We start from the raw sequence: 230,686 nt of genomic DNA on the forward strand, positions 1-230,686 counted from the left end.
CGCGTCGTACTCGTAGAGGCCCTGCTGGGCTTTGGTGGTCGACTTGATGTGCCATTGCAGGAGCGGCATGCCGAGTGCGGCGGCGACTTCCTCGGCCAGCATGGTCTTGCCGGTGCCGGGCTCGCCCTTGATGAGCAAAGGGCGCTGCAGGGTGATGGCGGCGTTGACGGCGAGCTTGAGATCGTCGGTGGCGACGTACTGCGATGAACCTTCAAAACGCATGACGCGTCCCTCGGAGAAGGAAAAATTGCAGTATAAGTCAGAAGGGTTTTAGCAGCCCCGGCCCTGGAACGTCCGATCGCACTGTTGCGCCTAAGGGAGTCGCAAATGTCCATCGGACAGATTGTCGCAGTCTCCCGGGACCCCCGCGCTGCGGCCTTTCGCAATGGGGCCGGCCCCGCTGCGGCCGGTGGACGCAGGGTAGGTCGCGCGGTACAATTAGCGCGATTTTTTTGGCCCGCGTGGCTGGAAAACGAAGACACGCAAAAACACGTGAAAACGCGCAAAAACGTGTGGATCTGTGTTCCCTGGCACTCTTTGGCGCCATTGATCAGCGTGTATTCGTTTGACCAGTCCCGAGAAAGTCCCGGAACGCCTGGCGTCCAAGGTGCCGGATTTCCCCTCATGCCAGGTTAGAAGCTATGAATAAATTCGTCGGCAAATGTGCCGTGATCGCAGCGCTGTCGGGGCTTGCCGGCTTCGCGACACAGGCATCCGCCGATGTCGTGGGCAACGCGAAAGCAGCCCAGGGCAAGGTTGCGATGTGTATCGGGTGCCACGGCATTCCCGGTTATCGCACCGCGTATCCCGAGGTGTACCGGGTTCCCATGCTAGGCGGCCAGAGCGCGCACTACATTGAAAACGCGCTGCATGCCTACAAGAAGGGCGACCGCCATTTCGAGACCATGCACGGCATAGCGGCCGGCCTGTCCGATCAGGACATAGCAGACATCGCTGCGTATTACGCCGCGCAAACCCCCTCTTCGAAGAACAATCCCGACAAGTGATCCGCGTTGCGCCCGCGTCTGATTGACGGATCTTGGGCGCCCGTCACCCGGTAATCACTAATCGCGGATAGGAGAATTCATGAAGGCACTCGACACAGTGTTCAAGACAGCATGCACGGCAGCCGCGCTGGCCGGCGCGATCGGCGTTCTAGCCATGCAGCCGGCGCATGCAGCCGATGCAAGCAACGGCAAGGTGCTCACCGAGGCCCATAACTGCGCGGCCTGCCACGGCCCGAACCTGAACAAGCCGGTGAGCGCGGACTATCCAAAGCTCGCAGGCCAGCACGCCGACTATCTCTACTGGGCGCTGCGCCAGTACCAGATGGGCAACGGCAATCCGAACTTCGGACGTAACAACCCGATCATGGCCGCGCAAGTGCAAAGCTTGTCGCAAAGCGATTTGAAAGACATCTCGGCGTATATCGAATCGTTGGACGGCGATCTGATCGTGAAGAAATAAGTTTCGCCGGGAAGCCGTTGTTGGTTTGGCAAGCGCACGAAAAAACACCCCGCCGGTGAGTTGCCGCGGGGTGTTTTCGTTTTTGATGCAGTCTTCAGTCTCGCGATGCCCGCTGTTCGATCAGCGCCAGGTAAGCATCGGTGTCCGGCGGCGTGTTGTTGCGCTGTGATTCCCAGATGATCTGCCCAAGGCATTCCATGATGGCGTGCTGGGCGTCATGCGTCGAACCCATCCGGCCGACCAGCCGCTCATGCGCGCGCCGGATGCCAGGCGGTTGATCGATGGACAGTTGCTCGGTAATCGCGAGATGCATCGATAAATGCAGGAACGGGTTGCTCTTGCCCTGATCCGGCGAATAGTCGGCATGGGCCACGTCGGGGTCTGCAAGTTCTTGCTGGTATTCAGGATGCTCACCGATCCAGTCCGCGGCAATGCTCTCAAGCGGTGTCAGGACGCCGCCCTCGCGCTGCTTGCGCCAGGTGTCGGTGAAAAATTGGCGAACTTCGTCGCGGCTGGGGTTGAACATGGTTGTGGCAGTGCTTGCGGGGGTCGTTTTCAGAGGGCCATTTTAATCTGCATCGCTGCTTCTCGCCCGCTTCGGCCTGCCGCTCTTCCCGTCGCTCATTCCTTGCTCATTCAATAGGCGCCGGCGTCTTCGGCCGGAACTCGCACAGCGGCTCGATCGCGCAATGCCAGCATTCAGGCACGCGTGCCCGGCATACATAACGGCCGTGCAGGATCAGCCAGTGATGGGCGTCCTGTTTGAACTCATCGGGGACGAATTTCTCCAGTGCCGCTTCGACCGCGCGCACGTCTTTCCCGGGTGCGAGCCCCGTGCGATTCGATACCCGAAAGATATGCGTATCCACGGCGATGGTCGGATGGCCGAACGCCGTATTCAGGATCACGTTCGCCGTCTTCCGTCCAACGCCCGGCAGCGCTTCGAGCGCCTCGCGATCGTCCGGGACTTCGCCCCCGTATTGCTCGATCAGGATCTTGCATGTCGCGATCACGTTCTTCGCCTTCGTTCGAAACAATCCGATGGTCTTGATGTACTCCGTCACGCCCTCTTCGCCGAGCGCCAGCACCTTGGCCGGCGTGTTGGCGACCGGATACATGCGCCGCATCGCCTTGTTCACGGAGACATCGGTGGCTTGCGCCGACAGCATCACGGAGATCAGCAATTCGAACGGCGATTCATGCTCGAGTTCGGTGGTCGGATGCGGGTTCAGGCTTTGCAGCGTTTCGAAGATCGCGCGGCGTTTTGTTGGGTTCATCGTGTTCAGGCTTTGTGATCGTTGTCGGACGCGTTATCAGGTTTGCTGCCGGGCTCGACAGCACCTGTCGATCTTTTGTCTTCGTCTGCTTGAACCATGCCAAGGCGGCGACGGCGCGCCTCTGCCGCATCGATCTGCGCCTGAACTTCCGGACTGACCGCGTCGGTGTTTTTCGGTCCTGCGCCGAGTCTGGCCAGTTCTTCTTTCTTCTGCCGGGCACGGTCCATGGCGGCCTGGATGATGGCGCGCTTTTTTGCCTGCGCATCGTCGAGCGGGGTGGCGCCGGGTTGCTCCGTCTTCGATGCAACCGAGCCAGCCGGTTGAGTGTTCGGCTCAATGCGCGGCTCAGTAAGCGACTCAATGCGCGCCCCCCCGGCCATGCGTGCCGCCTTGCGTGCTTCGGCCGCGTTGCGTTCACGCGCGAGGCGTGCCAAGCGCAAATCGTGCCGCTCGCGCGCTGCATCGGCTTCTCGTTGGCTCCATGCGTCCCAACCGGTCTGCTCGCCTGTGATTGGAACCATGGCGATGCAATCGACCGGACACGGTGGTACGCACAGGTCGCAGCCCGTGCAGAGCTCGGGGATGATCGTGTGCATCTGTTTCGCAGCCCCAATGATTGCATCGACTGGACATGCCTGCAGACAGAGTGTGCATCCGATGCAAAGATTCTCATCGATGATCGCAAGCGGCCGTGGCCGTTCAACGCCGTTATCCGGGTTGAGCGCAATGATGGGCTTGCCGAGCAGGCTGGCCAGACGAACCACACCTTCCTGGCCTCCTGGCGGGCACTGGTTATAGTCTGCCTCGCCTGCGGCAATGGCCTCGGCATATGGCCGGCACGCGAGGTAGCCGCATTTGGTGCACTGCGTCTGGGGCAGCAGGTCTTCGATCCGGTCGGCGAGAGTCTTCAAGGAGGTTGCAGTCACTACGGTCACATTAACGGCTTGCTATCAGCGTGGGGAGTGCGGTGCGAACGGGATCGTGAGCCACGCGCGAATGCGTGCGTGGGTATAGCTCGACCGTTCGGGTTCGCGCTCATTTTTGACGTCATGTTCGCGCGTTTCCGGCCGTTGCACGGGAAGCGGCATTATCGCCGAATTTCAAGCGGTTCCCAATCATTCCCAATTGCCAACACGGCAACGATGTGCACATAATCAAATCGCTTTCGATTGACTGCAGGACGGTATTCCCCACTCACGTTGGCGTAACCGATCCATCGCATGCTTCCTCAGGACACGGGAACGCGTGACGCTATGTCGATAACGCGGTTTGTCGATCACAAAGCCACCATGAACCAGCCAAAAATCAAAAGAGATCCCGAGGGTACACGCCGTCGCATCCTGCTTGCCGCCGCAGAGGAATTTGCGGCCGGTGGCTTGTTCGGCGCGCGTGTCGACCAGATTGCGCGCCGTGCCGAAACCAACGAGCGAATGCTCTACTATTATTTCGGCAGCAAGGAGCAGTTGTTCACGGCGGTGCTCGAACATGCATTCGCCGCACTCACGGACGCTGAAAAGACGCTGGACCTCGAGGGGGTTGCGCCCGTCGAAGCCATCACGCAACTGGCGCACTTCATCTGGAATTATTATCGTGAGCATCCCGAACTCTTGCGGCTCATCAATAATGAAAATCTGCATGAAGCCCGCTATATAAAGGGCTCCACGCGGATTCGAGAGTTGATATCGCCGGTGGTCGCCACGCTCACGAAGATTCTCGAACGCGGTCAGCATGCCGGGCTATTTCGCAATAACGTCGACCCGCTGCGCTTTTACGTGACCTTGTCGGGTCTTGGCTATTACATCGTATCGAACCGGTTCACACTCGAAGCCACGTTCGGGCTCGACTTCAGCCGCGACGCCGAACGCGATGAAATCATCAAGATGAATACGGAATTGCTGCTCGCGTATTTGCTGAGACGCTGATGCATTGGCCTTCTCCGCTTGCCGGAAAAAGCAAACGGCAGAGGAGGGGCCGCAAATGAAACACGCCGCGTTTTACGCGGCGTGTTTTGTCGTGCCAATTAATTTCAGGCGCTTTTTCCCCAGCCGGCAATCAAGCAGGGACAGCTTCCTTTTTCGGCGCCTTGTCGTGCGTGAGAATGAATTCGCGCAGTTGCGGATATACCATCGTGCGCCAGCGGCGTCCCGAGAAAATGCCGTAATGGCCTGCTTTCTCAGCCATGTAGTGGCGTTTGTTCTTCGCCGGAATGCCGGTGCACAGGTCATGTGCCGCGCGTGTCTGACCGCTGCCGGAAATGTCGTCGAGTTCGCCTTCGATGGTCAGCAGTGCCGTGTTCTGGATGTCCTGCGGACGCACGAGCTCTCCATTGACGTCCCACGTGCCTTCGGCCAGGCGGAACTCCTGGAACACGACGCGAATGGTGTCCAGATAATAGTCGGCGTCCATGTCGAGCACGGCGTTGTATTCGTCGTAGAAGCGGCGATGTTGCTCCGCATCTTCGTCGTCACCACGCATCAGGTTCTGATAGAAGTCCCAATGCGCCGTCACGTGCCGCTCAGGGTTCATCGCGACAAAACCGGCATGCTGCAGAAAGCCCGGATAGACCTTCCGGCCTACGCCCGGATAATTCGCCGGCACCGTGTAGATCACGTTGTTCTCGAACCATTCGTATGAATGTTCGCTTGCGAGCGAGTTGACCGACGTGGGGCTGCGGCGCGCATCGATAGGGCCGCCCATCATGGTCATGGTGCGCGGCGTGTCTTCACCGCGGCTCGCCATCAACGAGATTGCGGCGAGCACCGGCACGGTCGGCTGGCATACCGAGATCACGTGCAGGTCTTTCGCGCCAATCTGGCGGATGAAATCCTGGATGTACTGCACGTAGTCATCGAGATGGAACGACCCGTCTTCGAGCGGCACCATGCGGGCGTCGAGCCAGTCCGTCAGATAGACCTTGTGATCGTGCAGCAGCGTCTTCACCGTGTCGCGCAACAGCGTGGAGTGGTGACCCGACAGCGGGGCGCAGACCAGCACAATAGGTTCGGTCTTGAGCTCGGTGACGGTCGCGCTGTCGTCGGAGAAGCGCTTAAAGCGGATCAGTCTGCAGAAGGGTTTTTCCATCACGATCTGCTCGACGATAGGAATGGCATGGCCGTTCTTCTCGATCTGATGCAGTTCGAACTCCGGCTTTTCGTAATCCTTGCCCAGGCGGTACAGCAATTCGTAGCCGGCCGCGAGCCGCGTGGAACCCGGCACATACGCGAGCGGGCTGGAAGGGTTGGTGAACGACTTCGATGCCGCTTCCGCCCATGCCGTGAGGGGACTCAACATGGCCCGCTGAAACTCGTGGAATTGATAGAGCATGTCTGACCTGTGTAAAACCGGCTGCACCCGTGTTCGGGAGCGTTTCCGGCGGTTGGCCTCTATCGGCGGTGGCGTCATGCAGGGTCAGCGTTTCGCTGGTTCCCGGCTCGGCGTGCAGGTCGTCGATTGCACCGAATTGCTGGTGCTGGCAGTTATTCGTTGTTACTTATTGACTTCACGAGGGGTCACGGGGAATGGAGCAGGGACTGGGGACGGGGCTTTAAGCCGGCATTGCGCCTTCTTGGCTGAACATGGAACAGCACACGAAACACATGCCGGCTAAGCCGTTACACCAGACCCCAATTTTGAACCCGGAATCAAAGCAAATTCAAAGCCGATTCAAAACCCTATTCGCCGAACGACCGGTCGGAAAGCCTCTTTCGATCATAGCTAAGAACACGCTTTTGTGCAACGCAACATACGTGTTCTTCACCGCTATTCCGCATGAATTTTGCGTTGAAGTTGTTAATTTTCGTCAATCATTCGAACAACATTACGATTTGCTTTCTTTTGCGTGTGCTGCGTCCGAGGGTTTGTCCTGACGCGACGCGGGCTGGCCTGTTGCCTTCGCCATGCCTTGTTCGTGCCGCATCAGGTTCATGCCGGTATGCACGAGCGCGACATGCGTAAATGCCTGCGGAAAGTTACCAACCAGACGTTTCGCGACCGTGTCATATTCCTCGGCCAGCAGGCCGACGTCGTTCGCCAGGCCCAGCAAACGCTCAAACATTGCATACGCTTCCTCGTGGCGGCCCTGCAACGCGAGGTTATCGACCAGCCAGAAGCTGCATGCCAGGAACGTGCCTTCCCCGGGCGGCAGGCCGTCCTCTACTTCGGACGTGTGATATCGCTTGACCAGGCCGTCATGGGTGAGATCCCGTTCGATGGCGTGAACCGTGGAGATCACGCGAGGATCTTCCGGTGGCAGAAAGCCGAGCAGCGGAATCAGCAGCAGGCTGGCATCGAGATCTTTGCCGCCGTAGGTCTGGGCGAACGAGTTCATCGACGGATTCCAGCTTTTCTCGCACACGTCCGCGTGAATGGTCGTGCGCAGGTTGCGCCAGTGGTCGAGCGGGCCTTCCAGCTCGAACTGTTCCGCCGATTTGATCGCGCGGTCGTAAGCCACCCACGCCATGACCTTCGAAAAGGTGAATTGCTGACGCCCGCCGCGCGTTTCCCAGATGCCTTCGTCGGCTTCCTGCCAGACGGTGTCCAGGTGATTGAGCATGGCGCGCTGGATCGACCATACGGTGTCGTCGGCTTGCAGGCCGCCCACGCGTGCAAGATGCAGCGCGTTCATCACTTCGCCGTAGACATCGAGTTGCAACTGGTTGACCGCACCATTGCCAATGCGCACCGGCTTTGAGTTCTCGTAACCCGCCAGCCAGTCGACTTCCCATTCGGGCAGGCGCCGCTCGCCCGCAATGCCGTACATGATCTGCACCTGATCCGGCGACCCGGCCATCACGCGGCCCAGCCAAGCGCGCCAGGCGCGCGCTTCGTCGTAGTAGCCGCTGCGCATCATGGCGAGCAGGGTGATGGTAGCGTCGCGTAGCCAGCAGTATCGATAATCCCAGTTGCGCGTGCCGCCCAGTTGCTCCGGCAACGACGTGGTAGGAGCGGCGACAATCCCGCCGGTCGGTTCGTAGGCCAGCGCCTTGAGCGTGATCAGCGAGCGGCGGATGGCCGGACCCCAGCGGCCGTCGAGGTTGCTGCGGCCCGACCATTCCAGCCAGAAGTTCTCGGTGCGGGCGAACTGCGTATGGGGATCGAGCGCGCGCGGCAGGCGCAAGTGCGACTGCGAATACACGAGCGAGAAGGGGACGCGCTCGCCCTCGCTCACCGTGAATTCGCCGACGGTGCGCATATTCTCGCCGCTGAGTTCGATGGGCGTGCGCAACACGCACAGATCGGGACCGGCGATTGCGCGAATACCGCTTTCATCGGGGAGCCGGCTGACCCAGGGAATGGAGGAACCGTAATCGAAGCGCAGCACCAGTTCCATCTTCATCTTCACCGTGCCGCGCCGGCCCACCACGATGCGCACCAGGTCGGACGCGCCATCGCGGACCGGCATGAAGTCGATGAGCGACACTTTTCCTTCGGGCGTCTCGAAATCGGTTTCCAGGATCAGCGTATCGCCGCGATACCGGCGGGTGATGACCGGCGCCGGGGCGCCGTCGGGCAGGTCGGGCGTGATGAGCCAGCGGCCGTTTTCCGGCGTGCCCAGCAGGGCCGCGAAACACGCGCCGGAGTCGAAGCGCGGCCAGCATAGCCAGTCTATCGAGCCTTCTTTTGAGATCAGGGCGGCGGTGTGACCGTCGCCGACCAGGGCGTAGTCCTCGATCAATGCGGGCATGGGCTAGTCATAAGAGGTCGATGCGGCCGACGTTCAGGCGCCGCGTGGTTAGGGGAGGCCAGGCTCTTCCAGTCCTTCGAGCGTCCGATTATGAAGCGCATTCGTGTCCCATGTCTTTCATGCGCTCCTTTCATGCGCGTCTTTCATGCATGTCTGTCATCTCCGCGTTCGCGGCTTCAGTCTCACGTTTCAACCCGCTTCGATTCGTCATACCGGGCCCGGGCCTCCTTGCAAAAACGCCTGTTGAAAAAACGTGTGACAAATGCTTAGAATGAAACCTGGCGCACGACGGTAAGGCCTGAGAATGTTGCGCGAGTCCACGGCACCGGGCTCGTTGATGCACGTCACGCGCTCCCTGCTTGCTTAACGTTTCGAGGACATCGAAAGTGAAAGCCATGCTGAATCCGTCGAGAGCTGATTGCATCGCCATCCTGTCGGCTGCGAGCCGTATCGCCGATCAAAACACGCTCCTGGATCTCAATTACCAAAATCTCGGCCTGTCCCGCAATGGGATGGAAACCGCTGCGTCGTTCCTGATCGAACGTGCGTGCTTCACGCGGCATCGCGAGGTCAACGGGCATACCGCTGTGGGCGGCTTGTCGCTGCAGGGCCGCATGCGGCTCGAGCAGCTTGCCAACAACTGACACTGATACCGATTGCGTGGCAACACGCTGCGCCCATCGTTCGACTTCAGGACATTTCTAGCGCGCGGGATCGCGGATTCCGCCCCCGCGTAAGGCGTTTGCTCGTCTACCGGAACCTCGCTCCAATAACAGCGTCTTACGGAGCGCATCACGGATGCCAGTGCGACGGCAGTTGCCGGGCCGTCGCCGTCAGAAATGGGTCGCGCTCAGTCCGAACACGCCGATCAGTCCGATGATGATGAGGTAAATCGCGACGATGAAGTTCAGCAAGCGCGGCACGATCAGGATCAAAATGCCTGCTATCAGCGCAACCAGCGGTCCGAGGCTCAGATGGATATCCATGGTGACTCCTTGTTGATTTTTTGATGGGAATGGGTCTGCATCATGCGCCAAAGCAGTGACTGGTGACAATCGGGCGCTTTCCACGGCTCGCGTACCTTGAAACAAGCCCTGAAACAAGCCTAATAACGAATGATCAGGAGGCGATATGCAATTGGCTGATTTCACCCATTTCACTCACTTGACGCGTTTTACCCGTCGGTTTCCTTCTACGCTCCGTGTCCGGGGCTTCGGTCCCACGCAAACATCGTGCCGCGCCGCTGGATCGGCGGGTTTAGCTCGCGCCGAGCGTCATGTCGGGCGGCCGCGATTGATGTCAAGAAGTGTCGCGGCGGGTGTCGCCGCTGTGTTGTCGCTTGCTGCGGCCCAAGCTTTCGCGCAAGGCTCGGGTACGGCTGCCGGCACGTCGACGACTGCTTCCGGTGCATCCGGTAACGGTGTATTCGACTTGCTCGTGGGCACCTACACCGGCAGCGGCAAGAGCGAGGGAATCTACGTGTACCGGTTCGATGCGGGCACCGGTGCGATCACGCGCCTTGCATCCGCGCAGACGGTGAATCCGTCGTATCTCGTGGTGAGCCACGACCGGCAGCATGTCTACGCCGTCAACGAGCTTCCCGGCGATAACGGACCCGCTTCGCAGCGCGGCGGCATCAGCGCATTCCGCTTCGATCCGCCCAGCGGTCAGCTCACGTTCGTGAACCGCGTCTCTTCCGATGGCAACGATCCCGCGTATCTGGCTCTATCGCCGGATGGCCGGTATCTGCTGGCAGCCAACTACTCGGTGGCATCGAATCCGGGTGGCAGTTTCGCCGTGTTTCCGCTGGAAGGCGACCGGGTCGATCCGTCCGTGCTGACCGTGCATCACGACGGCAGCGGTCCCGTGAAAGGGCGCCAGGACAATTCGCATGTGCACTCGACCGTGTTTTCGCCCGATGGCCGTTACCTGTTCGCGCAGGACCTGGGGGCGGACAAGATCTATTCGTACAGGTATACGCCCGACGGCAGCCGCGGTTTGTTCGGGCCGACCGAGCAGCGCTACACGCTGGTGAAACCCGGTTCCGGGCCGCGCCACCTGATCTTCGATCAGGCGGGCAAACATGCCTACCTCACGACCGAAATGAATGCGTCGGTATCGGTGTACGACTATGACGACGGCAAACTCACGTTGAGGCAAACCTTGCCGATGACCTCGCCCGGCTTCAAGGGCAAGGTAGGCGGCGGCGCGATCCATCTGTCGCCGGATGGCCGCTTCCTCTACGCCACCAATCGCGGCGATGTGAACGAAATCCTGACGTACGCCGTGAATCCGTCCGATGGTCACCTCAAGCTGCTCGGCCGCACTTCGACGCTCGGCAAGACGCCGCGCGAATTTGCGATCGATCCGACCGGGCGCTGGCTGATCGTCGGCAATCAGGACAGCGACAGCGTCTACTTTTTCAGGCGCAATCCGGACACAGGCGAACTTGCGTCCGATCCGAAGCGCCTGGAGATCGGCTCACCGGTCGATTTCAAGTTCGTTTCGCCATCCTGAAGATTATTTTTTCAAGTGTGCGGGTCGCGGGTCGTCAGTGATTCGCGGCTCGCACAGTTTTCTTGGTTCTCAAGTAACGTGGTTTTGATTTAACCAGTAAGGCCGGGTTGTCCCGCGGTTCGTCCCGCGGGTTGTCCCGGTATGGAAGGAATTTAAAGTTGAACATTACGTCAGCAATAAGCAGGGAGTCTGGTCTCACCGCCGGAAATACGCCGCACGACGCGCCTACGCCGCCGGGTTTCATCTGTGCGTTCCGTTTTGCCGGCGCAGAGGCTTTACGGCTGTCCTGGGATGAAGCGCGGCGCGAGATCGCTGGCGAAGGCCCTACGTGGCTGCATTTGAGCGCCAACGACGACACCGTCGAAAGCTGGCTGACCGGCGTCACAGCAATGCCCGATGTCGCCCGCGAATTCCTGAACGGTGAGGACAAGCGCCCACGCGTGCACATGGGCGGGACGTTCATGTACGGCGTCGTGGCGGACCTGGAGCGCGTCGCGGAAACGCCCGACAACGATCCGAACGCGCAGGCCACGCGCCGGGCGACGGGCGCGTTGCGCTTTTACGTCGATAAGAACCGCATGATCACGGTGCGCGCACAGCCGCTGCAATCCACCGACCGGCTGCGTCACGCCGTGCTCGAAGGTGCGATGTTCCGCGATACCGTCGATCTTTTCGCCGGCCTGATTCGTGCGTTGAACGAGACGTTTGCTGATCGTATCGATGAAATCGGCGACCGGCTCGACGACGTCGAGGAGGGCGTGCTTGACGGTCGACATTCGAATTGGCGCGCGGAGCTGGGGTCGGTGCGGCGGCGGCTGGTGGAGGTGAAGCGGTTTGTAGATCCCGAGCGCAACGCTCTGACGCAACTGGTGTTGCGGCGGCTCGAATGGGCCGAACCCCGGTCGATGGAAACGCTGATCCAGGCCATTCAAGTGCTAAACGGGCTGGGCGCCGGGCTCGAGGCGCAATACGAACGCTCGAAGCTGCTGCAGGACGAGATCGCTGCGTTGCTGTCGGAGGACATCAACCGCAAGCTGCTGTGGCTCGCGGTCATGTCCGCGTTGCTGATGCCCGCGACGCTCGTGTCCGGTATCTTCGGCATGAATGTCGCCGGGCTGCCCGGCACGCACAACAATCATTCGTTCCTGATCGTCATGGGCGTGATGGCCGTTTGCGCCGCCTTCACGCTGTATTTGCTGCGGCGCTTGCGGTTGTGGTGAAGTGATGCGGTCGATGCCCGGGCGCTTTTCACCCTCCGGGCATCGCTTATTCCGACGGTCCCGGTGCAAGCACTTCGCGGTTCCCGTTCGTGCCCATCGGCGAAACCAGGCCTGCTGTTTCCATCTGTTCGACGAGCCGCGCGGCGCGGTTATAGCCGATGCGCAATTGCCGCTGCACTGACGAAATCGATGCCCGGCGGGTACGCAACACGAATGACACGGCTTCGTCGTAAAGCGGATCGGCTTCGGCATCCGGCGTATCGCCGAAGAGGTCCGGCGTGCCGCCTTCGGGCGTCGGTCCCGACAGGATCCCTTCCTCGTACTCCGGTTCGCCGAACTGCTTCAGATACTCCACGACGCTATGCACTTCTTCATCGGCGACAAACGCGCCATGCACGCGTTGCGGATAGCCGGTACCGGGCGGCAGGAACAGCATGTCGCCGGCGCCGAGCAGGGACTCCGCGCCCATCTGGTCGAGGATCGTGCGCGAATCGATCTTCGATGACACCTGGAACGCCACCCGCGTCGGAATGTTCGCCTTGATCAGCCCGGTGATCACATCCACCGAGGGCCGCTGCGTCGCGAGAATCAGGTGAATGCCGGCGGCGCGCGCCTTCTGCGCCAAACGCGCGATCAACTGCTCGATCTGCTTGCCAGCGACCATCATCAGGTCGGCGAGCTCGTCGATGACGACTACGATCATCGGCAGTTTGGCGAGCGGTTCGGGCGCATCGGGCGTGAGCGAGAACGGGTTCGTCAGCTTCTTGCCCGCCGCTTCGGCATTGCGGATTTTCTGGTTGAAACCCTGCAGGTTGCGCACGCCCACCGCCGACATCAGCTTGTAACGCTTCTCCATTTCCCCGACACACCAGTTCAGCGCGTTCGCGGCGAGCTTCATGTCGGTCACGACCGGTGCGAGCAGATGCGGAATGCCTTCGTACACCGACAATTCCAGCATCTTCGGGTCGATCATGATCAGGCGCACGTCTTCCGGTTTCGCCTTGTACAGCAGCGAGAGGATCATCGCGTTGATCGCCACCGATTTGCCGGAACCCGTCGTGCCCGCGACCAGCATGTGCGGCGCGCGCGCGAGGTCGGTCACGACCGGATTGCCGATGATGTCCTTGCCCATCGCGATCGTTAAGAACGACTTCGAGTCGCGATAGACATCGGCTTCCAGGATTTCGGAGAGCCGGATCATCTGCCGCTTGGCGTTCGGCAGTTCAAGCCCCATGCAGGTCTTGCCGGGAATCGTTTCGACCACGCGGATGGACGTGAGTCCTAGTCCGCGGGAGAGGTCCTTCATCAGGCCGACGATCTGGCTGCCGCGCACGCCAAGCGCCGGTTCGACTTCGAAGCGCGTGATGACCGGTCCCGCAGATGCGCCGACCACGGTCACCGGTACTTTGAATTCCTGCAGGCGCTGCTCGATCAACTGGCCCGTTTCGGCGAGATGTTGTTCTGAAACAGGTTCGACTTCGTCGGATGCAGGCTCGAGGAGATCGAGGCCGGGGAGATCGACGGCGGATGCCGCGGGCGCGTGGAACTCGAATTCGGTCGCGATGAAACCGCGCACCGGCGGGCGGGTATCGGGTTGCTGGGGTTGCTGCGGCGTTGTTTCAGGCGCGGGAGGCGGGCTTGTGCTCGCGCGCGGGAAGTGGACGACGTTCGACGCGTGGTCTGGGATCGGGTCTGGTTGCGCTTCGGGTGCAGTTGGGCCGTCGGATGGCGTTGGTGTCGCGTATCCGTTCGGGGTCTCGGTGCGGGTTGCAACGCTCGCGGCGGTTTCGTCCGGCATGGTGTACGGCGTATCGACGACTCTGAACGGCGCACGCGTGGCGCTCGCATCCGCTTGCCACGGCGGCGTGTGGACGTGGCCCGTGGGCGCGGTTGCGGGGCTTCCCGATAGCGGCGATGCGGGTGTCGCCGGGACGATTTCATGCGTCGTCGGAACCGGGTGCGTTTGACCGGCGCGCACGGCCCACGGCGGGAGATCGGCGAGATGAGCCGGCGTGTGAGCGGGTGTAGAGGCTGCCGTTGTCGTGTCAGGCGTTACCGGTTCCGCGTGCGCAAATGAACCGTTCGATGGGGTGTGCGCGGGGTTTCCTGCAATGTCGGAAGAGGCCAGATACGCGATTCCATCGATGTCGGCCGACCCTGTCGGATTCGACGTCCGATGTGTAGTCGCATCGCTGTCGGTGCGCTGCACAGGCGGGTTCGAACGCGCATCGGTAAATTGCGTGCTGGTTGGGGCAGTTACCGATGTTTGTTGAACACCGTTGTCGCGGGGTGTCGGGGATGCGGGATAGGGCAGGGCGTCGTTGTTGCGGATGTCCGCGTTGTTCGCGCTTGCGTTCTCGCTGGTCTCCGGTTGCGTCGGTTCGCGCACGGCAGCCTGGGCGCCCGAGGCAAAGGTGTAGCCGTCGCGTAGCAAAGTGCTCGATGAATACGTGCCCGCAACACTCGATGCCGACCTGGACGCGACGCCTTCCGTCACTCCCGGCTGCTCGGTCTGGTTCGCGGATGAGTTGGTTATCGTCGATGCCGGACCGGTCGGAAGCGTTGCCGCGGGCGTACCAATAGCTAAGGACTCTGGAGAAACGGTACCAGCGGCGGAACTGGCCGAAGCGGCTAGCGTATCGGAAGTACCCGAAGTACCCGAAGCGTTCAAGGCCGCTGCGTCATGTCCCTTGGCCGCATCCTGTGTATCTGGCGACGCTCCTCCGGCTTCCAGCGCGGTATCGGCGACACCTGCGCGTGTGGTCCATTGCGCCGTGCTTTGTTCGATGGAGCGCAGCGTCTCCTTGATACGCTCAGGTGCCGGAGGCGGACCGGCGGGCTTGGCGGGAACTGCCTCGGACGCCGTTGTCGCAGCAAAAAAAGAGTCGATCGAGACGACCGGAGGAGCCGACTTGCCGGGGCCAGGTTTCGTCGATGTATTGCGCGAAGCGGCGTGAGGAACGCTGGAGGAACCTGACGCACGAACGGCGCCCGGTGCGCTCCGGTTCAGCGATGACCGCGATACGTCTGGACGCCGCGACGCGGCAGTATCCGCAGAATGGCCGGTTGCGCGTGTTGTCGAGGTCGCAGCGATAGCAGACGGCACGCTACCCGCCGTACCCGCGCCGCGCGTGACACCAGCCGATCCCGCGCCCGTCACCGCCGCGGACGCGTTCACACGCGCTGCGCTTTCCCGCGTTCCCGACGACGCTCCCGCCGCCGACCCTGTCTTCAGCCATCCCGCCGGCGCGATGGGTTCGAGCGGCTCCCGCGCACCTGCTCCACGAACGCCGTGCGAAGCGGCCGGGCGTGCATCGGGGAAGCGGTCCGAATAGCTGTCTTTGGCCGCACCCGGTTCACGATGTGTCGGCGACAAGGGTTCGCTCGGGCGCGCGGCCTCGGGTCCGCGCAACGGCCGCTCTGCGTCGCTACGCCGTGCCGGCTGCGGACGCCAGACTGTCGGCCGCTGATAGCGCCCACTTGGGCGTTGCGTAGCTGTCGGCAAGCCTAGCGCCGGAGCATCGTGGGAGGTTCTGCCAGAAGTCGTGACGCCGCTCCCCACCGCGCTGCCTGACTTGAAACTGCCGAGCCCCGTGCTTGCACCCCGCGTTTCCACCTTGTCGCGCGATGCCCGTCCGCGCGCCGGTTTCTCGCGGACTGTCCGTTCCCGTGGCGTGAACCACTCCGGTTTCAGACCCAGGCCGAACGCGCCGTTTGCCCAGCCAAGGGTATCGCGCCACTGGAACCCGCAGAGCCACGGCAAGCTGATAAGGAACACGACGCCCGCACCGGCCCCTACGCTCAGCGCAGCCGGCGTACTGACGACGCCGGCCTGTCCGCCCAGGCCGACCAGCAACGCGTGCCCGAGATGGTTGACATCGGTGGCGAATGCGAAGGAATGAAACAGTGCTGCCTCTAGCGTGCAGCTCGAGAGGAGCACGCAGATGAAACCGAGCCAAAGCCGAATCGTGCCCGGACCGCGCAGGCCGCCGCCGTTGGGAAGAACGGACTTGACGATGCGCCAGAGAAGGGGGATGAACCAGACGGCCGAAGCACCGAACCAGCCGAAAACTACCGTGTGCATGCAAGGAACCAGGAATGATGTAAGCGATGTGAGCAGCGAACCCAGGCTCGGACAAAATGAATCAGATGAATCGATACCGCCGAGTTTAACCGCCCTGAACGCGGCGAGGGCGGGCGGTGGTCAAGCGATCAAGCATTCGGCCGCAGGTGACGATTGATGCATCGGGACGATGTTAGCCGCGTCAGCGGGCGTTCATTGGGCGTTCAGATTCCGTTTCGAAGATGAATAGCCAAACGAACCGTCAAACGCCTGCGTGCCGAATGTCTTGACTCGAAGGCGACAATGTCCACAACGCCCAATGTCCATCAGACTCCGGGACGACCGCCCTCGAATGCAACGCGCGCCTCTTAACCTCAACCTTCCAAACCGGTTTTCATCGATCTCAAGGTTGCGCGCCTTGTGTGAACGTCATCACATCGCCGTTCTTGAGCGTGATCTGCAATTGCTGCGGCGGCTGCATTTGCACGCCGGTCTTTTCGATGTCCGTCAGCCCATGCAGGAACGGTTGTTCGAGCGCGCTGCCCGGTCCCGGCGCGCAGGCCATCCGCGTGCTGGCAAGAGGGCCGAAAGACAGCTTGCCGTCGGCCAGGTCGTAGGTGCCGGCGAAACGGTTGCATCCGGAAAAGCCGTTTGTTTTGCGTTGGCCGCCTTGCGTCGAAAAATTCAGGGTGATCGGCGCGCCGCCAGTGCTGCCGCCAGCGCTGCCGCCAGCACCACCCGCCGGACTCGACGGGACCGGGCGCGTCTTGCCGTCGGCATCGGCCCAGCCGGTGAGTTGCCATTGGGTATCGTCGAGAAGCTGGGTTGCGGCCGGGTTGTAAGGATCGGTCGGCGGCGCGGCGCTGTCCGGATGTGTCGGCATCGTGCAACCTGCAAGCGCCGCACCAAAAGCGAGGGTCACGATCGACGCCACGGCGGCAAATGCAGGCCGGGAACGCGGGAACGCAGCATGGACCCGGCTGCGCGCCGAAACACGCGCAGGTTGCGAACGGGAAGGCTGCATCGACATGGAATTTCCTCGGGAGCTGGCAAAACCGTAAGGGTATCGCACTCGTCCTAAGATTGACCAAGGCAGATTGCGGCAAAGTCATTGCAACATGTAAAGAAAAGTCAGCCGAGCCTCCCGTCCGATGCGGCGCAAGCGCCCGCGCAGAAGGCCGGCGACCAACCTCCACGTCATCGCGCTTGCGCCAGGCCGCGCCCGGAAACGCAACACCGATCGTGTTCGGGAAAGGGTGCGCATGTTAACATCGCGGGCTTATCTGGCCTCTTTTTCTGGAGCATCCATGCAGAGCGCGAAGTCCGCTGCGTCCGCCGTTTCTTCCCCACAATCGGGCTTGCAGCCGCTGAATCAGCCGACGAACATCGGCACGCCGCTCACGCCCGGCGCGACGCGCGTGATGCTGCTCGGCGCGGGCGAACTCGGCAAGGAAGTGATTATCGCGTTGCAGCGCCTCGGCGTGGAGACGATCGCGGTCGACCGTTACGCCGATGCCCCCGGCCATCAGGTCGCGCATCGTTCGCACGTGATCGACATGACCGACGGCGCGGCTTTGCGCGCGTTGATTGAAGCCGAGCGGCCGCATTTGATCGTGCCGGAGATCGAGGCCATAGCTACCGATACCCTCGCTGAAATCGAAGCCGAGCGGCTCGCCGTCGTGATCCCGACCGCTCGCGCGACGCAGCTCACCATGAACCGCGAAGGCATTCGCCGTCTCGCTGCAGAAACGCTCGGCCTGCCGACGTCGCCGTATGCGTTCGCCGAGTCGCTCGACGAGATGACGGCGGCCATCGGCAAGATCGGTTTTCCGTGCGTGGTGAAGCCGGTGATGTCGTCGTCGGGCAAGGGGCAGTCGGTGCTCAAAAGCGCTGCGGATATCGAACAGGCCTGGCAGCACGCTATGGCCGGCGGCCGCGTCAATCATGGCCGCGTGATCGTGGAAGGGTTTATCGACTTCGAGTATGAGATCACGCAGCTCACCGTGCGCGCGGTCAGCGCGGAAACGGGCGACCTGCAGACATATTTCTGCGAACCGATCGGCCATGTCCAGGTGGCGGGCGACTACGTGGAATCGTGGCAACCGCAGGCAATGAGCGCCGCCGCGCTTGCAAAATCGCGCGATGTTGCCGAGAAAGTCACCACCGCGCTTGGTGGCCGCGGATTGTTCGGGGTCGAATTGTTCGTGCGCGGCGACGACGTCTGGTTCTCCGAGGTCAGCCCTCGACCGCATGACACGGGTCTGGTCACGCTCGCCACGCAGCGCTTCTCCGAATTCGACCTGCACGCGCGCGCGATCCTCGGGCTTCCCGTCGATACGACGTTGCGCGCGCCGGGTGCATCGGCGGTGATTTATGGCGGGCTGGACGAAGCGGGCGTCGCGTTCGAAGGCGTTGCCGACGCGCTCGCCGTCCCCGACTCGGACCTGCGCCTCTTCGGCAAACCGGAAAGTTTTGCGAAGCGCCGCATGGGCGTCGCGCTTGCAACCGGACGCGATACCGACGAAGCGCGGGAACGCGCGAAGCTGGCCGCGTCTAAGGTAAGACCCGTCTCCACTCGATGACGGCAACACGCCGCTCGCGGCGAGCTTTTCGCGGGCGGCACGGAGGTTTCAAGTGAAATGGTGTGCAATGGTCGCGCTGTGCGCGACGTTGGCAGGTTTGGCGGGGTGTGGCGTGGCGGCGGCGCCGTGCCGGGTGGCATCGGCGGGATTGAAGATGGTGCCGCTGGTCGGCCACGTCGCGGCGGCGCCGACCGACGCGTGCGCGGATGTAATCGACCCGTGACGGGCATTGAGTGAGTAGTTTGACGGCGTAGGCTCTTCCGGCAGGCCGGATTCGACGCCGCTCCGTGCATCTGAAGCCTGGCCGGTGCACGGCGGGTTCATCGGGAAAGAGGTAACGAAAGGATGCAAAGATGAAGGATGGAAAGAAGAAGGCGCTTTTCCAGCGGATCAAACCACTGATCAGACCGGTCGCCTTGACGGCGGGTACGCTGTGTCTCGCGGCCGTGACCCATTCGGCAGCCGCAATGCCGCTGACCGTGCCGCAGATTCAGACGGCGACGACCAACACGCTGCGTTACGAATGCCACGGCGGCAGCACGCTGACCGTGCAGTACATGAACACGAAAAACAAGCAGAGTTTTGCGCTCCTGACCGTCGATGGCCGGAAAATGCTGTTTGTGAACGTGCTGGCGGGATCGGGGGCGAAATACGTCGGCGATCACTACACGTGGTGGACCAAAGGCCCGGAAGGTTCGCTCACCGACGACACCGCCGATCCCAACGCCCCGCCCATGCTTGCCGACTGCAAGACGGGCAGCTAGAGCGTCGTTCGGCCGCATGATGAAAAAAGAGCCCGTTCCGATTCACGTCGGAACGGGCTCGTTGCATTCGACGCCCGACCCGCAAAAAAGCTTGAACGCCAATGCATTTAAGGTTTGAAGGCCAACGCCCTCGCTGACTTAAATCCGCGCCGTCGGCCGCAACATCGAATGGCTATCCGGAGTAAGGTGATATCCGCATGCGCAAACCGCGTGCGGTCGACTGAGCTCAAACGGACCGGCGGGCGCCGCTCGGCCTTCATGTGGCCTTCATGTGGCCCTCATCCCGCAGCACCCGAAAGCAGACGGCTCAGCGCGCAACTTTAGACATACGCAGAGGCTAACCAGAGGCTGACATGCTGAAGAAAACCTATCCGTATTACCTGGCCAACGAGCCCGTCGCGGCGAACACGGACCTGGAAGTCACCGATAAATTCAGCGGCGAAGTGGCTACCCGCGTGGCAATGGCGGACGCGAAAGCGATCGATGCGGCCATCGGCCATGCCGTTGCCGCGCAACGCGCGATGCGCGAATTCAAGCCGTATCAGCGTCAGGCGGTGCTCGATCATTGCGTGAAGCGCTTTCGCGAACGCTTCGACGAACTCGCCGAGGCGCTGTGCATCGAAGCGGGCAAGCCGATCAACGATTCGAAAGGTGAGGTCACGCGGCTTATCGATACCTTCAGGGTCGCGGCCGAGGAGTCGGTGCGTATCGACGGCGGCATGATCAACCTGGAGATCGCGCCGCGCGCGGCCGGTTATCACGGTTATTACAAACGCGTGCCGATTGGCCCGTGTTCGTTCATCTCGCCGTTCAATTTTCCGCTGAATCTCACGGCGCACAAGGTTGCGCCGGCGATTGCGGCCGGTTGCCCGTTCGTGTTGAAACCCGCGAGCCGCACGCCGGTTGGCGCGCTCATCATGGGCGAAATCCTCGCCGAAACCGATCTGCCAAAAGGCGCGTTCTCGATTCTTCCCGCGCATCGCGATGGCGCCGATCTTTTCACCACCGACGAACGATTCCGTCTCCTGTCGTTCACCGGATCGCCGGCGGTCGGTTGGGAGCTGAAGAAGAAAGCGGGCAAGAAGAAGGTGATCCTGGAGCTGGGCGGCAATGCAGCGGCAATTGTCGATCGCGACCAGGCTGACCGGCTGGATTACGTCGTGGACCGGTTGGCGTTCGGCGCGTTCTATCAGTCCGGGCAAAGTTGCATCGGCGTGCAGCGGATCCTGATTCACGCTGATATCTACGACGCGTTACGCGAAAAACTCATCGCGAAAACGAAGTCGCTGAAAATGGGTGATCCGAAGGATGAAAAGACCTTCGTTGGCCCGATGATCTCCGAATCCGAGTCGAACCGGCTGGCCGGCTGGATGGAAAGCGCTGTGGCGAGCGGCGCGAAAATCATCGCGGGCGGCAAGGTCGAGGGCGCAATGTTCGAAGCGACGCTGCTGGAAGGCGTCGAGCGCGACCAGGATCTGTACCGGAAGGAAGCGTTCGGGCCGGTCGCCATACTCGAAAAGTTCACGGACTTCGGCCAAGCTCTTGAAACGGTCAATGACAGCGATTTCGGCCTTCAGGCCGGCGTGTTCACGGACAGCCTCACCAACGTGAATCTTGCGTGGGACGAACTGGAAGTCGGCGGCGTGGTGGTCAACGATGTTCCGTCATTTCGCGTTGATAACATGCCGTATGGTGGCGTCAAGGATTCCGGGCTGGGCCGGGAAGGCGTGAAATACGCGATCGAGGACATGACGGAATTGCGTCTGATGGTCGTGAGGGATGCACCGAAACCGGCACCGAAACCCGCGCAGAAACCGAAATAGGCTGTTATGGCAATCGGGGTCGCAGCGCCGAGGCCCGTCCGGCTGGGCTTCCCGGCTATGGCGGCCTCTGAAGGCGCGTCGCCGATCAACGTGATGGCGCACGGGGGAGTGCTACAATAGCGGGCTTTCCCGAAGTCCGAACGCCTCACCCTGCGGTGATCGAGAGTCGGACGGGAAGCCTGGTCGCTGGGCTGGCAGGCCGGTGTTCTTCCATATCGCTTGCCAAGGTTTTTCATGCCCGCGGCGGTTGCCGTCATGTTTGCCTTGATGTTTACCTTCGGGGTCAAGCAGCACCAGCACTTGCCACTCGTACTTAGCCGTTTGCACTTGCTTTGTACCGTACTGCGCCATCCGGTTGCGTCAGACCGGATCAAGCGAGGATTCGCAGCAATCGAAACCCTGCGGGTCTGAAGTCCGCGCGTTGATCGTCGTTTGCCGGTTGCATCGACGAAACACGCGGTTCTTCTTCATCCGATGTCCATGAGCGGTGGAATGACCGCTCGCGCGCCGCTCCGGCGCATTTTTAGCGAAAGCGAAAGCCACCAAAGTCACCATGCCCGATTCCGTCGCCACGAACCCGTCCGCCGCTTCATCCGACGCCGCACCCGGGGCTGATTCCAGCACCGAAGTTCAAGCGAGTCTTGCCACGCCTGTTGCTGCTCCTGCTCCCACTCCCGCACTCGAGTTGGGCGCCACTGAATCCGCGGTGCCCGGTCCCGTGCCCACGTTCGACCAGTTCGGCCTGTCCGCCGACATCCTGCGAGCGGTGGTCGATTCCGGCTACACGATCCCCACGCCGATCCAGGCGCAAGCTATCCCCGTGGTGCTGGCCGGCCGCGACATGATGGGCGCCGCGCAAACGGGCACGGGCAAGACAGCGAGCTTTTCGCTGCCGATCATCCAGCGCCTGCTGCCCATGGCCAGCACGAGCGCATCGCCCGCCCGTCACCCGGTGCGCGCGCTGATTCTCACGCCAACGCGTGAGCTCGCCGACCAGGTTGCAGCCAACGTGCAGGCCTATTCCAAGCACACGCCGTTGCGCAGCACGGTGGTGTTTGGTGGGGTCGACATGAACCCGCAATCGGAAGCGTTGCGGCGCGGGGTTGAAATCCTGATCGCCACGCCTGGTCGCCTGCTCGATCACGTTCAGCAAAAGACGCTGAATCTCGGCCAGGTGCAGATTCTCGTTCTCGACGAAGCCGACCGGATGCTCGACATGGGCTTCCTGCCGGATCTGCAACGCATCTTGAATCTGCTGCCGAAGGAACGTCAGACGCTCCTGTTTTCCGCCACGTTCTCCGGCGAAATCAAGAAGCTTGCGGCAACGTATTTGCGCAATCCGCAAACCATCGAAGTCGCGCGCAGCAATTCGACGAACGCGAACGTGCGGCAGATCGTTTTCGAAGTCGCTGAAAGCGATAAATCCGGTGCAGTGACGCAATTGATTCGTGAGCGCGGCCTGAAGCAGGTGCTGGTGTTTTGTAACAGCAAGATCGGCGCGAGCCGGCTGGCACGCGTGCTGGAGAAGGACGGGATTGTTGCGACGGCGATTCACGGCGACCGTACGCAGGGCGAGCGCATGCAGGCGCTTGACGCATTCAAGAAGGGTGAGATCGAGGCGCTGGTTGCAACCGACGTAGCCGCCCGGGGTCTCGACATCACCGACTTGCCGGCCGTGATCAACTTCGACCTGCCGTTCAGCGCGGAAGATTACGTTCACCGGATTGGCCGTACGGGCCGCGCGGGCGCAACGGGTGACGCTTTGTCGTTGTGCAGCCCGAACGAGCGCAAGCAACTCGCCGATATCGAAAAGCTGATCAAACGGCCGCTCGAAGTCATGGTGCTGAAGGTCGACGTGCCGGTGCGGCGCGAATCGTCTTCTGCGCCTCGCCGCGAAGAGCGCCCGGGCCGGCCGGAGCGCGGCGAACATCGGCATGCGCGTAGCGAAGAGCCGCGTCGCCGTTCGACGTCGTTCGAGCGTTCGCATACGCGTCAGCAACCTATCGACGATTTTTTCCTGAAGCCGTACGTACCGTCGGCGGCATCGACGAGAAAAACGCAGGACGACGCCGCTGCGGAAGCCGAACGCAAGAGCACGCCGCGTCAGCCGCTGGCTGCGCTACTCGGCGGCCTGGGTATGCCGCGGAGAACGACTTCGGGGTCTTGAGGCTGTCGGCTGCTTGTTAGGGCCGGGGCTGGTGGAAAAACGATGAAGCGGCAGAGATGCCGCTTTTTTGTTTTGCAATGTTTGAAAATCAACGCCCTAGATCGCGAACCGCTTTGCCCACTGCGCCGTTACATCGGCGAAAAACGCTTCGAGCGAACCGGCCGGGGACGGGCGCAGACCGAGATGCTTCGCCGCTTGCGTCAACTCAACCAGCGGGGACCCGGTATCAAGCGCTGTTGCCCCCGTTTGCTTGCTGAGTTTCTCGCCTTGCTCGTTCACTATCACGGGCACGTGCAGATAAGCGGGCGTTGCAACACCCAGGCAGCGCTGCAAGTAAATCTGACGCGCGGTGGAGTCCAGCAGGTCGGCGCCACGCACGATATGCGTGATGCCGGCATCGGCGTCGTCGACCACAACCGCCAATTGATAAGCCCACTCGCCATCAGCACGCTTGAGCACGAAGTCGCCGACTTCGCTAGCCAGATCCTGCGTCTGCGATCCTTGCCAGCGGTCCTTGAAGCCCATAACGGCGGCGTCGCCATCGGGAACGCGCATGCGCCACGCGCGCGGTGCTTTGCCATGCAGCCCGTTGCGACACGTGCCCGGATAAGCCAGCGTGGCGTGTCGAGCATGACTATGAGCGAGGGAGTCGGCTATTTCGCGGCGCGTGCAGCCGCAAGGAAACACGAAGCCGGCGGCCAGTAGTTGCTCGAAGGCCTGCTGATAAGCAAATTCACGCTGGCTTTGCCACACCGGCGGCTCGGCGGAAAACATGCCGAACCTGCCCAGCGTGTCGAGGATTTCCTCGGCCGCGCCCGGCACCGTGCGCGGTCCATCGACATCTTCAATCCTGATCAGCCACGTTCCGCGATGCGCCCGGGCATCGAGAAAACTCGCCAACGCGCTCACCAGCGAGCCGAAATGCAGCGGACCCGTGGGTGAGGGCGCAAAACGGCCCCGATAGCCCGGTTCAGGTTTCATTCCGCCCACCGACCTGTTGACGTAAGCTGCAACGCGGCCATCAGATCAGCGCGGGGCGCGCGACGAAAGATCGTACGCCGCTGGCGTCTCGGGGTTGCCGGCCTACGAGTCATGCCGGCCATGGTTCGGACTAGGGAACGACGCCTGGCCGTCTGCGGTGATCGCCGCGTGTGCCTCGTCGGTATCGGCTGCGTCATCTTCCGTGCTTGCCGTGGCGGCCGACGTTCGATCCTCGCCGTTCGGTGCAATCGGCGCCGGTTCGAGTGCGGCATTCAACGCCGTCCGGTGATCGAATACAAAACACTCACCGTGGTAATGCGCGCCGCCCACTTCCTCGAAGTATTTGAGAATGCCACCTTCGAGTTGATAGACATGGTCGATGCCCACTTCCTTCATGTGGATCGCCGCTTTCTCGCAGCGAATCCCGCCCGTGCAGAACGACACCACCGTCTTGCCTTCGAGATCCGCACGGTGCTCCTCGATTACGCCCGGAAACTCGCTGAATTTCGCGATGCGGTAATCGAGCGCCTGATCGAACGTGCCGACATCGACTTCGAAAGCATTGCGGGTGTCGAGCATGACGACGGGACGGCCCTCGTCGTCGTGGCCCCGATCCAGCCACGACTTCAGCGTGGCAGCGCCGACGGACGGCGCGCGACCTAACTCAGGCCGGATCGCCGGCTTTTTCATGGTGATGATTTCACGCTTCAGCTTGACGAGCATCTTGCCGAACGGCTGTGTGGCCGACACGCTTTCCTTGAACTCGAGATCGGCGAATTTGCCCTCGAAGAGCGGATCCGTACGAAGGTAGTCCATGAACGTGCCAATCTGCTCCGGCTCGCCCGCGACAAACAGGTTGATGCCCTCCGGCGCAAGCAGGATCGTGCCGCGCAGGCCAAGTTGGGTGCACCGGTCGACAATCAGCGGACGCCAGTCGGCGCCGCTCTCAATGGTCACGAACTTATAGGAGGAAAGGTTGACGATGCTCATGACGCAAATGCTCTTAAAGTGCTGGAAAACGGGCGTTGCCGGAGGAAAAAGCGGTTTCGACGAGCGCCTGGGGCATTCATCGAATTCGTATTATCCCGCAAACGGCGCGCGCCTCCGACTCTACCGATCGGCCGATGAGCCCACGCCGATGCGGCACTTTTTTCATGCAACTTGATTCGCCTAGACCGAATGGCTAACGCAGCCTTTGGAGCGAATTTCGCGAATAGGCGCATGTACAATATCGCTCATGTCAGATCCCCGCTTTGTCCATCTTCGTGTTCACTCCGAATTCTCGATTGCCGACGGCATCGTGCGCCTTGACGACGTCGTTAAAGCCGCTGCCAAGGACGGTCAGGGCGCGCTCGCGCTGACCGATCTGGGCAACGCTTTCGGCCTCGTCCGTTTCTACAAGGAAGCGCGCGGCAAGGGTGTCAAACCCATTGCCGGCTGCGACGTCTGGATCACCAATCCTGCAGATCGCGACAAACCCGCGCGTTTGCTGTTGCTGGTGAAAAACCAGCGCGGTTATCTCAACCTGTGCGAGTTGCTGTCGAAAGCCTGGTTGACGAATCAATACCGGGGTCGCGCGGAAGTCGAATACGAGTGGCTGGAAAGCGGGTTGTCGGAAGGCTTGTTGGCGCTGTCGGGCGCGCAGCATGGCGATATCGGCATGGCGTTTGCCGCCGGAAATGATCAGGCAGCGGTTCGTCACGCAGAGCGCTGGAACAAGCTGTTTCCGGGTGCGTTTTACATCGAATTGCAGCGCGCTGCGCTGCCGGGCGGCGAGACCTATATTCAGCAGGCCGTCGCACTGGCCGCGAAGCTCAAGCTGCCGGTAGTCGCCACGCACCCTATGCAGTTCATGACGCCGGACGACTTCACGGCGCACGAAGCCCGCGTGTGTATTTCCGAGGGCGATATCCTCGCGAATCCGCGACGTCAAAAACGGTTCACGACCGAGCAATATTTCCGAACGCAAGAAGAGATGTGCGCGTTGTTCGCGGACATTCCGTCGGCGCTCGCCAACACGGTTGAAATTGCGAAGCGCTGCAACCTGAAGCTTGAACTCGGCAAGCCGAAACTGCCGCTGTTCCCAACGCCTGACGGCATGTCGCTCGACGACTACCTTGTCCATTTGTCGAAGGAAGGTCTCGAGAAACGGCTGGTCCAGCTTTATCCCGATGAAGCCGCGCGCGAAGCGCAGCGCGAGACATACTACGCGCGCCTGGAATTCGAGTGCAAGACGATCATTGGCATGGGTTTTCCGGGCTACTTCCTGATCGTCGCCGACTTCATCATGTGGGCGAAGAACAATGGTGTGCCGGTCGGTCCGGGCCGTGGCTCGGGCGCCGGTTCGCTGGTCGCGTACGCGTTGTTCATTACCGACCTCGACCCGCTCAAATACAACCTGCTGTTCGAACGTTTCCTGAACCCGGACCGTGTGTCGATGCCTGACTTCGACATCGACTTCTGTCAGGAAGGGCGTGATCGCGTCATTCAGTACGTGAAGCAGAAATACGGCGCGGACGCAGTATCGCAGATCGCGACCTTCGGCACGATGGCGGCGAAGGCAGCCGTGCGGGATATCGGCCGGGTGCTGGATCTGGGCTACATGTTCACTGACGGCATCGCGAAGCTGATCCCGTTCAAGCCGGGCAAGCACGTGACCATCGCGGACGCGCTGAAGGAAGAGCCCACGCTGCAGGAACGCTTCGACAACGAAGACGAAGTGCATCAGCTGATTGAACTTGCGCAGCGCGTGGAAGGACTCACGCGTAACGTCGGCATGCACGCGGGCGGCGTGCTGATCGCGCCGGGCAAGCTCACGGATTTCTGCCCGCTTTATACGCAAGGCGAAGACGGCGGCGTGGTCAGCCAGTACGACAAGGACGACGTGGAAGCGGTCGGGCTCGTGAAGTTCGACTTCTTGGGCCTGACCACGCTCACCATTCTCGACTGGGCCGAGCGTTATATCCGCCGGTTGGATCCATCGAAGCAAGACTGGAATCTCTCGCAGGTTCCGCTCGACGATCCCGCTTCGTTCCAGATCCTCAAGAAAGCGAATACGGTGGCAGTGTTCCAGCTGGAAAGCCGCGGCATGCAGGGCATGCTGAAGGACGCCCAGCCTGACCGCTTCGAGGACATCATCGCGCTCGTGGCGTTGTACCGGCCGGGTCCAATGGACCTGATCCCGAGCTTCTGCGCGCGTAAGCACGGCCGCGAGATCGTGGAATATCCCGATCCGCGTGTGGAATCCGTCCTGAAAGAGACCTACGGCATCATGGTCTATCAGGAGCAGGTGATGCAGATGGCGCAGATCATCGGCGGGTACTCGCTCGGCGGCGCCGACTTGCTGCGTCGCGCGATGGGTAAGAAGAAGGCCGAGGAAATGGCCGAGCATCGCGAACTGTTCCGGCAGGGCGCGGCGAAAAATGGACTGACCGCGGTCAAAGCCGACGAAATCTTCGACTTGATGGAGAAGTTCGCCGGCTACGGTTTCAACAAGTCGCATGCGGCCGCTTACGCGTTGCTCGCGTATTTCACGGCATGGCTGAAGGCGCATCATCCGGCCGAATTCATGGCGGCGAATATGTCGCTTGCCATGGACGACACGGATAAGGTCAAGATCCTGTTCGAGGATTGCATCGTCAACAAGATGGACGTGCTGCCGCCTGACATCAACCAGTCGGCGTACCGGTTCGAGCCGGTGGCCGAAGTCAACGGCACGCGTTCGAAAACCATTCGATACGGCCTGGGCGCGGTGAAGGGCAGCGGGCAGAGTGCTATCGAAGAAATCTTGCGTGCGCGGGAAGAAGCGCCGTTCACCGACCTCTTCGACTTCTGCATGCGCGTGGACCGGCGCATGGTGAACCGGCGCACGGTGGAAGCGCTGATCCGCGCCGGCGCGTTCGATTCGCTGCATGAGAACCGGGCACAGTTGATTGCATCGGTGCCGCTTGCCATGGAAGCGGCCGATCAGGCCGCGGCCAACGCCATGCAGTCCGGTCTCTTCGACATGGGCGACGAACCGCAGCAAGGCCACGATCTTGTCGACGAAGCCATGTGGTCGGACAAGAAGCGCTTGCAGGAAGAGAAGAGCGCGCTGGGCTTCTACCTGTCGGGCCATCTTTTCGATGCCTACAAGACCGAAGTGCGGCGCTTCGTGCGCCAGAAGATCGGCGAATTGAAGGAAGGGCGCGACAAGCTTGTCGCAGGCGTGATCACCACCATGCGCACCCAGATGACCCAGCGCGGCAAGATGCTGATCGTGAATCTGGACGACGGCACCGGCCAGTGCGAAGTGACGGTGTACAACGAGCAGTTCGAAGCGAACAAGGCCCTCTACAAGGAAGATGAGTTGCTCGTCGTGCAGGGCCAAGCGCGCAATGACGCGTTCACCGGCGGCATCCGCTTCACGGTGGAGGCGGCCATGGATCTCGAACGCTCACGCAGCCGCTATGCGCAGGCGGTGAAGGTGGAAATGAACGGCAACGCTGACGCGCTGCGGCTGAAGAAAGTGCTCGAAGCGCATAGCGCGCCGCCTGAACAGGCTGCTGCTCCGGCGGTGGTGCAGGCGCCATCACGTGGGGGGGCACGCGGCGGCGAGCGCGACGGCGGTCGTGGTCCGCGCCAGCCCGTCCATATCCCGAATGGCCTGAACGTGAGCATTGTGTATCGCAGCGAGCATGCCGAGGGTGAAGTACGGCTCGGCGATGCGTGGCGCGTCAAGCCGACCGACGATCTCATCACGGCATTGCGCGGCGAATTCGCGGGAAGCTCAATCGAAATCGTGTATTGATGCGCGCCGGGATGAGAGTCGCCATCTCCGCCAACGCGCTGAAACTGAGCGGTGGACTTGAGCGTTACGCGCTGGACCTGATCCGAGGGCTCAACGTGGCCGGATTCACCGGCGAGCGCAAGCCGGTGTTTTTTGCGCGCAAGATCGATGCATCGCAGCCGGAAAGCCAGATGGTCGATGCGCGCCGGATCAACGTATCGTTCCTGCCTTCCAGGTGGCGCGACACGTACTACAACTGGGCGCTCAAACGGGCACGCAAGAAAGCGCGTGTGGATCTGCTGATTGGCTGCAATCGTGTGGAGTCCTCCGAGATAGCGATTTGCGGCGGTACGCATATCGGCTTTCTCGCCGCGACCGGCCGGCGCGAGCGCCGCTCGGACAGCCGCCAGATCGTGCTGGAGCGTTTGCAATACCAGCAGGCCGGCGTGATCGTCGCGCACTCTGACATGATGCGCGACGAATTGCGCTCGCTCTACGGCGTGGCCGACTCAAAGATCCGCGTGCTTTATCCTCCGGTGGACGGCACACGCTTTTCCCCCGTGCCGGACGAAAAGCGCAACGAATTACGCCGCCAGTTTGGTTTCGCCGATCACGAAATCGTGCTGTTGTTTCCATCGAGCAGCCACGAACGCAAGGGATTGCCGCTGATCGAGGCGGCGCTGCGCGACAGCGGCCTGCCGGTTGTGGTTGCAGTCGCCGGGCGCCCGCCCGCGCAGACCTCGGCGCAGGTGCGTTACATCGGCTACGCAAAGAATATCGAGGATGCTTATCGGGCTGCCGATTTCACCGTGCTGGCCTCGAAGTACGAGCCGTTCGGCCTGGTCGGTATCGAATCCGTGATGTGCGGCACGCCGGTGATTTTTCCAACCAGCGTAGGCTGTTGCAGCGCGATTGCGGACAACGCAAAATTTACCTTCGAGCCGGGCGATGCAGATGGCCTGCGGCACGCCGTTCGACGTGCACTGGATGCAAAAAATACCCACGTGACAGCGGCATCCATTCTCTACGACACCAGCATTGCCGCGCACATTGCGTCGTTGCTGGCGCTCGCCGAGGGCATCGCTGCCGACATGCCGCTCAGCGCATCCGGTTCAGTTCAGAGAGCTTGAGAAACCGGTAATACACGGTCTGCGCATTGAACACGGCAATCATGAAACCCGCGCGGCCGTCGAGAAAACCGCGTCGCAGAAGGTAGGTACGGAGAAAGGCCCACGCCCCGCGCAGCACCGCGGTGGCCAGGCTGCCGCGTTTTCCCGCCGCGTGGCGTTGACGCGCCCCGGCCGTGGAATAATTATCCAGCTTGCGCAAGACGGTCTCGAAGTCCTCGTAGGAATAGTGCATCAGCTTGCCCTGCAGACGGGCAACCTTGGCGGCATCGGGGTTCGTCAGCACCAGCCGTTCGTGCACGAGGTCATCGGAGAAACGGGCTGTGCCGCGTTTGAACAAACGCGGAATCCAGTCCGGATACCAGCCGCTGTGCCGCACCCATTGCCCGCAAAAATTCGACAGCCGGTCGACCGCATAGACGTCGGCTTGCGGCTTCGAGAGCGCCGCACGGATCGCGGCGCCCAGATCCGGCGACACCACCTCGTCCGCATCGATGGACAACACCCAGTCGGTCGTGAGCGCATCGAGCGCACGATTTTTCTGCGGCCCGAAGCCCGGCCAGTCGGGCGCCTCGACCACGCGTGCACGATGCGCCTCCGCTATGCCGACGGTTGCATCGGTACTGCCGCCGTCGATCACGACGATTTCATCGGCAAAGGAAACCGCTTCCAGACACTGCGCGAGGCGTGCGGCTGCATTGAAGGTGATGACGGCAATACCGAGCGTTGGACGGGTCATGGGCTTAAGCGTGGGGTATGCGAATTGCTATAATTTGATGCGAAAAGTTTCAGCGGTGAATGCTGCGTTTATAGTCGCTGTCTCGTTGCTTGTCTCGTCCCTAACAGGGCCTGCCAGGCTTGGCGAGGCCGGGTGAATTCACGCCATACGCGTCCCGCATCAATCTTGGCCGCCCGGCCACCGTTATACCAGACGAATGACCACATGCCGCCGGTCAGCAGGGCCGCGGGCCTGAAAAACCGCGGGCAGCCGTGGGATCGAATGCATCGCCGGAGAAGATGCAAACGCGAGCTTCCTGGCGCACGAGATTCACGCGGTGACATTGCGCAAAGCGCATGAAGCGCACGAAACACGGGGCTGTGACCCGGAAACCAATGTCGGCGCCATTTCCATAGAAACTATCAAGATTTACTCGGAGTTCGCCATAGTAATGAAACCGCTGAGAATTTTGCACAGCGAATCGTCCAACGGCTGGGGCGGTCAGGAACATCGGACGTTCAAGGAAATGCTCGCGCTGCGCGAACGCGGTCATTCGCTCGAACTCGTGTGCGTGCCGGGTGCGCGGCTCGGCGAGCGCCTTGCCGCGGAAGGTTTTACGGTCCACACCACGACCATGCGTTCGGGCGCGGACGTCAGCGCGGTCGCGCACATGCGGCGCATTCTCAAGCAAGGCCGCTTCGATGTGCTAAACACCCACAGCGGCCGGGACAGCCTGCTCGGCGGCGCGGCGGCGCGGCTCGCGGGCACGCCGCTGATCGTGCGGACCCGGCATCTGGCGCTCGCCATCACGTCGCGGGCGACCTATACCTGGCTGCCGCACAAGGTGGTGGCGGTGAGCCAGTCGGTGATGCGTTACCTGGTGTCCGAGGGTGTGCCGCAGAAGGATATCGTCACGATCTACACGGGCATCGTCAAGGCGCAGTCCGTGAGCCGCGCGAGCTCCACGTTGCGTGCGGAACTGGGTCTCGGCGAGGGCGCCGTGATCGCGGGGACGGTAGCGATCATGCGCGACAAAAAGGGGCATCCCGACCTGATCCGGATCGCGAAGCCGTTGATCGACCAGCGGCCGAACCTGCACTTCGTCTTCGCCGGCGACGGTCCGCTCTTCGACGAAATTCAGGCGAACGTGCAGGCGCAAGGTCTTGCCGGTCACATCCATTTGCTCGGCCTGCGCCGCGATATCCCGAACGTCCTGGCGGGCTTTGACCTGTTCGTGCTGCCGACCCATCAGGAGGCGCTGGGCACGTCGTTCATCGAGGCAATGGCGGCAGGCCTTCCGGTGATCGGCACGGCGGTGGACGGCGTGCCGGAAGTGATCGATGACGGCGTGAACGGCCTGCTCGTGTCCGCGCACGACGACCCTGCGCTGGCTGCTGCAATGCTGCGCCTGGTCGACGCGCCGGACGAACGCCGCCGGATGGGCGCGGCCGGTTTGCGGACCACGCAGACGCGCTTTTCCGTCGATACCATGGCGAGCGAAATGGTCGCGTTTTACCGAAGCGGCCTGAGCGAGCGGGGTGTCGCATGAACAGGCCGCTGAGCACGAAACTGAACACGGCGCGCTCGGTGCCCGTGCTGATGTATCACCACGTGAGTCCGGCGGCGGGTGCGGTGACGGTGTCGCCCGAGCATTTCGCGGATCAGATGGCCATGCTCGCGCGCGAGGGGTACACCACGCTCGGCGCGCGGGCGTTCAGCGAGTACCTGGCTGGCAAGCGCGTGCCGGCGAAGTCGGTCGTGCTCACCTTCGACGACGGTTATCTCGATAACTGGGTTCACGCGCATCCGGTGCTCGCCGAGCACGGTTTTACGGCGCTCGGATTCCTTGTGTCGGGCTGGGTGACGAGCGGCCCTGTGCGCCCGAACGCGGCGGACTCGACATCCGCCGACAACTTGCCGAACCTGCTGGGCCACTCGGCGGCGAAGGCGGCCATCGAGGCCGGTGAGACCGACCGGGCCGTCATGCGGTGGTCGGAAATCGATGCAATGCGTCAAGCCGGGACCTTCGAGTTTCACAGCCACACGCACACGCATATTCGCTGGGACCGCGTGAGCGCGAATGCAGCCGCCAAACGCGCGAGTCTGCGGGACGACCTGCTGCAGGCCCGGGCGGCACTCGCCCGGCATCTCGGGGACGTATCGGATCATCTGTGCTGGCCGCAAGGCTACTTCGATACGGACTACGTGGAAGAAGCGCACGCGGCGGGTTTTCGCCATCTGTACACCGTTGAGCCCGGTACGAACCGGCGTCACGGCGATCCAGCGCGCATCTTGCGCCTGGACGTGCGCGACAAGCCGGCCGCGTGGCTGAAAAGCCGTCTGTGGGTGCATAGCCGGCCGCTTCTCAGCCGCCTTTACCTGAAGGTCAAATGACGGCGTGCCGGTGGTTTGCACGTCGCCTGCTGAGTCACCGGGAGCGACCTACGGGCGTGCCCGTCTTGATAATTCTGAGTACTTCTTACCATGCATGATCGCTACATTTCTGTTATTGGCCTGGGCTATGTGGGTTTGCCGGTCGCCATCGCTTTCGGCCTGCAACGCCGCACGATCGGTTTCGATACCAGCCCGGGCCGGCTCGCCGATCTGCGCGCAGGCCTCGATCGCAACGGCGAAACGAGCCGCGAGGAACTGGCCGCGGCCAGCCTTGAACTGACCGATAGCATCGAGGTGCTTCGGCAAGCCAATTTTCATATTGTCGCGGTCCCTACGCCCATCAGTTCGGGCGCGCAGCCGGACCTGATGCCGGTGAAGCAGGCGTCCGGGACGGTCGGCCGGGCGCTCAAACGCGGCGACGTGGTGGTGTACGAATCGACGGTCTATCCGGGCGTCACCGAGGAAATCTGTATCCCGATCCTCGAGCGTGAATCGGGCCTCAAGCTGGGCATCGATTTCACGGTGGGCTACAGTCCGGAGCGCATCAATCCCGGCGACAAGCAGCACACGTTTCACAACATTGTGAAGATCGTGTCCGGTTCGGATGCCGCAACGCTTGATCTCGTGGCGAAGGTCTATGGCTCGGTGGTGATGGCCGGTGTGTACCGCGCCAGTTCGATCAAGGTGGCCGAGGCCGCGAAGGTCATCGAGAACACGCAGCGCGACCTGAATATTGCGCTGATGAACGAAGCGGCCATCATCTTTGATTACCTCGATATCGACACGCGCGAAGTCCTGGACGCCGCCGGCACCAAGTGGAACTTCCTGGATTTCACGCCGGGACTGGTGGGCGGACACTGCATCGGCGTGGATCCGTACTATCTGACGCACAAGGCGCAGGTGTCCGGTTATACGCCCCAGGTGATCCTGGCCGGGCGGCGCGTGAACGACGGCATGGGCCGCTTCGTAGCCGATCGCGCCGTCAAGACGCTGATCCGGACCGGGCGCGCGCCGCTGCGTGCCAAGGCGACGGTGCTTGGGCTGACGTTCAAGGAAAACTGTCCGGATTTGCGCAATTCGAAAGTGATCGATATCGTGCATCACCTGCAAGACTACGGGCTCGAGGTTCAGCTTCACGATCCGCTCGCGGATGCCGTGGAAGCCTTCGATGAATACGGCGTGACGCTGACGGGTTTCGACGCGCTGGAACCCGCCGACCTGATCGTGCTGGCGGTTGCGCATCGCGAGTTCCTGATGAAGCCGGACGCGTTGCTGGCGCTGGCGAAACCCGGCGCCGTGTTCGCCGATGTCAAGTCGAGCCTGCCGCTTGATACCATCAGCGCGGCCGGCCTCGTAGTGTGGCGTTTATAGCAACTCGGTAACAACTTGGAATACCCGGAAATTCGGGGCTCACCGCGACCAACCGGCATAATCTGGATTTCACGTAGGAACGCCACCCGAATGAGCCGACTTTCCGGACGCGTGCGCATCTTCGCTCGCGCGTTGCCCCGGCTGGCGTTGAAGCCGCTGCGCCGCAAGCCGCAAGCCTTGAAGCGCATCCTGATTGCGCATCACTTGCTGCTCGGCGACACGCTGCTGCTCACGCCGCTCGTCGCGAAGCTTCGCGCGCAATATCCTGACGCGCAAATCGTGCTGACCTGTCCCAAGCCGATCGTGCCGCTCTATGCAGGCCGGCCGTTTGGACTCAACGTCATTGCGTTCGACCCGCGTGACTTCCGCTCGGTCAATGCGGTGCTGCGTTCGGGACCCTATGATCTTGGCATCGTGGCGGGCGACAATCGGCACGCGTGGCTTGCATTGGGGGCCGGGTGCCGCTGGATCATCGGACACGCTGGGGACACACCGGCCTGGAAAAACGTGCCGCTTGACGAGACCGTGCCGTATCCCGACGCGCCCGCGGCATGGGCCGACCTCGCTGCTGAACTGGTGGCCGGGCCGCCGCCGCGGCCGTATCGGCTGACCGATTGGCCGGCGCCTGCACCCGCCGTGTTTTCAGAACCCGACGCGCGTGCATTGCGAAGTCCTTACGTGGTCTTACATCCGGGCGCGAGCACCGAGGTCAAACGCTGGCCCGATGACCGCTGGAAAGCACTGGCGGCGTTCGTCGAAGCACGGGGTTTTACGCCTGTGTGGAGTGGCGGACCGAGCGAGACGGCGCTGATCGATGCAATTGATCCCGACCGCCGCTATCCAAATTTCGCAGGCCGGATCGACCTGGGACAGGTGTGGCATCTCTTCTCCGGGGCACGGGCGATCGTCTGTCCGGACACGGGCGTGGCGCACCTCGGGCGTCTGACCGGTGTGCCGACGATTACCTTGTTCGGCCCCGGTAACGCGTTGATACACGGCGCGGGGAATTACTGGCGCGATGCACCGTTCATGCCGGTTACTATCGCGGACATGCCGTGCCGCGATGAACCGAATATCTTCAGACGGCACGTGGCCTGGGCTCGCCGCTGTGACCGCAATACGACGACCTGCGTCGCGTGGCGCGGTGACCATGCGGACTGCATGGGATTTATTTCGCTTGAGGTCGTCTGCAACACCTTGCAGGCGGTCCTTCCGGGAGTGCAATGACGAAGACGTGCAAGCAGGTGGAACGCGTTCTGTGGGTGGCGTGTCCAGTGATTATGTTTGTCGCGATGTTTGCCCATATGACCGCGCTCGAGAACATGGCGCTGGTGCTGGTGGGTGTCGGCACGCTCGCCGCGGCTTGTTCGCCGGCGCGGCCGTCGCCGCTGCACTGGCCGCTGCTATGGCCTATCGTGGTCTGGAGTGCGTGGGCGCTGGCATCGGTCTCGTGGTCGCCGTATCCGCACGACAGCATGCACGCCTGGCTCGATGAAGTGCTGTATCCGCTGGTGTCGTTCTTCGCGTTCTGGCTGATCGGCACGCGCACGGCCACACCTGAGCGGATGGTGCTGATCAACTGGGTGGCCTGCGTGCTGCTGGCAGCCGGCAGCCTGTATTACTGGGGCCGTTTGCAGCCGCCCACGAACCCCGCCGACATCCTTCTCCACTATTACAACCGCGTCGGCCACACGAGCACACTCGTCATCTTTTCGATGACGCTCTTCACCGGCCTGATGCTGAATCGCCGCTGGTGGCCGATCGGCCTGAGCGGGCTCGTGCTGGCGCTGGTCATCGGGCTCGCGACGCTCAACCGTTTCTTCTGGCCCGCTGCGGCCGTGACGCTCGTCGTTGCGTGCTACCCGCTGTACCGCAAGCACCTCGTCATCGCAGGCGTGTGCATTGCGGTAATCTGCGTGGCGGCACTCGGTACGCTCGAATTGAGCGCGCGGCTTCGTTACGGCCATGCCATGCCGAAGCCCGCTGCACGGGAGCTGAGGATGGGTGGCGACCAGGTGTATCTACCTCAGGCGCTGTCGGGGATTGGTGATGTCATGTCTTCCGATACCCGTCCCAAACTGTGGGCGTTCTACGGCCGGGAAGGTGAGTCGCATACCTGGACGGGCATTGGTTTCGGCAAGCCGTTGCCGGGACGGGTATTTCAGAACGAAATACCGCCTGCGTTGCTGGAGACGGAACCGCAGGCGCTAACCCATGCGCACAACCTGTTCTTGAATACCTGGCTGGAAACGGGAATCGTGGGCGTGGTGCTGGAGGCCGCTCTGCTGATTGCGTTGATCCGCCGCTTCTGGCGGCTGCGGCATGTGGTGCCCTGGCTGAGCGCGGCGGGCATGGCGCTCGTCATCGGCATGATTGCCAAGAATTTCACCGACGACTTCATGTGGCAGACCACCGCGCTCGCCTTTTGGTGTTTTTCAGGGCTCCTGCTCGGTCGCGGCGAGCGCCTGGCGGGGAGGGTTGCGCCGGCGCGAGGGGCTTTATCGCAGCAGTAGGGCAGGACTTTCAAGCGCGCTGCGGCGCTCGCCCGGCCAAGCCTCTTAATGAGACAAAGGGGGCCGGCGCATTACAATAGCGGTTTGTTGCGATGGCTTGCCGTGTCGGCGGGATCCAGCGCGCTCAGAGCCGCCCGGGCGCAGGTTCAGTCCTGCGCCGCCCGCCGTCCGATCCACGCATCCACGCATTCACGCATCCACGTATTCATGATTAGGGACACCTTTTGAGTCAGAAGCCAACCTTGAGCAAGACGATCGGCAGCGGGGACACCACGTCGCCGGCCGCCGTGATGAACCGGCTCTGGCCGTACATCCGGCCCCTGATCTGGATTGTTGCGCTCGGCCTTATCGCCATGGGTTTCGTCGCCGCGAGCGAGGCGGGAATTCCCATGCTGCTCAAGCCCCTGCTTGATCACGGCTTTGGCGCGAAAGGCAGCTCGGACGCCAAGTGGATCGTGCCGGCCGCCGTCGTCGGGCTCGCGGTCGTGCGGGGCGGCGCGCAATACGCATCGGGCTACTTGCTCGCATATGTCACGAACAAGATCCTGCTGCAGCTGCGCCTGAAGATGTTCGACCGGATGATTCACACCAGCGCCGGTTTCTTCCAGCGGGAAACAGCCAGCACGATCATCAACGCCATCGTGTTCGAGGTGAACCAGATCCTCAACGTGCTCCAGAGCGTGGTCGTCACGCTCGTGCGCGATTCGCTGACTGTCATATTCCTGCTCGGGTACCTGTTCATCCTCAACTGGCGCCTGACGCTGGTGATCGCGGTGATCCTGCCGGCTATCGGCTGGCTCGTGAGCAAGATCAACCGGCGGCTGCGGCGGCTCAACCGCGAGTCGCAGTTGCTGACGAACGAACTGTCGTACATCGTGGAAGAGACCGTTGGCGGGTACAAGGTCGTCAAGGTTCACAACGGGCAGCGCTACGAAAACGACCGTTTCACCGAAATGAGCAATCGCCTGCGCGGTTACCAGATGCGCATGACGGTGTCCGGCGGTCTCGCGCAGCCGCTCACGCAGTTTTTGGCATCGATTGCACTGGCCATCGTGATCACCATCGCCGTCGTGCAGTCGGCGAACGACCAGACGACCGTCGGCGGTTTCGTGGCGTTCGTCACCTCCATGTTGCTGGTGATTTCGCCCCTCAAGCACCTGATCGATATCAACCAGCCGCTGCAGCGCGGCATGACGGCGGCGGAACTGATCTTCGGTCTGATCGATGAACCCGCCGAGCCTGAAGGCGGCGGGCGGCCGCTCGAGCGCGCCAGCGGCGCGGTGGAGTTCCGCGAGGTGTCGTTCAGTTATGGAACGACCGGGACACCAACGCTCGACGCGATCTCGTTCAAGATCGCCCCAGGCGAAATGGTGGCGCTGGCCGGCGCGTCGGGAAGCGGCAAGACCACGCTGGTCAACTTGCTGCCGCGTTTCTTCGATCCCGCCAGCGGCGCGGTGCTGGTCGATGGCGTGCCGCTCCCCGAGTACAGCCTGCACGATCTGCGCGGACAAATGGCGATGGTGAGCCAGGACGTGGTGCTCTTCAACGACACGATCGCGGCCAACGTCGCGTATGGCCAGACGCCGGATCGCGAGCGGGTGATGGCGGCGCTGGCTGCGGCGAATCTCGCCGATGTCGTCGCGGCCATGCCCGAGGGCGTGGACACGCGCGTGGGCGGCAACGGCATGCGCTTGTCGGGCGGGCAGCGGCAGCGGTTGGCCATTGCGCGGGCGATCTACAAGGACGCGCCTATTCTCATTCTCGACGAGGCCACCTCAGCGCTCGATTCCGAGTCTGAACGGCACGTGCAGCAAGCCTTGGAAACGCTGATGAAGGGGCGCACGACGCTCGTGATTGCGCACCGCCTTTCGACCATCGAACGGGCCGACCGGATCCTGGTGATGGATGCCGGAAAAATTGCCGAGCACGGCAGCCACGCCGAATTGTTGCGCCAGAACGGGCTGTACGCGAACCTTCACCGGATCCAGTATCAGCAGCAAGCGGCCTGAAGCTTTTTCGATTTAATCGATGCGCGCCGCTGGCCGTTACGGCCAGCGGCGCGTTTTGTTTTGGGAAGCGTGGAGGAGCCGGTTGTGTGCTGTGCGGTGAATCGTGTTCCAGTAGAGCCAGGGATGGATGGCAACGCGACGATCGGCAGGCTAGTGAACCGGCGATCGCATTGATGCAACCCTTGGTGTCATGGACGTGCCGCTACGGCAGGCGCAGCCGTAGCCCGTCTCTGCATCTTCTTGCGATACATAAACGTCCACACGGTGAGCGCGCCATAAATGGCGTATCCGATGAACGGCGAAACGACCAGGAACCGCTCGACCGGCCAGTGCCAGGCCAGCCAGCTTCGCAGCGCATTTTCGCCCGTCAGGCCGAGTCCCCAGACGGCTGTCATCAGACGGACCGATCGACGCAGCCCAGGCCGCTCATTCCACATCGCTTCGAAGCGTGCCGCGCCGCCTTCTTCTTTACGCGCGACCGTTGCCCGGGCGAGATAAAAGGTGAGCGGACGCCGCATCGCGAGGGACAGCAGGAACACCAAGCCGATAGCACCCGAGGCCATCGATTCACGCATCAACAGCAGCCGTGGACTGCCGCCAAGCGCCATCAGCACGATGGACAGCGCGATGCCGAGCAGGACCACGAGACTGAGGGCATCGACGCGACGGGTTCTCGCGAACTCTACGAGGCTCCAAACGACAGGGGGCACCGCCGACGCGTACAGCGCACCGAGTTCGCCCCAATGCGGCAACGCGAGCCGATACGCCAGCCACGGCAGGACGAGATTGACTGCGAGCTCAACGACAACACTTGCTCGAATCTTCATGACTTCATGACTTCATGTCGAAGGGGGACCGGGGAAGGGAAGAGCAAGCACTAAGGAAACCATGACGCGAGCGATCCTCATTGCGTGAACACGGACACGACAATCGCCAGCCACAGCGCGCCCACGCCACCCAGAAACGCATGACGGGCGACACGCAGGCGGAATTCATCGTCGGGACGTTCTGTTGGGGACGTGGCGAGCCAGGGCACCAGACCGAGACACGCGAAACCGGCGAGCGCCAGCAGGGCGACGGAGATATCGCCGGAATGCCAATGCGAGCCCTCGTGGATACCCCAGTAACCGAGGAACACGATGCCGATGGAAAACACCGTCGATGCGGCCGAACTGAGTGCCTGGACCGATCCCGCTGGAAATTGCATGAACTGCCTCCGGATACGCGTGAAAGCACGCGCGATGCCGCCATGATAGGGGAATCGGATCGGCGGGACGGGGAGGCTGCGCCGCGCGCGAATTCATGCCCTCGCTATCCTTCCTGCGAGCCTTGAACGTCCCCACGCGGCGGCTCGGACTCGACGACGTTTGCCGTGACCTTCTCCCGTGTCATCGACTTCACCCGGTCTTGGATAAACCTCTGCCCCGACACGACGATATAAAACGCCAGCGGCGTGAACACCAGCCCCAGCACGGTCGCCGTAATGGCACCGCCGAATACGCCGGTCCCGATCGATCGCCGGCTCTCCGCCCCGGCGCCGCTCGACACGAGCAACGGCACGACACCCAGCAAAAACGCCGCCGATGTCATCACGATCGGCCGAAAACGTGCACTCGCCGCCGCGACAATTGCGTCCTTCAACGGCGCGCCATCGGCGTATAGCGTGCGCGCGAACTGCACGATCAGGATCGCGTTTTTCGCCGATAACCCAATCACCGTGATCATGCCGACCTTGAAGTAGACATCGTTGGGCATCCCGCGCAGAAGCATCGCGATCACTGCGCCGATCACGCCAAGCGGCACGATGGTGAGCACCGCGAGCGGGATGGTCCAGCTCTCGTAAAGCGCCGCGAGCGCCATGAACACGGCCAGGAGTGACAGCCCGATCAGTATCGGCGTGAGGCGGGCGGCACGCGTCTCTTCAAGCGCCGTATCGGTCCAGTCGTAACCCACGCCCACCGGCAGCGCCTGCGCGAGCCGCTCCATGGCGGCCATCGCCGCGCCGGAACTCGTGCCGTTGGCCGGACGGCCGCTGACATCGAGTGAAGGCGAACCGTTGTAGCGCGTGAGGACGGTTGGACCGGTCGTCCAGTGCAGCGACGCTACGGACGACAACGGCACCATCTGCCCCGCGGCGTTACGCACCGAAAGGTTCATAAGACTGTCCTCGGTCATGCGCGACGGCGCGTCGGCGGCGACCATCACGCGGCGCATGCGGCCGCCCGAAGGGAAGTCGTCGATATACGACGAGCCGAAGGTATTCCCCAGCGCGTCGCCGATCTTGTCGAACGAGACGCCCAGCGCATAAGCCTTCGCGCGATCGACGTCCAGCACGATGCGCGGCGCGTCCGGCAACGCTTCGGAGTGGACATCGGCGAAAGCGGGATTGTTACGGGCCTGCTCGAAGAGCTGTTCGCGCGCGGCGGTTAGCGCTGCAATGCCGATGCCGCCCCGATCTTCCAGCCGCATCACGAACCCTTCCGAATGGCCCATGCCGGGCACTGACGGTGGCATCTGGGCAGCCACTTCGCCGTCCATGATCTTCGAGAACGAGCGGTTCAGCGTGTCGCGCAGCGTGGCGGCGTCGGTATCGCGCGCCGACCACTCCTTCAAATCGACGAAACACATGGCCACGTTCTGGCCGCTGCCCTGGAAACTCCAGCCGACCACGCTCGTCACGTTCGCCACCGCCGGTTCGCGTTTCAGGATCGCTTCCGCCTGTTCGACGACCGCGAGCGTGCGTGCCTGCGTGGCGCCCGCCGGCAACTGCACCATCACCTGAAGCTGCGCCTGGTCTTCCTGGGGCAAGAAGCCGCCCGGCATATGCAGGTAGAGCGCCGCACACGCACCGGCCAGCAGGAGATACACCGCGAACACGGGACCCGCGCGACGCAGCACGCGCGCCACGAGTCCGCGATATTTCCGCGAGGTCCAGTCGAAGGCCGCTGTAAAGCCGAACGAGCGTTTGCTGGAGGCATGTGAATCATGCGATCCGTGAGCGCCACGGCGCAACGCACTTCGCGGCGGTGCTTTCAGCAGGTTCGCGCACAGCGCCGGCGTCAGCGAAAGGGCCGTGAACGCGGACACGAGAATCGACGCGATCATCGCTACCGTGAACTGCCGGTAAATCCCGCCGACGCTGCCGGGGAAGAACGCCATCGGCACGAACACGGCGGTCAGCACAGCAGTAATGCCGACGATCGCGCTGCCCATCTGCTGCATCGCCCGGCGGGTGGCCGCGCGTGGCGCAAGACCCTCTTCGCGCATCACGCGATCGACGTTCTCGACGACGACAATAGCGTCGTCGACCAGGATCCCGATTGCCAGAACCATCGCGAACATGGTGAACACGTTGATCGACATGCCGAGCACATAAAGCGCAAGCAACGCGCCCGTCAATGCAACCGGAATGACCACGGTGGGCACCAGCGCATAACGCAAGTCGCGCAGGAATAGCCACATGACCAGGAACACCAGCAGCACGGCTTCGAACAGCGTCAGTGCCACCTCGTGCAGCGCGACGTGGACGAACTTGGAGCTGTCGAACGGGATCTCCACGGCCACGCCCGGCGGCAGGCTGCGCGACAGTTCCGCAAGCTTCGCGCGGATCGCAGCGGAGGTTTCCATCGCGTTGCCTTGCGGCGAGAGCCGGATACCGACCGTTGCCGCGGGCTTGCCGTTCAGCCGCGAAAACGACGCGTAGCTGTCGCGGCCCAGTTCGACCCGGGCGACATCCTTCAGCCGAACGGCCGATCCATCCGCGCGCGCCTTCAGCACGATCTCGCCGAATTCAGCCGGCGAGATCAACTGCCCCCTGACCGTGACCGATGCCGTCAGTTGCTGACCCGTGACGAACGGCACGTCGCCGAGCGTGCCGGCCGTGACCGTCGCGTTTTGCGCCGCGATGGCCTGGGTTACATCGGCGGCGGCGAGGTTGAATTCGCGCAGCTTCATCGGATCGATCCAGACCCGCAACGCTTCTCCGGCATCCCACAATTCGGCTGAGCCGACGCCCGGCGCACGCTTCAAGTCGCGCAGCATATATCGGTTGACGTAGTCGCTCAGTTCCACGGAATCGCGATGGTCGTCGGTGGACGTGAGCGCGACGAGCATCAGGAACGTGCCGGTCGACTTGAAGACCGTGATCCCTTGCTGCACGACTTGTTGCGGCAGCCGCGACTCGATCTGCTTCATCCGGTTCTGCACATCGACCATGGCGATGTCCGGATTCGTGCCCGCCGAAAACGTGGCGGCAATCTCGAGTTCGCCCAGGCTGTCGCTGGTGGTTTCGTAGTATTGCAAGCCTTCGGCGCCGTCCAGGCTTTCTTCGATCACGCTCGCGACGGTGTTGTCCACGCTTTCCGGGGACGCGCCCGGATACATCGCGGCAATCACGATGCGCGGCGGGGTCAGCCGTGGATACTGCGAGACAGGCAGGAAGGGCGTGACGAATGCCCCCGCCACAAAAATGGCGAGGGCAACAATCCACGCGAAGACCGGACGATCGATGAAAAAAGACGGCACGCGAGTCCTGACGATTCAATGAGGTTGAACGAAGTTGAATGAAGGCTAGGCTACCGGGATTTGCCGATCTTCATCGGGAGCGGTCGCAGCCGGGATGCCGCGCCGTTCCCGCGAGGACCCGCGAAGTAATCATTGATCCGGGATTACGCCAATCTTGCGTGGCGATCGTTGTACTGAGACCGTTGCGTCGGATAAGCGAGCTTTGAAGATTGCGACGATGGGCTTTTGTGTTGCGTTCACCCACGCGTCAGCGCAGTGATATTAAAAACATAAAATAGTCGTGTCCAGTCTTATTAAGAGCGGCTTTTGAGATCGCGTTTTTATTGTGGTCTCGATGAATACGTAATTTGGATATTGGAAGACGACGAGATTATGCTTTTAAAGCATGGACTATTATCGGATGTGATATTCGGCAACGCCTGTTGCGGGACATCGACAGGCTGTTCGGGCGGCCTGTCGAAGCCGGCTCAGCCACAACCCGTCATCAACCGAAGCGCGAGGTCTTGCTCGAAGCCGTTTGCTCGAGCATCGAGATGACCGCATCTATATGGCCTATGCGCTTGCGTTGCGCCGGCATGAGGCTCATCGACAATACGGAATCAACACGGCTTCGCCAATAGGATAAAGACAGCCCGTGACTGGATGCAATTTGGTTGATTATCTGTTCCAGATGCGCAAGATCGGTTTCTATGAGCCGGTGATTCATTGTGTTCCCCAGAAGCGCCGTTTTTTTACGGTCGCTGGTTTTTGCCGTCCGGTTCAACGCTTTTATATTCGTTGTAGAAGCCGGCACGGCCTGGTGCTTCAGTAACATACGGCTCTGGCAAGTTAGAGAAGAGCCGCTTCGCCGTTGCACTGGTCAATGCCCGGCTCGCAGGGATATCAGCATGAGTCGTGCCACACTCCGATGCGCTACGGGGAAACGCTAACGGCCCTTTGCCGGCAACGGTAGCGAGCGACGGGAAGCAGGTGGAAAGCAACGAGTGGCCATCACGCGCCTATCGACGTTACGCCGCACGACGTTACGTTTGTTCCTCGGGGGCGTATGTGGATGCAGAGTCGAACGGCGAGCAGACGCTTGAAGCGGCGGCGCAGCAAAAGCAAGCCGTTGTCTCTGGACGTTTGGACTATCGGCGAGCCTGGACAGGCGTAACAGGAAGAATGTAAAACAATCGATTGTAATTTTTTGCAATGCAACGGCGGTGAAGGTTTGGTGTCAACTATGCATCAGGTACAGCCTATTCACTTCGGAGCCAAATATGCAAGAAATCTCACAGTCTATCGAGTCCAAACAGACTGTTTCAACCGATCAATCCGCGTCTGTCATGTTGCACCAGATCGAATCCGCCCTGACGTACATGATTCGTTGTGCGTACACGGAGCAGGTGCCTTTTGTGAGCGAGGACGTGATTCAGCTACGTCAAAAGATCCGCGGCTTGATAACGGTTCCGGGGAGCGCGTCGTAGCTTCGGATTGGGGTGAAGCGATTCAGGTTGAATGCCGGCGCGCTGATTGTCAGGTGGCCGGATTCGTTATCGGCTACATCAGGACTACATCAGGACAATATCGTACTGCTCCTGACTCAGATTCGACTCCACCTGCAGCGAAACCGGCTTGCCGATAAAGTCCATCAGCATGGCCAGATGCTGCGATTCTTCTTCGAGAAACAAATCGATTACCTGCTGCGACGCCACCACGCGAAACTCGCGCGGATTGAACTGACGCGACTCCCGCATGATCTCGCGCAGCACGTCATAACACACCGTGCGCGGCGTCTTTACCTGGCCTTTGCCATCGCAGGTTGGACACGGTTCGCACAACACATGCGCGAGAGACTCACGCGTGCGCTTGCGCGTCATCTCGACCAACCCTAACTGCGAGAACCCGTTCACCGTCACCCGCGTCCGATCCCGAGACAACGCCTTCTTCAACTCGCCAAGCACCTGATCGCGATGCTCGACGTTCTCCATATCGATGAAATCGATAATGATGATCCCGCCAAGATTCCTCAACCGCAGTTGCCGTGCAATGGTGTGCGCGGCTTCAAGATTGGTTTTAAAGATCGTATCGTCGAAATTACGGGCACCTACATAACCGCCCGTATTCACGTCGATAGTCGTCATTGCCTCGGTCTGGTCGATCATCAGGTAACCGCCTGACTTCAGATCGACCCGGCGTGACAACGCGCGCTGAATCTCGGCTTCAATGTTGTACAGGTCGTACAGCGGCCGCTCGCCCGCGTAGTGATGCACGCGTGACGCCACGGCCGGCGTGAACTCGCTCGCGAAGTCCGCGAGCATTTGATACGTCTCGCGCGAATCGACCTGAATACGCGATGTCTCGTCATTGACGAAATCGCGTAACACTCGCTGGGCAAGATTGAGATCCTGATGCAGCAGCGAGGTCGGCGCCACGCGCTGCGCCTGCGCGACGATCGTCGTCCACGTCTTGCGCAAATAAGCGACGTCGGCCGCCAGTTCTTCACTCGATGCATCTTCCGCGATCGTCCGGACGATGTACCCACCTTTTTCATCGACAGGAAGAACGGCCGTGAGCCGTGCCCGGATGGCCTCGCGCTCGGCCTCGCTGGCAATCTTCTGCGAGATCCCAATATGCGGTTCCTGCGGCAGATAAACCAGCGTTCGCCCCGCGATACTCACCTGAGTTGAAAGCCGTGCGCCCTTGGTGCCAATAGGATCCTTGACCACCTGCACCATCAGCGCCTGGCCTTCGAACACAATCTTTTCGATGGGCGTATGCGGCGCGTTCGAATGCGTTTCGCCGGCAATCCGCGGATGCCAGATGTCCGCTACGTGCAGGAACGCCGCGCGCTCGAGCCCGATATCGATAAAGGCCGACTGCATGCCGGGCAGCACGCGCACGACCTTGCCGAGATAGACATTGCCGACCCGTCCGCGCGACAACGTGCGCTCGACGTGAAGCTCTTGCACCGCGCCTTGCTGAACGAGGGCAACGCGGGTTTCCTGCGGTGTGACGTTGATCAGGATTTCTTCGTTCATGGACTGTTTAGAAGTCGACGCGCGCCACGCGCAGGAGTGCTGCTGTTTCGAAAAGAGGCAGGCCCATGATACCCGAATAGGACCCTTCGATCCGTTCGATAAACGCCGCCGCACGTCCCTGAACGCCATATGCACCGGCCTTTCCGAGCGGTTCGCCGGTGACCGCATAACGCTGCAGTGCAGCACGTTCGACAGCGGCGAACTGTACAAGCGAACGCGACAGAACAGGCGGGAGCAGAACGCCGTCGGCATTAACAACGGCAAGCGCTGTCAGCACCTCATGATCGCGCCCGGATAGCCGTTCGAGCATCTCGACGGCATGGTCCGCGTTGTCGGGCTTGCCCATGATCGCGCCATCGAGCGTGACGGTCGTATCTGCAACCAGGATGGGCGCCGCGGCATGCGCGCCCTTCAGGCGGCGTGCGTAGGCCGCTTGCGCCTTTGCTGCGCAAACACGCAGGACATAGGCGTCGGCTGCCTCGCCGGGCAGCTCGGCTTCGAGCGCTTCAGCGTCTTCATCGGGACGCGGCAGCAGCAACTCGAAGCGAACGCCGAGTTGCTGCAACAGTTCTTGCCGCCGGGGACTTTGCGACGCGAGATAAACAAAAGGGAAACTGGACGATGGCATGTTCGGGATCTTGGATGTCACGCGCCGGCAAGCCCCAAGCGCGGTCGTTCAACGCCCGATGACACGCCTCAAGCGCGATGATAGGGATGGTTCTGCGTGATGCTCCACGCGCGATAAAGCTGTTCGGCCAGCAGCACGCGGACCATGCCGTGCGGCAGCGTGAGACTCGACACACGCAGCAGGACTTCGGCGCGCGCCTTGACTTGCGGGTCGAGACCATCGGCGCCGCCAATCACGAACGCTACATCGCGGCCTTCCTGTTGCCAGTCCGGCAATGCGCCGGCGAGTTGCATGGTGGTCCAGTCGCGGCCGCGTTCGTCGAGCGCGACAAGCCGCGCATTCTTGGGCAGCGCAGACTCGATTCGCAGGCGTTCGGCGGCCATCACGCTCTCGGCGTTACGTCCCGATGAACGCTGTTCGGGCTTGATCTCGCGCAACTCGATACGCAGCTCGGGCGGCATGCGTTTCGCATACTCGTCGAAGCCGGTCGCGATCCAGTCGGGCATCTTGTGGCCGACCGCAAGGATATGAAGTTTCATGGCGACATTAAAACGCGCGACGCCCGCGCTACACCCGCGCTTTTATCGCGGCAGACAGCGCGTCGAACGCTTTCCGGCCAGTGTCAGCGGCGCGTGGTCTTGCGGGCCGGCTTGGCGGCGGGCTCGTCGTCTTCGTCGTCCGGCGCGCTTACTTGTGCGCCGCTGAAGCCACCCGAGCTTTGCAGCTTGACGCGCACGGGTTTGTCGCCCCAGACCTCTTCGAGGTTGTAGTACTGGCGCAGCGCCGGTTGCAGGATGTGGACGACCGCGTCGCCGCAATCGACCAGCACCCATTCGCCGACTTCTTCGCCTTCGGTGCTGATGACGTCGCCGCCCAGCCCCTTGACCTTGTCGCGCACGCTGTTGGCGAGCGCCTTGGTCTGACGATTCGACGTGCCGCTCGCGACGATGACACGGTCGAAGAGGGCGGTCAGGTGCGAGGTGTTGAACACCTTGATGTCCTGCGCCTTGACGTCTTCGAGACCGTCGATGATCGCGCGTTGAAGCTTTGTGATTTCCATATTTTTACCGATGGTTTTACCGATGATACAAGTGGTGATGAACAATATAGTCCCATACGGCGGACGGTACATGACTCTCGGCGTCTATCTCGCCCGCCGCGTGCGCCCGCAGCCGTTCGCCCAGCTGCTCGCGGATTTCAGTAGCCGACACTTCCAGCTCCAGCGCCGAATCGATCAGCAGGTGGCCGTGCGGCGTGGCTTGCAGCACCTCAGCCGGGGCGCTGCGCGCAGCAATTTCTGCGGCAACGGCGGGAGAAACCGTTGCGACGTCAAAGCCTGCGCGGGTTTCCACACACACGTGCGCAAATTCAAACAGGCGTTTCCAGTCGCGCCATGAATCCAGGTGCACGAGCTGATCGGCGCCGATCAACAGTGACAGCGACGCGTCCGCACCTTCACGCGCGCGCCAGCGAGCCAGCGTCTCCACGGTATAGGTCGGGCCGTCGTGATCGATTTCATCGGTGGCGACAATGACCTGCAAGCCTTCCGCATGTAGCGAATCGGCTGCCGCGCGGGTCATGGCCAGCCGGTGATGCGCCGCGGTGACATCCTTTTTCTGCCACGGCTGGCCGGCCGGCAGCAGCACGAGTTCGGTCAGGTCGAGCAACTCGGCGAAACGGCGCGCAAGGGCCAGGTGCGCGTCGTGAATCGGGTCGAACGTGCCGCCCAGCAAACCGACGCGTCGAGCGCAAGGGAGGTTCGATTTCAGTGGACGATCCTCTTCGGGGACAGATTGCACCAGGGGCCGCGATCAGGTCTCATAGCCTGCAGCTTTCTTGCGGCTTCTTTATGCTGCAGTCGCAGTTCTTTTATAGCCACTCTCGCGCCACCAGGAAATCCGAGTAAAGCCGAGCTTCCGGCGTACCCGGCTCCGGCTTCCAGTCGTAGCGCCACGTCACGGCCGGCGGCATCGACATCAGGATGGATTCCGTACGCCCGCCGCTTTGCAGCCCGAACAGGGTGCCGCGGTCGAACACGAGGTTGAATTCCACGTACCGGCCGCGCCGGTATGTCTGGAATTCACGCTGCGCTTCGCTATAAGGCGTGTCGCGCCGGCGTTCGATGATCGGCAGATACGCGGCCAGGAAACTGTCCCCGACGCTGCGCACCATGGCGAACGATTCGTCGAAACCGGGTTCCGAGACGTCATCGAAGAAAATTCCGCCGATCCCACGCGCTTCATTGCGATGCTTGAGATAAAAATACTCGTCGCACCATTTCTTGTAGCGCGGGTACAGATCCCTGCCGAAGGGTGCCAGTGCATCCCGGCAGACGCCGTGAAAATGCCGCGCGTCTTCCTCGTAGCCGTAGTAAGGCGTGAGGTCCATGCCGCCGCCGAACCAGAACAGCGGCGCTTCGCCCGCTTTTGTCGCGATCAGCAGGCGCACGTTCATGTGCACGGTAGGGCAGTGCGGATTGCGCGGATGCATGACGAGCGACACGCCCATGGCCTCGAAACCACGCCCGGCAAGTTGCGGACGCGCGGCGCTCGCGGAGGCTGGCAAAGCGTCACCGGCTACATCGGAGAAACCGATGCCGCCACGTTCGAAAAACTGGCCGCCCTCAAGAATCCGCGTGCTGCCGCCCCCTCGCAACCGTTCTTCCGGGCCGCGCTGCCAGGAATCGATGAGAAATTCGTGGCCGTCGAACGCGCCAAGCGTCTGCGCGATCTGCTCTTGCAAACCGGTCAGATAAGTGCGGACAGCTTGTACGTCGTAGGTTGGAGCGGTCATCGTGGACTGTTTTTACGGCTAGGGGAAAAGAGCCCGGAGCGGGCGAACCTTGGTTTAGCCCAAAGTTGCCTGGTCCCGTGCGCATCCCTTCTAAAACCCGTTGCCGGACGCAAAGGTCCGGCAACGGGTTGCTCAATTTGCTGCGTTATTGCCTGTCAGGCGACGATCTCGCGCCCGGTGCGGCAAGCGAGCCGGTGACGGTTGCCTGCGGTTGCGCTTCAGCTCTGCCGGTCCGCCGCTTTCCGGTTCAGCGCGCGATAACCAATGTCCCGCCGATACTGCATGCCGTCGAACGTGATTTGATTGATCGTATCGTAGACGACAGACTGCGCGCCACGAACCGAGTCAGACAAACCCACGACGCACAGCACACGTCCACCCGATGTGCTGAGCTTGCCGTTTTCCAGCGTGGTGCCTGCGTGGAAAGTCACGGCTTCCGGCGTCTCCGGAGGGATGCCGCTGATCCGGTCACCCTTGCGCGGCGTGTCCGGGTAGTTGTGCGCGGCCAGCACGACGCCGAGCGCCGTGCGCCGGTCCCATTCGATCTCGGCTGTCGCCAGCGTCCCGGCAATCGCGAGTTCCACTACCTTCGAGAAATCACCCTTCAGGCGCGCCATGATCGGCTGGGTTTCCGGATCGCCCATCCGGCAATTGAATTCGAGCGTTTTCGGATTGCCGTGCGCGTCGATCATCAGGCCGGCGTAGAGGAATCCGGTGTAGCGGATGCCTTCCTGCTCCATGCCACGCACCGTCGGCAGGATGATTTCGCGCATGACGCGGGCGTGCAACTGCGGCGTGACGATAGGTGCGGGCGAATAGGCGCCCATGCCGCCGGTGTTCGGGCCCTTGTCGCCATCGAGCAGGCGCTTGTGATCCTGACTCGACGCCAGTGCCAGCACGTGCTTGCCGTCCACCATCACGATAAAGCTGGCTTCCTCGCCGTCCAGGAATTCCTCGATCACCACGCGCGCACCGGCGTCGCCCAGTTTGTTGTCGGCGAGCATGGAATCGACGGCCGCGTGGGCTTCTTCAAGCGTCGTTGCCACGACCACGCCCTTGCCGGCAGCCAGTCCGTCGGCCTTGATGACGATGGGTGCGCCTTTCGCGTCCAGATACGCGTGGGCAGCGGCGATGTCCGTGAACGTTTCGTACTCCGCCGTCGGAATGGCGTGGCGCTTCATGAACGCCTTCGCGAAATCCTTCGAGCTTTCCAGCTGCGCCGCTTCCCTGGTCGGGCCGAAAATCTTCAGGCCACGTGAGCGGAACAGGTTGACGATACCCGCCGCAAGCGGACCTTCGGGGCCGACCACGGTCAGCGCAATCTGCTCTTTCTCGGCGAAATCGGCGAGCGCGGCAGGATCGGTGATATCGACATTGAGCAGACGCTCGTCCTGAGCCGTGCCGCCGTTACCCGGCGCGACATAAACCATTTGCACGCGCGGCGACTGCGCGAGTTTCCACGCGAGCGCATGTTCGCGACCGCCGGAACCGACGACGAGTAACTTCATTTAAATCCTCGAAGATCTTAAGAAATTCATGGCGGCAGGAGGGCGGACCGTCTTGAATCGATTTTTACCAATTCGAGCCTGTTTAAACCGGTCTGCCGCGCCTGATCCGCGGAAATCTGCTTTGCCGTGCGCCGGATCTTGGCCGGTCGTCTGCCGAATTCCCGGCTGCCGCTTTGACGCGGGGAGGAGCTTCGCGCCATCACGCGGCTGCGTCACTCGCTGCGTCACTCAATTCCCCGGCTGTCAAAAACGCGGTTTCCGGCCAGGTTCGGCCCACTTCAACAACACTATCCAGCCTGTATTTCAGGGCGCATGTCCGGCGTGGCCGACCGGCCTGCCTTTCACATAACGCGCGAGCCTGCGGGGTTATTCACCCGTGATCACCGTATTTATTCGCGTGTGGGCGAGTTCGCGCTCCACTGTTCAAGCAAACGACAGGAACACACCAGCGACACCGGCTACATGCGCACCAATCGAGCCAGGAACTTGCGCTGGCGTTCAGGCAAGCCGGGGTTACGCGGCGGCCGGCCTGCTCACTCCTTGCTCATCTACCCGGCAATCATTCCTGGTCGATGGCCGCGTTGGTGTACACCTCTTGCACGTCGTCCAGGTTTTCCAGCGCGTCGAGCAATTTCTGCATTTTCGCCGCTTCCTCGCCGGTGAACTCGACTTCGGTCTGCGGTTTCATGATGACTTCCGCGACTTCGGCCTTGAACCCCGCGGCTCCCAGCGCGTCTTTCACCTTCTGGAAATCGTTGGCCGGGCACACTACTTCAATGCTGCCGTCGTCATTGGTCACCACGTCGTCCGCGCCGGCTTCGAGCGCTGCTTCCATCAACTTGTCTTCGGACGTGCCGGGAGCGAACAGGAACTGGCCGACGTGATCGAACATGAACGCCACCGAGCCATCCGTGCCCATGTTGCCGCCGAACTTCGAGAACGCGTGGCGCACTTCCGCAACGGTTCGGGTTCGGTTGTCCGTCATGGTGTCCACGATGATCGCCGCGCCGCCGATACCGTAGCCTTCGTAGCGAATTTCTTCATACGTCGCGCCGTCGACACCCCCCACGCCGCGCTGGATCGCGCGGTTGATGTTGTCCTTGGGCATGTTGGCGTCGTAGGCCTTTTCGACGGAGAGCCGCAGGCGCGGGTTCGTGTCCATTTCTCCGCCGCCCATGCGGGCCGCGACCTGAATTTCCTTGATAAGACGCGTCCAGACCTTGCCACGCTTGGCATCGGTCGCCGCTTTCTTATGCTTGATGTTGGCCCATTTTGAATGACCCGCCATACCTTTCTCCATCGCGCGCGAGCTTCTCTCGCACGCCTGTGTGTCAATGATGCCGCCCTGTCGCGAAAAGGCGCTTCTCGCCGGCCTGCATTTTATGTTCGCGCTGCATGGTTGCAGGGCTCAAACGGCATGGCGTGGCACGCCGCTCGACCTGTTTTTGCTATTCTTGGCGGCTGGCCCGGTTGCCGGTAATCTGCAAATCCACGATTCCCCGCCGATACCCCGCCCGCAAACTGCTGCTGGCCGAATGGCGCCAGCCAACCCCATTTGTCGATCCCGTCAGCCAACCGAATGGGCGAACCGCTTAATTGGCGGACCCGAATTTTATCATGGTGCGCCGCTTCAGCAGGCGTTGGCCTTGCCCGGACGGCGCGCACCTACTTGCATGTTCTCGTGCTGAAGCTTGGTACCGGGCTAGTTTTTCGTACCGAATAGCCGGTCGCCTGCGTCGCCCAGGCCCGGCACGATATAGGCGTGCTCGTTCAAATGCGAGTCGAGCGAGGCCACATACAGCTTCACGTCCGGGTGAGCGTCCGAGAAAACCTTCACGCCTTCCGGCGCCGCAACCAGCGCGACAAAGATGATGTTTTCACCCAGCACCTTGCGCCGTTTCATGACATCCACGGCATGGACCGCCGAATAGCCGGTTGCCAGCATTGGATCGCACAGGATGAACACGCGCTCTTCCAGATCCGGTGGCAGGCGCACGAGATATTCGACCGGACGGTGATCCTCCGCGCGATACACGCCGATATGGCCGACCCGCGCCGATGGAATCAGGTCCAGCAACCCGTCCGACATGCCGATACCGGCCCGCAGCACCGGCACGATAGCCAGTTTCTTGCCGGCAATCACGGGCGAGTCGACAGTGACCAGCGGGGTTTCGACACGCTTCGTGGTCAGCGGCAGGTTGCGCGTGATTTCATAACCCATCAGCAGCGTGATTTCACGCAGCAACTCGCGAAACGTTCGCGTGGACGTGTCCTTGTCCCGCATGTGCGTCAGCTTGTGCTGAATCAGCGGGTGGTTAAGGATGAAGAGATTGGGAAAGCGGCTGTCCTGTTTCATGGAATTCGCGCGATTGCCGCGGCATAAAGTGTGGATTCGGGTGATTCGTTCGGTTCTGACGCCGCGTCGGTCTTGCAGGGCTGTGCTCAAGCAATGACGCCAGTTTACCCAAATTAGGCGCGCCTAAAGCGGAGATTGCGGCCGATAGGTCGTCCGGTCTATTGCGCGGCCGACGTCCGATCCCTCATTCTTCTAGAATTGCATCACGCGGTCGCAACGAACCGACGATGAACCAGGACTTGGCACAAGATTTCAATAACCCGGTTTTGATCGTTTTCACCGGTTTGATGTGGGCAACCAAACGCGGGCAACCAGAAAGGGACAGCAATGGACATGGGAATCAAGGGGCGCACGGCGCTCGTGTGTGCGGCCAGCAAGGGTTTGGGACGCGGTTGTGCCGAGGCGCTGGCGGCCGAGGGCGTCAATCTCGTCATCCTGGCGCGTACGCCGGGACCGCTTGAAGCCACGGCCGAGCATCTTCGATCAAGCTTTGGCGTGAATGTAACGGCGCTGGCGTGCGACATCACCACGGCCGAAGGCCATGCCGCGGCGCTGGCCGCTTGTCCTGCGCCGGACATCCTCGTGAACAATGCCGGCGGACCGCCGCCGGGGGATTTCCGGCAGTTCTCGCGCGAGGACTGGATCAAGGCGCTTGATTCGAACATGCTGACGCCGATCGAACTCATCAAGCGGACGCTGGACGGCATGATCGAGCGTGGCTTTGGACGTATCGTGAATATCACGAGCTCGTCGGTGAAGGCGCCTATCGACGTGCTGGGTCTGTCTAACGGTGCGCGTTCAGGGTTGACGGGTTTTGTCGCGGGGTTGTCGCGCAAGGTCGCGGCGACCGGTGTCACCATCAACAACCTGCTGCCGGGCTCGTTCGATACCGACCGGCTCGTCACCACGTTCGAGGCGGACGCGAAGGCGAACAATATCTCGGTGGAAGAGGCCAAGAAGCGCCGCATGAGCCGGCTGCCGGCGGGCCGCTTCGGAACGTCGGAGGAGTTCGGCCGAGCGTGCGCGTATTTGTGCAGCGTCCATGCCGGCTACATTACGGGGCAAAACCTGCTGATCGACGGTGGTGCCTATCCGGGCACGTATTGATCGTCGAATCTTTTAAAACATCAAACCCCGGAGGCATTCGATGAACCCACGCGTCGCACTGATTGCGCACGACATGAAGAAAGATGACATCGTGGCGCTGGCCGGTGAATTCGCGGCCACGCTGGCGCAGTGCCGGCTGGTGGCGACCGGCACGACCGGTGCGCGGATTGCGGCGGCCCATGGTCTGGAGGTCGAGCGCAAGCTCTCCGGGCCGTTCGGCGGCGATCTGCAGATTGGCGCTGAACTGGCCGAGGGACGGGTCGACGTGGTGGTTTTCCTGCGCGACCCCATGACGCCGCAACCGCACGAGCCGGACATCAATGCGCTGGTGCGCGCGTGCGATGTCCACAACGTGGCGTGCGCGACGAATCTCGCGACAGCACGCATGATTCTCGATGACCTGAAGCTACGCCTGGATCGGGTTTAGGCCGTGCTGAATAGTGACCGGCTGACGCCGGCAAAAAGGAGACAAGGGTGACAAAGGCAATTCGATTCGATAAAACCGGTGGCCCCGAAGTGATGAAATGGGTCGACGTCGAAGTGGGCGAGCCGGGCAAGGGCGAAATTCGCGTGAAACATCATGCGGTTGGCTTGAACTTCATCGACGTGTACTTTCGTACGGGCTTATATCCCATGCCGCTGCCGGCCGGGCTTGGCATGGAAGCGGCTGGCGAGGTCACAGCGGTCGGTGAAGGCGTGACAGGCTTCGAGGTGGGCGACCGGGTGGCCTACGCGTCGCGGCCGCCGGGCGCGTATGCGCAGGAGCGGGTCATGTCGGCGCAATACGTCGTGCGCCTGCCCGATGCCATCGCGTATGAGGATGCGGCGTCGGTGATGTTGCAGGGGCTGACCGCGCAATATCTGCTGCGACGCACGTATCGCGTGAAAGCCGGCGATACGATCCTGATCCACGCGGCAGCGGGCGGCGTGGGCATGCTTGCGTGCCAGTGGGCGAAGGCGCTCGGCGCGACGGTGATTGGTACGGTCGGCTCGGACGAGAAGGCCGAACTCGCGAAGGCCCACGGCTGCGATCATCCGATCGTCTATACCCGCGAGGACTTCACGAAGCGGGTGCGCGAGATCACGAACGGCGCGGGCGTCCCGGTGGTCTACGATTCCATCGGCAAGGACACCTATACGGCATCGCTTGACTGCCTCGCGCCGTTGGGCCTGTTCGTGAGTTTCGGCAATACATCGGGACCGTTGCCACCCATCGACTCGTCCGAGTTCGCCGGGCGCGGTTCGTTGTATTTCACGCGGCCCACGTTGTTCAGCTATATCGCCAAACGCAGTGATCTCGAGGAGATGACGGGCGAACTGTTCGATGTATTGAGTACAGGCCAGGTCAAGACGAGTGTGCGGCAGAGGTATCCGCTGGCCGAAGCGGCCAAGGCGCACGAGGATCTGGAGGCACGCCGAACCACGGGATCGACAATTTTCCTGCCTTGATAAGAGCGTGAAGAGGGGCGGACGCAACGGCGGGACCATCTTGCGATCCGCTTTATCCAAATGCGCGCTGTAAGACCACCGCAACCAAGCCTCGCTGCGAAGATCGTTCGCAGTTCCATTTACACATTCTTTACGTCGACATCCCGATCTTTGACCCGCCTTTTATGTCGGCGCGCTTAATGTTCGGGCCATCGTTCGATACTTGGGGGAAATGCCCTTCAGAGGAGAGTCGAACCGTACCGGCTCGTCATACCGGGAAGATCCGCTTGTCAGTACAGCATGTCGATGTTGAAACACAGAAACCGAACCTCGCCTTGGATGCGATCGCGTCAAGAAGCTAAAAAATGAACCGCCCAAACCCAGACGAGCTACTCGGAAAACTGCAAAGAGAGGAAGAGAAGCGGCATCGCGGACGGCTGAAGATATTCTTTGGCGCGTCGGCGGGAGTAGGCAAGACCTACGCCATGCTGCTGGCGGCGCGCAGCAGGAAGCAACAGGGCGACGACGTAGTCATCGGCATTGTGGAAACGCATGGCAGAAGCGAAACGGCCGCGTTACTTGAAGACCTCGAACAACTGCCGTTGGCGAACATCGCGTACCGCGGCCATGCTCTTCAGGAATTCAATCTCGACGCAGCGCTTGAGCGCCGTCCGCAGCTTGTGCTCGTCGACGAACTCGCGCATTCGAACGTGCCCGGCGCACGTCATCTGAAGCGCTGGCAGGACGTGCATGAGTTGCTGGACGCGGGCATCGACGTCTACACCACGGTGAATGTCCAGCATCTGGAAAGCCTGAACGACATCGTTGGCCAGATCACGCAGATCCGCGTGTTCGAGACCGTCCCGGATCGTGTGCTGGATGAGGCCGATGAAGTCACGCTGGTCGATCTTCCGCCCGAAGAGCTGCTGGAAAGGTTGCGTCACGGCAAGGTCTACATGCCGCAGCAGGCGGAACATGCCGTCCGCAATTTCTTCCGCAAGGGCAACCTGATCGCGTTGCGTGAACTGGCGCTGCGGCGCACGGCGGATCGCGTCGATGCCCAGATGCGCGAATACCGCGCGGATCGTTCTATCGACAGGATCTGGCAGGCGCGCGACCGGCTGGTAGTGTGCATTGGCCCGGGACCGGAAGCGCCTACGCTCGTGCGCGCAGCCTCAAGGCTCGCGGCAAGCCTGCGCTCGGACTGGATCGCGGTGTATGTCGAAACGCCGCGGCTGCAGAAACTCTCCGATGCCCGTCGCGAACGCACGCTCGCCGCGCTCAAGCTCGCCGCCGAACTGGGAGCCGAGACGGTGACGCTGGCCGGTGAGGATGCAGTCGCGACATTGATCGGTTATGCGCAGGCGCGCAACGCGTCGAAACTGGTCGCGGGTGCATCGAAACATCGCGGCTTTGAGCGATGGCTAAAGCGGTCATTTGGCGAGCGGCTGGCGGAACACGCGGGCGACCTCGATCTCACGCTGATTCGGGCGCGGGAGAGTGACGGCAGCGAAGCAAACGACTCGGGTGACCGAAGCGGATCGTCGTCGCAAGAAGAGGGGATCGCGCCCGACTGGCACGACGCGTTGAGCGCCGCGCGCGAGCAGCGCTCGGCGCCTCGGGGCTACGCGTACGCCGTCGCTATTTGCGCGGTGATCACGGTGCTCGCAAGCCTGATTCGTGACCATTTCGATCTCACGAATCTCGTGATGTTTTATCTGATCGGCGTGATTTACGCGGCGGCGCGCATTGGCCGTGGTCCGGGCGTGCTGCTATCGTTCCTGAGCGTCGCGGCGTTCGACTTCTTCTTCGTGCCGCCGCGCTTGTCGCTGTCCGTCTCCGATACGCAATACCTGCTGACTTTCGCCGGCATGCTGCTGACGTCGCTGGTGATCAGCCATCTCACATCGAGTTTGCGACGCGAGGCGCGCGTTGCGTCAAAGCGCGAGCGGCGCACGGGCGCGATGTACGCAATGGCTGGCGAACTTGGCGCAGCGCTTGGGGTCGAGCAGATCGTAGGGATCGGCATGAGGCATGTGAGCGAAGTCTTTCGCGCGAAAGTGGCAATGCTCCTGCCCGATTCCAGCGACAAAGTCCGCCAGAAACTCGACCCCTCGGATACGTCCGTGGCCGCGCTGCTGCTTGACGCAAGCGCGCTGGATCTCGATGTTGGCCAATGGGTCTACGACCAGCAGAAGCCGGCCGGCCACGGCACGGACACGCTGCCCGCTGCCGCCGCGCTGTATCTGCCGCTCAAGGCGCCGATGCGCACGCGCGGCGTGCTCGCGGTACTCACGCGCAACGCCGGCGAACTCGATGTCCCCGAGCAAAAGCGCATGCTCGATGCATTCGCCGCGCAGATTGCGCTGGCGCTCGAACGGGTGCATTACGTCGAGATTGCGCGTGACGCGCTCGTGAGCATGGAGTCCGAGCGCCTGCGCAATTCGCTGCTGTCCGCCATCTCGCACGATTTGCGCACGCCGCTTACGACCATCGTCGGGTTTGCATCGATGCTTGCGGAAGCGCGCGGGGATACCCGTTCGCCTGCCAATGTCGAATTGATCGCGGCGATCCATGATGAATCGCTGCGCATGACCAGCATTGTCACGAATTTGCTGGACATGGCGCGCTTGCAGGCGGGCGGTCTGCGGCTGAACCGGCAATGGTCGCTGCTCGAAGAGACGGTTGGTGCGGCGCTGCGGGCGTGCCGGCGAGTATTGAACGGCCGCCCGGTCGAAGTCCGTCTGCCCGCCGATCTGCCGTTCCTGCAACTCGATGCCGTGCTGATGGAGCGGCTCTTCTCGAACCTGCTCGAAAACGCTGCGAAATACACGCCGCCTGGCTCGAAGCTCGTCATTGGCGCGGAAAGCATGGAGGCGAACGGCAAGCCATTCGTGCGTGTCACCATCGACGATAACGGTCCGGGATTGCCCGCAAACATGGAGGACCGCGTGTTCGAGAAATTCACCCGCGGCGAGAAGGAGTCGGCGAAGCCGGGCATTGGGCTCGGGCTCTCGATTTGCCGCGCGATCGTGCAGGCGCACGGCGGTACAATCGGCGCGAATAACCGGCTGGACGAGAGCCTTCCGGACCCGAAAGTCCAGGGCGCGCGCTTCTGGTTCACCTTGCCCGTGGATGCCGCACCACCCGTACCCAGTTTCTCCGATGAAGCCGAACAGGACTTCGTCGATTCTCCCCCGTCGGACCTTAAGCATCACGAAGCCCCATGAGCGAACCTAATCTCACTGTTGTGCTGATCGAGGACGAAAAGCAAATCCGCCGCTTTGTGCGCGCGTCGCTCGAGGCTGAGGGTATTACCGTGCACGAGGCGGAAACCGGCAAGCAGGGACTCGTGGAGGCGGCGACGCGCAAGCCGGATCTGGTCATCGTCGATCTCGGTTTGCCCGATACCGACGGTCTCGATGTCATCCGCGAACTGCGAAGCTGGACCGAGCTGCCGGTGATCGTGTTGTCGGCGCGCACGCAGGAAGAGGAGAAGGTCGCAGCGCTCGACGCGGGCGCTGACGATTACCTGACCAAGCCGTTTGGCGTGTCGGAACTCATGGCGCGGATTCGCGCGCATTTGCGGCGGCGCAACCAGGCGGCATCGAGTGAATCGCCGTTGGTGAAATTCGGCGATGTAGTCATCGATCTTGGCCTGCGCCAGGTCACGCGTGCGGGCGCGCCCGTGCATCTGACGCCGATCGAATACCGGCTGCTTTCAACCTTGGTCCGGCACGCCGGCCGCGTGTTGACGCATCGGCAGTTACTGCGCGAGGTATGGGGGCCGTCGCATGTGGAAAGCCACCACTACCTGCGCATTTACATGGCGCACCTGCGGCAGAAACTCGAGCGCGATGCGGCGCAGCCGGAGCATATCGTCACTGAAACGGGCGTAGGTTATCGGCTGATCGGAGCTGTCTGACGTTGTCGAGCACATCGTCTATTCGCACGTCGCCGCCAATGAAACCGATCACCTCGTCGCGCACATCGCGTTGGATGCACGCCACCGCGATGCGCGCGACGTCGTCGCGTGAAACGGGGGCTGCATCTGCGTTTCGCTGCGAGGAGAGTGCGATCGTGCCGCGGCCGATTTCGTCGGAAAGCGGTCCTGGCCGCAAGATCACGTACGGGACGCCGCTTGCCTGAACATAGTCGTCGGCTTCGCGCTTCATTTTTGCGTAGTGCCTGAGCGCAAGCGGATTCGATTTCGGCCAGTAGGCGGAGATCGCGCTGATGATCACCAGTTGTTTGGTCCGGCGGCGTTTGGCGTAGTCGGCGGTGCGTTGGACAGCATCGCGATCAATTGCCCGTTCCTCGTTGACGCCTTCGCTTTCCGCCGATCCCGCGGCGTAGATGACGTGCGTGATGTCGTCGAAGGTGTGGGAGAAATCGTTGGTCAGATCGCCGAGCACGATCTCCGCGCCGAGTGCGGCGAACTCTCCGCGATGCGCCGATTTGCGTAGCAAGACCCTGAAGGGGAGGGATGCGGCGCGTAGCTGGCGGGCAATGTGGCGACCGGTCCGGCCGTGCGCGCCAATAAGCAGGACTTTCATTGCTGGATCGCTCCTTCTGTTTGTGGCCAGAAGCTAAAACGGTAAGCGATTTTTGCAATTCACGCATTGGGGTGAGCACCTACCGGGCGCCTTGAATCCATCTCACCCCAGCCATTCGCCGCGAGCAAAACGTCACTCCGTGACTTGAGCCGGTCCTGTCTGACCCCTGCGCGCGCGTCGTTGCTCCGACCAGATCCGGATCCGGTCCATGTAAAGATAAACCACCGGCGTTGTATAGAGCGTCAGCAATTGACTCACGATCAGCCCGCCCACAATCGCGATTCCCAGCGGCGCACGCATCTCCGATCCCTCGCCGGTTCCGAACGCCAGCGGCAGCGCACCCAGCAACGCCGCCGCGGTCGTCATCATGATAGGCCGGAAGCGCAGCAAGCACGCCTGTTCGATCGCCTCGCGCGATGTCGCCGCGCCATGCCGCTGAGCCTGGATCGCAAAGTCGACCATCATGATCGCGTTCTTCTTCACGATGCCGATCAGCAAGATCACCCCGATCAACGCGATGATGCTGAACTCCGTCTGGAAAAGCAGCAACGCGAGCAACGCGCCAATCCCCGCTGACGGCAAGGTCGAGAGGATCGTGATCGGATGGATGTAACTCTCGTACAAGATCCCGAGCACGATATACACCGCCGCCAGCGCGGCCAGGATCAGGATCGGCTGATCCTTGGTGGAATCCTGGAACTGCTGCGCGGTGCCCGCAAAACTGCCGTGAATCGTGCTGGGCATGCCGATAGTCGCCATGGTGTCGTAGATGGCGGCGGTGGCGTCGGAGAGCGACTTGCCGGGCGGCAGGTTGAACGAGATCGTCGACGCGACGAACTGGCTCTGGTGATTCACTGACAACGGCGTGTTGCCCGGCCCGAACTTGGCGATGGTCGAGAGCGGGATCATGGTCTCTTTTGACGTCGAGACCGCTGCGCCCGCCGACGAACTGGACTTCCCGCTCGCGGCAATGGCGTTGGTCGCCGCATTGCGGATGGAGGCGAGCGCCAGGGAACTGGTCGTGTCGGTGGAAGAAGCGGTAGTGCTTGTGGATGCGCTCGTGGACGTAGAAGTCGTCGTGGTCGCGTTCGTCGATGCCGCCCCGCTCGCGGTCCCCCCCGACGTGCTCACATAGATCTGCTTGAGCATCTCCGGGTCTTGCCAGTATTTTGGCGCGACTTCCATCACCACGTGGTACTGGCTCAACTCGTTGTAGATGGTCGATACCTGGCGCTGGCCGAATGCGTCGTAAAGCGTATTGTCGATCTGCGCCGGCTGGATGCCCAGGCGCGCGGACGTCGCCCGGTCGATCGTCACGAAGGATTCCAGGCCGCCTTGCTGCTGGTCGGAATTGACATCGGTGAGTTCGGGGCGGGTGAGCAGGGCGTCGGTGAGCTTGGGCCCCCACGTGTAGAGATCGGTGGTGGAGTCAGCCAGCAGCGTGAACTGATATTGAGCGTTCGACTGCCGCCCGCCTGCGCGAATGTCCTGCACGGCTTGCAGGAAGGTGCGCACACCGGCGACGTCAGAAAGCGGCGCGCGCAGGCGCTGGATCACCTGTTCGGCCGATACCTTGCGATCCCGCTTGGCCTTCAGCGAAATGAACATGAAGCCCGAGTTGGTCTGCCTCCCGCCCGTGAACCCGGCGACGCTTTCCACAGCCGGATCGGCCTGCACGATCCGCATCATCTCGGAAAACTTGCCTTTCATCGCCTGGAAGGACGTGCTCTGATCAGCCTGAATGCCGCCGACGAGCCGCCCCGTATCCTGCTGCGGGAAAAATCCCTTCGGCACGATGATGTACAGGTACACATTCAACCCGATGGTCGCGAGCAACACCAGCAACACGATCCTCGGATGCGCGAGCGCCACGCCGAGCGTACGCGCGTAGCCGTTCTGCATCCGTACGAACTGACGCTCGAGCCAGCGAGAGAACCGGCCGGGTGCCTCTTGTTCGTGCGGTTCATGCAGCAAACGCGCGCACATCATGGGCGTAACCGTCAACGAGACGACCAGTGAAACGGCAATCGCCAGCGACAACGTCAACGCAAATTCGCGGAACAACCTGCCGACAATGCCGCCCATCAACAGAATAGGAATGAACACGGCGACCAGCGAGATGCTCATCGACAGCACCGTGAAACCCACTTCCTGCGCGCCAAGAATGGCGGCCTTCATGCGCGGGACGCCGTTCTCTATATGTCGCGAGATGTTTTCAAGCACGACGATGGCGTCATCGACCACGAACCCCGTCGCAATGGTCAACGCCATCAGCGAGAGGTTATCGAGTGAGAAGCCGAGCAGGTACATCGCGGCGAAGGTGCCGATGATCGAGATCGGCACGGCCACGCTCGGAATCAGCGTCGCGCGCCAGTTGCGCAGGAACAGGAACACGACCATCACGACAAGCGCCACCGCGACAATCAGCGTGAATTCCGTATCGTGCAGCGATGCGCGGATCGTGGTCGAGCGATCGGAGGTCGGCGTGATCTCGACATCGGCGGGGAGCGCGGCCTGGAGTTGCGGCACCATTGCCTTCACGCGGTCGATGGTGTCGATAATGTTCGCGCCCGGCTGACGGTAAAGGATCACGAGCACGGCGCGCTTGTTGTTGATGAGACCGAGGTTGCGCAGGTCCTCGACCGAATCGACGACTTCGCCTACATCGCGCAGATGCACCGCCGCGCCATTGCGGTAAGCCACCACCAGGTCGCGATACTGATCGGCCTTGCTCGCCTGATCGTTGGTATAGAGCTGGAAATGGGTGCCATTGAACTCGATGGCACCCTTCGGACTGTTCGCATTGGCCGACGCCAGCGCCGCGCGGACGTCTTCCAGTCCAATGCCGTAGTGGAACAGCGCGTTCGGTTCCAGTTCCACCCGCACGGCCGGATTCGCCGAGCCGCTCACGTCCACTTCGCCGACGCCCGGAACGGTGGAAAGCGTTTGCTGCAGCACGGTCGCGGCGGAATCGTAAAGCGAACCGGCGGTACGCGTGGGGGAGGAGAGCGCGAGGATCAGGATCGGCGCGTCGGCGGGGTTGACCTTGTGGTACGTAGGATTGCTTTTGAGCGCCGTGGGAAGATCGGCGCGCGACGCGTTGATGGCGGCCTGCACGTCGCGCGCGGCGCCATCGATATCTCGGTTCAAGCCAAACTGCAACGTGATCCGCGCCGAGCCGACCGAACTTTGCGACGTCATTTCGGTGACGTCGGCTATCGAGCCGAGATGGCGCTCGAGCGGACTCGCCACGCTGGTCGCGACGGTTTCCGGACTCGCGCCGGGCAGGCTCGCCTGGACCGAAATGGTCGGAAAATCGACTTGCGGCAACGGCGCGACCGGCAGCTTGGTGAACGCGAACAGGCCGGCGAGCGCAATGCCGATAGCCAGCAGCGTGGTAGCGACGGGGCGTGCAATGAACGGTTGCGACAGGTTCATGCGCTTACTCCGTATCGCCTGCCGGGCTCGCCGGGCGGGGCGGCGCGTTCCGGTAGAAACGTGCACGCGCGCGGCGCGCGAGCGAATCGAAACCGAGATAGATCACCGGCGTGGTGAACAGCGTCAGCGCTTGCGACACGATCAACCCGCCAACAATTGCAATCCCGAGCGGCCGCCGCAATTCGGAGCCCGCACCCCAGCCGAGCATCAGCGGCAATGCGCCGAGAAGCGCGGCCATGGTGGTCATCAGGATGGGCCGGAAGCGCAGCAAACACGCCTGATAGATTGCATCGCGTGGACTCTTGCCTTGCTCGCGTTCGGCCTCCAGCGCGAAGTCGATCATCATGATGGCGTTCTTTTTCACGATACCGATCAGCAACACAATGCCGATGATCCCGATGATGTCGAGATCGTGCCCGGTAATCATCAGCGAAAGCAGCGCGCCGACACCCGCGGACGGCAGCGTGGACAGGATCGTGATCGGGTGGATAAAGCTCTCATACAGCACGCCGAGCACGATATACATGGTGACGACCGCGGCCAGGATCAGGAACAGTTCGTTCGACAGCGACGCCTGGAAAGCCAGCGCGGCGCCCTGAAAACGGATCTGGAACGAGGCGGGCAAGCCGATGTCCTTCTGCGCCTGATCGATCGCTTTCACGGCCGCGCCCAGCGAGGCGCCCGGCGCGAGGTTGAACGAGACGGTGGTCGCGGGGAATTGCCCAAGGTGCGTCACCAGCAGCGGCGCGGCGCGCTCATGGAAAGTCGCGATGGCCGACAGCGGCACCTGGCCCGAACTTGCCGTCGAGGACGGCAGGTAGATGCCGTCCAGTGTCTCGCTGTAATGCGCTTCGGTCGGCTGCGACTCCAGGATCACGCGATACTGGTTCGACTGCGTGAAGATGGTCGAGATGATGCGCTGGCCGAATGCGTCGTAGAGGGCGTTATCGACGGTGGCCGGCGTAATGCCAAAGCGTGCGGCCGTCGGCCGGTCGATCTCCACATACACAGATTGCCCGTTCTGCTGCAGGTCGGTCGCCACATCCGCCAGTTCCGGCGCTTGCTGCAACCGCGCCGTCAGTTTCGGCACCCATTCCGCGAATTCCGCCGAGTTCGGGTCCGTCAGCATGAACTGGTATTGGGTCGGGCTGACGGTGGAATCAATAGTCAGATCCTGCACCGGCTGCATGTAGAGCCGGATGCCGGGAATGTTCGCCACGTCTTTCTGCAGCGAGCGGATCACGTCGCTCGACGTATTGCTACGGTCGTCGCGCGGTTTCAGGTTGATCAGCATCCGGCCGCTGTTCAGCGTGATATTCGTGCCGTCCACACCAATGAACGAGGTCAGGCTTTCCACGTCCGGGTTCTTCAGAACCTGTTCGGCGAGCGCTTGTTGCTGTTGCGCCACCGCCTGGTAGGAAGCGGCTTGCGGCGCTTGCGTGATCGCCTGGATCACGCCGGTATCCTGGATCGGGAAGAAACCCTTCGGAATCCAGATATAGAGCAGGGCGGTCAGCACGAGCGTGAGCAGGGCGACCACCAGGGTCGAGCGCTGCCGGTCGAGCACCCAGGTCAACGCAACGCCATAACGCCCGATCACATAATCGATGAACTGATGCGCGCGCGCTTCGAAGCGATGACTCTCCTTCGGCGGCGTATGGCGCAACAGCTTCGCGCACAGCATGGGTACGAGTGTGAGCGAGACGATCGCGGAAATGACGATGGTCACCGCCAGCGTGATCGCGAACTCATGGAACAGGCGTCCGACTACGTCCCCCATGAACAGCAGCGGAATCAGCACCGCGATCAGCGAGACCGTCAGCGAAATGATCGTGAAGCCGATCTGCTTCGAACCCTTGAGCGCCGCTTCGAGCGCCGATTCGCCTTCCTCCACGTACCGCGCAATGTTCTCGATCATCACGATGGCGTCATCGACTACAAACCCCGTCGCGATGGTCAACGCCATCAGCGAGAGGTTATCGAGCGAAAAGCCGCACAGGTACATGACGGCGAGCGTGCCGATCAGCGAGACCGGTACGGACAAGCTCGGAATCAGCGTGGCCCAGACGTTCGCGAGGAACAGGTAGATCACCAGCACGACCAGCACGACCGAGAGCGCCAGTTCGAACTGCACATCGCGCACCGAGGCACGGATGGTCGTGGTCCGGTCGGTGACGACCCGCACGTCCAACGCGGCCGGTAGCGCCGATTGCAATTGCGGCAGGATCTTCTTGATGCCGTCAACCACCGCAATCACGTTCGCGCCCGGCTGGCGCTGCACGTTCAGGATGATGGCCGGCGTGTTGTCCACCCACGCGCCGAGCTTGGTGTTTTCTGCGCCCTGGATCACGGTTGCGACATCCGTCAGCATCACCGGCCGGCCGTTCTTGTACGCGATGACCGCGCTCTGGTACGCGTTTGCGTCGGTGAGCTGGTCGTTCGCGTTGATCGTGTAGGCGCGCGAGGGGCCGTCGAAATTACCCTTCGGCGTGTTGACGTTCAGGTTCGAAATAGTGGTGCGCAAGTCGTCGATGTTCAGGCCGTACGACGCCAATGCACGCGTGTTCGCCTGGATCCGGACCGCCGGACGATTTCCCCCGCTGACCGACACCAGCCCCACGCCGCCGACTTGCGAGATCTTCTGCGCGAGACGGGTATCGGCGAGATCCTGGACCTGCGTGAGCGGCAAGGTCTTCGAACTGATCGCGAGCGTGATGATGGGCGCATCCGCTGGGTTCACCTTCGCGTAGATCGGCGGGGCGGGCAGGTCGGACGGCAGCAGGTTACCCGCTGCATTGATAGCCGCCTGGACTTCCTGCTCGGCGATGTCGAGCGGCAGGTCCAGACTGAATTGCAGCGTGATGACCGAAGCACCCGCCGAACTCTGCGACGACATCTGGTTCAGGCTCGCCATCTGCCCGAACTGCTTTTCAAGGGGGGCGGTGACCGACGTGGTCATCACATCCGGCGACGCGCCCGGATAGAACGTCTGCACCTGGATGGTCGGATAGTCGACGGCGGGTAGCGCGGACAGCGGCAAGAAGCGCAGCGCGACGAGGCCGACCAGCATGATTGCCGCCATCAGCAGCGCCGTGCCGACCGGACGCAGAATAAAAGGACGTGATGGATTCATGCGGGTGCAGTGCGGTTATGGATCATGGGCGCTTCACTGCGACTGTTTGCGATGGTGGCCGTGATGCGCGCCCGAAGCAGCGGACGCGGCCGAAGCCGCAGCAGCACCGGAGGCACCGGAAGCAGCCTTGGGCTTGTCTGCCGGGATCGTGATCTTCGCGCCTTCCTTCAGGCGGTCGGAGCCGTCGATCACCACGCGTTCGCCCACTTCCAGACCGGTCCGGATGCTGGTGCGCTCACCATCGACCGGACCGATCTTCACATTGCGTACGGTCACCGTATTGTCCGGCTTCACCACGTAGACAAACGCACCCGATGAACCGTTGAGAACGGCGGGCGTGGGCACGATGGTCGCGTCCTTGATCACATCGACCAGCAGCTTCGTGTTCACGAACTGGTTCGGAAACAGCATGCTTTCCTGGTTATCGAAGGTCGCGCGCAGCTTGACGGTGCCCGTGGTGGTGTCGATCTGGTTATCGATTGTTTCCAGATATCCGCTTTCGAGCGACTTGGTGTTGGCCCGGTCATAAGCGGTCACCGACATCTTCGTTCCCGCATGCAACGGCTTCAGGATGGCGGTGAGATTGTCTTCCGAGGTCGTGAAGATGACGCTGATGGGTTGAAGTTGCGTGATGACGACCACGCCATTCGTGTCGCCGGTCGTCACGTAGTTGCCCGGATCGACCTGCCGCAAGCCGACACGGCCCGACACCGGCGCCGTGATGCGCGCATACGTCAGGTCGAGCTTGTAGGTATCCACGTTCGCCTGGTCCGACTTGACCGTGCCCTCGTACTGCTGGACGAGCGACGCCTGCGTGTCCACTTGCTGGCTCGCGATCGAATCTTGCGAGAGCAGCATCTGGTAGCGCTTCAGGTCGAGCCGGGCGGTCTGCAGCAGCGCCTGGTCTTTCGCGAGCGTGCCTTGTGCGTTACGCAGCGAGATTTCATAAGGGCGGGGATCGATCTGAGCCAGCACGTCCCCCTTCTTGACCATCTGCCCTTCCTGGAACGCGACGTCCTGCAGCGTGCCGTTGAGCTGCGTCTTGACCGTCACCGACGCCAGCGGCGTCACCGTCCCGAGCGAGTTGATCACCACCGGCATTTCGCCTTGGACGACTGACGCGACATGCACGGGTTGAGGTGGCGCCGCCATGCCCGGACCGCCGCCGCCGCGCCGGCCACCGCCGCCTTGGCGCGCCTGCTGCGAGTTGTCCCCTCCACCACGGTTCCACGGATGCCAGGCGAACAGGCCCGCCACGATCAAAATTGCGACGACGATCCATACAAGCCGGCGCCGGCGGGGCCGGTTGGCGGACACAGGGGCAGTCGAGGCTTGGGAGGCGGGCGAACGGAGGTCAGAGTAAGGCGGTGGTGCTGGGTGTTTTTTTTGTTCGTCCATCGTTTCAGTGGCTCGGTGAGTCGGTGGGCTTGGAAACAGTCTTGAGGCGCCGGTGTCTTGAATGCTGGCGGGTTGGCTTGCCGGCGTTCGCGCGGACGGTTCTGAAGTGTGCTGGGAACGCCGTCGAATTACGCCACGCACTTTACGCGACGCAGTGGTCAGTCACGTGGCGAACACGCCATTGGCGCCCGATGTGCCCGCGAAGTGTTCGATTGAGTGAAAGCTTCGAAAGGTGACCTGGGCGCGCGAAGCATGATGCTACGTCCCGTGCTTCGTTGCAGTCCAGCTATCTTTCTTTCGATTGATTACGAACGTTACGATTCCCGGTCGGCACGCAAGGCCATTCGGAAACGACGCGTCGGAGGGAGGTGAACGCTGACCGGCTTCGTATCGTCTTGTGCGTGCGCAGGTCATGCCGAGCCCACGCCAAGCCCATGCAAAGGCACGCTCAATGAGGCTTGCACCGCTGTAGGGGCGAGACAGGAAACGTCATGGGCCGCTGAGTATGCGCGAGGAAGCCCAACGAAGGACGGCGAAACGTCCCGATGTGCCGATGCTGCACTCAGCGGCACATCGGTGTTTCGCCTTCAACCCGGCGTGAAGCGCGCTATTCGCTCAGCCGCGCGGACGGTGTTCCGCCGATCTCGTGCGTGATCTTCGCGACGCATTCAAGCAACGCGGGCGCGACCTTGTTCAGCAGCGCGTCCCGTGGCGCCTGATATTCGGCGCCGCCGCAATTGACCGCGTAGCGTTGTCCCGACGGTCCCACGAACCCCGCCGCCACGGCATTGAGCCCCTGATGCCATTCCCCGGTGGAAATGGCGAAGCCACGGCGCACGGCGTCCTCCAGGCCCGGCTTCAGGCTGCTGTCGATACTCGGCCACTCGTCGCCCGACGCGGTCCGCAGGCTGTCGAGCAGGCCGGCCCGGTCGGGTTCCGCAAGCGCCGCCAGATACGCCCGGCCGACCGCCGTGCGCCCCAAATCCATCCGCGAGCCGACTTCGAGCCGCGTTACAAGCACGGCCGAGCGCGGCCGGATGGTATCGATGACGACCATGTCCAGTCTGTCGCGCACGGCCAGATGGACGCTTAGCGTAGTCCTGTCCGCCAGTTCGATAAGGAACGGCCGAGCCCGTGCCCGGATGTCGAAGTTGCGCAGGAAGCCGTTGCTCAACTCCAGAACGGAAGCCGTCAGTACGAAACGCTCACTGTCGGGTAATTGAAACAGCAAATTGGCGCTCACCAGCGTCGCCGTCAAACGCGAGACGGTCGGTTTTGGAATGCCCGTCCATTCGGCCAACTCTCGATTGCTGACGGGTGCATCAGCAGCGGCAATGCGCCGGAGTACGTCGAGGCCTCGCGACAACGCGACGACTTCTTCTCCGTCACGCCCTTTTTCCTTTTCCCGGCTCGTAGGCCGGCTCTCAGTGGTTTGCATTATTTTTCGGAACTTGGTTTCGTTGGAAAGGCCGGAGACGCCATTCATCGAAGCTGACTGAGCACGTGCGCCACCGCTCACCGGAATCGTACTATCCAGCAATGTAAACAAGCATCTGCCGGACCCGTTTTTGTCATCAAACCCACGTACCTTGTTGTCAGATAGTCGCTCAATCCTCGAAATTTCGCTTGACTAGGTTTCGCATAACGTAAAAAATGGAACCCGATTTCGAAAGCATGCCGGAAGCGCTAGTTGCGCGCGTCGAATTGCAATCGATAACCAGCTCTCAGGTTCTAGCACGGCCCTCGGAATGGCTAGAACTTTTAAGGCGCTACGGCAACGTAGCGCCTTTTTTTTGCTTGTCAAAGGGACCCCCGGATATCTTCAAGACACCGGCGTGCTGATAGCGTATCTGCTTTCACGCGTGCAAAGGCGTTGTTGCATCATGCCGACCTTGCCGCGGCGCAAGTAATGATGAACGTTGAATGTGGTGCGGGCGCGACTCAGAGGCTTGCGGAACTCCTTACGCCACCTTATCCCAGGTTTTTCAATTCATCCCCCTCTATGTTTAGTATTTTCGGGTGAACTAAAAGATATTGATGCGCTAGCCAATAAGCCGATGCCCTTTCGAACGAAAGGGCATCGTGAAAAGCGCCGGCATGCGCCGGGCGGCTAACTCGGCGGAGGGCTCACGCCCTTTTCAATATCACTAGCGGTGTGCAGCAAACATCTTGCCGGGTTTCAGCAAGTGGCGGCCGCGCAGCGCCCAATAGATGCCCGCCAGACCCAATACGGCCGCGCTGCCGAACACGAGCACGGGAGAAACCTGCTGCGGCTCAGGATTGCTGGTAGCGATAATCATAGCGGCGACCAGAGCCACGCCCGACTGCACAAAAGCGCGCATGGCCCGGCTGCGATGGTCGGAAAAGCGCACTGAACGCGACATGGGCGTGCGCGTGAATGGCTCAAAAAGAATCAGGCCGGCGACGAGGGCAACTAGCAGGTTCATCAGGATCATGACAACACTTCAATATCGAATTCAGGGATGGCCGCACTATAAGAAGCGGCGTCGATGAAATGAATCAGAAGCGTCTTAAAGCGGCTTGAATTTCACCTGTTCGGAGGCAGGGCAGAAGGTGTTACCGCGATTTATCGGGGGTACACCCGAAACCCGGCCGAACGGCCAGCATCGCCGGGTCGAGAGGAAGGGGGTGGCGCGGACGGTTATCATGGGGTTCGAATGAGCCGTTGATGCGGTGAATGTAAAAATCGGGTGACTGCAACCTGGTCGCCCAACAGGACAATGACGATGCCAAAGAACTGGATGAACCGGCTGGCCAGCGCCGCGGTTGCGCTTGGACTACTCGCCGCGTGTGAGAAGCATGATGCCGCGGCGGGGCAGGTCGCCGGTGCGCTGAACAATGTAGCCAGCCAGGCTGGCCAGAAATACGATCAGGCGGCGAGCTATGTCGACCAGCAGGTCGACTCGGTCAAGCAGTCCGCGCAGCAGAACCTGCAGTCGGCGGGCACCTTGCCGGATATGTCGGCGAGCGGCGTGGCGGCAGCCGCGCGGGCCAATCTGGCGGGCGCGGCGAGCGCGACAAACGCGGCGATCATCAACGCTGCAAGCGATACCGGCGCAGGCCTGCAGGCCGCCGGGCACAAATTGCAGGACTGGTCGGCAAGCTCGGCCGCGGGTCAAAGCGGGACGAGCGCAGCATCGGGAACAAGTGCGGGCGGCTCGTCCGGTGTGTCGGCAGACCCTGGGAACGCCCGCTCGGATATGGACAAATAGTGACGGGCGGCACGAGTCATGTAACTTGCCGCGCTGTTCAATGCCGTAAATACGGCGTTTGCGGGCCAACAACTCGTTACACGCGTCGTTACCTGCGTTACCGTTTTGTCTAAAGATTATTTCTGCGCAGCGGCTAAACTGGCGGTCTTTTTCCTTTTTTGCCTTTTGCGCACAGCCATGAAACCAAGCCGCATCCGGGCGCTCGCTGGCGCGCTGGTAGTCGCCGCGTTGGTCAGCTCGGCGCTCACAGTTTTCGCCCTGAACGCTAACGCCGCGCCCCCGGCGCTCACGTTGCCGTCGTTTCAGGAACTCATCAACAAGCCGGCGGCATCCGGCCCAGGCTCGACGTCTGCGGCGGCTCCCGGAGCGGCTTCCGGTGCGATCCCCGGTACGGCGGACGCCACGTCCGGTCCGGCTGGCGACGTGGATCTGACGCGCTCGCTCGACACGGTCATCTCCACGCTGGATAACGACCGGGAACGCACGGCGCTGGTCGCACAGTTGAAAAAGCTTCGCGACGCCAAGCATGACGCCGAAGCCTCTGCGCAACCGGCTGCCTCATCCGCTGCGTCCGACGGCTCGGGCGCGGCAGTGCTGCCGGAGGTGGCTGCGGCCTCGTCGGCAAGTTCGACGACGGCAGCATCGTCGGTCGTCGCTGCCATCACCCCCAAAACGGGGCTGCTCGGGGCAATCGCGTCGGGGCTGACGAACATAGAAGCCGACTTCAGCCGAGGCCGTACCCCGTTGAACTATTGGGGCGGCCGGCTGAATGCCGCGGGCAATGAGCTTTTCACCATTGTCTCGGGCCAGAGCCGCGAGAGTTTTGGCCACACGGTGCTCAACTTTTGCCTGATGCTGGCTGGCTGGGGCCTCTGCGCTTTCCTGCTGGTCTATTTCCAGCGGTATTTGCACGCGCGTTACAACGTGCATTTCGGGTTGCGCGCCAACCCGACCACCAGCCAACTTTTGATCTTCGCGCTGCGGCGGGTCGGGCCATACCTGTTCGCGTTTATCGCGGCGCTGACTTTTGTGCGGCTAATGCCTGTGTCGCTCGGCCGCACGCTCGCGATGGTGACGGCGTACGCGATTGTCGCGGGCGCGGTGTTTTCATCGATCTGCCTGATCATGTTCTCGCTGTTCGGCTCGGCGCATAGGCGGGTGGCGGTGCATCTGCTGATTCTGCATGCGCGTCGCCTGTTGTTTCTCATCGGCACGCTCGGCGCACTGGGCGACGCCGCGTCGAACTACGACGTGGCGCAACAACTCGGGACGAACCTGTCCGGGCTCCTCTCGACAGTCGCGAACATGGGTGCGGCGATCCTGACGGGTTATTTCACGCTGGCGTTCCAGCGGCCCGTGTCTCATCTGATCCGCAGCCGTTCCTATGAGCAGCGCAGCCAGCACAAGGCCGCAACCGAAACCTTCGAGGTAGTCGGCTCGCTCTGGCAGGTGCCCATGCTGCTGCTTGCAGCGGCTTCGGTGATCGCGACGCTTGCGGGTATCGGCACCTCCGAGAACGTCCTGCAAATGGCGATCGCCACCGCCGGCTTGCTGGTGGTCGGACTGTTTCTCAGCGCTGTCGCGTTGCGCGTCACGCGATTGCCGCAACGTAAGACGCGCCGGCAATCGGCGTATGTACGGCGGCTTTTCAGGTTTTTCGGCCGCATGGTCGTGCTGATGATCTGGCTGGCCTTCCTCGAACTTGCCTCGCGTTTCTGGGGTTTTTCGCTCACCAAACTGGCGGAAGAAAGCGTGGCCGCGCGTGGTATCACGCACGCGGTGAGCGCGATCCTGCTGACGATTCTTATCGCGTGGCTGGTGTGGATCCTGATCGATACGGGAATTCAGGAAGCGCTCAACCCGAACACGCCGCGCGGCAAAGGGCGTGGTCCGAGCATGCGCGCGCGCACCATGCTGCCGCTCATTCGCAACGTGGTGTTCGTGGGGCTTCTGTGCGTCGCCGGGATCATTACCGCGGCCAATCTCGGGCTGAACGTGACGCCGTTGCTTGCCGGCGCCGGCGTGATCGGGCTGGCGGTGGGCTTTGGTGCGCAGTCGCTGGTGGCCGATTTGATCACGGGACTTTTCATCATCATCGAGGACACCATCTCTGTCGGTGATTCGATCGAGGTCGATGGCGGCCATGCCGGCGTGGTGGAAACGCTGACCATTCGTACCGTGCGGCTGCGCGACGGGCAGGGCGCGATTCACGCCATCCCGTTTTCGCAGATCAAGGTGGTGAAGAACCTGTCGCGCGATTTTGCGTATGCGGTGTTCGAAGTGCGGGTGCCGTTTTCCGCCGATGTCGACCAGATCACGCAGATGATTCGCGAGGTCGGTGCGGAATTGATGGCCGATTTTCGATACCGGCGCGAGATGCTTGGGCCGATCGAAGTGTGGGGGCTGGATCGTTTCGATCCAAACTGGATGGTCGTGAAAGGGCAGATCAAGACCCTGCCGCTGAAGCAATGGAGTGTCGCGCGGGCATTTAACGTCAGGGTCAAGCGCAAGATGGACGAAATCGGCATGGATGTTCCGGTGCCGCAAATGCAACTGCGGGTGTCGAGAGAATCCGGGAGCAATGACGCGGACTTGAACGACTTGGAAGAGTTGACGGAAGCGGCGCCGTTGTCACCGGTGGAGCGCAGTGCGGCAACCATGGCCCGCGACGTCTCACACAAGTCGCAGCCCGCGCCGCCACCGACAGATCAATCCGTGCAAATACCGCCGCAGATCCCAACGGCGTCTGAACCGGGGAAAGCGTAGGACGGGTTCGCACGCGAGGTTGTTTCAGTACGACCGACCTGCGCCGACGCGTTCTAAACGGCAACCATGACGAGATCATTGACGTGCGTCGAAATGCGCGCACCGGACACGCCATAGACATGCAGTGAGATCGCGGTCTGTCCCGTCGCCGATGCGTTGCCCAACTGGTGAATTGCCCCGCGTCCTGCGCTAACAAACGACACCGCACCGCGCGTCCGCTCGTGGCAACGCGTTTGAACCGCACGATTCGTGTCGGCATCCCACGCGAACAGCGTTTCGGACAGCGTTCCTTCGAGCACTGTATAAGCGCACCACGTGTGATGGCCATGTACCGGGCTCGCCTGGCCGGCTTGCCAGACGAGCGCGGCGACGGCATAGCGGCCGAGCGGATCGGCGAGCAGCAGATGCCGCCGGTAACAATCCTGCCCGCTTTCGTGCTGGGAATCGGTCAAAAGGCCGGCTGCGCTGGACAAGCCAGTGAGAGCCGTCCGTACGCCAAGCGCGAACTTCGCCGACGATGGGTCGAGACAACAGGCTTGATCGAGTGCATCGGACAACCGCGCGAGCGGCGACTTTGTAGCGAGGGCAGAGGTCATGGCGAGGCTCGTCAGGCAGGCGGAATCAGGCAGAAAGGAGCGGAAAGTCGAGCTTCTTTTATACCGGTTTGCATGTGGAAAAAGTTTCCATATAATTTCGCCAACACACGGAAAAGTAGAATAATTTCCTATAAGGGGCGGGCTGTGGGCATGGACCTTATCGATCGCAAGTTGCTGGAGCTGCTGCAGGAAGACGTGACAATGCCGATTGCCGAGCTGGCGACACGCGTCAATCTCTCGCAGACTCCATGCTGGAAACGCGTGCAGCGGCTGAAGGAAACCGGCGTGATCCGCGCTCAGGTCGCACTGTGCGATCCGCGCAAGCTGGGGGTCGGGACCACGGTATTCGTCGCGGTGAAGACCAATCAGCACACGCAGACCTGGGCGGAGGACTTCACGCGCGCGGTGCGCGACATTCCCGAAGTCGTCGAGGTGTATCGAATGAGCGGGGAAACGGACTATCTGATGCGCGTGGTGGTGTCGGATATCGACGATTACGACCGCGTCTACAAGACGCTGATTCGCGCGGTCCCGCTTTACGACGTGAGTTCCAGTTTCGCGATGGAACAGATCAAATATTCCACTGCGCTGCCTGTGCGCGCGCCGCTCGGAATCACCGGGAACTGAGGTTTTGTGGCGAACGTGGAACGCGTTCTGCTGATGGGAAGGGAGGGTTGCCGCAATCCTTCTGAAATCCATGTCGGGTAAGATCGTGCGCTTCGTCCAATCCCACTCAGAGCTTCGATTTCATGACCGATGACCGCCGCAAAAAGGCCCCGACGCGGAAGAACCCCACCTTCGCGATCAGTATTCTTATCGTGGTCGTGGTGCTGCTTGTGATCGGCACATTGTTCTTCAACGCGATCCGTGACAAGCGCGAGTACGAAAGAGAGAATCCGCCGGAAGCAGCGAGCGCGACCGTTCCCGCTGCGGCTGCGACGGGTGCTTCCCAGTAACGTTCTTTTGACCGGCCGGTTCTGCGTACTTTTACGCGTAACGGGGCGATGCCCCGTCCGTCACTCCGGCAGGTTGATGAGGCTCGCATCCTTGCGAATCAGGAGCGACGCCGTCAGCATCTGCTTGCACTGGTGCGCCAGCAGCTTCAGATCCTGGACGGCATCGGCCGGGATATCTTCGGCGCGCTCCGCGCCCACCACCATTGAATCCAGTTCGCGCGTAAGCAGCTTCGACTGCTCGGCTTGATCTTCCGGGACGGCCACACCGTCCTGCGCCTGCGTTAGATTGTCGCGGATAACGCTCAGCGCGCGCTGCACGGGTTGTGCTGCGTGACCCGCAGCGGATTTCCCCACCGACTGCAGCAACGGCCCCGCCGCCGTGATCTGCGACGCAAGCACGTGGCTGCGAATCAGCAGGTCGTTGAGTTCAGGCACGAACTTTTGCTGTGCCTTCGGTTCGAGCATCATGCGCTGAAACGCCTGGGCGAGATTCGCAAACGCGATATGCACATTCTTGCGCGCAAGGCGATAGCGGAAGTCGCTGTCGAGCGCCTCCGCCGCAATGGCTGCCGCCGCGGAGGCGCCAGAAATGGCGGTGGCGGCCGCGCTTTCTCCGGTGACGTTTTTTTTCTTCGATGCCGCGGCGGACCGATTGATGCTCGTTTCAGCAATGGCCGGTTGATCCGGTGCCTTGGTTGTCGCGTCCGCGTGTGTCTGGACCGGACTGTCCGCTTGCTTCATGGGTGCAGGGGAATGCGCATCGCCGGATGGATTCGCGGTTGACGCGGCGTGCGCTTGTTCATCGAGCTCTGTCGCCATCTCGTTGATTGCGAGGCCTGCTGCGTTGCTTTCGTTCGACTTCGCCGTCGCCTCCAGAGCGCTTTGCCGGAAAGGCCTGTCCCCGCCTCCACTTGCCGAGCTGGAGGAAGCATTCTCCAGCGTCGCGAGTTCCGATTCACCGGCTTCGACCCGCGCAAGCGCGGCTGTTGCCGCTTGCGCTGTGCCTGCGTTGGCATCGGCGAAAAAATTGGCGTCCGCTGTGCTCTTCGCTTCAGCATGAGCGGCAGGCTTGCCGGTCCACCACCAGCTAGCCTCGAGGTAATTTCTCATTGCGCCGATCATGTCGCGCACTTGCGTGCCCATCAGCCGGTATTCCCAGTACGGAAACAGATGGCTGGCGGCAATGGCGATCGCGCATCCGACGGCGGTGTCAATGGCGCGTTCGCCGATCAGCCGCATGCCGCCCGGCGCAAGCAGGTGCAACATCAGCAACACGTAAGCCGACGTGAACACCACGCTCGCCGTGTAGTTGAAGAGCAGCAGGCTGTAGCTCATGACCATGCAGGCGAACATGGCGACCAGCAACACGTGCGGGTCCTTCACCACCAGGATCAGCCCGACGCACGCCGTGCAGCCGATAGCGGTGCCGATGATCCGCTGCACGTTACGCTGTTTGGTGAGCGAATATCCGGGCTTGAGAATGATGACTGTTGTCATCACGATCCAATAGGCGTTGGTGAGCGGGAGCAGCCGTCCGAGCCAAAACCCCACGCCCACTGCAATGGTCACGCGCAGTGCGTGCCGGAAGCTCGGCGAGGCCATTGTCAGGTTCGAAAAAATCTGCATGAACGGCACGCGCCGGCTTGACACGAAACGCGACAAGGTCGGATCGACGCGAATCACCGTTTCGGTAATACTCGGATCGTGCCGAGTCTGGCGACGCATTTTATCGATCAACCGCGTCGCACTCCAAAGCCTTCTGAACGCGGCGGACACTGCGGAATAGGCTTCCGGATTTTTCTGCGGGACGTCGTGCCGGCGCATCTGGTCGAGCTCGTATTCGATCGCGCGCAACTCGGCCTTCACGTTGATTCGTGCCCGCGCCGGCCGGTTTTGCAGCACGGCCAGGCCGATATCCTCGAGATCGAGTGCGGTCTTTCTCATCAAGTCCCGATAGAAGATCAGGATGTCCTGTCCGCCGAAGGTGTTGCGCACGAGCGGGTAATCGGTGTGCGCCCCCACAAACATCTCATGCAGGTCAACCACGTTGATGAAGAGGTTGAAGAGCATGACGCGGCGCGCATCGAGCTTGCCGCTTCTCAGTTTCGGCAGGTTGCGCAGCACGATGTCGCGCGCCGCATCCTGGCGCTCGACCGCGGCAATCTGATTTTCGATCAGCTTTCGGTAACACTCGTCGAGATTGGCGTCGAGATCGTAGAAAGCCGAGCGCGCGAGCAGGTACTCGGCGCACCTGAACACGCTCTCGGCCAGCGCCTGGCGCTCGATGCGATAGACGAGCGAGCGGCTGACAAGAGTCGCCCAGTAGGTGTACCAAAGGCCGCCGAGCAGCATCCATGAAGCGTTGACGAGCGCCTGCATGGGCGTGAAATGCTCTTCCAGCGTCACGATCATCATGAAGAGCGTGGCGAAGCTGATCTGCGGCCAGCGGTTGCCGTACACCACGACCAGCGACAGCACGAACGTGAGCGGCACGACAGTCAGCCACAGCGTCACCGCGTTCGCGCTCGCAATGCCGGTAGCAAGCGCCGACAAGAAGCCGATCACCGTACACGCCAGCATCTCGTTGTGCTTGTACTTCAGCGGCCCCGGCATGTCGACCACGCTCGCACCCAGCGCGCCGGTCGCAATAGTGAAGCCGAGTTCACGATTGTGAAATACAGTCAACATCAGGATGGCGGGCAGCGACACGCCGAGCGCGATCCGCAAGCCACCGAAGAAGTACTGGCTATAGATAAATTTTCTGATTTCTAGCGAGTAACGCATCGACTTCCTAATTTGCTGCCCGGGTATTTTCGGGGTGTCTCCGGGTTTCTCTATTTCCGCCATGGACTCGGCATGCCATACCGGCAAACCCGGACCTGACTCAATGTGGCTTCGAGTCTAACCCAACTCGACGCCATGCAAACCTAGGCCGTTCGGACGAATGCCGGTTAAGAACGGCCTTTGCTATCCTGTCGTTTCACCTCGCGACACGTCCGTCGTTTTGGCCGTTCGAGCCGTTGCCTTTCATGCCCAACTAGCAGGATCCATGCTCGAACTTTTCTATTCGAATCGCCATGAAACGCTGTCGCAGGCGCTGCTCGACGACGTCGCCGCGTTCGCGCTGAATGACGGCGATCCGTTCGCGAGCCAGACGATCATCGTGCCGAGCGCAGCGGTGCGCCGCCGGCTCGAGTTGGACATGGCCGCACGCTTTGGCATTTGTGCAAACGTGGACCTGTGTTATCTCGCGCAGTGGTTGTGGGCCCGGATCGGGGACGTTTTGCCTGTGCCCGAGCATTCACCGTTTGCGCCCGACCGGCTGGTGTGGCGCTGCTTCCGGCTGCTCGGTGCAATGACGGAGGCTGCGCCGGAGAGCTCGTCGCGACTGCGCGCCTATCTTGACGCTGCCGACGACGCCATGCGTTACGAACTCGCACGGCGTATCGCAACCGTGTTCGATCACTATTTGACGTATCGGCCGGAATGGCTGCTGCACTGGCAGGCAGGAGGGTCGATCCTGGCGTCGGCCGGCGGGGCAATTGATGCAAACGGTCCACGCCTGCCGAACGCCACGGCTATCCAGCGCGAAGACGAACGCTGGCAGGCCGCGCTGTGGCGCGCGCTGCTCGCCGACCTCGCACAGAACGCAGGCGCTCATGATCCCACGCCACCCGCGTACCGCTTCCTGACTGAATCACCAAAGCTCGATCTCGACGCCGTGATGAAGGCCGAGTGGCCGGAGCGCGTGAGCGTGTTCGCGTTGCCGACCATGCCGCCGTTGCATATCGCGTTGCTGCGCGAGTTGTCGCGATGGATCGACGTACGGATCTATGCCATCGATCCGTGCCGCGAGTTCTGGTTTGATATCGTGAGTGAGGCGCGGGTGGAGCAGCTTGAACTGGCGGGGAAGCTGGACTTCCAGGAGGTGGGTCATCCGCTGCTCGCCGAATGGGGCCGCCAGACGCAGGCGCAGTTGCATATGCTGCGCGAGTTGACGGAGAGCGCGGCCTCACGCGAGGCCAGCCATTTCGAGGAGAATCCTGCGCCCACTTGGCTCGCTCGCGTGCAGAACGCGATCCTCAATTTGAGCGAGGTCGCTGAGCCTGACGAAGCGCTTGAACCCGGTATCGAAATTCATGTATGCCATAGCTTGTCGCGGCAGCTTGAAGTGTTGCACGATCGTTTGCTCGGCTGGTTCGACGAGATAGATGGGTTGCAGCCGTCGGACGTGCTCGTGGCGTTTCCGGATCTCGCGGCGGCGGGACCGCTCATCGACGGGGTGTTTGGCACCGCGCCTGTTGGCGTGGCCGGTGAGCGCCGGCGGATTCCTTATCGGATCACGGGTTTGCCGCCGTCGCAGGCAAATCCGGTTGCGCGCGTGCTGCTTGACTGGCTGGCGTTGCCTGAACGCAGCGTGGGTGCGCCCGAGTTGATCGAATGGTTGCGGGTCGACGCGGTCGCGGCGCGTTATGGCATAGATGCCGTCGCGCTGGAAACCGCGCAGACATGGCTTGCGGCGGCCGGCGCCCGGCGCGGGCTTACGCCCTCGGCCGTCACTGCCGCCGACGTGCCCGCGGCCCGGCACACGTTCTCCGACGCTCTCACGCGCTTGTTCCTCGGCTATGCGCTGCCCGACGGTGGCGCGCCGGTCGACGAATGGTTGCCGGTTGGCGGCGCGCAAGGGTCGGATGCCGACTTGCTCGGCCGGTTGGCGCGATTTATCGACGACATCGATGCGTTCGGCGAGCGTATAGCCACACCGCGTACGCCGCAGGCCTGGACGCAAGTGCTGCTCAACGCGCTCACGCAATTCTTCGATGCCGGTCTGCCATTCGCGGACTCGATCGCCGATGTCCGTTCGACCCTCGATGCACTGATGCTTTCCATGAGCGAAGGCGCTGTCGACACTGAAATTGCCGCCGACGTTCTGCGAACAGCACTCACCGAAGCACTCGACGACGCTGCGCGCGGCGGCGTCCCATGGGGCGGCGTGACGTTTTCATCGCTGACGAGCTTGCGCGGATTGCCGTATCGCGTGGTCTGCCTGCTCGGCATGGACGACGGCATGTTGCCGAGCCTCACACGCGCCGACGAATTCGACCTGATGGCGAGTTTCGGCAAGCTCGGTGACCGGCAGCGTCGCGATGACGAACGCAACTTGTTCCTCGACTTGCTGTTGTCAGCACGGGACCGTTTGATGATCGCGTACACGGGCCGCAGCATTCGCGACAACGCCGCGTTGCCGCCGGCCGCGTTGATCGACGAATTGCTCGACTATCTGCAGGAAACGGTGGCGGGCGAGGGGGCGTCGCCGAAAGAGCTTGAGGACGCGCGCCGCCGCTTTGTGTTCGAGCACCCGTTGCAGCCGTTCGCGCCCGAGTACTTCAGCGCGCCATTGTTCACCTACGAGCCGGAGCGCGCGGAACTGGCGCAGACGCTCGCGCTCGGCAAGATAGAACCGTCAGTGAAATTCTTTAGTGAACCGTTGCCGGCGGAAGAGGTTGAACCCGTTGCATTCGATGACTTCGAGCGGTTCTGGCGTCATCCGGCGCGCGCTATCTTGCGGGATCGGCTCGGCATCGCGCTCTTCGACGCCGAGACCGAACTCGGCGATACGGAACCGTTCACGCTCGAATACCCGGGCCGTGCCGCGTTGGCCGAGCGGGTGTTGCCCGCGTTGCTCGAGCTTACCGCCGACAATGAATCGCGCGGACTCGATCGTGCGCGCCGGGTCGCGGGTGCGAGTCCGGAAATGCCAGGCGGTGCGACGGGCGGCGTGTGGCAATCGCGGGAAATCGGCGCGTTGCATTCGCTAGCCAACCGGGTGCGGGTCGCGACAGCGGAAGGCGCGACCCGCTTGCCATTCACGCTGGATATCAAGCCGCGTTGGCCAGATGCCGAGTTATTCGGCCGCGCCGACGCCACATTGCAAGCCGACGCGTTGCAGCCTCTGCAGCTTCACGGCACCTTGAATTTGCTCACTGACGAAGGCCAGATCATTTACCGATACGACGTGCCGCGCGCCCGCGACTATCTCTCTGCATGGCTCGCACATCTTGCTTATTGCGCCGCGTTGCCCGATGGCCCGCGACGCACGGTGTGGCACGGCCGCGGCGCGCAATCGAGCGGCTTTGAACTAATGCCCGTCGACGATCCGCACGCGCACCTCGCGACGCTCGCCGCGTTGTATCGCGCCGGGCGGCGCTTGCCGCTGCGGTTCTTTCCGAAGAGCGCATGGACGTGGGTCAAGGAGAGCGAGTCCAAAGCGCAGGGCGTGTGGGTGTCGGACAGGACGCGCGGAGAATCCGACGATCCCGCGTTGCGCATCGCATTTCGCGGCGCTGAACTGAGACTCGATGACACTTTCGCCTCGTTGGCCAAGATCGTCTTCGAGCCGTTGATCCTGCACATGCGGAGCGACGCATGACGCATACCGAACCGACCACAACGACCGCCAACATGGCCGAGGAACTCGATGTCTTCGAGTGTTCGCTCGACGGCGTGAACCAGATCGAAGCATCGGCGGGAACGGGGAAGACCTGGAACATCTGCGCGCTGTACGTTCGGCTTCTGCTGGAAAAGAAGCTTGCTGCCGATGCGATCCTTGTCGTCACGTTCACGAAAGCGGCCACGGCCGAACTGCATGAGCGCATCCGTTCGCGGCTCGTCCAGATCGCGCACGCGATGGAAACCGGTGACACCGCGAACGACGCGTTCCTGGAACGCCTGTTCGAGACTACGCTTGAACGGATTGAACCCGACGAAGCGCTCAAGCGCATCAGGATTGCCCTTCACACCTTCGATCAGGCCGCCATCCACACGATCCACGCGTTTTGCCAGCGAGCGCTGCAAGAGGCGCCGTTTGCTGCAACCATGCCATTCGCGTTCGAATTGGAAGCCGACGACAGCGCGTTGCGCTTCGAGATGGCGGCTGACTTCTGGCGTGAACGGGTCGAGCCGGCCGCCGCGAGGGATTCATCGTTCGCGGCGTGGCTCGTGAGCAAGGGCGCGGGACCGGCATCGCTCGACGCGCAGCTTTCGCGCCGGCTTAAAAAGCCGCTCGCCACGTTGCGCTGGGGTGAATCGGAGCTTGCTCACCGCGAGGACGCGCAAGCGCTGTTCGATACGGCGTGCGCAGTGTGGCACGCCGAGCGTGACACTATCGTGCAGTTGCTGATCGACGCCGAAGCGAAGCTGAGCAAGACCACGCACAAGCGCACGCTGATCGACGCGGCAATTGCTGCGTGGTCCGATTATTTCGCCGACAACGACTGTCACGCTGCGCCGCCCAAGGAAGCGCTGAAGCTCACGGCGAGCGCGTTGAAGAAAGGCACGAAAGTGAAGAACGAGCCGCCCTCGCACGTGTTCTTTGAACACGCCGAGACGCTTGCCGCAGCCGCTGCCGCCGCGGAAGCGGCGCAGCGCGCGGCATGGCTTGGCATCGTGCGCGAGTGGCTTGACTACGCGCCGCTGGAATTGGCGGTGCGCAAGCGGACGAGGCGCGTGGTGTCGTTCGATGACTTGCTGTCCAACCTGTATCAGGCGCTCGACGCCAATCCGTGGCTTGCCGATGCACTTCGGGCACGTTATCCGGCTGCGTTGATCGATGAATTCCAGGATACGGATCCGCTGCAGTTCGCCATCTTCAACAGCATCTTCGCGCCGCAAGGGCCGTTGTTTCTGGTCGGCGATCCGAAGCAGGCCATCTACAGTTTTCGTGCGGCTGACTTGCATACGTATTTGACGGCGCGCGAGCAAGCGTCGGCGAGATATACGCTTGCCGTTAACCAGCGCTCGACTGAACCAATCATCAATGCCTGCAACCGCATTTTCGGCACAAATCCGGCGGCGTTCATCCTCGATGGACTGACATACCAGCCGGTGCGTGCAGGCACACGCGAGCGCAAGCCGTTCAACGACATCACGGCGTCAGCCGCCTATTCCGATACCGCCGATTTCTGCGTATGGATGTTGCCGCAAGGCGATTCGGCGTTGTCGAAAACGAACGCCAACCGTCAGGCGGCGGAAGCTTGCGCGGCAGAGGTCGTGCGGTTGTTGCGCGGCGCTCAAAACGGCGAAGTAACGATCGGCGACAAGCCCCTGTCGCCCGGCCAGATTGCCGTACTTGTGCAAACACATCGGCAAGGCAGTCTTGTCAAGCGGGTGCTCGCAAGCTGGGGCGTGGGCAGCGTGGAACTGGCGCAGGCTTCGGTATTCGGTACGTTCGATGCGGAGCAGATCGAGCGATTGCTGGCCGCCATCGATACCCCCGGCGACTTGCGTCGCTTGCGCGCGGCGCTTGCAACGGACTGGCTTGGGCTCGACGCCGCCGCGCTGTGGAACATGGAGCATAGCGAAGCGGTAGAAGGTTCCGACGCAACCGATGCCATGAGCTGGGTCGAACGTTTCTCGCGTTACCGGATGCTATGGCACGAGCGCGGTTTTGCGGTGATGTGGCGCACGCTTGCGCGTGAGCTGCTGATCGCGCAGCGTCTTGTTGTCGGTCCGGACGGCGAGCGCCGCCTGACGAACGTCAATCATCTGGCTGAGTTGATCCAGGCGCGTGGCGCGGTTCAACCCGGCATTGCGCCCACGCTGCGCTGGCTGGCCGCGCAGCGCGCAGAGCAGGGCGGTGGAGAAGATGCGCAGTTGCGGCTCGAATCCGATCGCAATCTTGTGCAAATCGTCACGGTGCATAAATCGAAGGGCCTGGAATACGCGGTCGTGTTCTGTCCGTTCCTGAACGACGGCGCGTTGCGCGACCCGCCGTCCACAGGACTGCCCGATGCCCGCGAATACCACGACGACGGAGCGGCCATTCTGCACTACGGCTACACCGACGAAGAGGGTGAACGCGCGTCCGGACTCGCCACGCGCGAGCAAGCCGCTGAACGCGCGCGGCTCGTCTACGTTGCGCTCACGCGCGCGGTGTACCGGTGTTACGTGGTTGGAGGCGTGTATCTGATCGGCAAATCCGCGAAGGAATCGCGGCGCAGCGTGCTGAACTGGTTGGTCGCCGGCGCTGGCCATGCGTTCGGTGACTGGCTCGCCGAGCCGCCCGAAGAAGACGATGTGATCGGAAGTTGGCAAGCGCTTGCGACAGGCTCGATCTCCGTTGAACCCCTGCCGGTGATCGACGTGCGAGAACCGCTCGTTGTAACCCGCGACGCGGGTTTCACGCCGCGGCCTCGAACGAGTCGTCGCGCGTTGCGTGACAGTTGGCGGACCGCCAGCTTCAGTTCGATGATCGCGGCCGGCGCACGTGAGGAATCGAATCAGGCGTTGCCCACGGACGAACGCCCCGACCACGACGGGCGCATCGACGCACTCACGCCGATCGAGACGCCATTGCCCGCAGCCCCGATCCAACTCGGTGCCGACGATATCCTCTTATTCCCGCGAGGCCCGTCGGCGGGCGAGTGCCTGCATCGCATGTACGAACTCGCGGATTTCACGGACCCCGCCACGTGGCCCGAAGCGATCGAGCGCGCGTTACATGAACATCCCATTCCCGTTTCAGCATCGGATGCGCTGGCCGCCAATCTCCCAGCAATGATGGCGCGTCTTCTCGCCGACACTGTCGCAACCGGTCTCGTACACGGCATGCGTCTCGACACCATTTCCACCAAGCGGCGCATGAATGAACTCGAGTTCCTGTTCCCCGCAGAATCGCTGGATTTCCCGTCCTTGCGACGCTTGCTCATCGCGCATGGCTTCCCCGACGTCGCGCTGGAAGCCGGAACCTTGCGCGGCTTCGTCAAGGGGTTCATCGACTTGATCGTGGAGCATGAAGGTCGGTTCTGGATTGTCGACTGGAAGTCGAATCATCTTGGACTGACAGCCGCCGACTACGACGAGGAAGCGCTCGACGCCGCCATGGCCTCGCATGCGTATCATCTGCAGGCGCTCTTTTATACGGTCGCGCTGCATCGCTATTTGCGCTTGCGATTGCGTGACTACGCGTTTGAGCGGCACATCGGCGGTTATTTGTATTTGTTCGTGCGCGGCGTACGACCCGATTGGCGCAATGCTGACAGGCCGGCTGGAGTGCATGTGGGCAAGCCATCGCTGGAACTGATCGAGGCAATCGATCGACTGATGCAAGGAGTTGCCGCATGAACGCGCCCGACCTCACTCTCGTCTCCGACGACAGCATCGCGCTCGCTGACGGATTCGCGCGCCGGATAGGCGCGTTATCGAAGCGCCTTCAGGGAAAAGCCGACAACGTACACTGGGCCCAGCGCGCGGCGTTTGCAGTAAGCCGCGCGACCACGCAAGGGCACGTGTGTATCGCGCTCGATGCACTCGCGCAGCGCTATGGCGAAACCGTGGGCGCGGTACATGCCGCGCTGCTGGCAAGCGGCGTGGCGTGTGACGGCCGGGAAGCTGCCGCGGACCTGCTGCCTCTCGTTATAGATTCCAACCGGCGGATTTATCTCGCCCGCTATTTCGACTACGAACGGCGGCTCGCGCGGGCGCTGGTCGAACGTGCCCAGGTGTTTGCTGATGCGCCCGATCCGGCTGAATTGAAAGCGCGCGTAGGGCGCTATTTCACCGAGTCAAAGGATGACGGCATTGACTGGCAACGCGTGGCCGCGCTCGTCGCGTTGTCGGGGCGTCTCACCATCGTGAGCGGCGGTCCGGGAACGGGCAAGACAACGACGGTTGTCGGTGTGCTCGCTTGCCTTCTCGACGAGAACCCGGCTTTGCGCATCGCGCTCGCGGCGCCCACGGGCAAGGCGGCACAGCGCATGCAAGAGGCACTGGTCGAACGCGCCAATGTATTGCCGCCGGAGCTGGCCGCGCGTTTGCCGCGCACGTCGTTCACGCTGCAGCGTCTGCTCGGCACGCAGGCGAACGGGCGCTTCCGGCATCATCGTGACAATCCGCTGCCGTTTGACGTGATCGTAATCGACGAGGCATCGATGATCGATGTCGCACTGGCCGCGCATCTCCTCGAAGCGGTTGCTCCCGGTGCGCGACTCGTGATGCTTGGCGACAAGGATCAACTTGCCGCCGTGGAAGCAGGCGCTGTATTCGCTGAGTTGAGCGCTCGGCCCGTTTTCAGCGATACAGGCGCCGCGCGGATTGCGGCAGCGCTGTCGATGCCGAAAGATCGGTTCATCGACGCGTTGCCGAACGACCGTGGCGGTGATGCTGAAGCTGATGATCATGCCGCGCTGCTTGAAATCGAACCCATGTGGATCGACGAACCCGGCTATCTGATCCCGGACGACGGCACCGATGCTTACGATGCCCTCGGCGACTTGCCCGAAGTCAACTGGCATCCGGCGGCGCCTGTCGCACTCGATCAAGCAGCTATCAGTCCGTTGACCAATTGCGTCGTGTGGTTGCAGCGTAATTATCGGTTCGGCCTGGATTCTGATATTGGCAGGTTGTCGGTCGCCATCCGACGCGGTTCCGTTGACGACGCGCTTGCCGCCTTGACGCCCGGTAGTCAGGACAACCCGGTGAGAGCGGCGCTGCTTATCGACGATGCGGGAGCTCATCTCTCCGAGCGCACGCTGGCGCGCCTGAATGCCGGCTTCGAACCGTACGCGCGAACGCTCGCCAAAACGCTTGCGGAAACGCTCGAAGGGGGAACGGGGGCGGCAGCGCTTTTCGATGCGCTCAACCGCTTTCGCATCCTCGCCGCGACACGTCATGGTCCGCGTGGTGTCGATGAAATCAACGCGCGCGTATCGGCGTGGGTCCGGGCGGCTGCATCGGTCACGCTGGGCGCGGGCGCTCAATGGTTCGCGGGACGGCCGGTGATCGTGACGCGCAACGACTATGCGCTGGGCGTGTTCAACGGCGATATCGGCATCGCGCTGCCGGCGGCCAGCGGCGCCATGCAGGTCTGCTTCCGGATGGCCGACGGAACGCTGCGAATGCTCTCTCCCGCCGCATTGCCGCCCCACGAAACGGCATTTGCGCTGACAGTCCACAAATCGCAGGGCTCGGAATTCGAGCATGCCGCGCTGGTATTGCCGAGCGCGTTTGGCCGCATGTTGTCGCGGGAACTGGTCTATACGGCGATCACGCGCGCGCGAAGCCGCATAGACGTGATCGGCTCGGCGGACGTCTTCGCGCAGGCCGTCCGCACACCTACGCGGCGTGATTCGGGTCTGGCCGCGCGCATTGCGGAGGCGGCATTGTGAATCATACGATCGAGTATGTGATCCAGCCGAACGAAGTCGAACTGAGCGCCGTGCGGGCACAGGGCGCGGGCGGTCAGAACGTCAACAAGGTGTCGAGCGCGATTCACCTGCGCTTCGACATCCAGGCGTCGTCGCTGCCGGACACGATCAAGATGCGCCTCCTCGCGCTACGCGACAGTCGCATCACGCGCGACGGGGTGATCATCATCAAGTCGCAGGAACACCGCACGCAGGACATGAATCGTGCGGCGGCGCTTGCGCGGCTCGACGAGATGATCCAGCGCGTAAGCGTGACACGCCGCACGCGGGTCGCGACGAAACCGACCCGGGCGTCGCAGTTGCGAAGGGTCGATGGAAAAGTGCGGCGAGGCGCGGTGAAGGCAACGCGCGGACGAGTGGTGGGTGAGTGAGGCGCATCCAGTCCATCTCGTAAGGCGATTCGCTTCGGGCCTGGTCAACAACGAATGTCGACGCGCTTCGCCCGGCAGAGTCCCGTTGGCGACGAAACGCATATACCGGCTCGCAACGCCTGTGTGAATGCCGGTTCCTCGCCACGCGCACTTACGCGTGGCGAGGAATTCGACGCATCGGCGCCGCTTATAGCCCTGGGAAGCCAAGCCCTGCCACCCGCATTCCCGCGCGGCAGGAACATCGACGTTCAAAACAGCCCGTTAAAAAACAAGAAACCCGTCCGCAATCCCTTCAATGCGGAATCATCCACGTCAGCACATTCTGCTGCAGCCAGACCAGTACACCCAGCACCAGAGTCAACAGAATGGAGTGCTTGAATGTCTTCGCAAATACCACGCCTTCCTTGCCTTTCAGTTCTGTGGTGGCGACACCCGTCGAGATGTTTTGCGGCGAGATCATCTTGCCCATCACGCCGCCGGATGAATTCGTCGCTGCCATCAGGATGGGATTGAGATTGAGCTGGCGTGCCGCGACCACTTGCAGATTGCCGAACAGCGCATTACCCGATGTGTCGCTGCCGGACAGGAACACCGCCACCCAGCCGAGGAACGCCGAGACCAGCGGGAAGAGCGCTCCCACTGACGCCACGCCGAGTCCCAGCGTGTAGTTCATGCCGGAGTAGTTCATCAGGTACGCGAGCCCGACGATGGTCGCGACCGTCAGGATGGCGATGCGCGTTTGCACCCACGTATCGCCGATCGCCGCGCCGAATTCGCTCGCCGGCAGCCGCACGATCAGGGCGGTAATGATCGATGCAACCAGGATCGCGGTGCCGGTCGCGAGCGGTTGGAAGTCCCAGATCGCGCCGTACGGCTGGTTATAGAGCGTGATGAAGACGGCTTTGTCGAGACCTGGCCACGGCACCTTGACATCGCCGATCAGGAAGATCTTCGCGACCGTCCACACGATCACCACGACCGATACCACGATCCAGGGCACCCATCCATGGCCGCCTGAAAGCTTGCCGCGGACTTGCGCTGCCCTATCCACGTTGACGGCGAAGCGTTCGTCGTGGGCAGGTTTCCAGACGCGCAGGAACGCGATCGTGAGAATCAGTGAAACCATCGACGCGAGCACATCTGTGAGCGAGTAGCTGATGTAGTTCGACGTGACGAATTGCGTGAGCGAGAACGTTCCGCCGGCCACCAGCAACACCGGCCAGATCTTGAGCATATTGCGAAAGCCCGCGTACACGCCGATCACATAGAACGGCAGCAGCAGCGCGAAGAGCGGCAACTGGCGGCCGACCATCTTGGCGAGCAGGTCAGGGGAGAGATGGGTCACGGCGCCGAGCACGGTGATCGGCACGCCAAGCGCGCCGAACGCGACCGGCGCAGTGTTGAAGATCAGCGTGAAGGTCAGCGCTTCGAGCGTCGGAAAGCCGAGCAGGATCAGCAGTGAACTCGTAATGGCGATCGGCGTGCCAAACCCGGAGATGCCTTCCAGCAGCGCGCCGAAGGAGAAACCGATCACGACCAGCACAATGCGCCGGTCGTTCGGGAGGTTGTCGATCATCCATACCCGGAACGCTTCGAAGCGGCCCGAACGCTGCGCGATGTTATAGAGCAGGATCGCGGTGAATACGATCCACATGACCGGCCAGACGGCGAACACGGCGCCTGCCGCGACCGAATCAATTGCCAGGCCCACCGGGAAATGCCACACGGCGATAGCTATCACTACGCCAACGATCAGTCCGGCGAGCGACGCTTGCCAGGCAGGCCGGCGCGCCCAACCGAGCAGAACCAGCACGACTGCAATAGGTAGCACGGCGACGAGAAAGGACAAGCCGAGTGAGCCGCCGACAGGCGTCAGAATCTGATGAAACATAGGGTCTCCTTGCTTTTATTTTGCTGAACGCGTGGCGTTCTCCGGTCATGGCGACCGGTTTTCACTGCCCCGTGAGCTTCGTTCGCTTGCGAAAAGGAAAAGCGCGGCGTCGCCCAACGCACCTTTGCAAGTAAGCGTTTGCCTAATGCGTCTGGACTAAGGATAGAACGAGGATGGCGTGCGTCAAAGAAGGATTAACCATACCTTCGGGATAATCCGACGCTTTAGCGCGTGGTGGGTTCACGCGGATCAGAAGCACCGGTCTCGGGCGAGTCCGGTGAAGCGCGGCGCAATACCCAGACGGAGATCACGCCAAGACAGGCGGCAAGCCAAAGTAGGACCAGCGCGAAGACCAGCATGGTGACGATTCCTGTGGCGGCAGCGCCCGGGGCGGCGAAGCGAGCAGGTATTTCAGCGAAAAGCGTGCCATATCACACCGGCTGCCACGGAATCGCCGGTGAAGCGCTGCTGACGTGATCGGACATCGCGGACAACAAGCGTTCAGACAAGCAAACCGCGCTATTGCAGCGTGGTTCATGTGAAAGCATTACATCGAACGGGTAAGCTCGTCCATGCTTAAAAGCAGAGAGCGACCCGTTCAGTGACGATAATAATGTCCGCGCCCGCCGCCGCCGTACCAGCCGAAGCCGACCGACAGCGAAGGACCGTAACCGTATGCGGGATAACCGTAGCCACCGTAATAGGCCGGATAGGGCGCGTAGACCGGATAGCTCGGGTAATAAGCGGGATACGGCGCATAGGCAACAGGCGGCGCGTCGACGTATTGCGGTGTTGTTGATGCATACGCGGACGCGGGGGTGTTGTCGGTGCCTTGATAGCTTTGCGTATAGCCGGAGGCGGGCGCCCCTACTGGCGTGACAGGAATCTCCTGCTGCGTTTGTGCTGTGCTGACTACCGGAGTACCCGCGTAGGGTGGATAGGCCGGGTAATAGCCATACGAACCGTACGGCACGTAGTAACAAGCGCTCAAGCTCAAAGCGCCCACAAGGGCGGATAGTGCGAGCTTCGGGCTCATGATGCGACTCCTCATTGCGTCGAAACGCGGCCGTTCGAATGAACGGAATGTCAGGAGCCTAGCGCATCGCTGAAACGCGGGAAAGTACGGGGGCGCCACCCAATGTTTCGATCTGTTTCGCAGGACTGGATTGTGGGCGCGCCAGTGAGTCGCCTAAGCGACGAGCTCGGTTGCAGCTGATCGACGTGTAATTGAAGGGCGGCGATCGGGCAAGGCGAGCTGGATAAATACTCATCCGGCTCGCCAGCTTATCAACCTACTTGCCGACCTGGTTACCGATCAGGCCGCCTGCGGCCGCCCCACCCACCGTCGACAACGCACTGCCGCCCAGCGCTGCGCCCGCCACGCCGCCGATACCCGCGCCGACGGCTGTATCGCGTTGGCGGGTGCTCATTTGATCGCATGCAGACAGGCCGCCGAGAAGTGCGGCGATGAGAGCAGCAGCGCCAATCTGTTTGATCTTGTCCATTTCAACTCTCCAAAACGATGAATCACGAAGGTCTGACGGGTTGCTGTTAAACCGGCGAGGCTCCAGGTCGCGCATCCAGCATATCCAGCACATGCCGCGCATCATTTGCGCTGAGCGGATGAGCCTGACTGTCCACGTCCAACCCGGTGGCGAAAAGACAGTGCTTGCCGATCCTTTCAACGTAAGAGCAGAAACAGTGCCCGACCGTCGTATTCAGCAGGTGAATATGGAGTTATGCGGCCTCCAAAACGCAAAAGCGGCCTGTCGCATATGGCATGCGACAGGCCGCTTCACGTGTCACCGGATCGCCGCGCCTTTGCGGCGCGCGTGGCTTGATCCTTCTTACGTGCGCTGGTAGATCTCAGCGCCCTTTTTCACGAACTCGATCGCCTTCGTTTCCATGCCTTGCTTCAGCGCTTCGATGTCCGATACCCCTTGCTTCGCCGCATATTCACGGACGTCCTGGGTGATCTTCATCGAGCAGAAATGCGGGCCGCACATCGAGCAGAAATGCGCGACTTTGGCCGAGTCCTTCGGCAGGGTTTCGTCGTGGAATTCGCGCGCCTTGTCCGGATCGAGACCGAGGTTGAACTGGTCATCCCACCGGAATTCGAAACGCGCCTTGGAGAGCGCGTTGTCCCGCACCTGAGCGCCCGGATGACCTTTCGCCAGATCGGCGGCGTGCGCGGCGAGCTTGTACGTGATGATGCCGGTCTTCACGTCGTCCTTGTTCGGCAAACCGAGATGTTCCTTCGGCGTGACGTAGCAGAGCATGGCCGTGCCGAACCAGCCGATCATCGCCGCGCCAATACCCGACGTGATGTGGTCGTAACCCGGGGCGATATCCGTGGTGAGCGGTCCAAGCGTGTAGAACGGCGCTTCGTCGCAGCAGTCCAGTTGCAGGTCCATGTTCTCCTTGATGAGCTGCATGGGCACATGGCCCGGACCTTCGATCATCACCTGCACATCGTGTTTCCACGCGATCTGCGTCAACTCGCCGAGCGTCTTCAGTTCGCCGAGCTGGGCTTCGTCGTTGGCGTCGTAGATCGAGCCGGGACGCAGGCCGTCGCCGAGCGAGAAGCTCACGTCGTAGGCCTTCATGATTTCGCAGATGTCTTCGAAGTGCTCATACAGGAAGCTTTCCTTGTGATGAGCCAGACACCATTTCGCCATGATGGATCCGCCGCGCGACACGATGCCCGTCATGCGGTTCGCGGTCATCGGCACGTAGCGCAGCAGCACGCCGGCGTGGATCGTGAAGTAATCGACGCCTTGCTCCGCTTGTTCGATCAGCGTGTCGCGGAAGATTTCCCAGGTCAGGTCTTCGGCCTTGCCGTTGACCTTTTCGAGCGCCTGGTAAATCGGCACCGTGCCGATGGGCACCGGGCTGTTGCGGATGATCCACTCGCGCGTTTCGTGAATATGCTTGCCGGTCGAAAGATCCATGACCGTGTCGCCGCCCCAGCGGATGGCCCACGTCATCTTGTCGACTTCTTCGCCAATCGACGATGTCACCGCCGAGTTGCCGATGTTCGCGTTGATCTTCACCAGGAAATTGCGGCCGATGATCATCGGTTCGCTTTCCGGGTGGTTGATGTTCGCCGGGATGATCGCGCGGCCGCGGGCGACTTCCTCGCGCACGAATTCGGCCGTGATTTCCTTGGGCGCGTTGGCACCGAAAGCCTGGGCGCCGAACGCCTGGCCCGGATGCTGGCGGCCCATCATGGCGGCGAGTTTTTCGCCGTTCGGACCGCTTGTACGCAGCGATTCCAGATATTCAGCACGGCGCTGGTTCTCGCGGATCGCGATGTATTCCATTTCCGGCGTGATGATGCCCTGGCGTGCGTAGTGCATCTGCGAGACGTTCTTGCCCGGCGCGGCGCGCCGCGGCGTGCGATGCAGGCCCTTGAAACGCAGGTCGGCGGTGGCCGGATCGGCGGCGCGCTCACGGCCGAAATTACTCGAGAGGCCACCGAGCGATTCCGTATCGCCACGTTCTTCGATCCAGCCCTGGCGTACGGCCGGCAGACCCGAGCGGATATCGATTTTCGCTTCCGGGTCCGAATACGGGCCGGAGCAATCGTAGACATAGACCGGAGGATTTTTTTCGCTGCCGAAACTTTCGTTGGTGTCGGATTGCGTGATTTCCCGCATCGGGACACGGATGTCGGGGCGTGAACCCGTCACGTAGATCTTGCGCGAGTTGGGCAGCGGCGCGATGGCGGCAGCGTCGACGACAGCGTCGTCGGAGAGGAATTTCGGATTGGCGTTCATGCGGCTCTCCTTTGTCGACCGGTGTTGGCGCTTCAGCGCTTACTCCGGTCCCATGCAGATGTTTGCGGGGGACGGGTGTTTCCCAGCCGGCCGGCGAAAAACGCCACGCGCACGAAAATGCACCAAATGGCACGAGAGCGCACGAGATCGGCTGAGTCAAACGCTAGCTGCGGGAGACCGGAGAAAAGCAGAGAAGGAGGCGGGCGGACTTGGCGGGGATGCGCGAGGAAGAGTAAAACCCAAGAAAGACCCCAAGCGCTGCAAAATCCGAACGCTTCCCTGCGCTGGCATTATCCAGATCAGGTTCAAAGGGTATTTCTCACCCGCGACACACGGACAATCCGGTGACAGATTGCGATGTGCAGCGCAGGACCCCCGCGTTAGCAGCCGCAACAATACACCTCGCCGTAGCGTGTTGGCAACCATCTGTAACACTCACGCGTGCGTATGCATGGCTTACTGCATAATGGCGACCACCGTGTTTTCCCGGATGCGGCCGACATTTTTCACCGATCGGTCCGGCAAACTCGCGGCGGCTCCTGCCGGCTTTTCAAGCCGTTATCGAGCTTCGGCACGTTGTTGCCCGACCCCTTTTTCTGCTTCCGACATGTTGTCCTGCCTTGCCCGTTTTGCCGCGACGCTCAAGCGGCATGCGCGCCGTTCCTCGCTTCCCCTCGTTTCGGGTGAAGCGAAACCGGCGGTTGTAAGCTTGGCCGTTTGGCCGGCTGATGCTTCAATCATCTTCGTCGCGGAGTAACGGATGTCCACACCGTTGCCGCCGCGATTGCCGGGTTCCGATTCGCCACCACAGCAGTTCGTGCCGCCCCATTCGCAGCCCTCAGCCGATGTGCTGCCGTTTCCGCATGCAGCGGCCGACGCGGCATCAGTGTCTGCATCGCCGTCATCGGATGGCTCGCCGGGCGTGACGAGCGCGCAACCTTCGCCCGATACCGATACCCGCGAGCGTCGCCCGTTCAACCTTCCCGGCCGCTTCCCGTTCCGGCTTCCGGCGACGCACGGCGGCCGCGTGGCGCTTGCCCTTTGCGTGGTGTACCTCGTATGGGGTTCCACCTACATGGCGGTGCATCTGTCGCTGGAATCGTTTCCGCCGCTGATGCTGTCCGGCTTGCGCAACCTGTTCGCCGGCATTGGTTTATTCATCTTCGCCGCGCGTCGGGACCCGGTCTGGCCGACTTTCGCCGAAGTGCGCAACGCCGCGGCGGTCGGAACGTTGCTGGTGGGTTTATCGAGCGGGATGCTCGCGTTCGGCATGCGCACGGTCGAGACCGGTACGGCTGCCGTCATGGTCGCGACCGTGCCGTTGTTCGCCACGGTGATCGCGGCCATTGCAGGCCGCAAAGTGGCGAAGGGTGAGTGGATCGCGGTCGGCCTTGGATTGGTCGGGATTGCGTTGCTGAATCACGGTGATCCGTCGTCGGGTTCAACCGCGGGTAGTCTCGCGATCCTTTGCGGCGCGGTTTTCTGGGCCGCCGGCTCGTTTCTCGCGGGGCGTCTGAAGCTGCCGTCCGACCTGCTGGTATCGACGGCTCTGCAGATCAGTCTTGGCGGCGCGATGGCGACAATCGTTGCTTGGGTGTCGGGCGAACGTATCGTGAGCATGGGGTTCACGCCGTTTCTGGCCTACCTCTACCTGATGCTGGTCGGCTCGATGGCCGCGTATGTCGCGTATGCATACTTGATACGCCATACGAGTCCGATTATTGCCAGCAGCTGCATGTACGTGAATCCCGTGGTGGCCGTGGTGATAGGCGCGCTGTTTCTCGGCGAAGTGATCACGAAGTGGACCGTGATGGCGACCCTCATCATCCTGGCGAGCGTGGGTTTGTCGTTTTGGTTCGATTACAAGAGGCGCGGGCTGGTTTGACGTCGGCGTGGCGGCCGGAAGTACAAAGACGGCGGACCGTTTCGGAAGATTCCGGAGAAACGGCCTGCCGTTTTTTATGACTTGAGCGGATCACCGGAGAAGACAGTCCTCAGACCTGGCTATCGTTCGACCTGATCGAAACCCGCTTATGCGCGCCGTCGAACAGGCGGACAGCACGTCCGCCACGTCCCTGAACGGCCTGCGGCCGCATGATTTGGGGATCTAAAATGCGCGAAAAAATCGGAATTGTGACGTCGATTTACACGCAACGAACTCCGTGCACTGCCGGCGGATATCCTTTGTAGGAATGGCTTTTGCCAGTTTTGACCCCGCCTTCATCCTTAAAAAAAGCACAAAACTCTAATTATAGTAAAGCACAAAAGTCGAGTTATAGTACAACACAAAACTCTGGATATAATACGACACAAAACTCTAATTATGGTCTGAAGTCTCCGGAGCGAACCGCGTGGCTGCGCCCAACGAAAAACTGGCTTCTTCCCTGTCGATCCTCAAAGCGCTGCAGGACAGGGGCCTTTCTGTATTTCAGGTAAGTGCGCATCCCGAGCTCACTCGCACGCACCGTGAGCGGCTCCAGAATGCCGGTTTCCTCAAGCTGGTCATTCAAGGCTGGTATCAGTCGAACAATCCGGAAGACGGTGAGGGCGATTCCACGCACTGGTACGCGAACATGGAAACCTTCGTGGCTGCGTACGCCCACTCCAGGTTCGCGGACCAGTGGCAGGTCAGCCCCGAGCTTTCGCTCCTGAAGCACAGCGGCCACACGAGCATCGAAAAGCAGGTCCTGCTGTACTCGCCGCTGGCGACCAACCAGCCGCAAGCATTGCCTCACGGCTGTTCCATGTTCCTCTATCGAACCAAGCCTGACATGCTGGTGGACGGCCGCGCGCCGAACGCGAGCGGACTCATGCTGCTCCCTGTGCCGGAAGCGCTGATTCGGGCAAGTCCGAGTTTTTTTCACACGCATGAGCTCGCCGCGCAGATCGTGACCCGTCAGGTCGACATCAGTACGCTGACCTCCCGATTGCTCGAGGGAGGTCACAGTGTTGTTGCCGGCCGCATGGCGGGGGCGTTGCGGGCCGTCGGCCGGGATCAGGATGCCGACCAGCTCCTCGATACCATGAAAGCGGCGGCCTACGTCGTTATCGAAGGTAACCCGTTCGAGCGGCCGCTGGCCCATATTGGCGGCCGGATGAACGAGTCGCCGTACGTGCAGCGCATCCAGGCCATGTGGTCGGGCATGCGCGATATCGTGATCGACCGTTTCCGCGATATTCCCTGCTTGCCGAACCCCGACAGCGAAGCGCTTCTGAACGACATAGAGGCAAGGTACGTCGCGGACGCGTATCACTCGTTGTCTATCGAAGGGTATCGGGTCAGCACCGACCTGATCGCGAAGGTTCGCAATGGCGACTGGAGCCCCTTGACCAACAGGGAAGACCGGTTGGCGAGGGATGCCATGGCGGCTAAAGGTTATGCGGAGACCCATGCCCGGGTCCGCTCCCTGATCGGACGGGTAGTGGCCGAAGCCAGCGATCCTTCCGCCACCCTCAAGCGAGATTTTTCACAGTGGTACGTGACGCTGTTTTCGCCAAGCGTGACCGCGGGTATCTTGAAGGCAAGCGATCTGGCCGGGTATCGCAACAACAACGTGTTTATCCGGAATGCGTTGCATGTACCGCTGGCGCCCGAAGCCGTACGGGATTGCATGCCGGCGCTCTTCGACCTGCTGCAGGCGGAAGAGCACCCGGGCGTGCGCGCGGTATTGGGTCATTTCATCTTCGTGTTCATCCACCCGTACATGGACGGCAATGGCCGCCTCAGCCGCTTTCTCATGAACTACCTGCTGACAACAGGCGGCTATCTTTGGACCATCGTGACCGTTCAGTCCCGTACCGCTTATCTGGCGGCGCTCGAGCAGGCCAGCACATACCGGAACATCAAGCCTTTCGCCGATTTGATTGGCGGCCTTATCGAATCGCAGGCTGCCGAGCCAATCGAGCGCATCACGCAACGTCCCGAGGCGGGCAGCTGGACAGCTTTACCGCCTGCTTCCAACTGATGTGCGTTCACGAGTTTTAGCCGAGACAAAAACAAAGAACCTCCGCCAGCGGAGGTTCTTCTTGATCGAGTTTCATGTCAGCGTTTCGTTGTCGGCATACAGACACAAAGCCCGGGAGCCGATGAAGACAGCCGTCAGCAACTATCCGGCGCTGCCTTCTTCACTTACTCCGCGTTGTGCTTGTCGGCCGAATTCGTAATTGCGTTGCCGCCCTTCGAGAGGTCCTGGCCGGCGCCGGCCACTGTATTGCAAGCTGCGAGTGCGGCAGTTCCGGCGATCAACAGCAAAGCGATGAGTCGAGTCATGAGCAATTCCCCTTGAGTTTGATGCGGGTACGCTGGCCGTTTGGCCATGAACACGTACCCGATGTTCGAATCCCGGCCGCCCTGGTGTTCAGCAGCGGCCTTGGCTACGACCGATCCTTGAAACGGTTTTGCCAGGTTTGGAACGACAAGAAAACCATGGCGGCTACCGCTTCGATCGACCACACCGGTCTGATGAATCATAAAAAACTGCGCCTTCGCAAGCTGTAGGCGTCGATGTTTTTATTGCGTAGGCGCGCTCTGCAAGTTGTGTCGGCGTCGTCCTACAGGTGCTGCCCAAGCGCCAATAAAGAGCTGGCGGACGATACATCTTCAAGCATCGAAGTTACGTGCGCGGGGCATGGTGACGCGGATATCGGTGCCGTGCGGCTCACGTCGTTCGATCTCGATACGGCCGCCGCGCGCGCTGACCCGCTGGCGCATGCCCAGCAGTCCGTGCGTGTGCGTGCGCTGCAGATCCTGTGGGCGGATACCGACGCCGTCATCGGAGATATGCATGGATACCCGCTCGTCATCCAGCGCCAATGCAATCGACACGCTCGATGCGCACGCGTATTTGGCCGCGTTCGTCAGCGATTCCTGCGCGACCCGGAACAACGCGATTTCGACTTCTTCGCCGAGCTTGATATCGTCGGCGGGGAGCGCGAGCTCGAGCGTCCAGCCGGTGCGTTGGGCGGTTTCATCGGCGAAGGTGCGCAACGCCGTGACCAGCCCGAAATTGGCCAGAACGGTCGGCCGCATATCCTCGATAATCCGCCGCTTCAGCGCAATCCCCTGATCAAGATTCGCCAGCGCGCGGCCAAGTTTCTCGGCCATCGCGGGCTCGGCGCCCTTGAGCTTGTTGTTGACCCACGCCACATCCATCTTGCTCGCCGTCAGGATCGCACCGAGTTCATCGTGCAGTTCACGGGCAAGCTGGGTTTTCTCGTTTTCACTCACCGACTGCAAATGCCACGCGAGCGCCTCAAGCTGCCGCGTGCGGTCGAACACGAGCTGATCGAGCTCTTCTTGCTGCGTAATCAGTTTTTGCTGCACACGGTCTTGCTTGTCCAGCTGGATACCGAGATTGCGAAACAACAGCAGGAACAACACGATATTCAGCGCGCACAATGCGCCCACGCAGACCGTGGAAATGCGCTGGTCGGCACGGCTTGCGTCGAGCGCCGACTGCGCCCGGCGCTCTTCATTCAGACGCAGCAGGGCGAGCGCGCTGTCGAGGATATCGCTACCCGATGCGGTGTCTGAACCGGAGCGAGCCGCGAGTCCCGCGTTGATCCGCGCATCGAGGATCGTGCCGACCTGCTTGAAACTGGCGAGCGCGGTGTCGTCCGCTTTGCGCCGATAGTAAGCATCCAGCGATGCAACCGTTTGTTTTATCCTCGCCGCCGCTGCGCTGTAGTGGGCGGTGTAGGTGTCGTCGGGCGCCAGGCGAAACGCGCGTTCATCGGCAGTCAGCGACGCGATGTCCGCCGCCAGCGCGGTCAACTGCGTGGTGGCGCCTTTCGCGTCGAGCGCGGTCTCGTATTCCGCAGCAATCCGCATGCGGCCGGATTCGAGTATCACGAGGCCGCCAACGGTAATCACGATGGCGACGGTCATCGCGACGGCCCAACTCCAGCGGCGCATCCAACCGTTCAGACGCGTGCTGAACCGGGTTGCGCGCCGCGTGACGCCCGCTTGCGGATTCGCCGCGCCGCCTTCGTGCAAAGAGGAAGTCATAGGAAGCAGCCGGGTTTTCTGTCCGGCCAGTGTAACTTTTCGCGCCGTGCCGGGCTGATCGAATTACGGTGATTAGCGCTGGATTGGCGTCAGCCCGAATTAGATTGAAAGCGCTTGTAGGTGATGTCCTACACGAAAACCGGCGGGCATCCAGATGCCGGTTCTTACCTGCCTCGCTAACATCCTGTTACCAGTCCAATCATTTTGGGGAACCGATCATGTTGAAGTGGGCATTGTTTTTCGCCATTGTCGCCATCGTCGCGGGCTTGCTCGGCTTCACCGGCGTGGCAGCGGGTGCGGCCAGCATCGCGAAGTTCCTGTTCGTGCTGTTCCTGATCTTGTGCGTGGTGTTCCTCGTGCTCGGTTTTATCGTGACGAAGAAGATAGTCGATTAGCGGTCTTAAACTTCGCTCGTTTGCGCGAGCAGGCACGCCGTATGCGGGCGATGCAAAGAGTGACTGAGGACGGCGGTCCGGGCCTATATCCGGCGAGGCTGCCGTCACGAACCTGTCCAACCGCCGAACAAAGATCCATTCTCTCTGGAGCACATCAATGTCGAAATCCTCTGCTGTAAAAGCTGCACCGGCCCAATCGAAGGAAGCTGGCGGCAAGTCCGATCCGTTCGTACTGGACATGGAAAAAATTCGCGCCAACGCGCGTCAGCACATGGACGATGGTTCGGTCACGTCGACCTATGGCGCCGACAAGGAAGTCGTCCTGAAGCTGCTGAACGATTCGCTCGCAACGGAGATCGTCTGCACGCTGCGCTATAAACGCCACTATTTCATGGCGAAGGGTATCCATTCGGAGGCTGTCGCTTCGGAATTCGCGCAGCACGCGACCGAAGAGCAGGAGCACGCCGACACCATCGCCGAGCGCATCGTCCAGTTGGGCGGTGAGCCGAATTTCGCGCCCGAGAGCCTCGCGTCGCGCGCGCATTCCGAGTACAAGGAAGGCGCCAACCTGATCGATATGATTCGCGAGAATCTGATTGCCGAACGGATTGCGATCGACACGTATGCCGAAATCATTCGCTACCTCGGCGAAAAGGATGTCACCACGCGCCGGATTTTCGAATCGATCCTGGCGGTCGAGGAAGAGCACGCCGACGACATGGCCGACCTGCTGGATGGCCTCGACGGCTGATCGCGTGTTTGCTTTAAAACATGACTGAAGCTCCAGGGCGACGCGCGTCGGGATGATTCCCGCCGCGCGTCGCCGGTACAACGATTCACCATAAAAATGGCCGCGGGCAGCGCAGATGATTCGAGTGTTGATAGCGGACGATCACGCCATTGTGCGAAGCGGATTCCGGCAATTCGTCGCCGATGAACCCGACATGGAAGTCGCCGCCGAAGCGTCCACCGGCGACGAAACCATTGCGCTCGTACGTGGCAGCGCGTTCGACGTCGTGTTGCTGGACATCGCGATGCCGGATAAAAACGGGATCGACACCTTGCGGGTGATCAAGCAGATTCGCCCGGAGCAGGGCGTGCTTATGCTGTCGGGGTATCCGGAAAGCCAGTACGCGATCAATCTGCTGCGTGCCGGCGCAAACGGGTACTTGAACAAGGACGCGGCGCCGGACGAAATCGTGCGGGCGATTCGGACGGTGGCGCGGGGTCACCGGTACCTGTCGGAATTTATCGCCGACGCGCTTGCCAACAAGCTCGAGAAGCCCGCGACCGAGCGGCCGCACGAAGCTTTGTCGGAGCGGGAGTTCCAGATTTTTTGCAAGCTCGCGGGCGGCCAAATTCCAACGGAGATCGCGGATGAGCTGCATTTATCGGTGAAGACGATCAGCACGTATCGCGCGCGGGTTCTCGAAAAAATGCGGCTCGCGAATAATGCCGATCTCACGTATTACGCGATCAAGAACGGTTTGATCGAGTAGGAGGATGCCCGCCGTGGGCCAACAAACGATCGTCGATAATCCCGGTCTCGCGCACAAGCGGCCGCTGAGCGTGCTGTTGATCGAGGACTCGCCGTTGATCCGGCGCAGCCTGGTGGAAGCGATCGACGCGTCCGGCGAGCTGCAGGTCACCGCGTGGGCGGATACGCCCGAGACGGCGATCGGGCTGCTCGAAGCGGAAAGATTTGATGCGGTGATTGTCGACCTGCAACTCAAGCAGGGCTCCGGCGTCGAGGTGCTGGCATATTTGCAACGCACCGGCATGACCGATTCGGCCTTCGCCGCCGTGCTGACGAACCATGCGCTGCCGGCTTACCGCGAGCGCTGCCTGCAATACGGCGTGCGCCATTTCTTCGATAAATCCCTGGAATTCGACCGCGTTCTCGACGCGTTGCATCATTACGCCCGCGCGCGGGATTAAGCGCGCGCAAGCGTTCTTAGCTCGATTCAAATGCCAGACTCAAGCGCTTTTGAACGGCTTCGCGAATGGCTCAAGCCGGCAAGCCCGGTGGCCGCCAGTCCGGCGATACACACGCCGACCCATCCGAACGCATGCCATGCCAGCGACGCAACAGCCGATCCCGCTGCGCCGCCAATGAAATACACCACCATGTACACGGTATTCACGCGGCTGCGCGCCTCGGGTTTAAGCGCATAGATTCTTGATTGATTCGATATCTGCGCGGCTTGCACGCCGATATCGAGCACGATCACGCCGATCACCAGGCCCACGAGACTACGTCCCGACAGCGCGAACACCACGAACGAGACGGCGACCAGCACGATGCACAGCGACACCACCGCCCGCGGCCCGCGCTTGTCCGCCGACTTGCCGGCGAGCGGCGCGGCCAGCGCGCCCGCTGCACCGACAATGCCGAACAGACCGGCTGCCTGAGGGCCCAGATGAAACGGCTCGCCCGCAAGCAGCAACGTGAGCACCGACCAGAAGATGCTGAACGCTGCAAACAAGGCGCCGCCGGTCATCGATGCCTCGCGCAGCGCCGGCGACTCGACCACGAGATGCCACATCGAAACTAGCAGGCGGCCGTAGGGCAGCGTGGAAGTCGGCTTGCTGCGCGGCAGGCGCATGACCACGAGTACCGCGAGCGCGATGGTCGCGGCCACGGAGGCGCCGTACACGGCTCGCCACCCGAAATACTCCGCGACGAAACCCGAGACCGTACGCGCGAGCAGAATCCCGATGAGCAAGCCGCTCATCACCGTGCCGACCGCGTGACCGCGTTGCGCCGGCGGCGCGAGTTCAGCGGCGAAGGGCACGGCTTGCTGCGCGATAGTCGCCACGATACCCAGCGCCAGGCTCGCGGCGATCAGCACGCCGAGCGTGGGCGCGGCCGTTGCCGCGACAAGCGCGATGCCAAGCGCGGCCAGTTGCAAAAGGATGATCAGGCGGCGGTCGAAGCGATCGCCGAGCGGCGCGAGCAATAACATGCCGATCGCGTAGCCGAGTTGCGTGACGGCGGGCACCGCGCCAATCAGCCCCGCGCTTTCCGGGAACGACGCGCGAAACGCCGCGAGCAGCGGCTGATTCGTATAGATATTAGCGACCGATACGCCTGCGATCGTCGCCCGGGAGTAGTGCTGGTGGTGGGGCTGATGCGGGGCGTGCGAATTTGAATCGGGGGCGGCAGCGGGCATGGGTGAGGGCTCGAGGATTCAACGCGTGAAGCGAGCCGCTGATGATACTAAAGACGACGAGGATTCGCTGGCCGCGGCGTCCCTGCCCGATGCAGGTAGCCGGCATTTGCTGCACATGTCATTGGTCGAGCGCCAAGTCTGCGAAGTACGCGCGTTTGTCTCCGCAACGACCTGGCAACGTCTCGCGAACCGGCCGGACCGGGACTACTCCGTGTCGCTCGCGTCCGGTTTCAACGGGTACTTTGCTGCCAGATCCGCGGGGGTCAGCCACTGGAACGTCTTGAGCTTGTCGCCTTCGAACGTGCATTCGACTGCTGCTTGTATCTGCGCTGTTGTCGTCTTGATGGGGGTCACGCCCGCCGGTGGAATCTTCTTGATGTAGCTGCCTTCGACCACGACACGCGTACCCTGATATGCGACTCGGGGTAACTCGTACGTCAGCTTGGGCTCAGAGGCCGGGTAGGTTTCGACCATCTTGGCCTTGCACTCCTGGCCGTTGCGGTAAGGGGTCGAGCAGCCTGCGGTGCAGGTAAGAACGGCAGCAGCGGCCACCGCATAAAAGGTTCGATGTTTCATGATGGCTCGCGCTAGGTAGGACGCGCAGTCTACTTCAGTCGGTTAAGCGAGGACAGGATGACTGGCGGTTTTGGCATCGATAAGACGGGTCAGCCATGCGCGATCAGCGTCTCTCTCGTTTCCTTCTCGTTTTCTTCAGCCAGCCCGAATGAAATCCAGGAAGGTGCGCAACGGTGCAGATATGTTTCTGTATGAATATACAGCGATCATTGCGCTGCTCTTCGCGCGGCAGCAAAACATCCCATTCTTTCAGGCACGCTCAATGAATCCTGACGCTGGTAGCGGGGACCGGACTTGAACCGGCAAGCCGTTAGGCGGCGGATTTTAAGTCCGCTATGTTTACCAATTTCATCACCCCGCCAAGCGGACGGGATTCTACCATCGGACGGCCGGCGGGCCAATCCAGACAGGCGCCAGCGTATAGCCTGCGCTGCCTTGTGGGGATCGTGCGGCCGGTCTTCATCGGTCGCATAAATCTTTCCGGCACCTTTCACCGTATTCCGCTTGGCAGAAGTTGCGAAAAATATTCTCCCCAACTGCATCCATTCGAACCTGGGCTCGCGTATTCAGGTACATGAAAATCCACTGTCGCTGAGTGGCGCAAGCAACGAGTCCGGGTCAACCGGTCCAGGCATCGATGTCAGGAGGCGAGTATGAAAAACGTTTCTATCGGCGCGTGGCGTGAACGCACGCGCCTGGGACTTGGGCTGGCAATTCTCGCAGCCGGAGCAGGATTGCAACTGCTGCAATGGCTTCATACCTCCATGCCAGGATAGTGTCCGAAGCTTCCTGATGGTTCGATGCATCGCGTTTCATCGATAAACCACAACATCCTTTCTCTCGTTCACGCCAAATCGACAACGCCAGGCTGCTCGCGCATAATTTGCTGCGCGCGGCCAGGGCGAGGCCGTATCAGGGCTATCCAGCCGCGGCGCTAAAACAAGAAAGCACGAGAAAGGACGAAATGGGCACGAATCGGATCGAGGCATTCAGCGACGGCGTGATCGCCATCATCATCACGATCATGGTGCTGGAACTCAAGGTCCCTCACGGCGCCGATCTGGCGTCACTCAGCGCGCTCGGCCCGGTGTTTTGCGCCTACGTGCTGAGCTTCGTGTATGTCGGCATCTACTGGAACAACCACCATCACCTGATGCACGCGGCCCAGCGCGTCAACGGCAGCGTGCTGTGGGCAAACCTCCACGTGCTGTTCTGGCTGTCACTGTTGCCGTTCACCACCAACTGGATGGGCGAGAACCATCTGGCGTCATGGCCCACCGCGCTCTACGGCTTCGATCTCTTCATGACAGCAGTCGCGTGGTTCATCCTCACGCGCGCGCTGGTCAGCCTGCATGGCGCGAACTCGATGCTGGAGCGCGCACTCGGCGCGGATCGCAAGGGCAAGCTTTCGGTCGTGCTGTATCTTGTGGCCATCGCCGCATCGTTTTGGCAGCCGTGGGTGGCTGCCGCCCTGTACGCGATCGTTGCGGTCCTGTGGCTCGTCCCCGACCGGCGCATGGAGAAAGTCCTGTTGACGGAAGAGTGATGACCTGCGGCGCGCGGACTTTGTCGGCATGAACGGTGCTACGCTAGGACCACAGAGTCCTGCGAGCGAAGCTCATGTCACCTGTCATCCGCGTTGGCATCATCTCCGATACCCACAACCTGGTGCGTCCCGAGGCGCTCGATGCGTTGCGTGGCTGCGAGCACATCATTCACGCCGGCGATATCTGCAATCCCGCCGTCCTCGATACACTCAACGAACTCGCGCCCGTCACGGCGGTCCGCGGCAATAACGACTCGGGCGCACGGATCGACGACTTGCCGGAAGCGCTGACGTTTCATATCGGCGCAACGGCGATTCATCTGGTCCACGACATCGCCGACGTTCCGAAGCAACTCGATGGTATCGATGTGGTCGTCACCGGCCATTCGCACAAGCCTTTGATGGAACGCCGGGGCGCGACGCTGTTCGTCAATCCGGGAAGTGCCGGCCCGCGCCGCTTCAAGTTGCCGGTAACGCTCGGCATCATGCTGATCGACAAGGGCGAGGTGCAGGTGGAGATCGTGCCGCTGATCGATTGAATGGCGGGCCGGCGGCAGCGACTACGCAAACAGCAAAGAGGCCATCCAGCGTTCGCTGGATGGCCTCTTTGTTTGGCAACCGAACGAGCGGAAACAACGCCCTTCGATCAGCTTTATGACTTATGCGCGTGCGGTCGCTTCCGGCATCCGGTCGTCCATTTCGGCTGCTTGCCGAACACCTCGCAACACGGCATGGGCTTCCGAGCGCGAACCCACGCACGGCGGCGAACCTTTCAGCGGTTTCCTGGCGGTTTCATGCAGCGCGAGCACCGAGACGATTCCGATCACCGATGCCCCCATCAGGTAATACGCCGGCATCATCAGGTTTCCCGTCGATGAAACCAGCCACGCGGTGACCAGCGGTGTCGTGCCGCCGAACAGCGAAACCGACACGTTGAAGCCGATCGCAAGCGCGCCGTAGCGAATCTTGGTGGGAAAAAGCGCGGGCAATGCCGACGGCATGGCGCCGGTGAAACATGAAAGCAGCACGCCGAGAATCAGCATGCCGCTGAAAATCGGTAGCACCGTGCCCATGCGGATCAGCGTCAGCGCGGGCATCGACAACAACAGCAACCCGACGCATCCAAACAGCATCACCGGCTTGCGTCCGACCTTGTCCGATAGATGGCCGGCGCCGAGCGTCATCGGCATCATCAGCACCATCACGATCAGGACGATGAAAAGCCCATGCGTTTCGTTGAATTTCAACGTGGCGGACAGGTAACTCGGCAGATAGGACAGCGCCATGTAATCGGTCACGTTGAAGATCAGCACCAGCCCGACGCATTGCAGCATCGGCCGCCACTGCTTGACCAACATGTCGCGGAATTGCTCTTTGGGCGTGCTGTGCGCTTCGGTTTCACGCTTGTCGGCTTCGCGCTGGAAGGCAGGCGTTTCTTCAAGCTTCAGCCGGATATACAAGCCGATCAGTCCCATCGGTCCTGCGATCAGGAACGGAATGCGCCATCCCCAGGAGAGCAGCGACTGCTCGGACATCGTTGCAGTCAACACGGCAACACATCCCGCGCCCAACACGTACCCCACGAGCGTACCGAACTCGAGAAAGCTGCCCATGAATCCGCGCTTCTTGTCCGTCGCGAATTCCGCGATGAACGTTGCCGCGCCGCCATACTCGCCGCCCGTCGAAAAGCCCTGGATCAAACGCGCGACGAGCAGCAGGATCGGCGCAAAGATGCCGATGCTTCCATACGCTGGAATCAAGCCGATACAAAACGTGCCGATGGCCATCATGATCATGGTCATCGCCAGCACGCGCTTGCGGCCGATGCGATCCCCCAGCGGCCCGAACACCATGCCGCCGAGAGGCCGCACGAGAAACGCCGCGGCGAACGTCCCGAACGTGGCGATCAATTGAGCGCCCGGATTGGCCGACGGAAAGAACACCTTGCCGAGCGTCACCGCGATATAGCTGTAGACGCCGAAATCGAACCATTCCATTGCGTTGCCGATCGCCATTGCGCCGACTGCGCGCTTGAGCAGCGATTTATCGACGATGGTGATGTCGTCAAGCGACAGGTGTTTTTCGGTTTGCGGTTCTCGCCCGCGGCCGTCGTTCGGAATTGCCATGAAAAAAGCTCCAGGTGTGTGGCCGAGCCGCCCATGGGACGGTTCGGCGTGCGCCAGGCGCACGTTGCCGGGAAAGTGCAGTTTCGCGACGAGGCGTTTTTTCGGTGCGGGCACCGAAAGCGTGAGCCTGCCCGTTGAACGCACGGAAAATGCGTTGACGATGCAATGGGCAATGCCGAGGCCACGCGGCGAGGTCGCGAAATGGCACTTCGTGGGTACTACACGGATAACTACTCGGGTACTACGGGAATAGATGGCTGGACACAGCTAAATTGGGCAGCGGAGGCGCGAGAAGTACGCTAACAGCGCGTCAGTCCGGTTGCGTGCCGTGTCACGGATTGAGAAGGCTTGAGAACAACGTGTCCACGGGCAAATCCAGACCCGGGGAAGCCTCCACAACCACTCGCCGATATCTCGAATTAGCGCTTGAATGAATGCTTCATGCGCGTCATTGCTAAGAAATTGACATTGAATTGCAGTTGGAAAGAAGGAGATGATAGCACGATGCAGGAAGATGCGCAAACGGGCGAGTGGAGAAGGGTGCTCTCGCCCGTTCGAAAAGGCTTCGCAAAAAGATAAAGCCGGCCTCGGAAGGCCGGCTTTTCATCGCCGGGAAACAACGCGCCCGATCAGCCCGGAGTCGGCGGCACGTAGCCTTGAGCGGTATCGGCGCCTTCGCCGAAAAAGTACTTTTCGGTCTGCTTCAGCAGGTACTGGCGTGCGCGCGGATCAGCCATGTTCAGGCGGTTTTCGTTGATCAGCATGGTTTGCTGCTTGAGCCAGCCTTGCCACGCTTCCTTCGATATCGTTTCATAGATCCGCTTGCCGAGTTCGCCCGGCAGGGGCGGAAAGTCGAGTCCTTCGGCTTCCTTGCCGAGTTTCGCGCATTGAATCGTTCGGGCCATCTGTCATTCTCCTGTAGCGGGGTAGCTGGACGCCTCGCGTCGGGCCGCGCATGGGTGCGCCTGCAGCCGGACGAACACGCCTCGAAATAAGTTAGAGCTGCTTCATCAGCACAAGCGATTTACGTTGCCAGTTGTAAAGCCGGCGGCGGTCTTCGGGCAGGTCGTCGACGGTTACCTTCACGAATCCGCGTTTGAGAAACCAGTGCTCGGTGCGCGTCGTCAGCACGAAGATATGCGTGAGGCCACGCGCCCGTGCGCGTTGCTCCACGCGTTTCAGCAAGCGCTCACCATCGCCGGAACCTTGCGCTTCGGGCGAGACCGTCAGGCAAGCCATTTCCCCAATACGCTCCTGCGTGTACGGATAAAGCGCCACGCAACCGAAAAGCACGCCATCGTGCTCGATCACCGAGAAATGGTCGATATCCCGTTCGATCTGGTGCCGGCCGCGGCGCACAAGCGTGCCGTCCATTTCCAGCGGTTCGATCAGCGTCAGGATCCCGCCGACGTCATCCGGCGTGGCTTCACGCAGGCTTTCGAGATTTTCGTACGAGATCATCGTGCCGACGCCGTCGTGCAGGAACAATTCGAGCAGGATGCTGCCGTCGAGCGCGTAGGGAATGATGTGCGCCCGTGCCACGCCGCCGCGGCATGCGCGAATGGTGTGCTTAAGATAAAACGCCGCGTCGCCTTGCAGTTCGCCGCTTTCGTGCAGACGGTACGCATCGTCCAGCGACATTTCGCGCACCAGTTCGCCGTTTTCATCCACTAGACCGGGGGTTTCGGTCAGGAAAATGATCTTGTCGGCGCGCAGTGCAATGGCCGCCGCGGACGCCACATCTTCCATCGACAAATTGAACGCCTCGCCCGTCGGCGAAAAACCGAGCGGCGAGAGCAAGACGAGTTTGCTGCTGGTAAGCGAATGGCGAATGGAATCGCCGTCGATCTTGCGCACCACGCCGGTGTGCTGGAAATCGACGCCATCCAGAATGCCGACCGGCCGCGCTGTCACAAAATTGCCCGATACCACGCTGATGTGCGCGTGCGCCATGGGCGTGTTCGGCAAGCCCTGGCTGATCGCCGCCTCGATGTCGAGGCGTACTTCGCCGGCGGCTTCCTTCGCGGATTCGAGCGCGCGGGCGTCGGTGATTCGCAAACCGTGCGAAAACTCCGATTCCACACCGTGCAGGTTCAGTTGTTCTTCCACCTGGGGTCGCGAACCATGCACGAGCACGACGTGGATACCCATGGCATGGAGCAGTCCGACGTCCTGAACGAGCGCGTTCAGGCGTCCTTCCTGCACCAGTTCGCCGCCGAACGCGACCACGAAGGTCTTGTTTCGGAACGCGTGAATATAGGGTGCGACTGAGCGCATCCATTCCACGAACTGGCCGTGTTCATCAGGCGCTTCAGGCTCGGTCGAAACCGGCGGAGGCGCGGCGGGGAGGTCGGTTTGAGAATTCATGCCGGGATTATAATGCCGCGCTATGCCGAATGTTTCCAAACGTCCCGCCGATGCGGACAAGCTCGACCCCCAGGAGCAGTTGAAAAAGCTGCGTGAAGCGCTGCTGCGCGATGCAGCGGCGCGCGAAAGCGATGGCGAAAATGACGCCGGAGGCGGTGCCGAAAGCGCCGCGAATCGCAAGAAGGAGGCCGCCGCGCGGCGGTTCGCGGGGGCATCGGGGGCGGGTTCGGCTCCCGGTTCCGGTTCCGCTGCGGGTCCGGCGGCCGGTCAGCACGCATCGAAAAAAATTATTCAGAAGGGGATGGGGGTTTTGCCTTCGTCCCCTCCTTCCCGCACCGGGCCGAAAGGGTCGCCCAGTTCATCTTCTCCTGTTTCGACTTCGCCCTCACGGCCAGGTCCGGCGCGAAAAGACGAGCGTGGCGGTGCGGTGACATTGTCGTCGCTGTCAGCGCTGGCCTCGTTGTCCTTGACGTCCGGCAAGGTGAGCGCCCCGAGTGCCCAGGCCCCCGTTGCCGTGTCAGAGCGGCGCGCTGAAAGCCCGACGGTCCGTGTCGGCACTCAGGATGCCGGATCGACGGTGAAACGGGCCGAAGCGGTGAAGACACCCAAGACGCCCCTGACATCGACGGCGACCCGGGACGACCGTGTATCCGCAGGTAGTTCGAAAAATCCGGGCGTTGGAAAAAGCGACGCTAACGTACCGCGCGGTGACCGCGTGTCCCGAGCGGGGTCGGGGCAGCGAAACCCTGAAACGAAAGCGCAAACCGTGGCGACTTCCAGTGGTCCGGCAAAAAAAGCGGCCGAAGGGTCAGCTTCAGATACCGATATCCGGCCGCAAATCGATCAGCGCAAGCCGCGCGCTCATAGGCCAGCCGATGGTCCTGCACAACAAGCCAGCGAAAGCGAGCGTCCTGCGCACGGCGCAAATGTTCGACTTACACAGGACTCCCGTGCACGTGAACGCACCGATATCGTGCAGCGGGCGATTGGACCGGACGTCGACACGGCGAACAATCAAGGCGAGCGAAAACGGGGCGGCTCGGACAGCACGAAGCAAGGTAATGCGGAACGGTTATCGACAGCATCTGTCACGGGGCCAGAGGCAACCGCGCAAGATCAAGGTCTTTCGGCGACATCGTCCGGACTGCCGGTTGAAAAACCGCAGGCGCAGCGAGCCGAGCGCGAAGCAACAGACGGCGCGCCACAACGCGCGGCCACGCAACCCGGGCGATCCCACGCACAAGCGCGGAACCGCGCGGAGCCGGTCGTGAACAACGCTCGCCAGCCGAAAGACGGACGCACACCGGACAATGCGCAACAGCTCGGCCGGCCTGAACGCGAGCCCAAGCGAATTACCGCGCGTTCCCAACCTGACAACGCCGCCCGACCCGACGCTCTTTCGCAACCCGACGTCGCTGGACGAGCCGAACGCACTCAACCCGGTTCTCCACGCCCCGACGCTGCCCCCAAACAGCGCGACACCCCGCGCCCGCGTCGCGTAGTCGAACCGAACCCCATCCCGCCGATCCGTTTCCCCGAGATGCTGCCGGTTTCCGCCCGGCGCGACGAAATTGCTGACGCGATCCGGGCGAACCAGGTGGTGATCGTCAGTGGTGAAACGGGTTCCGGCAAAACGACGCAACTCCCGAAAATCTGTCTCGCGCTGGGGCGCGGCTTGGGTGCGGGCGGTACCGGGCTGATCGGCCATACGCAGCCGCGACGGATCGCGGCATCGGCGACGGGACGGCGGATCGCGGAAGAGCTCGGTACGCCGTTCGGCGAAGTGGTCGGCTACAAGGTCCGCTTCACCGACAACCTGTCGCCCGGCGCATCGGTGAAGCTGATGACCGACGGCATTCTGCTCGCCGAGACGCAGACCGATCCGCTGCTCGCCGCGTATGACACGATCATCATCGATGAAGCGCACGAGCGCAGCCTGAACATCGATTTCCTGCTGGGTTATCTGCGCGAAATTTTGCCGCGGCGGCCGGATTTGAAGGTCATCGTGACATCGGCGACTATCGATGCTGACCGGTTTGCGCGCCATTTCGGCAGCGATGAAAAACCCGCGCCGGTCATTGAAGTGAGCGGGCGCTTGTATCCCGTTGAAGTCCGGTATCGGCCGGTGGAGGAAGAGAGCGCGGCGGTGAAGTCGGCACAAGGTCCGACGCCGGGCCAGCAGCAAAAAGACCGGCCGGAGCGTCCGAAGACCCAGCGCGAAAACGATCGCGACCTGATGGAAGCCATCGTCGACGCCGTCGATGAACTCTGCCGCGAAGGTCCGGGCGACGTCCTCGTATTCCTCCCCGGCGAGCGCGAAATCCGCGACGCCGCCGAGGCGCTGCGCAAGCACCATCCGCCGCATACCGAAATCCTGCCGTTATTTGCACGTCTCTCCGCCGCCGAGCAGGAGCGTGTGTTCAAGACGTCGAACGCACGGCGGATCGTGCTTGCGACGAACGTCGCGGAAACGTCGCTGACGGTGCCGGGGATTCGCTACGTAGTCGATACCGGTCTTGCTCGCGTCAAGCGCTATTCGTATCGCAACAAGGTTGAGCAGTTGCAGATCGAGCCGATTTCGCAAAGCTCGGCGAATCAGCGCGCGGGGCGTTGCGGGCGCGTGGCCGACGGCGTGTGCATCCGTCTCTACGAAGAAGACGACTACAACCTGCGCACGCGCTTCACCGATCCGGAAATCCTGCGCTCGTCGCTGGCTTCGGTGATCTTGCGGATGAAATCGCTGCACCTGACGGCTATCGAGACATTTCCGTTCCTCGAACCGCCGCCGGGCCGAGCCATTGCCGATGGTTATCAACTGCTGAACGAACTCGGCGCCGTCGATGACGATAACGCCCTCACGCCGCTCGGTCGCGAACTCGCACGCTTGCCGCTCGATCCGCGCGTCGGCCGGATGATTCTTGCCGCGCGCGACCATCAGTCGTTGCGCGAAGTGTTGATTATCGCGAGCGCGTTGTCGGTTCAGGACCCGCGCGACCGGCCGATCGAGGCGCAGGAGCAGGCTGACCAGGCGCACAAGAAATTCGCCGATGAGCGCTCCGAGTTCCTTCAATGGACGCGGATGTGGGCATGGTTTGAGGACGCGATCGCGCACAAGAAGTCGAACAAGCAGCTCACCGACGCTTGCCGCGCGAACTTCCTGAATCACGTGCGTCTGCGTGAATGGCGCGATGTGCATTCGCAATTGCTCACGGTCGTGCGCGAACACGGCTGGCGGCTGAACGAATCCGAAGCCACTTTCGAGCAGATTCATCTCGCGTTGCTGACGGGCTTGCTCGGCAACGTGGGTCTCAAGGCCGACGACGAGCCGTATTACCTCGGCGCGCGCGGCATCAAGTTTTACCTGTGGCCGGGTTCGGCGTTGCTGAAGAAAGCCGGGCGCTGGGTGATGGCGGGCGAACTCGTTGAAACGAGCCGGCTGTATGCGCGATGTATCGCGAAGATCGAGCCGGAATGGCTTGAGCAGGTCGGTGCACATTTGCTGCGTAAATCGATTTCCGAGCCACATTGGGAAAAGAGGGCCGCGCAGGTGGCGGCGTTCGAACGCGCAACGCTGCATGGCCTGACGGTCTACGCGCGACGTCGCGTGAGTTTCGGCAAACAGGACCCGGTGCGTGCACGCGAGCTGTTTATTCGTGGTGCGCTGGTCGACGGCGAATTCGAAACCAAGCTGCCGTTTTTTGCGCATAACCGCAAGCTGCTGGCGGATATCGAGCAACTGGAACACAAGTCGCGTCGCCAGGACGTGCTCGTCGATGATGAACTGATTTTTGGTTTCTACGATTCGCTCGTGCCAAAGGGCATTTACTCCGGCGCGGCGTTCGAGCGCTGGTATCGCGACGAAGAGAAGAAGGGCGAATCGTCGGCGAGGTTGCTATTCCTCTCCCGCGACGACCTGATGCGTCACGAAGCCGCCGGTGTCACGACCGATCTGTTTCCGAAACGGATGACGATGGCCGGCATCGAAATGACGCTGACTTATCACTTCGAGCCCGGTTCTCCGCGCGATGGCGTGACGCTGACCGTGCCGCTGTTCGGCCTGAATCAGGTCGATGCACGCCGCTCCGAATGGCTCGTTCGCGGCATGTTGAAGGAAAAAATACAGTTGTTGCTGAAATCGCTGCCTCAGAAACTACGGCGGCATCTTGTTCCGTTGCCTGAGTTCTCGGCCGGCGTGGTCGAGCGGCACAGCGGCAAGACGTTCGGCGCGGGTGGTTTGCTCGAAGCGTTGATTGCGGATATCCGCGAGCAAACGCAAATCGCGATGAAACCATCGGACTTCAAGCTCGAAACGTTGCCGGCCCATTTGTTCATGAACTTCAAGGTCATCGACGAACACGGGCGGCAGCTCGCGATGGGCCGCAATCTGGCGCAGTTACGAACTGAGCTTGGCGGCCAGGCGCAGCAGCATTTTCAAAAGCTGGCAGCAGGCGCGACTTTGGATGGCAGCAACGACGCTGCGGCTCCGGTGACGCGGAGCGCTTCGACATCCGATTCTTCCGGGTCCAGTTCCAGTTCCAGCACCGCGCTGTACGAAAATCTGACCACGTGGGATTTCGGCAAGTTGCCCGAGCTGCTCGAAATTCGACGACGTGGCCAGACGCTGTTCGGCTATCCGGCACTCGTCGATCGGGGAACGCATTGCGACGTCGAGGTGTTCGATTCGCCAGAAGAAGCCGCACGGATCCACCGGGCGGGTTTGCGTCGATTATTTGGCTTGCAGTTGCGCGAGCCGATCCGTTATCTCGAACGTAATCTCGGCGGGTTGCGCGAAATGTCGTTGCAATACATGGCGCTCGGCACGCAGGAAGACTTGCGCGATCAGATCATCGAAACGGCATTGGATCGCGCGTGCCTGCAAGATCCGCTTCCAGACAACGACGTGGATTTCCACGCGCGGCGTGATCAGGGTAAGAGCCGGCTCACGCTTCTCGCGCAGGAAATTGCGCGTCTGGCAGGGCTGATCCTCGCGGAATACGCGGCGGTAGCGAAGAAATTGACGCAGGCGAAGTCGTTTGGCGCACCGTACTCGGACTTGGTTGCGCAGTTGAACGCGTTGATCGGCAAGCGGTTTGTCATCGATACACCGTACACGCAGTTATCGCACTTTCCGCGTTACCTGAATGCGATGGCGTTACGAATAGAAAAGCTGAAAGCCGATGCGGGTAGAGACGCGCGCTTGTCGGCGGAGATTGCGCCGCTGCTGCAAAACTATCAGCGGGCGATTGCGCAACGGGGCGGGGTGGCGGACGCGCGACTGAGCGAGTACCGATGGCTGCTGGAGGAATTGCGCGTATCGCTTTTTGCGCAAGAACTTCGCACGCCGATGCCGATATCGGTGAAGCGGTTATACAAGGTGTGGGAATCGATGCAGCGGTAGGGCAAGTAGAAAGCGCGAGACTTGGTTGATACCAAGCTCGCGCTTTTCGGCTTCTACAAGATTACTTTGCCGCGTCGCTTGAAGGCTGGACTTCGAGACTCAAAGGTTCGCCCGACAGGACGACGGGCTCGGCGTTGACCGCGCCGCTTGCCTGCGTGCTCACCGGGGTCACCAGATATTTCTGCCATTTGCCACCGACGAGCGTTTCCACGTTGTCGCCGCATTTACGATAAAAATTACGCGCTTCGTCAACCGATGTGAACACGGCCTTCAACTGACACACCATTTGCGGAGTGCCGGCGTCGTTCGTCACGTTCAACACGTAGTCCCATTCGCGGACACCAAAGAACCCTTCCTGAAACTGCGGGCGGCCGAGAAGAGCGGCGATCTGGTTCTTGGTCATGCCGGGTTTGAGCTTGCGCAGAGCTTCGGTCAGCGGATAGCTGCCGCCGGGATTTGACGCCGATTCGGCCGCCGGAAAGACCAACTGGTCCTGGCTGCCGTCACTGGAGAGGCGGCTGCCGGTGCCGCAGCCCGACAGCAAAACGGCAACGGCGAGCGTGGCGGCGAGGGGCAATGCGCGCGATGCTTTGCGGAGTGTGAAGTTCATCTCTTGATCTGATTCCGTTGTTTTCATTGATTCGGTGCCGCGAGGCTCATACAGCTTGCCCGCGACACCACCTCTGGATGACGCGCTGGCTTACCAGTGCATGCCGGCGCCGACCGACACGCCGAATTGACCGCGCGTGCTTGTCGTACCGCTGACCTTGTAAGCCCAGATGCCGTTTTCGGAGAGTTGCGACACGCCGATTGCGACCGCCGATTGACCGCCATAAGTACCGCCGCCCAGGGCTACCATGCCCCGGCCTGGCAATACCGCTTGCGGCAAGCCTGCAACAGCGAGTGCCGACGCCGTGCCGGCGTACGCATCGCGTCGCGTGCCTTCTGTTTTCGAGTCGGTGTAGTCGTTGGCCTGCTTCAACGTGCTGCCGGCGCTTTGGTTCAACTGGTTCAGGTTGACCGCGTCGGTGCCTTGAGTGCCTGCCGCAACGTTCGTGATCTGACGTTCGCCGCCTGCGGTACCGACTGAGACTGTATTTGCGCGATCCGCGACCGAATTCTGACCAAGAGCGACGGCGTTGTCGGCGGTAGCTTGAGCGCCGTTGCCCATGGAAGCGGAACCGGCGCCGCTTGCCAATGCGTTCTGGCCGAGTGCTGTTGTGTTGGCAGCGGTAGCTTGAGCACCGTTGCCCACGGCAACCGAGCCGGTACCGCTTGCCAAAGCGTTCTGGCCGAGTGAGGTCGCGTTGTCAGCAGTCGCCTGAGCGCCGTTGCCCATTGCAACCGAACCGGCGCCCGTTGCCGATGCTTTGGCGCCTACCGCAACGGCCAGTGCGCCGGACGCGGTTGCTGCGTCTACGTCGCGGGCGCCATCGGCGCTGAACAAGGGGTCGCTGGCGTCGATAACCGCGTTATTCACGGCATTGGTCACGGCGGTATTCACGGCGTTGGTGACTGCATCGCCGACCGATGCGTTGACCTGACCGATAGCGTCGTTCAACTGGCCGACATTCACTGCGTCGGTCGTGTCTACGCCGGCGGCGACGTTGTGAATGGCTGTGCCGCTGTCGCCTTCCAACGTCACGTTGCCATGATCGACCGAGCCGTCGGCATTACGGTCATATTTGACGTTGCCCTCAGTGCTGGCGGCAACGGCAGCTTGCGCTTGATCGCTCACGGCTTGCAACTGGGAGACGTTGACAGCGTCGTCACTAGCCGCGCCGGCAGCCACGCCGCCGATCGTGCGGCCACCGACATTGACTTGACCCGTTGATGATTGCGGCGCGGTCAAACCGAACGCGTTATAGCCGGATTGCGGGCCTTGCGTGGTGGCTGAACCGGCTCCAAGCGCGACGCCATTGTCATGGCTCGAGATAGCGTTGTTGCCGATCGCGATTGAATTCGCATACGCCGCATTGGCAGAGGTGCCGATCGCGATTGCGTTTTCGCCTACGGCGTTGGCGTTATAACCGGCAGCGAACGAGCTTGCGCCTTGTGCCTGAGCCGCGTTGCCAATGGCAACTGACTCCGATCCCGCTGCCGTTGCTTTGCTGCCAACGGCGACGGCATTCTCTACCGCCGCCGAATTTCCGCCTACGGCCACAGCGTTGTCTTGCGTGGCGTTGGCGAACGATCCGACCGCAACGCTATCAAGTCCACCGGCGTTAGCTTGGGTGCCCAAGGCGCTGGATTGCACGCCCGACGCTGTCGCGTTCATACCGAGGGCGGTGGAGCTGACGCCGCTTGCGGTAGTAGCAGGTCCGACGGCGACGGCATTATCCTGCGAGGCGCTGGCGAATGATCCGACGGCAACGCTATCAAATCCACCGGCGCTGGCCTGGACGCCCAAGGCGCTGGATTGCACGCCCGAGGCTTTCGCGTTCTTGCCGAGTGCGACGGAACTGACAGCACTTGCGGTAGCGGCGGGTCCTACGGCGACGGCGTTTTCAACCGCCGCCGAATTTCCGCCTACAGCCAGAGCATTGTTCTGCGAGGCGTTGGCGAATGATCCGACGGCAACGCTATCAAGTCCACCGGCGTTAGCTTGTGTGCCCAGCGCGCTGGATTGCACGCCCGAGGCCGTTGCGTTCATACCGAGGGCGGCAGAGCTGACGCCGCCTGCGGTAGCGGCAGGTCCGACGGCGACAGCATTCTTGACCGCTGCCGAGTTTCCCCCCACAGCCACAGCGTTATCCTGCGTGGCGTTGGAGTACGATCCAACCGCAACACTGTCAAGTCCAGCGGCGTTGGCCTGAGTGCCCAAGGCGCTGGATTGCACGCCCGAGGCCGTAGACGAATCTCCGACGGCGGTGGAATGGGCCTTGGATGCTGTTGAATCGTTGCCGATCGCTGTCGACTGTTGCACGTTGGCTTGTGCATTCGATCCGACCGCCGTTGCATGCGTAGCCGCAAAGGAGTCCGAGCCGACGGCGACTGAATTGCTGCTATTGCCGGTGGCGTTGAATCCGACAGCAACCGAGTGATCCCCCGCCCTTGCAAGGGATCCTGCTGCGGTGGCGGCGTCTCCCATCGTCGATGCTGTCGCGCCCGCCGCAACGGAGTCGGCGCTGGAGGTGTCGCCCGCAGCGACCCACTGGTCGACGACTTGCGCATGAACCCCCGAACCGGCCACCAGGCCACCGATCATCGCCACTTGCACCATAACCAGCTTACCCGCCGACGATGACCGCTTGGTCTTCGACTTCGACGTCTCGGAAGCCGCGACCCATGTGCCGGAAGACTCATTCCAAACTGCTTTGAAGATTCTATTCATGAAAGAAGGATGTCTAACAATTTGACAAATACATGTCGGGTTGATCGATGGAGCATCGCTCCCGTGCTTGCCTGAATCAACAGGAATGCATTGGGGTGCGCCGGCTCCTTGGAACGAGGAGCTCCCGCCTCGCAAATTCTGGCCCGCTCGGGCGTCGGACAGCCTTCCTGCATTGATACGCTTCGGACTCAGAAGCTCGGGATGATCGCGGTTATTGAGTTTGCGAAACACGCGATCTTTCCTAAAAACGGACGAGGATCGATATTTATTATTCGGATTGCAAACTAATTGAAAATTGAATGGAATTTTGTCGCGTCATTGGCGCGAGGTGATTTTGACCGGGAGCGTTGTCGCTGCGTGTTCCGCCGTGTTCCGCCGTGTTCTCAACCCGCTGGTCGACCGCTCTCAATTCACTGCTGATCGGTACGTTCCGGATTGCGATCACGACGCTTCAGGAGGGAGGCCGTCGCATTTGTGCCGCAGACGCCAAAAAACGCGGAAAACCCGTTCTGGATCAATCTTCGAACGGTACAAACGTTCTACAATGGCCGCTGTTTTCCGACTTGAGCTTTCATGCGTAACTCTTTCTCTATTCGTCTCGTTCGCGCGTCCGCCGCCGGCGCTGCAATGATCGTCGCCGCCTTGTCCTTGTGCGCGCCTGCGCGCGCCAACAACGTCATCGTGCTGAATTCCGGCGAGGCTACGCTTAGCCTCATTGACCAGACCACTCATCAGGTCGTTTCCACCATCCCGACGGGCAAGGAGCCGCATCACCTGATGGCGACGCCTGACAACGCGTCGCTGATCGTGGCGAACTCGGTGTCGAACAACCTGATGTTCGTCGACCCGAAGACGGGTAAGCCGCAGCGCTGGGTGGAGAACATCGAGGATCCGTATCAGGTCGGTTTCTCGCCGGACAAGAAGTGGTTCGTCTCGACCGGCTTGCGGCTCGACCGCGTGGATATTTACCGCTACGACGGCACGAATATTTCAATCGCGAAGCGCTTGCCGCTGGCGGTCATGCCCAGCCATATCGCGTTCACGAATGACAGCAAGACGGCATTTATTTCGCTGCAGGTTTCAGGTGAGGTCGCGGCGATCGACCTGGCGACCCAGACGATCAAGTGGAAAATGAAGGTCGGAAAGGTGCCTGCCGGCCTCTGGATGACGCCCGGCGACAAATATCTGCTGGTTGGCATGACCGGCGCCGATTACGTAGCGGTTGTCGACTGGCAGACTCAGAAGGTGGTCAAGACCATCAAGACAGGCAATGGCGCGCACAATTTCCGCTCGCTTGCGGACGGCAAGCATGTGGTTGTGTCGAACCGTGTGGCAAGTACGATCAGCATCATCGATGAAGACGCGCTGACCAACGTGGGCGACATCACCGGCCTGATGCCGGGACCCGACGACATGGAACTTTCCGCCGACAAACGCTATCTTTGGGTTACGTTCCGGTTCGCGAAGCATATCGGCATCATTGATATGACCAATCGAAAACTCATTCAAACGATCGCTGTGGGCCGGTCGCCGCACGGCATCTACTTCTTCGATCGTGCGCCAGTTACCGGGCCGAATGGCGGGTAGGCGGGCGCGAAGGGCAGGGGAGAGCAAAATCTCCCTGTGCATGAATCACGGAACGACCAGTAAGCGGCACCCAGTAACGGAGCACCATGTTTCATTCGATCTTCTCCCTTTTCGACAGCCTCGTCTCGACCCTGCAGACGTGGCTTTACATCGACTTGGTGCAGCCGTTCATGTTCAAGGTCGGCTTGATGGGTTACGACGAGGACACCTATGACGCGCTGTACTGGGTGATCGTCGGCGTGGTGGAAGTGCTCGCCATGTACGCTATCCTGCGGCCGCTGGAAGCGTTGCGGCCCGCTGAGAAGTGGCCAGATCGCAAAGGCGTGCGCGTGGATGCGCTCTACACATGGATCGTCAAGCTCGGAATCCTGAACCTGTTCTTTTTCTTCACGTTCCAGCCGTTTTTCGATGGTTTTCAAGGCTGGCTGCGACTGCACAATATCGCCAACATCGATCTCGACAATCTTTGGCCGGGCGTGACTTCGCAACCGCTCGTCGCGTTCGTGATCTATCTGATCGTGCTCGATTTCGCCGGCTATTGGTATCACCGGATGGAGCACCGGATCGGCATCTGGTGGGAGTTGCACGCGGTTCATCACAGTCAGCAGAAAATGTCGCTGTGGACGGACGATCGCAATCATTTGCTCGACGACATTTTGCAAGCCGGGTTCTTCGCGACCGTGGCGCTTGTGATCGGGGTACAGCCGTCGCAATTCGTCGTGCTTGTCGCGATCACCAACCTGATGCAAAGCGTCCAGCACGCCAATATCCGGGTGCATTTCGGCTGGCTTGGCGAGCGCCTGCTCGTGAGCCCGACGTTCCATCGGCGGCATCACGCGATCGGCTATGGTCACGAAGGCACCACGTACGGATGTAATTTCGGCGTGCTGGTGCCATGGTGGGACATGATTTTCAGGAGTGTGTCGTGGAATCGCGAACTCGAGCCGACCGGCATTCGCGATCAACTGGCCGTTGCAGATAAGCCGGGCCGTAATTACGGCGATGGTTTCATCGAGCAGCACTGGCTCGCATTCAAACGCATTGCGGAGCGCATCGTGTCGCATAGGGCCACTCGCGCGCCCGGTTCAGATTCGGACGCCGCAGCGGTCTGAGCGCATCGGCGTTCTCGTTCGAATCGGGCTGTCGTGCCTGAACCCTTGTCGCCGGCCTCGCGCCGGCGAAGTTGATTTTGGTTCCAGCGTTAGCCATTCGGACGAGCAGCGCACGCAGTGCCCGGTGGTTTATCCTGTCCTCTTTACTCTTCGGATCACTTTTGCATGAATGACTTGTTGCGTTCGTTCGTGCGCGCGCTCGCGAACGCTTTTCATCCGAGAATGTTGTGGCTGACATTCATGCCGTTCGCCGTGGCGACCGTTGCTTGGGGCGCTGTCCTGTGGTTTTTCTGGCAAACGCTGACAGGCGCTGCGCGTGACTGGCTCGACGGCTGGGCGTTCACGTCCGCCATGTACCGGCTCTTCGATTCCATCGGTTTCTCGTCGCTACACGCGGTGATCGCACCGTTTTTCATCGTGATCATGGCGATTCCGTTGATCGTGGTGACCATTTTGCTGCTTATCGCGACGCTTTCGATGCCTTCGGTGATCAAGCTGCTGACACGGCGGCAGTACGCGTCGCTCGAAATGAGACGTGGCGGTTCCTGGTACGGCAGTCTCGGACATTCAGTCATCACGACAGTCGTTTGTCTGGTGCTGTTGGTCGTGACACTGCCGCTGTGGCTGATCCCGCCGTTTTTCGCCATCATTCCGCCCGTGTTATGGGGCTGGCTTACCTATCGCGTAATGACGTATGACGCGCTCGCGTTGCACGCGAGTGCTCAGGAGCGGCGGGCTATCGTGCGGCGTGCGCGCTGGCCGTTGTTCGGTATCGGCGTGATCAGTGGTTTGCTGGGGTCCCTGCCGACCATGCTGTGGGCGTGGTCGGTCTGGCTGCTGCCGTTGTTTCCGGTCGTCGCGGCGGCGACCATCTGGATCTATGCGTTTATTCTTGTTTTTTCGGCGCTCTGGTTTGCGCACTATTGTCTGCACGCGCTAGAGCGCCTTCGGACGGAAACCAACGCTGCGTCGCCTCCGCTGAGCGGCCCCGAAGCGTCGGCCGAGTTGCGAATTTCCGGCTAATTTTCAAGATCAGGGAGCATTCATGGGCTTTGGCGTGATCATCATTGGCGACGAGATTTTGTCCGGTCGAAGGACCGACAAGCATCTGCCAAAAGTTATCGAATTGTTGTCGGCGAGGGGGCTGTCGCTGGATTGGGCGGATTATATTGGCGATGACCGGGAGCGCATCACGGCCACGCTGAAGCGGGCGTTTGCATCGGGCGATATTGTGTTTTCGACCGGCGGCATTGGCGCCACGCCTGATGACCACACGCGCCAGTGCGCAGCCGCAGCGGTCGGCGTGCCGCTCGAGCTACATCCGGAAGCGGCCGAACTGATTCGCGCGCGAATCAGGGAAACCGCCGGCGACAAGCCGGTCGATCTCGACCTCCCGGAAAACCTGCATCGCCTGAACATGGGGACGTTCCCGAAAGGCGCGACCATCATCCCTAACAGCTACAACCGGATTCCCGGCTTTTCGCTCGGGAATGTTCATTTCGTGCCCGGCTTTCCGGTCATGGCATGGCCCATGATCGAATGGGTGCTGGATACCAAATATGCGGGCCTTCATCACGCTACGCCTTACGTCGAGCGCTCAGTGCTGGTCTTTGGGTTGCCGGAGTCCCGGATCACGCCGCTAATGGAAGCAATCGAGCGTGACTTCGCCGGCGTGCGCGTATTCAGCTTGCCAAGCGTTGGCGACTCGGCGCGCGGAAAGGTGTTTGAGCGTGCGCACATCGACTTGGGCGTGAAGGGCGAGCCCGAAGCGGCGCACGCCGCGTTTGCCAGATTGCGCGAAGGTGTGAGCGCGCTCGGCGGCGAGATAGTGGAAATCGAGCCGGGCGCGGCGGTTTAACAAAGTGACCGGTGGTTTCTCTTCAGGCGCCAATCCACGGCAGGCCACGAAAGCACCATCCCGACACGGTTTTGCGGTGGCCTTGTGAGTCTTTATCGCCCTCGAAACCTTCAAGCAGGTCGAAGGCCTTGGTAAAGCCTTCCTTTTGAGCGACGACCGCCGCTAGTTTCGAGCGAGCGGCGCTGCGGCAAAGAAACAGGATTGGCGTATCGGGCGTGGCAATCTCACGTAGCTGCTGGAGAAAAGCGGTGTTCGGCACGGAGCCCGGATATTGAATCCACTCGACATGCGAGTACTGCGCGGTGTCAATGGCGGGACGGCCGATCCAGTCGAGCTCGGCGCGCGTGCGAACGTCAACCAGACGCACAGATGGATCGAGCTGCAAAAGCTCGAAGGCTTCGGCGGGCAGAACGGCGCCAGCATAGGGCAACTGGTCCTGTTCAGCGCGACCGGTGGCCTTTGCGTACAGCTGTTCGAGCGTGCTCATGGGCGAGGTCTCCAATCGGACATTTTAATCAGGCATTCTAGCGCGCTGATAGCGTGTGTCACCGGGGGAGACCGCCGCTTTCGGAACGCATCAGGTTGGTGCGAGGCGTTCAAATCGCCCTGAATCAGTGCTAACGTTACGGGTTGCATCTGTATATGCACCGAATGTGTGCATAGTGGTGCTGCCTGGATCAGGTAAGCCCTTTGAAGGCTAATGGTGCTTCCCCGAAAAAGCGCGCAGCTTCAATCGCTTAGCGCAACAATGGTGCACTTGGCATGGAAGCTGCTTTTGACTCTGCCGATGGTTTCGAATCGGTTAGGCGGCGAATGGGTGTTCGTCGATTTTGTTAATCAGGAGATAGGTAATGAGCAAATCCGTGGCCGACGTCATGCAACTCGTCAAGGACGAGGACGTCAAGTTTGTCGACTTCCGTTTCACCGACACGCGCGGTAAAGAGCAACACGTTTCGGTGCCGGTCTCGGCATTCGACGAAGACAAATTTGAAAGCGGCCACGCTTTCGACGGTTCGTCTATCGCCGGATGGAAGGGCATCGAAGCATCGGACATGCTGCTGATCCCGGATGCTGACACCGCGTTCATCGACCCGTTCTATGAAGAGTCGACACTCGTGATGTCGTGCGACGTCGTGGAACCGTCGGATGGCAAGGGCTACGAGCGCGATCCGCGTTCGCTGGCAAAGCGCGCTGAAGCCTACCTGAAGAGCTCGGGTCTGGGCGACGCCGCTTTCTTCGGCCCGGAGCCGGAATTCTTCATTTTCGACTCGGTGCGCTGGAGTGCGGATCAGTCGGGCTGCTTCGTCAAGGTCGGTTCGGAAGAAGCACCGTGGTCGTCGTCGATGGAATTCGAAGGCGGCAACACAGGTCACCGTCCGGGTACGAAGGGTGGCTACTTCCCGGTCTCGCCGGTCGACACGTTCCAGGACATCCGTTCAGAAATGTGCCTGTTGCTCGAGCAGATCGGCATTCCGGTCGAAGTTCACCACCACGAAGTGGCGGGCCAGGGCCAGAACGAGATCGGCACCAAGTTCTCGACGCTGGTTCAGCGCGCTGACTGGACGCAACAACTGAAGTACATCGTCCAGAACGTGGCGCACACGTATGGCAAGACGGCGACGTTCATGCCGAAGCCTATCGTTGGCGACAACGGTTCGGGCATGCACGTTCACCAGTCGATCTGGAAGGACGGCAAGAACCTGTTCGCCGGTGACGGTTATGCAGGCCTGTCGGAATTCGCGCTGTTCTACATCGGCGGCATCATCAAGCATGCTCGCGCGCTGAACGCGATCACGAACCCGTCGACGAACTCGTACAAGCGCCTCGTGCCGCACTTCGAAGCACCGGTGAAGCTCGCTTACTCGGCGAAGAATCGCTCGGCTTCCATTCGCATTCCGCACGTGTCGAACCCGAAGGGCCGCCGCATCGAAACGCGTTTCCCGGATCCGATGGCGAACCCGTACCTGTGCTTCTCGGCGCTGATGATGGCCGGTCTGGATGGCGTGCAGAACAAGATCCACCCGGGCGAAGCAGCGGACAAGAACCTGTACGACCTGCCGCCGGAAGAAGATGCAAAGATCCCGACCGTGTGTTCGGGTCTGGACCAGGCGCTCGACGCGCTCGACGCTGACCGTGAGTTCCTGACGGTCGGTGGCGTGTTCACGGATTCGATGCTCGACGCGTATATCGAACTGAAGACGACCGAATTGCAGCGCTATCGCCAGGCCGTACATCCGATCGAGTTCGAAATGTACTACTCGCTGTAAGCGCATTACATGGCGTGCGCGCTTCTCTGGTTGCCGTATTCTGGAGAAGCGCGCCGCGTGATGCGAAGCAGAAGGGTCGAATGAACCAAAAAGGGACGGCGTGCCGTCCCTTTTTTTAATCGCCGGCACTTCTCCTGGCAAGTTTCAAGACGGGGTCTCACTGCACGATGGTTCTCAAGAATCTCATCAAGGCGAGAAAGAGTCCTCCCGACAATTCCTTGTCCGACGATGCCACGCTCGTCGCTACTCATCTGTTGCCGGGCATGGAAGCGCTGCCCACGGTCGTGCTCGTGCTCGACAAGTTGAGCCTCAAGATCGCTTTTGCGAATCCGTCGGCTGAAGCCATGCTTGAGCGATCGCGCAAGCAGCTGGCTCAAACTTCATGGCCGGAACTGTTCGCCAATGCAGACGAACTGGTGGCGACCATTACGTCGATTGCCGATCATCGTTTCAACGCAACGCATCTCGACGCCGTGCTGGAGCGTCCCGGCCGCGAGCCGCTGCACGTTCACGCGATTGTCGCGTATCTGGAAGTCGCACCGAATTATGTGCTGCTCGAACTATTCGAGAACGAGCGGCATTTGAAGACCGACCGCGAGGAGCGCATTCACGATCTGACCGCGGTCAACAAGCAACTGATTCGCAATCTTGCGCATGAAATCAAGAATCCGCTCGGCGGCATTCGAGGCGCGGCGCAACTGCTCGAGTTCGAACTCGGCGCGCGCGAACGCGACGAATTGCGCGAATACACGCAGGTGATCATCAAGGAATCGGATCGGCTGCAAACTCTGGTTGACCGGTTGCTTGAGCCGCATCGGCATCCGCATATTGTTGGCGACGTGAATATCCACGAAGTCTGCGAACGCGTGCGGGCCGTGATTCTTGCAGAGTTTCCGCGTGGCCTCACGCTTGATCGCGATTACGACGTGAGCGTGCCCGACTTGCGCGGCGATAAAGAGCAGCTTATCCAGGCGTTGCTCAACATCGTGCGCAACGCGGCCGAAGCGCTGCGCGAGCGTATTTCACAAGGTGATGCAAGGATCGAGCTGCGTACGCGTATTGCGCGCAAAGTGACGATTGGCAAGCGCCTGCACAAACTGGCACTGGACTTGCATATCACTGACAACGGTCCCGGCATCCCGGAAGACATACGCGACCGGATCTTCTATCCGCTCGTGTCCGGGCGTGAAGATGGGAGCGGCCTGGGTCTTACGCTCGCGCAAACTTTCGTGCAGCAGCATGATGGATTGATCGAAGTCGAAAGCAAACCAGGCTGCACCGAGTTCACCATCTTGTTGCCGTTCGAAGGTTGAGGACGCCGATGAAGGATCGACGCACGAAAGCATGGAGTTAAGGATGGATCACGAGGGTTCATCGACATCTAGAAAAGCGCTAGTGCGCCTGACCGTTTCGACGGGCTTATACCGAACCACAAAGACATCTCGCCGAACTATATGAAGCCGATCTGGATAGTAGACGACGACCAATCCATCCGCTGGGTGCTTGAAAAAGCGCTCGCAAGAGAGAACTTCGCCACGCGCAGTTTTTCCGGCGTCCGGGATGCGCTGACCGCGCTCGAACAGGAAAGTCCGCAAGTGCTTGTGTCCGACATCCGCATGCCGGGCGGTTCGGGACTCGACTTGTTGCAGACCGTGCGCGACAAGCTGCCCGGCTTGCCGGTCATCATCATGACGGCGTTCTCCGATCTCGACAGCGCCGTGGCTGCGTTTCAGGGCGGCGCGTTCGAGTATCTGGCGAAGCCGTTCGATGTCGACAAAGCCGTTGAACTGATCCGCCGCGCCGTTGACGAAAGCATGCGCGGCGAAGCAGCCTACGACAACAGCGTCACCGAAACGCCCGAGATGCTTGGTCAGGCGCCGGCGATGCAGGACATGTTCCGCGCGATCGGCCGTCTGTCACATTCCGCCGCCACTGTGCTCATCACGGGCGAATCAGGCACCGGAAAGGAGCTTGTCGCGCGTGCGCTGCACCGACATAGCCCGCGCGCGAACGGGCCGTTCATCGCGTTGAACACCGCCGCAATCCCGAAGGATCTGCTTGAGTCCGAGCTGTTCGGCCACGAGCGTGGTGCATTTACGGGTGCGCAGGCGATGCGCCAGGGACGCTTCGAGCAAGCTGAAAACGGCACCCTCTTCCTCGATGAAATCGGCGATATGCCGTTCGATCTGCAGACGCGGCTGTTGCGTGTGTTATCCGATGGGCAGTTTTATCGCGTGGGCGGACATAACCCTTTGAAGGCGAACGTCCGCGTGATCGCGGCGACGCATCAGAATCTTGAGTCACGTGTGCGGCAAGGGTTGTTTCGGGAGGACTTGTACCATCGGCTGAACGTGATTCGGTTGCGTTTGCCCGCGTTGCGCGAGCGTAGCGAGGACATTCCGTTGCTCACGCGGCATTTCCTGCAGAAGAGCGCACGCGATCTGGGTGTCGAACCGAAGCGCGTGTCGGAAGATGCGCTTGGGTTTTTGGCATCGCTACCGTTTCCTGGCAATGTTCGGCAACTCGAAAACCTGTGTAACTGGCTGACCGTGATGGCGCCGGCGCAGACCATCGAGCAAAAGGATTTGCCGCCGGACCTCACGCCGACTCAGGAATACGCCGGTGAAAGCACGGCGCTCACAGCATCGGCTGTGGAAATGGGCAGCGGATCGAATGCGGCGCTGTCTGGTGGCGTTGGCACTTTGCCGGCTTCGCTTGGTACGCCGCCCGCCGGCGTTCCCGCGAGCGTGTGGGAAAACGGCTTGAGGACCGAGGTCGCGCGATTACTTCGCGAAAATACCGCCGATGTCATGGACGAACTCGCGCGCAGATTTGAAGCCGCAGTGATTCGCGAGGCGCTCGACTTTACGCGCGGCCGGAAAGTTGAAGCGGCCGAGCGACTGGGGATTGGCCGCAATACGATCACACGCAAGATTCAGGAGTTGCACCTGGACGCTTGATGTGGTGGATGGTGGATGATGGTGGAGGGCGTCTCTGTCGACGCTCTCGCCGCGGTTCTTCTTCACAGCAGCCTCAAGCCTTCACGCGTCAGGTTTCAAACTTCAAGGCGAGACATGACGAAGTCGCCTGGGCGCTTGTCACGGCTTTCGCCTTACCGCTCAGCTGTGAGACCACGTCCTATTCAGCTAATTGTCGCGATCACCGGTGCGTGATCCGACGGCTGTTCCCACTTTCTCGGCACTTTGTCCACTTCGCATGCCGTGCATCGTGACGCGAGTTCCGCCGTGACCAGGATGTGATCGATGCGCAGCCCCGCGTTTCGCCGAAACCCGAGCATCCGATAATCCCACCACGTGTAAAGCTTCTCGGGCTGCTCGAACATGCGGAAGGTATCGGTGAGTCCGAGTTCAATTAGCTGCACGAAATGCGCGCGTTCTTCGGGAGAGACGAGGTTCTGGCCTTCCCACGCTTTCGGGTCGTGGACGTCGCGATCCTCCGGCGCGATGTTGTAGTCCCCAAGCAGGGCGAGTTGCGGGTACGTCTTCATCTCACCTTCGATCCAGTCCCGCAACGCTTCGAGCCAGCGCATCTTGTAGGCGAACTTTTCGGTACCCGGCGCCTGGCCGTTGGGGAAGTACGCCGAGATGATCCGCATACCTTCGATGGTCGCCGCAATCACGCGTTGCTGCGGGTCCTCGAACGCGGGGATATTGCGTACGATTGTGGTCTCGTCGACCGTCAGCGTGTCGCGTACCAGAATGCCGACGCCGTTATAGGTCTTCTGGCCGGCGAACCAGCTTTTGTAGCCGACGGCCGCGAGTTCGGCGACGGGGAATTTGTCGTCGGTGAGCTTGAGTTCCTGCAAGCACAACACGTCAACGCCGCTTGTTGCCAGCCAGTCGATCACATGCTGTTGGCGGACCTTGAGGGAGTTGACGTTCCAGGTGGCAATTTTCATTTGATTAGTGCGGAGATTGACTCTCGTCAGTGATGAGCTGTAGGCGCGAATCTGCAGGCATGGATACTAAGCTGTCGGTCTTTCGGCGTCATAGGCCCGATTGATTGAAGCATGGGTGCAGCTACCTGAGCCGCAGGCCATAAACCGTCGCCATCAAGAAGGGGTGTTAGTGATGTACCGGCACGGCGACGAGTTTTACTCCCAGCGCAGCGGCCACTTTCTGGATGGTTTCAAAGCGGGGTTTTGCGCCTTCGGCCAGCGACTTGTACAGGCTTTCGCGCTGCACGCCTGCTTCGGAGGCAACTTTCGACATACCGCGTGCTTTCACGATATCGGCAAGAGCCGACAGGAGAATGTCGGAATCGCCGGAGGCAAGCGCCTCGTTCAGATAGGCCGCGATGGCCTCTTCGCTATCGAGATAGTCGGATGCTTCGAAAGCTGAAATGTGAGTCGAGTTCATTTTCGTTCCTGTCTGATTTGCTGCCACATGGTCTTCGCTCGGGCGATATCGGATGCCTGCCTTTGCTTGGTTCCCCCGGCCAACAGCAGATAAACGCTCGAGCCGTCGCGCACGTAATACACACGATAGCCCGCGCCGGTGTGAATCCGCATTTCCCACACGCTGCCACCGACGTCATGACAATCGCCAAAATTTCCCAACGCGGCGCGTTTGATCCGGACCAAGATGGCGGCTCTTGCCAACACATCAGTCACGCCCAACAGCCAGACCGAAAAGTCGCGCGTTTGATTGATTGTGTTCGTCATGCGTGTGGATCCCAGATAACGTTAAATGGGATGCCTTGATGAACTGTATCCCATTGGATACGAAAATTCAAGGCATCATTCGAATGTGATGATTTGATCCTGTTCACACGGCAAATCAGCAACGGAGTGACTCGAACCAAGTGACCCCGGCTATCCATCGTGCGAGTGGAGTTGTCACTGTGACCGGTAGACCGAACTTGCTGAAGTCAACCGAATGGCTAACGTGGGCCGTGGTCTGAAAAACGTGCTTTCTATCCCGCTACAATCATCGAAACACTTGGGCAAGAGGACAATTCCATGGACCTGATCATTCGACGCGCGGCGCTTGCGGATTCCCGCGATCTGGTGGATATCGGCATCGAAGGCGGGCGTTTCACCGCGATCGAACCGCGGCTCCCCGCCACCGCGCAGGAGGAGATCGATGCCGCCGGTTCTCTTGTCACCGCGCCGTTCGTCGATGCGCATTTCCACATGGATGCCACGCTGTCCTACGGTTTGCCGCGCGTGAACGCGTCGGGAACGCTGCTGGAGGGGATCGCGTTATGGGGTGAGCTGAAGCCCGGGTTGACGCAAGACGCGTTGGTCGATCGGGCCATGCAGTATTGCGACTGGGCCGTCGCGCGCGGCCTGCTCGCGATTCGCTCGCACGTGGATGTCTGCGATCCGCGTCTGCTCGCCGTGGAGGCTCTGCTCGAAGTGAAGCGCCGTGTGAAGCCGTATCTGGACTTGCAACTCGTTGCGTTCCCGCAGGATGGCGTTTTGCGCAGCAAGGGCGCGTTCGAGAACCTGAAGCGTGCGATATCAATGGGCGTCGATGTGGTCGGTGGCATTCCGCATTTCGAACGCACAATGGCCGATGGCGCCGAGTCCGTGCGTCTTCTGTGTGAGTTCGCGGCGCAGAAGGGGTTGCGCGTGGACATGCATTGCGACGAGTCGGACGATCCAATGTCGCGGCACATAGAAACCTTGGCAGCCGAGACACATCGGTTGGGAATGCAGGGACGTGTCACGGGTTCGCATCTCACCTCGATGCATTCGATGGACAACTACTACGTGAGCAAGCTGATCCCGTTGATACGCGATTCCGGCGTTGCCGCGATCGCGAATCCGCTGATCAACATCACCCTCCAGGGCCGGTCCGACACCTACCCCAAGCGTCGAGGCATGACGCGTGTGCCGGAGTTGATCGCTGCAGGCGTAGACGTAGCGTTCGGCCACGACTGCGTGATGGACCCGTGGTACAGCCTGGGCTCGGGCGACATGCTGGAAGTGGCGCACATGGGTTTGCACGTCGCGCAGATGACGGGCACCGAGGCCATGCGCGCGGCCTTCGATGCAGTGACGACGACGCCGGCGAAGATCCTCGGCATAGAAGGGTACGGGATTGCCGTGGGCAACAACGCGGATTGCGTGGTGCTGGACGCGCGCGATCCGGTTGAAGCCATTCGATTGCGTGCAGCGCGTACAGCTGTCGTTCGCCGTGGCAAGGTGGTGAGCCGAGCGCCGGCAATGCGGGCGAAACTCAGCCTGCAAGGGCGGCCTGAGGAAGTGAGTTTCCGGCTGGATCGATAAGACGCAAGACCAGAAGAAAGCCGCATAAAAAAACCGTTCCAACTTGCGCTGGAACGGTCTTCTTCAATCACTCAAACACCGAGGCCCCTGTCATTGCGTCAATGCGCTGCCTCCGGCGACATGCCGTTGTGCCGCAACAGCGCATCGATATTCGGTTCCCGTCCGCGGAATGCCTTGAACGAGTCCATCGCCGGCCGGCTGCCGCCCACTTCAAGAATTTCGCGACGGTACCGAATGCCCGTTGTCGCATCCAGCACGGACCCGCCGGCAAGCGTTGCGGCTTCCTCGAACGCGGCATACGCATCCGCCGACAACACTTCCGCCCACTTGTAGCTGTAATACCCCGCGGCATACCCACCCGAGAAAATATGGGTGAACGTATTGGTCCATCGGGAAAAAGGCGCTTGCGGCACGACGTGAAAACGCTCGTTGATCTCACGCGCGAAGTCGTTGACATTCGTCGTGCCGGCGGGATCGTAGTCGCTGTGAAGCTGGATATCGAACATGGAGAGGACGATCTGGCGCAACGTGCCCAGACCGCTCTGGAAGTTCTTCGCAGCCAGCATCTTGTCGAAGAGTTCGCGCGGCAGCGTGGCGCCCGTGTCTACGTGAGCGGACATGTCGGTGAGGACGTCCCACTCCCAGCAGAAGTTCTCCATGAATTGCGACGGCAATTCGACCGCGTCCCATTCCACGCCGTTGATACCCGATACCCCGAGTTCATCGACACGCGTCAGCATGTGATGCAGGCCGTGCCCGAATTCGTGGAACAGCGTGATGACTTCGTCGTGAGTAAAGCACGCCGGCTTGCCGCCAACGGGCGCCGAGAAGTTGCAGGTCAGATACGCGACGGGTGTTTGCACGCCGCCTTCACGGCGTTTGTGCCGCGAGCGAGCGTCGTCCATCCAGGCACCGCCGCGTTTGCCTTCGCGTGCATACAGGTCCAGATAAAACTGCGCGACAAGTGAACCGTCCTTGTTTTCGACGCGGAAAAAGCGCACTTCCGGATTCCAGACGGCGGCTTCATCGCGACGGATGGACACGCCGAACAGCGTTTCCGTGACCTTGAACAAACCCTTCAGCACGGCCTCTTGCGGGAAATACTGCTTCACTTCGTTTTCCGAGAACGAATAGCGCTGCTGGCGCAGGCGTTCGGCGGCGAAGGTCGAGTCCCACGGCTGCAATTCCGGCATGCCGAGTTCGGTCGCGGCAAAGGCACGCAGTTCCATCCAGTCCTTTTCCCCGTGCGGGCGTGCGCGCACGGCCAGGTCCTCGAGGAACGTGATTACCTGTGCCGGCGATTCCGCCATCTTCGGCGCAAGCGATACCTCGGCGAAGTTCTGATAGCCGAGCGCGTGGGCTTCTTCCGCACGCAGCTTCAACTGTTCGACGACGTTCGCCGTGTTGTCCCACTCAGCCTTGCCGTTGCCGTAGTTCGGGCCGAGTTCAGACGCGCGCGTGACATAGGCGCGGTACATTGCTTCACGCAACGGCCGATGTTCGGCGTACTGCATCACGGGAAAATACGAGGGGAAATGCAGCGTGAACTTCCAGCCCTCGCGGCTTTCTTTCTGCGCGGCTTCGCGCGCCGCTTCAATCACATCTTCCGGCAAACCCGCGAGTTCGCTTTCCTTGGTCACCAGATACGAAAACGCGTTGGTGGCATCGAGGACGTGATCGGAGAATGCCTTCGATAACGCCGCCTGTTCTTCCTGAACGCGTGCAAAACGGGGCTTTTTATCTTCGGGTAATTCCGCGCCCGACAAACGGAAACCGCGCAACTCGTTGCTGAGCATTTTCTTCTGCTCGACAGAAAGCGACGCGTGTTCTTCGCTTGCCGCAATCGCCTTGTATTTTTCGTAGAGCGCCAGATTTTGCCCGACGCTCGCCGAGAACTCCGTCACGCGCGGCAAATTCTCGGCGTGCGCGGCACGCAATTCAGGGGTATCGGCGACGGCATTCAGGTGGCCGATCACGCCCCACGCACGCGAGAGCCGTTCGCTCGCGCGTTCCACGCTTTCCACGATGTCTCGCCAGCTCGCCGGCGTCTCAGGCGCGCTGGCGTGATCGACGGCGGCTTTTGCATCCGCGAGCAGGACGTCGAGTGCCGGCGTCACGTGTTCCGGCTTGATGTCGCCGAAACGGGGCAGGTCGGAGAAGTCGAGCAGGGGGTTGCCTGGGGACTGGGCCTGAGCTTGATTCTCGGTATTCGATGATGTCGAACTGGACATGACTCTCCCGGTCTCGGATAAAAATGGATGCAATGACGAATGTGACGCCGCGCCTGACACAGCGCGCGATGTCGACGGTTGGGCTATTCAGTATTGTGGGGACGCCTCTGCCGATTCTCAAATCGATTCTGGCTAAGGCCGTGATTTACCCGATCGGCGTGCCGACTGAGTCACAGCGGAACAATCCGGCTGCCGGTGCGCCCATCATGCATGTAAGCGTTGAAGGGCTTTGGCCCCAATGCTTAATCCCGGTCCTGCTGCATCGCGCGCTCGGCCGCTTCGATGGTATTCACCAGCAGCATGGTGATGGTCATCGGCCCGACGCCGCCCGGCACCGGCGTAATGAAACCAGCCACTTCCTTCACGCCTGCAAAATCCACGTCACCGCAGAGTTTGCCATTTTCGTCGCGATTCATGCCGACATCGATCACCGTTGCGCCCGGTTTGACCATGTCGGCAGTCAGGATATTGCGCCGGCCGGTCGCCGCGATGACCACATCCGCGTTGCGCGTCAGCGCGGCGAGATCACGTGTTTTGCTGTGCGTGATGGTGACCGTGGCGCCGGCTGCGAGCAGCAGCATGGCCATCGGCTTGCCGACGATGTTCGAGCGTCCGATCACGACTGCGTTTGCACCTTCCAGCGCGATGTTGTGCGCTTCGAACATCTTCATGACGCCGTAGGGCGTGCACGGGCGAAACAGCGGTTTGCCGGTCATCAGCGCGCCGGCGTTTTCGACGTTGAAACCATCGACGTCTTTCGCCGGAGCAATGGCTTCGATGACCTTGTGGCTATCGATATGTTTCGGCAACGGGAGTTGCACGAGGATGCCGTGCACGTTCGGGTCGTTGTTCAGATCGTCGAGCCGGGCCAGCAATTCGCTTTCGGTGAGCGTTGACGGAAAACGGTCGAACACGGAGTGCAGGCCATTGTCCTGACAGGCTTTCACCTTGTTGCGGACGTAGACCTCGCTGGCCGGATTTTCCCCGACGAGAATGACTGCCAGGCCAGGTTGCTGGCCGCGGGCGGTCAGGGCGGCGGCGCGTGCGGCGACATCGGCGCGAAGGGTCTTGGAGAGGGCGTTGCCGTCGATGATTTGGGCGGTCATAGGAGGTCTGGGCGGAGGGCAAATCCGCTGCTTTTCTGAAGGGCGCAGGGTCGCAGGCAGCCTGTTGCGCCAGTGCGGCGCGGCGTTGCGGTCGGTCTTTGATTATACCGGACGGGGATTTGTGCTGACGACCGGGAGCGGGGCGACGACCGGTTCGGGTTAGCTGCGAGTCAGCTGTATTGGTTGACGCTTTTTTGACGTTGACCGGACGGGCGATTTGGCGCCGGCCGAGCAAGAACTGCTTCCACCGAGGAGCAAGAACGCCCCTCGGCGTACCAGACAGAACAGCCAGACCTGACTATTGAGCTTGCTGCGTCTGCGGCTTGTTGGAAAGCGCCAGCCTGAGCAAATCGGCCACCGTGTTCACGGAAAGCTTTTCCATGATGTTCGCCCGATGCGCTTCAACCGTCTTGATGCTGATGCCAAGGTCATCGGCAATCTGCTTGTTAAGACGCCCCGCAATGATCCGCTCCAGGACCTGATGTTCCCGCGCCGTCAGCTTGCCCAGCCGCTCGGCTGCGGCGCGCTGCTGCTGCACGCTCGAGCTCTCTGTACGCGCCTTATCCAGCATGCGTTCGACCAGCTTGCGCAACTCGGCTTCATCGAACGGCTTTTCGATGAAATCCATCGCGCCCTTCTTCATGGTCGATACAGCCATCGGCACGTCGCCGTGACCCGTCACGAAGATGATCGGCAGCAGCGAATTTTCCGCGATCAGCCGTTCCTGCAATTCGAGGCCGCTCATGCCTGACATCCGTACGTCCAGTATCAGGCACGAGATCGCGCCTGAATGGGCGATCGGGAGGTAGGCATCGAGGTAGGCTTCAGCGCTCGCAAAACACGAGACGCGGTAGCCATTGGCTTCAAGCAGCCAGCGCAAGGAATCACGAACGGCCTCGTCGTCGTCGACGACAAACACCGTTTCCTGAGTGGTGACTGTGCTCATAGCTCTCCCGTAACAGTTTGTTGTGTGGGTTGGTGGCTGAGAGCTTCCGGTCCGCTACTGCCCGGACCGTCGGCTTCTCCGATTGGCAAACTGCAATGGAACGTGGCGCCCGTCACGGTGCCGGAGGCATCGATATTGTTCACCACCCAAAGACGTCCCCGATGCGATTCAATGATCGATCGGCAAATATTCAAGCCCATGCCCATACCGTCGGACTTGGTGCTGTAGAACGGTTCGAACAGGCGCTCAGCCGTGGTTTCGTCCACACCGGGACCCTGATCCACCACGCTCACGCAGACAAACCCGCCGTCCACCCGCTGCACCACCACGCGAATCACCGGATCGACGGCGTTCGGCTTGGCGTCGTGCATGGCTTCGGCTGCGTTCTTCAGCAAGTTCACAAGCACTTGCTCGATCAGCACCGGGTCCACATGGATCACGGGCATGCGCGAGCGGATCTCGGTGAGAATGCGAATCTTGCGTTTGCGCGCTTCGATTTCCGCGAGGCCAACCGCGTCCGCGACGATATCCGCCACGCGCGTAGGCTGGCGTTTCGGTTCGCTGCGCTTCACGAATTCCCGGATGCGCTTGATGATCATGCCCGCGCGCACCGCTTGCTGCGCGGTCTTTTCAAGCACGGGCAACAGCGCCTCCTGCGACATGCGGCCGGATTTAACCAGCGCGACGCACCCCGAACAATAATTATTGATCGCGGCCAAAGGCTGGTTCAACTCGTGCGCGAGCGACGACGCCATTTCGCCCATCGTCATCAAACGGCTGGTGAACTGCAGCTTTTCTTCCTGCTGATCCGCGAGTTCCTGCGCCTGCTTGCGCGTCGTGATGTCTGTCGCAATCTGCATTTGCGCCAGATGGCCGTCCACCCATTGAATGTACTGGCGGCGCACTTCGAACCACTTCTGGATGCCCTCCACATACACTTCCTGCGCGTCCGAGGTGCTGTCAGTCAACGCGGTGGCGGGCAGGCCGGCGTAGGTATCGACCATATCGATGGAATCCGACGACGCTTGCGCTGTATCGAAACCCGCACCCGCCAGTTCAAGATGACCGTCCGGGCGAATTCCAAACAGATGCCGGTAATAGCGATTCGCAAACAGCAGTTCAGCTTCGTCGGCGGCGAGCACCGACACGGCCGCATCGAGGCTTTCCAGCACGGTCGTGAAGCGTTCATGCGCGGCGGCGAGATCTTCGCGAGCGCGGCGTGGCTCGGTAATGTCGGTCATGGACGACATCCAGCCGGTCTGCCGGCCCGAACTATCGATCAGCGGCGACACGTAAAGCCGGGCGTGGAAGAACGAACCGTCCTTGCGGCGCACGCGCAATTCGAAGCCGGACGAAGGCGCCTTGCCACGCAAGGTCATGTCCAGTTGCCGCTGCATTTCCGGATACGCGTCTTTCGGCCAGTACGGAAAGGGCGCCACTTTGGACACCAGATCGCTTTCGTCCCAGCCCGTCATCCGGCAAAACGCGGGATTCACGTGCGTGATCCGGCCGTGCATATCGAGCACGCGCATACCGATCAGCACCGAATTTTCCATCGCGCGACGGAAGAACGCCTCGGCGTAGAGCGCTTGCTGTGCTTCAAACCGTTGCCGCGTGTGTTTCCAGAGGCTCCACAAACTCCACAACACAAAACACGACAAGCCGGCGACCAGCCAGACGAGCGTGTTGTTGGTGAAATTCGTGAGTTGCGGATACGAATAAACGCGTACCGATACCCCTTGTCCAGGCGGATCGAGCGGCAGGTCATAGAACATGTCGCGCGGCAGGCGCGGCCGGCTGGACGTGGTCGCGAGCTCGCGATTGTTCAAATCGGTGATCGAAATCTTGTACTTCGCCGAGAGTTCGCTGGGGATGTCGTGCTTGAGAATCCCCTCGATCGAAAACACCGCCGCGATGGACCCGAGAAAATCGCGGTCGCGATACACCGGCGTCTGCAGCGTGATGTAGCCGTTGCCCAGATCGTCGTAAAGAAGAGGGGAGTAGACCTGGCGGCGGCTGGTGCGGGCTTCGTCGAATGCGGACTGGACGGCGTCGTCCATCTGGGCGTCGGTGGGCTTGGCGAGCCTTGAACCGAGTATGGGCAGCGGAGTATTGGGCCAGCGCGGCTTGTGCTGCGCGGTATACCAGTTCATGTAGAGGATCTCGGGATGCCCCTGCATGATGTCGCCGGTGGAACTCTGGAACGACTGCGGATCGCCATGGCCGGTTGCGATGTCACGCGCCAACGACTGGATCTGCTCCTGCGCCCCAGTCATGGAAAGCCTTATTTGCTGCTGCGCCCAAGCCACGTTACGGTAGAGCGTGTCTTCCTGTTGTTGCTGTTCGCGCCGGTTGAGACTCCACAAAATCAGGCTCATCACGACGAGGAAAACCAGGATCGAGATCAGTGGGGTCAGTAAATACGAGTTCGACCACCACGGTCCGTGGTGCCAGCGGGTCGGCGCCGAGTCGTTGGGTTTGCCCCGCGACCGCGCCGAGCGTGCGAAAAGCCGTTCGGTCAACATGCGCGCAATTGTAACGCAGCGACACACTGTTAAATGGCGTAAAAAGACTGTAAAACGCCCGCAATTGATCGCAAGGACACCAACGCGTCTAACAAAGAGTCCTTGTCCCACGGTGCATTGCAGCATTTTTCCGTATTATGAGATTGAGTCTCATGATTCGAAAAATTGCTTGCGCTACCGTTCTGAGCCTCTTTAGAATTGCCGCACGCGCGCTTGACCCTCATTGTTTTCCGCAATTGTGTCTTGCGGATGGCTTCATGGAGGCTCGCGTCGTCTGTTCACAGAGCGTTCCTCAAATCAGGAGACGAGCATGTCAGCTGTACCCGACGAAGTGATGAAATATGTCGCCAACGCCAAGGACGACGAAGATCCCCAGGAAACGGGCGAGTGGCTGGAAGCGCTCGACGGCGTGATCTCGGCAGTAGGCCCGGGTCGCGCGCATTTCCTGATCGAAAAGCAGATCGAATTTGCGCGCGTGCACGGCGAGCATCTGCCGTTCTCCGCTAACACCCCGTACATCAACACCATTCCGGTCGCCGCCCAGGCAAAAATTCCGGGCGACCAGGACATCGAACACAAGATCCGTTCGTACACACGCTGGAACGCCATCGCCATGGTGCTGCGCGCCGGCAAGGACACGAACGTGGGCGGACACATTGCTTCGTTCGCATCGGCGGCCACGCTGTATGACGTCGGTTTCAACCATTTCTGGCACGCGCCGTCCCCCGAACATGGTGGTGACCTCGTGTTCGTGCAGGGCCATTCGTCGCCGGGTGTGTACTCGCGCGCGTTCTTGCTCGGTCGCCTGAAAGAGAGCCAGCTCGATAACTTCCGCCAGGAAGTGGGCGGCGAAGGCATTTCGTCGTATCCGCATCCGTGGCTGATGCCGGACTTCTGGCAGTTCCCGACCGTGTCGATGGGCCTTGGCCCGATCATGGCGATCTATCAGGCGCGTTTCATGAAGTACATGGACGCGCGCGGCATCATCAAGGCAGGCAGCCGCAAGGTCTGGGCATTCCTCGGCGACGGTGAAACGGACGAACCGGAATCGCTTGGCGCGATCGGCATGGCCGGCCGCGAACGGCTCGACAACCTTGTCTTCGTGATCAACTGCAATCTGCAGCGTCTCGACGGCCCGGTGCGCGGCAACGGCAAGATCATTCAGGAACTGGAAAGCGAATTCCGCGGCGCCGGCTGGAACGTGATCAAGGTGGTGTGGGGCAGCCGCTGGGACTCGCTCTTCGCCCGCGATAAAACCGGTGCGCTGATGCGCCGGATGATGGAAGTGGTCGACGGCGAATACCAGACCTACAAGTCTGAATCGGGCGCCTACGTGCGCGAGCATTTCTTCAACACGCCGGAACTCCGGGCGATGGTGGCGGAATGGTCCGACGAAGACATCTGGAATCTGAATCGCGGCGGCCATGATCCGCACAAGATCTACGCGGCGTACACCGAAGCATCGAAGACGAAAAGTCAGCCGACCGTCATCCTCGCCAAGACCATCAAGGGTTATGGCATGGGCGAAGCTGGCCAGGCGATGAACATTACGCACCAGCAGAAGAAGCTGCACACCGATCAGCTGATGAAATTCCGCGATCAGTTCAGGCTGCCGATTCCCGACGACAAGATCGCCGACGTGCCGTACCTGACGTTCGAGGAAGGGTCGAAGGAACTCGAGTACATGCGTGCCCGCCGCCAGGAACTCGGTGGTTATCTGCCGGCGCGCCGTCAGAAGGCCGAGTCGCTGCCGGTGCCGGATCTGTCGGCGTTCGAGCCGGTGCTGAAGGGCACGGGTCCGGGACGTGAAATCTCCACGACCATGGCGTTCGTGCGGATCCTGAACATCCTGCTGAAGGACAAGGCGCTCGGCAAGCGCATCGTACCGATCGTGCCGGATGAATCGCGCACGTTCGGTATGGAAGGGTTGTTCCGCCAGATCGGTATCTGGAATCAGGACGGCCAGAAGTACGTGCCGGAAGATTCCGACCAGCTGATGTTCTATCGCGAGTCGGAAACCGGCCAGATCCTGCAGGAAGGGATCAACGAAGCCGGCGGGATGTGTGACTGGATCGCGGCCGCGACGTCGTATTCGACGCACGGCGAGATCATGATCCCGTTCTACATCTTCTATTCCATGTTCGGCTTCCAGCGCATCGGCGACCTGGCGTGGGCTGCTGGCGACATGCGTTCGCGCGGTTTCCTGCTGGGCGGCACGGCTGGACGCACGACGCTCAACGGCGAAGGCCTGCAGCACGAAGATGGGCATTCGCTGATGTGGGCGGCGTCGGTGCCGAACTGCGTGAGCTACGACCCGACCTTCGGTTACGAACTCGCGGTGATCATGCAGGACGGTTTGCGTCGCATGGTGGCGGATCAGGAAGACGTGTACTACTACGTCACGGTGATGAACGAGAACTACGAACATCCGGCGATTCCGCAGGGCGAAAGCGTCGCCTCCGACATCATCAAGGGCATGTATTCGTTCCGCAAATCGGATGCCGACGCAAAAACGCCGCGTGTTCAATTGATGGGCGCAGGCACGATTTTCAACGAAGTGATCGCCGCTGCTGACCTGCTGAAGAACGACTGGAACGTCGCCGCCGATCTCTGGAGCGTCCCGAGCTTTACGGAACTGGCACGCGAAGGCGCGCAAGTGGAGCGCTGGAACCTGCTGCATCCGACCGAAGAACGTCAGGTCTCGCACGTGACGAAGCTGCTGAAGGACGCAAAGGGTCCGGTGGTGGCATCGACTGACTATGTGCGCGCGCTCGTGGACCAGATTCGCGGATATGTGCCGAACAAGTTTGTCGTGCTCGGTACCGACGGTTACGGCCGTTCGGACACGCGCGAAAGACTGCGTCATTTCTTCGAAGTCGATCGCTACTGGGTCACCGTCGCGGCGCTCAATGCATTGGCCGACGAAGGCACGATTGACCGCAAGATTGTCGCCGACGCGATCAAGAAGTACGCGCTCGACCCCGCCAAACCCAACCCGATGACGGTTTAACGCATCGGCCCCGAGTGTTGTTGCGCGAAGTCGCCTTGCCCTTGGCTCTAGCCTCGTGTTTAGCCTTGCAGCAGGGCGATTTTCGCGTCACGACCCAGGAGACAATAAACAATGAGTCAAGCGATCGAAGTCAAGGTGCCGGATATCGGCGATTACACGGACATTCCGGTGATCGAAGTGCTGGTGAAAGTTGGGGACACCGTCGAGAAGGAGCAATCGCTCGTCACGCTCGAATCCGATAAAGCGACCATGGACGTGCCAAGTTCGGCCGCCGGCGTCGTGAAGGAAGTGAAGGTAAAGGTCGGCGACAACGTGTCGGAAGGCGCGTTGATCGTCGTGCTGGAAGCGGCTGAGTCCGGTGCGACCGCAGCACCGAAGGCCGCTGAAAAACCTGCTGAAGCACCGGCGCAGGAGAAGGCTCCCGCCGCGGCTGCATCGTCGGGTGGCGGATCGGTTGAAGTGAAGGTGCCGGATATTGGCGACTTCAAGGATATTCCGGTCATCGAAGTGAATGTGAAGGTCGGCGACAAGGTCGAGAAGGAGCAATCGCTCGTTACACTCGAATCCGATAAAGCCACCATGGACGTGCCGTCGCCCGCAGCGGGCACGGTCAAGGAACTCAAGGTCAAGGTTGGCGACAACGTGTCGGAAGGCACGCTGATTCTCGTGCTGGAAGGTGGTGAAGGAGCGGCTTCTGCGGCGGCACCGAAGCAGGAAGCGCCAAAGGCCGCAGCACCTTCGGAAGCTGCGCCGGCGAAATCCGCTCCGGCACAGAAAGAAGCGCCGTCCGCGCTTGCGCTTGCCCCGGCGATGCCCGCCGGCGATGGCACGCGTACGTCGAGCCATGCATCGCCTTCCGTGCGCAAGTTTGCGCGCGAGTTGGGCGTCGATGTCGCATCTGTCAAGGGCACGGGCCCCAAGGACCGCATCACGCAAGCCGATGTGACCGCGTTCGTGAAGGGTGTGATGAGCGGCCAGGGTAAAGCGCCGGCGCAAGCCGCCGCAGCACCGGCCGGTGGCGGCGAGTTGAACCTGCTGCCCTGGCCGAAGGTCGATTTCACGAAGTTCGGTCCGGTCGATCCCAAGCCGCTGTCGCGCATCAAGAAGATTTCGGGTGCAAACCTGCATCGCAACTGGGTCATGATTCCGCACGTCACGAACAACGACGAAGCTGACATCACCGACCTCGAAGCGCTGCGCGTGACGCTGAACAAGGAAAACGAAAAGGCTGGCGTGAAGTTCACCATGCTCGCGTTCGTGATCAAGGCGGTGGTTGCCGCGTTGAAGAAATTCCCGACGTTCAACGCGAGCCTCGACGGCGACAACCTCGTCTTCAAGCAGTATTACAACGTGGGTTTTGCCGCCGATACCCCGAACGGTTTGATGGTTCCGGTGATTCGCGACGCGGACAAGAAGGGTCTTGTCGATGTGGCCAAGGAGATGGCCGATTTGTCGAAGGCGGCGCGTGAAGGCAAGCTGAAGCCGGACCAGATGCAAGGCGGATGTTTCTCGATTTCGTCGCTGGGTGGGATTGGCGGGACGCATTTCACGCCGATCATCAATGCGCCTGAAGTGGCCATTCTCGGGTTGTCGCGCGGTGCGATGAAGCCGGTGTGGGACGGCAAGGCGTTCGTGCCGCGGCTGATTCTGCCCTTGTCGCTGTCGTACGACCATCGGGTGATCGATGGCGCCGAGGCCGCGCGGTTCAATGCCTACCTTTCTGCCGTGCTGGCGGATTTCCGTCGCGTGAGTCTTTGAGGTTTTTGCTCGGCGGGCCGCTTTTTGTGGCTTGCCTGGTTCCTCGTTGAACTTGCTTTGCACTGCATCTTGCTAGTCGCCCCTGTGCGGGGCGGCACTTACTTTCTTTGAATTGCCAAAGAAAGTAAGCAAAGAAAGGCAAGTCTGCCGACGGCAGAACCACGGGCTACGCGTCGCGTTCTTGTTTCCCGGTTCTGCCCGCTTCCTTCTTAGGGGACAACATGAGTCTCACCGAACTTAAAGTACCCGATATCGGCGATTTCAAAGACGTCGATGTCGTAGAAGTCACCATCAAAGCCGGCGACGCCATCGAAAAAGAACAAGGCGTCCTCACCCTCGAATCCGATAAAGCCTCCATCGAAGTGCCCAGCGACCTCGTCGGCACGGTCAAGGAAGTCAAGATCAAAGCCGGCGATAAAGTCTCGCAAGGCACCGTGATCGCATTGGTCGAAACGGCGGAGGCCGGTAGCGAAAAGCTTGCTGCACCCGCTGCACCGGCTGAAAAGCCCGCTGCGGCAAAAGCCGATGCGCCCGCGTCGAAGGAAGCCGCCGCGCCCAAGTTCGCAGGTGGCGGATCGCAAGACGTGAAGGTGCCGGACATCGGCGATTTCACCGACATCCCGGTCATCGAAATTCACGTGAAGGCCGGCGACACCGTCGAGAAAGAACAATCGCTCGTCACACTCGAATCCGATAAAGCCACCATGGACGTGCCGTCGCCCGCAGCAGGCACGGTCAAGGAAATCAAGGTCAAACTCGGCGATACAGTCTCCGAAGGCTCCGTGATTCTCACGCTCGAAGCTCAGGGCGGTGGTGTCAGCCAAGTCGAGGAAAAGGCGAAGACTGCGGCGCCGCAACCTGCTGAAAAGGCGAGCGCCGCACCCGCACCGAAGGCCGCGTCGTTCTCCGGTTCTGCCGATATCGAATGCGACATGCTCGTGCTCGGCGCCGGCCCCGGCGGTTATTCGGCCGCGTTCCGCGCCGCTGACCTAGGCATGAAAACGGTGATCGTCGAGCGGTATGAAACGCTTGGCGGCGTCTGCCTGAACGTCGGCTGCATTCCGTCGAAAGCCTTGCTGCACGCCGCAGCAATCACCGACGCCGCCAAGGAACTCGCGCACCACGGCATTTCCTTCGGTGAACCGACGATCGATCTCGACAAACTCCGCGACTTCAAGTCAGGCGTCGTCAAGAAGCTGACCGGCGGACTGGCCGGCATGGCGAAAGCACGCAAGGTCCAGGTGGTCACGGGGGTCGGTACGTTCGTCGGCCCGAATCACATGGAGATCGAGGGCGAGGGCGGCAAGAAGGTCGTGAAGTTCAAGAACTCGATCATCGCGGCGGGTTCGCAAGCCGTGAAGCTGCCGTTCATGCCGGAAGATCCGCGCGTCGTGGACTCAACCGGCGCGCTCGAATTGCGCCAGATCCCGAAGCGCATGCTCGTGATCGGCGGCGGCATCATCGGGCTGGAAATGGCGACGGTGTATGCGTCGCTGGGCGCGCAGATCGATGTGGTCGAAATGCTCGATATCCTGATGGCCGGCGCGGATCGTGACCTCGTGAAGGTGTGGGAGAAATTCAACGCCAAGCGCTTCGCGAACGTCATGCTCAAGACGAAAACGACCAAGGCGGAAGCGAAGGACGACGGCATCTACGTGAGCTTCGAAGGCGAAAAAGCGCCGGCTGAAGCACAACGGTATGACCTCGTGCTGGTCGCCGTCGGCCGCAGCCCGAACGGTGGCAAGATCGGTGCGGACAAGGCGGGCGTAGCGGTGACCGATCGCGGGTTCATCAACGTCGACAAGCAGTTGCGCACGAACGTCGAGCATATTTTTGCCATCGGCGATCTGGTTGGCCAGCCGATGCTCGCGCACAAGGCCGTGCACGAAGGCCACGTCGCGGCGGAAGCTGCGCATGGCGAAAAGTCCTACTTCGACGCATTGCAGATCCCGTCCGTCGCCTACACCGATCCTGAAGTGGCGTGGGCCGGCAAGACCGAAGACCAGTGCAAGGCCGAAGGCATCAAGTACGGCAAGGCCACGTTCCCGTGGGCTGCGTCGGGCCGCGCGATTGCAAACGGTCGCGACGAAGGGTTCACCAAGCTCATCTTCGACGAAGAAACGCACCGGATCATCGGCGGCGGCATCGTGGGATTGAATGCGGGCGACCTGATCAGCGAAGTGTGCCTCGCGATCGAAATGGGCGCGGACGCGGAGGATATCGGCAAGACGATCCATCCGCACCCGACGCTCGGTGAGTCGATCGGCATGGCCGCCGAGTTGTATGAAGGCGTGTGTACGGACTTGCCACCGCAGCGCAAGAAGTAAGGTGTTGTTGGCCAAGTAACAGAGCGGCGCGTTCTCTTCAGGACGCGCCGCTTTGTTTTTTGCAGCCGCACACGCCTGATTTCAGCACCGTGGATACTTGAGCACGAAAAAAAAACCATCCCAACTTTCGTTGGAACGGTTTTTCCTGCTACCTGAGCGTCTAGCAGCTACGCCGAAGTTTCCGGCGTCACTGCGTGCGAACGAAATCGCTTAGACAGTCTTCTTGGTGGCGCGCGAAGCTTGAGCCGTAGCTTGCGATGCAGCCTTCGTGGCGGCCGTAGCGGCTGCGTTGAAGTTGCTTTCCGCGATCTCGACAGCTTGCTTGCTTGCCTTGTGGATCGTTTCGTACGTGGTGTTGGCGGCGGTGATGGCCGACTTCATCACGGCGACAGCCGTTTCCGAACCTGCCGGTGCGTTCTTCGCGACGTTTTCGACGAGCGTTTGCACCTTGCGGTTCTGGTCTTCGTATTGTTCTTCAGCAACACGGGCAAATTCAGCTTGCGTCGACGATGCGATTTCATACAGGTGACGGCCATACGACAGCGCCTTTTCCGCGACCGGCTGAGCCAGGCTGGCTTGCAGTGCGAGCAGTTCTTGCGCGTCCTTCACCGACAACACGCGTTGCGCGTTTTCCTGGCTTTCAGCCAGGGTCGACTTCACAACTTGCAGATTCAGTTCAAGCAGCTTTTCCAAACCTTCAAATGCCTTGTTCGTCAGGCCGAAGAGGGTGTCGAATTGAGCTTTGTTTGCAGCGGCGATTTGTTCCGGGGTCAAAAGGGTCATGTCACGCTCCTGAAAGATTCGACCCATCATCAGCGCGGGTCGTGGGGGTTTTGGCGGCAACCGGAAATCCGGCAACCGTATGAGGCGATTGGCTGTTGGTGCGTCGCAACATGGAACCTATTCTAGGCATATTCCTAAAGATGTCAAGCATCTTTTTGTGCAATGCAACATCGTACGAATGCTTATTAAACAATGGCTTATGAATACGTTTCTTTGTAGTGGAACTACATTTCGAGATGCGACGCACCAGCATGGGGCGGAAGGCGCAAACGCTGTCGGTGCTAGGATCTTAGTTCCAAAAAAGTGAAATTTCATTTCGAATGAAAGCGTTTTATAGCGATCGGTTCGTGTTGCCGCTGCCGGTTGGCCATCGGTTCCCCATGCAAAAATATTACCTTTTGCGTGAGCGCGTGCAGGCTGAACTGCCCGATGTCGAGTTGCGCGAAGCGCCGGTCGCGGTAGATTTCGAACTGGCGCGTGTTCATGCGGCCGACTACATCGAGCGGGTGGCGACCGGAACACTGGATGCTCGCGAGCAACGCGAGATTGGCTTTCCGTGGTCGCCTGAGATGGTGGAGCGCTCGCGGCGCTCCGTGGGGGCGACGATCGCAGCGTGTCACGCCGCCTGTCAGGCTGGTTTTGCTGTGAACCTGGCGGGCGGCACGCACCATTCCTATGCGTCGCACGGCGCGGGATTCTGTGTATTCAACGACGCAGCCGTCGCCGCACGGGCGCTGCAGGCTGACGCGCTGCAGCGGGGTGAGAAAAAGCCGCATGTAGCAATCGTTGATCTTGACGTGCATCAGGGCAACGGCACAGCCTCCATCTTCCGGGACGATCCCAGCGTTTTCACGCTGTCGCTGCATGGCGGATCGAACTACCCGTTCAGCAAGGAAACCAGCGATCTCGACGTCGCGCTGCCCGACGGTTGCGGTGACGAAGCCTATGCGGAAGCGCTTTCCGGGGCTTTATCGATAATGTTCGAACGCTTCGAGCCCGCCATGCTGATCTATCTGGCAGGCGCCGATCCGCATATTGACGATCGCCTGGGACGGCTCGCGCTGAGCGTCGAAGGCCTTGCCAAGCGAGATTCCCTCGTCTTCAACATCGCCGCCGAACGCGATCTGCCCGTGGCAATAACAATGGCGGGAGGTTATGGACGCGATATCAATGTCACCGTCGACATTCATCTCCAGACCATTCAGCTTGCCGCCGTCGCGTTCCGTGCCCGGCGCGATGCGCACGTAACCGATACACTGCGGTCGATAAATTTCATTTGAAACGGTTTGAAACGCAGTAAACCAAATGTGTTAACCCGACGTTAACATTCAAGGCTGTTCTTCATCGTCAAAGTTTGTTGAACAAAAACTTTCGATACCAGTCGAAATGCCGGTTGAGAATCGGCATGTCTTGCCGAAAAAGATTGTTTCCTGTCGCCGTCCAACCCATTCGTGAAATTTTTGCCTTGAGGGCAGGATCAAAAATATCCCTCAAGTCTTACAAACTATTGCCGATAAGACGCTGATAGTCACGGTTGGCAATAGCGTGTGGCGGTGAAAACGATTGCACGGTCGGCGATGATTTTTTACGATCGGTACTCAGAATTTGTTCGCTTGAATAAATCGCGTCTTACAAACCGGTTTAAGTAGTGCGGATAAGTGCTTAATATTGCTAATTTTTCGAAGCTTTACTACACTGGCGACACTCTCCCGCCGGTCCAGAACAGAACACTAATGAAAACCGAAATGTTTTCGTCGCTCAGGGTGATCCACGGCGTTGCAGTCCGCACTGCGCTGTCGGTTGCCGTGTCGGTGGCGCTCGCGACGTCTTTCGCGGCCGCACCAGTCGACGCTTTTGCCAAGACCACAACCTCCAAATCCACCAAGAAACTGGCCAAAGGCGCGGTTGCTGCGCCGCAAGCTAAAACCGTCAAGTCGTCGAAAGTCTCCGCACGCGCCGCGAAGAATGCTCAAGTCGCTGCGGTGCAAGAAGACGATGTGCCCCGCGCCACGCGCCGGCATCGCGTAAGTTACCGGATGGACGCGCGCGGCCGTCGTGCCGCCGTGCGTTCGGTGGCGTTCCAGCCGCGTCCGCCGACCGTTGGCCAGGCGTTCGGGCTGCACGAAACGCCGGACAGCCTTGCGCTGCGCTCGAGCGTTGCGTATGTGGTGGATCAGAACACAGCAGAAACGCTCTTCGATAAAAACTCGCGCGCCGTGGTGCCCATTGCTTCGATCACCAAGCTGATGACGGCCATGGTCGTGCTCGACTCCAAGGCGCCGTTGACCGAAGAAATCTCGGTGACCGACGAAGATCGCGACTACGAGAAATTCACGGGTTCGCGTCTTTCCGTCGGCTCCGAGCTCAACCGCGAAGACATGCTGCATATCGCGCTGATGGCGTCGGAAAATCGGGCGGCCGCGGCGTTGTCGCGTTATTACCCGAATGGGCGTCCTGGTTTTATCGCGGCGATGAACGCCAAAGCGAAGATGCTCGGCATGACCGATACGCACTTCGAAAACTCGACCGGGTTGACGAGCCTGAATGTATCGAGCGCCCGCGATCTCGTGAAGATGGTGAACGCGGCGTATCAGTACCCGCTGATTCGCAAGTTCTCCACCGATCGCAGCTACGACGTCTTTACCGGCAAGCGCAATATTGCCTACAACAGCACGAATGCGCTGATCCGGAATCCGAGCTGGGACATCGGCTTGCAGAAGACCGGTTTCATTAACGAAGCAGGCGAATGCATGGTGATGCAGACGACCATTCATGGTCGTCCGGTCGTGATGGTGCTGCTGGATTCGTCAGGTAAGTATTCGCGTTTCGCCGATGCCGGCCGTTTGCGCGGGTTCCTTGAGACGGAGACGGGTGGCGAGGAGCCGCACATCACCAGCGCCGACGCAGGTGGCAGCGGTACCTGAATCGTTTGAGACGCAATGTTAAAAAACCGGCCTTATCGAATGAACGATAAGGCCGGTTTTTTTATTGCTTACGAATGCTGCGTACTTACGCGAAAAATGAAAATGTCAGCGCTGTTGCGAATCTGCGCCAGCTTCCGGTCGATATCCGAGCGAACGCGAAATCTCCAGCGCAGTGCCGCTCAGTTGATTCAGCCACGAATCCTGCAGCCGGTCTGCGGGCGCCGACAGCGACAGGCCGGCGACCAACCGCCCCGTGTCGTCGTAGATACCGGCGGCGATGCAGCGAACCCCGAGTTCCAGTTCCTCGTTATCGCGGGCGCATGCCTGGCTGCGCACAAATGACAGTTCGCGCTCGAGCTTGCCGATATCGGTAATGCTGTTCTGCGTGTGGCCGGATAGGCCGGTTCGCGTGGCGTAAGCGCGCACCCGGGCGGATTCGTCGGCGGCGAGAAAAAGTTTTCCCACCGACGTCAAATGCAGCGGCGCGCGGCCGCCAATTGCTCGCACGACCTGCATACCGGAGCGTTCGGAATAAGCCCGTTCTATATAGACGATCTCATCGCCCTGGCGCACTGAGAGGTTGACCGTCTGGCCCGTCTGTCGATGCAGTTCGCGCATGGGCGGCATGGCGGCTTCGCGCACCGAAAGCCGCGCCTTGACCAGATTGCCAAGCTCGAGCAGGCGCATGCCAAGCCGATACGTGCCGGGGTCCGATCGATCGACGAGACGGCACGTCACCATGTCGTTCAGGATGCGATGCGCGGTGGACGGATGCAGCGACGTGCTGTGCGAAAGTTCTTTCAGGCTGACGGGATCGGTGTGCGCGGCGAGCGCGTCGAGCAGGCGCATCATGCGCTCGATCACCTGTATGGACGTTCGGGATTCCGGGTTCGTATCGCTCATGGGAAAAATCAGTTGATACGTCAAACAGCGGAATGGTGATTGTATCTCGTATTGTGAAAAGTGCGTAAGACTCGGGAGCACGAACCCCGTGGCATTGCCACATTTTCTGCAGACAATAAAAAGCCGCCCGAAACTTGGAAAGAGTTCGGGCGGCTTTGCACGCAAGCCAAGTGGGCGGAGGCCCTAGTGGTTGTGCTCGGGTTGTTGCGCTGGCTCCTTGCCCCAGAGAGATTTGCCAACATACGGTACAGACCCCCTTGACTGCTGCGCCTGTGGCGCGGGTGCCGGCCTGCTGGGATTGCCCGCCTGTGGCTGCGGAGGCCTGCCTCCTTGAGGGCTGCCCGCTTGCGGCCCGCCATGACCGCCCCGGTCTCCGCCTCCATTGCTTCCCTGGTTGCCGTGGTTTCCTCCACGATCGCCCCAGCCGCCCTGAGGCGGCGGGCGGTGATAACCCTGGTTGTCGTTCCAATAGCGAGGGCCTGGGCCGCCGTAATATCCGCCGCCACCGCCGATGATCACGCCCGACTGAACAACCGGTCCGCCATAGCCATAACCGGCTTCGTAGCCTGGAGGGGGGGCTTCGTAGCCCGGAGGGGCGGCTACGTAACCTCCGGGGTAGCCTGGGGCCGGATAGGCGGAGTAGCCGCCGCCAGTGGCGTAAGCGGGCGTGCCGTCCGGATAGACGGCGCAGCCCGCCACCAAGGCGGACGATGCAAGGATCAGGCTTGTAAGTGTGAGTTTCATCATGAGCGGGAAAGCGTTCCTTGAACTAATTACCGTATCTGACAGTTTCGCGGAGCGTATGTCGCAAGAAGTTTGTAAAGTTTTATCTCCGCGGTTACACAGTGAAACCGGCAGGAATTGCTCAGCAGAAAGCGCCCGGTAGAAACAGCTGATCAGCCAGCTAACACAACGCCGACGCGTCATACGTTGTTGACAGGACTGCAACAATGCTTTGTGCAGGGGCATCTTTATGAGATAAGGACAAACCCTTAAAATTCAGAAGTCCGGAAGTGGGCCCGTCAGCCCACAGGACCTGAGAAAGGGGTTTGAAAATGAAAAAGACAATATCGACCTACTGGCCCGTTGCAATGCTCGTGCCGCTCGCACTCGCCGGCTACTGCCACGCGATCCACCCGGTCGCCGGGAGCGCAGCACCCCATCCGCAAAGCGCGGCCAGTGTCAGCGCGGAATTCGCGCGTGCGATTTCGCTGGGACTGGTCGACTCCGATAACGCTGGCAATGGGTATCGTCCGGCTAATGGGACGTCGGTTACGGCTGTTTCGCAGACGTTCTAAGCGAGGCGCACGCGGAAAGCGCGGCGGGTGTCGCTCGGGCGTACATTCAGCGTCCTTTGTATAATCCGCACTCCATCGACGAGTTGTTTGGTCAAGGCGACGCAGCCGCGCTGCGTAATGCACCCAGGCGCTCAAGCACTCAAGTCGCGCTAAAGCTCAAAGCTGTCTGGAATCTGATGAACACTATCGCCGTCTGTTTCGTGTGCCTGGGCAATATCTGTCGTTCGCCTAGCGCCGAAGCGGTGATGCTGCATCAGGTGGGGCAGGCCAGGCTATCTGAGAAAATCGTGGTGGATTCCGCCGGTACCGGCGATTGGCATATTGGCCAGCCGCCAGACGAACGCGCTCAGCGCGCGGCCAGGAAACGTGGATACGATTTGTCGCCGTTGCGCGGCCGGCAGGTCAACCGCGAAGATTTCGCCAGGTTCGATCTGCTGATCGCAATGGACGATGCCAACGCCGCCGCGCTGACCAAAGCGTGTCCGCCGGAGTATCGCGACAAGATCCGGCTGCTGATGGAGTTCGCGACCCACGATGACAGCCGTGTGGTGGTCGACCCGTATTTTGGCGGCGATGAAGGCTTCGAACGCGTGCTCGACCAGTGCGAGGATGCTTGCGAAGGCTTGCTGAGGGCGCTTCGCGCGCAGTTGGTGGCCTGATGCGCGGTTATCGGAAGCGGGCGTCATCCGGCGCAATATTCTCAGCAAATTCCTAAGAAAATGGCCGCAGATACTTGACTAAATCCGTAGGCTATTTATACTTGACCAAAATCATCCAGTATTAGCCGTAGCCCCCGGTATCTTACAAATTATGAGACTCACCACGAAAGGCCGTTTCGCCGTCACGGCGATGATCGACCTGGCTTTGCGCCAGGAGCAGGGCCCGGTGACGCTGGCAGGAATCAGCCAGCGCCAGCACATCTCGTTGTCCTATCTCGAGCAGTTGTTCGGCAAGCTGCGCCGGCACGAGATCGTCGAGTCGGTGCGCGGTCCGGGCGGTGGCTACAATCTTGCGCGCCGTGTCGAGAACGTCACGGTCGCGGACATCATCATTGCGGTGGACGAGCCTATCGACGCCACGCAATGTGGTGGCAAAGGCGCCTGTGAAGGCACCAAGCAGCACGACGGCCACTGCATGACCCACGAACTCTGGTCCACGCTCAATCAGAAGATGGTCGAATATCTCGACTCGGTCTCGCTGAAAGATCTCGTCGACCAGCAGCGTGCACGCGAAGGATCGCCAGCTGTATTGCGCGACCGGCGTGCGGAATCGGCGGGCGTGGAGCCAGTGCGCGTGGCGCCCAAAGGACCGAATTCCGTTTTCAACCTGGCCGGCTGACGGCTGCCGCGTTTTTCGAATATTTTCGGATCACGCGGCCGTCTCGCCTTGAACGAGCCAATTGAGTTAAATCCCTGGAGCAACTGATGAACAACGCCATTCCCCACCTGCCCATTTACATGGACTACAGCGCGACGACCCCGGTCGATCCGCGCGTGGTGGACAAGATGATTCCGTATCTGCGTGAGCAATTCGGCAATCCGGCATCGCGTAGCCACCAATACGGCTGGGATGCGGAGCGGGCGGTCGAGGAAGCGCGCGAGAATGTCGCGAAGCTGGTCAATTGCGACCCGCGCGAAATCATCTGGACGTCGGGCGCCACCGAATCGGACAACCTCGCCATCAAGGGCGCGGCGCATTTCTACAAGAGCAAGGGCCGCCACATCATCACAGTGAAGACCGAGCACAAGGCCGTGCTCGATACCTGCCGTGAGCTCGAACGCGAAGGTTTCGAAGTCACGTACCTGGATGTTAAGGACGACGGTCTGGTCGACCTGGACACGCTTCAGGCAGCCATCCGGCCGGACACCATCCTCGTTTCCGTGATGAGCGTGAACAACGAGATTGGCGTGATCCAGGACGTAGCTGCGATCGGCGAGATCACGCGCGCGAAGGGCATCATATTCCACGTCGACGCGGCGCAAGCCACCGGCAAGATCGAGATCGACCTGCAAAAGCAGAAGGTCGACCTGATGTCGTTCTCGGCGCACAAGACGTATGGCCCGAAGGGTATCGGCGCATTGTTCGTGCGTCGCAAACCGCGGATTCGTATCGAAGCGCAAATGCACGGCGGCGGTCACGAGCGCGGCATGCGTTCGGGCACGCTGGCTACGCACCAGATCGTCGGCATGGGCGAGGCGTTCCGGATCGCGCGCGAAGAAATGGCCGTTGAAAACGAGCGCGTGCGCATGTTGCGTGACCGCTTGCTGAAGGGCTTGCAGGATATGGAAGAGGTTTATGTGAACGGCGACATGGAACTCCGTGTGCCGCATAACCTCAACATCAGCTTCAATTTTGTGGAAGGCGAGTCGCTGATCATGGCGGTCAAGGACGTGGCGGTGTCGTCGGGGTCGGCTTGCACGTCGGCTTCGCTGGAACCGTCTTACGTGCTGCGCGCGCTCGGCCGAAATGACGAACTCGCGCACAGCTCGATCCGTTTTACGGTTGGCCGCTTCACGACCGAGCAGGACGTCGATTACGTGATTAACCTGCTCAAGAGCAAGATTCAGAAATTGCGCGATCTGTCGCCGCTGTGGGAAATGCATAAGGACGGTATCGACATTTCGTCGATCCAGTGGGCTGCGCATTAAGCGCCTGGCTGGCCGCTTTGACGGCGGCTCATTTGCGCTCATGTTAGAACGCACACGCATACGAATTCAAGGAGTTGATCATGGCTTATAGCGACAAGGTTCTGGACCACTACGAAAACCCGCGCAACGTTGGCTCGTTCGGCAAGGACGATGACACCGTCGGCACCGGCATGGTCGGCGCGCCGGCGTGCGGCGACGTGATGAAGCTGCAGATCCGCGTGGGCGCGGACGGTGTGATCGAAGATGCGAAGTTCAAGACGTATGGCTGCGGTTCGGCTATTGCTTCAAGCTCGCTCGTGACCGAGTGGGTGAAGGGCAAGACGCTGGATCAGGCGCTGACGATCAAGAACACGCACATTGCTGAAGAACTGGCGCTGCCGCCGGTGAAGATTCACTGTTCGATCCTGGCTGAAGACGCAATCAAGGCCGCCGTTGCTGACTACAAGCAACGTCATGGCGCGAGCACGGCGGAAGCTGCTCCGGCTGAAGCGAAACAACACGCGGCCTAAGCGGGATTCGCGGATTTCGCGGGAATCGAAGTATTCGCAGTATTCGGGAAGGGCGCTTCGGCACTGTAATTATCGGGCGCTCTGGTTTTCGATTCAAAGCAAGGCTGCAGCGTGGCGGCCGGAGAAGCGATTGACTCCGGACGAGCGGCTGCTGATGAGAGACTATGGCAATCACGTTGACGGACAAGGCAGCACTGCACGTGCAGAAGTATCTGGTTAAACGCGGCAAGGGCGTTGGCCTGCGCGTGGGCGTGCGCACAACCGGCTGCTCGGGCCTCGCTTACAAGCTCGAGTATGTGGATGAACTTGCGCCGGAAGACCAGGTGTTCGAGTCGGCGGGCGTGAAGATCATTGTCGATCCGAAGAGCCTCGCTTATATCGACGGCACCGAGCTGGATTTCGCGCGCGAAGGGCTGAACGAAGGGTTCAAGTTCAACAACCCGAACGTGAAAGACGAGTGTGGTTGCGGCGAATCGTTTCGCGTATAGCGCGGCGCAGGAACAGCAAAGAGGCGGCGCGTGCCGCCTTTTTCTTTAGTGCCGGCGGTTTTCAACGTTTCTTGTTTCTGTTCATTCTTCCATCATGGCAACGCTCAACGACAGTCATTTCGATCTGTTCGACCTTCCGCCGACCTATGCCATCGATGCAAACAAGCTCGATGACGCGTATCGCACGGTGCAGGCACAGGTGCATCCCGATCGTTTTGCGGCCGCTGGCGACGCGCAAAAACGCGTCGCGATGCAGTGGGCCACGCGGGCGAACGAGGCGTATCAGACGCTGCGCGATCCGCTGAAGCGGGCAACCTATATGTTGTCGCTGCGCGGCGTGCATGCCGACGCGGAAAACAACACCGCGATGGAACCCGCCTTCCTGATGCAGCAAATGGAATGGCGCGAAAACATAGAGGACGCAGCGGGCGCCAGGAATATTGGCGCGCTCGAAGCCCTGCTTCATGAACTGCGCGATCAGGAGCGCATCCGCTTCGAGAAACTGGCTGCGCTGATCGACAGTCACTCGGACCAGGCGGCGAGCGAAGCCGTACGTCAGCTGATGTTCATTGAACGCGTGGCGAGCGAGATCGGCGTGCAGATCGAGAAGCTCGATTGAGCCTGACGTCACATATAAAACCAGACGACACCTACGGGCGTCACCAACCCCCAATAGAGTAACGATGGCTTTACTGCAAATTTCAGAACCCGGCATGGCTCCGGCGCCGCATCAGCGGCGGGTAGCTGTGGGTATCGATCTCGGCACGACCAATTCGCTGGTTGCCGCCGTGCGCAACAGCGTGGCCGAAGTGCTGCCCGACGAAGACGGCCACTTCTTGTTGCCGTCGGTGGTCCGGTATCTGGAGAAGGGCGGCCGGCGTATCGGCCGCGTTGCAAAGGAAGAAGCGGCGCTCGATCCACGCAATACCATTGTGTCGGTGAAGCGCTTCATGGGCCGCGGCAAAAGCGAAGTGGAAGGGGCGGAAAACGCGCCGTACGATTTCGTCGATGCACCGGGCATGGTGCAGATCCGTACTGTGGATGGCGTGAAAAGCCCGGTGGAAGTATCGGCGGAAATTTTGGCTACGCTGCGATATCGCGCGGAAGACACCCTTGCCGACGAGCTGGTCGGCGCGGTGATTACGGTGCCGGCGTACTTCGATGAAGCCCAACGGCAAGCCACGAAAGACGCCGCGAAACTCGCCGGTTTGAACGTGCTGCGCCTGTTGAACGAACCGACTGCTGCGGCGATCGCGTACGGGCTGGACAACGCATCGGAAGGGTTGTACGCCGTGTATGACCTGGGCGGCGGGACCTTCGACCTGTCGATTCTCAAGCTCACCAAAGGCGTGTTCGAAGTGCTCGCAGCGGGCGGCGATTCAGCGCTCGGCGGCGACGATTTCGATGCGGCGCTGTATCGGCACGTGCTGGTGAAATCCAAGGTAACGCCTGCTACGCCGGAAGACGTGCGTCTGTTGCTGGACCGTGTGCGAACGGCCAAGGAGGCGCTGTCGGAGGCGCCTGAGGCCACAGTTCAGGCCACGTTGTCCGATGATCAGCAAATCGATTTCACGATCACCGAAAGCGACTTCGCCACGCTGACTGAAGCGCTGGTCGCACGCACCTTGACCCCCACGCGCAAGGCCTTGCGCGACGCCAAGGTGGCGCCCGCCGAGATCAAGGGCGTGGTGCTTGTCGGCGGCGCCACGCGCATGCCGGTGATCCGCCGCGCGGTGCAAACGTACTTCGGTCAGCCGCCCTTGACTAATCTCGATCCGGATCAGGTCGTGGCGCTCGGTGCTGCGATCCAGGCGGACTTGCTGGCGGGAAATCGTCGCGGTGAAGGCGATGACTGGCTGCTCCTCGATGTCATTCCGCTGTCGCTCGGTGTTGAGACCATGGGCGGATTGACCGAGAAGATCATCCCGCGCAACTCGACCATTCCCGTTGCCCGCGCGCAGGATTTCACCACCTTCAAGGACGGCCAGACGGCGATGGCCATCCACGTCGTGCAAGGCGAGCGCGAGCTGGTCTCGGACTGCCGTTCGCTCGCGCGCTTCGAATTAAGAGGCATTCCCGCCATGGCGGCCGGTGCTGCGCGCATTCGCGTGACATATCAGGTGGACGCCGACGGGTTGTTGTCCGTGTTCGCGCGTGAGCAATTGTCGGGAGTAGAGGCATCGGTGGTGGTGAAGCCCTCCTACGGTCTTGCCGATGACGACGTCGCGCGCATGCTGGAGGAAAGCTTCACGACGGCTGAAGTCGACATGCGCGCCCGCGCGTTGCGCGAAGCGCAGGTTGACGCGCAACGCCTGGTGGAAGCATCGCAAGCGGCGCTTGGCGTGGACGGCGAACTGCTGGACGAAGCGGAGCGGGCCAACATTGAAGCGCTGATCGTTAAGCTCGCGGCGGTTACTGGCGGCGATAGCGTCGATGCCATCGAAACGGCGACGAAGGAGCTTGCCGCCGCCACCGATGAATTCGCTGCCCGCCGCATGAACAAAAGCATTCGCCGTGCACTCGCCGGCCGCAGGCTCGACGAAGTCTGATCATTCATCGAGCCTCTCACGTATAAAAGAACGGAAAGAAATTCATGCCTCAGATCGTAGTATTGCCCCATGTTGAATTGTGTCCGGATGGCGCGGTGATCGACGCGGATACGTCGAAGAGCATTTGCGACAACCTGTTGGATAACGGTATCGAGATTGAACATGCGTGCGAAAAATCGTGCGCGTGCACGACGTGTCACGTGATCATCCGCGAGGGTTTTAACGCGCTTGTGCCGTCGGAAGAAGACGAGGACGATTTGCTCGATAAGGCCTGGGGACTTGAGCCGACGTCGCGGTTATCATGTCAGGCGATGGTGCCGGCAGACGAGGATCTGGTTGTCGAGCTCCCGCGCTACACCATCAATCACGCCAAAGAGAATCACTGAACTTAAATCAGCGATCACGAAACAGGAGCGCTTGCCATGAAGTGGACGGACACGCAGGATATCGCGATGGCACTGACCGACACGCATCAGAACGTCGATCCCCAATTCGTGCGATTTACGGATTTGCACCGCTGGGTGACCGAGCTGCCGGGGTTCGACGACGACCCCGAGCGCTCCAACGAGAAGATTCTGGAAGCGATCCAGGCGGCGTGGATTGAAGACGCGGATTATTGAATCCGGTCGGTTTCCTTGCGCTGATGCGTGGTAGATCAAGCAAAACGGCGATTCCTTGTGGAATCGCCGTTTTGCTTTTGCGCACTGGTTTCTCGAAAGCGAGCGACAGTTCAGCCTGCAACCAACGTCCCGTTTTCGATACGCACGCGTTGACCCTGGTTAAACGGCGGCGCCTGGTGATAGGTGAAGTAACGCGTCTTGCCGCTTTCCATATGCACGCGCACTGAATAATCGGTGGTGCTGCGCAGGTGTTTTTCGACCGCATTGCCGCCCAGGCCGCCACCGAGTGCGCCAAGGATCGTCATGCCGGTACGGCCGCCCCCACGTCCAAACTGATTACCGATCAGACCGCCCGCCACCGCGCCACCTACCGCGCCGATACCGGTCCCCTGGCCCTCATGCCGCACAGCCGAGATTGCTTCTACCGTACCGCAGCTCGCGCAATAGGCAGGTTGAACAGGCTGCTGCTGTGCGTAGTTGGGCTGCTGTGTAGGAACGGGCTGCTGCGCCACTTGCTGTTGCTGCTGGGCTGCTTGAGCTGCCGCGCGCTGCTGGGCTTGCTGCTGAGCAAGCTCTTCCTGCTGCGCTTGCTGTGCCTGTTGTTGCTGGGCGGCGGTGGGCTCTGCGGGCTGGACCGCCGGTTGAGTTGCGACTTGCGCGGCTTGGCTCTGATCGTTAGTCGGCGAGGTGCTCGACGCTTTCGGGAACAGTCCGGTGACCGCCGCCGTAGCGGCAAGGCTGGCGATGATCACCGCACCTGCGGCCGTTGCCACCAGCGGATGAATTCTCCGCTCACGCGGGCCGCCGGGATTCGGCGAATTCTGTGTGGTCATGTTATTGCTGTTATCCATTTTTGGACCTCCGTCTCAAGGCAGAGTGTGACGATATTGGGTCTGACGCTTCTCGCGTTTTCACGACAGCAGTGTCGGACAATCTGAAGCGCAAGGTTTGTCAATTTGTAACGTTTTCTGGTAGTCATTGGATGCAAGAAACGCACCGGATTGAACATGTGCCCAGTCGCTTTGTTTTATAAGGGTTTTCCAGATCGGATGCCTGCAAATCGGAAAACCAGGCAGGCGGCTTTTACCGAAAGTTACAAACTCAGGCGTTTCTTGGAACGAAAAAAAGGCGCTTTCGCGCCTTTTTTACAAACATGCCGTTGTCGCAGATGCTCAGTCTTCGCGACGCAAATGCGGAAACAGGATCACGTCGCGGATGCTCGGGCTGTCGGTCAGCAGCATGACCAACCGGTCGATACCAATTCCGCAGCCACCCGTCGGCGGCATGCCGTGCTCCAGCGCGCGAATGTAGTCGGCGTCGTAGAACATGGCTTCCTCGTCGCCGGCATCCTTCTGGTCGACTTGTTTCTGGAACCGCGCTGCCTGGTCTTCCGGATCGTTCAACTCCGAGAAGCCGTTCGCGATTTCGCGGCCCACAATGAATAACTCAAAGCGTTCCGTGATGCCCGGAGCCGTATCCGAGGCCCGCGCCAACGGCGAGACTTCCAGCGGATAGTCGACAATAAATGTGGGCTCCCATAATTGCGATTCGGCTGTTTCCTCGAACAACGCGAGTTGCAACGAGCCAACGCCCGCGTTCAGGAACTGCGGCTGCGATGCATCGACGCCAAACTTCTTCAGTTCGACTCGCAGGAACGCGATATCGGCGAGTTGTTCGTTCGTGTATTGCGGCGCGTATTTCTGAATCGCTTCGCAAATCGTCAACCGATGGAACGGCTTTGACAGATCCAGTTCACGCCCTTGATACACGATGCTCGCATCGCCGCGCGCATCGACAGCTGCCTGACGGATCAGCGCTTCGGTGAAGTCCATCATCCACGTGTAATCCGTGTACGCGGCGTAGAACTCCATCATCGTGAACTCGGGGTTGTGTCGCGGCGACACCCCTTCGTTGCGGAAATTGCGGTTGATTTCGAACACGCGTTCGAAGCCGCCGACCACCAGCCGCTTCAAATACAGTTCCGGGGCGATACGCAGGAACATCTGCATGTCGAGCGCGTTGTGATGCGTGACGAACGGCTTCGCCGCCGCGCCGCCCGGAATGGGGTGCAGCATCGGCGTTTCCACTTCCATGAAATCCGCCTTCGCCATGAAACTGCGGATCGATGCGAACGCCTTCGTGCGCGCAATGAACGTCTGGCGCGTTTCCGGCGTCACGATCAGGTCGACGTAACGCTGGCGATAGCGCATTTCCTGATCGGCGAGACCGTGGAATTTATCGGGAAGAGGGCGCAGCGCTTTGGTCAGCAGGCGCAGTTCCGTGCAACGCACCGACAATTCGCCCTTGTTCGTGCGGAACAAAACACCCTTCGTCGCGATGATGTCGCCCAGGTCCCACTTCTTGAACGCGTCGTAGACCTCCTGGCCGACGTCCGCGGGCGTGATGAAGAACTGGATCTGGCCGCTGCCGTCCTGAATCGTCGCAAAACTCGCCTTGCCCATCACGCGTTTCAACATCATCCGGCCCGCGACCGCGACTTGCAGCGGCTCGGCTTCGAGCGCTTCCTTGTCTTTATCGGCGTAATCGGATTGCAGCGCGGCGGCCTGGTGCGTCGGCCGGAAATCGTTCGGAAACGCAACTCCCTGCTCCCGCAGCGCACGGAGTTTGTCGCGACGCTCGGCGAGGATCTGGTTTTCTTCGGGTTCGGGAACTGCGGCCGGCTGAGTCGGTTCGATCATGATGTGTTTGGCTTTGAATGCGATGGATGCGGCTTGGGTCGTGGGCCTGACGCTGCGTCCAGGATATTTTCGTCTAGCCGCGTGAGCTTGAGCGTTGAAACCCGGCATTGGAGTACAGGCCACACGGATGTCGCAATAGTAGCGAAGCAATGCTGCGATGAATTTCCGTGGACGAAGCAACGTCGAAACGATGCGGTTGGCGCGGCGGTGTATTACCGGAACCGCGCCGTTTGCTCGAATTTTCCTTACACGCCCTGTTTAAGACTTGCGCCGATGAAGTCGTCCAGGTCCCCGTCCAGCACGGCTTTCGTGTTGCTGATTTCCACGTTCGTGCGCAAGTCCTTGATACGGCTGTTATCGAGCACGTACGAGCGGATCTGGTGACCCCAGCCCACGTCGGTCTTGCTGTTTTCCAGGTTGTCTTTCTCGACCTGGCGCTTACGCATTTCGAACTCGTACAGCTTCGCTTTCAGCATCTGCATGGCTTCGGCGCGGTTACGGTGTTGCGAGCGGTCGTTCTGGCACTGCACGACAATCCCGGTGGGCGCGTGAGTCAGGCGCACGGCCGAATCGGTCTTGTTGATGTGCTGTCCGCCGGCACCGGATGCGCGATAGGTATCCGTGCGAATGTCTGCCGGATTAATGTCGATTTCGATGGAATCGTCGACTTCCGGATAGACGAAGATCGATGAAAACGACGTATGGCGTCCGCCCGATGAATCGAAGGGCGACTTGCGCACCAGCCGGTGAACGCCCGTTTCCGTGCGCAGGAAACCGTAGGCGTATTCGCCTTCCACCTTGATGGTCGCGCTCTTGATCCCGGCCACGTCGCCGTCGGATTCTTCCAGCACTTCGGTCTTGAAACCCTTGCGCTCGCAATAGCGAATGTACTGGCGCATCAGCATTGCCGCCCAGTCGCACGCTTCCGTGCCGCCGGCGCCGGCCTGGATATCGATAAAGCAGTTGTTCGGATCGGCCGGGTTCGAGAACATCCGGCGGAATTCCATGTCTTCAACGCGCTTTTCGAGCCCTGCCGCGTCCGCTTCGCATGAAACGAGCGTGTCTTCGTCGTCTTCTTCGCGGGCCATGTCGAAGAGATCTTGCGTGTCGCGAAGATCGTTATCGAGGTCCGTGATGGTCGTGACCACGGTGTCCAGGAGCTTCTTCTCGCGGCCCAGGGCCTGGGCGTTTTTCGAGTCGTTCCAGACGTTCGGGTCTTCTAGTACCCGGTTGACTTCGTCAAGACGCAGGGCCTTGGCGTCGTAGTCAAAGATACCCCCGGAGCTCGCCAGCGCGACGGCGCAGGTCGGCGAGGAGGTTCTCGATTGCGTTTAGACGTTCCGCTTCCATTTGATCGTTTTCAGGTTTTTTGGCTAAGAGGGAAATTATAGCTTAGCGAGAGGGGCGCATCGGCGGGTGGTTGCGACCGGGCGCCTTGGGCACGTACTTGTATTTTCAGCCAACCGCGTGCTCAACAATCATCTGCACCCGCGCGACCCCATTCCAGGTATCGGAAACCAGCCGGTACGCCACGACGGTGCGCGCCGGCAGCGTTTCCGTGTGATTAAACCAGATGGCGTTGAACCGTTGCTGCCCGCGCCGCAATTGCAGCTTCAAATGCTTGTCCTTGACGAGCGCCTGGGACGCCACTTCAAACTCCCCGGAAAACACAGGCGCCGGAAAGCCTTGCCCCCAGACCGCGCCATCGATCAATTCAACAAACTGCGGCGTGAAATAAGCGTCTTCGAGCTCGCCGTCGGTTTCCACCACCCGTGACAAGGCGTCCGACGTCAACCATTCACGGCCGACGGCTTCAAACGCCGCGGTGAACCTCGGGATATCAGCGGTGACAATCGTCATCCCCGCCGCCATCGCGTGGCCGCCGAATTTCACGATCATCCCGGGCTCGCGTTTGGAGATCAGGTCGACGGCATCGCGCAGATGAAACCCTGGAATCGAGCGCCCAGATCCCTTCGATAAAACCCCGCTCTCATCGGCATGAGCAAACGTGAACGACGGCCGGTGAAACTTCTCCTTCAGCCGCCCGGCGACAATCCCGATGACGCCTTGATGCCACGCTGGATTGAACAACGTCAACGTCGCGGAATTCGCCGGATCGATTGCCGCGAGTTCCTCGAGCGCCTGTTCCTGCATGCCGGCTTCAATTTCACGCCGCTCCCGATTGATCGAATCCAGTTGCTGTGCCAGTTCCCATGCGCGGCCGATATCATCGGTGATCAGGCATTCAATCCCGAGCGACATATCCGATAACCGTCCCGCCGCGTTCAGCCGCGGCCCCAACGCAAAGCCGAGATCGAATCCCGATGCGGCGCGTGCATCGCGCGCGGCCGCTCGAAACAGCGCTGCGATGCCGGGTTGCATGCGACCCGCACGAATCCGCTTCAGGCCCTGCGCGACCAGGATCCGATTGTTCGGATCAAGCTTCACGACGTCGGCGACCGTGCCGAGCGCAACCAGATCGAGCAGGCCGTCCAGACGCGGTTCGGGCGCGTCAGTGGTGAAAGCATTGCGGCGGCGCAACTCCGCCCGCAATGCGAGCAGCACGTAGAAGATCACCCCCACGCCCGCGATGCACTTGCTCTCGAACGTACAGCCCGGCTGGTTCGGATTGACGATTGCGCGCGCGGGCGGCAGGTCGTCGCCGGGTAGATGGTGATCAGTCACCAGCACGTCGATACCCAACGCATTCGCGGCCTCGACGCCATCGACGCTCGCGATGCCGTTGTCCACGGTGATCAGCAGATCCGGTTTCCCCCCCGCACGACTCGCGGCCAGCGCGACGATTTCAGGCGTCAGGCCGTAGCCGTATTCGAACCGGTTCGGCACCAGGTAATCGATCTGCGCGCCGAACATCCGCAAGCCGCGCACGGCAACGGCGCACGCGGTGGCGCCGTCGCAATCGTAGTCGGCGACGACCAGCATGCGGCGTTTCGCTGCGAGCGCGTCGGCGAGAACGGCGGCGGCTTCATCGCAGCCTTTCAGCCCGACGGGCGCGTGCAATTTCTTGAGTTCGGTCTCGATCTCGTCCGGCGAACACACGCCGCGCGACGCGTACAGACGCGCAATGACAGGATGAACGCCATGCCGTACGAGGACGGCGGCATCGGCGGGAGAGGGTGCACGGGTGACGATTCGGGTCATGCGGACAGGCCGGTGATGATGCGTTTCATTCGCTTCGTTTATTCGATAAGCAGCGCTGCGATCGGACGCCGCCGCCAGAATTTGCGCAACGCGCCGCGCGTAACGGCCAGCGACACGGAGCCGGTGTCGCTGCACAGCGTGAGGCGCAATGTGCCGAGCGTGCCGTTTTCGAGCGCGGCGAGGGCAGGTGCGAACCACTCGCGCTCCAGCGTCCCGAGCGCGTCGTTCCAGCGCGCCCAATCCTGTTCGATGAACGGTGCGGAAAACGGATCGAGTTCGACAAGCGCACGGCCATTGCTAGCCATTGTTAAAGCCATAAAAGCGGCGAAAGATTCCGGTGGCGCTTGAGGCGCGATATTGGCGGCCAGTGCAAGGCCGCGTGTGGCCGGCGCGTTCGACATCACCTGCGCGAACGGGCTCGTCACGCCGCGTAGCGCGCCTTGCGCGTGCAGCCAGATCGAATTGATCGCCGGCAAGCCACGCGCTTCTCGCGCCTCGTTAAGCGGATGTTCGAACCATGCCATCTGCACTTCGTTTTGCAGTTTCATCCACGCGCGCGAGCGCTCGCCGGTGCCGGCTTCATGCGGCAGCCAGATCTCGATGTTGCGCCCGCTCGCCCGCAACGGCGACGCGCCTGCCAGCGTGCCGAGATTCGCTCCGGCGACGTACCAACGCGCCGGTTTCGGCGCCTGAATTATCAGTCCGAGGTCTTCTATCAGCGGTTTGACGACATCGAATAACGTCCGGGCTTCGTGATCGTCCACATCCAGCGTTGCCGGATCGATCAGGACCAGATGGTCACGGGCGATGCGCACATGCACTGGCTCGACGCATGCCCAGATGGTGTCGCCGGGCGTTCCGCCGTCGGCGAGCAACATATAGGGCGCGAGCGGCGCTTCGTCGCTGGCCTGCCCGGGCGCCTCGTTGACCACGCCGAACTGCTGCGCAATCCAGCGTTCATGCGGCAGCGTGCGCTGGAAATCCTCGCCGATCACGCGCTCATTGAGCGTCGCCCGGGCGAGCAGCCGGTCGAGCGCGGGGCGGTCCAGCTTGTGCAGCGCAGTGGCGGCGTCCGCGGCCGATGGCAGCGCGAACGGCAGGAGAAGATGAAGGTCTGGGAGCTTGGGTGTGGGCATGATGCTGCGCATTGTATGGCAAAGGACCCGCAATTTTCCGGGTGCCTCCCCTTTGCCTCGATTGCTTTACCTGACAGATCCGCAGCAAGCAATAAGTCATGCGAGGACAACTGCCGGACACGGAAAGTGGGTCCTGGACCGCGTCAAAGCTGAGGCCGGGCTGTAGTGCTGACAGTGCGCGTGTTGCACGCCGGCACGGGTTCTATCGCTCGGGGGGCAGCTCGCCCACCCAGTTCGCAGACCCAAATCAGAAAACCTGCCGCCAAGGTATGCGACGATACGCGGAGCCCGCGCGCGGCTCCTTTTCCCTTATTGCCCGGCTTGACTCATCACGCGCGCCATCACGCGCGCGACAACTCACGCGGTTCGACCTTGCGATCGATTTCACTGCGCGTTGGCAATGTTTTCAGGTCATACATGGCCTGGAGATTCAGCCAGAATTCGGGCGTTGAATCGAAGTAGCGTGCCAGGCGATAAGCGGTGTCGGCCGTGACGCCGCGCCGTTCCTTCACGATTTCATGCAGACGCGTAGCCGGCACGTTCAACGCCAGTGCCAAGGCGTTCACGCTCATTTCGAGCGGAACCAGATAATCTTCCCGCAAGATCTCGCCCGGATGAACCGGACGCATGCCGTTCTTGGCCATGTGCTTCCCCATTCAGTGATAGTCGATGATTTCGACGTCGACAGGACCCTTCGTCGTCCATTTGAAACAAACGCGCCATTGGCCGTTAATCCGAATGCTGAGCTGCCCGCGCCGGTCACCGGAAAGAGATTCGAGCCGGTTGCCTGGCGGTGACTTCAGATCTCGTATTTCCACCGCAGAGTCGAGTGCCGAGAGCCTTCTGATCGCGACGTCAGCGATTGCCCGAAATCGTTTTGGCGTTTCGCCTTCGTACAGTCCTTGAGTGTCCTTGCATCGGAACGTTTGTATCATTATCTTCATCGTATTACGTTTTGCGTAATACGTCAACAGTTATGGTGGTGAGCCGTGGCAGCGGCTGAGGCTGAGTTTTTGAGGGGATGTTGCCGTGTGGGTGACTCAAGCGAGTATGAACCGGGGCGCGGGCGTGAGAAGTCGTCCGAATGGCCGGCATGGTGGCTTGCACCATCGTTTTTCGCTCCGCCACGTCACGCGGGCTAAAGGAGTGGCTAAGAATTGTGTGGCAAACTTCGCGCTTGATCGCAGACGGATCGGTGCGTCCCGCTCGCGCCAGATCGATACGGTAAGGATTGAGAAGGTGTTGTGATTGCCGCTCGGGCAGACTGGCTCGGGTTAGCAAATGGCGCATGAAAGATGGCGCAAGGCATCGGTCGCGCTCTTCGCGGGCGCGTGGATTGAAAAAAGCAGCCATGCGCCGGATGCGCGATGTAGAGATTGAAGAACGGATCGAAGAACGTTAGAACGCTGAAAAGGAATCGCTTGAAACTTCCCTACGAATGGCAGATCGGCTGGCGCTATACCCGCGCCGGCAAACGCACCACCGGCAACGGTTTCATCTCGTTTATCGCGCTGGTATCGATGGCTGGTATCGCCCTTGGCGTCGCTGCGCTGATCGTGGTGCTCTCGGTAATGAACGGGTTCCAGAAAGAGGTCCGCGACCGCATGTTGTCCGTGCTCGCGCACGTCGAAATATTCTCGCCGACCGGGTCCATGCCCAACTGGCAACTCACCGCGCAGGAAGCGCGCAAGAATCCGGAAGTGATCGGTGCGGCGCCCTACGTGGACGCGCAGGCGCTATTGACGCGGCAAGGCGCGGTCAGCGGCGTGGCGTTGCGAGGTGTGGAGCCGTCGCTGGAACCGGAAGTCTCGGATATCGGCAAGGAGATGCGGGGTGGCAAGCTCACCGATCTCGTGCCGGGCGGCTTCGGCATTGTGCTGGGCGCGGATCTGGCGACCAATCTGGGGGTGACCACAGGCGACAAGATCACGCTGGTCGCACCCGAAGGCACGATCACGCCGGCGGGCATGTTGCCGCGGCTCAAGCAGTTCACCGTGGTCGGCGTGTTCGAGTCGGGGCACTACGAGTACGACTCCACGCTCGCGCTGATTTCCATCGCCGACGCACAGGCGCTGTTCCGGCTGCCGGCGCCGACAGGCGTGCGCCTGAAGCTGAAGGACATGCAGCGCGCGCCGGAAGTAGCGCGGCAACTGTCGCGAACGCTCACCGGCGACCTCTATATCCGCGATTGGACGCAGCAGAACAAGACCTGGTTCTCGGCCGTGCAGATCGAGAAACGCATGATGTTCATTATCCTGACGCTGATCATTGCGGTGGCGGCGTTCAACCTGGTCTCATCGCTGGTGATGACCGTGACCGACAAACAAGCTGACATCGCCATCTTGCGCACGCTTGGCGCGCAACCCGGCTCGATCATGAAGATCTTCGTGATCCAGGGCGTGACGATTGGTTTTATCGGCACGGCGATCGGTGTGTCGCTGGGGTGTCTCATCGCGTGGAGCATTCCGTGGCTCGTGCCGATGATCGAACATCTGCTTGGCGTGCAGTTCCTGCCGCCATCGGTGTATTTCATCAGCGAATTGCCGTCGGAACTCGTCCCTGCCGACGTCGCGCGGATCGGCCTGATCGCGTTCGTATTGTCATCGCTCGCGACGCTCTACCCGAGCTGGCGCGGCGCGAAGGTTCGCCCGGCGGAGGCGCTGCGCTATGAGTGATATGAGTGATTACAACGGCAACATCGTGCTCGAAGCATCGGCGATTTCGAAGACGTTCGTGCAGGGCGGCTTCAACGTGCAAGTGCTGGACAACGCGGAATTGCAGGTCCGGCGCGGCGAGAAACTGGCGATCGTCGGCGCGTCGGGGTCGGGTAAAAGCACGCTGCTGCACGTGCTTGGCGGCCTCGATGAACCCAGTGCCGGCAAGGTTTCGCTGCTGGGCAAGCCGTTCACCGCATTGCGCGAACGCGAACGCAACGAACTGCGTAATCGTGCGCTCGGTTTCGTGTATCAGTTCCATCATTTGCTGGCGGAATTCAGCGCGCTCGATAACGTCGCCATGCCGCTGCGCATTCGCCGCATGAGCGAAGCGGACGCACGCAAGGAAGCCATGGCCGTGCTTGATCGCGTGGGGATTGGCCATCGGGCTAAACATCGGCCGGGTGAATTGTCGGGCGGCGAGCGTCAGCGCGTGGCGATTGCGCGCGCGCTGGTCACGCGTCCGGCGTGCGTGCTCGCCGATGAGCCGACCGGCAACCTCGACGGCGCCACTGCGGACACGGTGTTCAACTTGATGCTGGAGTTGTCGCAGACGTTCGAGACGAGCTTCGTGATCGTCACGCACGATCCCGATCTCGCCGCGCGCTGCGACCGCATCATGCGCTTGCGTGACGGCGTGTTGTTCGAGGAGCCGGTCGTCCCTGTTTAATTGCCGGTCGATCGCTTGATGATCGCCGGAATGCTGGAGGCGTTGCATGTGGATCGACACGCACTGTCATCTCGATGCATCCGAATTCGATGCCGACCGCGATGACGTTGCGGCCTCGGCGTTGAAAGAAGGTGTCTCGCGGATCGTGATTCCTGGCGTGGCACGCGAGAATTTCGAGCGCGTGCGTGCGCTTGCGCATCGCATTGAAGGCGGTGCTTACGCGTTAGGCATTCATCCGTTGTTCACGCCGCGTGCGCAGGACGACGATCTGCGCGTGCTGCGCGAGCAGATTGCCGCGAGTATGGAGGACCCTCGGTTTGTGGGCATCGGCGAAATTGGGTTGGACTATTTCGTCCCCGGTCTCGACGATGCGCGCCAAACTTTCTTCTATAACGAGCAGCTCAAGCTCGCACGCGAGTTCGATTTGCCGGTGATCTGCCATGTGCGCAAATCGCAGGACAAAGTGCTCAAGGGGCTGCGCGTGTTCTCCGTCAAACTCGGTATTGCGCACGCGTTCAACGGCAGTTTCCAGCAGGCCGAAGCGTTCATCACGCATGGCATGCGCCTGGGTTTTGGCGGCAACCTGACCTTCGAGCGCGCTCGCCAGATTCGACGTCTCGCTGCAGAGTTGCCGCTGGACGCAATCGTGCTCGAAACCGACGCGCCCGATATCGCGCCTTCATGGCTCTACAAGCATCGTAACGCGCCCGATCAGGTGCCTGGCATTGCCCGGGTGCTTGCAGAGTTGCGCGGCATTGACGAAGAGACGCTTTCCCTAGGCACAACGGCTAACGCGCACGCCGCGCTGCCGCGGCTCGGCCTTATCTCCGCATAATCAGTTCCTCGTATTGGTTCGATTGCAGGCATTGAAGGGCAGTTCTCTCCTTCGATGCGTCTGCGCTCGCGCCGAGATTTTGAGGAGCGTGCGTGCGGGGTATCTTGATCGGCTTTGCTTTGGGAATCGTATGTTTGCAACAGCAGGCTGTGTTGCCCAGCGCCCTTATTTTGTGGGCACTTTTCCTCCTGCTCGGGCTAGCCTGCGTGCTTGCGGTTTGTTTCCCGACGTTGCGCCTGGCATGGCTGATTGCTGCTGCTTTGATTATTGGATTTGGTTACGCCGCGTGGCGTGCAGAGACGCGGTTGCAAAGCATCTTGCCTGTTGCGTTCGAGAGCCGCAACATCGAGTTGACCGGATTCGTGCGCGGATTGCCAATGCCAGGCGCGGACGGCACACGGTTCCTGTTTGAAGTCGAATCGAACGATGCCGCGTTGACGAACTTCCCGCGTGTCGTGCAACTATCGTGGATGGCGACGGATGCATCTAAACGTGGTCCTGCGGCCGTGCCGCCGCCTGCCCTTTGGGCCGGTCAACGATGGACGCTGGTCGCGCGATTAAAGCGCCCGCATGGCAACGCGAACTTTCGCGGTCGCGACGCCGAAGTGGCGCTGCTCGCCCGCAACATTCGTGCGACGGGTTACGTTTCCATGCCGGGAGTTGCGCGGCGTTTGCCCGCCGACGCACACGGCTTCGCGCTGACGATCGATCGTTGGCGTGCGCGCTTGCGCGAGCGAGTTTTAACAGCACTCGAGGGCGCTGCGCATCGAGGCATTGTCGTGGCGTTGGCAACGGGCGCTCAAGACGTGGTTAGCGACACCGACTGGGCCTTGCTGCGCGCGACCGGGACGAGTCATCTGGTCGCGATTTCCGGACTGCATATTGGCTTTGTCGCGGGGCTCGCGGCGCTCTTGAGCGGCGGGTTATGGCGGCGCTTGCGCTGGCGCAGGTTGCCCGCGCCACTGATCGTATCAACGCAAAAAGCGGCAGCCGCCGGTGCGGCGGTATTCGCGGCCTTCTATGCGGCGCTCGCCGGATTCAACGTCCCCGCGCAGCGATCGATGTGGATGTTGTGCTTCGTCGCGCTTGCTGTGTTGAGCGGCCGCCGGCCGGCGTCTTCGCTGGTGCTCGCGTGGGCGTTGGCGTTGGTGCTGATTGCCGATCCGTGGGCGGTGACGGCAGCGGGATTCTGGTTGTCGTTTTGTGCTGTGGCCGCCATCCTGTACGCGATTGCGTCGCGTGGGCGGCAGGCATCGCTTGGTTTCGCGCAGGAGTACGCGGCGCCTCAGGCAGACGAAGATCGTGCCGCGAGCGAACCCAGCGATGAGGCCGGAGTTCAACCACGCCGCCACATCCGCGACCGGCTTGGCGACATGATCGTGCGAGCCCGGGTTCGCTTACTCGCTTGGCTCAGACCGGCGGCACGGCGCATCGGCCGCGGAATCGCATCCAGCGCGCGCGTGCAGTACGCAATCACGCTCGGACTCGCACCGCTCACCGCCTACTGGTTTTTCCAGATTCCACTGCTAGGGCCGCTGGCCAATGCGTTCGCGATTCCCTGGATCAGCTTTCTCGTTACGCCGACCGTGCTCGCGGCCGTCTTGCTGCCGGCACCGCTTGACGTATTTGCCTACCGCGCGGCGCATAGCATGCTGACCCCGATGTTCGACGCGCTCGCCCACCTGTCCGGACCCGCATGGACGCTCTGGCGTTTGCCGCAACCGGATGGTTTTGCGCTGACGGCAGCGGCGTTCGGGGTGATATGGGCGCTCGCTCCGCGTGGCTGGCCGCTGCGGTTCGCCGCTCCGCTTACCTGGTTGCCGCTGGCGCTACCCATCTCTCAAGCGCCTGCGAACGGCGCGTTTCGCGTGACGGCGCTCGACATTGGCCAAGGATCTTCTGTCGTCATCGAAACCACGCATCACACCTTGCTCTTCGATGCGGGTCCGGGCCCCGAATCCACGCATGCGGGCGAGCGGCTTGTGGTGCCGTATCTCTTCGCCCACGGCCTCTTCACGCTCGATACGCTGATGATCAGCCACTCCGATTCCGATCACTCGGGCGGGGCGCCCGCGGTGCTCGAGAGCATTCAGGTCCGGCAATTCGTGGCGTCGCTGCAGCCGCATGAAGCGTTGTGGACGACGGCGCAGGATCACGGCAGCGCTTTGCTGCGCTGCGTCGCGGGGCAGCGCTGGCAGTGGGACGGCGTGATGTTCGACGTGCTGTGGCCGCAGGCAGGGCCGCTTGCGGCCAAACCGAACGCGACGTCATGCGTGCTGAAAGTGACGAGCGCAGCGGGGCGCTCGGCGCTTTTGGCCGCCGACATTGAAGCCGACGTCGAGCGCCAGTTGATTCAACTCGGGCAAGGTGAAGCTGCCACGCTCCAGGCTGATGTGCTGATCGTGCCGCATCACGGCAGCAAGACGTCGTCTACCGAGCCTTTCCTCGACGCCGTGAGTCCGCGCGTCGCGGTATTTCAGGTAGGCTACCGCAACCGTTTTAACCATCCGAATCCGACGGTGTTCGAGCGGTATCGCTTACGGCATATCGAGTTATCGCGCAGCGACGAAGACGGTGCGGCGCGCATGGAGGTGTCGTCGGGGGTGTCCATCGAGCGTTTCAGGCAGACTCACGCGCGCTACTGGATGGGACGGTGAATCGAACGTTAAGAACATTAAGAACGTTAAAAATGAGACGCTGGAAAGAGCGTTGCAAAAAAAGAGGGCACGCCGCTTGAAAGACATCCTGCATTTTTCACATGCGAACGGGTTTCCTGCATCGACATACCGGACGATCTTCGCCGAACTTTCCGACGACTTTGAGATTCGAGCCGTCGAACGGTTTGGTCACGATCCGCGTTTCCCCGTTACGCGCGACTGGCCGCATCTGGTGGATCAATTGCTTGAAGACATCGACGCCAGGCGCCCGGCCGACGTGAAAGTGTGGCTGGTCGGGCATTCGCTGGGCGGTTATCTCTCATTGATGGCGGCGCTCAAGCGGCCGCATTGGGTGAAAGGCGTCGTGATGCTGGATTCACCGGTGATCGCGGGCTGGCGCAGTAATTTACTGCGTTTATCGCAATTGACTGGGCTCGACACGCGGCTCTCGCCTGCCGCCGCCACTAAAAACCGGCGCACGCATTGGCCGAGCAGGGAAGACGCATGGCGTCACTTTCACGCGAAAGCCGCGTTCGCCCGCTGGGACGAGCGGATGCTGTCGGACTACATCGACTACGCGATACCGGCAGAAGCGGGCACTGGAGAGGGCATCGGTGCTATCAATGAGGCCGCCGGCATCAACCGCCAGCGCAAGCTCGCTTTCGATCGCGAGGTGGAATTCCGCATCTACAAGACCTTGCCGCGCACGCTGGGTGCGCGGGTCGCGCATGGCGTTCCGGTGCCGGTTGGATTCATTGCGGGAACGCATTCGAAGGAAGTCCGCCACGTCGGACTGGAGATGACGCGGCGTATCGTGGGCGGCCATTTCGAATGGATCGAGGGCAGTCATCTGTTTCCCATGGAACACCCGGTGGAAACAGCGCGCGCATTGCAGCGCACGCTTAATGGACTGCGGGCGTAACGGATCTCAAGGCAAATCCCGGCGAGACACCATTCAAACGCCCTTCAGCACGCCGATAAACACGCGATCGAAACCCGCCGCCCACGATAAATCGGCTCCCAACGCGCGTCCCTCCCGCTCTGGGTTATGGGACGCCTTTCGGGTATAATCCGTTTTTCCCGCGAGCACCTAGCGATGACCAAATATGTATTCGTCACCGGCGGCGTAGTGTCTTCCCTCGGCAAGGGTATTGCCGCCGCTTCCCTCGCAGCGATCCTCGAATCGCGCGGTCTGAAAGTCACCCTCTTAAAGCTCGATCCTTACATCAACGTCGACCCCGGCACGATGAGCCCGTTTCAGCACGGGGAAGTGTTCGTGACGGAAGACGGTGCGGAAACGGACCTCGACTTAGGCCATTACGAGCGCTTCATCAGCACGAAGATGCGCAAGGCCAATAACTTCACGACCGGTCAGATCTACGAGTCGGTGATCCGCAAGGAACGCCGGGGCGAATATCTCGGCAAGACGGTTCAGGTCATTCCGCATATCACTAACGAAATCCAGGCGTTCCTGCAACGCGGCGCGGCTGCGGCCACGTGCGGTGAGCCTGACGTGGCTATCGTGGAAATTGGCGGGACCGTGGGTGATATCGAATCGCTGCCGTTCCTCGAAGCCGCGCGCCAGATGAGCCTGCGCCTCGGCCGCAACAGCGCGTGTTTCGTGCACCTGACGCTTGTGCCGTATATCGCGACGGCCGGTGAGCTCAAGACGAAACCCACGCAGCATAGCGTGCAGAAGCTGCGCGAAATCGGCATCTCACCGCACGTGCTGCTGTGCCGCGCGGACCGTCCGATTCCGGGCGACGAACGCGCGAAGATCTCGTTGTTCTCCAATGTTCCGGAAGACGCAGTGATCTCGGTGTGGGACGTGGACAGCATCTACAAGATTCCGCAGATGCTGCACGACCAAGGCCTCGACAACATCATTTGCGAAGAGCTCAAGCTCACGGCGAAACCCGCCGACCTCAGCATGTGGGCCGGTCTCGTCCAGAAGCTTGAGAACCCGAAGAACGAAGTCACCATCGGCATGGTCGGCAAGTACGTGGAACTGACCGAGTCGTACAAGTCGCTGATCGAGGCGCTCAAGCACGCGTCCATTCATACGTCGACGAAGGTTAACATCGAGTACATCGATTCCGAGCAGATCGACACGGACGGCGTCGCCGCGCTGAAGCATCTCGACGCCGTGCTCGTGCCGGGTGGTTTCGGCGCGCGCGGAACAGAAGGCAAGATCAAGGCGATCAAATACGCACGTGAATCGAAGACACCGTACCTGGGCATCTGCCTTGGCATGCAACTGGCCGTGATCGAATTCGCTCGCGATGTCGCCGGTCTGGCCGATGCAAACAGCACTGAATTCGATTCATCGACGACCAACCCGGTTGTCGCGCTCATTACCGAATGGTATGACCGCGCGGGCCGCGTTGAAAAGCGCACGGAAGAATCGGATCTGGGCGGCACGATGCGCCTTGGTTCACAAAAATGTCCGATCAAGCCGGGCACCATGGCGGCGCGTATCTATGGTACGGATGTGAACGAGCGCCATCGGCACCGGTATGAAGTGAACAACCGTTTCGTGCCGCAACTCGAAGCGGGCGGACTGGTCATCAGCGCGCGCACGCCGAGCGAAGATCTGCCGGAAATGATGGAACTGCCTGAAGCCATGCATCCGTGGTTCGTCGGCGTGCAGTTCCACCCGGAATTTACGTCGTCACCGCGCGATGGTCATCCGCTGTTCAAGGAATTTGTTGAAGCGGCACGCGCGCATCATCTGGCGCTGAAGGCGAACGGCGTGGCGAGCATTGCTGCTGAACACGCGCCCGCACCGGCCGTGGCGGTTACTGTCGGAGCGCAAGCATGAAGCTGTGTGATTTCGAAGTCGGTCTCGACCAGCCGTTTTTCCTGATCGCGGGCACGTGTGTGGTCGAGTCGGAGCAAATGACCATCGACGTCGCCGGCCGTCTCAAGGAAATCTGCGCGAAAGTGGGCGTCCCGTTCATCTATAAATCGTCGTACGACAAGGCCAATCGCAGTTCCGGCAAGTCGTTCCGCGGTCTTGGCATGGACGAAGGCCTGCGAATTCTCGGCGAAGTGAAAAAGCAACTCGGCCTGCCCGTCCTCACCGACGTTCATTCGGAGCATGAGATTGAAGCGGTCGCGTCGGTCGTGGACGTGCTTCAAACGCCCGCGTTCCTGTGCCGCCAGACTGATTTTATCCACGCATGCGCGCGTTCGGGAAAGCCGGTCAACATCAAGAAGGGCCAGTTTCTCGCGCCGCACGACATGAAGAACGTCATCGACAAAGCCCGCGACGCCGCGCGCGAAGCCGGTTTGTCCGACGACCGTTTCATGGCGTGCGAGCGTGGCGTTTCGTTTGGTTATAACAATCTGGTTTCCGACATGCGCTCGCTCGCGATCATGCGCGAAACCAATGCACCCGTCGTCTTCGATGCCACGCATTCGGTCCAGTTGCCGGGCGGGCAGGGCACGAGTTCTGGCGGCCAGCGCGAGTTCGTCCCGGTGCTGGCGCGTGCTGCTATTGCAACAGGCGTTGCGGGCGTGTTCATGGAGACGCATCCGGACCCGGCGAACGCGAAGTCCGACGGGCCGAACGCCGTACCGCTGCACAGAATGGAAGCACTGCTGGAGACACTCGTCGCGTTGGACCGGGCCGTGAAGAGCGGACCGTTTCTCGAGAACGATTTCAGTTAAGGACGCTGCGGGCGCCGCGTGTATTTCAACGCGTGCACTCGCGCAAGCATCCACATCAGCCTCGCACCGGTGGGGAGCGTCATGAAGAAGATGACGTCTTCATGAACGCGAATCCTACTGACCCCGATAAATTCGCCACGTTTGAACCGTTGTCATTGCAGGCGATGAAGCATACGGTGGTAAGTTTCTGTTGCGTGGAGGAAGGAGCGAGGCGTTAGAGGGATCAATTCGCCCGCTCCCGGCCGTACTCAAGTTCGTTGACGACCGTACGGCCACAAATGGAATCACTCCGCTCAATACGAAGCGGCGCGCCACGTGCGAACGGGCGCAGCAGAATTGAACATGATGGTCGTAGAAGGCCTCTGAAGCCAAGCGCTCGCGCATTGGCGAGATGTTAAACACCGACCTGCTGTCTGACCTGATTCACCGTCATTTCTTGAGGAAACCATGAGTGCTATCGTAGATATCATCGGTCGCGAGATTCTCGACTCGCGAGGCAATCCCACCGTCGAATGTGACGTCCTGCTGGAATCCGGCACGATGGGCCGCGCTGCCGTGCCCTCGGGCGCTTCCACCGGATCGCGCGAAGCGATCGAATTGCGTGACGGCGAAGCCGGCCGCTACGGCGGCAAGGGCGTGTTGAAGGCAGTCGAACACATCAATACCGAAATCTCCGAAGCCATCATGGGTCTTGATGCATCGGAACAAGCTTTCCTCGACAAAACCCTGCTCGAACTCGACGGCACCGACAACAAGTCGCGCCTCGGCGCAAACGCCATGCTGGCTGTTTCCATGGCCGTGGCGAAGGCTGCAGCCGAAGAAGCCGGCCTGCCGCTGTACCGTTACTTCGGCGGCTCGGGCGCCATGCAATTGCCCGTTCCCATGATGAACATCGTGAACGGCGGCGCGCACGCGAACAACAGCCTGGACATCCAGGAGTTCATGATTGTCCCGGTCAGCCAGCCGACCTTCCGCGAAGCATTGCGCTGCGGCGCTGAAGTGTTTCACGCGCTGAAGAAGATCCTGAGCGATCGCGGCATGAGCACGGCGGTGGGTGACGAAGGCGGTTTCGCACCGAACTTCGGCAGCAACGACGAGTGCCTGTCGACCATCGTCCAGGCAATCGAGAAGGCCGGTTATCGCGCGGGCGAAGACGTTTTGCTGGCCCTGGACTGCGCCGCCAGCGAGTTCTACCACGACGGTAAATATCAGCTCGCGGGTGAGGGTTTGCAGTTGTCGTCGGCGGAATTCACGGACTATCTCGCTACGCTCGCCGATAAATTCCCGATCGTTTCGATCGAAGACGGCATGCACGAAAGCGACTGGGACGGCTGGAAGATCCTCACCGATAAACTCGGCAAGAAGATCCAGCTCGTAGGCGACGATCTGTTCGTGACGAACACGCGCATCCTGAAGGAAGGCATCGACAAGGGCATCGCCAACTCGATCCTGATCAAGATCAACCAGATCGGCACGCTGACGGAAACTTTTGCGGCAATCGAAATGGCGAAGCGCGCGGGTTACACTGCGGTCATCTCGCATCGTTCGGGCGAAACGGAAGATTCGACGATTGCGGATATCGCGGTCGGCCTGAACGCCGGCCAGATCAAGACGGGTTCGTTGTCGCGTAGCGACCGGGTCTCGAAGTACAACCAGTTGCTGCGCATTGAAGAAGATCTCGGCGATATCGCCAGCTATCCGGGTAAGTCGGCGTTTTACAATCTGCGCTAAAGCTTCGGGCGGATTGGACGTTAGTTAGTCCGGACGGCCCGTTGATTTATCCAGTCCGCTGCTTCGAGTTCTCCTGAATCCGAGGCAGCGCCAAATTTTGTTGAAGTGTTAGCGTTTTCCTCGCCTCTTAAATGCGGATTGTCACCTTTGTTCTGATCCTGCTGCTGGCGATGATCCAGTATCCACTGTGGTGGGGACACGGCGGCTGGTTACGTGTCCACGAACTGCAGCAGCAACTAGTCAACCAGACAAAGAAGAACGCCGACCTGAAACTGCGCAACGAACGCGTGCAGGGAGAGGTGGCGGACTTGCAGAACGGTACATCGGCCGTTGAAGAACGCGCGCGTTACGAAATGGGCATGATGAAGGACAGCGAGGTGTTCGTTCAGTTCGTCTCGCCGAATTCACCGGCTCCTGCCAACTCGGTGAATGCGCAATCGAGTGCTTCCACGCGCGGGCAAGTGTCCGCCGCGCCGTTGCGGGTAGTGCCCAATCCGGTGTCGCGTTCGAAAGAAGAGCGCCGGGCGTTCGAACGGCAAGCGACGAAGGACAAGATGGACGCGGCCAAGAAGAAGCCGGGCGGTTAGCGCGCTGCTCGTCAATCGAAACAACGGATGTAAAAAAGCTGTTTCAACGTGAGTTGAAACAGCTTTTTTTGTTGGCGCCGCCGCGTTGCAGCTAACCACGCGCGCCCGAGGCGCTACCAATAATATCCCGGGTATCCGTAGCCGAAACCCGTTCCCCATCGGTTACCCCAGCCGCCGCTTGAATATCCGCCGTACACGGTGACAGGCGCGCGATAGTACTGTGAATAAGCCTGCGCTGCTGCTTCGGCTGCCATTGCCTGCTGCTGTTCAGCCAGCACTTGCCGATCGATCTGGTTGTAGCGCTGCTGCTCGGCCTGCGAAAGCGGCTGCGCCGCCTGGTTCTGCGCGGCCGGCAAGCGGCTGTAAATGGGCGAAGGTCCAGGCGGATCCATCATGCAGCCGCCGAGCGCGAGCAACGCCGCGCCGAACAGCGCCACAGCCAGTTTCTTCGATGCACATTCCAAGGAATTCATTTCGACCTCCAGCAGGCCGGACGCTTAGCGGAACCGAATCATGACATGCCGCAACGCGCCAAAGGTCGATCCTGCGACGTCTTGTTACAGAGCCATAAAGACGGCGCGAACTCAATGCCGTTGATCCGGAGCCGGACTTACGCCTTGTGAAATTTCTCCGGCCACAAAAAGTTGCGCCACGTCCACCGGATCGAATTCGTAGCGCTGGTTACAGAACTCGCAGTGCACTTCCACGCTGCCACGTTCTTCAACCACGCTGTCCACTTCGCCACGCCCCAGCATCTTGAGCATGCCGCCCACCTTTTCACGCGAACACGTGCATTCGAAACGCGCTTGCGCCGGTTCAAAATGCTGCACGTTTTCCTGCCAGAAGAGCCGCTTGAAAACCACTTCCGGCTCTTCCTTCAGCAACTCTTCGTTCGACAGCGTGCCGCCGAGATGGCACACGCGCTGCCACGTATCGGCGTCGTGTTCGCCCGGATGCGGAACGATGCCGCCATCGCCAGGGAGCTTTTGCAGCAGCATGCCCACGGCGCGCTCGGTGTTCGCGGCGAGCCACATGCGCGTGTCGAGTTGCTCGGAGTGATGCATGTAGTGTTCAAGCACTTCCGCCATCGACGCCAGCGGCCCGTGCTCGCCGCTCAAGGGCACGATGCCCTGGTACGCCTGCTGCCCGGGCTTCTTGTCGCGCGGATCCAGCGTGATCACGCAACGGCCCTGGCCGTTGCGGTTGAGCAGGTCGGGAAGCGTCATGTCATCGGTGATGGGCACGGGCGCTTCGCTCGCGCCTTCAATAGACTCGGCCAACTTCGCGGTTGCCCGCAACGACAAATCCGAATTGCACTGCACGACAAGCATGGTCACCGGCCCGTCGCCGTAGATCTGCATGATGAGCGTGCCGTCGAACTTGAGATTGGCCGACAGCAGGGCACACGCAGCCATCATTTCGCCGAGCACGTTGCGCACGGGCGTGGGGTACGAGCGGCGCGTGAGCACCTCCTGCCAGGTATCGCGCAGCGAGACAATCTCGCCACGCACCGGCGCGGCGTTGAACATGAATTTTTGAAGCTGGTCGTTAACCACGCTTGGGTCCTTTGATCGATGGCGTCATGCGTGCCGGCCGGCGTTCAGCCGATCCGCACGAGTTGCGCCTTGTAAAATTCGCGGCGGTCCGCGTAACCACGCGTGCCCGCCTGCATCTGGGCAATATCGGCTTCCGTAAGCTCGCGCACGGCTTTCGCGGGTGCGCCGAGGATCAGGGTGTTATCGGGGAAGGTTTTACCTTCGGTGACTACGGCGCCCGCGCCAACCAGGCAATTGCGGCCGATTACCGCACCATTCAAGACCACGGCCTGAATTCCGATCAATGCACCTTCCTTGATCGTGCAGCCGTGCAGCATGGCTTGATGGCCGATGGTCACGTTGGCTTCAATCGTCAGCGGAAAGCCCGGGTCGGTATGCAGCACCGCGCCTTCCTGGATATTGCTGCCCCGGCCGAGCACGATGGGCTCGTTGTCGCCGCGCAGGGCGGCGCCGAACCAGACGCTCGAGTTTTCTTCCAGGGTCACACGGCCGATGATGGTCGCCGTATCAGCGACAAAGACGCTTTCGTGGATGGTCGGGGCGGCATCGCCGAGCTTATAGATTGCCACTTTGTCTCCTGTGAGGCTTGATGTGAGCGATGAGCGCGGATTGGCCGACTGGCCTGGGGCGCCGGCGTGGCCGGCACAAATCGGATGAAATCGGATGAAATTTAAATCTCAGGCGACTTCAGGCGGCTTGGAACGATGCTATAGACTGCGGCCGGGGCGCGCCTCACGCCAAAAATCTTCCGCCGAAAGTGCTATTTTAGCCGGTTGCGCAAAAGCGGCGTGCGTGCCGCCTGTTTACCGCCTGATCGGCAGCTTCTGAACCGGGGATTTAAAACTGGCGTTTTTGGATCGGCCTGCGCGGGCGGCGGCGCGCCGGTGGTGTTGCCGATCAATCGTTACCGTATATAAGCACCGCATAAGTCACCCAAAGCATCTCTGGAATCATGCCCGAACAGCTCGATTATTCCGCGTCCAACAGCGTGCGTCCGACCGCGCTGGCGTTGCTCCGGGAACGCGATCCCGTCACCAAGGCGAGCGCTGTCCAGCAGTTCTATGAGCGTTTGCTTTTCGGGGACACCATCCTCGACACCGCCGCCCACATTTCCGATCCGCTCGATCTTCCCGGCCGCCCGGCGACGCCGGAACTGGTCGCGCCGTCATCGCTGAAACGCCGCAGCATGCAGTCGGACGCGGGGCGCGCGGTGTTGCTGCACGCGCTGGCGCATATCGAATTCAACGCGATCAACCTGGCGCTCGATGCTGTCTGGCGTTTCCCTTCAATGCCCGACGCGTTTTATCGCGACTGGTTCAAGGTCGCCGCCGAGGAGTCGCGCCACTTTTCGTTGCTGAGCGCGCGTCTGGCGGAGTTCGGCCATCAGTACGGCGATTTCCCCGCGCACGACGGCCTTTGGGAGATGGCGGAACGCACGCGCGGCGACGTGCTTGCGCGCATGGCGCTCGTGCCGCGAACGCTGGAGGCGCGCGGGCTGGACGCTTCTCCACCGATCCGCCGCCGCCTCGCTCAAGCGGGCGACCACGCATCGGCGGCCATTCTCGACGTGATTCTCCACGATGAAATCGGCCACGTGCTGATCGGCAATCACTGGTTCCGGCACCTGTGCAGCGAGTCCGGGGCAGATCCGCACGCCACCTACGCGCAACTTGCCGAGCAATATCACGCCCCCAAACTTCGCGGTCCGTTCAACTTCGAAGCACGTCGCGATGCCGGTTTCGACGAAGCCGAGTTACGTGCGCTGGCGGGTCTGGATGACATCGATTCCACTCAAACGGCCCCGATTCCCCGATGACCCCTCTCAAAACGCCCGTTTCCGAATTCATCACCACGCGCGGCACGCGACTGCACGTGCGCCGATGGGGATCGCCCGACGCGCCCACGCTGTTCATGCTGCATGGCTGGATGGATATTTCGGCGTCGTTTCAATTCGTTGTCGATGCGCTGGCGGCCGACTGGCAGGTGATCGCGCCCGATGCCCGTGGTTTTGGGCTGTCGGACTGGCCGGTCGCGCAAGGAAAGTGCGGCCATTACTGGTTCCAGGACTATCTGGCGGATCTGGATGCGTTGCTCGACCATTACGCGCCTGCGTCGCTGCGAGGGGAGCCGGTGAACCTGGTCGGCCACAGCATGGGCGCGAACGTCGTCTGCCTGTACGCGGGCGTGCGGCCGGAACGGGTGCGGCGCGTGGTCGATCTCGAAGGGTTTGGCATGCCGGCCACCAAGGCGGAGCGTTCGCCCGGGCGGCTCGCGCAATGGCTGGACGATTTGCGCTCGCCGCCAACGCTCAACACCTACGCCACGCTCGATGATGTCGCCCAGCGGCTGATCCGCACGAATTCGCGTCTGCCACTGGCGAAAGCGCGCTTCCTGGCCCAACACTGGGCCAGGCCCGACGATACCGGCCGTTTCCATCTGCTGGCCGATCCGGCGCACAAAATGCGTGGGCCATTGCTGTATCGGCTGGACGAGGTGATGGCCGTCTGGTCGAAGGTTCTGGCGAAAGTCCTGCACGTCGAGGCGCTCGCTTCGCCGACCCTCGCGATGATCGCCGGCGATGTTCCAATCGACGAATTCAAGCAGCGTTTCAAGGCGTTTGGCGACTGGCGCGAGGAGGTCGTCGATCACGCCGGCCATATGCTTCATCACGATCAGCCGGAGCGCGTGGCGGCGCTGATCGAGACGTTTTGCGCTTGAAGCCGGCCGTGCTGGATTGTGTAATCGAACGATCGGTCAGCCCCATAAACCGTTTGACGCGTTGCAGTAGAATGGGAAGTAACTCCCAGAGCTTCCATGATGAACGCCGATCTGCATTGCCATTCCACCGTTTCTGACGGCCAGCTCGCTCCGGCCGAGGTCGCCGCGCGCGCTCATGCGGGCGGTGTGACGCTGTGGGCGCTCACTGACCACGACCAGCTTGGCGGCCAGCGCGAGGCGCGGGAAGCGGCGCAAGCGCTCGGTATGGGGTATCTGGGTGGCGTGGAGATTTCAGTGACGTGGGCGGGGCGTACGGTGCATATCGTCGGGCTGAACGTGGATGCTGAAAACCAGGCGCTGATCGACGGCCTGGCAGCCACGCGCAGCGGCCGTCAGGCGCGCGGCGAAGCCATCGGAGAGGCGCTGGCCGGCATCGGCATCCCGAACGCCTACGAGGGCGCGCTGCACTACGTGAACGATCCGGCCATGATCTCGCGCACGCATTTCGCGCGCTTCCTGGTTGAAAAGGGTTACGCGGAATCGACCTCGGACGTGTTCTCGAAATATCTCGGTGACGGCAAGCCGGGTTATGTCGGCCATCGCTGGTCCAAACTCGCGGACGCCATGAAATGGATCAAGGCGGCGGGCGGCGAGGCGGTGATCGCGCATCCCGGGCGTTACGATTTCTCGCCGGTCGAATTCGCCGCGTTCTTCGATGAATTCATCCAGCACGGCGGCCGTGCGATTGAAGTCGTGACTGGCAGCCACACGCCGGACCAGTATCGCGAATATGCGGAAGTTGCCCGCCGGTATGGCTTTCTCGCATCGCGCGGCTCGGATTTTCATGCGGCGGGCGAGGGGCGCATCGACCTTGGAGCACTGCCGCCGCTTCCCGCCGATCTCAAGCCCGTCTGGGAGTGCCTGGTCTAAAGGTGGACCGCGCCGGCTCATAGCCGGGCTACCGTTGAAGCGTTTGGTTGAATCTGCTAAACGCTGCGCACGATCCTTGCATCCACCCGCTTCTGTCTGTCGCGCAACCGCGTGCATTTGCGGGTATTCTCGCGTGTTCGCATGGGGCGGCCCGGCGCCGGTTTGCAAGCAACCCCGGACAACCCACCTACGTCATCTGGTCATGTCTCAATTCTTTCGAATTCATCCTGACAATCCGCAGCCGCGCCTGATCAACCAGGCGGTGCAGATCATCAATGATGGCGGCATTGTCGCGTTGCCGACCGATTCCAGCTACGCGCTCGCGTGTCATCTCGACGATAAAAACGCCGTCGAACGCATCCGCCGGATTCGCGGGCTCGACGACAAGCAACTGCTGTCGCTGCTGGTGCGCGATTTATCGGAATTGTCGAATTTCGCGATCGTCGATAACCGCAACTATCGTCTGATTAAATCGGTGACTCCCGGTCCTTACGTGTTCGTGCTTCAGGCGACGAAAGAAGTGCCGCGGCGCCTGTCGCATCCGTCGCGAAAGACTATCGGCCTGCGTGTGCCGAATCACGCGATCACGCTCGCGTTGCTTGAAGCGCTGGGCCAGCCGCTGCTCGGCTCGACGCTGATCCTGCCGCCCGATACCCATCCGCTCAATGACGCCGAAGAGATTCGCCAGCGGCTGGAGAAACAAATCGACCTGGTCATCGACGCCGGCGCATGCGCGATGGAACCTTCCACGGTCATCGACCTGACCGGCGACGCGCCCGTGCTGGTGCGTCCAGGCCGTGGCAGTCTGGAACCATTTGGCCTTACTGCCGAAAGCGCCTGAAAACCCCGCACGATGACACAATAGACAGTGACGCTACGTTCGGGTGAATAACCCCGGACGCAAACTCACTGTCTCGACGCTCGCGCCCCATTGCCCTGGGCGAACGCCAAACCGTCCGCCAACGAGTGGCGCCACAACTGCTTGATACAATAGCGAGCTATGGATTCCTCCCTGATACAAACTATCGCGGTCTACGCGCTCCCGGTGATCTTCGCGATCACGCTGCATGAGGCCGCTCACGGCTATGCGGCACGTCTGCTGGGTGACAACACGGCTTACGTGCTTGGCCGCGTGTCGCTCAATCCAATGCGCCACATCGACCCTGTCGGCACGCTTGCTATTCCGCTGATCCTTTATTTCGCCACCAGCGGCGCATTCATGTTCGGTTATGCGAAGCCCGTGCCCGTGGCGTTCGGAAACCTGCGCAATCCACGCTGGGGCAGCTTGTGGGTCGCGGCGGCAGGACCGGCGAGCAATTTCGTCCAGGCGCTCATCTGGGGCGTGGTCGCGGTGCTGCTGGCGTCGTTCAATGTCAGTGAGCCGTTTTTTACGCGCATGGCTGCGGCCGGCGTTGGCGTGAACCTCGTGCTCGGCGTGCTCAACCTGTTTCCGTTGCCGCCGCTCGATGGTGGACGTGTGCTGATGGCGCTGCTGCCTGTGCGCGCATCGATCATGCTGTCGCGGCTCGAACCTTTCGGTTTTTTCATCGTGATGGCACTAGTCATGACCGGTACCTTGACGCGTTTTTGGCTCGGGCCGCTGGTGAGCGCCGGGTATGTCGCGGTGTCGGCCGTCCTGAATCCCCTTGCCTCGCTTTTACAATAAATCCATGTTCCCTGACCGTATCTTCTCCGGCATGCGGCCGACCGGCTCGCTGCATCTAGGCCACTATCACGGCGTGCTCAAGAACTGGGTGCGGCTGCAGTCCGAGTACCCGTGCTTTTTCGCGGTCGTCGACTGGCATGCGCTGACGACCCACTACGAAACGCCTGAAGTCATCGAGAAGAACGTCTGGGAAGTGCTGATCGACTGGCTCGCGTCCGGCATCGATCCGGCGCAGGCCACGCTTTTTATCCAGAGCCGCGTGCCAGAACACGCCGAGCTTGCGCTGCTGCTCGGCATGAGCACGCCGCTCGGCTGGCTCGAACGCGTGCCGACCTACAAAGAGCAGATCGAGAAGCTGAAGGAAAAGGACCTGACCACGTACGGTTTTCTCGGTTACCCGGTGCTGATGGCCGCCGACATCCTGCTGTATCGCGGGTCGCTCGTCCCGGTCGGCGAAGACCAGGTGCCGCACGTGGAGATGACGCGCGAGATCGCGCGGCGCTTTAATTATCTGTACGGGCGTGAGGCGGATTTCGAAGAGAAAGCGCTCGATGCCGCGAAGAAACTCGGTGGCAAACGCGCGAAGCTTTATCACGAGTTGCGAGTCGCGTATCAGCAGGAAGGCAATGACGAGGCGCTTGAAAAAGCGCGGGCGATGTTGCAGGAATCGCAGAGCCTGTCGATGGCCGATCGCGAACGGCTGTTCGGATACCTGGAAGGCGCGCGCAAGATCATTCTGGTCGAGCCCCAGGCGCTGTTGACGGAAGCCTCGCGCATGCCGGGACTCGATGGCGCGAAGATGTCGAAGTCGTATGGCAACACCATCGGCTTGCGTGAAGACGCCGAGACCATCACGAAGAAAGTGCGCACCATGCCGACCGATCCGGCGCGGGTTCGCCGCACCGATCCCGGCGATCCGGACAAATGCCCGGTGTGGCAACTGCATCAGGTCTATACCGACGAAACCACACACAAGTGGGTGCAGACGAACTGCCGCAGCGCGGGAATCGGTTGCCTTGAATGCAAGCAGCCGGTGATCGAAGGCATCTTGCACGAGCAGCAACCCATGCTGGAACGCGCGCAGAAATACATGGACGATCCGTCGCTGTTGCGCGCAATCGTGGCCGACGGTTGCGACAAGGCGCGCAAGTTCGCGGTCGAGACCATGCGCGACGTTCGCGACGCAATGGGTCTCTCATACAACTGATGTAACTGATGACGCACGATGTCAGCGCCTGAACAGTCATCCACGGCGCCTACGCCTCCCACGCCACCGACCACGGCCAGTGCATGGATGGAACAATGGTCGCATCTGGTGGAGCCGCGCGGTGCTGTGCTCGATGTCGCGTCGGGCAATGGCCGTCACGCGCGTTATTTCGCGTCGCGCGGGCATCCGGTGCTGGCGCTGGACCGTGACGAAACCGCTTTGGCGAGTCTCGCCGGCGTGCAGCATGTCGCGACGCGTTGCGCCGATCTGGAAAACGCAAGCTGGCCACTACGCGCCGACGAGAAATTTGCCGCGGTCGTCGTAACGAATTACCTGCACCGGCCCCTGTTCCCCTATTTATTCGATGCCCTCGCGCCTGGCGGCGTGCTGCTCTACGAGACCTTCGCTGCGGGCAACGAACGTTTTGGCAAGCCTTCGAACCCGAACTTCCTGCTCAATCCCGGCGAACTGCTCGACGCCGTGCGGGGCAGGTTACGGGTCATCGCTTATCAGGATGGTTTTATCAACGTGCCGCGCGCATCCTGCGTGCAGCGCATCGTCGCTGCCGCCCCGTTGCGGCCCACGCCAACCGGCCTTACGGAACGTAACAATGCGTCAGATCCCGTTCGTTACGTACTGCAGGGCTAATCCGCTACAATCGCGGTTTACCGACCAATTTCATAGCGTTTCATGACAAACGGAACACACGGCGGCATCCAGATCCGCGGCAGCATTCCTGCCATCGTCACCCCGATGCACGAGGACGGTAGTCTCGATCTGCCGGCGTTTCGAAAACTGATCGACTGGCATGTTGAAGAGGGCACGAACGGCCTCGTCGTGGTCGGCACCAGCGGCGAATCGGCCACGCTCTCAGTCGATGAACACATCCTGATGGTGAAAACCGCCGTCGAACATACGGCCAAGCGTTTTCCGATCATCGCTGGCGCGGGCGGCAACTCTACGTCCGAGGCGGTCGAGCTGGCGAAAGCCGCGAAGGAAGTCGGCGCCGACGCCACGCTGCAAGTCGTTCCTTATTACAACAAGCCGACGCAAGAAGGCATGTACCAGCACTTCCGCAAAATCGCGGAATCCGTCGACCTGCCCGTCATCCTGTATAACGTTCCGGGCCGGACCGTTGCCGACATGAACCACGACACCGTGCTGCGTCTCGCCGACGTTCCGGGCATCGTGGGCGTGAAAGAGGCTACGGGCAATATTGACCGTGCGGCGAACCTGATCAAGTACGCGCCGGCGCATTTTGCGATCTACAGCGGTGACGATCCGACCGCAATTGCATTGATGCTGCTCGGTGGCCACGGCAATATTTCGGTGACGGCGAACGTCGCGCCGAGAGCGATGAGCGAACTTTGCCGCGCGGCGCTTGCCGGCGACGCGATCACCGCGCGCAAGATTCACCTGAGCTTGTTGTCGCTGCACAAGCAGATGTTTTGCGAGTCGAATCCAATCCCCGCGAAGTGGGCGCTTGCTGCGCTCGGGCGGATGGAAGGTGGAATCCGCCTGCCACTGACGCCGCTCGACGCGCGCTATCACGACGTCGTTTGCGACGCGTTGCGCGAAACAGGACTTCTGGCCTGACGGCCGGCAGTGGGGTGCATTCAAACCATGCGCCCCGCTGCAATGCAGTGGTGTCGGCCTTACTACCGTTTGGCCAGCCAGCGAGTGTCATCAACCCGTCGTTCATCGACCCGTTTCCGGCTTAGCTTCCAGGCTTGGCTTCCAGGCAACGCGCATTCAGCATCACGAAGGACCTCATGAAACGTTCCGTCTTATTCAATCACGCTCGCACCCTGAGCGTGCTGTCGCTTGGAATCGGCACGCTGATCTCGCTTGCCGGTTGTGACACGTTGAACGACTGGCTCGCGCCGGATCGGGTCAATTACAAGGGTGCTGAAACGGCGCCTACGCTGACCGTGCCGTCAGACCTGAGCACCGCGGACATCAGCCAGCGTTATGCCGCACCGCCCAAGCTGAATACGCTGGGCGGCGCTGCGCCCCGTGCGCTTACGCCCGCAGGCAATGCAACCGTGGGCGTGCCAAGCCCGCAAGACCCGTTCGGCATGCACGTGGAGCGTGACGGCGATCGCCGCTGGCTTGTCGTCGATGGCCGCTCCCCGGACCAGCTTTGGCCGCAGTTGCAGGAGTTCTGGGAAGAGAACGGATTTACGCTCAAGACCGATGCCGCCGCCACCGGCATCATGACGACCGATTGGGCTGAAAATCGCGCGAACATTCCGGACGACTGGTTCAGGAAGAGCATTGGCAAGCTGGTCGACTTTGCCTATTCATCGGGTACGCGCGATCAGTTCAGTACCCTGGTCGAGCGCGGCTCGGGTGGTTCCACTGACATCTCCATCAGCCACAGCGCGATGGAAGAAATGCTCACGGGTCAGGACAAGACATCGTCGAAATGGGTCGAGCGGCCGCGTAACCCCGCACTTGAAGCGGCGTTCCTCGCCAAGCTGATGGAGAAATTCGGCCTCACCGACGCACAGGCCAAGCAACTGCTGACCGATGCGGTTCCGGCAGGTGCAACGGCGAGCGTTGATCCGACGGGTGGCTCGTCCACGCTCGATCTCTCCGAGCCGTTCGACAGCGCCTGGTTGCGTGTAGGACTTGCACTTGACCGGACCAACTTCACCGTCGACAACCGCGATCGCGCGAAGGGCCTCTATTACGTGCGCTTCTCGGACTCCATGGCGGAGTTGAAGAAGGAAGGTTTGCTCGGCAAGTTCTTTAGCGGCGGCACGCCCAAGCCTTCACGCGAGTTCATGGTCAACGTGCGTCCGAAGGCGGACACCGTCACGGAGATTGCCGTGGTCGACGCCAACGGCCAGGTGGATACATCGACTGATGCGCAACGGATCGTCGCGTTGTTGCATGCACAGTTGAACTAGGTTTTTGCCAATGCGTTTTGCCAGTCTCGGCAGCGGCAGTGAAGGCAATGCGTTGCTGGTCGAGTCGGTCAGCGGCACGACCACCACGCGCGTGCTGCTGGATTGTGGTTTCTCCGCGAAGGAAGTCGAACGGCGCCTCGCGCGCCTCGACGTGCGCGCAGACCAGATCGACGCCATTCTTATCACACATGAGCATGCGGATCACATTGGCGGCGCGCTGACGCTGGCGCGCAAATGGTCCATTCCGTTGCACATGAGCTGGGGTACCGCACGGGCAGTGGGCGCCGACGACGCGCCAGTCGATCTGCACGTGCTCTGGGGCGACGAGAGCGTGATGGTGGGCGACCTGGAAGTGCTCCCCTACACAGTGCCCCACGACGCGCGCGAGCCCCTCCAATATGTGTTCTCGGACGGCGCAAGCCGTTTGGGCGTCCTGACGGATGTCGGGGGCGCTACAGCCCATATCACTTCTGTCTTGAGCGGCTGCGATGCCCTGGTGCTCGAATCGAATCACGATGTCGGGATGCTCGCGACAAGCCGCTATCCAGCGTCGCTCAAGGCGCGTATTGGCGGTATGCATGGACACCTGAACAACGACGCTGCAGCAGGCATTCTCGCAGCGCTCGATCGATCGAAGCTGCGCCATCTGGTGGCCGCTCACCTGAGCCGGGAGAACAACTTGCCCGAGCTGGCCCAGGCGGCGCTCGCCGCCGTGCTCGGTGGCGCCGCGGCCGATGTCGTGGTGGCTACGCAAGCCGATGGGTTCGACTGGCTGTCGTTATAAAACCGCTCAGCATTCGCCGTTAAGCGGCGCACCACGCGCTGCGCCGCATATCCGGCCTTTCGCAATTCACACCAGGAACCAGCAGACGTAAAAAAACCGGCCCGAGGGCCGGTTTTTTCATAAGCCTCCCAGAACGACATCCTGCGAGGCTTATTGCGGAGGCTTCGTTCTCAGCTAAATATCCAGCTAGATAAACCAGCCGAAAGAGCGGAAAACTAGGCCCCTGACTAGGTGCTTACTGGCTTGCGCCCGAAGCAGGAGCAGCAGCAGAAGCTGCGTCGGTTGCCGATGCAGCAGCCGCAGTTGCGTCGCTTGCAGCAGCCGTAGCGCTCGAAGCTGCGTCGCTTGCAGCAGCTGCCGAATCCGAAGCAGCAGCGGCAGGTGCCGAAGCAGCAGCCGAGGTATCGCTAGCAGCGCCCGGAGCAGCCGTATCGCTAGACTTGTTGCATGCAGCAAGAGCAACAGCAGCCAACAGGGATGCTACGAGGAGAGATTTCTTCATGATCACGTCCTTTTATGGTTAAAGGTAAGCAACAGCGCAAAGTACCGGTAATGTGTGCTCCAACACCGACCCGGGCCGTTGTGGACTCACATTATGTATGTCTGTGAGACTTCCTACGGCTTGGGCGGAAATTATATGCACTTTCGTATCGACCGTCGATAAATCAGGGGACAATACGTTGTCTTTCTCATACATTTCAACCCGCGGAACAGCAAGATAGTCCAAACACTAGGCGTTTGCGTCAACTTGTATCCAGCCCGCACAATACCACTCGTGCAGTAGCACTGTCATTGACGAATCGCCTGAGAGTGTTACAAAGCGTTTCCCCTCCAAATAGCGTTTGTCGGCGAGTTCAGGAAGCCATTTTTTGTCCTTTCCCGACATTAAATCCTGTTCGCCATTCATAAAATAAGCGTGCGTGTCATAAAGCAGCACGGTCTTTTTATCGAGCTTCAAACCTGATTGTTTCGCGCGTTCGATAAATCGGTTCTCATTCAAGGGGCGTCGAGGTGGATCGAATACGACATTCGGCTTCGGTTCGCTCAGGTACGTGCCGAGAAACGAAGCAACGTCCTTCTCATTCCATTCAATGTTCGCAAGGATCGCGCCAACCCGGTCGATCATGATCTGCGGCAGCAATGCCGGGTGGCTGACTGCCGGCTGCGTAGGGTCCCGGTAGCGCAGGGCGCCATTGTTTGCACCAGCGCCGTGGGCGTTGTCCAGCCGCTCCGCAAGGTGGTACAGGAACTGGCCTGACAGTTCGCTTGCAGAAGGCGCCCGGAAGCCGATGGACGCCGTCATGCACTCGCCCTCCGCCACGCCGTCATGAGCGATGTGAGGCGGCAAATAAAGCATGTCGCCCGGTTCCAGCACCCACTCCTCGTCGGCTTCGAAGTGCTGTAAAACTTTCAACGGCAACCCCTCTTTTAGCGAGAGATCGCGCTGCGCGCCGAAGCGCCAGCGCCGTTTGCCGTGGACCTGCAACAGGAACACATCGTAGGAATCGAAGTGCGCACCCACGCCGCCGCCGTCGGTGGCGTACGAAATCATGAGGTCGTCGAGGCGGGCGTCGGGGATGAAACGGAAGCGGTCCAGGAGCGCGCGGGCACGGTCGTCGTGCAGGTTCACCCCTTGCACGAGTAATGTCCAGTCACGCTTTTTCACAGATGGCAATTCATCGGCCGCAAAAGGCCCGTGCTCCATCGCCCAGGACTTGCGAAAATGCGTGATGAGGCGCGATTCTGCATCTTCGCTATCGGCAAGTTCGAACAATTCGTCGCGCGATAGCGGGGCTTGAATGCCAGGAATCGCCTGACGGATCAGGAGCGGCTTTTTCTGCCAGTACCGGCGCATGAATTGCGCCGGCGTGAGGTTGCCGAGCAGGGTTGAAGGTTCGTCGGGAAGCGGCACCGCGAAAGGACTTGAGGGAACGTTAGGAGACCGCGCTGGCATCGTATAATTGAGGCTTGTATCTTGGAGAATCCAATGAAAATCGCAAAAGACACCGTCGTATCAGTAGCCTATAAGCTCTCGGACGCTCATGGCAATCTGATCGAGGAAAGCGACGAGCCGATGGTCTATCTGCACGGCGGCTATGATGGCACGTTCCCCAAGATCGAGGAAGCACTCGACGGTCAGGAAGCCGGCTATCAAACCCAGTTGCAGCTCGAACCGCAGGATGCGTTCGGTGAGTACGATCCCGATCTCGTGAAAGTCGAGGCGCGCGGCCGGTTTCCGGAACCGCTCGAAGTCGGCATGCAGTTCGAAGGCACGCCGGAAGACGGCGAGGACGAACTCGATTCGCTGATCTACACGGTCACCGACGTGGCGGAAGATAAAGTCGTGCTCGACGGCAATCATCCGCTCGCGGGCATGGCGCTGCGTTTTGCGCTCAATGTGCAGGAAGTCCGCGAAGCCACCGAGGACGAGAAGGAACACCAGCACGCGCATGGCCTCGACGGTCTTGAAGTCCTCGATGAGGACGACGAAGAGCCGGGCGCGGACGCAGGCCCGACCTTGCACTGAGGCGTTTGTAGAGGTTGATTTAAACGATATGAAACAAGGCGCAGGCAAGTTGCTGCGCCTTTGTTTTATTTCGCGTGATGATTCGCGAGCGGGTTCATTGCCCCGTGCCCGATGTACCGCTCGCTGGCAACGGCAGGATCGGCGGCAGGTTCGCGGGCGAGTTCAGGTTCATCATGGGTGGCACTGCAGATGCGGCCGTGCCGGTGTCAGGTTGACGTGCCGGTGGTATTTGCTGCGTTGGTTGCACGGGCTGCATCTGCTGGAAAAATGATGAAGGCCCGGGGGTGTCGTTTTCAACGCCGGGCATCGATGGAGACGAAGAAGGCGAGGGCGCCGACGACGGTATCGACGAAGACGCGGACACGCTCGGCGCCGCCTGGCCGGGTGTCATCGACTTCACAGTCACGTCGCGCACGCGCACCCGAAACGGTGGCCGCCATGCGAAATCCGACTCCACTTCCAGCCATTGCGATTGTGGTTTCTTCAACCCTATCGCGATGCGCGTCAGGTTGGCCACCACCGTGCCTTTGTCGTTGCGTAGTGGCTGGTCGATGCGAAAGCCTCTGGGTAAAGGCGTATCCGACGTGTGGATCACGATCACGGGTCCGCGAAACAATTCGGCGGCTTTGACAAGACTGCGCTTGAGTTCGAGAAAACCATCGCGCGACGTATCGCTGCGAGAAAAGCGCAGCCATGCGAAACGATCGCGACGTTCGTAACGCGTGAAGTCGGGGTCGCCCTGCAGGATCACGACGACCGCACGCATCTCCGAGCGTCGAGCGGTTTCCACCGCATGCTCCAGCCAGAACGCATTGGCGACGGAGCGGTCCTCGAACTCGCCGTTGCGTCCGCCCGCGGTCAGGTAGTGGTTGTTCGGCGCGGGCGCGTTCAAGCCGATGAACGCAACACCGTCGGTTTGCCATCGGACATTTTCGCGGAACGGCCGGAAGCGCGCGACATCGCTTTCGCGGATCACGTTCATCGGGCTCTGGCCCAGCGAAGTCGAGTCGCCGAAGAACAACTGACGGATGAAATCCAGCCGTTCGACCGGATCGTAACTGCCCGCTTGCGCGAGACCGCACGACGCCCAGTCGTTGCCGCCGGGCAGCAGGACGACCGGTTTGCGCGAAGTATCGAAGATTTGGTGGCGCGTGTCGTAGAGTGAATCCCGGCACGGTTCCGATTCGCCTTTGAGGCCGCCGTCGTAGACGATGAACGACGTGTTTCGTTCTTGTCCGACGGCGTCGAGCAGATGCTGAAGCGCAGGTTCGCCGGCTTGCTTGTCGAGTACGTTCGAAGCGATGGCGAATGTGAGTGGTGTGGGCGGCGGCGCCTCGGCTTGCGCACACTGCCATCTTCCGGCCAGCAACAAGAGGGTGGTCAAGCAGATGACGGCACGAGTTCGCTCCATGCGTCGCGCGCCCGGCCAGTCGGTGCTCAAGTCCGCCTTAACGCGACGCATCCGGAGCGTTCGACGCCAGCTCATGTAGTTCGTAGAGCAGATCGAGTGCGTCGCGTGGGCGCAATTCGTTCGGATCGATTGCACGCAGCCGATCTAGCGCCGGGTGCGGCTGCGCTTCGGCTGGTTCCTCGTGTTCTTCGCAGTCAGCGATCTCAACAACAGGTGGTGCGAACAGATCGAATTGCGGCGATGGCTGGCCGATCGACTGCTGCTCCAGATGCGCCAGGTGTTTCCTTGCAGCCTTGATGACCGCGGGTGGTACGCCTGCCAGTTGCGCGACCTGCAAGCCGTAGCTCTGGTTCGCCGGACCTTCGTTCACCGCGTGCAGGAACACAATGCCGTGATCGTGTTCGACCGCCGACAAATGCACGTTTGCTGCTTGTGCGAATTCGGCCGGCAACTGCGTCAGTTCGAAATAATGCGTGGCGAACAACGTATGGCAGCCGTTATGCGACAGCAGATGACGCGCGATGGCCCACGCGAGCGCGAGGCCGTCGAAGGTGGACGTGCCGCGGCCGATCTCGTCCATCAGCACGAGACTCGACGGCGTGGCGTCGTTGAGGATAGCCGCTGCTTCGGTCATTTCGACCATGAAGGTGGAACGGCCACCGGCGAGATCGTCGGCGGCGCCGATGCGCGTGAAGATCCGGTCGATCGGGCCAAAGCGCGCGCGTTTCGCGGGCACATAGCTGCCCACATAAGCGAGCAGCGCGATCAACGCGGTCTGCCGCATGAACGTCGACTTACCGCCCATGTTCGGTCCGGTGATCAGCAGCAGCTTGCGCTCGGTGTTCAGGCAGCAATCGTTCGCGATGAATTGCTCGACCTGCGCTTCCACCACCGGATGCCGCCCTTGCTCGATGTGGATACCTGCGTCGCCCGCGAATTCCGGTGCGATCCAGTCGAGCGCGAGCGCTCGTTCTGCGAACGCGCCAAGCAGGTCGAGTTCGGCAAGGGCCGCCGCTACGCGCTGGCAGTCGCCAATGTGCGGCAGCAGCGTTTGCAGCAGCGCGTCGTAGAGCAAACGCTCGCGCGCCAGCGCCCGGTCTTGTGCAGACAACGCCTTGTCTTCGAAGGTCTTCAACTCCGGCGTGATGTAACGCTCGGCATTCTTCAGTGTCTGGCGACGGCGGTAGTCATCCGGAACCTTGTCCGTCTGCCCGCGCGTGACTTCGATATAAAAGCCGTGCACCTTGTTGTACTCGACGCGCAGGTTCGCGATGCCCGTTCGTGTGCGCTCACGCGTTTCCAAGTCGATCAGGAACTGGTCGCAGTTCTCGGAGATGTCGCGAAGCTCATCGAGGTCCGCGTCGTAACCGCGAGCAATCACGCCACCGTCGCGGATAAGCGCCGCGGGTTCGGGCGCGATTGCGCGGCTCAGCAGCGCGTGGCACTCGGGCGGCGGCTCAAGCGAGATATCGATACGTTCAAGCGATGCCGCGTTCATCTTCACGCCGGCAAGCCGTTCGCGCAGTTGGGGGAGGGCCGCGAAGGTATCGCGCAGGCTGGAGAGGTCGCGTGGCCGCGCCGACAGCAGCGCCAGCCGCCCCGTAATCCGTTCGATATCCGAAATCTGCCGCAACGCCGCGCGCAAACCATCGAGGCTCGCGGTTGCGGGCGCGTCGAGCAACGCGCCAATTGCACGCTGCCGGCTTTGCGCGATAGTGAAGTCGCGTGGAGGATGATGCAGCCAATGGCGCAGCAGACGGCTGCCCATGGTCGTGCAGCATGTGTCCAGCAGGGAGCACAAGGTGGGAGACTCCGTGCCGCGCAAGGTCTCGGTGATTTCGAGATTACGCCGCGTGGCCGGGTCGAGGCCGATGTACTCGGATTCGTACTCCACCTTCAGGCTGCGGACGTGCCGCAGTTGCTGGCCCTGGGTGGCGGCTGCGTACAACAGTAGCGCGCCTGCGGCGCCGCACGCTGAGGTCAGCGAGTGCGCACCGAAGCCGTCGAGGCTGGCGACATCGAGTTGCTCACGCAGGCGTTGCGTGCCCGAGTCGATATCGAAATGCCATGCGGGCGAGCGCGTTGTCGCTCCTACGTTCGGCACTTCGAACGGCGCGTTGGTCGTAGAAAATGAGTCCGCGATCAGCGTTTCCGCCGGGCGAATGCGCTCCAGCGCCGCGCTCAATTGATCAGGCGCGACTTCGGCGAGACGCAATGCGCCGCTCGCCAGGTTCAACCATGCCAGGCCGACGCTCGTAACCACGCCGCGGCGGTTGTGCGCCGGGCAGAGGGCGAGCAGGAAGACATCGTTTTTGTCTGAGAGAAGGGCGGCATCGGTCAGTGTCCCGGGCGTGACTACGCGCACGACCTTGCGCTCGACCGGTCCCTTTGATGTTGCCGGGTCGCCGATCTGCTCGCAAATAGCGACGGATTCCCCAAGTTTCACGAGCTTCGCCAGATATTGCTCGCACGAATGATGGGGGATGCCGGCCATCTTGATCGGGTTTCCGCCTGACGCCCCGCGCTGCGTGAGCGTGAGGTCGAGCAGGCGCGAAGCCTTGACGGCGTCGTCGAAGAACAGCTCGTAGAAGTCGCCCATCCGGTAAAACACGAGCGTGCCGGGATGCTTCCCTTTGATGCGCAGATACTGCTGCATCATGGGAGTATGGTGCGACAGATCGACAGCGGCGCCAGGTTCCTGCGCGGCCGGATTCAAGTCTTGAGCGGTAGACGAAACGGAGATATGCGTACCCATCTTGCGTGCGTGAATGTGCGAAAGTCCTAAGGGCACGAGTGTACCGCGTCGGCTGGTCGCGGGAATGTCGGTCGAATAGCTAACGCTGGACGGAGCGCAATTTCCTGTTATGCGGCCAATAAGGGTGGCCCATCACGAAAGACGTCTAGGCCAAGCAAAAACACCGCGCAGCCGGCGTTTTTTGGTTTAGCGGGAACCTCATGCAAGACCGATCATGATCGCCCAGTCAGGAACCAGACCAACAGGGCGGTGCCGGCGGCAACGCCGAGCGGCCGAGGTTCGTCGAAAGGGCGGCTTTGTGGCAAGGGTCACATGACCTTTTGCACTATGGCTTTGGCGCCAACTGCCGTCGCCGTCGCGAGCGCAAGGCTTATATCGGAATGGATCTGATAGTCGGCTCTCACGCGGGCATCGATCAATGGGCGGAGCTTTTTGCTGAGCGCTTGAGAGACAAAATAGTTGTCGTTTTGTTTGCTGCAGGTCGGATTTGCCAACTGAGAGATCAACTGCTGATGGCGTCCGCGCGCGACCCCCACCGACCCTGGCGCGGGAAGGGCATTGTGAAATGCATTGGCTGCATGAAATGCGCCGTAGTACGCGCGGCTGCATACCGCGCGATACTGCGGCTCGCCCAGCGCCTGCTTCAGCAACTCGGCAGCACAGTCGACCAGCTCTCGGGGCGTGGAGCTCAAGATGCCACCGCTTCAAAGACGACGTCGAATGCGACGTTCTTGTTGATGCCCGCTTTGTCTTCTTCCCTCGCTAACTCTACGTTCATGTCGAACGCTTTTTCGGCCCCGACAGGTACCGCGAGCGAGTAGGTGACGCCGCTAAAAACGTCGTCCGCCGACGTGACAAGCACTGATGCGTTCGGCCGGATTTGATAGCGCCGAAGGAGCGCACCTGCAACGTCGAGCTGTCGCCCAATCTCTTGATCCGAAATTCCCGCATGACGAAGAATGGCATTGGCCGTCATGACTTCCTGGACTTGATTCTCGTCCCATTCGATGCTCATTTCTCTAGCCCTCTCGATGAACGAGGCTGCTTGCCCAATCGCGCCGGACTGGTAGCCGACCTCGAGCAGCAATGTGAAGTAACCTGTTTCCGGATGTCCTGTCACCGCGTAAAGGCTCTGGGCGGCAGAAAACAAGCCCAGGTTCAAGCGGTTTATCATCCAGTTTTCACGGTTCGAACCGGAGTTTCCCAGTCGAACGCTGTTCGCAAACGCAGTTTCAGTTCCTGCCACGTCTCCAGCGAGACCCTTCCATGCGCCAGCTGCTTCCCAGGCAGCGCACGCGTCTATCTTCATTATTGAATCAATCTCGGTTTTGGTCGCCCACCACTCCCGCACCAAAGGCGTCAACTGCGCTGAGTTGAAGTAGTGCGAAGTTGTTGCCTGGAGAGCGTTGATCCGGTCGAAAATTTGTGCTGTCTTTAGTTGAGCTATCGCTTTCATTAGTCCTACTTTGCTGACATCAGGAGCGTACGCTGGTTAAGGATTTTTCGCCTGTCAAACGCGGACGTGCGAAAAAATAAATTTTTTGCTTAAGTCATGCAAGTTGTTGTTGACAGCTTCTACGGACGGTCCGGCCAAGCATTGCGCGTATTGAAACCGGTGCAGCTGAGTGGTCGTTCGAGCGTGGAAGTGCCAAGACATGAGCCTACCGCGATGACTTAACGCCGTAACCCTGACTGGATGGCTAACGCGGAACTGGGTGCAATGTCCCGTTGTGCGTACAGACCTTAAAAAGCGACCGTCCAAAAACAAAAACGCCGGCAATGCCGGCGTTTTTGTTTTACCTCGAATGTCATACAAGACCAATCACCCAATCAGGATCGTCCTGCCAGGAATCCGACCAGCAGCGCGAGTCCCGCCACCGCGCCGAGCGTATGCCACGGCTTGTCGTGTACGAATTCATCGGCGTAACCGGCGGCGTCGTTCAGTCGTCCTGCAATGGCCGAAGACGAACCGTCGAACTGTGCGCGCGCTGTTTTCAGCTTGGCTTGCAAGTCTTTGCGCAGCTTGTCCACGTCGATGTCTTTCGCATCGCGGATCGAACTGTCGAGGTCGTCGAGCAAACCGCGCAACTGCGTGCTGGCGGTATCGACCGCGTCGCTTGCGCCCTGAACCGCGCGATGCCCCACTTTGGCCGCGCCATTGATGTTGCTATCGAGTGTGGAACGTGTGAATAGACCCATTTGCAGCTCCTTTGACGTGTCGTTTGTTTGGTTGCTCGTTGCAATCCACGCGCTCGGTGCAAAGAGCGCGACTCGCTTGCAGGCCGAACAAAGCATGCAGCAGATTTCATTCCCGCACGTTGATCTGCGCCACACCGTCACTCTTCAACCAGCGCGCCCAAATCCACCGTCCGCTCATTGCGCGCATGCCGCCGCATGGCAAGCCACATCATCAGGCAGATAAACACGCCGAACACCACGATAATCCATTCCACCGGCAGGTTGGTCGTCAGCAAGAGCGCGTACGCACCGAGCATCGACAAAACGGCGAGGTTCTGGTTGAAATTCTGAACCGCGATGGATGCCCCGGCCGACAGCAGCGTCGCGCCGCGATGCTGGAGCATGGCGTTCATCGGCACGATGAAAAGGCCCGACAGTGCGCCTAGCAGAATCATCAGCGGATACGCACCCAGGATATAGAGCGGTGCGAACAGCGGACCGATATGGACGCCGGAACCCGCCGGAAAGAGGTCCTTGTTGTAGAACGCCATGCCGATGGCCACAGCACCTGTCACCACGCCGATCGGCAGGACCTTCAGCGAACTGCGCAACGGCACCCACGCGGCGGCCGCACTCGCGCCGATCGCAATACCTAGCCCAGTCACGCCCTGCAGCACGGCCGCTTTCGATAAAGACAAACCCAGGTTCGACGCTGCCCATTTGAGCACCAGCAGTTGCAGCGTGACCGCAGCCCCCCACAGCAAGGTCGTGACCCACAACGCGACCTGCGCCAGCTTGTCGCCCCATAAGACCTTGAATGCATGAGTGAAATCGCCGACAAGCCTTGACGGCTCCTTTAACCGGTTGGGGTATCGCGCGCCGGTATCGGGAATGCCGATGTTGATCACGGCGGCCGCTGCATAAACGATCATGACTGCGGTCATGGCGGCGTCGGCGGCTGAACGGATGAGCACGAGATGCGCCCCGCTCACAAAATGCTGCACATACTGGCTGACCAGCGCACCGCCGATCACAGTACCGAGAATCGTCGATCCGACCGTTGCAGATTCAAGCCACGCGTTGGCCGGGATGAGCTTTTCGGGCGGCAAAAGCTCGGTGAGGATGCCGTATTTCGCCGGGGAATACGCTGCGGCGCCCAGACCGACTACGCCGTAAGCGATCATGGGGTGCACGCCGAGGATCATCAGCGCGCAGCCACCGGCTTTCAGCGCGTTGGATACGAACATGACGTGGCGTTTCTGGATGGCGTCGGCGAATGCACCCACGAACGGGGCGAGCAGCACGTACGAGACGGTAAAGAAAATCTGCAACAGCGGGGTGACCCACGACGCGGAATGCATCACCGAAAGCATCGCGATGGCAGCGATCAGCAGCGCATTGTCGGCGAGCGACGAAACGAACTGTGCGGCAATGATCGTATAGAAGCCTTTTTTCATTAGACGAAAGAGGAGCGGCGGCAGAAAGGGTGAGGAATGCCGCGGACGGCGAGCAGGACACTTTAGCGGAGGCGGCGACGGCGTGCAGAATTGCACAGGCAACGTTAGCCGCCAGGGCGCTCGCAGCGCATTTCGGCACGCGGGCGCACCCGGCCGGAAGCTGCTTCGATGCCGCGTACGAAGCTTGGCTCGGGGAATCGCGAGTTCAAACAAAAAGGCGGCCGCAGCCGCCTTTTTCAACCTTTTCCAAACGTCATGCGCTTTGGCGCGTGCTGGTGAACGGATCGAGAATCTTGATCATCTGCGCGTAGACTTTCGGGTTGCCCGCGACAATCTCGCTTTTGTGCAGGAAATCCGATTCACCCGTGTAGTTGCCGACCAGCCCGCCTGCTTCGGTGATCAGCAAGCTGCCCGCAGCCACATCCCATGCGTTGATGCCTTGCTCGAAGAACGCATCGAGCCTGCCCGCCGCCACATTCGCCAGATCCAGCGCGGCGGCGCCGGGGCGGCGCAAGCCGGCACACGCTTCGGTCATCTGGGAGAAAAGTTTGGCATAGGCTTCGAGGCCAGAACCATCGCGGAACGGGAAACCCGTGCCGACCAATGCGTCGCCGAGCCGGTCCAGTTTTGCCACGCGAATGCGCCGCTCGTTCAAGTAAGCGCCGCTGCCGCGCGATGCGGTGAACAGGTCGTTGCGGGTGGGGTCGTACACCACTGCTTGCGTGATGATGCCCTTATGGGCGAGCGCGATGGAGACGCAGTAGTACTGGAAACCGTGGATGAAGTTGGTCGTGCCGTCGAGCGGATCGATGATCCACTGGAACTCAGAATCCTTGTCCTGCACGCCGGATTCCTCGGCGAGGATGGAGTGCTTCGGATAGGCGGTGGTCAGCGTTTCGATAATCGCTGCTTCGGAGGCCTTGTCGACTTCCGTCACGAAGTCGTTATGCTGTTTTTTGCTGACCTGGATGCGGTCCAGGTCCAGCGACGCGCGGTTGATGATCTGTCCGGCGCGGCGAGCGGCCTTGACAGCAATATTGAGCATCGGATGCATGAAAATAGTCCTTTGGCCGGCGACTGCGGGTCACGCACGCGCGTGAAGTCGCGCATGAAGTCACAGCCCCGAACGGAAAACGGCCCAAACCAGCGGGCAAAACGACGTGTGTCGACGGCAACGAATTGAAGAAGAGCGGGGCGCGTGCCTTCTTTGAACCTGCAATAGCGGCTAAATACGGCGACTTGCAACAGCGGACACGCGCGAACGGCGTATTTTACCCGAGTCGGCCGCCGGCGCGTCATGCACAAGCACCTTATGTCGCCGGATAGGTCGCCGGATGGGCCGCGCGGCGATACCATGACGTCTCTTTCAACCTTCCGGCAACTGTTTCCCTTGGACCTGAACCCTTCATCAAACTCCCCGGATCGTCTGGACGACGCTTTTGCGTCGACTCGCTTCGTGTTGGTCGAACCGAGCCATCCCGGCAATGTCGGCGCGGCTGCGCGCGCGCTCAAGACGATGGGATTTTCGCGGCTGGTCGTCGTCGCGCCGAAAATCGCGTTCGTCACGCGCGAGCCGGAAGCGATCGCGATGGCAAGTGGCGCCGACGATGTGCTCGCGGCGGCGCAAGTCGTCGAAACGCTGGCCGATGCCCTGACTGGCGTGCATTGGTCGATCGCGTTGACGGCGCGTTCGCGGGAATATGGCCCGCCGCAGATGGCGCCGCGCGCTGCGGCGGAGAAAGCCTGCGAGCTGGTCGGGCAGGGGCATGGAGGGAATTCGGGTGCGATTGCGCTGGTGTTCGGCAACGAGCGTGTGGGTTTATCGAATGCCGACGTGGAGCGTTGTAGCGCGCTCGCGCACATTCCGGCGAATCCCGCCTATAGCTCGCTGAACCTCGCGCAGGCGGTTCAGGTTCTCGCCTACGAACTGCGGCTGGCGTTACTCAGTCGCGCGGACGCAATGCCAGCCATTCCCGCCACGGCGGGTGCCACGATCGCCGCCCCAAGCGCGTCCAGCGACGAGATAGAAGGCATGTATGCGCATCTGGAACAGGCGCTAATCACACTCGATTTCCTCGATCCTGCCAACCCGAAGAAACTGATGTCGCGGCTGCGGCGGCTTTTTTCGCGTTCCGGACTGGAGCACGAGGAGGTGAATATCCTGCGCGGTATCGCCAAGCATATTCTTCTAAAGATCAAGCGATAGAAGGGTCGCGGACGCGACAAACGCTCGGCGATGCAGTGGTTTTATCCTGCCAGGCAATGCCGAAGACGAGCCGCACTCTGCCCGTGTTCGACGCTCGCGCATCGCCAAGCCGCTCTCAGCGCCCCAGTCCTGACCGCTTTGCCAGCGGGGGCATCGAAGCGAACTTCCACGGCTCATCCTACAATCTGCAGAAATCGAACTATCGATTCCCGAATCCGTGCTGAACGGCGATCGGGAGTCGGCACCCCGGACATCCATCGAGCCACCGCCATGTTTAATCGACTCCGCGAAGACATCGCCGCCATCCGCGAGCGCGATCCGGCTGCCCGCAGCGCCTGGGAAGTCGTGACGTGTTATCCGGGCTTTCACGCGGTCGTCATGCACCGGATTGCGCACGCTTGCTGGCGCGCGGGCTGGCGCTGGCTCGCGCGGTTTGTCTCGCAGCTCGCGCGTTTCATGACGGGCATCGAGATCCATCCCGGCGCGACGCTTGGACGACGGGTGTTCATCGACCACGGCATGGGCGTGGTGGTCGGCGAAACGGCGGAAATTGGCGATGACTGCACGATCTACCAGGGCGTGACGCTTGGCGGCACATCGCTTGCACGCGGGGCGAAGCGGCATCCGACGCTTGAGCGCGGCGTGATTGTCGGGGCGGGCGCGAAAGTGCTTGGCGGGTTTACGGTCGGTGCGCAAGCAAAGATCGGGTCGAACGCGGTGGTGGTGAAGCCGGTTCCGGCGGGCGCAACGGCCGTGGGCAATCCGGCGCGTGTGGTCATGCCGGCCGCCGTCAAACCCGCGCAAAAAGACTTGGGTGTGCCTGAGCGTGCAGCGTTCTGCGCATACGGCATCACGCCGAACGCCGATGATCCCGTGTCGCTAGCCATCCACGGCCTGATCGATCACGCGTCAACGCAAGCGCATCGTGTGGATGAGATTGTCGCGGCACTTGAGAAGCTGGGCACGCGCATAGATGCGATCGGCGGCGTCGAGACTGCCGCGTTCATCGACCTGAAGCGTCTCTCCGATGCAATGAAAGGCGAAGCAGCGCGGCGCTGAGAGGGCGGGTTTTGCCACCGCCATCGGGCATTGACACGGAATTCAAAAGCCGCGGCAACACGACGCCAACATTCAATCCAGCGGCAACGCCCGAATACCTTCGGCGTCCACGCGCAGATATCCGCCGCGTGGCTCGCCGTGATCCAATTCCCAATCCGGCATGACCCAGCGAACGCCATCGGTTTCCCGGTGACGCGCGGGCAAATGCGTGTGGCCGTGGATCATCGTGTGGGTGCCGGTGCTGGCGAACAGCTTCGCTACCGCCTCATGGGTCACGTCGTATTTCGCCTGCACCGGACGCATCCTGCCGTCTTCGCTGCTTGATCGCATGCGCTCCGCAATCGATAAACGCAGCTTCAGCGGCAAACTCAAAAATAGTTGTTGCGCAACCGGATTACGCGCAAAGCGTCGAAAGCGCTGGTATGCGGGGTCGGCCGTGCAAAGCGCATCCCCATGCGCCACCACGATGCGCGTACCGAACGCCGTGATAACAAACGGATCGGGCAAAGGCAGCGCTCCGGCGGCACGCATGAAACGCTTGCCGAGCAGGAAATCACGGTTGCCGTGCATCACGTACAACGCAATGCCGCGTTCGGACAAGGTATGCATCAACGCCGTCATGCGCCTTGCAAACGCAGCGCGTGGCCCCGGCACCGATGCTTCCAGCACATCGTCACCCACCCAGAATTCGAACAGGTCGCCGAGGATGAACACGGAGTCCGCATCGTTCGCCGTCACCGCGATGAAATGCTCGAACGCCGCCACCGTGTGAGGAATGGCGTCGCTCAAATGGAGATCGGAAATGAAAAACAGCGGGCGCGCTGTATCTGTCGCGCCCGCTGTTTCAGCTCTTACAGCTGTCCCGATCACGCTGTGCGTCGAGTCGATCATTCCCCGGCGACGACAGCCTTTTCGATCACGACGTCATCCACCGGCACGTCCTGATGAAAGCCCTTCGAGCCTGTCTTGACCTTGCGGATCTTGTCGACGATATCGAGGCCTTCCACGACCTTGCCGAATACCGCATAACCCCAGCCTTGCGGCGACGGCGACGAGTGGTTCAGGAACTCGTTGTCACCCACGTTGATGAAGAACTGCGCGGTGGCCGAATGCGGGTCGTTGGTACGCGCCATGGCGACGGAACCGTGTTCGTTCTTCAGGCCGTTGTTCGCTTCGTTGTCGATAGGCGCGTCCGTCGGCTTTTGCTTCATGCCGGGTTCGAAACCGCCGCCCTGGATCATGAAGCCGTCGATCACGCGATGGAACACCGTGTTGTCGTAGTGGCCTTTCTTGACGTAGTGCAGAAAGTTTTCGACCGACTTGGGAGCCTTCTCAGCGTTCAGTTCGATCTTGATGATGCCGTGATTCGTATGCAGTTCGACCATGATGAGTTCCTTTCCTTTTCAAGAGTAGATGGGGCAATACGCGACGCGCACGGCGTATGCCTGCTTCGTGCCTGCTTTGTGTCTGCTTCATACCGGCTCGCCACGAAGGCGAGCGGCTACGACTTGTTCCCCGGCCCGGGCTTTACAGGCTAATCTTCACAGGCTAATGCCCTGCTGAGTCCCAGGCTTGCTTCCGGACGATTGCTCGCCGACGTTCACTTCGTGACGACACTAGCCGACTGGATCACGACGTTCGTTTGCGGCACATCGCCCATCGGGCCGCGCGTGGTAGTCGGCGTGCCTTCGATCTTCTTCACTACGTCCATGCCCGCGACCACCTTGCCGAACACGGCATAACCGTTGCCGTCGCCGTTGGGGTAATCGAGGCCGGTGTTATCGACCGTGTTGATGAAGAACTGCGAGGTCGCCGAATCCGGATCGCTCGTGCGTGCCATGGCGAGCGTGCCGGTCGCATTCTTCAGGCCGTTCTTGCTTTCAAGCGGAATGGGCGCGCGGGTGGGTTTTTCGACGAAGCTCGTCGTGTATCCGCCGCCCTGAATCATGAAGCCCGGAATCACCCGATGAAAAATCGTGCCGTTGTATTGGCCGGACTTTACGTAGTCGAGAAAGTTGGCGACGCTTTTCGGCGCCTTCTCAGGATACAACTCAACCTTGATGTCGCCTTGTGAAGTCTTGAGCAGCACGGTCGGGTGAGCAGCAGTCTGCGACGACTGAGCGAAGGCGGGCGCCTGGGCGATGAGTGCAGCGCTGCCGAGCGCCAACAACAAACTTTTCATGAGCAATCGATCCTCTGGTTGGAGCAGCTACGGGTGAAGACTTGTCGAACGTCCGGACATCCAGGCGCCTGGTGGTCTGAACGTCCGGTCCTGCCGGATTATCGAATTATCGGCTTATGGATTCGTGGGCGCGTAGTAAGGCGTGGTCGACAGCGGCACGCTGGGGCCGCCAAACGGCGAGTAAAGCGGCGACGACATGTCGTTCGTGTTGGTGCCCGTCCAGTCATTAGAGGTTGCACTCGACGAAGACGCGCCCGTGGCCGATGAAGCCGCCGCCGCGGACGACGCGGCTGAGACATGCGAGGCGCCCGACGCTGCCGCTGCGGCCGCCGCGGCTTCCGGACGACGTCGCGGTGGCGGCGACACGATCTTCTGGATGTCGCCCACGCGCTGCGCAGTCAACGGACTCTTCGATCCGAGCGACTGCGCCCGCTTATACGATTCGCTCGCGAGCCGCAAATATAGATCGCCGAGATTTTCGTACGCCAGCGCGTAACTTGGATTCGCCTTCGTCGCCGTTTCGAGCGCTACGCGTGCTTCGTCGTAGCGGCCCTTCTGGGCGTAGAGCGCGGCAAGATTGTTATAGGGCTCGGGCAGTTCGGGGTAGGCCTGGGTCAGCTCGGTGAACGCGGCGATGGCTTCGTCATCCCGGTTCAAACGCGCGAGTACGGTCGCACGCTTGAACTTCGCCTGCACGTCGCGCGGGTTCGTCTTCAGGCGTGCGTCGAGTTGTGCGAGCGCGCTTGGCCACTGCTTCTGCGAAATAGCCAGGTCGATGGCGGGCGTGTCGTCCGCGGTGGCGGTGGAGACTTGTGCAAGCGCCGGCGCAACCGGCAAAAAAGTTGCGCCAAGTCCGAATGTGACGGTTGCAAGGGCGGTCGCCGCTAGCTTGGCAACGCTTGATGCGCGGCCGCTTGAAGGTTTCATAGGCTCTGGTCTGGATGTTATACTCCGGCCCATTCTAACAAAACGTCTGCAACGTTCCGCTGAACGTCCAGACAGTCTTTACGCCACTCGCGGCCGCCTCCGTTTTGATCGCAGCGTGACCGTCATGTTTCTCGCGACGGCGCGCACCGTTCCCGGCGCTTGAAGTCCGAAGCCGGGCCGGGTCAAACATGTTGAACGTGCTGGAAACTTGCTGGAACGTGTCGCCGGAACGGTCACATCGCTGATGTTCACGTCGATTCGTTCTCTTCGCTGGTCTCATTGTCGTTCTCGATGTTGCCGTCGTTTCACGACTACCTGTAGCATGGGTCGCAGCAGCAGTGCAGACAGCACCGTTGTGAAAGAACCATGGTTATAGGCAGCCAAAACAACGCGAGCGAATGCAAACGAACGCGGACCTGCAGCACGTTGTCACAACCGCCGTTACAACATTGGCCAGCAGTCGAAACACGGATGTCCCGGCCCACGCACCATCACCTATGAACTCATTGCGCATCTACAACACGCTCGCGCGTGACAAGCAACCTTTCGTGCCGCTCCGTGCCGGAGAAGTGCGCATGTATGTTTGTGGAATCACGGTGTATGACTATTGTCATGTCGGGCACGCACGCATGATGATCGTGTTCGATATTGTCCAGCGCTGGCTTCGCACGCTCGGATTCAACGTGACTTATGTGCGCAACATCACAGACATCGACGACAAGATCATTCGCCGCGCGGTGGAAAACGGCGAGTCGATCAAGGCGTTGACAGGGCGATTCATCCAGGCCATGTATGACGACCTCGATGCGCTCGGCGTAGCCCGCCCGGATCTCGAACCACGTGCGACCGACTTCGTCCCGCAGATGCTGGGCATGATCCAGACGCTCGTGCAGAACGGTTATGCGTATCAGGGGAAAGACGGCGACGTGAACTATGCGGTGCGCAAGTTCGAGGGCTACGGCAAGCTGTCGGGCAAGTCGATCGAAGACTTGCGCGCAGGCGAGCGCGTGGCTGCCAACGACGCCAAGCAGGATCCGCTCGACTTCGTATTATGGAAGCGGGCGAAGGAAGGGGAGCCGCCCGACACGGGCTGGGACTCGGCATGGGGACGCGGCCGGCCGGGCTGGCATATCGAATGTTCCGCCATGGGCTGCACCTTGCTGGGCGACAACTTCGACATTCACGGCGGCGGTCAGGACCTGCAGTTTCCGCACCATGAGAATGAAATTGCGCAGAGCGAGGCGGCAACGGGCGTTCAGTTCGTGAACTACTGGATGCATAACGGCTTTGTGCAGATCGACAGCGAAAAGATGTCGAAGTCGCTGGGCAACTTCTTTACCATCCGCGAAGTCCTCGAAAAATTCGATGCAGAAGTCGTGCGCTTTTTTATTGCGAGGGCACACTATCGTTCGCCGCTCAATTACAGCGACGTTCATATAGAAGACGCACGTGGGGCGCTCACGCGTTTGTATACAGCATTGAAAGACGTGACGCCGGATGCTGGGCCGCTTGACTGGAACGAAGCGCATGCGCAACGTTTTAGCGCGGCGATGAACGACGACTTCAACACGCCGGTTGCGATCGCCGTGTTGTTCGAATTGGCGAGTGAAGTGAATCGCTCGCAGGACACAGTGCTTGCGCGTCAATTGAAGGAACTGGCCGCCCTGCTCGGGTTGTTGCAACGCGAGCCGCGTGCGTTTCTTCAGGAGGCGCCGCGAAGCAATCGTAATGGTGATGGCAAAGAGGCTGCAGAAAACCTCACGCCTGCCGATATAGACATGATGATTGCCGCTCGCGTTGCTGCGAAGCAGGCAAAGAACTATGCCGAAGCAGACCGGATTCGCGCCGTATTGCTCGAAGCCGGTATTGCACTTGAAGACAAACCGGGTGGGTTGACCGAATGGCGTCGCGCTTAAGCGCCTCTCGTTCCCTTTGATCGACTCGCCAGGTAGGAGGCATGATGGCAACCGCCAGAAAGGCGCTGGCTAAACGAGCCGCGTCCGGTAGTAACGCAGCGCCGCCAAGCAAGGTCGCGCGGCGTGCGCAAGTGAAAACGTCGAAGGTGTCGACGCCGGAGGCGAAGCTCGCCAACGGTGCCGGCCTGGACGGAGAACGTAAGACGGCATCGAAGAAACGTGCGGTCAATGGCGTGGTCCATGACGGCGTTGCTAAAACGAACGGTCTCGTTCGAGCACGCAAGACAGTGCGGGCAGCGGCGCCGAAAGCGTCGCTGAAGAAAGCGAGCGGCAACGCCAATGGCGTGCTCGGCGTGAAAGGCGATGAGACCGGCATCAGCGCCGGTGCCACGCAGGCGCTCGTGCGCGCTCCGCAGAACGACGGCGAGATTGTCCGCAAGTCGCGTGCGGTCACGGCCGAGAAGACCGTGCCGGTGCAGACGCCCGGGTTGTCGGCGGAAGCGGCGCGTCCCGAGTATTGGGACAAGGCCTGCGCCGACCTCGTCAAGCGCGACCGTATCCTCAAGAAACTGATTCCGAAGTTCGGCCCGGTGCATCTGATCAATCGCGATGATCCGTTCACCACGCTTGCACGTTCGGTTGTCGGCCAGCAAATTTCCGTCACAGCTGCGCAGGCTATCTGGAAGCGCGTGGAGGGCGCGTGCCCGACGCTCGCGCCGCAGCAGTTCATCAAGGTGGGGCCGGCGAAGTTGCAGTCGTGCGGGTTATCGAAGCGCAAGTCTGAATATATCCTCGACGTCGCGCAGCATTTCGTGTCAGGCGCGCTGCACGTGGATAGCTGGACATCCATGGAGGATGAAGCCGTGATCGCGGAGTTGACGCAGATTCGCGGCATCGGCCGGTGGACGGCGGAAATGTTCCTGATCTTCAACTTGTCGCGCCCGGATGTCCTGCCGCTTGACGACCTCGGCCTGATCCAGGCGATCAGCGTCAACTATTTCAGCGGCGAACCTGTGACCCGCAGCGAAGCTCGCGAAGTCGCGGCCAACTGGGAACCGTGGCGCACCGTTGCGACCTGGTACATGTGGCGCAGCCTTTACCCCGTCCCCGCCGATCACTAAAATCCTACGGTCGCAGCTATCAGGCTATTGATAACTTATAATCGATAGTTGCGACCCGAAATTTAGTGAGGCCGGCGCGGTTAGAATACGCGCTGCCCGATGCTTTAGGATTCGAACATATGAAGACCACGTTTCTGGATTTCGAACAGCCTATCGCTGAACTCGAAGCGAAGATCGAAGAATTACGCTTCGTTCAGGACGATTCCGCTGTCGATATTTCGGAAGAAATCGAGCGGCTGTCGAAGAAGAGCCAGCAACTCACCAAAGATCTTTATGCAAACCTGACCCCCTGGCAGGTTTCGCAGATCGCGCGCCATCCGCAGCGCCCGTACACGCTCGACTATGTGAACGAGCTTTTCACCGACTTTCACGAACTCCACGGCGATCGCTCTTATGCGGACGACCTGGCTATTGTCGGCGGTCTGGCGCGTTTCAACGGCCAGCCATGCATGGTGATCGGCCAGCAGAAGGGTCGCGACACGAAAGAGCGCGCAGCGCGCAATTTCGGCATGCCGCGCCCGGAGGGGTATCGCAAGGCCGAGCGGCTCATGCGGCTCGCGGAGAAATTTGGCTTGCCGATTTTCACGTTCATCGACACCCCCGGCGCGTATCCCGGGATTGGGGCAGAGGAGCGTGGGCAGTCGGAAGCAATCGGTCGTAATCTGTATGTGATGGCCGAACTGAAGACGCCGATCGTGGCGACCATCATCGGCGAAGGCGGTTCTGGCGGCGCGCTCGCCATTGCCGTTGCCGACAGCGTGCTGATGCTGCAATTCGCCACTTATTCGGTGATTTCGCCCGAGGGCTGCGCCTCCATCTTGTGGAAGAGCGCGGCGAAGGCGCCGGAAGCGGCTGAAGCGCTGGGTTTGACGGCTCACCGGTTGAAGGCGTTGGGACTTATCGACAAGATCGTCAACGAGCCGCTGGGCGGTGCGCATCGCGATCCGAAAGGCATGGCTGCATTGCTGCGCCGTGCATTAGCCGATACGCTGCGTCAGTTCCACGGCATGAATGCGCTGGACGTTCGCGCGCGCCGTTTCGACAAGCTGATGGCATACGGCAAGTTCAAGGAAAACCTGCCGGGTGCGTGAAGCTTGAGCGCGGCGCTCACGCTTTCCTCCCTGCAGTTTGCCCTGACAGGCTGCCGTGAAGGTGCCTCGAAGGCGCCTCGAAGGTGCCGTGAAGGTGCCCTGAAGGCAACTTAACAAGCCGACTTCCTTGACATCCTCCGACATTGACACTCCCGCCAGCCGCCTCGTGATCGATGCGGTGCACGCGGCGTTCGTCGATGTGCCGGCTTCTCCTGAACCCTGCATCGCCGTTGCCCTCAGCGGCGGTCTCGACTCGACCGCGCTGCTCGATGCCGTGGTTCGATGCGCGGGACAAACGCGCGTCATCGCGTTGCACATTCATCACGGCTTGAGTCCGAATGCCGACGCCTGGGCCGCGCATTGTCACGCGTTCGCGCAAACGTTGGATGTGCCGTTTGCATCGCGCCAGGTCGACGTGGTGCGTGAAGGCGGCGAGAGTCTGGAAGCGGCGGCGCGTGACGCGCGTTATCGGGCGCTCGATGAGTTGTGCGCCGAGCACGGCGCGAGCGCGCTGTGGCTCGCGCATCATGCCGACGATCAGGCGGAAACCGTGTTGCTGCAATTGCTGCGCGGCGCGGGCGTGGCCGGGCTCGCCGCGATGGCGCCGCAACGCGCCGATGGCGCTTCCACGCCGCGCGTGCGGCCGTTATTGCATCTGTTGCGTGCACAACTCGAGCACTACGCGCATGAGCGCGATCTGCGCTGGATCGATGACGAATCCAACGCGGATACCCGCTATGCCCGCAACGCGCTGCGTCATGACGTGCTGCCGGCACTTGCTGTGCATTTCCCCGGTTTCCGCGATGCGCTCGCGCGGACCGCGTCGCACGCGGCATCGGCGCAAAGGTTGCTCGATGCGCTCGCGCGTATCGATATGACTGCGGCGCAAGGTGACGATGAGGGCGCGCTGACCTTGTCAGCGGTACTTGCTTTCGACGATGAACGCGCGATCAACTTGCTGCGCTACTGGATGCGTTCGCTTGGGTTGCAGGCGGCATCGGCGGCGCGTATTGGCGAGGTGCTGCGGCAATTGCGTGACGCAGCGGTTTCCCGGGACGGCCACGCATTGCGCATCGATCACGCCGGGTTTTGCTTGCGGGCGTATCGTGACGCGATCTTTTGGGAAAAGGGCGACAGCGCGGACCCTGCCGATCTCGACGATGGGGCGAATCCCGCCCGCATGGCGAGCGTGCTGAACTGGGATGGCGAAAGTATCTGGCGCCTCCCGCATTGGCGCGGCACGTTCGTGTTCAAACCCGTGGCGGCAAGCGATGCAGACGCGGTTTCCGAAGCCACGCTGCGCGCGGCGCCACTTTGCGCGCGTTCGCGCGCGGGTGGTGAGCGCTTGCGCCTGAGCGCGGATGGACCCGGCCGGACCCTGAAAAACTTGTTTCAGGAGCGCGGAGTGCCAGGCTGGAAACGCGACGTTCCGCTGGTGTTTCTCGGCGAAACGTTGCTGTTCGTTCCGTTCATCGGCGTCAATCGCGCGTGCACCGAAGTCAGCGGTATGGGCGATGAACTCAGCTACAGGCGGATCGAGTGGCAGCCGGACCTGGTCATCGCCTGAACGCGAACGGCTAGCGGACCCGCACACGAAATGTATCCGCGCCGGACCTGGCGAACGAAACCCCATCTGCCCCGATTTTTCGGTGTCTTTCGATGGCTCATGCGCGCGAATGGATCCCGGCCAGCTTTTCTTGCGGACACCTGCGAACAGGCCTCAAACGCGTCGAATCGCCCGTTCCGGCTTGTGTTTTATACCTCGATCGGGTACGTTTACCGGTTTCCCGCAACGCTTTTCAAGCAGCTTTTCCGTCCAGAAGACGCGTTTTTAGCCGCCGGAATTGCATTTTGCGCGCGAGCCAACCTTGCGCGTGCGGCTACCGCGTTTCGTCGTCACGCTTAAGTCGTCGATCGCACCGATCCAGGGTTAGCTTGTGTTTTCGTCAAGCGGCTTCTGATGCAATACGTGAAACTTGTGCAGCACATGCAGTACGCGGCGCATCAAACGGCGCGCCAGCGCGGCTGTCAGCGCGGCTTTTCCTCCTGTTCAAAACGACAATGGCACTCATCGTACATAAATACGGCGGCACTTCGATGGGCTCGGTCGAGCGCATCAAGAACGTCGCCAAGCGCGTCGCGAAATGGCACAAGGCCGGCCACAAGATGGTCGTCGTCCCGTCGGCCATGTCCGGCGAAACGAACCGCCTGCTAGGCCTCGCGCGAGAAATTACCGCCCACCCCGACCCACGCGAACTCGACATGATCGCCTCAACCGGCGAGCAAGTCAGCGTCGGCCTGCTCGCGATTGCGTTGCAAGCGGAAGGGCTGGAAGCAGTCAGCTACGCCGGCTGGCAAGTGCCGATCAAGACCGACAGCGCGTTCACGAAGGCACGCATCAGCGACATAGACGGCACGCGCGTGCTCGCCGATCTCGACGCAGGCAAGGTCGTGGTGGTCACAGGCTTCCAGGGTGTCGATCCGGACGGGCATATCGCCACGCTGGGACGCGGTGGTTCGGACACATCGGCGGTCGCGATTGCGGCGGCGTTGAAAGCCGACGAATGCCTGATCTATACGGACGTTGACGGTGTCTACACCACGGATCCGCGCGTGGTCGAAGAAGCGCGCAGGCTGGATCGTGTGACGTTCGAAGAGATGCTGGAAATGGCGAGCCTCGGGTCGAAAGTGCTGCAGATCCGCTCGGTGGAATTCGCCGGTAAATATCAGGTCAAGACGCGCGTGTTGTCGAGCCTGACGGACCCGTTGATTCCGCTCGAAACCGAAATGCGCTCGGGCACCCTGATTACTTTTGAAGAAGACGAGACCATGGAAAAAGCTGTTATCTCGGGCATCGCATTTCAGCGCGACGAAGCGCGCATTGCCGTCATGGGCGTGCCCGACAAGCCGGGCATTGCATATCAGATCCTCGGACCTGTGGCCGATGCGAATATCGATATCGACATGATCATCCAGAACACGAGCGTGGACGGCAAGACCGACTTCACGTTCACGGTTGGCCGCGGCGATTACGCGCACGCCATGGAGATCCTGTCGAGCCAGGTGAAGGACCACGTGAAGGCCGAACAGGTGCGTGGCGATCCGAAGGTGTCGAAGGTGTCGGTGGTTGGCGTGGGCATGCGCTCGCATGTGGGTATTGCGAGCACGATGTTCCGTACGCTGGCGGAAGAGGGCATCAATATCCAGATGATCTCGACGTCGGAGATCAAGATCTCGGTGCTTATCGACGAAAAATATACCGAGCTCGCCGTGCGCGCGCTGCACAAGGTGTTTGAGCTCGATCGCGGCTAAAAGACTCGGGGAAAGCGGCCGCTTCCCCCGAGGTGATTTGCCGTATTTGAAACAAACGGCGAAACCTTGTTCGATGCAATTCACGAGATGAAAAATTTTGTCTCATGAAATTGACCCGCAGCGGCTAACCCGCTATCATCTTGGCTTCGTCGCGCTGACTCCCGCGTGACAGAAAGTGCAGGAGACGTGGCCGAGAGGTTGAAGGTACTCCCCTGCTAAGGGAGCATCTGGGCTAAAACCTGGATCGAGGGTTCGAATCCCTCCGTCTCCGCCAGAAGAATGCAGAGCCCCGTAGGTCTCACGACTTACGGGGTTTTTGTTTTTTTCGATCCTTATCGAGCTTGCTGCGGGCGGCAGGAAATGCGTGTTCCCGGAGGGCTCCGTTCATTGCGCTTGTATGCCGCCGCTTGCGGAGCGGCGCCTGGTTTTCAGGGCGACACACGAATATGGGCGGTTGGGGGCGCTGGAATTCCTTCTGGTTTTCAGACCGTGGATCAACGGCGTTCGGATCGCTGATGCGTGATGAGGCCATCGCCAAGTTGCAACGCCACCGCAGTCGCTTCATCCGCCGGGAAAAACAACTCGATCGCCAGCTCTGACAACGTGATATCGATCGGCGTACCGAACATCATCGTTGTACTGATGAATGACAGCTGTCCCGCAGCCGTGCTTAACACGAACGGGATCACGATAGAAGATTCCCCCGTGTCATCCCGACCGGATCCCCCGGGATAACTTTTCAACTCATCGCGCAGTGCGCTCAACTGCGGATCGGCCGTGAGTGCGATCTGACGCTCCAGCCGTTCCAGCAAATGCGCGCGCCATTGCGCGAGATTCACGATCTTCGACGCCAACCCGCGCGGATGCAGACTCAACCGCAGCACATTCACCGGCGCCTCGAGCAAAGACGGATCAGCATCGGCGATAAGCGCAGCCACCGCACCGTTCGCCGACACCAGGTTCCAATGCCGGTCGATAGCCAGTGCCGGATAGGGCTCATGCCCCTTCAGGATTTGCTCGACTGCGCTTCGCGCGGGCTGCATCGATTGATCCGTGAGTGAGCGCTCCTGGAACACCGGCGCAAATCCTGCCGCTGTCAGCAACTCGTTACGTTCACGCAGCGGCACCTCCAGATACTCGGCGAGCCGCAGCACCATCGCGCGGCTCGGTGCAGCGCGCCCCGTTTCGATAAAACTCAGATGCCGGCTCGAAATCTCCGCTTCGCTGGCCAGATAAAGCTGGCTCATGCGCCGTCGTTCGCGCCAGTGCCTGATCATTGGGCCGATACCGATACCAACACCCGTCGCAGTCAATGTGTTCATGTTCGTACCTTATCAAACCGCCGCGCGCAGCTCCATTACCTGCCAGGTAATCGACTCCCGGCATGCTCGTCCCGATGATGACTCCCAGGCCGCGCTAATCCAGTGCCGCCATAGCCTCGAAGACTATCGAAGGAGAGAATCATGACTGAGCATGACGTGCTGGTGGGCCGTTATATCGATACATGGAACGAGACGAATCCGTCGCGACGGGACGCTCTCGCAGAACAGGTGTTGCTCGACGGCGCTCGCTACACCGACCCCATGATGAGCAGCACGGGCCCGAAAGGGTTCGCCGAGATGATCGGCGCATTTCAGGCGCAAATGCCGGGGTTGAGCTTCGAGCGAGTCGGCGGAATTGATGCGACGGGCGCGATGATCCGCTTCAGTTGGCGTCTGGTCGATGCCACCGGCCGGCAACTGGCGAGCGGGACGGACGTCGGCGAATTTTCCATCGATGGACGGTTCGCCGGCATCACCGGTTTTGTCGACAGTACGCTGATGGGCCCGGCATGGTGCGTGGAGAAGTACGCCGCGTTCTGGGCCGCGCCCGACTTCAGCCGGCCGAGCGATGAACTGGCGATGGATATCGAAGGATATTGGCCGGGTTTGCACGCGCCGTTGAAGGGCGTGGAGGCCTATGTGCGGCCGCTGCATGAGTTGTTGCGCCACGTTCCGGATTTCAGGCTGGAGGTCGCCGACCACGCGAGTCGCGGCGATACAGTCTTCATTCGATGGATTGCCACCGGAACGCACGGCGATGTGCCGCTGCGCTTTGAAGGAGTGGACTGCGTGCGTCACAGCAATGGCCAGGTTTATGAAAACCGGATCTACTGCGATCATCCGTTGATTCGGGAGTTGAACCGCTAGCGGAATCGGCAGCGGCATTTTTCTTCGGACGAGCAGGGCGCTTCGCTGGACTGACGTACCGGCCTGGTAAAGCGCCTGAGCGCACTCAGACTTCGTCGTCGTCCAGATCGTCCGCGCCTTGCAGGTCCGTTTGTCCCGCTTCACCTCGTATTGCCCGACGCTTTCGCTGCACATGGTAGGCGGTCAGCACCGCGTGCACGACCATGTCCAGCGCCGGCTTCGCGTTGCCTTGCTTGTCAGTCCAGGTCTTCGGCGTGAGTGCGCCGGCGAGCGATACGCTGTCGCCATCATCGAGCGCCTGGAGCGCGTCCTTGACAGTGTCGTCGAAGGCGATCACGTTCACGAACAGACTCTCGCCGTCGCCGGCCGAAGCGCGAACCCGGCATGTCACGAAGTGCGTGCCGTGCTGACCCGTACGCACTTGCGCCGTGCCGTAGAGACGTCCGGAAACCAGGCCGTCGATCATGGTGTGCCTCTCCAAAATTCAGCGATTGTCTCACTCGCGCGCAGGCGTTTCACGGCGGCATGGAACAGGTGGGATTTAAATCGTATTTGCTTGGCGGTCGTGGCCGCATCAAGCGTTCAACCCGTTCGGAATTTAACGAGGGCCCGCTACGTGGCGCGCTCGCTGTGCCCGCCTACTTCCGCTTGGCTTCCTCTAGACACGCTGCCAGCTTCTCGAAATAGTCGAGCGCCTTGCGCGTGGGGACGACCGTCTTGGACCGCAGATCCGTGCTCGATTCGTCGACCGAGACAAGTCCTTCCTGTCTGAGTCGCGCGAGTTTGCGGTGCACCGTCGCCGGCGCGCCCGCAGCCGATAACGCCATCGTCTCGGTCACAGTGAGCGTTCGCCCCGCGTGCCAGGCCGCCGTCAGCGCCTCGAGCAGCCGTTCTTCGGCGGCATCGAGTTTGGGAACGGACGGCAATGCCTGCACCGCCTGAGCGAGGTTCAGGAAGCGAAAATAGGTATCTACAAGGTGTTTTTTTGCCATGGTGGCGGACTCGAAATCCATCTGTGAATCATAGCATCGCCAGTAAACTGCTTCCTGAACCCTTATCAGTTTGATAATTAAATGTTACGATTTGTAAAAGAGGGTGTGTATCAGCGCAAGAAGGTGAGGCGCACCTAGACCTGAGAGAGATTAAAAACGAGCGCGTTGCCCTGCGGCTGGAAGCAGGGCAACGTAGCCGTGTTCTCAACGTGGACGCGATGCCCGATGCATTGACGCATGCATACGGGTGATAAACCCAAGACCCACCTTGAGCGTGTAGATAATCACGAGCGTACCGCTCAGATCTCCGATGAACATCACGATAAAACGTTCGCCGACATTGACGGTATCGCCCGCCAACGCACACCATGCTTGCTGCATCGCCGGCCCCGCGAACGAATAGAGCAGGATCAGGACCAGCAGACGTCCGGCGGTGAGATTCGCGAGTGACGCATTGAGTCCGAGTTTGCGCGTGGCGAAGAGGTACACGAGATACGGCGCGAGCGCCGAAATAATGCCGCCGAACGTCGCGCGAACCGGATCGTCCGGGAAATAATAAAAGAAACAACTGATCCACGACGCGATGAGTATCCCAATCGCACCCAACGCGCCGAACAACAGCGTGCACAGCAGGCGGATGCCGGCAGGCAGGTAGATCCAGTTGACGCCGCGCACGAACTCCGAATGCCTGAAAATCCATTCGTTCGCGACCAGCGCCAGCAAGAAGACAAGGGCGGTGCCGCAAACCACGGCGAGGCGATGACGGATATGCATAGATAAATCGGAAGCCCAAACGCGGTCGCGCGCAAGCCGGCGGAAGGCAAAAAACTGAAGCGTCGCCCGGCACGTCGCGAACGTCACTCGGGCTGCTGTGATTGATGAACGATGAGTGCTTTTCGGGCTCAATTCTATCAGTGCACCTCGAAATGATCGCGGCGCGAGTCCGATCCGGCGAGCACCGGAGCGAGAGGGGACGCCCAGGTAAAGAAATGTTGTGTCACACCCTGTTGGCAGTCGTAATTCGGAGTTACCAACTTGAAACATTTGAGCCGGGTCGTTCCGCTAAGATTTACTCAACGAACCTACTCCGTTGAGGTGCACTTAAAATGAACAACAAACTGAAGACTTCCATTTTTGCCGGCGCACTTGCAATCGGCGCGCTCGGAATGTCCGGCGCGGCGATGGCCCAAGTGCGCGTTGGTATCAATGTCGGTGTGCCCGCGCCAGTGTACGTTGCGCCGCAGCCGGTCTACGCGCCGCCGCCGCCCGTCGTCTACGCACCGCCCCCGCCGGTGTATGTAGGAGCGCCGGTCGTGGTGATCGGTTGGCACGGTGATCGTTACTGGGACGGCCGCCGCTACTGGAACCGTAACGACTGGTACCGCTATCACGGCGGGCATTACGGCCACTACGACCATCGCGGCTACCACTAAAGTAGCGCGCAGTCCGCCAAAAGAGACAGCATCGGTCAGGTACCTGGCCCCAAGGCCATCCGGCTAAAAACCGGATGGCCTTTGTCTTTGGTGGCGTCCCACTTTTCCATCGGCACTGTCCGAGATCGTGATTTTTCATCATGTAACAAAGAGTAAGGTTTCAGCAGACAATACCTCCCGCCGCAGAACAACTTACAAAGTTGAAATACCGGATTGAAGGCGATCCGCTATATTCGCTTCCACCTGAACAATGACGGCCAGAGGCGCGCCTTTACATGAACAAGCTAAAAAGCATCCGGATCCTGACTGGCATTGCCGGTCTGTGCCTCGCGACGATATCCGGCCTTGCCCACGCCCAAGTGCGGGTGGGGATCAACATCGGTATTCCCGCGCCGGTGTACGTCGCGCCGCAGCCTTACTATGCGCCACCGCCGCCGCCGGTCATCTATCAACCGGCGCCGGTGTACGTGCAGCCGCCGGTCGTGATCGGCTGGTATGGCGATCGTTACTATGACGGCCGCCGCTATTGGGGACGTGATGAGTGGTATCGGCACAACGGTGGTCGTCCGAACTATGGCCATGGCGGCCCGGGGTACGGTGGTCATGGCGGGAACTACAACCACGGTGGGAATTACAACCATGGCGGGAACGGCGGCCACGGTGGAAACGGCTACCACAATTAAATACCCTGGTTGGGTGCATTAAAAAAGGCCGTCCCGCGTAAGCGGCACGGCCTTTAGTTTGGTGCGGCGGCGGAGGTGCGCCGCTGCGAACGTATTACTACTCCGGGACTGCCTGCGCACCCATCCCGCCTACCACGGCGTTAAACCCGCTATCGACGTGGACGATCTCGGCGCTCACGCCGCCCGCCAGATCCGACAACAGGAATGCGGCCACATTGCCGACCTGATCGATTGTCACGTTGCGCCGCAATGGCGCGTTGTTTTCGACGAACTCGAGAATCTTGCCAAACCCCTTGATGCCGCTTGCTGCCAGCGTTTTGATCGGGCCTGCCGAAATGCCGTTCACGCGCACGCCCTTGTCTCCAAGCGACACCGCCAGATAACGAACGCTGGCCTCAAGCGATGCCTTGGCGAGGCCCATCGTGTTGTAGTTCGGGATCGCGCGCTCGGCGCCCAGGTAACTCAGCGTGAGCAACGAGGCCTCGGGGGAGAGCATCAATTGCGCGGCTTTGGCGAGCGCGGGAAAGCTGTACGCAGAGATGTCGTGGGCGATGCGGAAGTTCTCGCGCGTCATGCCGTCGAGGAAATTCCCCGCGATGGCTTCGCGCGGCGCAAAGCCGATGGAATGCACGAGACCGTCGAGCGTGTCCCAGCGTTCTTTCAGCGAGACGAAGAGGGCATCGATTTCCTCGTCGCTGCCCACGTCGCACGGAAACACGAGATCGCTGCCGAATTCGGTCGCGAACTCGGTGATGCGGTCCTTGAAGCGCTCACCCACATAAGTGAATGCGAGTTCGGCGCCTTCGCGCTTGCAAGCCGCAGCGATGCCATAGGCGATCGAGCGGTTCGACAGCAAGCCCGTCAGCAAAATCCGTTTTCCAGCGAGAAATCCCATGAATGCTCCTTAAGAAGTCGATATCGCACATGCGCGGACTGAGCGCGCGCAAGCCTTGCGCACGTCGTTACAATGCCCGGGACAGTGGTTTTAGTAGAATTCTCTCACATCGCCTCATGTGGCTTAAGGCGCGCAGCGCTTAAGGTGTCCCGGAGTTAGCTCGAGAATGTTCTTAAGCGAGGCAGGCTGTTTTCCCGATCATCGTTTCACTGGTACTTATAAAGGCACTCATGGCGACTGGCTCCCGACGGGTCCTCGGTCTTCTGTTTGGCAGCTTGCTGATTGGCTTCGGCGGGCTAGCGGTACCGAAAGCGGCATGGGCCGTGTATGCCATCGCGCAGTATGGCGAGCCGAAATATCCCGCTGATTTCAAGCACTTCGACTATGTGAATCCGGACGCGCCCCAGGGAGGCACGCTCGTACTGGCGAATCCGAATCGCCTCACGAGCTTCGATAAATTCAATCCGTTCACGCAGCGCGGCAACCCCGCGCCCGGGCTCGGCTATATGTTCGAGAGCTTGACAGCCGGCAGTTCCGACGAGGTATCCACAGCGTATGGTCTTCTCGCCGATGACATCAGCATCGCGCCCGATGGTCTCTCCACCACGTTCCACATCAACCCGAAAGCGCGCTTTTCGAATGGCGATGCGGTCACCGCGGAAGACGTCAAATACTCGTTCGATACGCTGAAAAGCCCGCAGGCCGCGCCTCAATATGCGGTGTATTTCGGCCAGATTTCGCACGCGGTCGTTCTTGATCCGCTGACCATTCGATTCGACTTCAGGGAGCGCACGCGGGAGATGCCGTTTATCGCGGGCGCGATTCCGGTGTTCTCGCACAAGTGGGGCATGAAGCCCGACGGCAGCCATGTGCCGTTTGATCAACTCGCGTTTCAAAAACCGATAGCAAGCGGTCCGTATCTCATTGAACAATATGACAACGGCCGCACGCTCACCCTCAAGCGCGACCCAGCTTATTGGGGCAAAGCGTTGCCGGTGCGCGTGGGTACGTTTAACTTCGAGCGCATCACCTACAAGCTCTATTCGGATGGCGTGGCGCGGCTCGAGGCGTTCAAGGCCGGCGAGTACGACGCGCTGGTCGAATATGGCGCGCGCAACTGGGTGCGTCGCGATATCGGCAAACGCTTTGACAACGGCGAGCTGGTCAAGCGCGAATTCCGCAATCACAACGGCACGGGCATGCAGGGGTTTTTCATCAACCTGCGCCGGCCGATTTTCCAGGACGTGCGCGTGCGTCAGGCGCTCGATCTCGCGTTCGACTTCCAGTGGCTCAACCGCCAACTATTTTTCAGCCAGTACACGCGCACCGACAGCTTCTTTGCGAACACCGATCTGCAAGCAACGGGCAAGCCGGGCAAGGGCGAACTCGCGATCCTCTCGCCCTTGCGCGCGCAACTCGATCCCGCTGTATTCGGCGACATGGTGAAGCAGCCGGACACCGATCCGCCCGGTTCCCTGCGCGCGAACCTGATCAAGGCGCGCCAGTTGCTGGCCGACGCAGGCTGGACGTACCGGAACGGCGCGTTGCGCAACGCAAAGGGCCAGCCGTTCGTGTTCGAGATTCTCGATGACACGGGTGGTGGATCATCGATGGAACCCGTGGCCGCCACCTTCGAGCGCAACTTGCAGAAACTGGGGATAGTCGCGAATTTCCGCACGGTCGACTTCGCGGTGATCCAGAAGCGCCTGGACGCGTTCGACTTCGACATGACCAGCCTGCGCATGCCCGACGTGCAGGTTCCAGGCACCGAACAGGAGTCGCGTTTTGGCAGCAAATCCGCCGATCAGCCGGGCTCGGATAACTACAACGGCCTGAAGTCGCCGGCCGTGGACTCGATCGTGCATACCTTGCTCGGCGCGCAGACACGCGAACAACTTCTCGATGCCACCCACGCGCTCGATCGGGTCCTGATGCATGGCTACTATGTGATCCCGCACTGGTACACGGCGTCGCACCGGGTGGCGTATCGGAACACGCTTGCGTATCCGGCGACGCTGCCGCTGTATTACACCGCCGAGGACTGGATCACATCGACATGGTGGATCAAGCCGCCTGCCGCCGCGTCCACCTCTTCAGCGGCGGCTAATTAGATCCACGCACTTAAACACTCAAGCGGACCGCGCCCATGTGGAGCTACATCCTCAAACGTATCTTGCTGATGATCCCGACCTTGATCGGCGTCCTCACGCTCACGTTCGCCGTGATCCAGTTCGTGCCGGGCGGACCGGTCGAACAAGCGGTGCATGATCTACGCCGCGGCGAGCAGGGCACGAGCTTCGGCATGCGCATGCACACGGGCGTTGACGAGCGGCAGATCGCGCAACTTCGCGCACTCTACGGCTTCGATAAACCGCCGCTCGAACGCTACTGGCTGATGCTCGGACGCTTCGCCCGTTTCGATCTCGGCGACAGCTATTTTCGGCATCAAAGCGTGTGGTCGCTGATTGTGTCGAAGCTGCCGGTGTCGATCAGTATCGGCGTATGGACGTTCTTTCTGACTTATCTGATATCGGTGCCGCTTGGCATCGCGAAGGCCGTGCGCAACGGTTCCACGTTCGACTTCACCACTAGTCTGCTGGTGCTCGTCGGCTTCGCGATTCCCGGCTTCGTGCTCGGCGTGCTGCTGCTCGTGCTGTTCGGCGGCGGCTCGTTCTGGCAACTGTTTCCGCTGCGCAATCTCACGTCGGATAACTGGGCGACGTTGAGCCTCGGCGGGAAGATAGCCGATTATTTGTGGCATATCACCTTGCCTATCGTGGCGTCGGTGGTGGGCAGCTTTGCGGTCGTCACCATGCTGACCAAGAACGCGTTCCTCGATGAAATCCGCAAACAATATGTGCTGACCGCGAGGGCCAAGGGCTTATCGGAGCGAAGGGTGTTGTGGAAGCACGTGTTCCGCAACGCGTTGTTGCCGCTGATCGTGGGCTTTCCGGGCGCGTTCATCGGGGCGTTTTTTACGGGCAGTTTGCTGATAGAAACGCTTTTTTCACTCGATGGCCTCGGCTTGCTCTCCTACGAGTCCGTCGTGCGGCGCGATTATCCGGTCGTGCTCGGTACGCTGTACCTGTTCACGCTGATCGGACTTGCCACCAAGCTGATCTCCGACCTCTGCTATGTCTGGGTCGATCCGCGCATTCAATTCGAACAACTGGAGCGTTGAGTTGAACCGTTCCCTGCTCCGATCGCCTCAAGACAGCGATGCCAAGCCGCTCAGCGTGCCGGTTTCGATCACGCCGGGACAACGCGTCTGGCAGCGTTTCAAAAGCAACCGCCTGGGCTACTGGAGCCTGGTGATATTCGTGATCGCGTTCGCGATCAGCCTCGCGGGACCGCTGTGGTCGAACGACAAACCGCTGGTCGTTCGTTATCAGGGGCATCTCTACTTTCCGATGGTCAAGACGTATGCGGAGACCACGTTCGGCGGCGATTTCCCCACACCGGCCGATTACCTCGATCCCTACATTCGCGACCGTTTCAGCGAGGGCGGCAACTTCGCTGTTTATCCGCCGAACCACTATTACTACGACACGCTCAACTACTTTTCCAAGGCCTCGAACCCGGCGCCGCCCTCGCGTGAAAACTGGCTCGGCACCGACGATCGCGGTCGGGATGTATTCGCCCGCTTGCTCTATGGCTTTCGCGTGTCGGTCATCTTCGCGCTGGTCCTCACCGCAATAGGCACCGTGCTCGGTCTGCTGGCCGGGGCGGTGCAAGGCTACTTTGGCGGCCGTACCGACCTGACAGGACAACGCCTGATCGAAATCTGGAGTGCGTTGCCGGAGCTGTATCTGCTGATTATTTTTGCGTCTATTTTTGAACCGAGCCTGGTTCTGCTCGTCGTGCTGTTGTCGTTGTTCGGATGGATCGGGTTATCGGACTATGTGCGCGCCGAATTCCTGCGCAACCGCACGCAGGACTACGTGCGGGCGGCGCGGGCGATGGGGTTATCCAACGCCCGGATCATCTGGCGTCATATCCTGCCAAATAGCCTCACGCCCGTTATCACGTTCCTGCCATTTCGCATGAGCGGGGCGATCCTTGCGCTGACCAGCCTCGATTTTCTGGGCCTTGGCGTGCCGCCGCCCACGCCGTCGCTCGGAGAATTGCTCGCGCAAGGCAAGGCGAACCTCGACGCGTGGTGGATTTCGCTGTCCACCTTCGGCGTGCTGGTCGCGACCTTGTTGCTGCTCACGTTCATGGGCGACGCGCTGCGCAATGCTCTGGACACGCGTATCTCCGATGCCGTCAAGGCCGGAGGCGGTCAATGAGCGCGCCATTGCTGGAAATCACGGACCTGCGGGTGCGTTTTGGCGACACGCTGGCCGTCGATGGCGTGAGCCTCAAGATCGAAGCCGGTGAACGCGTGGCGCTGGTCGGCGAGTCAGGATCGGGCAAAAGCGTGACGGCGTTGTCCATCCTGCGGCTGTTGCGCGACGCAGAACTGAGCGGATCGATTCGCCTGGACGGCCAGGAGTTGCTGACCAAAAGCGAACCGGCGATGCGCAAACTGCGCGGCGCGGACATCGCGATGATCTTCCAGGAGCCGATGACCGCGCTCAACCCGCTGTTCACCATCGGCGACCAGATCACGGAGACGATTCAGCTGCACGATGGCGTGTCCGCTCGCGATGCCCGTCGCCGAGCGATCGACCTGCTCGCGCGAACGGGGATCACGGAGCCGGAAAAACGCATCGACCGATACGCGCATCAGCTCTCGGGCGGACAACGCCAACGGGCGATGATCGCCATGGCGCTGGCATGCCGTCCGCGTCTTCTCCTCGCCGATGAACCCACGACGGCGCTCGACGTGACCATCCGCGCGCAGATCGTGGAATTGCTGCTGGAGTTGCAACGCGACGAAGCCGCTTCGCGGGGCATGGCCGTGTTGCTGATCACCCACGATCTCAACCTCGTGCGTAAATTCGGGCAGCGCGTGGCGGTCATGGAGCAGGGCGTGCTGGTGGAAAGCGGTACGGTGGGGGAGATATTCGCGTCGCCGCAGCATCCCTATACGGTGCGATTGCTTGAGAGCCGGCCGGAGCGCACGGTGCTGCCCGTCCTGCCGCTGTCGCCCATATTGCTCGACGCGCAAGAGGTGTCCGTGGAATTCGCCACGAAGACGCCGGGCGTGGGCGGCTGGTTCCGGCGCGGCGCGTTCAAGGCGGTGGATCGCGTTTCCGTGACGGTGCGCCAGGGTGAAACGTTGGGTATCGTGGGCGAGTCCGGCTCGGGAAAATCCACTTTGGCGATGGCATTGCTCGGTTTGCAGCGCACGTCGCACGGGAAGGTGGAGTTCCAGGGGCGCGCGCTTGGCGACTATCGTGGCCGTGAAAAAACCGTGTTGCGATCGAATATGCAGGTGGTGTTTCAGGACCCGTACAGCTCGCTGTCGCCACGTCAGACGATCGAGCGAATAGTAGGGGAGGGGTTGGCGCTGCATCGCCCGGAACTCGATGCCGCCGCCCGCCACGCCAAGGTGGTGGCGGTTCTGCGCGAAGTCGGGATCGACCGTACGGCGTTGAACCGGTACCCGCACGAGTTCTCCGGCGGCCAGCGGCAACGCATTGCGATCGCCCGCGCGCTGGTGCTCGAACCGCGCATCCTTATCCTCGATGAACCCACCAGCGCACTCGATGTGTCAATTCAGTATCAAGTTTTGCGGCTGCTTGCCGATATACAACAGAAGTACAACCTCGGCTATGTGTTCATCAGCCATGACCTGGAGGTGATCGGCGCGATGGCACATCGGGTTGTGGTGATGCAGAACGGAACTGTCGTGGAAACCGGCGATGTGGAGAATATTTTTGCGATGCCGTCCCACGAATACACAAGAAAGTTACTGAAAGCCGCGATCGTGGCCTAATTTTCACCAATTAGGTGCGTATCTCGATTGAATTTTTCTATGCCTTTTGACATGTAAATAATATCTGGCTAGTATCAAGCCAACTTTTCCGCATGATCCTGATTTATCAGTCTTTTTCACCAAAAACTACCGACCGATGCAGCAATTAACTTTGACTCAAACATGCGCGCGCGCAGCAGCCAGCATGTTGATCGGCCTGATGATGACAGCAACATCCGGTGCGTTCGCCGACGAAGTCAACATTTCAAGCCAAAATGCCAGCAATGGCATGTCCGCGTCGACCAAAGCAGCTAACGATATTTATCCCATTGCCGACACCGGCAATGTGACAGCCAACCCATCCAGCGGCACGCGTTCTTTTCTTTCCGGCATGGCGAGCAAGGCGGGCGACGTAGTCGTCGGCGCGCTCAATATGATCGGCGTGCGTTATCGCTGGGGCGGCAATACGCCGGATTCCGGTCTCGATTGCAGCGGTTTCGTGCGCTACGTGTTCCAGGACACGCTGGGCATGACCTTGCCGCGGCGTGCGGAAGAGATGAGTCGGGTGGGCGAGAAAGTTCGCGTGAGCGAACTGAAACCGGGTGACCTCGTGTTTTTTAACACCATGCGTCGCTCGTTCTCGCATGTCGGGATTTATATCGGCGACAACAAGTTTGTTCATTCGCCGTCCACGGGCAGCACGATCCGTGTTGACGACATGGACAACAGCTATTGGGAAAAGCGGTACACGGGCGCTCGGCGTGTTGAAGCGACCTTCCCGATAGACGGCGTCGATCTACGCCGGCGCGTCAGCGCCACGATTGGTGGCAACGACGACAACTAAGTCATTGCCCGCCTGACCGGTTGCTTGCGGTTGTCGAGAGCCGGTACGATGTACAAAAGCCTGCCTTCCAAAAAGGGCGGGCTTTTGTCGTTGCCGAGGGTGCGATACACGTGGGGTTGATGGCGGCAATCTCGGCATCTGCGCAACCGCGCTTCAAATTCACCTAATAACGTGCAAACGTGCATCTCCCCTGGAAGTCTGCCTAAACCCGAGCACATTCGGATGTTTCCGAGTGACATTGATGTCTTATGTCACAACGGGTTTCAACTTTCCGCCCCCATACCTGCCAAGCACAAAACTTGACATGCCGATTGCTGCTAGCAGGCAAGCTTCGCACGTACAATCGCCCCCTTTTCCGGGCAGTGAGAACGCTGCGCAGCGGCAGGAATTTCGCTCTAGGCAAAGCCTGAAAAAGCCAGCCAAACGTTGAAACAGGCTGGTGCAAATCCTGGCACATTGAAGAACCTGAAGTGCGATTACGATCGGAGATACTCGGATATCTCATCGTCGTACCGGATCGAGCGGTTATATGAACAAGATAATTATTTCGGAATGCAAAATAAAATCCGAAACCCAAAACAGCCTGGCTTGAATCTCTCAGCCGATCATTCAAGGAGAGGACCATGAGAGAATTCGACCGATCGCGTCGTGGCTTTTTGAAGGCCAGTGCAATTGCAGGACTGACGGTCATTATTGCGCCGCTTGGCAGTCGCGCATTCGCTGCGTTATTTGAAGAAAAAATCCTGACGCCAATTCAGTGGGATACAGCAAGCGGCAGCGCGAAGTTTCGTATCGACGGAATCGCGAAGGTCACCGGCGCAAAAGTATTCGCCCGCGACGTGCGCGCGGCCGACATGCCGCACTGGCCGAACCAGCAATCGCACGCATTCATGTTGCGTACGACGCAGGCTGACCGGATCTATGAGGGTTTCGACCTGAGCTTGCTCGCCGACGACCTTCAGCCGGACCGGATCGTCACAGCCGCGGAGCTCGCCCGGGACGGTTTCGCATTTCCCGCCTTCTATGGCGACGACATGCTGTTGCCGCCGGGCAAGACGCCGGCGTATCTCGGCCAGGCCGTGGCCATGCTGATCTATCACGATTTCGCGCGCTTCCGGTTCGCCAAAGACAAGCTTCAGTTCCGCGATGAAATCATCCGCTACGGCGAGAAGACCGGGCCGCTTGAACGCGACCCTTGGGGCACGTTCCGCTTCGTGCGCGTGGGGGGAGCCACGGCCTATGACGAGGACACCTTCTCGAGCCTGAAGGACACCATGCTGTTCCCAAGCGCGATGCGCAAGCACGAGCCTGTGTGGGCTGCCGGCCGGCAGGACGGCAAGCTCGACGAACAGGGCATGTTCCATGCGCAGAACATGCAGGGCGAACTCGATCATCCACCGGCGGACTGGCTTGTGCTGGAGCGCAACTACAGCACGCAATCCATCGATACCGCCGCGCTCGAGCCCGACAACACGAACTGCTGGTATGACGCGGCAACGCAAACGCTGCACATGGTCGTGCCGACGCAAGGGCCGCATGAAGTCGCCGAGAGCGCTGCCGGCATGGTGGCGAAGAGCCGCTTTCCGGTGAAGAACCTGTTCGTGCATCCGGTCTATACGGTGGGCTACGGGTCCAAGGATCATTTCACAGTGCCGTTCTACGGACTGATCGCTGCCATGTACGGCGATGGCCGTCCCGTACGTCTTGCATTTGACCGCTACGAGCAATTCCAGACATCGATAAAACGGCATGCATCGAAGATGCGGTATCGCATTGCGATCGACAAGAAAACGAACCTGCTGCAATCGTTCAAGGCCGAGCTCGAAGTCGACGGCGGCGGGCGCTGCAATTTCTCGCCATCGGTGGCCATGGTGGGGGCCTCCGCAGCGCAGTCGATCTACTATTTCCCGAAGAGTGACCTGACGGGCGTGGCGATCGCGTCGCGGGCTATCGACGCGGGTTCTGCCCGTGGTTACGGCACGCTGCAGACCATGGCCGCGACCGAGATGCTGATCGATGAAATTGCGACGCAGCTCGGGCTCGATGCTATCGACCTGAGGCTTACGAACGCGCTGCGTTCGGGCATGAAAAATACCCAGGGCGCGATTCCCGCCGGTGCAATTCGTGTCGATGAAGTCCTGCAGAAAGCCAAGGCGCACCCGCTCTGGACCGGACGCGCGCAGAAGAAGGCGGAGTATGAGCTGGCGCATCCCGGCAACCGTTATGGCGTGGGATTCGCGTGCGTGCAGAA

Annotated in this window: 188 protein-coding genes, 2 tRNA genes, 2 pseudogenes and 1 riboswitch (2 of these 193 only partly in view); of the genes and pseudogenes, 106 read left to right on the plus strand and 86 right to left on the minus strand. The window is 61.0% G+C overall.

The annotated features are described in order from the left end of the window. Positions 1–222: the 5' portion of an AAA family ATPase gene (locus ACSOSP_RS00220; RefSeq protein WP_455308900.1), read on the minus strand. The gene continues 621 nt to the left of window position 1, outside the view; only the first 222 of its 843 coding nucleotides appear in the window; the start codon lies at positions 220–222; its stop codon lies beyond the left edge, outside the window. A 419-nt stretch (positions 223–641) separates the two neighbouring features. Here ACSOSP_RS00220 and ACSOSP_RS00225 point away from each other — a divergent pair, with 419 nt between their 5' ends. Then, positions 642–1,007 (plus strand): c-type cytochrome, encoded by a 366-nt coding sequence (locus ACSOSP_RS00225; protein WP_455308901.1) that lies wholly within the window; start codon positions 642–644, stop codon positions 1,005–1,007. 79 nt (positions 1,008–1,086) lie between these two features. Then, a complete protein-coding gene (locus tag ACSOSP_RS00230) occupies positions 1,087–1,467 on the plus strand; it encodes a c-type cytochrome (protein WP_455308902.1) in 381 nt (126 codons plus the stop codon). A gap of 94 nt (positions 1,468–1,561) precedes the next feature. On the opposite strand, the gene ACSOSP_RS00235 is transcribed toward ACSOSP_RS00230, so the two are convergent. The 3 genes from ACSOSP_RS00235 to rsxB all read right to left on the minus strand — a co-directional run bounded on the left by ACSOSP_RS00235 (position 1,562) and on the right by rsxB (position 3,679). Then, a complete protein-coding gene (locus ACSOSP_RS00235) occupies positions 1,562–1,993 on the minus strand; it encodes a DUF1841 family protein (protein ID WP_031361310.1) in 432 nt (143 codons plus the stop codon). A 106-nt stretch (positions 1,994–2,099) separates the two neighbouring features. Beyond that, positions 2,100–2,744 carry an endonuclease III gene (nth, locus tag ACSOSP_RS00240; protein ID WP_455308903.1) on the minus strand — a complete coding sequence of 215 codons (645 nt, stop codon included), beginning with the start codon at positions 2,742–2,744 and terminating at the stop codon, positions 2,100–2,102. A gap of 5 nt (positions 2,745–2,749) precedes the next feature. Continuing rightward, positions 2,750–3,679, minus strand: coding sequence for an electron transport complex subunit RsxB (rsxB, locus tag ACSOSP_RS00245; protein ID WP_455308905.1), 930 nt, complete (start codon positions 3,677–3,679; stop codon positions 2,750–2,752). Between the two features lie 354 nt (positions 3,680–4,033). On the opposite strand from rsxB, the gene ACSOSP_RS00250 reads away from it, so the two are divergent. Further along, entirely contained in the window at positions 4,034–4,666 is a 633-nt protein-coding gene (locus ACSOSP_RS00250) for a TetR/AcrR family transcriptional regulator (RefSeq protein ID WP_455308906.1), read from the plus strand. Between the two features lie 130 nt (positions 4,667–4,796). Here ACSOSP_RS00250 and ACSOSP_RS00255 read toward each other — a convergent pair whose 3' ends face one another. Together ACSOSP_RS00255 and ACSOSP_RS00260 are read right to left on the minus strand one after the other, a co-directional pair. After that, the gene (locus ACSOSP_RS00255) at positions 4,797–6,068 is read right to left on the minus strand and encodes a polyhydroxyalkanoate depolymerase (protein WP_455308907.1); all 1,272 of its coding nucleotides are present in this window, start codon (positions 6,066–6,068) and stop codon (positions 4,797–4,799) included. A 493-nt stretch (positions 6,069–6,561) separates the two neighbouring features. Then, positions 6,562–8,427, minus strand: coding sequence for a glycoside hydrolase family 15 protein (locus ACSOSP_RS00260; protein WP_455308908.1), 1,866 nt, complete (start codon positions 8,425–8,427; stop codon positions 6,562–6,564). 395 nt (positions 8,428–8,822) lie between these two features. On the opposite strand from ACSOSP_RS00260, the gene ACSOSP_RS00265 reads away from it, so the two are divergent. Further along, the gene (locus tag ACSOSP_RS00265; RefSeq protein ID WP_031361316.1) at positions 8,823–9,071 is read left to right on the plus strand and encodes a hypothetical protein; all 249 of its coding nucleotides are present in this window, start codon (positions 8,823–8,825) and stop codon (positions 9,069–9,071) included. A gap of 189 nt (positions 9,072–9,260) precedes the next feature. Here the strand turns inward: ACSOSP_RS00265 and ACSOSP_RS00270 are convergent, their stop codons facing one another. Further along, positions 9,261–9,413, minus strand: a complete 153-nt coding sequence (locus ACSOSP_RS00270) for a DUF3096 domain-containing protein (protein WP_158936575.1) — start codon at positions 9,411–9,413, stop codon at positions 9,261–9,263. A gap of 310 nt (positions 9,414–9,723) precedes the next feature. Here ACSOSP_RS00270 and ACSOSP_RS00275 point away from each other — a divergent pair, with 310 nt between their 5' ends. Both ACSOSP_RS00275 and ACSOSP_RS00280 read left to right on the plus strand, forming a co-directional pair. After that, complete coding sequence (locus ACSOSP_RS00275; protein WP_455308910.1) at positions 9,724–10,944, plus strand: lactonase family protein; 1,221 nt, start codon at positions 9,724–9,726, stop codon at positions 10,942–10,944. A gap of 158 nt (positions 10,945–11,102) precedes the next feature. After that, complete coding sequence (locus ACSOSP_RS00280) at positions 11,103–12,164, plus strand: transporter (protein WP_455308911.1); 1,062 nt, start codon at positions 11,103–11,105, stop codon at positions 12,162–12,164. A gap of 46 nt (positions 12,165–12,210) precedes the next feature. On the opposite strand, the gene ACSOSP_RS00285 is transcribed toward ACSOSP_RS00280, so the two are convergent. Then, positions 12,211–16,248: a DNA translocase FtsK gene (locus ACSOSP_RS00285; protein ID WP_455308912.1), complete on the minus strand. Its 4,038-nt coding sequence runs from the start codon at positions 16,246–16,248 to the stop codon at positions 12,211–12,213. 382 nt (positions 16,249–16,630) lie between these two features. Continuing rightward, positions 16,631–17,251: an META domain-containing protein gene (locus tag ACSOSP_RS00290; protein WP_455311042.1), complete on the minus strand. Its 621-nt coding sequence runs from the start codon at positions 17,249–17,251 to the stop codon at positions 16,631–16,633. 283 nt (positions 17,252–17,534) lie between these two features. On the opposite strand from ACSOSP_RS00290, the gene purT reads away from it, so the two are divergent. The 5 genes from purT (at position 17,535) to ACSOSP_RS00315 (ending at position 23,563) form a co-directional block, all read left to right on the plus strand. Next, complete coding sequence (gene purT, locus ACSOSP_RS00295; protein WP_455308913.1) at positions 17,535–18,809, plus strand: formate-dependent phosphoribosylglycinamide formyltransferase; 1,275 nt, start codon at positions 17,535–17,537, stop codon at positions 18,807–18,809. Between the two features lie 67 nt (positions 18,810–18,876). Next, a complete protein-coding gene (locus ACSOSP_RS00300) occupies positions 18,877–19,032 on the plus strand; it encodes a DUF6726 family protein (protein ID WP_455311043.1) in 156 nt (51 codons plus the stop codon). A 130-nt stretch (positions 19,033–19,162) separates the two neighbouring features. After that, positions 19,163–19,573, plus strand: coding sequence for an MliC family protein (locus ACSOSP_RS00305; protein ID WP_455308914.1), 411 nt, complete (start codon positions 19,163–19,165; stop codon positions 19,571–19,573). A 353-nt stretch (positions 19,574–19,926) separates the two neighbouring features. Next, positions 19,927–21,396: an aldehyde dehydrogenase family protein gene (locus ACSOSP_RS00310; protein ID WP_455308915.1), complete on the plus strand. Its 1,470-nt coding sequence runs from the start codon at positions 19,927–19,929 to the stop codon at positions 21,394–21,396. A gap of 553 nt (positions 21,397–21,949) precedes the next feature. Beyond that, positions 21,950–23,563, plus strand: a complete 1,614-nt coding sequence (locus tag ACSOSP_RS00315; RefSeq protein ID WP_455308916.1) for a DEAD/DEAH box helicase — start codon at positions 21,950–21,952, stop codon at positions 23,561–23,563. Positions 23,564–23,659: 96 nt separating this feature from the next. Here ACSOSP_RS00315 and gluQRS read toward each other — a convergent pair whose 3' ends face one another. Then, positions 23,660–24,544, minus strand: a complete 885-nt coding sequence (gluQRS, locus tag ACSOSP_RS00320) for a tRNA glutamyl-Q(34) synthetase GluQRS (RefSeq protein WP_455308917.1) — start codon at positions 24,542–24,544, stop codon at positions 23,660–23,662. A 102-nt stretch (positions 24,545–24,646) separates the two neighbouring features. Beyond that, a complete protein-coding gene (locus ACSOSP_RS00325; protein ID WP_455308919.1) occupies positions 24,647–25,534 on the minus strand; it encodes a sulfurtransferase in 888 nt (295 codons plus the stop codon). Between the two features lie 238 nt (positions 25,535–25,772). On the opposite strand from ACSOSP_RS00325, the gene dnaE reads away from it, so the two are divergent. Then, positions 25,773–29,333, plus strand: a complete 3,561-nt coding sequence (gene dnaE, locus ACSOSP_RS00330; protein ID WP_455311044.1) for a DNA polymerase III subunit alpha — start codon at positions 25,773–25,775, stop codon at positions 29,331–29,333. Positions 29,334–29,344: 11 nt separating this feature from the next. Beyond that, positions 29,345–30,442, plus strand: coding sequence for a glycosyltransferase family 4 protein (locus tag ACSOSP_RS00335; protein WP_455308921.1), 1,098 nt, complete (start codon positions 29,345–29,347; stop codon positions 30,440–30,442). On the opposite strand, the gene ACSOSP_RS00340 is transcribed toward ACSOSP_RS00335, so the two are convergent. Further along, a complete protein-coding gene (locus ACSOSP_RS00340; RefSeq protein WP_455308922.1) occupies positions 30,411–31,178 on the minus strand; it encodes a glycosyltransferase family 2 protein in 768 nt (255 codons plus the stop codon). The two genes, ACSOSP_RS00335 and ACSOSP_RS00340, sit on opposite strands and share 32 nt — an antisense overlap. Positions 31,179–31,608: 430 nt before the next feature. Here ACSOSP_RS00340 and ACSOSP_RS00345 point away from each other — a divergent pair, with 430 nt between their 5' ends. The 6 genes from ACSOSP_RS00345 to msbA all read left to right on the plus strand — a co-directional run bounded on the left by ACSOSP_RS00345 (position 31,609) and on the right by msbA (position 39,444). Continuing rightward, positions 31,609–32,706, plus strand: a complete 1,098-nt coding sequence (locus ACSOSP_RS00345; protein ID WP_455308923.1) for a glycosyltransferase — start codon at positions 31,609–31,611, stop codon at positions 32,704–32,706. After that, positions 32,703–33,551, plus strand: a complete 849-nt coding sequence (locus tag ACSOSP_RS00350) for a polysaccharide deacetylase family protein (RefSeq protein WP_455308924.1) — start codon at positions 32,703–32,705, stop codon at positions 33,549–33,551. Before ACSOSP_RS00345 ends, ACSOSP_RS00350 begins: the two co-directional genes overlap by 4 nt. 90 nt (positions 33,552–33,641) lie before the next feature. Beyond that, complete coding sequence (locus tag ACSOSP_RS00355; RefSeq protein ID WP_455308926.1) at positions 33,642–34,922, plus strand: nucleotide sugar dehydrogenase; 1,281 nt, start codon at positions 33,642–33,644, stop codon at positions 34,920–34,922. Positions 34,923–35,012: 90 nt separating this feature from the next. Beyond that, positions 35,013–36,149 (plus strand): glycosyltransferase family 9 protein, encoded by a 1,137-nt coding sequence (locus tag ACSOSP_RS00360; protein WP_455308927.1) that lies wholly within the window; start codon positions 35,013–35,015, stop codon positions 36,147–36,149. After that, on the plus strand, positions 36,146–37,435 hold the full coding sequence (locus ACSOSP_RS00365; RefSeq protein ID WP_455308928.1) for an O-antigen ligase family protein: 1,290 nt from the start codon (positions 36,146–36,148) through the stop codon (positions 37,433–37,435). Before ACSOSP_RS00360 ends, ACSOSP_RS00365 begins: the two co-directional genes overlap by 4 nt. Positions 37,436–37,725: 290 nt before the next feature. Further along, positions 37,726–39,444, plus strand: coding sequence for a lipid A export permease/ATP-binding protein MsbA (gene msbA, locus ACSOSP_RS00370; RefSeq protein WP_455311045.1), 1,719 nt, complete (start codon positions 37,726–37,728; stop codon positions 39,442–39,444). Between the two features lie 188 nt (positions 39,445–39,632). On the opposite strand, the gene ACSOSP_RS00375 is transcribed toward msbA, so the two are convergent. The 13 genes from ACSOSP_RS00375 to upp all read right to left on the minus strand — a co-directional run bounded on the left by ACSOSP_RS00375 (position 39,633) and on the right by upp (position 54,273). Further along, positions 39,633–40,271 (minus strand): VC0807 family protein, encoded by a 639-nt coding sequence (locus ACSOSP_RS00375; protein WP_455308929.1) that lies wholly within the window; start codon positions 40,269–40,271, stop codon positions 39,633–39,635. Positions 40,272–40,348: 77 nt separating this feature from the next. After that, entirely contained in the window at positions 40,349–40,651 is a 303-nt protein-coding gene (locus tag ACSOSP_RS00380; protein WP_455308930.1) for a hypothetical protein, read from the minus strand. Between the two features lie 104 nt (positions 40,652–40,755). Next, entirely contained in the window at positions 40,756–43,968 is a 3,213-nt protein-coding gene (locus ACSOSP_RS00385; protein WP_455308932.1) for a multidrug efflux RND transporter permease subunit, read from the minus strand. 484 nt (positions 43,969–44,452) lie between these two features. Continuing rightward, a complete protein-coding gene (locus ACSOSP_RS00390; protein ID WP_455308933.1) occupies positions 44,453–44,782 on the minus strand; it encodes a hypothetical protein in 330 nt (109 codons plus the stop codon). Positions 44,783–45,518: 736 nt separating this feature from the next. Then, positions 45,519–46,988 (minus strand): ribonuclease G, encoded by a 1,470-nt coding sequence (gene rng, locus ACSOSP_RS00395; protein WP_455308935.1) that lies wholly within the window; start codon positions 46,986–46,988, stop codon positions 45,519–45,521. 7 nt (positions 46,989–46,995) lie between these two features. Beyond that, positions 46,996–47,616: a Maf family protein gene (locus ACSOSP_RS00400; RefSeq protein WP_455308936.1), complete on the minus strand. Its 621-nt coding sequence runs from the start codon at positions 47,614–47,616 to the stop codon at positions 46,996–46,998. A 68-nt stretch (positions 47,617–47,684) separates the two neighbouring features. Further along, a complete protein-coding gene (gene rlmH / locus ACSOSP_RS00405; protein ID WP_455308937.1) occupies positions 47,685–48,155 on the minus strand; it encodes a 23S rRNA (pseudouridine(1915)-N(3))-methyltransferase RlmH in 471 nt (156 codons plus the stop codon). Positions 48,156–48,238: 83 nt separating this feature from the next. Next, entirely contained in the window at positions 48,239–48,676 is a 438-nt protein-coding gene (rsfS, locus tag ACSOSP_RS00410) for a ribosome silencing factor (RefSeq protein WP_455308938.1), read from the minus strand. A gap of 16 nt (positions 48,677–48,692) precedes the next feature. After that, positions 48,693–49,418 carry a nicotinate-nucleotide adenylyltransferase gene (locus ACSOSP_RS00415; RefSeq protein ID WP_455311046.1) on the minus strand — a complete coding sequence of 242 codons (726 nt, stop codon included), beginning with the start codon at positions 49,416–49,418 and terminating at the stop codon, positions 48,693–48,695. A 67-nt stretch (positions 49,419–49,485) separates the two neighbouring features. After that, the gene (gene hemF, locus ACSOSP_RS00420; RefSeq protein WP_455308939.1) at positions 49,486–50,409 is read right to left on the minus strand and encodes an oxygen-dependent coproporphyrinogen oxidase; all 924 of its coding nucleotides are present in this window, start codon (positions 50,407–50,409) and stop codon (positions 49,486–49,488) included. A 218-nt stretch (positions 50,410–50,627) separates the two neighbouring features. Continuing rightward, positions 50,628–51,917 (minus strand): phosphoribosylamine--glycine ligase, encoded by a 1,290-nt coding sequence (gene purD / locus ACSOSP_RS00425; RefSeq protein WP_455308940.1) that lies wholly within the window; start codon positions 51,915–51,917, stop codon positions 50,628–50,630. Between the two features lie 559 nt (positions 51,918–52,476). Then, a complete protein-coding gene (locus ACSOSP_RS00430; protein WP_455308941.1) occupies positions 52,477–53,205 on the minus strand; it encodes a YebC/PmpR family DNA-binding transcriptional regulator in 729 nt (242 codons plus the stop codon). A gap of 414 nt (positions 53,206–53,619) precedes the next feature. Continuing rightward, the gene (gene upp, locus ACSOSP_RS00435; protein ID WP_031363818.1) at positions 53,620–54,273 is read right to left on the minus strand and encodes a uracil phosphoribosyltransferase; all 654 of its coding nucleotides are present in this window, start codon (positions 54,271–54,273) and stop codon (positions 53,620–53,622) included. Between the two features lie 327 nt (positions 54,274–54,600). On the opposite strand from upp, the gene ACSOSP_RS00440 reads away from it, so the two are divergent. The 5 genes from ACSOSP_RS00440 to kdpE all read left to right on the plus strand — a co-directional run bounded on the left by ACSOSP_RS00440 (position 54,601) and on the right by kdpE (position 60,733). Further along, positions 54,601–55,380: an SDR family oxidoreductase gene (locus tag ACSOSP_RS00440; RefSeq protein WP_455308942.1), complete on the plus strand. Its 780-nt coding sequence runs from the start codon at positions 54,601–54,603 to the stop codon at positions 55,378–55,380. A gap of 40 nt (positions 55,381–55,420) precedes the next feature. Further along, positions 55,421–55,807, plus strand: a complete 387-nt coding sequence (locus ACSOSP_RS00445; RefSeq protein ID WP_031363820.1) for a methylglyoxal synthase — start codon at positions 55,421–55,423, stop codon at positions 55,805–55,807. A 47-nt stretch (positions 55,808–55,854) separates the two neighbouring features. Beyond that, positions 55,855–56,829 (plus strand): quinone oxidoreductase family protein, encoded by a 975-nt coding sequence (locus ACSOSP_RS00450; RefSeq protein ID WP_455308943.1) that lies wholly within the window; start codon positions 55,855–55,857, stop codon positions 56,827–56,829. A 344-nt stretch (positions 56,830–57,173) separates the two neighbouring features. Beyond that, a complete protein-coding gene (locus ACSOSP_RS00455; RefSeq protein WP_455308944.1) occupies positions 57,174–60,038 on the plus strand; it encodes a DUF4118 domain-containing protein in 2,865 nt (954 codons plus the stop codon). After that, positions 60,035–60,733 carry a two-component system response regulator KdpE gene (gene kdpE / locus ACSOSP_RS00460; protein ID WP_165088263.1) on the plus strand — a complete coding sequence of 233 codons (699 nt, stop codon included), beginning with the start codon at positions 60,035–60,037 and terminating at the stop codon, positions 60,731–60,733. Before ACSOSP_RS00455 ends, kdpE begins: the two co-directional genes overlap by 4 nt. On the opposite strand, the gene ACSOSP_RS00465 is transcribed toward kdpE, so the two are convergent. The 6 genes from ACSOSP_RS00465 to ACSOSP_RS00490 form a co-directional block, all read right to left on the minus strand. Further along, entirely contained in the window at positions 60,690–61,364 is a 675-nt protein-coding gene (locus ACSOSP_RS00465; RefSeq protein WP_455308946.1) for an SDR family oxidoreductase, read from the minus strand. The genes kdpE and ACSOSP_RS00465 overlap by 44 nt on opposite strands. 132 nt (positions 61,365–61,496) lie before the next feature. After that, a complete protein-coding gene (locus ACSOSP_RS00470; protein ID WP_455308947.1) occupies positions 61,497–64,802 on the minus strand; it encodes an efflux RND transporter permease subunit in 3,306 nt (1,101 codons plus the stop codon). Between the two features lie 4 nt (positions 64,803–64,806). After that, entirely contained in the window at positions 64,807–67,935 is a 3,129-nt protein-coding gene (locus ACSOSP_RS00475; protein ID WP_455308948.1) for an MdtB/MuxB family multidrug efflux RND transporter permease subunit, read from the minus strand. Between the two features lie 33 nt (positions 67,936–67,968). Continuing rightward, positions 67,969–69,333, minus strand: coding sequence for an MdtA/MuxA family multidrug efflux RND transporter periplasmic adaptor subunit (locus tag ACSOSP_RS00480; RefSeq protein ID WP_455308949.1), 1,365 nt, complete (start codon positions 69,331–69,333; stop codon positions 67,969–67,971). Between the two features lie 607 nt (positions 69,334–69,940). Then, the gene (locus ACSOSP_RS00485; protein WP_455308951.1) at positions 69,941–70,771 is read right to left on the minus strand and encodes an IclR family transcriptional regulator; all 831 of its coding nucleotides are present in this window, start codon (positions 70,769–70,771) and stop codon (positions 69,941–69,943) included. Between the two features lie 709 nt (positions 70,772–71,480). Then, positions 71,481–71,789: a hypothetical protein gene (locus ACSOSP_RS00490; protein WP_455308953.1), complete on the minus strand. Its 309-nt coding sequence runs from the start codon at positions 71,787–71,789 to the stop codon at positions 71,481–71,483. 291 nt (positions 71,790–72,080) lie between these two features. On the opposite strand from ACSOSP_RS00490, the gene ACSOSP_RS00495 reads away from it, so the two are divergent. Both ACSOSP_RS00495 and ACSOSP_RS00500 read left to right on the plus strand, forming a co-directional pair. Then, a complete protein-coding gene (locus ACSOSP_RS00495) occupies positions 72,081–72,566 on the plus strand; it encodes a hypothetical protein (RefSeq protein ID WP_455308954.1) in 486 nt (161 codons plus the stop codon). A 177-nt stretch (positions 72,567–72,743) separates the two neighbouring features. Beyond that, positions 72,744–75,332 carry a mechanosensitive ion channel family protein gene (locus ACSOSP_RS00500; RefSeq protein WP_455308956.1) on the plus strand — a complete coding sequence of 863 codons (2,589 nt, stop codon included), beginning with the start codon at positions 72,744–72,746 and terminating at the stop codon, positions 75,330–75,332. A gap of 53 nt (positions 75,333–75,385) precedes the next feature. Here the strand turns inward: ACSOSP_RS00500 and ACSOSP_RS00505 are convergent, their stop codons facing one another. Next, entirely contained in the window at positions 75,386–75,928 is a 543-nt protein-coding gene (locus ACSOSP_RS00505) for a cysteine dioxygenase (protein ID WP_455308958.1), read from the minus strand. Between the two features lie 144 nt (positions 75,929–76,072). Here ACSOSP_RS00505 and ACSOSP_RS00510 point away from each other — a divergent pair, with 144 nt between their 5' ends. Both ACSOSP_RS00510 and ACSOSP_RS00515 read left to right on the plus strand, forming a co-directional pair. Beyond that, positions 76,073–76,555 carry an Lrp/AsnC family transcriptional regulator gene (locus tag ACSOSP_RS00510; protein ID WP_031363833.1) on the plus strand — a complete coding sequence of 161 codons (483 nt, stop codon included), beginning with the start codon at positions 76,073–76,075 and terminating at the stop codon, positions 76,553–76,555. Positions 76,556–76,677: 122 nt separating this feature from the next. Then, complete coding sequence (locus ACSOSP_RS00515) at positions 76,678–76,884, plus strand: hypothetical protein (RefSeq protein WP_031363834.1); 207 nt, start codon at positions 76,678–76,680, stop codon at positions 76,882–76,884. 60 nt (positions 76,885–76,944) lie between these two features. Here ACSOSP_RS00515 and ACSOSP_RS00520 read toward each other — a convergent pair whose 3' ends face one another. Then, on the minus strand, positions 76,945–79,668 hold the full coding sequence (locus ACSOSP_RS00520) for an FUSC family protein (RefSeq protein ID WP_455308960.1): 2,724 nt from the start codon (positions 79,666–79,668) through the stop codon (positions 76,945–76,947). A gap of 265 nt (positions 79,669–79,933) precedes the next feature. Here ACSOSP_RS00520 and recC point away from each other — a divergent pair, with 265 nt between their 5' ends. The 4 genes from recC to arfB are packed head-to-tail and all read left to right on the plus strand — an operon-like array spanning position 79,934 to position 89,458. After that, positions 79,934–83,314 (plus strand): exodeoxyribonuclease V subunit gamma, encoded by a 3,381-nt coding sequence (gene recC / locus ACSOSP_RS00525; RefSeq protein ID WP_455308961.1) that lies wholly within the window; start codon positions 79,934–79,936, stop codon positions 83,312–83,314. Beyond that, complete coding sequence (gene recB, locus ACSOSP_RS00530; RefSeq protein ID WP_455308962.1) at positions 83,311–87,006, plus strand: exodeoxyribonuclease V subunit beta; 3,696 nt, start codon at positions 83,311–83,313, stop codon at positions 87,004–87,006. Before recC ends, recB begins: the two co-directional genes overlap by 4 nt. Next, positions 87,003–89,048: an AAA family ATPase gene (locus ACSOSP_RS00535; protein WP_455308964.1), complete on the plus strand. Its 2,046-nt coding sequence runs from the start codon at positions 87,003–87,005 to the stop codon at positions 89,046–89,048. Before recB ends, ACSOSP_RS00535 begins: the two co-directional genes overlap by 4 nt. Next, entirely contained in the window at positions 89,045–89,458 is a 414-nt protein-coding gene (gene arfB / locus ACSOSP_RS00540) for an alternative ribosome rescue aminoacyl-tRNA hydrolase ArfB (RefSeq protein ID WP_235210661.1), read from the plus strand. The genes ACSOSP_RS00535 and arfB overlap by 4 nt, the downstream gene beginning before the upstream one ends. Positions 89,459–89,750: 292 nt before the next feature. Here arfB and ACSOSP_RS00545 read toward each other — a convergent pair whose 3' ends face one another. The 4 genes from ACSOSP_RS00545 to thiC form a co-directional block, all read right to left on the minus strand. After that, on the minus strand, positions 89,751–91,349 hold the full coding sequence (locus tag ACSOSP_RS00545) for an L-lactate permease (protein ID WP_455308966.1): 1,599 nt from the start codon (positions 91,347–91,349) through the stop codon (positions 89,751–89,753). Positions 91,350–91,947: 598 nt separating this feature from the next. Next, positions 91,948–92,385 (minus strand): hypothetical protein, encoded by a 438-nt coding sequence (locus ACSOSP_RS00550; protein ID WP_455308968.1) that lies wholly within the window; start codon positions 92,383–92,385, stop codon positions 91,948–91,950. A gap of 256 nt (positions 92,386–92,641) precedes the next feature. Then, a complete protein-coding gene (locus ACSOSP_RS00555) occupies positions 92,642–92,854 on the minus strand; it encodes a glycine zipper 2TM domain-containing protein (protein WP_455308970.1) in 213 nt (70 codons plus the stop codon). A gap of 342 nt (positions 92,855–93,196) precedes the next feature. Beyond that, positions 93,197–95,128, minus strand: a complete 1,932-nt coding sequence (gene thiC / locus ACSOSP_RS00560; protein WP_455308972.1) for a phosphomethylpyrimidine synthase ThiC — start codon at positions 95,126–95,128, stop codon at positions 93,197–93,199. A 258-nt stretch (positions 95,129–95,386) separates the two neighbouring features. Beyond that, positions 95,387–95,515: riboswitch (TPP riboswitch) on the minus strand. Between the two features lie 79 nt (positions 95,516–95,594). Between thiC and ACSOSP_RS00565 the strand changes: the two genes are divergently transcribed. From ACSOSP_RS00565 to ACSOSP_RS00575, 3 genes are all read left to right on the plus strand, one after another. After that, positions 95,595–95,885 carry a hypothetical protein gene (locus tag ACSOSP_RS00565; protein ID WP_455308974.1) on the plus strand — a complete coding sequence of 97 codons (291 nt, stop codon included), beginning with the start codon at positions 95,595–95,597 and terminating at the stop codon, positions 95,883–95,885. Positions 95,886–95,888: 3 nt separating this feature from the next. Further along, positions 95,889–97,013, plus strand: coding sequence for an EamA family transporter (locus ACSOSP_RS00570; protein WP_455308976.1), 1,125 nt, complete (start codon positions 95,889–95,891; stop codon positions 97,011–97,013). 466 nt (positions 97,014–97,479) lie between these two features. After that, a complete protein-coding gene (locus ACSOSP_RS00575; protein WP_455308978.1) occupies positions 97,480–99,093 on the plus strand; it encodes a Fic family protein in 1,614 nt (537 codons plus the stop codon). A 164-nt stretch (positions 99,094–99,257) separates the two neighbouring features. Here the strand turns inward: ACSOSP_RS00575 and ACSOSP_RS00580 are convergent, their stop codons facing one another. Then, positions 99,258–99,398, minus strand: a complete 141-nt coding sequence (locus ACSOSP_RS00580) for an entericidin A/B family lipoprotein (protein ID WP_031363847.1) — start codon at positions 99,396–99,398, stop codon at positions 99,258–99,260. A 12-nt stretch (positions 99,399–99,410) separates the two neighbouring features. Between ACSOSP_RS00580 and ACSOSP_RS00585 the strand changes: the two genes are divergently transcribed. Further along, on the plus strand, positions 99,411–99,626 hold the full coding sequence (locus ACSOSP_RS00585; RefSeq protein ID WP_455308979.1) for a hypothetical protein: 216 nt from the start codon (positions 99,411–99,413) through the stop codon (positions 99,624–99,626). A 102-nt stretch (positions 99,627–99,728) separates the two neighbouring features. On the opposite strand, the gene ACSOSP_RS00590 is transcribed toward ACSOSP_RS00585, so the two are convergent. Further along, positions 99,729–101,135, minus strand: coding sequence for a sensor histidine kinase (locus ACSOSP_RS00590; protein WP_455308980.1), 1,407 nt, complete (start codon positions 101,133–101,135; stop codon positions 99,729–99,731). 218 nt (positions 101,136–101,353) lie between these two features. On the opposite strand from ACSOSP_RS00590, the gene ACSOSP_RS00595 reads away from it, so the two are divergent. From ACSOSP_RS00595 to ACSOSP_RS00610, 4 genes are all read left to right on the plus strand, one after another. Then, positions 101,354–101,530 (plus strand): DUF1328 domain-containing protein, encoded by a 177-nt coding sequence (locus ACSOSP_RS00595; protein WP_031363849.1) that lies wholly within the window; start codon positions 101,354–101,356, stop codon positions 101,528–101,530. A gap of 157 nt (positions 101,531–101,687) precedes the next feature. Then, positions 101,688–102,281, plus strand: coding sequence for a ferritin-like domain-containing protein (locus tag ACSOSP_RS00600; RefSeq protein WP_455308982.1), 594 nt, complete (start codon positions 101,688–101,690; stop codon positions 102,279–102,281). Positions 102,282–102,396: 115 nt separating this feature from the next. Next, on the plus strand, positions 102,397–103,029 hold the full coding sequence (locus ACSOSP_RS00605; RefSeq protein ID WP_455308984.1) for a response regulator: 633 nt from the start codon (positions 102,397–102,399) through the stop codon (positions 103,027–103,029). A 13-nt stretch (positions 103,030–103,042) separates the two neighbouring features. Further along, complete coding sequence (locus tag ACSOSP_RS00610; protein ID WP_455308986.1) at positions 103,043–103,468, plus strand: response regulator; 426 nt, start codon at positions 103,043–103,045, stop codon at positions 103,466–103,468. A 26-nt stretch (positions 103,469–103,494) separates the two neighbouring features. Here the strand turns inward: ACSOSP_RS00610 and ACSOSP_RS00615 are convergent, their stop codons facing one another. From ACSOSP_RS00615 to ACSOSP_RS00625, 3 genes are all read right to left on the minus strand, one after another. Next, the gene (locus ACSOSP_RS00615; protein ID WP_455308988.1) at positions 103,495–104,703 is read right to left on the minus strand and encodes an MFS transporter; all 1,209 of its coding nucleotides are present in this window, start codon (positions 104,701–104,703) and stop codon (positions 103,495–103,497) included. Positions 104,704–104,907: 204 nt separating this feature from the next. After that, entirely contained in the window at positions 104,908–105,279 is a 372-nt protein-coding gene (locus tag ACSOSP_RS00620; RefSeq protein WP_455308989.1) for a hypothetical protein, read from the minus strand. A gap of 276 nt (positions 105,280–105,555) precedes the next feature. Then, positions 105,556–105,640 (minus strand) — tRNA-Leu (locus ACSOSP_RS00625). A 292-nt stretch (positions 105,641–105,932) separates the two neighbouring features. On the opposite strand from ACSOSP_RS00625, the gene ACSOSP_RS00630 reads away from it, so the two are divergent. From ACSOSP_RS00630 to ACSOSP_RS00640, 3 genes are all read left to right on the plus strand, one after another. Next, a complete protein-coding gene (locus tag ACSOSP_RS00630) occupies positions 105,933–106,055 on the plus strand; it encodes a hypothetical protein (protein WP_455308990.1) in 123 nt (40 codons plus the stop codon). 188 nt (positions 106,056–106,243) lie between these two features. Then, positions 106,244–106,825 (plus strand): TMEM175 family protein, encoded by a 582-nt coding sequence (locus ACSOSP_RS00635; RefSeq protein ID WP_455308991.1) that lies wholly within the window; start codon positions 106,244–106,246, stop codon positions 106,823–106,825. Between the two features lie 74 nt (positions 106,826–106,899). Beyond that, on the plus strand, positions 106,900–107,364 hold the full coding sequence (locus ACSOSP_RS00640; RefSeq protein WP_455308992.1) for a metallophosphoesterase family protein: 465 nt from the start codon (positions 106,900–106,902) through the stop codon (positions 107,362–107,364). 120 nt (positions 107,365–107,484) lie between these two features. Here the strand turns inward: ACSOSP_RS00640 and proP are convergent, their stop codons facing one another. The 3 genes from proP to argA form a co-directional block, all read right to left on the minus strand. Beyond that, positions 107,485–108,951 carry a glycine betaine/L-proline transporter ProP gene (gene proP, locus ACSOSP_RS00645; protein WP_455308993.1) on the minus strand — a complete coding sequence of 489 codons (1,467 nt, stop codon included), beginning with the start codon at positions 108,949–108,951 and terminating at the stop codon, positions 107,485–107,487. A gap of 629 nt (positions 108,952–109,580) precedes the next feature. Beyond that, positions 109,581–109,856 (minus strand): oxidative damage protection protein, encoded by a 276-nt coding sequence (locus ACSOSP_RS00650; protein WP_455308994.1) that lies wholly within the window; start codon positions 109,854–109,856, stop codon positions 109,581–109,583. A 91-nt stretch (positions 109,857–109,947) separates the two neighbouring features. Then, on the minus strand, positions 109,948–111,318 hold the full coding sequence (argA, locus tag ACSOSP_RS00655) for an amino-acid N-acetyltransferase (protein ID WP_455308995.1): 1,371 nt from the start codon (positions 111,316–111,318) through the stop codon (positions 109,948–109,950). Positions 111,319–112,585: 1,267 nt separating this feature from the next. Here argA and hrpA point away from each other — a divergent pair. After that, on the plus strand, positions 112,586–116,716 hold the full coding sequence (gene hrpA, locus ACSOSP_RS00660) for an ATP-dependent RNA helicase HrpA (protein WP_455310787.1): 4,131 nt from the start codon (positions 112,586–112,588) through the stop codon (positions 116,714–116,716). A gap of 61 nt (positions 116,717–116,777) precedes the next feature. Here the strand turns inward: hrpA and ACSOSP_RS00665 are convergent, their stop codons facing one another. Both ACSOSP_RS00665 and ACSOSP_RS00670 read right to left on the minus strand, forming a co-directional pair. Further along, entirely contained in the window at positions 116,778–117,326 is a 549-nt protein-coding gene (locus ACSOSP_RS00665) for an outer membrane protein assembly factor BamE (RefSeq protein WP_455308996.1), read from the minus strand. A gap of 90 nt (positions 117,327–117,416) precedes the next feature. Beyond that, on the minus strand, positions 117,417–120,050 hold the full coding sequence (locus ACSOSP_RS00670) for a YadA-like family protein (protein WP_455308997.1): 2,634 nt from the start codon (positions 120,048–120,050) through the stop codon (positions 117,417–117,419). 573 nt (positions 120,051–120,623) lie between these two features. Between ACSOSP_RS00670 and ACSOSP_RS00675 the strand changes: the two genes are divergently transcribed. The 4 genes from ACSOSP_RS00675 to ACSOSP_RS00690 all read left to right on the plus strand — a co-directional run bounded on the left by ACSOSP_RS00675 (position 120,624) and on the right by ACSOSP_RS00690 (position 124,607). Next, entirely contained in the window at positions 120,624–121,637 is a 1,014-nt protein-coding gene (locus tag ACSOSP_RS00675; RefSeq protein WP_455308998.1) for a YVTN family beta-propeller repeat protein, read from the plus strand. Between the two features lie 86 nt (positions 121,638–121,723). Next, on the plus strand, positions 121,724–122,749 hold the full coding sequence (locus ACSOSP_RS00680; RefSeq protein ID WP_455309000.1) for a sterol desaturase family protein: 1,026 nt from the start codon (positions 121,724–121,726) through the stop codon (positions 122,747–122,749). A gap of 165 nt (positions 122,750–122,914) precedes the next feature. Next, on the plus strand, positions 122,915–123,772 hold the full coding sequence (locus tag ACSOSP_RS00685) for an EI24 domain-containing protein (RefSeq protein ID WP_455309001.1): 858 nt from the start codon (positions 122,915–122,917) through the stop codon (positions 123,770–123,772). A gap of 22 nt (positions 123,773–123,794) precedes the next feature. Beyond that, a complete protein-coding gene (locus ACSOSP_RS00690) occupies positions 123,795–124,607 on the plus strand; it encodes a competence/damage-inducible protein A (RefSeq protein WP_455309002.1) in 813 nt (270 codons plus the stop codon). 22 nt (positions 124,608–124,629) lie between these two features. Here ACSOSP_RS00690 and ACSOSP_RS00695 read toward each other — a convergent pair whose 3' ends face one another. Continuing rightward, the gene (locus ACSOSP_RS00695) at positions 124,630–125,094 is read right to left on the minus strand and encodes a rhodanese-like domain-containing protein (protein ID WP_031363869.1); all 465 of its coding nucleotides are present in this window, start codon (positions 125,092–125,094) and stop codon (positions 124,630–124,632) included. 364 nt (positions 125,095–125,458) lie between these two features. On the opposite strand from ACSOSP_RS00695, the gene glnA reads away from it, so the two are divergent. From glnA to ntrC, 3 genes are all read left to right on the plus strand, one after another. After that, positions 125,459–126,874 carry a type I glutamate--ammonia ligase gene (gene glnA, locus ACSOSP_RS00700; protein WP_047896391.1) on the plus strand — a complete coding sequence of 472 codons (1,416 nt, stop codon included), beginning with the start codon at positions 125,459–125,461 and terminating at the stop codon, positions 126,872–126,874. A 167-nt stretch (positions 126,875–127,041) separates the two neighbouring features. Continuing rightward, a complete protein-coding gene (gene glnL, locus ACSOSP_RS00705; RefSeq protein ID WP_455309003.1) occupies positions 127,042–128,187 on the plus strand; it encodes a nitrogen regulation protein NR(II) in 1,146 nt (381 codons plus the stop codon). A gap of 141 nt (positions 128,188–128,328) precedes the next feature. Further along, complete coding sequence (gene ntrC / locus ACSOSP_RS00710) at positions 128,329–129,834, plus strand: nitrogen regulation protein NR(I) (RefSeq protein ID WP_455309004.1); 1,506 nt, start codon at positions 128,329–128,331, stop codon at positions 129,832–129,834. A gap of 182 nt (positions 129,835–130,016) precedes the next feature. On the opposite strand, the gene xth is transcribed toward ntrC, so the two are convergent. The 3 genes from xth to ACSOSP_RS00725 all read right to left on the minus strand — a co-directional run bounded on the left by xth (position 130,017) and on the right by ACSOSP_RS00725 (position 131,558). Further along, positions 130,017–130,793, minus strand: a complete 777-nt coding sequence (gene xth, locus ACSOSP_RS00715; RefSeq protein WP_455309005.1) for an exodeoxyribonuclease III — start codon at positions 130,791–130,793, stop codon at positions 130,017–130,019. Between the two features lie 166 nt (positions 130,794–130,959). Then, positions 130,960–131,253: an addiction module antidote protein gene (locus ACSOSP_RS00720; protein WP_031363874.1), complete on the minus strand. Its 294-nt coding sequence runs from the start codon at positions 131,251–131,253 to the stop codon at positions 130,960–130,962. Beyond that, positions 131,250–131,558, minus strand: a complete 309-nt coding sequence (locus ACSOSP_RS00725; RefSeq protein ID WP_455309006.1) for a type II toxin-antitoxin system RelE/ParE family toxin — start codon at positions 131,556–131,558, stop codon at positions 131,250–131,252. Before ACSOSP_RS00725 ends, ACSOSP_RS00720 begins: the two co-directional genes overlap by 4 nt. A gap of 297 nt (positions 131,559–131,855) precedes the next feature. On the opposite strand from ACSOSP_RS00725, the gene ACSOSP_RS00730 reads away from it, so the two are divergent. Continuing rightward, positions 131,856–133,130 (plus strand): amidohydrolase family protein, encoded by a 1,275-nt coding sequence (locus ACSOSP_RS00730; protein ID WP_455309008.1) that lies wholly within the window; start codon positions 131,856–131,858, stop codon positions 133,128–133,130. Positions 133,131–133,228: 98 nt separating this feature from the next. Here ACSOSP_RS00730 and ACSOSP_RS00735 read toward each other — a convergent pair whose 3' ends face one another. The 4 genes from ACSOSP_RS00735 to fixL form a co-directional block, all read right to left on the minus strand. Continuing rightward, positions 133,229–135,361: a M3 family metallopeptidase gene (locus ACSOSP_RS00735; RefSeq protein WP_455309009.1), complete on the minus strand. Its 2,133-nt coding sequence runs from the start codon at positions 135,359–135,361 to the stop codon at positions 133,229–133,231. Positions 135,362–135,603: 242 nt separating this feature from the next. Beyond that, on the minus strand, positions 135,604–136,467 hold the full coding sequence (gene folD / locus ACSOSP_RS00740; protein ID WP_455309011.1) for a bifunctional methylenetetrahydrofolate dehydrogenase/methenyltetrahydrofolate cyclohydrolase FolD: 864 nt from the start codon (positions 136,465–136,467) through the stop codon (positions 135,604–135,606). A gap of 298 nt (positions 136,468–136,765) precedes the next feature. Then, on the minus strand, positions 136,766–137,413 hold the full coding sequence (gene fixJ / locus ACSOSP_RS00745; RefSeq protein WP_062091480.1) for an oxygen response regulator transcription factor FixJ: 648 nt from the start codon (positions 137,411–137,413) through the stop codon (positions 136,766–136,768). Then, positions 137,410–139,938, minus strand: a complete 2,529-nt coding sequence (gene fixL, locus ACSOSP_RS00750; protein WP_455309012.1) for an oxygen sensor histidine kinase FixL — start codon at positions 139,936–139,938, stop codon at positions 137,410–137,412. Before fixL ends, fixJ begins: the two co-directional genes overlap by 4 nt. A gap of 310 nt (positions 139,939–140,248) precedes the next feature. Between fixL and aceE the strand changes: the two genes are divergently transcribed. The 4 genes and pseudogenes from aceE to lpdA all read left to right on the plus strand — a co-directional run bounded on the left by aceE (position 140,249) and on the right by lpdA (position 147,033). Continuing rightward, positions 140,249–142,948: a pyruvate dehydrogenase (acetyl-transferring), homodimeric type gene (aceE, locus tag ACSOSP_RS00755; RefSeq protein WP_455309013.1), complete on the plus strand. Its 2,700-nt coding sequence runs from the start codon at positions 140,249–140,251 to the stop codon at positions 142,946–142,948. A 111-nt stretch (positions 142,949–143,059) separates the two neighbouring features. Then, positions 143,060–144,706, plus strand: a complete 1,647-nt coding sequence (gene aceF, locus ACSOSP_RS00760) for a dihydrolipoyllysine-residue acetyltransferase (RefSeq protein ID WP_455309014.1) — start codon at positions 143,060–143,062, stop codon at positions 144,704–144,706. Between the two features lie 221 nt (positions 144,707–144,927). Continuing rightward, positions 144,928–145,137 (plus strand): annotated as a pseudogene (locus tag ACSOSP_RS00765) (biotin/lipoyl-containing protein); the annotation flags it as partial. 153 nt (positions 145,138–145,290) lie between these two features. After that, complete coding sequence (gene lpdA / locus ACSOSP_RS00770) at positions 145,291–147,033, plus strand: dihydrolipoyl dehydrogenase (RefSeq protein ID WP_455310789.1); 1,743 nt, start codon at positions 145,291–145,293, stop codon at positions 147,031–147,033. A 210-nt stretch (positions 147,034–147,243) separates the two neighbouring features. On the opposite strand, the gene ACSOSP_RS00775 is transcribed toward lpdA, so the two are convergent. Then, entirely contained in the window at positions 147,244–147,816 is a 573-nt protein-coding gene (locus ACSOSP_RS00775; RefSeq protein ID WP_455309015.1) for a phasin family protein, read from the minus strand. Positions 147,817–148,136: 320 nt separating this feature from the next. On the opposite strand from ACSOSP_RS00775, the gene ACSOSP_RS00780 reads away from it, so the two are divergent. Together ACSOSP_RS00780 and pbpG are read left to right on the plus strand one after the other, a co-directional pair. Next, positions 148,137–149,096 (plus strand): histone deacetylase family protein, encoded by a 960-nt coding sequence (locus ACSOSP_RS00780; protein WP_455309016.1) that lies wholly within the window; start codon positions 148,137–148,139, stop codon positions 149,094–149,096. Positions 149,097–149,549: 453 nt separating this feature from the next. Next, positions 149,550–150,740, plus strand: coding sequence for a D-alanyl-D-alanine endopeptidase (gene pbpG, locus ACSOSP_RS00785; RefSeq protein ID WP_455309017.1), 1,191 nt, complete (start codon positions 149,550–149,552; stop codon positions 150,738–150,740). A gap of 105 nt (positions 150,741–150,845) precedes the next feature. Here the strand turns inward: pbpG and ACSOSP_RS00790 are convergent, their stop codons facing one another. Beyond that, positions 150,846–151,643: an IclR family transcriptional regulator gene (locus tag ACSOSP_RS00790; protein ID WP_455309018.1), complete on the minus strand. Its 798-nt coding sequence runs from the start codon at positions 151,641–151,643 to the stop codon at positions 150,846–150,848. Between the two features lie 183 nt (positions 151,644–151,826). Continuing rightward, the gene (locus ACSOSP_RS00795; protein WP_455309019.1) at positions 151,827–152,390 is read right to left on the minus strand and encodes a hypothetical protein; all 564 of its coding nucleotides are present in this window, start codon (positions 152,388–152,390) and stop codon (positions 151,827–151,829) included. Between the two features lie 308 nt (positions 152,391–152,698). On the opposite strand from ACSOSP_RS00795, the gene ACSOSP_RS00800 reads away from it, so the two are divergent. The 10 genes from ACSOSP_RS00800 (at position 152,699) to iscX (ending at position 159,755) form a co-directional block, all read left to right on the plus strand. Then, on the plus strand, positions 152,699–152,941 hold the full coding sequence (locus ACSOSP_RS00800) for a hypothetical protein (protein WP_455309021.1): 243 nt from the start codon (positions 152,699–152,701) through the stop codon (positions 152,939–152,941). A 176-nt stretch (positions 152,942–153,117) separates the two neighbouring features. Then, positions 153,118–153,600: a low molecular weight protein-tyrosine-phosphatase gene (locus tag ACSOSP_RS00805; protein ID WP_455309022.1), complete on the plus strand. Its 483-nt coding sequence runs from the start codon at positions 153,118–153,120 to the stop codon at positions 153,598–153,600. Between the two features lie 151 nt (positions 153,601–153,751). Further along, complete coding sequence (gene iscR, locus ACSOSP_RS00810; RefSeq protein ID WP_031363891.1) at positions 153,752–154,279, plus strand: Fe-S cluster assembly transcriptional regulator IscR; 528 nt, start codon at positions 153,752–153,754, stop codon at positions 154,277–154,279. Positions 154,280–154,365: 86 nt separating this feature from the next. Beyond that, complete coding sequence (locus tag ACSOSP_RS00815) at positions 154,366–155,589, plus strand: IscS subfamily cysteine desulfurase (protein WP_455309023.1); 1,224 nt, start codon at positions 154,366–154,368, stop codon at positions 155,587–155,589. Between the two features lie 80 nt (positions 155,590–155,669). Then, complete coding sequence (iscU, locus tag ACSOSP_RS00820; RefSeq protein ID WP_031363893.1) at positions 155,670–156,098, plus strand: Fe-S cluster assembly scaffold IscU; 429 nt, start codon at positions 155,670–155,672, stop codon at positions 156,096–156,098. Between the two features lie 164 nt (positions 156,099–156,262). Next, entirely contained in the window at positions 156,263–156,586 is a 324-nt protein-coding gene (gene iscA, locus ACSOSP_RS00825) for an iron-sulfur cluster assembly protein IscA (RefSeq protein ID WP_455309025.1), read from the plus strand. A 94-nt stretch (positions 156,587–156,680) separates the two neighbouring features. Then, positions 156,681–157,205 (plus strand): Fe-S protein assembly co-chaperone HscB, encoded by a 525-nt coding sequence (gene hscB / locus ACSOSP_RS00830; RefSeq protein ID WP_455309027.1) that lies wholly within the window; start codon positions 156,681–156,683, stop codon positions 157,203–157,205. A 64-nt stretch (positions 157,206–157,269) separates the two neighbouring features. Continuing rightward, a complete protein-coding gene (gene hscA, locus ACSOSP_RS00835; RefSeq protein ID WP_455309029.1) occupies positions 157,270–159,135 on the plus strand; it encodes a Fe-S protein assembly chaperone HscA in 1,866 nt (621 codons plus the stop codon). A gap of 44 nt (positions 159,136–159,179) precedes the next feature. Next, positions 159,180–159,521 (plus strand): ISC system 2Fe-2S type ferredoxin, encoded by a 342-nt coding sequence (gene fdx / locus ACSOSP_RS00840; RefSeq protein WP_031363897.1) that lies wholly within the window; start codon positions 159,180–159,182, stop codon positions 159,519–159,521. Positions 159,522–159,557: 36 nt separating this feature from the next. Then, positions 159,558–159,755, plus strand: a complete 198-nt coding sequence (gene iscX, locus ACSOSP_RS00845; protein WP_047896467.1) for a Fe-S cluster assembly protein IscX — start codon at positions 159,558–159,560, stop codon at positions 159,753–159,755. 110 nt (positions 159,756–159,865) lie between these two features. On the opposite strand, the gene ACSOSP_RS00850 is transcribed toward iscX, so the two are convergent. The 7 genes from ACSOSP_RS00850 to ACSOSP_RS00880 all read right to left on the minus strand — a co-directional run bounded on the left by ACSOSP_RS00850 (position 159,866) and on the right by ACSOSP_RS00880 (position 167,696). Further along, positions 159,866–160,606, minus strand: a complete 741-nt coding sequence (locus ACSOSP_RS00850; protein ID WP_455309032.1) for a glycine zipper 2TM domain-containing protein — start codon at positions 160,604–160,606, stop codon at positions 159,866–159,868. A 321-nt stretch (positions 160,607–160,927) separates the two neighbouring features. Then, positions 160,928–162,454, minus strand: coding sequence for a lysine--tRNA ligase (gene lysS, locus ACSOSP_RS00855; protein ID WP_455309034.1), 1,527 nt, complete (start codon positions 162,452–162,454; stop codon positions 160,928–160,930). Positions 162,455–162,699: 245 nt separating this feature from the next. Beyond that, a protein-coding gene (prfB, locus tag ACSOSP_RS00860) for a peptide chain release factor 2 (RefSeq protein WP_455309035.1) occupies positions 162,700–163,804 on the minus strand; the annotation gives its coding sequence in 2 pieces (ribosomal slippage) (positions 162,700–163,722 and positions 163,724–163,804; 1,104 coding nt in all). A gap of 105 nt (positions 163,805–163,909) precedes the next feature. Further along, complete coding sequence (recJ, locus tag ACSOSP_RS00865; RefSeq protein ID WP_455309037.1) at positions 163,910–165,616, minus strand: single-stranded-DNA-specific exonuclease RecJ; 1,707 nt, start codon at positions 165,614–165,616, stop codon at positions 163,910–163,912. A gap of 38 nt (positions 165,617–165,654) precedes the next feature. Then, positions 165,655–166,764, minus strand: coding sequence for a regulator (locus ACSOSP_RS00870; protein ID WP_455309039.1), 1,110 nt, complete (start codon positions 166,762–166,764; stop codon positions 165,655–165,657). Between the two features lie 329 nt (positions 166,765–167,093). After that, positions 167,094–167,396, minus strand: a complete 303-nt coding sequence (locus ACSOSP_RS00875; protein ID WP_455309040.1) for a HigA family addiction module antitoxin — start codon at positions 167,394–167,396, stop codon at positions 167,094–167,096. Positions 167,397–167,408: 12 nt separating this feature from the next. Continuing rightward, positions 167,409–167,696, minus strand: coding sequence for a type II toxin-antitoxin system RelE/ParE family toxin (locus ACSOSP_RS00880; protein ID WP_035568578.1), 288 nt, complete (start codon positions 167,694–167,696; stop codon positions 167,409–167,411). A gap of 477 nt (positions 167,697–168,173) precedes the next feature. Between ACSOSP_RS00880 and ACSOSP_RS00885 the strand changes: the two genes are divergently transcribed. The 10 genes and pseudogenes from ACSOSP_RS00885 (at position 168,174) to ftsB (ending at position 179,618) form a co-directional block, all read left to right on the plus strand. Then, a complete protein-coding gene (locus ACSOSP_RS00885; protein ID WP_455309042.1) occupies positions 168,174–169,427 on the plus strand; it encodes a lipoprotein-releasing ABC transporter permease subunit in 1,254 nt (417 codons plus the stop codon). Further along, a complete protein-coding gene (lolD, locus tag ACSOSP_RS00890) occupies positions 169,420–170,136 on the plus strand; it encodes a lipoprotein-releasing ABC transporter ATP-binding protein LolD (RefSeq protein WP_455309043.1) in 717 nt (238 codons plus the stop codon). Before ACSOSP_RS00885 ends, lolD begins: the two co-directional genes overlap by 8 nt. A 46-nt stretch (positions 170,137–170,182) precedes the next feature. Further along, positions 170,183–170,971, plus strand: a complete 789-nt coding sequence (locus tag ACSOSP_RS00895) for a TatD family hydrolase (protein WP_455309044.1) — start codon at positions 170,183–170,185, stop codon at positions 170,969–170,971. A gap of 92 nt (positions 170,972–171,063) precedes the next feature. Beyond that, the gene (locus tag ACSOSP_RS00900; protein WP_455309045.1) at positions 171,064–173,628 is read left to right on the plus strand and encodes a DNA internalization-related competence protein ComEC/Rec2; all 2,565 of its coding nucleotides are present in this window, start codon (positions 171,064–171,066) and stop codon (positions 173,626–173,628) included. A 76-nt stretch (positions 173,629–173,704) separates the two neighbouring features. Then, entirely contained in the window at positions 173,705–174,550 is an 846-nt protein-coding gene (locus ACSOSP_RS00905; protein WP_455310790.1) for an alpha/beta fold hydrolase, read from the plus strand. Positions 174,551–174,724: 174 nt separating this feature from the next. Further along, positions 174,725–176,449, plus strand: coding sequence for a CTP synthase (locus ACSOSP_RS00910; protein WP_455309047.1), 1,725 nt, complete (start codon positions 174,725–174,727; stop codon positions 176,447–176,449). Beyond that, a complete protein-coding gene (gene kdsA, locus ACSOSP_RS00915; protein WP_455309049.1) occupies positions 176,446–177,300 on the plus strand; it encodes a 3-deoxy-8-phosphooctulonate synthase in 855 nt (284 codons plus the stop codon). Before ACSOSP_RS00910 ends, kdsA begins: the two co-directional genes overlap by 4 nt. A gap of 285 nt (positions 177,301–177,585) precedes the next feature. Beyond that, positions 177,586–177,666 (plus strand): annotated as a pseudogene (locus tag ACSOSP_RS00920) (hypothetical protein); the annotation flags it as partial. 81 nt (positions 177,667–177,747) lie between these two features. Next, positions 177,748–179,031, plus strand: a complete 1,284-nt coding sequence (gene eno, locus ACSOSP_RS00925) for a phosphopyruvate hydratase (protein WP_031363913.1) — start codon at positions 177,748–177,750, stop codon at positions 179,029–179,031. 131 nt (positions 179,032–179,162) lie between these two features. After that, positions 179,163–179,618 carry a cell division protein FtsB gene (ftsB, locus tag ACSOSP_RS00930; RefSeq protein WP_031363914.1) on the plus strand — a complete coding sequence of 152 codons (456 nt, stop codon included), beginning with the start codon at positions 179,163–179,165 and terminating at the stop codon, positions 179,616–179,618. 113 nt (positions 179,619–179,731) lie between these two features. On the opposite strand, the gene ACSOSP_RS00935 is transcribed toward ftsB, so the two are convergent. From ACSOSP_RS00935 to ACSOSP_RS00945, 3 genes are all read right to left on the minus strand, one after another. After that, positions 179,732–180,091, minus strand: coding sequence for a hypothetical protein (locus tag ACSOSP_RS00935; RefSeq protein ID WP_455309052.1), 360 nt, complete (start codon positions 180,089–180,091; stop codon positions 179,732–179,734). A 111-nt stretch (positions 180,092–180,202) separates the two neighbouring features. Continuing rightward, on the minus strand, positions 180,203–181,174 hold the full coding sequence (gene hslO / locus ACSOSP_RS00940) for an Hsp33 family molecular chaperone HslO (protein ID WP_268810844.1): 972 nt from the start codon (positions 181,172–181,174) through the stop codon (positions 180,203–180,205). A 44-nt stretch (positions 181,175–181,218) separates the two neighbouring features. Further along, the gene (locus tag ACSOSP_RS00945; RefSeq protein ID WP_455309054.1) at positions 181,219–181,743 is read right to left on the minus strand and encodes a gamma carbonic anhydrase family protein; all 525 of its coding nucleotides are present in this window, start codon (positions 181,741–181,743) and stop codon (positions 181,219–181,221) included. Positions 181,744–182,126: 383 nt separating this feature from the next. Here ACSOSP_RS00945 and ACSOSP_RS00950 point away from each other — a divergent pair, with 383 nt between their 5' ends. The 10 genes from ACSOSP_RS00950 to ACSOSP_RS00995 all read left to right on the plus strand — a co-directional run bounded on the left by ACSOSP_RS00950 (position 182,127) and on the right by ACSOSP_RS00995 (position 191,394). Beyond that, a complete protein-coding gene (locus ACSOSP_RS00950; RefSeq protein ID WP_455309056.1) occupies positions 182,127–182,990 on the plus strand; it encodes a ferritin-like domain-containing protein in 864 nt (287 codons plus the stop codon). Next, the gene (locus ACSOSP_RS00955) at positions 182,987–183,892 is read left to right on the plus strand and encodes an alpha/beta fold hydrolase (protein ID WP_455309057.1); all 906 of its coding nucleotides are present in this window, start codon (positions 182,987–182,989) and stop codon (positions 183,890–183,892) included. Before ACSOSP_RS00950 ends, ACSOSP_RS00955 begins: the two co-directional genes overlap by 4 nt. A gap of 99 nt (positions 183,893–183,991) precedes the next feature. Next, on the plus strand, positions 183,992–184,822 hold the full coding sequence (locus ACSOSP_RS00960) for a 3',5'-nucleoside bisphosphate phosphatase (RefSeq protein ID WP_455310791.1): 831 nt from the start codon (positions 183,992–183,994) through the stop codon (positions 184,820–184,822). A gap of 202 nt (positions 184,823–185,024) precedes the next feature. Beyond that, a complete protein-coding gene (locus tag ACSOSP_RS00965) occupies positions 185,025–185,663 on the plus strand; it encodes an L-threonylcarbamoyladenylate synthase (protein WP_455309058.1) in 639 nt (212 codons plus the stop codon). 159 nt (positions 185,664–185,822) lie between these two features. Continuing rightward, positions 185,823–186,488: a site-2 protease family protein gene (locus ACSOSP_RS00970; RefSeq protein ID WP_455309060.1), complete on the plus strand. Its 666-nt coding sequence runs from the start codon at positions 185,823–185,825 to the stop codon at positions 186,486–186,488. 4 nt (positions 186,489–186,492) lie between these two features. Beyond that, positions 186,493–187,695, plus strand: a complete 1,203-nt coding sequence (locus ACSOSP_RS00975; protein WP_455309062.1) for a tryptophan--tRNA ligase — start codon at positions 186,493–186,495, stop codon at positions 187,693–187,695. Between the two features lie 18 nt (positions 187,696–187,713). Further along, on the plus strand, positions 187,714–188,343 hold the full coding sequence (locus ACSOSP_RS00980; RefSeq protein WP_455309064.1) for a class I SAM-dependent methyltransferase: 630 nt from the start codon (positions 187,714–187,716) through the stop codon (positions 188,341–188,343). Positions 188,344–188,385: 42 nt separating this feature from the next. Then, a complete protein-coding gene (gene dapA, locus ACSOSP_RS00985) occupies positions 188,386–189,291 on the plus strand; it encodes a 4-hydroxy-tetrahydrodipicolinate synthase (protein WP_455309066.1) in 906 nt (301 codons plus the stop codon). A gap of 176 nt (positions 189,292–189,467) precedes the next feature. Continuing rightward, positions 189,468–190,610, plus strand: a complete 1,143-nt coding sequence (bamC, locus tag ACSOSP_RS00990) for an outer membrane protein assembly factor BamC (protein WP_455309068.1) — start codon at positions 189,468–189,470, stop codon at positions 190,608–190,610. A 10-nt stretch (positions 190,611–190,620) separates the two neighbouring features. Further along, positions 190,621–191,394 (plus strand): MBL fold metallo-hydrolase, encoded by a 774-nt coding sequence (locus tag ACSOSP_RS00995; protein ID WP_455309070.1) that lies wholly within the window; start codon positions 190,621–190,623, stop codon positions 191,392–191,394. A 235-nt stretch (positions 191,395–191,629) separates the two neighbouring features. Here the strand turns inward: ACSOSP_RS00995 and ACSOSP_RS01000 are convergent, their stop codons facing one another. Both ACSOSP_RS01000 and ACSOSP_RS01005 read right to left on the minus strand, forming a co-directional pair. After that, entirely contained in the window at positions 191,630–191,896 is a 267-nt protein-coding gene (locus tag ACSOSP_RS01000; RefSeq protein ID WP_455309071.1) for a hypothetical protein, read from the minus strand. Positions 191,897–192,124: 228 nt separating this feature from the next. Then, a complete protein-coding gene (locus ACSOSP_RS01005) occupies positions 192,125–193,348 on the minus strand; it encodes a JmjC domain-containing protein (protein WP_455309073.1) in 1,224 nt (407 codons plus the stop codon). Between the two features lie 33 nt (positions 193,349–193,381). On the opposite strand from ACSOSP_RS01005, the gene ACSOSP_RS01010 reads away from it, so the two are divergent. Further along, positions 193,382–193,921 carry an FKBP-type peptidyl-prolyl cis-trans isomerase gene (locus tag ACSOSP_RS01010; RefSeq protein ID WP_455309074.1) on the plus strand — a complete coding sequence of 180 codons (540 nt, stop codon included), beginning with the start codon at positions 193,382–193,384 and terminating at the stop codon, positions 193,919–193,921. 94 nt (positions 193,922–194,015) lie between these two features. On the opposite strand, the gene ACSOSP_RS01015 is transcribed toward ACSOSP_RS01010, so the two are convergent. The 7 genes from ACSOSP_RS01015 to ACSOSP_RS01045 form a co-directional block, all read right to left on the minus strand. Further along, positions 194,016–195,332, minus strand: coding sequence for a hypothetical protein (locus tag ACSOSP_RS01015; protein ID WP_455309076.1), 1,317 nt, complete (start codon positions 195,330–195,332; stop codon positions 194,016–194,018). A 37-nt stretch (positions 195,333–195,369) separates the two neighbouring features. Continuing rightward, positions 195,370–197,991, minus strand: a complete 2,622-nt coding sequence (mutS, locus tag ACSOSP_RS01020; protein ID WP_455310792.1) for a DNA mismatch repair protein MutS — start codon at positions 197,989–197,991, stop codon at positions 195,370–195,372. Between the two features lie 404 nt (positions 197,992–198,395). Then, positions 198,396–198,779, minus strand: coding sequence for a hypothetical protein (locus ACSOSP_RS01025; RefSeq protein ID WP_455309078.1), 384 nt, complete (start codon positions 198,777–198,779; stop codon positions 198,396–198,398). Further along, on the minus strand, positions 198,776–199,543 hold the full coding sequence (locus ACSOSP_RS01030) for a hypothetical protein (RefSeq protein ID WP_455309080.1): 768 nt from the start codon (positions 199,541–199,543) through the stop codon (positions 198,776–198,778). Before ACSOSP_RS01030 ends, ACSOSP_RS01025 begins: the two co-directional genes overlap by 4 nt. A 374-nt stretch (positions 199,544–199,917) precedes the next feature. Then, the gene (locus ACSOSP_RS01035) at positions 199,918–200,286 is read right to left on the minus strand and encodes a DUF883 family protein (protein ID WP_089165653.1); all 369 of its coding nucleotides are present in this window, start codon (positions 200,284–200,286) and stop codon (positions 199,918–199,920) included. Between the two features lie 137 nt (positions 200,287–200,423). Beyond that, the gene (gene lplT / locus ACSOSP_RS01040; RefSeq protein ID WP_455309082.1) at positions 200,424–201,722 is read right to left on the minus strand and encodes a lysophospholipid transporter LplT; all 1,299 of its coding nucleotides are present in this window, start codon (positions 201,720–201,722) and stop codon (positions 200,424–200,426) included. A 253-nt stretch (positions 201,723–201,975) separates the two neighbouring features. After that, positions 201,976–202,776 (minus strand): inositol monophosphatase family protein, encoded by an 801-nt coding sequence (locus ACSOSP_RS01045; protein ID WP_455309084.1) that lies wholly within the window; start codon positions 202,774–202,776, stop codon positions 201,976–201,978. A gap of 300 nt (positions 202,777–203,076) precedes the next feature. On the opposite strand from ACSOSP_RS01045, the gene ACSOSP_RS01050 reads away from it, so the two are divergent. Both ACSOSP_RS01050 and cysE read left to right on the plus strand, forming a co-directional pair. Beyond that, positions 203,077–203,928 (plus strand): RNA methyltransferase, encoded by an 852-nt coding sequence (locus tag ACSOSP_RS01050; protein ID WP_455309086.1) that lies wholly within the window; start codon positions 203,077–203,079, stop codon positions 203,926–203,928. A 270-nt stretch (positions 203,929–204,198) separates the two neighbouring features. Continuing rightward, positions 204,199–204,987: a serine O-acetyltransferase gene (gene cysE / locus ACSOSP_RS01055; RefSeq protein ID WP_455309087.1), complete on the plus strand. Its 789-nt coding sequence runs from the start codon at positions 204,199–204,201 to the stop codon at positions 204,985–204,987. A 72-nt stretch (positions 204,988–205,059) separates the two neighbouring features. On the opposite strand, the gene ACSOSP_RS01060 is transcribed toward cysE, so the two are convergent. The 4 genes from ACSOSP_RS01060 to ACSOSP_RS01075 form a co-directional block, all read right to left on the minus strand. Further along, entirely contained in the window at positions 205,060–205,878 is an 819-nt protein-coding gene (locus tag ACSOSP_RS01060) for a UDP-2,3-diacylglucosamine diphosphatase (RefSeq protein WP_455309088.1), read from the minus strand. Beyond that, the gene (locus tag ACSOSP_RS01065) at positions 205,875–206,372 is read right to left on the minus strand and encodes a peptidylprolyl isomerase (RefSeq protein ID WP_455309089.1); all 498 of its coding nucleotides are present in this window, start codon (positions 206,370–206,372) and stop codon (positions 205,875–205,877) included. Before ACSOSP_RS01065 ends, ACSOSP_RS01060 begins: the two co-directional genes overlap by 4 nt. Positions 206,373–206,587: 215 nt before the next feature. Then, complete coding sequence (locus ACSOSP_RS01070) at positions 206,588–207,169, minus strand: peptidylprolyl isomerase (RefSeq protein ID WP_455309091.1); 582 nt, start codon at positions 207,167–207,169, stop codon at positions 206,588–206,590. A gap of 114 nt (positions 207,170–207,283) precedes the next feature. After that, positions 207,284–208,129, minus strand: coding sequence for a tetratricopeptide repeat protein (locus ACSOSP_RS01075; protein WP_455309092.1), 846 nt, complete (start codon positions 208,127–208,129; stop codon positions 207,284–207,286). 464 nt (positions 208,130–208,593) lie between these two features. Here ACSOSP_RS01075 and cysS point away from each other — a divergent pair, with 464 nt between their 5' ends. From cysS to ACSOSP_RS01105, 6 genes are all read left to right on the plus strand, one after another. Next, positions 208,594–210,012, plus strand: a complete 1,419-nt coding sequence (cysS, locus tag ACSOSP_RS01080; RefSeq protein WP_455309093.1) for a cysteine--tRNA ligase — start codon at positions 208,594–208,596, stop codon at positions 210,010–210,012. A 44-nt stretch (positions 210,013–210,056) separates the two neighbouring features. Continuing rightward, on the plus strand, positions 210,057–211,133 hold the full coding sequence (locus tag ACSOSP_RS01085; protein WP_455310793.1) for a DNA-3-methyladenine glycosylase family protein: 1,077 nt from the start codon (positions 210,057–210,059) through the stop codon (positions 211,131–211,133). 119 nt (positions 211,134–211,252) lie between these two features. Next, positions 211,253–212,224, plus strand: a complete 972-nt coding sequence (locus ACSOSP_RS01090; protein ID WP_047896505.1) for an acetyl-CoA carboxylase carboxyltransferase subunit alpha — start codon at positions 211,253–211,255, stop codon at positions 212,222–212,224. A gap of 127 nt (positions 212,225–212,351) precedes the next feature. Then, positions 212,352–213,791, plus strand: coding sequence for a tRNA lysidine(34) synthetase TilS (tilS, locus tag ACSOSP_RS01095; protein WP_455309094.1), 1,440 nt, complete (start codon positions 212,352–212,354; stop codon positions 213,789–213,791). A gap of 494 nt (positions 213,792–214,285) precedes the next feature. Further along, entirely contained in the window at positions 214,286–215,536 is a 1,251-nt protein-coding gene (locus ACSOSP_RS01100; RefSeq protein ID WP_031363948.1) for an aspartate kinase, read from the plus strand. A 180-nt stretch (positions 215,537–215,716) separates the two neighbouring features. Continuing rightward, positions 215,717–215,810 (plus strand) — tRNA-Ser (locus ACSOSP_RS01105). Between the two features lie 220 nt (positions 215,811–216,030). On the opposite strand, the gene ACSOSP_RS01110 is transcribed toward ACSOSP_RS01105, so the two are convergent. Continuing rightward, positions 216,031–216,858, minus strand: coding sequence for a helix-turn-helix domain-containing protein (locus ACSOSP_RS01110; protein WP_455309096.1), 828 nt, complete (start codon positions 216,856–216,858; stop codon positions 216,031–216,033). 141 nt (positions 216,859–216,999) lie between these two features. Here ACSOSP_RS01110 and ACSOSP_RS01115 point away from each other — a divergent pair, with 141 nt between their 5' ends. After that, positions 217,000–217,725, plus strand: a complete 726-nt coding sequence (locus tag ACSOSP_RS01115; RefSeq protein WP_455309097.1) for a nuclear transport factor 2 family protein — start codon at positions 217,000–217,002, stop codon at positions 217,723–217,725. A gap of 85 nt (positions 217,726–217,810) precedes the next feature. On the opposite strand, the gene ACSOSP_RS01120 is transcribed toward ACSOSP_RS01115, so the two are convergent. The 3 genes from ACSOSP_RS01120 to ACSOSP_RS01130 all read right to left on the minus strand — a co-directional run bounded on the left by ACSOSP_RS01120 (position 217,811) and on the right by ACSOSP_RS01130 (position 219,491). Then, positions 217,811–218,191 carry a single-stranded DNA-binding protein gene (locus tag ACSOSP_RS01120; protein ID WP_455309098.1) on the minus strand — a complete coding sequence of 127 codons (381 nt, stop codon included), beginning with the start codon at positions 218,189–218,191 and terminating at the stop codon, positions 217,811–217,813. 172 nt (positions 218,192–218,363) lie between these two features. Next, a complete protein-coding gene (locus ACSOSP_RS01125; protein ID WP_031363953.1) occupies positions 218,364–218,717 on the minus strand; it encodes a helix-turn-helix domain-containing protein in 354 nt (117 codons plus the stop codon). A 204-nt stretch (positions 218,718–218,921) separates the two neighbouring features. Next, a complete protein-coding gene (locus tag ACSOSP_RS01130) occupies positions 218,922–219,491 on the minus strand; it encodes a hypothetical protein (RefSeq protein WP_455309099.1) in 570 nt (189 codons plus the stop codon). Positions 219,492–219,823: 332 nt separating this feature from the next. Here ACSOSP_RS01130 and ACSOSP_RS01135 point away from each other — a divergent pair, with 332 nt between their 5' ends. After that, complete coding sequence (locus tag ACSOSP_RS01135) at positions 219,824–220,150, plus strand: hypothetical protein (protein ID WP_455309101.1); 327 nt, start codon at positions 219,824–219,826, stop codon at positions 220,148–220,150. Between the two features lie 275 nt (positions 220,151–220,425). Continuing rightward, a complete protein-coding gene (locus ACSOSP_RS01140) occupies positions 220,426–220,833 on the plus strand; it encodes a hypothetical protein (RefSeq protein ID WP_455309102.1) in 408 nt (135 codons plus the stop codon). Between the two features lie 97 nt (positions 220,834–220,930). Here the strand turns inward: ACSOSP_RS01140 and fabI are convergent, their stop codons facing one another. Then, positions 220,931–221,728, minus strand: a complete 798-nt coding sequence (gene fabI / locus ACSOSP_RS01145) for an enoyl-ACP reductase FabI (RefSeq protein WP_455309103.1) — start codon at positions 221,726–221,728, stop codon at positions 220,931–220,933. Positions 221,729–221,958: 230 nt separating this feature from the next. Here fabI and ACSOSP_RS01150 point away from each other — a divergent pair, with 230 nt between their 5' ends. The 6 genes from ACSOSP_RS01150 to ACSOSP_RS01175 all read left to right on the plus strand — a co-directional run. Further along, on the plus strand, positions 221,959–223,839 hold the full coding sequence (locus ACSOSP_RS01150) for an extracellular solute-binding protein (protein WP_455309104.1): 1,881 nt from the start codon (positions 221,959–221,961) through the stop codon (positions 223,837–223,839). Between the two features lie 35 nt (positions 223,840–223,874). Next, on the plus strand, positions 223,875–224,909 hold the full coding sequence (locus tag ACSOSP_RS01155) for a microcin C ABC transporter permease YejB (protein ID WP_455309105.1): 1,035 nt from the start codon (positions 223,875–223,877) through the stop codon (positions 224,907–224,909). After that, the gene (locus tag ACSOSP_RS01160; RefSeq protein WP_455309106.1) at positions 224,863–226,017 is read left to right on the plus strand and encodes an ABC transporter permease; all 1,155 of its coding nucleotides are present in this window, start codon (positions 224,863–224,865) and stop codon (positions 226,015–226,017) included. The genes ACSOSP_RS01155 and ACSOSP_RS01160 overlap by 47 nt, the downstream gene beginning before the upstream one ends. Further along, positions 226,014–227,612, plus strand: coding sequence for an ABC transporter ATP-binding protein (locus ACSOSP_RS01165; RefSeq protein WP_455309107.1), 1,599 nt, complete (start codon positions 226,014–226,016; stop codon positions 227,610–227,612). Before ACSOSP_RS01160 ends, ACSOSP_RS01165 begins: the two co-directional genes overlap by 4 nt. 136 nt (positions 227,613–227,748) lie before the next feature. After that, positions 227,749–228,435, plus strand: coding sequence for a C40 family peptidase (locus ACSOSP_RS01170; protein WP_455309108.1), 687 nt, complete (start codon positions 227,749–227,751; stop codon positions 228,433–228,435). A gap of 623 nt (positions 228,436–229,058) precedes the next feature. Then, positions 229,059–230,686 carry the 5' portion of a xanthine dehydrogenase family protein molybdopterin-binding subunit gene (locus ACSOSP_RS01175; RefSeq protein ID WP_455309109.1) on the plus strand. It continues 1,201 nt past the right edge of the window, so 1,628 of the gene's 2,829 nt are visible here — the first part of the coding sequence; it begins with the start codon at positions 229,059–229,061; its stop codon lies beyond the right edge, outside the window.

The organism is Caballeronia sp. KNU42 (assembly GCF_053760385.1).

Bases quoted from the DNA above. Each gene is read 5' to 3' on its own strand.
- ACSOSP_RS00980 (WP_455309064.1), top strand. From the start codon at position 187,714: ATGTCAGCGCCTGAACAGTCATCCACGGCGCCTACGCCTCCCACGCCA.
- glnL (WP_455309003.1), top strand. From the start codon at position 127,042: ATGGTTCTCAAGAATCTCATCAAGGCGAGAAAGAGTCCTCCCGACAAT.
- ACSOSP_RS00340 (WP_455308922.1), bottom strand. From the start codon at position 31,178: ATGACCCGTCCAACGCTCGGTATTGCCGTCATCACCTTCAATGCAGCC.
- ACSOSP_RS01125 (WP_031363953.1), bottom strand. From the start codon at position 218,717: ATGGCAAAAAAACACCTTGTAGATACCTATTTTCGCTTCCTGAACCTC.
- ACSOSP_RS00470 (WP_455308947.1), bottom strand. From the start codon at position 64,802: ATGAACCTGTCGCAACCGTTCATTGCACGCCCCGTCGCTACCACGCTG.
- ACSOSP_RS00255 (WP_455308907.1), bottom strand. From the start codon at position 6,068: ATGCTCTATCAATTCCACGAGTTTCAGCGGGCCATGTTGAGTCCCCTC.
- ACSOSP_RS00725 (WP_455309006.1), bottom strand. From the start codon at position 131,558: ATGACGAACACAATCAATCAAACGCGCGACTTTTCGGTCTGGCTGTTG.
- ACSOSP_RS00515 (WP_031363834.1), top strand. From the start codon at position 76,678: ATGACCGATGACCGCCGCAAAAAGGCCCCGACGCGGAAGAACCCCACC.
- ACSOSP_RS00445 (WP_031363820.1), top strand. From the start codon at position 55,421: ATGAACCCACGCGTCGCACTGATTGCGCACGACATGAAGAAAGATGAC.
- rsfS (WP_455308938.1), bottom strand. From the start codon at position 48,676: ATGGAAATCACAAAGCTTCAACGCGCGATCATCGACGGTCTCGAAGAC.
- ACSOSP_RS00680 (WP_455309000.1), top strand. From the start codon at position 121,724: ATGTTTCATTCGATCTTCTCCCTTTTCGACAGCCTCGTCTCGACCCTG.
- ACSOSP_RS01135 (WP_455309101.1), top strand. From the start codon at position 219,824: ATGAACAACAAACTGAAGACTTCCATTTTTGCCGGCGCACTTGCAATC.
- argA (WP_455308995.1), bottom strand. From the start codon at position 111,318: ATGAATTCTCAAACCGACCTCCCCGCCGCGCCTCCGCCGGTTTCGACC.
- ACSOSP_RS00365 (WP_455308928.1), top strand. From the start codon at position 36,146: ATGACGAAGACGTGCAAGCAGGTGGAACGCGTTCTGTGGGTGGCGTGT.
- ACSOSP_RS00545 (WP_455308966.1), bottom strand. From the start codon at position 91,349: ATGTTTCATCAGATTCTGACGCCTGTCGGCGGCTCACTCGGCTTGTCC.
- ACSOSP_RS00225 (WP_455308901.1), top strand. From the start codon at position 642: ATGAATAAATTCGTCGGCAAATGTGCCGTGATCGCAGCGCTGTCGGGG.
- eno (WP_031363913.1), top strand. From the start codon at position 177,748: ATGAGTGCTATCGTAGATATCATCGGTCGCGAGATTCTCGACTCGCGA.
- ACSOSP_RS00400 (WP_455308936.1), bottom strand. From the start codon at position 47,616: ATGCCATCGTCCAGTTTCCCTTTTGTTTATCTCGCGTCGCAAAGTCCC.
- ACSOSP_RS00605 (WP_455308984.1), top strand. From the start codon at position 102,397: ATGATTCGAGTGTTGATAGCGGACGATCACGCCATTGTGCGAAGCGGA.
- ACSOSP_RS00230 (WP_455308902.1), top strand. From the start codon at position 1,087: ATGAAGGCACTCGACACAGTGTTCAAGACAGCATGCACGGCAGCCGCG.
- ACSOSP_RS00310 (WP_455308915.1), top strand. From the start codon at position 19,927: ATGCTGAAGAAAACCTATCCGTATTACCTGGCCAACGAGCCCGTCGCG.
- ACSOSP_RS00815 (WP_455309023.1), top strand. From the start codon at position 154,366: ATGAACAACGCCATTCCCCACCTGCCCATTTACATGGACTACAGCGCG.
- ACSOSP_RS00270 (WP_158936575.1), bottom strand. From the start codon at position 9,413: ATGGATATCCATCTGAGCCTCGGACCGCTGGTTGCGCTGATAGCAGGC.
- ACSOSP_RS00780 (WP_455309016.1), top strand. From the start codon at position 148,137: ATGAAAGCGTTTTATAGCGATCGGTTCGTGTTGCCGCTGCCGGTTGGC.
- ACSOSP_RS00735 (WP_455309009.1), bottom strand. From the start codon at position 135,361: ATGTCCAGTTCGACATCATCGAATACCGAGAATCAAGCTCAGGCCCAG.
- ACSOSP_RS00430 (WP_455308941.1), bottom strand. From the start codon at position 53,205: ATGGCGGGTCATTCAAAATGGGCCAACATCAAGCATAAGAAAGCGGCG.
- ACSOSP_RS00250 (WP_455308906.1), top strand. From the start codon at position 4,034: ATGAACCAGCCAAAAATCAAAAGAGATCCCGAGGGTACACGCCGTCGC.
- purD (WP_455308940.1), bottom strand. From the start codon at position 51,917: ATGAAGTTACTCGTCGTCGGTTCCGGCGGTCGCGAACATGCGCTCGCG.
- ACSOSP_RS00955 (WP_455309057.1), top strand. From the start codon at position 182,987: ATGACCCCTCTCAAAACGCCCGTTTCCGAATTCATCACCACGCGCGGC.
- bamC (WP_455309068.1), top strand. From the start codon at position 189,468: ATGAAACGTTCCGTCTTATTCAATCACGCTCGCACCCTGAGCGTGCTG.
- ACSOSP_RS01015 (WP_455309076.1), bottom strand. From the start codon at position 195,332: ATGGAGCGAACTCGTGCCGTCATCTGCTTGACCACCCTCTTGTTGCTG.
- hemF (WP_455308939.1), bottom strand. From the start codon at position 50,409: ATGACCGCTCCAACCTACGACGTACAAGCTGTCCGCACTTATCTGACC.
- ACSOSP_RS00675 (WP_455308998.1), top strand. From the start codon at position 120,624: ATGCGTAACTCTTTCTCTATTCGTCTCGTTCGCGCGTCCGCCGCCGGC.
- nth (WP_455308903.1), bottom strand. From the start codon at position 2,744: ATGAACCCAACAAAACGCCGCGCGATCTTCGAAACGCTGCAAAGCCTG.
- ACSOSP_RS00730 (WP_455309008.1), top strand. From the start codon at position 131,856: ATGGACCTGATCATTCGACGCGCGGCGCTTGCGGATTCCCGCGATCTG.
- ACSOSP_RS00345 (WP_455308923.1), top strand. From the start codon at position 31,609: ATGAAACCGCTGAGAATTTTGCACAGCGAATCGTCCAACGGCTGGGGC.
- fdx (WP_031363897.1), top strand. From the start codon at position 159,180: ATGCCTCAGATCGTAGTATTGCCCCATGTTGAATTGTGTCCGGATGGC.
- ACSOSP_RS00565 (WP_455308974.1), top strand. From the start codon at position 95,595: ATGGCGACCACCGTGTTTTCCCGGATGCGGCCGACATTTTTCACCGAT.
- ACSOSP_RS00550 (WP_455308968.1), bottom strand. From the start codon at position 92,385: ATGAGCCCGAAGCTCGCACTATCCGCCCTTGTGGGCGCTTTGAGCTTG.
- ACSOSP_RS01150 (WP_455309104.1), top strand. From the start codon at position 221,959: ATGGCGACTGGCTCCCGACGGGTCCTCGGTCTTCTGTTTGGCAGCTTG.
- ACSOSP_RS00805 (WP_455309022.1), top strand. From the start codon at position 153,118: ATGAACACTATCGCCGTCTGTTTCGTGTGCCTGGGCAATATCTGTCGT.
- ACSOSP_RS01000 (WP_455309071.1), bottom strand. From the start codon at position 191,896: ATGAAGAAATCTCTCCTCGTAGCATCCCTGTTGGCTGCTGTTGCTCTT.
- thiC (WP_455308972.1), bottom strand. From the start codon at position 95,128: ATGAACGCCAATCCGAAATTCCTCTCCGACGACGCTGTCGTCGACGCT.
- ACSOSP_RS00275 (WP_455308910.1), top strand. From the start codon at position 9,724: ATGTCAAGAAGTGTCGCGGCGGGTGTCGCCGCTGTGTTGTCGCTTGCT.
- ACSOSP_RS00690 (WP_455309002.1), top strand. From the start codon at position 123,795: ATGGGCTTTGGCGTGATCATCATTGGCGACGAGATTTTGTCCGGTCGA.
- ACSOSP_RS00795 (WP_455309019.1), bottom strand. From the start codon at position 152,390: ATGATGAAACTCACACTTACAAGCCTGATCCTTGCATCGTCCGCCTTG.
- ACSOSP_RS00665 (WP_455308996.1), bottom strand. From the start codon at position 117,326: ATGAACTTCACACTCCGCAAAGCATCGCGCGCATTGCCCCTCGCCGCC.
- gluQRS (WP_455308917.1), bottom strand. From the start codon at position 24,544: ATGAAACCTGAACCGGGCTATCGGGGCCGTTTTGCGCCCTCACCCACG.
- ACSOSP_RS00875 (WP_455309040.1), bottom strand. From the start codon at position 167,396: ATGGCCAAGAACGGCATGCGTCCGGTTCATCCGGGCGAGATCTTGCGG.
- ACSOSP_RS01165 (WP_455309107.1), top strand. From the start codon at position 226,014: ATGAGCGCGCCATTGCTGGAAATCACGGACCTGCGGGTGCGTTTTGGC.
- ACSOSP_RS00500 (WP_455308956.1), top strand. From the start codon at position 72,744: ATGAAACCAAGCCGCATCCGGGCGCTCGCTGGCGCGCTGGTAGTCGCC.
- iscU (WP_031363893.1), top strand. From the start codon at position 155,670: ATGGCTTATAGCGACAAGGTTCTGGACCACTACGAAAACCCGCGCAAC.
- ACSOSP_RS00790 (WP_455309018.1), bottom strand. From the start codon at position 151,643: ATGAGCGATACGAACCCGGAATCCCGAACGTCCATACAGGTGATCGAG.
- cysS (WP_455309093.1), top strand. From the start codon at position 208,594: ATGAACTCATTGCGCATCTACAACACGCTCGCGCGTGACAAGCAACCT.
- ACSOSP_RS01130 (WP_455309099.1), bottom strand. From the start codon at position 219,491: ATGCATATCCGTCATCGCCTCGCCGTGGTTTGCGGCACCGCCCTTGTC.
- ACSOSP_RS01110 (WP_455309096.1), bottom strand. From the start codon at position 216,858: ATGAACACATTGACTGCGACGGGTGTTGGTATCGGTATCGGCCCAATG.
- iscR (WP_031363891.1), top strand. From the start codon at position 153,752: ATGAGACTCACCACGAAAGGCCGTTTCGCCGTCACGGCGATGATCGAC.
- ACSOSP_RS01045 (WP_455309084.1), bottom strand. From the start codon at position 202,776: ATGCATCCGATGCTCAATATTGCTGTCAAGGCCGCTCGCCGCGCCGGA.
- glnA (WP_047896391.1), top strand. From the start codon at position 125,459: ATGAGCAAATCCGTGGCCGACGTCATGCAACTCGTCAAGGACGAGGAC.
- ACSOSP_RS01005 (WP_455309073.1), bottom strand. From the start codon at position 193,348: ATGCCAGCGCGGTCTCCTAACGTTCCCTCAAGTCCTTTCGCGGTGCCG.
- lolD (WP_455309043.1), top strand. From the start codon at position 169,420: ATGAGTGATATGAGTGATTACAACGGCAACATCGTGCTCGAAGCATCG.
- ACSOSP_RS00615 (WP_455308988.1), bottom strand. From the start codon at position 104,703: ATGCCCGCTGCCGCCCCCGATTCAAATTCGCACGCCCCGCATCAGCCC.
- ACSOSP_RS00590 (WP_455308980.1), bottom strand. From the start codon at position 101,135: ATGACTTCCTCTTTGCACGAAGGCGGCGCGGCGAATCCGCAAGCGGGC.
- ACSOSP_RS01140 (WP_455309102.1), top strand. From the start codon at position 220,426: ATGAACAAGCTAAAAAGCATCCGGATCCTGACTGGCATTGCCGGTCTG.
- fabI (WP_455309103.1), bottom strand. From the start codon at position 221,728: ATGGGATTTCTCGCTGGAAAACGGATTTTGCTGACGGGCTTGCTGTCG.
- ACSOSP_RS00505 (WP_455308958.1), bottom strand. From the start codon at position 75,928: ATGACCTCTGCCCTCGCTACAAAGTCGCCGCTCGCGCGGTTGTCCGAT.
- ACSOSP_RS00650 (WP_455308994.1), bottom strand. From the start codon at position 109,856: ATGGCCCGAACGATTCAATGCGCGAAACTCGGCAAGGAAGCCGAAGGA.
- ACSOSP_RS00350 (WP_455308924.1), top strand. From the start codon at position 32,703: ATGAACAGGCCGCTGAGCACGAAACTGAACACGGCGCGCTCGGTGCCC.
- ACSOSP_RS00880 (WP_035568578.1), bottom strand. From the start codon at position 167,696: ATGAAGATAATGATACAAACGTTCCGATGCAAGGACACTCAAGGACTG.
- ACSOSP_RS00475 (WP_455308948.1), bottom strand. From the start codon at position 67,935: ATGAATCCATCACGTCCTTTTATTCTGCGTCCGGTCGGCACGGCGCTG.
- msbA (WP_455311045.1), top strand. From the start codon at position 37,726: ATGAACCGGCTCTGGCCGTACATCCGGCCCCTGATCTGGATTGTTGCG.
- ACSOSP_RS00495 (WP_455308954.1), top strand. From the start codon at position 72,081: ATGCCAAAGAACTGGATGAACCGGCTGGCCAGCGCCGCGGTTGCGCTT.
- ACSOSP_RS00555 (WP_455308970.1), bottom strand. From the start codon at position 92,854: ATGGACAAGATCAAACAGATTGGCGCTGCTGCTCTCATCGCCGCACTT.
- ACSOSP_RS00290 (WP_455311042.1), bottom strand. From the start codon at position 17,251: ATGCAGCCTTCCCGTTCGCAACCTGCGCGTGTTTCGGCGCGCAGCCGG.
- purT (WP_455308913.1), top strand. From the start codon at position 17,535: ATGCAGAGCGCGAAGTCCGCTGCGTCCGCCGTTTCTTCCCCACAATCG.
- ACSOSP_RS00910 (WP_455309047.1), top strand. From the start codon at position 174,725: ATGACCAAATATGTATTCGTCACCGGCGGCGTAGTGTCTTCCCTCGGC.
- ACSOSP_RS00285 (WP_455308912.1), bottom strand. From the start codon at position 16,248: ATGCACACGGTAGTTTTCGGCTGGTTCGGTGCTTCGGCCGTCTGGTTC.
- iscA (WP_455309025.1), top strand. From the start codon at position 156,263: ATGGCAATCACGTTGACGGACAAGGCAGCACTGCACGTGCAGAAGTAT.
- ACSOSP_RS01050 (WP_455309086.1), top strand. From the start codon at position 203,077: ATGACGTCTCTTTCAACCTTCCGGCAACTGTTTCCCTTGGACCTGAAC.
- ACSOSP_RS00635 (WP_455308991.1), top strand. From the start codon at position 106,244: ATGGGCACGAATCGGATCGAGGCATTCAGCGACGGCGTGATCGCCATC.
- ACSOSP_RS00305 (WP_455308914.1), top strand. From the start codon at position 19,163: ATGAAGGATGGAAAGAAGAAGGCGCTTTTCCAGCGGATCAAACCACTG.
- recB (WP_455308962.1), top strand. From the start codon at position 83,311: ATGACGCATACCGAACCGACCACAACGACCGCCAACATGGCCGAGGAA.
- rng (WP_455308935.1), bottom strand. From the start codon at position 46,988: ATGAACGAAGAAATCCTGATCAACGTCACACCGCAGGAAACCCGCGTT.
- ACSOSP_RS00535 (WP_455308964.1), top strand. From the start codon at position 87,003: ATGAACGCGCCCGACCTCACTCTCGTCTCCGACGACAGCATCGCGCTC.
- ACSOSP_RS01160 (WP_455309106.1), top strand. From the start codon at position 224,863: ATGTCTGGGTCGATCCGCGCATTCAATTCGAACAACTGGAGCGTTGAG.
- ACSOSP_RS00935 (WP_455309052.1), bottom strand. From the start codon at position 180,091: ATGAATTCCTTGGAATGTGCATCGAAGAAACTGGCTGTGGCGCTGTTC.
- ACSOSP_RS00465 (WP_455308946.1), bottom strand. From the start codon at position 61,364: ATGAAAGTCCTGCTTATTGGCGCGCACGGCCGGACCGGTCGCCACATT.
- upp (WP_031363818.1), bottom strand. From the start codon at position 54,273: ATGAAACAGGACAGCCGCTTTCCCAATCTCTTCATCCTTAACCACCCG.
- ACSOSP_RS00380 (WP_455308930.1), bottom strand. From the start codon at position 40,651: ATGCAATTTCCAGCGGGATCGGTCCAGGCACTCAGTTCGGCCGCATCG.
- ACSOSP_RS00670 (WP_455308997.1), bottom strand. From the start codon at position 120,050: ATGAATAGAATCTTCAAAGCAGTTTGGAATGAGTCTTCCGGCACATGG.
- ACSOSP_RS01170 (WP_455309108.1), top strand. From the start codon at position 227,749: ATGCAGCAATTAACTTTGACTCAAACATGCGCGCGCGCAGCAGCCAGC.
- ACSOSP_RS01155 (WP_455309105.1), top strand. From the start codon at position 223,875: ATGTGGAGCTACATCCTCAAACGTATCTTGCTGATGATCCCGACCTTG.
- ACSOSP_RS00965 (WP_455309058.1), top strand. From the start codon at position 185,025: ATGTCTCAATTCTTTCGAATTCATCCTGACAATCCGCAGCCGCGCCTG.
- ACSOSP_RS01035 (WP_089165653.1), bottom strand. From the start codon at position 200,286: ATGGGTCTATTCACACGTTCCACACTCGATAGCAACATCAATGGCGCG.
- hscA (WP_455309029.1), top strand. From the start codon at position 157,270: ATGGCTTTACTGCAAATTTCAGAACCCGGCATGGCTCCGGCGCCGCAT.
- kdpE (WP_165088263.1), top strand. From the start codon at position 60,035: ATGAGCGAACCTAATCTCACTGTTGTGCTGATCGAGGACGAAAAGCAA.
- ACSOSP_RS00975 (WP_455309062.1), top strand. From the start codon at position 186,493: ATGTTCCCTGACCGTATCTTCTCCGGCATGCGGCCGACCGGCTCGCTG.
- ACSOSP_RS00260 (WP_455308908.1), bottom strand. From the start codon at position 8,427: ATGCCCGCATTGATCGAGGACTACGCCCTGGTCGGCGACGGTCACACC.
- ACSOSP_RS00640 (WP_455308992.1), top strand. From the start codon at position 106,900: ATGTCACCTGTCATCCGCGTTGGCATCATCTCCGATACCCACAACCTG.
- dapA (WP_455309066.1), top strand. From the start codon at position 188,386: ATGACAAACGGAACACACGGCGGCATCCAGATCCGCGGCAGCATTCCT.
- aceE (WP_455309013.1), top strand. From the start codon at position 140,249: ATGTCAGCTGTACCCGACGAAGTGATGAAATATGTCGCCAACGCCAAG.
- ACSOSP_RS00800 (WP_455309021.1), top strand. From the start codon at position 152,699: ATGAAAAAGACAATATCGACCTACTGGCCCGTTGCAATGCTCGTGCCG.
- hscB (WP_455309027.1), top strand. From the start codon at position 156,681: ATGGCAACGCTCAACGACAGTCATTTCGATCTGTTCGACCTTCCGCCG.
- ACSOSP_RS00390 (WP_455308933.1), bottom strand. From the start codon at position 44,782: ATGTTACTGAAGCACCAGGCCGTGCCGGCTTCTACAACGAATATAAAA.
- ACSOSP_RS00620 (WP_455308989.1), bottom strand. From the start codon at position 105,279: ATGAAACATCGAACCTTTTATGCGGTGGCCGCTGCTGCCGTTCTTACC.
- ACSOSP_RS00480 (WP_455308949.1), bottom strand. From the start codon at position 69,333: ATGGACGAACAAAAAAAACACCCAGCACCACCGCCTTACTCTGACCTC.
- iscX (WP_047896467.1), top strand. From the start codon at position 159,558: ATGAAGTGGACGGACACGCAGGATATCGCGATGGCACTGACCGACACG.
- ACSOSP_RS00775 (WP_455309015.1), bottom strand. From the start codon at position 147,816: ATGACCCTTTTGACCCCGGAACAAATCGCCGCTGCAAACAAAGCTCAA.
- ACSOSP_RS01065 (WP_455309089.1), bottom strand. From the start codon at position 206,372: ATGGTCGAACTGCATACGAATCACGGCATCATCAAGATCGAACTGAAC.
- ACSOSP_RS00300 (WP_455311043.1), top strand. From the start codon at position 18,877: ATGGTCGCGCTGTGCGCGACGTTGGCAGGTTTGGCGGGGTGTGGCGTG.
- kdsA (WP_455309049.1), top strand. From the start codon at position 176,446: ATGAAGCTGTGTGATTTCGAAGTCGGTCTCGACCAGCCGTTTTTCCTG.
- fixJ (WP_062091480.1), bottom strand. From the start codon at position 137,413: ATGAGCACAGTCACCACTCAGGAAACGGTGTTTGTCGTCGACGACGAC.
- pbpG (WP_455309017.1), top strand. From the start codon at position 149,550: ATGAAAACCGAAATGTTTTCGTCGCTCAGGGTGATCCACGGCGTTGCA.
- aceF (WP_455309014.1), top strand. From the start codon at position 143,060: ATGAGTCAAGCGATCGAAGTCAAGGTGCCGGATATCGGCGATTACACG.
- ACSOSP_RS01115 (WP_455309097.1), top strand. From the start codon at position 217,000: ATGACTGAGCATGACGTGCTGGTGGGCCGTTATATCGATACATGGAAC.
- ACSOSP_RS00570 (WP_455308976.1), top strand. From the start codon at position 95,889: ATGTCCACACCGTTGCCGCCGCGATTGCCGGGTTCCGATTCGCCACCA.
- ACSOSP_RS00870 (WP_455309039.1), bottom strand. From the start codon at position 166,764: ATGCGCAGCATCATGCCCACACCCAAGCTCCCAGACCTTCATCTTCTC.
- folD (WP_455309011.1), bottom strand. From the start codon at position 136,467: ATGACCGCCCAAATCATCGACGGCAACGCCCTCTCCAAGACCCTTCGC.
- ACSOSP_RS00720 (WP_031363874.1), bottom strand. From the start codon at position 131,253: ATGAACTCGACTCACATTTCAGCTTTCGAAGCATCCGACTATCTCGAT.
- lysS (WP_455309034.1), bottom strand. From the start codon at position 162,454: ATGATCGAACCGACTCAGCCGGCCGCAGTTCCCGAACCCGAAGAAAAC.
- ACSOSP_RS00490 (WP_455308953.1), bottom strand. From the start codon at position 71,789: ATGATCCTGATGAACCTGCTAGTTGCCCTCGTCGCCGGCCTGATTCTT.
- ACSOSP_RS01030 (WP_455309080.1), bottom strand. From the start codon at position 199,543: ATGAAAGCGATAGCTCAACTAAAGACAGCACAAATTTTCGACCGGATC.
- ACSOSP_RS00630 (WP_455308990.1), top strand. From the start codon at position 105,933: ATGAAAAACGTTTCTATCGGCGCGTGGCGTGAACGCACGCGCCTGGGA.
- ACSOSP_RS00595 (WP_031363849.1), top strand. From the start codon at position 101,354: ATGTTGAAGTGGGCATTGTTTTTCGCCATTGTCGCCATCGTCGCGGGC.
- fixL (WP_455309012.1), bottom strand. From the start codon at position 139,938: ATGTTGACCGAACGGCTTTTCGCACGCTCGGCGCGGTCGCGGGGCAAA.
- ACSOSP_RS01090 (WP_047896505.1), top strand. From the start codon at position 211,253: ATGAAGACCACGTTTCTGGATTTCGAACAGCCTATCGCTGAACTCGAA.
- ACSOSP_RS01075 (WP_455309092.1), bottom strand. From the start codon at position 208,129: ATGGGCCGGAGTATAACATCCAGACCAGAGCCTATGAAACCTTCAAGC.
- proP (WP_455308993.1), bottom strand. From the start codon at position 108,951: ATGGCAATTCCGAACGACGGCCGCGGGCGAGAACCGCAAACCGAAAAA.
- ACSOSP_RS00355 (WP_455308926.1), top strand. From the start codon at position 33,642: ATGCATGATCGCTACATTTCTGTTATTGGCCTGGGCTATGTGGGTTTG.
- ACSOSP_RS00455 (WP_455308944.1), top strand. From the start codon at position 57,174: ATGAACCGCCCAAACCCAGACGAGCTACTCGGAAAACTGCAAAGAGAG.
- mutS (WP_455310792.1), bottom strand. From the start codon at position 197,991: ATGATGCAGCAGTATCTGCGCATCAAAGGGAAGCATCCCGGCACGCTC.
- ACSOSP_RS00685 (WP_455309001.1), top strand. From the start codon at position 122,915: ATGAATGACTTGTTGCGTTCGTTCGTGCGCGCGCTCGCGAACGCTTTT.
- ACSOSP_RS00600 (WP_455308982.1), top strand. From the start codon at position 101,688: ATGTCGAAATCCTCTGCTGTAAAAGCTGCACCGGCCCAATCGAAGGAA.
- ACSOSP_RS00960 (WP_455310791.1), top strand. From the start codon at position 183,992: ATGAACGCCGATCTGCATTGCCATTCCACCGTTTCTGACGGCCAGCTC.
- ACSOSP_RS00315 (WP_455308916.1), top strand. From the start codon at position 21,950: ATGCCCGATTCCGTCGCCACGAACCCGTCCGCCGCTTCATCCGACGCC.
- ACSOSP_RS00695 (WP_031363869.1), bottom strand. From the start codon at position 125,094: ATGAGCACGCTCGAACAGCTGTACGCAAAGGCCACCGGTCGCGCTGAA.
- ACSOSP_RS00970 (WP_455309060.1), top strand. From the start codon at position 185,823: ATGGATTCCTCCCTGATACAAACTATCGCGGTCTACGCGCTCCCGGTG.
- ACSOSP_RS00440 (WP_455308942.1), top strand. From the start codon at position 54,601: ATGGACATGGGAATCAAGGGGCGCACGGCGCTCGTGTGTGCGGCCAGC.
- ACSOSP_RS00850 (WP_455309032.1), bottom strand. From the start codon at position 160,606: ATGGATAACAGCAATAACATGACCACACAGAATTCGCCGAATCCCGGC.
- ACSOSP_RS01120 (WP_455309098.1), bottom strand. From the start codon at position 218,191: ATGATCGACGGCCTGGTTTCCGGACGTCTCTACGGCACGGCGCAAGTG.
- ACSOSP_RS00520 (WP_455308960.1), bottom strand. From the start codon at position 79,668: ATGCGTTACTCGCTAGAAATCAGAAAATTTATCTATAGCCAGTACTTC.
- ACSOSP_RS00265 (WP_031361316.1), top strand. From the start codon at position 8,823: ATGCTGAATCCGTCGAGAGCTGATTGCATCGCCATCCTGTCGGCTGCG.
- ACSOSP_RS01085 (WP_455310793.1), top strand. From the start codon at position 210,057: ATGGCAACCGCCAGAAAGGCGCTGGCTAAACGAGCCGCGTCCGGTAGT.
- ACSOSP_RS00360 (WP_455308927.1), top strand. From the start codon at position 35,013: ATGAGCCGACTTTCCGGACGCGTGCGCATCTTCGCTCGCGCGTTGCCC.
- recJ (WP_455309037.1), bottom strand. From the start codon at position 165,616: ATGACCCGAATCGTCACCCGTGCACCCTCTCCCGCCGATGCCGCCGTC.
- recC (WP_455308961.1), top strand. From the start codon at position 79,934: ATGCTCGAACTTTTCTATTCGAATCGCCATGAAACGCTGTCGCAGGCG.
- ACSOSP_RS00580 (WP_031363847.1), bottom strand. From the start codon at position 99,398: ATGACTCGACTCATCGCTTTGCTGTTGATCGCCGGAACTGCCGCACTC.
- ACSOSP_RS00895 (WP_455309044.1), top strand. From the start codon at position 170,183: ATGTGGATCGACACGCACTGTCATCTCGATGCATCCGAATTCGATGCC.
- ACSOSP_RS00995 (WP_455309070.1), top strand. From the start codon at position 190,621: ATGCGTTTTGCCAGTCTCGGCAGCGGCAGTGAAGGCAATGCGTTGCTG.
- cysE (WP_455309087.1), top strand. From the start codon at position 204,199: ATGTTTAATCGACTCCGCGAAGACATCGCCGCCATCCGCGAGCGCGAT.
- ACSOSP_RS01060 (WP_455309088.1), bottom strand. From the start codon at position 205,878: ATGATCGACTCGACGCACAGCGTGATCGGGACAGCTGTAAGAGCTGAA.
- ACSOSP_RS00950 (WP_455309056.1), top strand. From the start codon at position 182,127: ATGCCCGAACAGCTCGATTATTCCGCGTCCAACAGCGTGCGTCCGACC.
- ACSOSP_RS00235 (WP_031361310.1), bottom strand. From the start codon at position 1,993: ATGTTCAACCCCAGCCGCGACGAAGTTCGCCAATTTTTCACCGACACC.
- ntrC (WP_455309004.1), top strand. From the start codon at position 128,329: ATGAAGCCGATCTGGATAGTAGACGACGACCAATCCATCCGCTGGGTG.
- rlmH (WP_455308937.1), bottom strand. From the start codon at position 48,155: ATGAAACTTCATATCCTTGCGGTCGGCCACAAGATGCCCGACTGGATC.
- ftsB (WP_031363914.1), top strand. From the start codon at position 179,163: ATGCGGATTGTCACCTTTGTTCTGATCCTGCTGCTGGCGATGATCCAG.
- ACSOSP_RS00375 (WP_455308929.1), bottom strand. From the start codon at position 40,271: ATGAAGATTCGAGCAAGTGTTGTCGTTGAGCTCGCAGTCAATCTCGTC.
- xth (WP_455309005.1), bottom strand. From the start codon at position 130,793: ATGAAAATTGCCACCTGGAACGTCAACTCCCTCAAGGTCCGCCAACAG.
- ACSOSP_RS00485 (WP_455308951.1), bottom strand. From the start codon at position 70,771: ATGCAAACCACTGAGAGCCGGCCTACGAGCCGGGAAAAGGAAAAAGGG.
- ACSOSP_RS01070 (WP_455309091.1), bottom strand. From the start codon at position 207,169: ATGAAAAGTTTGTTGTTGGCGCTCGGCAGCGCTGCACTCATCGCCCAG.
- ACSOSP_RS00325 (WP_455308919.1), bottom strand. From the start codon at position 25,534: ATGAGCATCGTCAACCTTTCCTCCTATAAGTTCGTGACCATTGAGAGC.
- ACSOSP_RS01100 (WP_031363948.1), top strand. From the start codon at position 214,286: ATGGCACTCATCGTACATAAATACGGCGGCACTTCGATGGGCTCGGTC.
- lplT (WP_455309082.1), bottom strand. From the start codon at position 201,722: ATGAAAAAAGGCTTCTATACGATCATTGCCGCACAGTTCGTTTCGTCG.
- ACSOSP_RS01010 (WP_455309074.1), top strand. From the start codon at position 193,382: ATGAAAATCGCAAAAGACACCGTCGTATCAGTAGCCTATAAGCTCTCG.
- ACSOSP_RS00335 (WP_455308921.1), top strand. From the start codon at position 29,345: ATGAGAGTCGCCATCTCCGCCAACGCGCTGAAACTGAGCGGTGGACTT.